Source organism: Microbacterium allomyrinae (genome assembly GCF_020682705.1).
Lineage (GTDB): Bacteria > Actinomycetota > Actinomycetes > Actinomycetales > Microbacteriaceae > Microbacterium > Microbacterium allomyrinae.
On the sequence record NZ_JAGTTN010000005.1, the window covers coordinates 55,972 to 286,657 of the forward strand.

The 230,686-nt window shown below is 69.3% G+C and carries 199 protein-coding genes, 1 tRNA gene, 1 pseudogene and 1 riboswitch (2 of these 202 running past the window's edge); of the genes and pseudogenes, 117 read left to right on the plus strand and 84 right to left on the minus strand.

The genetic code is table 11. From position 1 onward, the window contains the following. The 3 genes in view from sdhA to sdhC are tightly spaced (at most 46 nt apart) and all read right to left on the minus strand, a layout consistent with a single transcriptional unit that may run on beyond the window. On the minus strand, positions 1 to 1,197 hold the 5' portion of the coding sequence (gene sdhA / locus KEC57_RS14295; RefSeq protein ID WP_229385323.1) for a succinate dehydrogenase flavoprotein subunit. Its footprint begins 648 nt before the window's first position; only the first 1,197 of its 1,845 coding nucleotides appear in the window; the start codon lies at positions 1,195 to 1,197; its stop codon lies beyond the left edge, outside the window. A 46-nt stretch (positions 1,198 to 1,243) separates the two neighbouring features. Further along, positions 1,244 to 1,690 carry a succinate dehydrogenase hydrophobic membrane anchor subunit gene (locus KEC57_RS14300; RefSeq protein ID WP_229385325.1) on the minus strand — a complete coding sequence of 149 codons (447 nt, stop codon included), beginning with the start codon at positions 1,688 to 1,690 and terminating at the stop codon, positions 1,244 to 1,246. Beyond that, entirely contained in the window at positions 1,690 to 2,121 is a 432-nt protein-coding gene (sdhC, locus tag KEC57_RS14305) for a succinate dehydrogenase, cytochrome b556 subunit (RefSeq protein WP_229385326.1), read from the minus strand. The genes KEC57_RS14300 and sdhC overlap by 1 nt, the downstream gene beginning before the upstream one ends. 302 nt (positions 2,122 to 2,423) lie before the next feature. Between sdhC and KEC57_RS14310 the strand changes: the two genes are divergently transcribed. From KEC57_RS14310 to KEC57_RS14345, 8 genes are all read left to right on the plus strand, one after another. Further along, positions 2,424 to 3,539 carry a mannose-1-phosphate guanylyltransferase gene (locus KEC57_RS14310; RefSeq protein WP_229385327.1) on the plus strand — a complete coding sequence of 372 codons (1,116 nt, stop codon included), beginning with the start codon at positions 2,424 to 2,426 and terminating at the stop codon, positions 3,537 to 3,539. Positions 3,540 to 3,687: 148 nt separating this feature from the next. Next, positions 3,688 to 4,791, plus strand: a complete 1,104-nt coding sequence (locus tag KEC57_RS14315; RefSeq protein ID WP_229385329.1) for a BMP family lipoprotein — start codon at positions 3,688 to 3,690, stop codon at positions 4,789 to 4,791. 112 nt (positions 4,792 to 4,903) lie between these two features. Next, positions 4,904 to 6,424: an ABC transporter ATP-binding protein gene (locus KEC57_RS14320; RefSeq protein WP_229385331.1), complete on the plus strand. Its 1,521-nt coding sequence runs from the start codon at positions 4,904 to 4,906 to the stop codon at positions 6,422 to 6,424. Continuing rightward, the gene (locus tag KEC57_RS14325) at positions 6,421 to 7,713 is read left to right on the plus strand and encodes an ABC transporter permease (RefSeq protein ID WP_229385332.1); all 1,293 of its coding nucleotides are present in this window, start codon (positions 6,421 to 6,423) and stop codon (positions 7,711 to 7,713) included. Before KEC57_RS14320 ends, KEC57_RS14325 begins: the two co-directional genes overlap by 4 nt. A 29-nt stretch (positions 7,714 to 7,742) precedes the next feature. Then, positions 7,743 to 9,005 carry an ABC transporter permease gene (locus KEC57_RS14330; protein WP_229385551.1) on the plus strand — a complete coding sequence of 421 codons (1,263 nt, stop codon included), beginning with the start codon at positions 7,743 to 7,745 and terminating at the stop codon, positions 9,003 to 9,005. A 143-nt stretch (positions 9,006 to 9,148) separates the two neighbouring features. Continuing rightward, entirely contained in the window at positions 9,149 to 9,550 is a 402-nt protein-coding gene (locus KEC57_RS14335) for a cytidine deaminase (RefSeq protein WP_229385333.1), read from the plus strand. Further along, the gene (locus KEC57_RS14340) at positions 9,547 to 10,857 is read left to right on the plus strand and encodes a thymidine phosphorylase (RefSeq protein ID WP_229385334.1); all 1,311 of its coding nucleotides are present in this window, start codon (positions 9,547 to 9,549) and stop codon (positions 10,855 to 10,857) included. The genes KEC57_RS14335 and KEC57_RS14340 overlap by 4 nt, the downstream gene beginning before the upstream one ends. A gap of 95 nt (positions 10,858 to 10,952) precedes the next feature. Beyond that, positions 10,953 to 12,068 carry an adenosine deaminase gene (locus KEC57_RS14345; protein WP_229385336.1) on the plus strand — a complete coding sequence of 372 codons (1,116 nt, stop codon included), beginning with the start codon at positions 10,953 to 10,955 and terminating at the stop codon, positions 12,066 to 12,068. A 35-nt stretch (positions 12,069 to 12,103) separates the two neighbouring features. On the opposite strand, the gene KEC57_RS14350 is transcribed toward KEC57_RS14345, so the two are convergent. From KEC57_RS14350 to KEC57_RS14400, 11 genes are all read right to left on the minus strand, one after another. Then, positions 12,104 to 13,015 carry a putative endonuclease domain-containing protein gene (locus KEC57_RS14350; RefSeq protein ID WP_229385338.1) on the minus strand — a complete coding sequence of 304 codons (912 nt, stop codon included), beginning with the start codon at positions 13,013 to 13,015 and terminating at the stop codon, positions 12,104 to 12,106. Between the two features lie 203 nt (positions 13,016 to 13,218). Beyond that, on the minus strand, positions 13,219 to 14,172 hold the full coding sequence (locus KEC57_RS14355; RefSeq protein ID WP_229385339.1) for an SDR family oxidoreductase: 954 nt from the start codon (positions 14,170 to 14,172) through the stop codon (positions 13,219 to 13,221). After that, on the minus strand, positions 14,169 to 15,188 hold the full coding sequence (locus KEC57_RS14360) for a bile acid:sodium symporter family protein (protein ID WP_229385341.1): 1,020 nt from the start codon (positions 15,186 to 15,188) through the stop codon (positions 14,169 to 14,171). Before KEC57_RS14360 ends, KEC57_RS14355 begins: the two co-directional genes overlap by 4 nt. Beyond that, positions 15,185 to 16,555 (minus strand): flavin-containing monooxygenase, encoded by a 1,371-nt coding sequence (locus KEC57_RS14365; protein ID WP_229385342.1) that lies wholly within the window; start codon positions 16,553 to 16,555, stop codon positions 15,185 to 15,187. Before KEC57_RS14365 ends, KEC57_RS14360 begins: the two co-directional genes overlap by 4 nt. 191 nt (positions 16,556 to 16,746) lie before the next feature. Further along, on the minus strand, positions 16,747 to 17,526 hold the full coding sequence (locus tag KEC57_RS14370; protein ID WP_229385343.1) for an alpha/beta hydrolase: 780 nt from the start codon (positions 17,524 to 17,526) through the stop codon (positions 16,747 to 16,749). 38 nt (positions 17,527 to 17,564) lie between these two features. After that, positions 17,565 to 18,728, minus strand: a complete 1,164-nt coding sequence (locus tag KEC57_RS14375) for a mannitol-1-phosphate 5-dehydrogenase (protein ID WP_229385344.1) — start codon at positions 18,726 to 18,728, stop codon at positions 17,565 to 17,567. Beyond that, on the minus strand, positions 18,728 to 19,165 hold the full coding sequence (locus KEC57_RS14380) for a PTS mannitol transporter subunit IIA (RefSeq protein WP_229385345.1): 438 nt from the start codon (positions 19,163 to 19,165) through the stop codon (positions 18,728 to 18,730). The genes KEC57_RS14375 and KEC57_RS14380 overlap by 1 nt, the downstream gene beginning before the upstream one ends. Before the next feature lie 98 nt (positions 19,166 to 19,263). Next, a complete protein-coding gene (locus tag KEC57_RS14385) occupies positions 19,264 to 20,820 on the minus strand; it encodes a PTS mannitol transporter subunit IIBC (RefSeq protein WP_229385346.1) in 1,557 nt (518 codons plus the stop codon). A 64-nt stretch (positions 20,821 to 20,884) separates the two neighbouring features. After that, the gene (gene ptsP, locus KEC57_RS14390) at positions 20,885 to 22,540 is read right to left on the minus strand and encodes a phosphoenolpyruvate--protein phosphotransferase (RefSeq protein WP_229385348.1); all 1,656 of its coding nucleotides are present in this window, start codon (positions 22,538 to 22,540) and stop codon (positions 20,885 to 20,887) included. A 39-nt stretch (positions 22,541 to 22,579) separates the two neighbouring features. Then, positions 22,580 to 22,855 carry an HPr family phosphocarrier protein gene (locus tag KEC57_RS14395; RefSeq protein WP_229385350.1) on the minus strand — a complete coding sequence of 92 codons (276 nt, stop codon included), beginning with the start codon at positions 22,853 to 22,855 and terminating at the stop codon, positions 22,580 to 22,582. 65 nt (positions 22,856 to 22,920) lie between these two features. Next, positions 22,921 to 23,274, minus strand: a complete 354-nt coding sequence (locus KEC57_RS14400) for a PTS sugar transporter subunit IIB (RefSeq protein ID WP_229385352.1) — start codon at positions 23,272 to 23,274, stop codon at positions 22,921 to 22,923. 208 nt (positions 23,275 to 23,482) lie between these two features. On the opposite strand from KEC57_RS14400, the gene KEC57_RS14405 reads away from it, so the two are divergent. Then, positions 23,483 to 25,414 (plus strand): BglG family transcription antiterminator, encoded by a 1,932-nt coding sequence (locus tag KEC57_RS14405; RefSeq protein ID WP_229385354.1) that lies wholly within the window; start codon positions 23,483 to 23,485, stop codon positions 25,412 to 25,414. A gap of 371 nt (positions 25,415 to 25,785) precedes the next feature. On the opposite strand, the gene KEC57_RS14410 is transcribed toward KEC57_RS14405, so the two are convergent. From KEC57_RS14410 to KEC57_RS14430, 5 genes are all read right to left on the minus strand, one after another. After that, on the minus strand, positions 25,786 to 26,748 hold the full coding sequence (locus tag KEC57_RS14410) for a hypothetical protein (RefSeq protein WP_229385356.1): 963 nt from the start codon (positions 26,746 to 26,748) through the stop codon (positions 25,786 to 25,788). A 440-nt stretch (positions 26,749 to 27,188) separates the two neighbouring features. Then, positions 27,189 to 27,773 (minus strand): GNAT family N-acetyltransferase, encoded by a 585-nt coding sequence (locus tag KEC57_RS14415; RefSeq protein ID WP_229385358.1) that lies wholly within the window; start codon positions 27,771 to 27,773, stop codon positions 27,189 to 27,191. 32 nt (positions 27,774 to 27,805) lie between these two features. Next, a complete protein-coding gene (locus tag KEC57_RS14420) occupies positions 27,806 to 29,293 on the minus strand; it encodes an MFS transporter (RefSeq protein ID WP_229385360.1) in 1,488 nt (495 codons plus the stop codon). A 133-nt stretch (positions 29,294 to 29,426) separates the two neighbouring features. Continuing rightward, positions 29,427 to 31,280 (minus strand): phospho-sugar mutase, encoded by a 1,854-nt coding sequence (locus KEC57_RS14425; protein ID WP_229385362.1) that lies wholly within the window; start codon positions 31,278 to 31,280, stop codon positions 29,427 to 29,429. After that, a complete protein-coding gene (locus KEC57_RS14430; RefSeq protein WP_229385364.1) occupies positions 31,277 to 32,110 on the minus strand; it encodes a purine-nucleoside phosphorylase in 834 nt (277 codons plus the stop codon). The genes KEC57_RS14425 and KEC57_RS14430 overlap by 4 nt, the downstream gene beginning before the upstream one ends. A gap of 100 nt (positions 32,111 to 32,210) precedes the next feature. Here KEC57_RS14430 and KEC57_RS14435 point away from each other — a divergent pair, with 100 nt between their 5' ends. After that, positions 32,211 to 33,659, plus strand: coding sequence for an NAD(P)H-quinone dehydrogenase (locus KEC57_RS14435; protein ID WP_372457057.1), 1,449 nt, complete (start codon positions 32,211 to 32,213; stop codon positions 33,657 to 33,659). A 31-nt stretch (positions 33,660 to 33,690) separates the two neighbouring features. Here KEC57_RS14435 and KEC57_RS14440 read toward each other — a convergent pair whose 3' ends face one another. Continuing rightward, complete coding sequence (locus tag KEC57_RS14440) at positions 33,691 to 34,626, minus strand: GlxA family transcriptional regulator (RefSeq protein ID WP_229385367.1); 936 nt, start codon at positions 34,624 to 34,626, stop codon at positions 33,691 to 33,693. 71 nt (positions 34,627 to 34,697) lie between these two features. Here KEC57_RS14440 and KEC57_RS14445 point away from each other — a divergent pair, with 71 nt between their 5' ends. Then, positions 34,698 to 35,330 (plus strand): HD domain-containing protein, encoded by a 633-nt coding sequence (locus KEC57_RS14445; protein WP_229385369.1) that lies wholly within the window; start codon positions 34,698 to 34,700, stop codon positions 35,328 to 35,330. Between the two features lie 34 nt (positions 35,331 to 35,364). On the opposite strand, the gene KEC57_RS14450 is transcribed toward KEC57_RS14445, so the two are convergent. Together KEC57_RS14450 and KEC57_RS14455 are read right to left on the minus strand one after the other, a co-directional pair. Continuing rightward, positions 35,365 to 37,131, minus strand: coding sequence for an acetyl/propionyl/methylcrotonyl-CoA carboxylase subunit alpha (locus KEC57_RS14450; RefSeq protein ID WP_229385371.1), 1,767 nt, complete (start codon positions 37,129 to 37,131; stop codon positions 35,365 to 35,367). 78 nt (positions 37,132 to 37,209) lie between these two features. After that, positions 37,210 to 37,890 carry a Maf family protein gene (locus tag KEC57_RS14455; RefSeq protein ID WP_229385373.1) on the minus strand — a complete coding sequence of 227 codons (681 nt, stop codon included), beginning with the start codon at positions 37,888 to 37,890 and terminating at the stop codon, positions 37,210 to 37,212. 49 nt (positions 37,891 to 37,939) lie between these two features. Between KEC57_RS14455 and KEC57_RS14460 the strand changes: the two genes are divergently transcribed. Genes KEC57_RS14460 through KEC57_RS14475 form a run of 4 tightly spaced genes read left to right on the plus strand, consistent with a single transcriptional unit; the run spans position 37,940 to position 42,283 of the window. After that, complete coding sequence (locus KEC57_RS14460; protein WP_229385375.1) at positions 37,940 to 39,307, plus strand: class I SAM-dependent RNA methyltransferase; 1,368 nt, start codon at positions 37,940 to 37,942, stop codon at positions 39,305 to 39,307. A 9-nt stretch (positions 39,308 to 39,316) separates the two neighbouring features. Next, positions 39,317 to 39,994 carry a response regulator transcription factor gene (locus tag KEC57_RS14465; RefSeq protein ID WP_229385377.1) on the plus strand — a complete coding sequence of 226 codons (678 nt, stop codon included), beginning with the start codon at positions 39,317 to 39,319 and terminating at the stop codon, positions 39,992 to 39,994. Continuing rightward, positions 39,984 to 41,234 (plus strand): sensor histidine kinase, encoded by a 1,251-nt coding sequence (locus tag KEC57_RS14470; protein WP_229385379.1) that lies wholly within the window; start codon positions 39,984 to 39,986, stop codon positions 41,232 to 41,234. The genes KEC57_RS14465 and KEC57_RS14470 overlap by 11 nt, the downstream gene beginning before the upstream one ends. Further along, on the plus strand, positions 41,231 to 42,283 hold the full coding sequence (locus KEC57_RS14475; protein WP_229385381.1) for a hypothetical protein: 1,053 nt from the start codon (positions 41,231 to 41,233) through the stop codon (positions 42,281 to 42,283). The genes KEC57_RS14470 and KEC57_RS14475 overlap by 4 nt, the downstream gene beginning before the upstream one ends. Before the next feature lie 317 nt (positions 42,284 to 42,600). Here the strand turns inward: KEC57_RS14475 and KEC57_RS14480 are convergent, their stop codons facing one another. Continuing rightward, a complete protein-coding gene (locus KEC57_RS14480) occupies positions 42,601 to 42,840 on the minus strand; it encodes an acyl-CoA carboxylase subunit epsilon (RefSeq protein ID WP_229385382.1) in 240 nt (79 codons plus the stop codon). Continuing rightward, positions 42,837 to 44,426, minus strand: coding sequence for an acyl-CoA carboxylase subunit beta (locus KEC57_RS14485; RefSeq protein WP_372457059.1), 1,590 nt, complete (start codon positions 44,424 to 44,426; stop codon positions 42,837 to 42,839). Before KEC57_RS14485 ends, KEC57_RS14480 begins: the two co-directional genes overlap by 4 nt. 136 nt (positions 44,427 to 44,562) lie before the next feature. Here KEC57_RS14485 and KEC57_RS14490 point away from each other — a divergent pair, with 136 nt between their 5' ends. The 7 genes from KEC57_RS14490 (at position 44,563) to KEC57_RS14520 (ending at position 52,587) form a co-directional block, all read left to right on the plus strand. Continuing rightward, the gene (locus KEC57_RS14490; RefSeq protein WP_229385386.1) at positions 44,563 to 45,357 is read left to right on the plus strand and encodes a biotin--[acetyl-CoA-carboxylase] ligase; all 795 of its coding nucleotides are present in this window, start codon (positions 44,563 to 44,565) and stop codon (positions 45,355 to 45,357) included. 102 nt (positions 45,358 to 45,459) lie between these two features. Next, entirely contained in the window at positions 45,460 to 46,035 is a 576-nt protein-coding gene (locus KEC57_RS14495; RefSeq protein WP_229385387.1) for a PH domain-containing protein, read from the plus strand. Between the two features lie 61 nt (positions 46,036 to 46,096). Beyond that, positions 46,097 to 47,233, plus strand: a complete 1,137-nt coding sequence (locus KEC57_RS14500; RefSeq protein WP_229385389.1) for a 5-(carboxyamino)imidazole ribonucleotide synthase — start codon at positions 46,097 to 46,099, stop codon at positions 47,231 to 47,233. Between the two features lie 136 nt (positions 47,234 to 47,369). Continuing rightward, positions 47,370 to 47,837, plus strand: coding sequence for a 5-(carboxyamino)imidazole ribonucleotide mutase (purE, locus tag KEC57_RS14505; RefSeq protein ID WP_229385552.1), 468 nt, complete (start codon positions 47,370 to 47,372; stop codon positions 47,835 to 47,837). Beyond that, positions 47,834 to 49,309 carry an LCP family protein gene (locus KEC57_RS14510; RefSeq protein ID WP_229385391.1) on the plus strand — a complete coding sequence of 492 codons (1,476 nt, stop codon included), beginning with the start codon at positions 47,834 to 47,836 and terminating at the stop codon, positions 49,307 to 49,309. The genes purE and KEC57_RS14510 overlap by 4 nt, the downstream gene beginning before the upstream one ends. Before the next feature lie 3 nt (positions 49,310 to 49,312). Beyond that, entirely contained in the window at positions 49,313 to 50,440 is a 1,128-nt protein-coding gene (locus tag KEC57_RS14515; RefSeq protein WP_229385393.1) for a glycosyltransferase, read from the plus strand. Between the two features lie 74 nt (positions 50,441 to 50,514). Next, the gene (locus KEC57_RS14520; protein ID WP_229385395.1) at positions 50,515 to 52,587 is read left to right on the plus strand and encodes a cell wall-binding repeat-containing protein; all 2,073 of its coding nucleotides are present in this window, start codon (positions 50,515 to 50,517) and stop codon (positions 52,585 to 52,587) included. Between the two features lie 45 nt (positions 52,588 to 52,632). Here the strand turns inward: KEC57_RS14520 and KEC57_RS14525 are convergent, their stop codons facing one another. Continuing rightward, entirely contained in the window at positions 52,633 to 54,045 is a 1,413-nt protein-coding gene (locus tag KEC57_RS14525; protein ID WP_229385397.1) for a sugar nucleotide-binding protein, read from the minus strand. Then, positions 54,045 to 55,043: a dTDP-glucose 4,6-dehydratase gene (gene rfbB / locus KEC57_RS14530; protein WP_229385399.1), complete on the minus strand. Its 999-nt coding sequence runs from the start codon at positions 55,041 to 55,043 to the stop codon at positions 54,045 to 54,047. The genes KEC57_RS14525 and rfbB overlap by 1 nt, the downstream gene beginning before the upstream one ends. Positions 55,044 to 55,216: 173 nt before the next feature. Between rfbB and KEC57_RS14535 the strand changes: the two genes are divergently transcribed. The 5 genes from KEC57_RS14535 to KEC57_RS14555 are packed head-to-tail and all read left to right on the plus strand — an operon-like array spanning position 55,217 to position 62,319. Further along, a complete protein-coding gene (locus KEC57_RS14535; RefSeq protein ID WP_229385401.1) occupies positions 55,217 to 56,620 on the plus strand; it encodes a hypothetical protein in 1,404 nt (467 codons plus the stop codon). A gap of 56 nt (positions 56,621 to 56,676) precedes the next feature. After that, positions 56,677 to 57,549 (plus strand): glucose-1-phosphate thymidylyltransferase RfbA, encoded by an 873-nt coding sequence (gene rfbA / locus KEC57_RS14540; RefSeq protein ID WP_229385402.1) that lies wholly within the window; start codon positions 56,677 to 56,679, stop codon positions 57,547 to 57,549. 17 nt (positions 57,550 to 57,566) lie between these two features. Beyond that, complete coding sequence (locus tag KEC57_RS14545; protein ID WP_229385405.1) at positions 57,567 to 59,480, plus strand: rhamnan synthesis F family protein; 1,914 nt, start codon at positions 57,567 to 57,569, stop codon at positions 59,478 to 59,480. Beyond that, on the plus strand, positions 59,477 to 61,369 hold the full coding sequence (locus KEC57_RS14550; protein ID WP_229385406.1) for a rhamnan synthesis F family protein: 1,893 nt from the start codon (positions 59,477 to 59,479) through the stop codon (positions 61,367 to 61,369). The genes KEC57_RS14545 and KEC57_RS14550 overlap by 4 nt, the downstream gene beginning before the upstream one ends. A 59-nt stretch (positions 61,370 to 61,428) precedes the next feature. Then, complete coding sequence (locus KEC57_RS14555) at positions 61,429 to 62,319, plus strand: glycosyltransferase (protein ID WP_229385408.1); 891 nt, start codon at positions 61,429 to 61,431, stop codon at positions 62,317 to 62,319. Here KEC57_RS14555 and KEC57_RS14560 read toward each other — a convergent pair. Next, entirely contained in the window at positions 62,295 to 64,292 is a 1,998-nt protein-coding gene (locus tag KEC57_RS14560) for a DUF7657 domain-containing protein (protein WP_229385409.1), read from the minus strand. The genes KEC57_RS14555 and KEC57_RS14560 overlap by 25 nt on opposite strands. Positions 64,293 to 64,415: 123 nt before the next feature. Here KEC57_RS14560 and KEC57_RS14565 point away from each other — a divergent pair, with 123 nt between their 5' ends. The 3 genes from KEC57_RS14565 to KEC57_RS14575 are packed head-to-tail and all read left to right on the plus strand — an operon-like array spanning position 64,416 to position 66,800. Then, complete coding sequence (locus KEC57_RS14565; RefSeq protein WP_229385411.1) at positions 64,416 to 65,147, plus strand: glycosyltransferase family 2 protein; 732 nt, start codon at positions 64,416 to 64,418, stop codon at positions 65,145 to 65,147. Further along, positions 65,144 to 65,569 carry a DUF2304 domain-containing protein gene (locus KEC57_RS14570; RefSeq protein WP_229385413.1) on the plus strand — a complete coding sequence of 142 codons (426 nt, stop codon included), beginning with the start codon at positions 65,144 to 65,146 and terminating at the stop codon, positions 65,567 to 65,569. The genes KEC57_RS14565 and KEC57_RS14570 overlap by 4 nt, the downstream gene beginning before the upstream one ends. Next, positions 65,559 to 66,800 carry a hypothetical protein gene (locus KEC57_RS14575; RefSeq protein ID WP_229385415.1) on the plus strand — a complete coding sequence of 414 codons (1,242 nt, stop codon included), beginning with the start codon at positions 65,559 to 65,561 and terminating at the stop codon, positions 66,798 to 66,800. The genes KEC57_RS14570 and KEC57_RS14575 overlap by 11 nt, the downstream gene beginning before the upstream one ends. 63 nt (positions 66,801 to 66,863) lie before the next feature. Here KEC57_RS14575 and KEC57_RS14580 read toward each other — a convergent pair whose 3' ends face one another. The 4 genes from KEC57_RS14580 to KEC57_RS14595 all read right to left on the minus strand — a co-directional run bounded on the left by KEC57_RS14580 (position 66,864) and on the right by KEC57_RS14595 (position 71,214). Continuing rightward, positions 66,864 to 67,961 carry a glycosyltransferase family 4 protein gene (locus KEC57_RS14580; protein WP_229385416.1) on the minus strand — a complete coding sequence of 366 codons (1,098 nt, stop codon included), beginning with the start codon at positions 67,959 to 67,961 and terminating at the stop codon, positions 66,864 to 66,866. Between the two features lie 73 nt (positions 67,962 to 68,034). Then, on the minus strand, positions 68,035 to 69,135 hold the full coding sequence (locus KEC57_RS14585) for an acyltransferase family protein (RefSeq protein WP_229385417.1): 1,101 nt from the start codon (positions 69,133 to 69,135) through the stop codon (positions 68,035 to 68,037). Next, a complete protein-coding gene (locus tag KEC57_RS14590; RefSeq protein WP_229385418.1) occupies positions 69,135 to 70,271 on the minus strand; it encodes an NAD-dependent epimerase/dehydratase family protein in 1,137 nt (378 codons plus the stop codon). The genes KEC57_RS14585 and KEC57_RS14590 overlap by 1 nt, the downstream gene beginning before the upstream one ends. 52 nt (positions 70,272 to 70,323) lie before the next feature. Beyond that, entirely contained in the window at positions 70,324 to 71,214 is an 891-nt protein-coding gene (locus tag KEC57_RS14595; protein ID WP_229385419.1) for a glycosyltransferase, read from the minus strand. Between the two features lie 158 nt (positions 71,215 to 71,372). On the opposite strand from KEC57_RS14595, the gene glf reads away from it, so the two are divergent. The 5 genes from glf (at position 71,373) to KEC57_RS14620 (ending at position 76,329) form a co-directional block, all read left to right on the plus strand. Then, a complete protein-coding gene (glf, locus tag KEC57_RS14600) occupies positions 71,373 to 72,509 on the plus strand; it encodes a UDP-galactopyranose mutase (protein WP_229385420.1) in 1,137 nt (378 codons plus the stop codon). A gap of 24 nt (positions 72,510 to 72,533) precedes the next feature. Beyond that, positions 72,534 to 73,340, plus strand: coding sequence for an ABC transporter permease (locus tag KEC57_RS14605; protein WP_229385422.1), 807 nt, complete (start codon positions 72,534 to 72,536; stop codon positions 73,338 to 73,340). Beyond that, positions 73,340 to 74,104, plus strand: a complete 765-nt coding sequence (locus KEC57_RS14610) for an ABC transporter ATP-binding protein (RefSeq protein ID WP_229385423.1) — start codon at positions 73,340 to 73,342, stop codon at positions 74,102 to 74,104. Before KEC57_RS14605 ends, KEC57_RS14610 begins: the two co-directional genes overlap by 1 nt. An 84-nt stretch (positions 74,105 to 74,188) precedes the next feature. Further along, positions 74,189 to 75,097 carry an ABC transporter permease gene (locus tag KEC57_RS14615; protein ID WP_229385427.1) on the plus strand — a complete coding sequence of 303 codons (909 nt, stop codon included), beginning with the start codon at positions 74,189 to 74,191 and terminating at the stop codon, positions 75,095 to 75,097. 2 nt (positions 75,098 to 75,099) lie between these two features. Beyond that, on the plus strand, positions 75,100 to 76,329 hold the full coding sequence (locus KEC57_RS14620) for an ABC transporter ATP-binding protein (protein WP_229385428.1): 1,230 nt from the start codon (positions 75,100 to 75,102) through the stop codon (positions 76,327 to 76,329). Here KEC57_RS14620 and KEC57_RS14625 read toward each other — a convergent pair. Beyond that, the gene (locus KEC57_RS14625; protein WP_229385429.1) at positions 76,322 to 77,263 is read right to left on the minus strand and encodes a hypothetical protein; all 942 of its coding nucleotides are present in this window, start codon (positions 77,261 to 77,263) and stop codon (positions 76,322 to 76,324) included. The two genes, KEC57_RS14620 and KEC57_RS14625, sit on opposite strands and share 8 nt — an antisense overlap. A 179-nt stretch (positions 77,264 to 77,442) precedes the next feature. Here KEC57_RS14625 and KEC57_RS14630 point away from each other — a divergent pair, with 179 nt between their 5' ends. Beyond that, on the plus strand, positions 77,443 to 78,399 hold the full coding sequence (locus KEC57_RS14630; RefSeq protein WP_229385430.1) for a glycosyltransferase domain-containing protein: 957 nt from the start codon (positions 77,443 to 77,445) through the stop codon (positions 78,397 to 78,399). Between the two features lie 77 nt (positions 78,400 to 78,476). Here KEC57_RS14630 and KEC57_RS14635 read toward each other — a convergent pair whose 3' ends face one another. From KEC57_RS14635 to KEC57_RS14645, 3 genes are read right to left on the minus strand one after another with little or no spacing between them, the layout of a single operon-like run. Then, entirely contained in the window at positions 78,477 to 79,463 is a 987-nt protein-coding gene (locus tag KEC57_RS14635) for a glycosyltransferase family 2 protein (RefSeq protein WP_229385431.1), read from the minus strand. 58 nt (positions 79,464 to 79,521) lie between these two features. Next, positions 79,522 to 80,901 (minus strand): O-antigen ligase family protein, encoded by a 1,380-nt coding sequence (locus KEC57_RS14640; protein ID WP_229385432.1) that lies wholly within the window; start codon positions 80,899 to 80,901, stop codon positions 79,522 to 79,524. Further along, positions 80,898 to 82,298 carry an O-antigen ligase family protein gene (locus KEC57_RS14645; RefSeq protein ID WP_229385433.1) on the minus strand — a complete coding sequence of 467 codons (1,401 nt, stop codon included), beginning with the start codon at positions 82,296 to 82,298 and terminating at the stop codon, positions 80,898 to 80,900. Before KEC57_RS14645 ends, KEC57_RS14640 begins: the two co-directional genes overlap by 4 nt. A gap of 232 nt (positions 82,299 to 82,530) precedes the next feature. On the opposite strand from KEC57_RS14645, the gene KEC57_RS14650 reads away from it, so the two are divergent. The 3 genes from KEC57_RS14650 (at position 82,531) to KEC57_RS14660 (ending at position 87,221) form a co-directional block, all read left to right on the plus strand. Continuing rightward, positions 82,531 to 82,857 (plus strand): WhiB family transcriptional regulator, encoded by a 327-nt coding sequence (locus KEC57_RS14650; RefSeq protein ID WP_229385434.1) that lies wholly within the window; start codon positions 82,531 to 82,533, stop codon positions 82,855 to 82,857. A gap of 90 nt (positions 82,858 to 82,947) precedes the next feature. Continuing rightward, on the plus strand, positions 82,948 to 85,809 hold the full coding sequence (locus KEC57_RS14655; protein ID WP_229385436.1) for a glycosyltransferase: 2,862 nt from the start codon (positions 82,948 to 82,950) through the stop codon (positions 85,807 to 85,809). Next, a complete protein-coding gene (locus KEC57_RS14660) occupies positions 85,806 to 87,221 on the plus strand; it encodes a DUF5719 family protein (protein ID WP_229385437.1) in 1,416 nt (471 codons plus the stop codon). Before KEC57_RS14655 ends, KEC57_RS14660 begins: the two co-directional genes overlap by 4 nt. A 37-nt stretch (positions 87,222 to 87,258) precedes the next feature. Here the strand turns inward: KEC57_RS14660 and KEC57_RS14665 are convergent, their stop codons facing one another. After that, positions 87,259 to 87,699, minus strand: a complete 441-nt coding sequence (locus KEC57_RS14665; protein ID WP_229385438.1) for a metallopeptidase family protein — start codon at positions 87,697 to 87,699, stop codon at positions 87,259 to 87,261. A gap of 104 nt (positions 87,700 to 87,803) precedes the next feature. Between KEC57_RS14665 and KEC57_RS14670 the strand changes: the two genes are divergently transcribed. Further along, the gene (locus tag KEC57_RS14670; protein ID WP_229385439.1) at positions 87,804 to 88,010 is read left to right on the plus strand and encodes a DUF3499 family protein; all 207 of its coding nucleotides are present in this window, start codon (positions 87,804 to 87,806) and stop codon (positions 88,008 to 88,010) included. 36 nt (positions 88,011 to 88,046) lie between these two features. Then, entirely contained in the window at positions 88,047 to 89,555 is a 1,509-nt protein-coding gene (gene ahcY / locus KEC57_RS14675; RefSeq protein WP_229385440.1) for an adenosylhomocysteinase, read from the plus strand. A gap of 190 nt (positions 89,556 to 89,745) precedes the next feature. On the opposite strand, the gene KEC57_RS14680 is transcribed toward ahcY, so the two are convergent. Continuing rightward, positions 89,746 to 90,591, minus strand: a complete 846-nt coding sequence (locus KEC57_RS14680; RefSeq protein WP_229385441.1) for an RDD family protein — start codon at positions 90,589 to 90,591, stop codon at positions 89,746 to 89,748. A gap of 16 nt (positions 90,592 to 90,607) precedes the next feature. On the opposite strand from KEC57_RS14680, the gene KEC57_RS14685 reads away from it, so the two are divergent. The 3 genes from KEC57_RS14685 to katG all read left to right on the plus strand — a co-directional run bounded on the left by KEC57_RS14685 (position 90,608) and on the right by katG (position 94,492). Next, a complete protein-coding gene (locus KEC57_RS14685) occupies positions 90,608 to 91,603 on the plus strand; it encodes a stage II sporulation protein M (RefSeq protein WP_229385442.1) in 996 nt (331 codons plus the stop codon). Positions 91,604 to 91,688: 85 nt separating this feature from the next. Continuing rightward, entirely contained in the window at positions 91,689 to 92,183 is a 495-nt protein-coding gene (locus KEC57_RS14690) for a Fur family transcriptional regulator (protein ID WP_229385443.1), read from the plus strand. After that, positions 92,180 to 94,492, plus strand: a complete 2,313-nt coding sequence (gene katG, locus KEC57_RS14695) for a catalase/peroxidase HPI (protein ID WP_229385444.1) — start codon at positions 92,180 to 92,182, stop codon at positions 94,490 to 94,492. Before KEC57_RS14690 ends, katG begins: the two co-directional genes overlap by 4 nt. A gap of 99 nt (positions 94,493 to 94,591) precedes the next feature. On the opposite strand, the gene aqpZ is transcribed toward katG, so the two are convergent. From aqpZ to KEC57_RS14725, 6 genes are all read right to left on the minus strand, one after another. Next, on the minus strand, positions 94,592 to 95,377 hold the full coding sequence (gene aqpZ, locus KEC57_RS14700) for an aquaporin Z (protein WP_229385445.1): 786 nt from the start codon (positions 95,375 to 95,377) through the stop codon (positions 94,592 to 94,594). Between the two features lie 160 nt (positions 95,378 to 95,537). After that, complete coding sequence (locus KEC57_RS14705; protein WP_229385446.1) at positions 95,538 to 96,839, minus strand: DUF58 domain-containing protein; 1,302 nt, start codon at positions 96,837 to 96,839, stop codon at positions 95,538 to 95,540. 52 nt (positions 96,840 to 96,891) lie between these two features. Further along, the gene (locus tag KEC57_RS14710; RefSeq protein WP_372457064.1) at positions 96,892 to 97,917 is read right to left on the minus strand and encodes an AAA family ATPase; all 1,026 of its coding nucleotides are present in this window, start codon (positions 97,915 to 97,917) and stop codon (positions 96,892 to 96,894) included. Next, a complete protein-coding gene (locus KEC57_RS14715) occupies positions 97,914 to 99,113 on the minus strand; it encodes a DUF4350 domain-containing protein (protein ID WP_229385447.1) in 1,200 nt (399 codons plus the stop codon). Before KEC57_RS14715 ends, KEC57_RS14710 begins: the two co-directional genes overlap by 4 nt. Before the next feature lie 145 nt (positions 99,114 to 99,258). Then, on the minus strand, positions 99,259 to 99,954 hold the full coding sequence (locus KEC57_RS14720; RefSeq protein ID WP_229385448.1) for a DUF4129 domain-containing protein: 696 nt from the start codon (positions 99,952 to 99,954) through the stop codon (positions 99,259 to 99,261). Beyond that, positions 99,945 to 101,306 carry a DUF7847 domain-containing protein gene (locus KEC57_RS14725; RefSeq protein WP_229385449.1) on the minus strand — a complete coding sequence of 454 codons (1,362 nt, stop codon included), beginning with the start codon at positions 101,304 to 101,306 and terminating at the stop codon, positions 99,945 to 99,947. Before KEC57_RS14725 ends, KEC57_RS14720 begins: the two co-directional genes overlap by 10 nt. A gap of 238 nt (positions 101,307 to 101,544) precedes the next feature. Between KEC57_RS14725 and mtrA the strand changes: the two genes are divergently transcribed. The 5 genes from mtrA (at position 101,545) to hpf (ending at position 107,268) form a co-directional block, all read left to right on the plus strand. Beyond that, positions 101,545 to 102,225 (plus strand): MtrAB system response regulator MtrA, encoded by a 681-nt coding sequence (gene mtrA, locus KEC57_RS14730; protein WP_229385450.1) that lies wholly within the window; start codon positions 101,545 to 101,547, stop codon positions 102,223 to 102,225. A gap of 7 nt (positions 102,226 to 102,232) precedes the next feature. Beyond that, complete coding sequence (gene mtrB, locus KEC57_RS14735; RefSeq protein WP_372457065.1) at positions 102,233 to 103,975, plus strand: MtrAB system histidine kinase MtrB; 1,743 nt, start codon at positions 102,233 to 102,235, stop codon at positions 103,973 to 103,975. Beyond that, the gene (locus KEC57_RS14740; protein ID WP_229385451.1) at positions 103,972 to 105,660 is read left to right on the plus strand and encodes an LpqB family beta-propeller domain-containing protein; all 1,689 of its coding nucleotides are present in this window, start codon (positions 103,972 to 103,974) and stop codon (positions 105,658 to 105,660) included. The genes mtrB and KEC57_RS14740 overlap by 4 nt, the downstream gene beginning before the upstream one ends. 113 nt (positions 105,661 to 105,773) lie before the next feature. Beyond that, positions 105,774 to 106,529 (plus strand): ComF family protein, encoded by a 756-nt coding sequence (locus tag KEC57_RS14745; protein ID WP_229385452.1) that lies wholly within the window; start codon positions 105,774 to 105,776, stop codon positions 106,527 to 106,529. An 88-nt stretch (positions 106,530 to 106,617) separates the two neighbouring features. Further along, positions 106,618 to 107,268: a ribosome hibernation-promoting factor, HPF/YfiA family gene (gene hpf, locus KEC57_RS14750; protein WP_229385453.1), complete on the plus strand. Its 651-nt coding sequence runs from the start codon at positions 106,618 to 106,620 to the stop codon at positions 107,266 to 107,268. A 59-nt stretch (positions 107,269 to 107,327) separates the two neighbouring features. Here hpf and KEC57_RS14755 read toward each other — a convergent pair whose 3' ends face one another. The 8 genes from KEC57_RS14755 to KEC57_RS14790 all read right to left on the minus strand — a co-directional run bounded on the left by KEC57_RS14755 (position 107,328) and on the right by KEC57_RS14790 (position 118,273). Next, on the minus strand, positions 107,328 to 108,689 hold the full coding sequence (locus KEC57_RS14755) for a coiled-coil domain-containing protein (RefSeq protein ID WP_229385454.1): 1,362 nt from the start codon (positions 108,687 to 108,689) through the stop codon (positions 107,328 to 107,330). A gap of 262 nt (positions 108,690 to 108,951) precedes the next feature. Next, positions 108,952 to 110,673, minus strand: coding sequence for a DEAD/DEAH box helicase (locus KEC57_RS14760; protein WP_229385555.1), 1,722 nt, complete (start codon positions 110,671 to 110,673; stop codon positions 108,952 to 108,954). A 328-nt stretch (positions 110,674 to 111,001) separates the two neighbouring features. Continuing rightward, a complete protein-coding gene (locus tag KEC57_RS14765) occupies positions 111,002 to 113,869 on the minus strand; it encodes an ABC transporter permease (RefSeq protein WP_229385455.1) in 2,868 nt (955 codons plus the stop codon). A 106-nt stretch (positions 113,870 to 113,975) separates the two neighbouring features. Beyond that, entirely contained in the window at positions 113,976 to 114,698 is a 723-nt protein-coding gene (locus KEC57_RS14770) for an ABC transporter ATP-binding protein (protein WP_229385456.1), read from the minus strand. Continuing rightward, on the minus strand, positions 114,695 to 115,315 hold the full coding sequence (locus tag KEC57_RS14775) for a PadR family transcriptional regulator (RefSeq protein WP_229385457.1): 621 nt from the start codon (positions 115,313 to 115,315) through the stop codon (positions 114,695 to 114,697). The genes KEC57_RS14770 and KEC57_RS14775 overlap by 4 nt, the downstream gene beginning before the upstream one ends. Before the next feature lie 32 nt (positions 115,316 to 115,347). Then, complete coding sequence (locus tag KEC57_RS14780; protein WP_229385458.1) at positions 115,348 to 116,559, minus strand: ABC transporter permease; 1,212 nt, start codon at positions 116,557 to 116,559, stop codon at positions 115,348 to 115,350. Beyond that, positions 116,556 to 117,347 (minus strand): ABC transporter ATP-binding protein, encoded by a 792-nt coding sequence (locus tag KEC57_RS14785; RefSeq protein WP_229385459.1) that lies wholly within the window; start codon positions 117,345 to 117,347, stop codon positions 116,556 to 116,558. Before KEC57_RS14785 ends, KEC57_RS14780 begins: the two co-directional genes overlap by 4 nt. Next, on the minus strand, positions 117,344 to 118,273 hold the full coding sequence (locus tag KEC57_RS14790; protein WP_229385460.1) for an efflux RND transporter periplasmic adaptor subunit: 930 nt from the start codon (positions 118,271 to 118,273) through the stop codon (positions 117,344 to 117,346). Before KEC57_RS14790 ends, KEC57_RS14785 begins: the two co-directional genes overlap by 4 nt. Before the next feature lie 412 nt (positions 118,274 to 118,685). Here KEC57_RS14790 and secA point away from each other — a divergent pair, with 412 nt between their 5' ends. The 3 genes from secA (at position 118,686) to KEC57_RS14805 (ending at position 123,417) form a co-directional block, all read left to right on the plus strand. Then, complete coding sequence (gene secA / locus KEC57_RS14795; RefSeq protein ID WP_229385461.1) at positions 118,686 to 121,514, plus strand: preprotein translocase subunit SecA; 2,829 nt, start codon at positions 118,686 to 118,688, stop codon at positions 121,512 to 121,514. 201 nt (positions 121,515 to 121,715) lie between these two features. Beyond that, on the plus strand, positions 121,716 to 122,942 hold the full coding sequence (locus KEC57_RS14800; protein WP_229385462.1) for a pyridoxal phosphate-dependent aminotransferase: 1,227 nt from the start codon (positions 121,716 to 121,718) through the stop codon (positions 122,940 to 122,942). Between the two features lie 121 nt (positions 122,943 to 123,063). Further along, positions 123,064 to 123,417: a hypothetical protein gene (locus KEC57_RS14805; protein ID WP_229385463.1), complete on the plus strand. Its 354-nt coding sequence runs from the start codon at positions 123,064 to 123,066 to the stop codon at positions 123,415 to 123,417. A gap of 61 nt (positions 123,418 to 123,478) precedes the next feature. On the opposite strand, the gene KEC57_RS14810 is transcribed toward KEC57_RS14805, so the two are convergent. After that, the gene (locus KEC57_RS14810; protein ID WP_229385464.1) at positions 123,479 to 123,916 is read right to left on the minus strand and encodes an Rv3235 family protein; all 438 of its coding nucleotides are present in this window, start codon (positions 123,914 to 123,916) and stop codon (positions 123,479 to 123,481) included. Positions 123,917 to 124,046: 130 nt separating this feature from the next. Here KEC57_RS14810 and KEC57_RS14815 point away from each other — a divergent pair, with 130 nt between their 5' ends. Continuing rightward, positions 124,047 to 124,652 carry a hypothetical protein gene (locus tag KEC57_RS14815; protein WP_229385465.1) on the plus strand — a complete coding sequence of 202 codons (606 nt, stop codon included), beginning with the start codon at positions 124,047 to 124,049 and terminating at the stop codon, positions 124,650 to 124,652. 43 nt (positions 124,653 to 124,695) lie between these two features. Here the strand turns inward: KEC57_RS14815 and KEC57_RS14820 are convergent, their stop codons facing one another. Continuing rightward, complete coding sequence (locus KEC57_RS14820; protein WP_229385466.1) at positions 124,696 to 124,977, minus strand: helix-turn-helix domain-containing protein; 282 nt, start codon at positions 124,975 to 124,977, stop codon at positions 124,696 to 124,698. Between the two features lie 99 nt (positions 124,978 to 125,076). Between KEC57_RS14820 and KEC57_RS14825 the strand changes: the two genes are divergently transcribed. The 3 genes from KEC57_RS14825 to KEC57_RS14835 all read left to right on the plus strand — a co-directional run bounded on the left by KEC57_RS14825 (position 125,077) and on the right by KEC57_RS14835 (position 128,540). After that, positions 125,077 to 125,706, plus strand: coding sequence for a CpaB family protein (locus KEC57_RS14825; RefSeq protein ID WP_229385467.1), 630 nt, complete (start codon positions 125,077 to 125,079; stop codon positions 125,704 to 125,706). Then, positions 125,703 to 126,971, plus strand: a complete 1,269-nt coding sequence (locus KEC57_RS14830; RefSeq protein ID WP_229385468.1) for a CpaE/TadZ family protein — start codon at positions 125,703 to 125,705, stop codon at positions 126,969 to 126,971. The genes KEC57_RS14825 and KEC57_RS14830 overlap by 4 nt, the downstream gene beginning before the upstream one ends. Positions 126,972 to 127,055: 84 nt before the next feature. After that, on the plus strand, positions 127,056 to 128,540 hold the full coding sequence (locus KEC57_RS14835) for a sensor histidine kinase (RefSeq protein ID WP_229385469.1): 1,485 nt from the start codon (positions 127,056 to 127,058) through the stop codon (positions 128,538 to 128,540). 159 nt (positions 128,541 to 128,699) lie between these two features. Here the strand turns inward: KEC57_RS14835 and KEC57_RS14840 are convergent, their stop codons facing one another. After that, positions 128,700 to 128,948, minus strand: coding sequence for a WhiB family transcriptional regulator (locus tag KEC57_RS14840; RefSeq protein WP_018171995.1), 249 nt, complete (start codon positions 128,946 to 128,948; stop codon positions 128,700 to 128,702). A 241-nt stretch (positions 128,949 to 129,189) separates the two neighbouring features. Between KEC57_RS14840 and KEC57_RS14845 the strand changes: the two genes are divergently transcribed. Further along, positions 129,190 to 129,591, plus strand: coding sequence for a histidine kinase (locus tag KEC57_RS14845; RefSeq protein WP_229385470.1), 402 nt, complete (start codon positions 129,190 to 129,192; stop codon positions 129,589 to 129,591). 9 nt (positions 129,592 to 129,600) lie between these two features. Here KEC57_RS14845 and bcp read toward each other — a convergent pair whose 3' ends face one another. Genes bcp through aroA form a run of 3 tightly spaced genes read right to left on the minus strand, consistent with a single transcriptional unit; the run spans position 129,601 to position 132,600 of the window. Then, positions 129,601 to 130,071, minus strand: a complete 471-nt coding sequence (bcp, locus tag KEC57_RS14850; RefSeq protein WP_229385471.1) for a thioredoxin-dependent thiol peroxidase — start codon at positions 130,069 to 130,071, stop codon at positions 129,601 to 129,603. A gap of 9 nt (positions 130,072 to 130,080) precedes the next feature. Then, positions 130,081 to 131,163, minus strand: a complete 1,083-nt coding sequence (rsgA, locus tag KEC57_RS14855; RefSeq protein ID WP_229385472.1) for a ribosome small subunit-dependent GTPase A — start codon at positions 131,161 to 131,163, stop codon at positions 130,081 to 130,083. Between the two features lie 45 nt (positions 131,164 to 131,208). Continuing rightward, complete coding sequence (gene aroA, locus KEC57_RS14860; RefSeq protein WP_229385473.1) at positions 131,209 to 132,600, minus strand: 3-phosphoshikimate 1-carboxyvinyltransferase; 1,392 nt, start codon at positions 132,598 to 132,600, stop codon at positions 131,209 to 131,211. Positions 132,601 to 132,664: 64 nt separating this feature from the next. Between aroA and KEC57_RS14865 the strand changes: the two genes are divergently transcribed. Then, a complete protein-coding gene (locus tag KEC57_RS14865; protein ID WP_372457067.1) occupies positions 132,665 to 133,354 on the plus strand; it encodes a sigma-70 family RNA polymerase sigma factor in 690 nt (229 codons plus the stop codon). Continuing rightward, entirely contained in the window at positions 133,351 to 133,593 is a 243-nt protein-coding gene (locus tag KEC57_RS14870) for an alpha-ketoglutarate decarboxylase (RefSeq protein WP_229385474.1), read from the plus strand. The genes KEC57_RS14865 and KEC57_RS14870 overlap by 4 nt, the downstream gene beginning before the upstream one ends. 39 nt (positions 133,594 to 133,632) lie before the next feature. On the opposite strand, the gene KEC57_RS14875 is transcribed toward KEC57_RS14870, so the two are convergent. Together KEC57_RS14875 and KEC57_RS14880 are read right to left on the minus strand one after the other, a co-directional pair. Then, positions 133,633 to 134,538, minus strand: coding sequence for a diacylglycerol kinase (locus tag KEC57_RS14875; RefSeq protein WP_229385475.1), 906 nt, complete (start codon positions 134,536 to 134,538; stop codon positions 133,633 to 133,635). Beyond that, a complete protein-coding gene (locus KEC57_RS14880; protein WP_229385476.1) occupies positions 134,535 to 136,196 on the minus strand; it encodes an FAD-binding oxidoreductase in 1,662 nt (553 codons plus the stop codon). Before KEC57_RS14880 ends, KEC57_RS14875 begins: the two co-directional genes overlap by 4 nt. Before the next feature lie 69 nt (positions 136,197 to 136,265). Between KEC57_RS14880 and KEC57_RS14885 the strand changes: the two genes are divergently transcribed. Next, positions 136,266 to 137,825, plus strand: a complete 1,560-nt coding sequence (locus tag KEC57_RS14885; RefSeq protein WP_229385477.1) for a glycerol-3-phosphate dehydrogenase/oxidase — start codon at positions 136,266 to 136,268, stop codon at positions 137,823 to 137,825. A 109-nt stretch (positions 137,826 to 137,934) separates the two neighbouring features. Beyond that, positions 137,935 to 139,272: an APC family permease gene (locus KEC57_RS14890; RefSeq protein WP_229385478.1), complete on the plus strand. Its 1,338-nt coding sequence runs from the start codon at positions 137,935 to 137,937 to the stop codon at positions 139,270 to 139,272. Between the two features lie 109 nt (positions 139,273 to 139,381). Here the strand turns inward: KEC57_RS14890 and KEC57_RS14895 are convergent, their stop codons facing one another. Then, positions 139,382 to 143,092, minus strand: coding sequence for a multifunctional oxoglutarate decarboxylase/oxoglutarate dehydrogenase thiamine pyrophosphate-binding subunit/dihydrolipoyllysine-residue succinyltransferase subunit (locus tag KEC57_RS14895; RefSeq protein WP_229385557.1), 3,711 nt, complete (start codon positions 143,090 to 143,092; stop codon positions 139,382 to 139,384). A 179-nt stretch (positions 143,093 to 143,271) separates the two neighbouring features. Between KEC57_RS14895 and guaB1 the strand changes: the two genes are divergently transcribed. The 3 genes from guaB1 (at position 143,272) to KEC57_RS14910 (ending at position 147,276) form a co-directional block, all read left to right on the plus strand. Then, a complete protein-coding gene (gene guaB1 / locus KEC57_RS14900) occupies positions 143,272 to 144,729 on the plus strand; it encodes a GMP reductase (RefSeq protein ID WP_229385479.1) in 1,458 nt (485 codons plus the stop codon). Positions 144,730 to 144,889: 160 nt separating this feature from the next. Next, entirely contained in the window at positions 144,890 to 146,221 is a 1,332-nt protein-coding gene (locus KEC57_RS14905) for a hemolysin family protein (protein WP_229385480.1), read from the plus strand. After that, positions 146,218 to 147,276: a hemolysin family protein gene (locus tag KEC57_RS14910; protein WP_229385481.1), complete on the plus strand. Its 1,059-nt coding sequence runs from the start codon at positions 146,218 to 146,220 to the stop codon at positions 147,274 to 147,276. The genes KEC57_RS14905 and KEC57_RS14910 overlap by 4 nt, the downstream gene beginning before the upstream one ends. 143 nt (positions 147,277 to 147,419) lie before the next feature. Here the strand turns inward: KEC57_RS14910 and KEC57_RS14915 are convergent, their stop codons facing one another. Further along, positions 147,420 to 148,487: an NADH:flavin oxidoreductase/NADH oxidase gene (locus KEC57_RS14915; protein WP_229385482.1), complete on the minus strand. Its 1,068-nt coding sequence runs from the start codon at positions 148,485 to 148,487 to the stop codon at positions 147,420 to 147,422. Positions 148,488 to 148,597: 110 nt separating this feature from the next. Here KEC57_RS14915 and KEC57_RS14920 point away from each other — a divergent pair, with 110 nt between their 5' ends. The 5 genes from KEC57_RS14920 to KEC57_RS14940 all read left to right on the plus strand — a co-directional run bounded on the left by KEC57_RS14920 (position 148,598) and on the right by KEC57_RS14940 (position 153,136). Next, positions 148,598 to 149,431 (plus strand): ADP-dependent NAD(P)H-hydrate dehydratase, encoded by an 834-nt coding sequence (locus tag KEC57_RS14920; protein ID WP_229385483.1) that lies wholly within the window; start codon positions 148,598 to 148,600, stop codon positions 149,429 to 149,431. Positions 149,432 to 149,496: 65 nt separating this feature from the next. Further along, the gene (locus KEC57_RS14925) at positions 149,497 to 150,708 is read left to right on the plus strand and encodes a glycosyltransferase family protein (protein WP_229385484.1); all 1,212 of its coding nucleotides are present in this window, start codon (positions 149,497 to 149,499) and stop codon (positions 150,706 to 150,708) included. Positions 150,709 to 150,731: 23 nt separating this feature from the next. Next, positions 150,732 to 151,058, plus strand: coding sequence for a thiamine-binding protein (locus KEC57_RS14930; protein ID WP_229385485.1), 327 nt, complete (start codon positions 150,732 to 150,734; stop codon positions 151,056 to 151,058). Positions 151,059 to 151,136: 78 nt separating this feature from the next. Next, entirely contained in the window at positions 151,137 to 152,357 is a 1,221-nt protein-coding gene (locus KEC57_RS14935; protein WP_229385486.1) for an MFS transporter, read from the plus strand. Between the two features lie 20 nt (positions 152,358 to 152,377). Continuing rightward, entirely contained in the window at positions 152,378 to 153,136 is a 759-nt protein-coding gene (locus KEC57_RS14940) for an NUDIX hydrolase (protein WP_229385487.1), read from the plus strand. 4 nt (positions 153,137 to 153,140) lie between these two features. Here the strand turns inward: KEC57_RS14940 and metX are convergent, their stop codons facing one another. The 4 genes from metX to KEC57_RS14960 all read right to left on the minus strand — a co-directional run bounded on the left by metX (position 153,141) and on the right by KEC57_RS14960 (position 159,081). Continuing rightward, entirely contained in the window at positions 153,141 to 154,346 is a 1,206-nt protein-coding gene (metX, locus tag KEC57_RS14945; RefSeq protein ID WP_229385488.1) for a homoserine O-acetyltransferase MetX, read from the minus strand. 134 nt (positions 154,347 to 154,480) lie between these two features. After that, on the minus strand, positions 154,481 to 155,503 hold the full coding sequence (locus KEC57_RS14950; protein WP_229385489.1) for a DUF2332 domain-containing protein: 1,023 nt from the start codon (positions 155,501 to 155,503) through the stop codon (positions 154,481 to 154,483). Positions 155,504 to 155,607: 104 nt separating this feature from the next. After that, positions 155,608 to 157,515 carry an alkyl/aryl-sulfatase gene (locus tag KEC57_RS14955; protein ID WP_229385490.1) on the minus strand — a complete coding sequence of 636 codons (1,908 nt, stop codon included), beginning with the start codon at positions 157,513 to 157,515 and terminating at the stop codon, positions 155,608 to 155,610. A gap of 243 nt (positions 157,516 to 157,758) precedes the next feature. Continuing rightward, complete coding sequence (locus KEC57_RS14960) at positions 157,759 to 159,081, minus strand: bifunctional o-acetylhomoserine/o-acetylserine sulfhydrylase (protein WP_229385491.1); 1,323 nt, start codon at positions 159,079 to 159,081, stop codon at positions 157,759 to 157,761. A 177-nt stretch (positions 159,082 to 159,258) separates the two neighbouring features. On the opposite strand from KEC57_RS14960, the gene KEC57_RS14965 reads away from it, so the two are divergent. Beyond that, the gene (locus tag KEC57_RS14965) at positions 159,259 to 160,041 is read left to right on the plus strand and encodes an SDR family oxidoreductase (RefSeq protein ID WP_229385492.1); all 783 of its coding nucleotides are present in this window, start codon (positions 159,259 to 159,261) and stop codon (positions 160,039 to 160,041) included. A 36-nt stretch (positions 160,042 to 160,077) separates the two neighbouring features. Here KEC57_RS14965 and KEC57_RS14970 read toward each other — a convergent pair whose 3' ends face one another. Then, positions 160,078 to 161,610, minus strand: a complete 1,533-nt coding sequence (locus tag KEC57_RS14970; RefSeq protein WP_229385493.1) for an MFS transporter — start codon at positions 161,608 to 161,610, stop codon at positions 160,078 to 160,080. A 119-nt stretch (positions 161,611 to 161,729) separates the two neighbouring features. Between KEC57_RS14970 and KEC57_RS14975 the strand changes: the two genes are divergently transcribed. The 3 genes from KEC57_RS14975 to KEC57_RS14985 are packed head-to-tail and all read left to right on the plus strand — an operon-like array spanning position 161,730 to position 163,596. Beyond that, positions 161,730 to 162,224: a phosphoribosyltransferase gene (locus tag KEC57_RS14975; RefSeq protein WP_229385494.1), complete on the plus strand. Its 495-nt coding sequence runs from the start codon at positions 161,730 to 161,732 to the stop codon at positions 162,222 to 162,224. A gap of 4 nt (positions 162,225 to 162,228) precedes the next feature. Continuing rightward, positions 162,229 to 162,945, plus strand: a complete 717-nt coding sequence (locus KEC57_RS14980) for a uracil-DNA glycosylase (protein ID WP_229385495.1) — start codon at positions 162,229 to 162,231, stop codon at positions 162,943 to 162,945. Between the two features lie 9 nt (positions 162,946 to 162,954). Next, a complete protein-coding gene (locus KEC57_RS14985) occupies positions 162,955 to 163,596 on the plus strand; it encodes a GNAT family N-acetyltransferase (protein ID WP_229385496.1) in 642 nt (213 codons plus the stop codon). Here the strand turns inward: KEC57_RS14985 and KEC57_RS14990 are convergent, their stop codons facing one another. From KEC57_RS14990 to KEC57_RS15025, 8 genes are all read right to left on the minus strand, one after another. Next, on the minus strand, positions 163,597 to 164,052 hold the full coding sequence (locus KEC57_RS14990) for a protealysin inhibitor emfourin (protein WP_229385497.1): 456 nt from the start codon (positions 164,050 to 164,052) through the stop codon (positions 163,597 to 163,599). Then, on the minus strand, positions 164,030 to 165,100 hold the full coding sequence (locus tag KEC57_RS14995; protein WP_229385498.1) for a M4 family metallopeptidase: 1,071 nt from the start codon (positions 165,098 to 165,100) through the stop codon (positions 164,030 to 164,032). Before KEC57_RS14995 ends, KEC57_RS14990 begins: the two co-directional genes overlap by 23 nt. A 41-nt stretch (positions 165,101 to 165,141) precedes the next feature. After that, positions 165,142 to 165,942: an ABC transporter ATP-binding protein gene (locus KEC57_RS15000; protein WP_229385558.1), complete on the minus strand. Its 801-nt coding sequence runs from the start codon at positions 165,940 to 165,942 to the stop codon at positions 165,142 to 165,144. Between the two features lie 62 nt (positions 165,943 to 166,004). Then, the gene (locus KEC57_RS15005) at positions 166,005 to 166,793 is read right to left on the minus strand and encodes an ABC transporter ATP-binding protein (protein WP_229385499.1); all 789 of its coding nucleotides are present in this window, start codon (positions 166,791 to 166,793) and stop codon (positions 166,005 to 166,007) included. Then, a complete protein-coding gene (locus KEC57_RS15010; RefSeq protein ID WP_229385559.1) occupies positions 166,790 to 167,659 on the minus strand; it encodes an ABC transporter permease in 870 nt (289 codons plus the stop codon). Before KEC57_RS15010 ends, KEC57_RS15005 begins: the two co-directional genes overlap by 4 nt. A gap of 191 nt (positions 167,660 to 167,850) precedes the next feature. Continuing rightward, positions 167,851 to 168,801, minus strand: a complete 951-nt coding sequence (locus KEC57_RS15015; RefSeq protein ID WP_229385500.1) for an ABC transporter permease — start codon at positions 168,799 to 168,801, stop codon at positions 167,851 to 167,853. Continuing rightward, positions 168,798 to 170,306 (minus strand): ABC transporter substrate-binding protein, encoded by a 1,509-nt coding sequence (locus KEC57_RS15020; protein ID WP_229385501.1) that lies wholly within the window; start codon positions 170,304 to 170,306, stop codon positions 168,798 to 168,800. Before KEC57_RS15020 ends, KEC57_RS15015 begins: the two co-directional genes overlap by 4 nt. A gap of 180 nt (positions 170,307 to 170,486) precedes the next feature. Then, positions 170,487 to 171,455 carry an alpha/beta fold hydrolase gene (locus tag KEC57_RS15025; protein WP_229385560.1) on the minus strand — a complete coding sequence of 323 codons (969 nt, stop codon included), beginning with the start codon at positions 171,453 to 171,455 and terminating at the stop codon, positions 170,487 to 170,489. A 60-nt stretch (positions 171,456 to 171,515) separates the two neighbouring features. Between KEC57_RS15025 and KEC57_RS15030 the strand changes: the two genes are divergently transcribed. The 4 genes and pseudogenes from KEC57_RS15030 (at position 171,516) to KEC57_RS15045 (ending at position 174,022) form a co-directional block, all read left to right on the plus strand. Next, positions 171,516 to 172,196: a DNA alkylation repair protein gene (locus KEC57_RS15030; protein WP_229385502.1), complete on the plus strand. Its 681-nt coding sequence runs from the start codon at positions 171,516 to 171,518 to the stop codon at positions 172,194 to 172,196. Positions 172,197 to 172,205: 9 nt separating this feature from the next. Then, on the plus strand, positions 172,206 to 172,715 hold the full coding sequence (locus KEC57_RS15035; RefSeq protein WP_229385503.1) for a carboxymuconolactone decarboxylase family protein: 510 nt from the start codon (positions 172,206 to 172,208) through the stop codon (positions 172,713 to 172,715). Between the two features lie 44 nt (positions 172,716 to 172,759). Next, positions 172,760 to 173,450: pseudogene (locus KEC57_RS15040) on the plus strand (tyrosine-protein phosphatase). Positions 173,451 to 173,518: 68 nt separating this feature from the next. Then, complete coding sequence (locus KEC57_RS15045; RefSeq protein WP_229385504.1) at positions 173,519 to 174,022, plus strand: SIP domain-containing protein; 504 nt, start codon at positions 173,519 to 173,521, stop codon at positions 174,020 to 174,022. A 22-nt stretch (positions 174,023 to 174,044) separates the two neighbouring features. Here the strand turns inward: KEC57_RS15045 and KEC57_RS15050 are convergent, their stop codons facing one another. The 4 genes from KEC57_RS15050 to KEC57_RS15065 all read right to left on the minus strand — a co-directional run bounded on the left by KEC57_RS15050 (position 174,045) and on the right by KEC57_RS15065 (position 178,267). Beyond that, positions 174,045 to 174,503 (minus strand): Fe-S oxidoreductase, encoded by a 459-nt coding sequence (locus tag KEC57_RS15050; protein ID WP_229385505.1) that lies wholly within the window; start codon positions 174,501 to 174,503, stop codon positions 174,045 to 174,047. Continuing rightward, positions 174,500 to 175,321 (minus strand): arginase family protein, encoded by an 822-nt coding sequence (locus KEC57_RS15055; RefSeq protein ID WP_229385506.1) that lies wholly within the window; start codon positions 175,319 to 175,321, stop codon positions 174,500 to 174,502. The genes KEC57_RS15050 and KEC57_RS15055 overlap by 4 nt, the downstream gene beginning before the upstream one ends. Before the next feature lie 130 nt (positions 175,322 to 175,451). Continuing rightward, the gene (locus tag KEC57_RS15060; RefSeq protein WP_229385507.1) at positions 175,452 to 176,189 is read right to left on the minus strand and encodes a PspA/IM30 family protein; all 738 of its coding nucleotides are present in this window, start codon (positions 176,187 to 176,189) and stop codon (positions 175,452 to 175,454) included. An 89-nt stretch (positions 176,190 to 176,278) separates the two neighbouring features. After that, positions 176,279 to 178,267: a TPM domain-containing protein gene (locus KEC57_RS15065; RefSeq protein WP_229385508.1), complete on the minus strand. Its 1,989-nt coding sequence runs from the start codon at positions 178,265 to 178,267 to the stop codon at positions 176,279 to 176,281. Positions 178,268 to 178,425: 158 nt separating this feature from the next. On the opposite strand from KEC57_RS15065, the gene KEC57_RS15070 reads away from it, so the two are divergent. The 11 genes from KEC57_RS15070 (at position 178,426) to KEC57_RS15120 (ending at position 193,049) form a co-directional block, all read left to right on the plus strand. After that, entirely contained in the window at positions 178,426 to 179,280 is an 855-nt protein-coding gene (locus tag KEC57_RS15070; protein ID WP_229385509.1) for a DUF3097 family protein, read from the plus strand. Positions 179,281 to 179,344: 64 nt separating this feature from the next. Beyond that, positions 179,345 to 180,091, plus strand: a complete 747-nt coding sequence (gene trmB, locus KEC57_RS15075; protein WP_372457069.1) for a tRNA (guanosine(46)-N7)-methyltransferase TrmB — start codon at positions 179,345 to 179,347, stop codon at positions 180,089 to 180,091. Next, positions 180,088 to 181,431, plus strand: coding sequence for an MFS transporter (locus KEC57_RS15080; RefSeq protein ID WP_267492670.1), 1,344 nt, complete (start codon positions 180,088 to 180,090; stop codon positions 181,429 to 181,431). Before trmB ends, KEC57_RS15080 begins: the two co-directional genes overlap by 4 nt. Positions 181,432 to 181,461: 30 nt before the next feature. After that, positions 181,462 to 182,358: a CPBP family intramembrane glutamic endopeptidase gene (locus KEC57_RS15085; RefSeq protein ID WP_229385510.1), complete on the plus strand. Its 897-nt coding sequence runs from the start codon at positions 181,462 to 181,464 to the stop codon at positions 182,356 to 182,358. Between the two features lie 50 nt (positions 182,359 to 182,408). After that, positions 182,409 to 182,474: riboswitch (guanidine-III (ykkC-III) riboswitch) on the plus strand. A gap of 9 nt (positions 182,475 to 182,483) precedes the next feature. Continuing rightward, on the plus strand, positions 182,484 to 182,804 hold the full coding sequence (locus KEC57_RS15090; protein WP_229385511.1) for a DMT family transporter: 321 nt from the start codon (positions 182,484 to 182,486) through the stop codon (positions 182,802 to 182,804). Positions 182,805 to 182,931: 127 nt separating this feature from the next. Then, positions 182,932 to 184,545, plus strand: a complete 1,614-nt coding sequence (locus tag KEC57_RS15095; protein ID WP_229385512.1) for a M20/M25/M40 family metallo-hydrolase — start codon at positions 182,932 to 182,934, stop codon at positions 184,543 to 184,545. Between the two features lie 195 nt (positions 184,546 to 184,740). Next, on the plus strand, positions 184,741 to 186,399 hold the full coding sequence (locus KEC57_RS15100; RefSeq protein ID WP_229385513.1) for a SulP family inorganic anion transporter: 1,659 nt from the start codon (positions 184,741 to 184,743) through the stop codon (positions 186,397 to 186,399). 37 nt (positions 186,400 to 186,436) lie between these two features. After that, positions 186,437 to 188,308 (plus strand): alkyl/aryl-sulfatase, encoded by a 1,872-nt coding sequence (locus KEC57_RS15105; RefSeq protein ID WP_229385514.1) that lies wholly within the window; start codon positions 186,437 to 186,439, stop codon positions 188,306 to 188,308. Between the two features lie 206 nt (positions 188,309 to 188,514). Next, positions 188,515 to 190,023, plus strand: coding sequence for an FAD-dependent oxidoreductase (locus KEC57_RS15110; protein WP_229385515.1), 1,509 nt, complete (start codon positions 188,515 to 188,517; stop codon positions 190,021 to 190,023). Between the two features lie 211 nt (positions 190,024 to 190,234). Beyond that, positions 190,235 to 191,668 carry a glutamate decarboxylase gene (gad, locus tag KEC57_RS15115; protein WP_229385516.1) on the plus strand — a complete coding sequence of 478 codons (1,434 nt, stop codon included), beginning with the start codon at positions 190,235 to 190,237 and terminating at the stop codon, positions 191,666 to 191,668. Positions 191,669 to 191,720: 52 nt separating this feature from the next. Next, entirely contained in the window at positions 191,721 to 193,049 is a 1,329-nt protein-coding gene (locus KEC57_RS15120; RefSeq protein ID WP_229385517.1) for a hypothetical protein, read from the plus strand. A 71-nt stretch (positions 193,050 to 193,120) separates the two neighbouring features. On the opposite strand, the gene KEC57_RS15125 is transcribed toward KEC57_RS15120, so the two are convergent. Together KEC57_RS15125 and KEC57_RS15130 are read right to left on the minus strand one after the other, a co-directional pair. After that, a tRNA-Arg gene (locus KEC57_RS15125) sits at positions 193,121 to 193,196 on the minus strand. 43 nt (positions 193,197 to 193,239) lie between these two features. Further along, positions 193,240 to 194,091 carry an SGNH/GDSL hydrolase family protein gene (locus tag KEC57_RS15130; protein ID WP_229385518.1) on the minus strand — a complete coding sequence of 284 codons (852 nt, stop codon included), beginning with the start codon at positions 194,089 to 194,091 and terminating at the stop codon, positions 193,240 to 193,242. A 161-nt stretch (positions 194,092 to 194,252) separates the two neighbouring features. Between KEC57_RS15130 and KEC57_RS15135 the strand changes: the two genes are divergently transcribed. The 10 genes from KEC57_RS15135 (at position 194,253) to KEC57_RS15180 (ending at position 206,644) form a co-directional block, all read left to right on the plus strand. Beyond that, on the plus strand, positions 194,253 to 195,131 hold the full coding sequence (locus KEC57_RS15135; protein WP_229385519.1) for a transglutaminase-like domain-containing protein: 879 nt from the start codon (positions 194,253 to 194,255) through the stop codon (positions 195,129 to 195,131). 84 nt (positions 195,132 to 195,215) lie between these two features. Then, positions 195,216 to 196,883, plus strand: coding sequence for an arginine--tRNA ligase (locus KEC57_RS15140; protein ID WP_229385520.1), 1,668 nt, complete (start codon positions 195,216 to 195,218; stop codon positions 196,881 to 196,883). A gap of 4 nt (positions 196,884 to 196,887) precedes the next feature. Beyond that, positions 196,888 to 197,700 carry an LmeA family phospholipid-binding protein gene (locus KEC57_RS15145; RefSeq protein ID WP_229385521.1) on the plus strand — a complete coding sequence of 271 codons (813 nt, stop codon included), beginning with the start codon at positions 196,888 to 196,890 and terminating at the stop codon, positions 197,698 to 197,700. 216 nt (positions 197,701 to 197,916) lie between these two features. Continuing rightward, the gene (gene lysA, locus KEC57_RS15150) at positions 197,917 to 199,365 is read left to right on the plus strand and encodes a diaminopimelate decarboxylase (protein ID WP_229385522.1); all 1,449 of its coding nucleotides are present in this window, start codon (positions 197,917 to 197,919) and stop codon (positions 199,363 to 199,365) included. Then, positions 199,362 to 200,675: a homoserine dehydrogenase gene (locus KEC57_RS15155; protein WP_229385523.1), complete on the plus strand. Its 1,314-nt coding sequence runs from the start codon at positions 199,362 to 199,364 to the stop codon at positions 200,673 to 200,675. Before lysA ends, KEC57_RS15155 begins: the two co-directional genes overlap by 4 nt. 5 nt (positions 200,676 to 200,680) lie before the next feature. Continuing rightward, positions 200,681 to 201,772: a threonine synthase gene (thrC, locus tag KEC57_RS15160; RefSeq protein ID WP_229385524.1), complete on the plus strand. Its 1,092-nt coding sequence runs from the start codon at positions 200,681 to 200,683 to the stop codon at positions 201,770 to 201,772. After that, positions 201,769 to 202,716: a homoserine kinase gene (thrB, locus tag KEC57_RS15165; RefSeq protein WP_229385525.1), complete on the plus strand. Its 948-nt coding sequence runs from the start codon at positions 201,769 to 201,771 to the stop codon at positions 202,714 to 202,716. The genes thrC and thrB overlap by 4 nt, the downstream gene beginning before the upstream one ends. Before the next feature lie 184 nt (positions 202,717 to 202,900). Beyond that, positions 202,901 to 205,054, plus strand: coding sequence for a transcription termination factor Rho (gene rho / locus KEC57_RS15170; protein WP_229385526.1), 2,154 nt, complete (start codon positions 202,901 to 202,903; stop codon positions 205,052 to 205,054). 49 nt (positions 205,055 to 205,103) lie between these two features. Next, positions 205,104 to 206,183, plus strand: a complete 1,080-nt coding sequence (gene prfA / locus KEC57_RS15175) for a peptide chain release factor 1 (protein WP_229385563.1) — start codon at positions 205,104 to 205,106, stop codon at positions 206,181 to 206,183. 59 nt (positions 206,184 to 206,242) lie between these two features. Continuing rightward, positions 206,243 to 206,644: a phage holin family protein gene (locus KEC57_RS15180; protein ID WP_229385527.1), complete on the plus strand. Its 402-nt coding sequence runs from the start codon at positions 206,243 to 206,245 to the stop codon at positions 206,642 to 206,644. A 126-nt stretch (positions 206,645 to 206,770) separates the two neighbouring features. Here KEC57_RS15180 and epsC read toward each other — a convergent pair whose 3' ends face one another. From epsC to cysK (KEC57_RS15195), 3 genes are all read right to left on the minus strand, one after another. Then, positions 206,771 to 207,340: a serine O-acetyltransferase EpsC gene (gene epsC / locus KEC57_RS15185; RefSeq protein ID WP_229385564.1), complete on the minus strand. Its 570-nt coding sequence runs from the start codon at positions 207,338 to 207,340 to the stop codon at positions 206,771 to 206,773. A gap of 8 nt (positions 207,341 to 207,348) precedes the next feature. Further along, on the minus strand, positions 207,349 to 208,314 hold the full coding sequence (cysK, locus tag KEC57_RS15190; RefSeq protein ID WP_229385528.1) for a cysteine synthase A: 966 nt from the start codon (positions 208,312 to 208,314) through the stop codon (positions 207,349 to 207,351). A gap of 113 nt (positions 208,315 to 208,427) precedes the next feature. Beyond that, positions 208,428 to 209,366: a cysteine synthase A gene (gene cysK / locus KEC57_RS15195; protein WP_229385529.1), complete on the minus strand. Its 939-nt coding sequence runs from the start codon at positions 209,364 to 209,366 to the stop codon at positions 208,428 to 208,430. A 129-nt stretch (positions 209,367 to 209,495) separates the two neighbouring features. Here cysK (KEC57_RS15195) and prmC point away from each other — a divergent pair, with 129 nt between their 5' ends. From prmC to KEC57_RS15260, 13 genes are all read left to right on the plus strand, one after another. After that, on the plus strand, positions 209,496 to 210,374 hold the full coding sequence (prmC, locus tag KEC57_RS15200) for a peptide chain release factor N(5)-glutamine methyltransferase (protein WP_229385530.1): 879 nt from the start codon (positions 209,496 to 209,498) through the stop codon (positions 210,372 to 210,374). 80 nt (positions 210,375 to 210,454) lie between these two features. Further along, positions 210,455 to 211,186, plus strand: a complete 732-nt coding sequence (locus tag KEC57_RS15205; protein ID WP_229385531.1) for an L-threonylcarbamoyladenylate synthase — start codon at positions 210,455 to 210,457, stop codon at positions 211,184 to 211,186. Beyond that, positions 211,183 to 212,367 carry an MraY family glycosyltransferase gene (locus tag KEC57_RS15210; RefSeq protein ID WP_229385532.1) on the plus strand — a complete coding sequence of 395 codons (1,185 nt, stop codon included), beginning with the start codon at positions 211,183 to 211,185 and terminating at the stop codon, positions 212,365 to 212,367. The genes KEC57_RS15205 and KEC57_RS15210 overlap by 4 nt, the downstream gene beginning before the upstream one ends. Beyond that, entirely contained in the window at positions 212,364 to 212,852 is a 489-nt protein-coding gene (locus KEC57_RS15215; RefSeq protein ID WP_229385533.1) for a Cg1360 family ATP-synthase-associated protein, read from the plus strand. The genes KEC57_RS15210 and KEC57_RS15215 overlap by 4 nt, the downstream gene beginning before the upstream one ends. 164 nt (positions 212,853 to 213,016) lie before the next feature. Further along, the gene (gene atpB / locus KEC57_RS15220) at positions 213,017 to 213,808 is read left to right on the plus strand and encodes a F0F1 ATP synthase subunit A (RefSeq protein ID WP_229385565.1); all 792 of its coding nucleotides are present in this window, start codon (positions 213,017 to 213,019) and stop codon (positions 213,806 to 213,808) included. A gap of 61 nt (positions 213,809 to 213,869) precedes the next feature. Next, positions 213,870 to 214,106, plus strand: coding sequence for an ATP synthase F0 subunit C (atpE, locus tag KEC57_RS15225; protein WP_159845304.1), 237 nt, complete (start codon positions 213,870 to 213,872; stop codon positions 214,104 to 214,106). A 28-nt stretch (positions 214,107 to 214,134) separates the two neighbouring features. After that, on the plus strand, positions 214,135 to 214,698 hold the full coding sequence (locus KEC57_RS15230; protein WP_229385534.1) for a F0F1 ATP synthase subunit B: 564 nt from the start codon (positions 214,135 to 214,137) through the stop codon (positions 214,696 to 214,698). Beyond that, complete coding sequence (locus tag KEC57_RS15235; protein ID WP_229385535.1) at positions 214,698 to 215,489, plus strand: F0F1 ATP synthase subunit delta; 792 nt, start codon at positions 214,698 to 214,700, stop codon at positions 215,487 to 215,489. The genes KEC57_RS15230 and KEC57_RS15235 overlap by 1 nt, the downstream gene beginning before the upstream one ends. Before the next feature lie 73 nt (positions 215,490 to 215,562). Beyond that, entirely contained in the window at positions 215,563 to 217,203 is a 1,641-nt protein-coding gene (gene atpA, locus KEC57_RS15240) for a F0F1 ATP synthase subunit alpha (RefSeq protein ID WP_229385536.1), read from the plus strand. Between the two features lie 19 nt (positions 217,204 to 217,222). After that, positions 217,223 to 218,119 carry a F0F1 ATP synthase subunit gamma gene (locus tag KEC57_RS15245; RefSeq protein WP_229385537.1) on the plus strand — a complete coding sequence of 299 codons (897 nt, stop codon included), beginning with the start codon at positions 217,223 to 217,225 and terminating at the stop codon, positions 218,117 to 218,119. A gap of 22 nt (positions 218,120 to 218,141) precedes the next feature. Continuing rightward, on the plus strand, positions 218,142 to 219,590 hold the full coding sequence (atpD, locus tag KEC57_RS15250; RefSeq protein WP_229385538.1) for a F0F1 ATP synthase subunit beta: 1,449 nt from the start codon (positions 218,142 to 218,144) through the stop codon (positions 219,588 to 219,590). A gap of 2 nt (positions 219,591 to 219,592) precedes the next feature. After that, on the plus strand, positions 219,593 to 219,853 hold the full coding sequence (locus KEC57_RS15255) for a F0F1 ATP synthase subunit epsilon (protein ID WP_229385539.1): 261 nt from the start codon (positions 219,593 to 219,595) through the stop codon (positions 219,851 to 219,853). A gap of 69 nt (positions 219,854 to 219,922) precedes the next feature. Next, complete coding sequence (locus KEC57_RS15260) at positions 219,923 to 220,672, plus strand: YaaA family protein (RefSeq protein ID WP_229385540.1); 750 nt, start codon at positions 219,923 to 219,925, stop codon at positions 220,670 to 220,672. Positions 220,673 to 220,719: 47 nt separating this feature from the next. Here the strand turns inward: KEC57_RS15260 and KEC57_RS15265 are convergent, their stop codons facing one another. Further along, on the minus strand, positions 220,720 to 221,211 hold the full coding sequence (locus KEC57_RS15265) for a DUF4282 domain-containing protein (RefSeq protein ID WP_229385541.1): 492 nt from the start codon (positions 221,209 to 221,211) through the stop codon (positions 220,720 to 220,722). Between the two features lie 182 nt (positions 221,212 to 221,393). Here KEC57_RS15265 and KEC57_RS15270 point away from each other — a divergent pair, with 182 nt between their 5' ends. The 6 genes from KEC57_RS15270 to KEC57_RS15295 form a co-directional block, all read left to right on the plus strand. Continuing rightward, positions 221,394 to 222,176 (plus strand): large exoprotein, encoded by a 783-nt coding sequence (locus KEC57_RS15270; protein ID WP_229385542.1) that lies wholly within the window; start codon positions 221,394 to 221,396, stop codon positions 222,174 to 222,176. Between the two features lie 95 nt (positions 222,177 to 222,271). Next, positions 222,272 to 223,279, plus strand: coding sequence for an aldo/keto reductase (locus tag KEC57_RS15275; protein ID WP_229385543.1), 1,008 nt, complete (start codon positions 222,272 to 222,274; stop codon positions 223,277 to 223,279). A gap of 139 nt (positions 223,280 to 223,418) precedes the next feature. After that, positions 223,419 to 225,152, plus strand: a complete 1,734-nt coding sequence (locus tag KEC57_RS15280; protein ID WP_229385544.1) for an ABC transporter ATP-binding protein — start codon at positions 223,419 to 223,421, stop codon at positions 225,150 to 225,152. Continuing rightward, positions 225,149 to 227,233 (plus strand): ABC transporter ATP-binding protein, encoded by a 2,085-nt coding sequence (locus KEC57_RS15285; RefSeq protein WP_372457071.1) that lies wholly within the window; start codon positions 225,149 to 225,151, stop codon positions 227,231 to 227,233. The genes KEC57_RS15280 and KEC57_RS15285 overlap by 4 nt, the downstream gene beginning before the upstream one ends. 50 nt (positions 227,234 to 227,283) lie before the next feature. Then, complete coding sequence (locus KEC57_RS15290) at positions 227,284 to 228,099, plus strand: PP2C family protein-serine/threonine phosphatase (protein ID WP_229385545.1); 816 nt, start codon at positions 227,284 to 227,286, stop codon at positions 228,097 to 228,099. 90 nt (positions 228,100 to 228,189) lie between these two features. After that, positions 228,190 to 230,686: the 5' portion of an FtsK/SpoIIIE domain-containing protein gene (locus KEC57_RS15295; RefSeq protein WP_229385546.1), read on the plus strand. 422 nt of this gene lie beyond the right edge of the window; only the first 2,497 of its 2,919 coding nucleotides appear in the window; it begins with the start codon at positions 228,190 to 228,192; the stop codon falls past the right edge of the window.

Consider the following 230,686-nt stretch of genomic DNA (forward strand, 5'->3'; position numbering starts at 1 on the left):
GTAGAGACCCGGCACGACCGTGGTGTTGTCGCTCAGCACCTGCGCGTCGTTGTTGGTCGGGATGCCCCCCATCGCGTAGTGCGCGGTCGGCATGACGGGCACGGGCTCGACGACGGGGTCGACGCCCAGGTAGGTGCGGGCGAACTCGGTGATGTCGGGCAGCTTCGTCTCGAGCACCTCGGCGCCCAGGTGCGTGCAGTCCAGCAGCACGTAATCGCGATGCGGCCCGGCGCCGCGGCCCTCTGCGACCTCTTGCACCATGCAGCGACTGACGATGTCGCGGGGAGCGAGGTCCTTGATGGTCGGCGCGTAGCGCTCCATGAAGCGCTCGCCCGAGGCGTTGCGCAGGATCGCGCCCTCGCCGCGGGCGCCTTCGGTGAGCAGGATGCCGAGCCCGGCGAGGCCGGTCGGGTGGAACTGGAAGAACTCCATGTCCTCCAGCGGCAGACCCTTGCGCCAGACGATCCCGACGCCGTCACCCGTGAGGGTGTGGGCGTTCGAGGTGGTCTTGAAGATCTTGCCGAAGCCGCCGGTGGCGAAGATCACGGCCTTCGAGTGGAAGACGTGCAGGTCGCCGGTGGCGAGTTCGTACGCCACGACGCCCGCGATCTCGGTCGATCCGTCGTCCTTCTTCACCGTGATCAGGTCGAGCACGTAGAACTCGTTGAAGAAGTTGATGCCGAGCCGGACGCAGTTCTGGAACAGCGTCTGCAGGATCATGTGGCCGGTGCGGTCGGCCGCGTAGCACGCGCGGCGCACGGGAGTCTTGCCGTGGTCGGCCGTGTGGCCGCCGAAGCGGCGCTGGTCGATCTTGCCCTCGGGCGTGCGGTTGAACGGCAGGCCCATGTTCTCGAGGTCGATGACGGCGTCGATCGCCTCTCTGGCGAGGATCTCGGCCGCGTCCTGGTCGACGAGGTAGTCGCCGCCCTTGACGGTGTCGAACGTGTGCCACTCCCAGGAGTCCTCTTCGACGTTCGCCAGCGCCGCGGCCATGCCGCCCTGCGCCGCACCGGTGTGCGAGCGCGTGGGGTAGAGCTTGGAGATGACGGCCGTCTTCGCGCCGGGACCGGCTTCGATCGCCGCGCGCATGCCGGCGCCGCCGGCGCCGACGATCACGATGTCGAACTGGTGGTAGTGGACGCCGTCCTTGACGTAGCTGTCGGAGGTCTGGGTGGTCGTGGTGCTCTGAGCAGTCACTCTGCGATGCTTTCGGTCTCTGGAGATCTCGTCGGTGAAGCGGCGCTTACGCGCACAGCTCCTGCAGCCAGTCGGCGCTCGTGTCGGTCAGACCCAGGCACGGGTCGAAGGTGAAGACCACCAGCGTGCCGAGGACGATCAGGAAGCCGGCCGACAGCCACAGTGCCCACACGAGCACCTTGCGGGTGGTGTCGTGTCCGACGTAGTCGTTGACGATCGTGCGCATTCCGTTCGCGCCGTGGATCAGGGCGAGCCACAGCATGAGGACGTCCCACCACTGCCAGAACGGCGTGGCGAACTTGCCGGCGACGAATGCGAAGTCGATGCCGTGGATGCCCTCGCCGAGCATGAGATTGACGAACAGGTGGCCGAAGATGAGGACGACCAGCAGCACGCCGGAGGCGCGCATGTAGATCCAGCCCCACTTCTCGAGGTTCGGACCCTTGCGACGGACGGCGGCGCGGGGAGCGCGGGGTTCGGCGATAGCGGTCATCAGTGGCCGCCGATCTGCGAGAAGACGTTGATGAGGTGGCGCGGGGTGAAGCCGAGCATCGTGACGGCCCACAGGCCGATGACGCCCCACCACAGCTGGCGCTGGTGGCGCGTGGCCCACGACCAGAAGTCGACGAGGATGATCCTCAGGCCGTTGTACGCGTGGTACGCGATCGCACCGACGAGGGCGACCTCGCCGAGGCCCATGATGGGGTTCTTGTACGTGCCGATGACGGCGTTGTACGCCTCGGGTGACACGCGGATCAGTGCCGTGTCGAGCACGTGCACCAGAAGGAAGAAGAAGATCGCGATTCCTGTGATGCGGTGCAGCACCCATGACCACATGCCTTCGTTTCCGCGGTACAGGGTGCCGCGGGGAACTCGGGATGTGGTCTCGGATACCGACGGTGTGACGCGTGCTGGTGCAGACACGGCCGTCCTCCCTGGATCGAACATGGTGGGGCGGATCTCTGTCGTCGAAGACAGGGCCCCTGAGGTGACTCGGGCCGGGCGGCTCGAGCCATCGGCGTCACGCGGGCGCTTCCTCCATCCTATTCCCGCGTTCCGCGCAGAGGCGACGAAGGCCTGCCTTAGTGCCCCTCCTTCCGGGGGGATCTTCACGGGTGTGAAGAAGCGGGATTCTTGTCACGAGCATCCGTGCGGGATGCCGGGTCGTCACGTCTTCGTCACGCGATCGCCATTCGACCGAAAACCGGCCCGATAGCCTGGCTGGCATGGCTGATCCGATCGAAGACTTCTACGCTGTGATCCCCGCGGGCGGCATCGGCAGCAGGCTGTGGCCGCTCTCGAGGGCCGACGCCCCGAAGTTCCTGCACGACCTGACCGGTTCGGGCCAGACGCTCCTGCGCGACACCTGGGACCGCCTCGAGCCGCTCGCCGGCCGGGACCGCATCGCAGTGGTGACCGGTCGCGCGCACCGCGCGGCGGTCGAGAAGGAACTGCCGGGCATCCCCGACAAGAACGTCTTCCTCGAGTCCGAGCCGCGCGACTCCACCGCAGCGATCGGGCTCGCCGCGGCGGTGCTCGTCAAGCGCGAGCCGGACGTCGTCATCGGCTCCTTCGCCGCGGACCACGTGATCCGCGTGCCGCACCTGTTCGACTGGGCGGTGCGCCAGGCGGTGGCCACGGCGCGCGAGGGCTACATCGTCACTCTCGGAATCCAGCCTTCGGAGCCCTCCGTCGGCTTCGGATACATCAAGAAGGGCGCCGGTCTCGTCGTCGACGGCGCACCCGAGGCGGCGCTCGTGGAGAGCTTCGTCGAGAAGCCCGATCTCGACACCGCCCGCGCCTACTTCGCCGACCGCTCGTATCTGTGGAACGCGGGAATGTTCATCTCCCGTGCCGATGTGCTCCTGCGGGAGATCGCCGAGAACGATCCGCAGCTGCACGCGGGGCTGATGGAGCTGGCCGAGGCGTGGGACGACCGCGACGCGCGTGGACCGGTCGTCGACCACGTCTGGCCGACGCTGACCAAGATCGCGATCGACTATTCCGTGGCCGAGCCCGCCGCCGCGAAGGGGCTGCTCGCCGTGATCCCCGGCCATTTCGACTGGGACGACGTGGGGGACTTCGCGAGCCTCGCGAAGCTCAACTCCGGGGGTCGCGCCGAGAATCTCGCGATCCTCGGCGAGAACGCCCGCGTCCTCTCGGACGCGGCGACCGGCATCGTGGTGAGCCAGACGAAGCGCGTGATCAGCCTCATCGGCGTGCGCGACATCGTCGTGGTCGACACCGAGGATGCTCTCCTGGTCACCACCAGCGAGCACGCCCAGCGGGTGAAGGGCGTCGTCGACGCATTGAAGCTCAGCGGACGCGGCGAGGTGCTGTGATGGCGCCGCGGCATCCGAATGACGAGTGTGTTGCGTCTTTGTAACCATTCGGCAGATGGCGTTCTTCCATAGCGCAAGTGGGGCGTCACAGTAGGTAACTTCTTCTCAGCGCCCGCGATGTCCGCGGGCTTGTTCATGGGAGGCTGTCTTGAGCACCATTACCACCCGCAAGCGAGTGCTGGGGAGCCTCGTTGCAGCGAGCCTGTTCGTCGCCCTGGCCGGTTGCGCGTCTGCGCCCGACGAGACCGAACCCACCGACGACGCCGGCGGCGCTGTCGAGGGTTTCCTTCCCTGCATGGTCTCGGATGAGGGCGGGTTCGACGACAAGTCGTTCAACCAGCTCGGCTTCGAGGGCCTCGAGGCCGCGGCCGCGACGCTGGACGTCGAGCCCATCACGGTCCAGTCCAGCTCCGAGTCGGACTACGCGCCGAACATCACGAGCCTCCTCGACCAGGGCTGCACCCTGATCGTGTCGGTCGGCTTCGCTCTCGCCGCGGCCACCTCCGAGGCTGCACTGGCGAACCCCGAGGTCGAGTTCGTCTCGATCGATGACGTCGTCGACACCGACTTCGACGGCGAGACCGACGCCCCGAACATCAAGCCCATCGTCTTCGACACCGCCCAGGCCGCCTTCCTCGCGGGCTACGCGTCCGCGTCGTTCTCCACGGCCAAGAAGGTCGGCACCTTCGGCGGCCAGAACTTCCCGACCGTCTCGATCTTCATGGACGGCTTCAAGCAGGGCGTCGAGTACTGGAACTCCGAGAAGGGCGACACCGTCGAGGTGATCGGCTGGGACGGCACCGACGGTGTCTTCACCGGCGGCTTCGCGGCCAACCAGGACGCCATCAACGCCGCACAGGGAATCGTCGACCAGGGTGTCGATGTGCTCCTGCCGGTCGGCGGGCCCATCTACCAGAGCGCCGCATCGGTCATCCGTGACTCGGGCCGCGACATCGCCCTCATCGGTGTCGACGCGGACGTGTTTGAAACCGACCCGAGCGTCGCCGATCTGCTGCTCACCTCGATCCGCAAGCTGATCGACGTGGGTGTCGAAGAGGCCGTCACGGCCGCCGGTCAGGGCGAGTTCGACGCGACCCCGTTCGTCGGCACCCTCGAGAACGAGGGCGTGGGACTCGCACCGTTCCACGACTTCGAGGACCTCGTCTCGCCGGATCTGCAGGGCGAGCTCGACACGATCCAGGCCGGCATCATCGACGGCTCGATCCCGGTCACCTCGTACCTCGCGGGCTGATCCATCACGCCTGTGGGGAGGCCGGCATGCCGGCCTCCCCACAGTCGTCTGCGCGGCCCGAACCGCGCGGAATCCTCACCTTTGACGCACCCCGCTCACTAGGATCGGCACCATGAAGCTGGAACTCCGCGGCATCACAAAGCGGTTCGGCAGTCTCGTCGCCAACGACCACATCGACCTGGTGGTCGAACCAGGCGAGATCCACTGCCTGCTCGGCGAGAACGGAGCAGGCAAGTCGACGCTCATGAACGTGCTCTACGGCCTGTACCAGGCGGATGACGGAGTGATCCTCCTCGACGAGAAGGTCCAGAACTTCCAGGGCCCCGGAGATGCGATGCGTGCCGGGATCGGCATGGTGCATCAGCACTTCATGCTCGTCCCCGTCTTCACCGTCGCCGAGAACGTCATGCTCGGCCACGAGGCGACGAAGCTGGGCGGCATCCTGGATCTCGAGGCGGCGCGGGCGCGGGTCCGCGAGATCTCGGCGCGATTCGGTTTCGATGTCGATCCCGATGCGGTGGTCGAGGACCTCCCCGTCGGCGTACAGCAGCGCGTCGAGATCATCAAGGCGCTCTCGCGCGACGCGAGGGTGCTCGTGTTCGACGAGCCGACCGCCGTGCTCACGCCGCAAGAGACCGACGAGCTGATGGTCATCATGCGCCAGCTCAAAGAGACGGGCGCCTCGATCGTCTTCATCACCCACAAACTGCGGGAGGTCCGTGAGGTCGCGGACCGCATCACGGTCATCCGTCTGGGCAAGGTCGTCGGCGAAGCATCGCCCACCGCGTCCAACGCGGAGCTGGCGTCGATGATGGTGGGCCGGGCGGTAGAGCTCACGGTCCACAAGAACGCGCCTCAGCTCACGGACCGCTCCCTCGTCGTCGAGGGTCTCTCCGTCATCGACGTCATCGGCCAGATCGTCGTCAACGACGTGAGCTTCGCCGTCCGCGGCGGCGAGGTGCTCGCGATCGCAGGAGTGCAGGGCAACGGACAGACCGAGCTCACCGAGGCCCTCCTGGGCCTGCAGGTGCAGGTGCGCGGATCCGCCACCCTCAACGGCGAGCAGCTCGTCGGCCGCAGCGTCCGCCGCATCCTCGACGAGGGGGTCGGCTTCGTGCCCGAGGATCGCAACGAGGACGGTCTCGTCGGCGCCTTCACGATCGCGGAGAACCTCATGCTCGACCGGGCGAACGGTGCACCGTTCGTCAAGGCCGGCAACGTCCAGCGCCGCTATCTCGAAGAGTTCGCGAAAGAGAAGTTCGCCGAGTTCGACGTGCGGGCCCCGGGAATCGACACGCCCGTGCAGTCCCTCTCCGGCGGCAACCAGCAGAAGGTCGTGCTCGCCCGCGAGCTGAGCCGCGACCTGGCGCTGTTCGTGGCCGCCCAGCCCACTCGCGGCGTCGATGTCGGGTCGATCGAGTTCATCCACAAACGGATCGTCGCGACGCGCGATGCCGGCATTCCGGTCGTCGTCGTCTCGACCGAACTCGACGAGGTCACCGCACTCGCCGACCGGATCATGGTGATGTACCGCGGCAGGATCGTCGGCATCGTGCCCGGCGACACTCCGCGCGACGTGCTCGGCCTGATGATGGCCGGCGTGACTCCCGACTCGGAAGGGGCCGCCGCATGAGCACGGCATCGGCATCCGCGCCCGCTGCACCCGAGACGCAGCAGCCCTCGAAATGGCACGACACGTTCCTGAGGATCACTCAGGGCAACGCGATCATCTCGGTGCTGGCCGTCGTGCTCGCACTCCTCGTCGGCGGCATCATGATCGCGTTCACCGACGAGGACGTCCAGGCGGCGTCCGGATACTTCTTCGCCCGGCCGGGCGACACGCTCGTCGCGGTGTGGCAGTCGGTCTCCGGCGCGTACGTCGCGCTGTTCCAGGGCTCGATCTACAACTTCAACGCCGTGAGCTTCGAGCGCGGCATCCGCCCGCTCACCGAGACGCTCACCTTCGCGACCCCGCTGATCGCAGCCGGGCTCGGCGTCGCGCTCGCGTTCCGCATCGGCATGTTCAACATCGGCGGGCGCGGTCAGATGCTCATGGCATCGGCCGCAGCAGGCTGGGTCGCCTTCTCGCTGGATCTGCCGTGGGGCATCCACATGATCGTCGCCCTCATCGCGGGGCTGGCGGCGGGGGCCATCTGGGCCGGCATCGCGGGGCTGCTCAAAGCCCGCACCGGCGCGCACGAAGTGATCGTGACGATCATGCTGAACTACGTCGCGTTCTACCTCATCTCATGGATGCTGCGCACTCCGGGCCTCCTGCAGGCACCCGGTTCCAGCAACCCGAAGACGCCCGCGATGAAAGAGACCGCGATCTTCTTCGATCTGCTGGGGCCGCAGTACAACCTGCACTTCGGCTTCGTGCTGGTGATCGGCGCGACGGTGCTGGTGTGGTGGATCCTCAGCCGTTCCAACCTCGGCTTCCAGTTCCGCGCCGTCGGCGAGAACCCCCATGCGGCGCGTGTGGCGGGCATCAACGTCAAGAACATGTACGTGTACGGGATGCTGATCTCGGGCGCATTGATCGGCTTGGCCGGTGTCAACCAGGTGCTCGGGACGATCACGACCGGCTTCACGGCCGGCATCGACGCCGGCATCGGCTTCGATGCGATCACCGTCGCGCTGCTCGGCCGTTCGACACCGTGGGGAACGTTCGCGGCGGGCATCCTGTTCGGCGCGTTCAAGGCCGGCGGATTCGCGATGCAGGCGGGCCAGCAGATCCCGATCGAGATCGTGACGGTCGTGCAGTCGCTCATCGTGCTGTTCATCGCGGCCCCGCCGCTGGTGCGCACGATCTTCTTCCTGCCCTCGCCCGAACGAGACCGCCGCCGCGCTGAGAAGGCGCGCAAGAAGGCGCTCAAGGCCGAGGTCGCCGCCGAAGCCGAGCTCGAGGGGGTCGCCAAGTGAGCGTGCCGCACGTCGCCACCGCCGGCCTCATGCCCGAGACTCCCGTCACGGCCGAGAAGGCGATCCTCCGCAGCTGGAAGGCGCCGGTCGCGCTCGGCATCTTCACGGTCCTGTTCGGCATCCTGTTGCTCGCCTCACCGCGAAACGGCGTCACGACGTTCCGCCTCTCCACGCAGGCCGATGCGATCCAGCTTCCCGACCTCACCGTGCCGGTCATGGCCACGGCATGGGTGTGCTTCGCGCTGCTCGTCCTCCTCGCTGCGGCGTCCGCGTACTTCGTGCGCGCCGTCGGACGATCACCGCTGTGGATCGTGATCGTCTACATCGTGATCTTCGTGGTCGGCTTCCTCACCTGGGCGGCCTCGGGCGCGACCATTCCGGTGCCCGGACTCCTCGCGGGTTCCATCGCCCTCGCCGTCCCGTTGATCTACGGCGCACTGGGCGGGGTCATCGGCGAACGAGCGGGCGTCGTCAACATCGCGATCGAGGGCCAGCTGCTCGCGGGGGCGTTCACGGCTGCCGTGGTGTCGTCCCTCACCCAGCAGCCCATCCTCGGGCTCCTCGCGGCGATGTTCGCCGGCATGCTCGTGGCCGCGGTGCTCGCGGCGTTCGCGATCAAGTACCTCGTCGACCAGGTGATCGTCGGCGTGGTCCTCAACGTCCTGGTGACCGGTCTGACCGGCTTCCTGTTCTCGCAGGTGCTCCAGCCGAACGCCGCGACCCTCAATACACCGGTGCGGTTCGACCGGATCCCGATCCCGCTGCTCAGCGACATCCCGGTGCTCGGGCCGGTGCTGTTCCGCCAGACGATCATCGTCTACATCATGTACGTGGCCGTCGCGCTGGTGTACGTGGGCATGTTCCACACGCGCTGGGGCCTGCGTCTGCGCGCCGTCGGCGAGCACCCGCAGGCAGCCGACACCGTCGGCATCAAGGTCAACGCCACGCGGTTCTGGAACGTGCTGCTCGCCGGAGCCATCGCGGGCCTCGGCGGCACGGTGTTCACGATCGGCAACGGCATCGCCTTCAACAAGGAGATGACCGCGGGCGCCGGCTTCATCGCACTGGCGGCCGTCATCTTCGGTCAGTGGGATCCGATCAAGGCGACGCTCGCTGCCTTGCTGTTCGGCTTCGCCTCCAACCTGCAGAACACGCTCAGCGTCATCGGCTCGCCGGTGCCGAGCGAGTTCATGCTCATGCTCCCGTACCTCGTGACGATCTTCGTCGTCGCCGGAGTCGTCGGAAAATCGCGGGCTCCCGCCGCCGACGGCAAACCTTACATAAAGGGGTGACCGGTGCCTGCTGTTCGCCGCTCGGCCGACGGATTCCGAGGCGTGGACCCGCGCGCTCCGCAGCTCCGCGCGACGCGCGGCCGTGCGTGGATCGCATGGCGAGCATCCGACCCTCTTGATACCGACCCGAAGGATGGCCGCTCATGACCGACATCGACTGGGATGAGCTGCGGGCGGCCGCGACCGACGCCATGCAGCGCGCCTATGCTCCGTACTCCCGCTACAAGGTGGGCGCCGCGGCGCTCGTGACCGATGGGCGCATCGTGACCGGCTGCAACGTCGAGAACGCGTCCTACGGCGTGGGCCTCTGCGCAGAATGCGGCCTCGTGAGCGAGCTGCAGATGTCGGGCGGCGGCAATCTGGTCGCGTTCGTCTGCGTCAATGGCCACGGCGACACCATCATGCCCTGCGGTCGCTGCCGTCAGCTGCTGTACGAGTTCGCGATCCCGGGCATGCTGCTCGAGACGGTGTCGGGCATCCGCACGATCGACGAAGTGCTGCCCGACGCATTCGGACCGCGCGATCTCGAGGGGGCGGCACGGTGACCGAGCGCACGGCCGTCGACGGCGTCGAAGCATTCGACGCCGTCGACGTGATCCGCACGAAGCGCGACGGGGGAGCGGTCCCCGAGGACGCGCTGCGCTGGATGATCGATGCCTACACCCGCGGCTACGTCGCGGACTCTCAGATGGCGGCGTTCGCGATGGCGGTGCTGCTCAACGGCATGGAGCGCGACGAGGTCCGCGTCATGACCGACGCGATGATCGCGTCGGGCGAGCGAATGAGCTTCGCGAGCCTCGGCAAGCCCACCGTCGACAAGCACTCGACCGGCGGGGTCGGCGACAAGATCACGCTCCCGCTCGCGCCGCTCGTCGCGTCGTTCGGCGTCGCCGTGCCGCAGCTTTCGGGGCGAGGCCTCGGTCACACCGGGGGCACCCTCGACAAGCTCGAAGCGATCCCAGGATGGCGCGCCGCTCTGTCGAACGACGAGATGTTCGCCCAGCTCGCCGACGTGGGCGCCGTCATCTGCGCCGCCGGGTCAGGGCTCGCCCCGGCCGACAAGAAGCTCTACGCGCTGCGCGACGTCACGGGTACGGTCGAGGCGATCCCGCTCATCGCGTCGAGCATCATGTCGAAGAAGATCGCCGAGGGCACCGACTCCCTCGTGCTCGACGTCAAGTTCGGCTCGGGTGCGTTCATGCGCGACGTGGATCGAGCGCGCGAGCTCGCCCGCGCGATGGTCGCGCTGGGCACCGACTCCGGTGTCGCGACAACCGCTCTTCTCACCGACATGAACACGCCCCTCGGGCTCGCGATCGGCAACGCGAACGAGGTGCGCGAATCCGTCGAAGTGCTCGCCGGCGGCGGTCCCGCCGACATCGTCGAGCTCACCCTCGCCCTCGCGCGAGAGATGCTCGCGCTGGCGGGGCAGCCCGAGGCCGACGTCGAGGCCGCGCTTCGAGACGGCCGGGCGATGGACACCTGGCGCGCGATGATACGCGCGCAGGACGGCGATCCGGATGCCGCGCTCCCGTCGCCGAACGAGACCCACACGGTGACCGCGACCGACGCCGGATTCGTCACCCGCCTCGAGGCGCTGCCGTTCGGCATCGCCGCTTGGCGCTTGGGCGCGGGGCGGGCGCGGGCGCAAGATCCGGTCCTGCACGCAGCGGGGATCGATCTGCACGTCAAGCCGGGTGATGTCGTCGTGCCCGGTCAGCCGCTGTTCACCTTGCTCGGGCAGGATGCGTCGAGGTTCGACCGCGCGCTCGACGCCGTCGCAGGCGCCTGGGAGATCGGCTCGGACGCCCCGGAGCGCACCCCGCTCGTCCTGGAACGCATCACCGCCTAGGCTGGTGCAGTCCCGCTGAGCCCGTCGAAACAGCGTCTGTCGAAGCATCCGACTCTTCCCTCCACCAGCGAACCCGAACTCCCGAGGAGAACCCCATGCCTATCGACCAGCACGGCGACGCGATGCTCGAAGGCGTATCGATCCGGAGCCTGCCCAAGGTGTCGCTGCACGACCATCTCGACGGGGGGCTGCGGCCGCAGACGATCATCGAGCTCGCCGACGAGATCGGGCTCGACGTGCCCGAGACCGACGCCGACGACCTCGCGGACTGGTTCGCCGAGAAGAGCGATTCGGGCTCGCTCGTCGAGTACCTCAAGACGTTCGATCTCACCACCGCCGTCATGCAGACGCGTGCGGGACTGACGCGCGTCGCCCGCGAGTTCGTCGAGGACCTGGCGATCGACGGGGTCATCTACGGAGAGGTGCGCTGGGCGCCCGAGCAGCACCTGGCACGCGGGCTGTCACTCGACGAGGTCGTCGCCGCCGTGCAGGAGGGCATCGAAGAGGGCGAAGACGCCGCGGAGCGCTCGGGTCGCGACATCCGCGTCGGACAGCTCATCACCGCGATGCGTCACACCGACCGTTCGCTCGAGATCGCTCAGCTCGCCGTCGACTGGCGTGCGCGCGGCGCCGTCGGATTCGATATCGCCGGTCCCGAGGACGGTTTTCCCGCATCGAACCATCGCGCCGCGTTCGACTACCTGGCGTCGGAGTTCTTCCCCGTCACGGTGCACGCCGGCGAGGCGGCGGGACTCGACTCGATCCGCTCGGCGCTGATCGACGGGCGGGCACTGCGTCTCGGTCACGGCGTGCGGCTGGCCGAAGATCTCGAAGTCGTCTCGCGCGAGGGCGAAGAGGTGCTCGTGCAGTTCGGCGACCTCGCGCGCTGGGTCCGCGACCGCGAGATCCCGCTCGAGCTCTCGCCGTCGTCGAACCTGCAGACCGGCGCGATCGCGGCCTGGGGGACGACGCTCGAGGACCACCCGTTCGACCTGCTGTACCAGCTGGGCTTCTCTGTCACCGTGAACGTCGACAATCGCACCATGAGCCGCACATCGCTCACGCGCGAGCTCGCGCTCCTGGCCGAGACGTTCGACTACGGACTCGACGACCTCGAGGCATTCCAGCTCAACGCCGCGGCAGGCTCGTTCCTGCCGGTCGAGGAGCGCGAAGAGCTCGTCGATCTCGTCGCCGAGGGCTTCGAGCAGTAGGGGCGTCGCCGGGTTCGCCTGCAGAACTCCACGGGTCAGCGGCTGACACGCCCGGATGCCGGGCTTCGGCGCTCTGCACGGCCGAGTCTGGTGGAGTTCTGCGGGCGAGGGCGCCCGACTATCGCTTTCATCGTGGCCAGCACTTCGTCATATCGGTAGTAGATGGCCTCGGCGAGTGGGCGCACGGTGGTATATCCCAGGGCTGCGGCTGCGAGATCGCGGCGGCGGTCGCGCTTCTGCGCGGGCCAGCCTTCGTGGAAGGCCTTGCTGTCGCATTCGACGATCAGCCACCCGTCGACCACGAAGTCCACCCTTCCAACCCCTGCGAGTTCGACCTGTACATCGACTCTGCAGCCGAGTCCGCGCAGCAGCAATCGCATCAGAGTCTCCGCCCCGGATTCGCTGCGACGATCGAGCAGCTGCCGCAGCGACCCGTAACGATGGGGAAGGCGGGCGAAGATCTCAGCGATCTCGGGCTCATCGACGAGCCCGAGATGCCAGGCGCTGTCAAGTGTCGCCACGGCGTCGCGCACGGCCAGACAACGGCAGGCCTGCGTCATCGCTTCGGTCAGATCGGCCGCGAGCGCGGCGCGCTCCCGCGTCGAGTGGCGCCAGTGCGCCTTCACCCCCGTGGGTCGCGGAGGGAGTCGCGTCGTCCCGGGTGTGAACTGCAGGTGTAGTCCGGCCGGCTTGTGACGAACGAAGACTCCGAGCGCCGACAGCAGGGACACGCAGTCGAGCCTTCCGCCGAGTCGTCCCGCGGCGAGCAGGTCGGCGTCCAGATCACGCCGGACGTACCGACCGTTGCGCAGCCGTAGCAGCTCACCGTCCGCCACCAGGCACTGGACCCGATGCCGTCCGAGGCCCAGCTCGGCCAGCGCCGTGAGGCTCAGGAAGGTCGTCGCCAATATGCGGCGCGCCGCGTCGTGTGTCTGGGCTGTGGCCATATGTCCATCGGACCGCGCAGGCGCGAGGGCACGGCGACGCCAACGCTCCTCTGGGGAGAACTCGACCCGAGGCTGCCCTCTGGAGCCGGCTCAGGACGAGGATCCGCGAAACTCCACGAATCTGGTGCGAAACGCCGGGTCGGCGGTGCCTCGATCCACGGAACCCTCCGGTTCCGTGGAGTTTCGCAGGTATGCCGGGCGACTCAGCCGCGGGCGACGCCGGGGTGTGCGCACAAGTAGGCCTCGAATGCCTCCGCCGAGGTCTTTTCGGGCGTGTATCCGAAGTCGCGCTTGAGCGCGTCGTTCGCGAGCACCGGGCGGTAGCGGAGAAAGCCGACCTGCTCTGGCCCGTGGACGGTGAGGCGCAGCGCCCGTCCTGCGCGGAGCGCCGACCCGAGCACTGCCGCCGGGACCGTCACGACCGGTTTGCGCAGGCGCTGGGCGATCTCGCGCACCGTGACCTTGCCGTCGCCTGCCACGTTGTACACCCCCGGCTGGCCGTCGGTGGCTGCGCGCGCCATCGCCGCCGCGACGTCATCCACCCAGACGAAGACGAACGGCGAGTCCGCGCCGCGCACGGCAAGCAGCGCGGGGCCGTCCCAGAGCGCGGTGATCTGATTGCTGACCGTGGGCCCGAGGATGGTGCCGATGCGGAACACCACCTGTTCGAGCTCGGGGTGCGCCGCCCGGTAGCCGGTGAGAAGCTGCTCGACGAGCCGCTTGTGCTTCGAATACGGGAACTCGTCGTTGCCGCGCACCGGGTCGCTCTCGCGCAGCCAGTCCGGATTGTCGGGATGGTAGCCGTAGGCGGCACCGGACGACGACACGACGATCCGCCGGACGCCTGCCGCGATGCAGGCCTCGAGCACGTGGCGCGAGCCGTCGACGTCGACTCGGTACTCGAGGGCGTGGTCGCGGCCGGGGTTCACGATCGCGGCGAGGTGCACGACGACGTCGATGGCGTGGCGCCGCAGCAGCGGCACGAGGCCGTCGGGGCGTGTCACGTCGCATTCGTCGTAGACGACACCGTCGACGGGATGCTCGGGCCGCCGCACGTCGCCCGCGACGACCAGCTCGACGCCGGGATGGGCGACGAGGGCCGCCGCGACGTGCGAGCCGAGGAACCCGGCGCCACCGGTGACCAGGATGCGGCTCACGGGGCCGGCTCCTCGGGACGTGCGGCGCCGGCCGACCTGGCCGAGTCAGCCGAACCGGATGCTGCGGCATCCGCTGCCCGCAGCGCATGGCGCGACGCGTCTGCCTTGGGTGAGCCCGTTCGCCTCTTCGTATGCCGTGCCCACAGGGCGGCGACGACGAGGCCGGCGATGATGTCCCAGATTCCCCACCAGCCGGCGACGATCGCCATGCCGCCGAGCCCGCCGAAGAAGGTGAAGACGAGCCCGAGCCCGAGGCCGGCGTTTCGGATGCCGACCTCGAACGTCATCGCCTTGCGCTCGCGCGTGCCCAGTCCTCCGACCACCGCTGTGCTGTAGCCGATCGCGAGGGCGACGGCGTCGTGGATCGTGACGACGAGCACGATGATGCCGAGGAACGCCACGAAGTACTCCCAGTTGCCGGCGAGTGCGGCGACGATGAACCCGACGAGCGCGAGCAGCGAGAACCACTTGACGAACGGCTGAACCCTGCCGGCGACGACGGGGAAGCGATTGCGGAGGAGCAGTCCGGCGGCGAACGGAAGCCCGATGATGAGGAGGATGTCGATCAGCATCGCCCACGGATTGAGTTCGACTGTCTCCAGCAGCGTGCGAGCGGTCGGGTGCAGCGACCCCCAGAACGCGATCGAGAGGGGCAGTACGAAGATGTAGATCACGTTCGACACCGCGGTCATCGACACGGACAGGGCGACGTTTCCACCGGAGCGGTGGGTGAGCACCTGCGAGATGTTCCCGGGTGGGCAGCAGGCGACGAGGATCATGCCGAGAGCCATCGAGGGCGTCACGGGCAGGATCAGAGTGAGTGCGAAGGTCACTGCGGGCAGGACGATCAGCTGCGCCAGGATCGCGATCACGAAGGGCTTGGGCTTTCGCGCCACGACCTTGAAGTCGTCCACAGTGGTGTCCAGGGCGATCCCGAACATGATGAGTCCGAGGACGACGTTCAACAGTACGAGCGTGCCGGGGTTGAAGTTGAGTGCGATGTCGTCGGGGTTCATGCGCGCGCTCGCTTCGTGCCGGGTTTCTGTCTTCTGACTCCGCCGAAGGCGCGGCGCGGCGCGGCGGAGTCGTCGGCGCGCAGTCCCGCGGTCGCGTCGCGGACAGCGCGGCGATAGGCGTCCTTGTTGACGTAATACGACATGCGCTCCAGTCCCAGATAGCGGTAGCCGCCGGTCAGATCGGGCCATGGCTCGGTGGTCGCCTTCGCGCGGAACGCGGCGGCGCGGTCGGGGTGGTGCTCGAGCGCTGCGAGGTACTCGGCGATCAGTTCCGCCTGCTCGTAGCGGCCCTGCCAGCCGATGCCGGAGGCCTCGATCATGCCCGTGACGTAGAGCCCGCGGAAGGACGGCGGAAAGGCGTTGAGATAGAGCGTGGGCGACCAGCCGGTCCAGTTGAGCTCGCTCCGGTCGACGAACGGGTAGTCCAGCGAGTAGCCGGTGGCCAGCAGCACGGTGTCGTATTCGCCGCTCGAGCCGTCGCGGAAGTGCACGGTGCGCCCGTCGAACCTGTCGATATCGGCACGGATGCCCAGGTCGCCCTGGCCGAGATGGTTGAGGATCAGGGTGTTGACGATCGGGTGCGACTCGTAGAGCTTGTAGTCGGGCCGCGGGAATCCGAAGCGCACCGGGTCGCCGGTGAACGCCTGAAGCACGCGCTTGTCGACGAACTGCTTGATCGGCGCGGGGAGCGGCCTGCCCTGGTTGAGCGTGTCGGAGGGTCGGCCGAACAGGTAGCGGGGAACGAAGTAGTACCCGCGTCGAACGCTCATGTCGACGGATGCCGCGTGATGCACTGCGTCGACCGCGATGTCGCAGCCGGAGTTGCCGGCGCCGACGATCAGCACGCGCTTGCCGGTGAGCTGCGTGGCCGTCTTGTAGGCGCTGGTGTGGAGGAGTTCGCCCGTGAACTCGCCGCGGAATGCCGGGATGTGGGGCTCGGCGAGGGTGCCGTTCGCGAGGATCACCCCGTCGTAGCGCTCTTCGAGGGCGCCGTCCGGTCCTTCGGCCCGCAGCATCCACTCGCCGGCTTCGACCCGCGCCACCGAGGTGACCCGCGTGCCGAAGCGGAAGTGCGTGGTGAGGCCGAAGTGGTCGGCGTAGTCCCGGAAGTAGCGGAGCAGGGTGCGGTGGCTGGGGTAGTCGGCCCTGGAATCCATCGGGAACTCGCGGAACTCCGTCGTCGTCCGCGACGAGATGAGGTGCGCGGACTCGTACATGCTCGAGCGCGGGTTCTCGATGTCCCAGAGTCCGCCGACGCCTGCGGATGCCTCGTAGCCGTCGAAGGCGATGCCCGCCTTCTGCAGCGCCCGCGCGGCTGCCAGCCCCGAGGGTCCGGCGCCGATGATGGCGTAACGGTGCTCGCTCATAGGTCTCCACGTCGTCGTGCCGGCCGCGAGGCCGGTCTCAGCGTCACAAACCCTAAGCGTTGGCATGCACTCGCCGAAATCCTTCGCGCGAGATCTGTGGAATCTCGAGATGTGACGAAATCCGGATGCCGCGCCCGCGGCATCCGAGGCCGCCCGGGAATCCGAGCGTGGCGATCAGGCGGAGCTCGGTCTCAGCCGATCCGAGCCGCGAAGGCACCGATCAGTTCCGTCAGCGTCTCACCCATCTGCTCGTCGGAGATCGTCGGGATGCCGTCGCCGTCCTGCGCTCCGTAGTCCCCGAACGACGAGTGGGCCGCACCGTCGATGACGTCCATCTCGGCGTCCTCGGGCAGCATCGGCCGCGCGTCGGCGATCTTCTCGGCTGTCGACAGCCCGTCCTCGGTGCCGGCGATGCTGATCACGGGCAGGCCGGACTCGGAGAGGTCGCTCGCGCAGTAGCTGGCGAACAGCGCGAGGGCATCGGCATCCGCCGCCAGTTGACAGGCTCGCACGCCACCGAGCGAATGGCCGCCGACGATCCAGGTGTCGATGCCGGGCGACAGATCGGTGAACGCCGACAGCGGTCGCAGATCGAAGAACGCCAGGTTCAGCCACGGCTTCGTGATGACGACCGTGACACCGGCCTCGACCGCGCCCGACAGCTTGCTCGCATAGGCCCACGGATCGACCTTCGCCCCCGGGATGTAGACGAGGCCGATATCGGATCCGCCGTTCGCGGGCTCGAGCACGATGCCGGCCGACGTGTCGGTGATCGCGATCGCGGAATTCTCACGGACGTCGGCGAGGGGCCCCGGCTCGGCCTGATACACCCCGACCTGGCTCCAGATCACGACGCCGACGACCACGAGCACGATCACTGCACCGATGGAGCCGAGGATCCACCACACGATGCGGCGGCCACGCCGGCGCGGCTGCGGTGTCACGGGTTCGGCGGCTTCGGCTTCACTCACACCGCGAGCGTAGCGGCGCGGCCGCGTGCGGCGGGAATCTACTCTCCTGCTGGTCCGAGCTCGGCCTGTCGTGCCGCGACGACCGCTTCGACACGGGCGAAGAGCGGATGCCCCGGCTCGAGACCCGTGACGGCGGCGGTGAACGAGGCGGCATCCTGCTCGTGGAGCATCCGCTGCAGGTCTACCGACTGCGCGTCTTCGGCGTCGTCGAACTCGAGCGCTGCCCCCATCGCTGCGATGAGGGCGTCGACGGAGAGCCCGCGCTCGGCCGCTTCGGCGGCGGGGCCGACGAAGCGCTCGTGCCGAGAGAGCTTGCGCAGCGGCTGGCGTCCCACGCGCCAGACGGTATCGGGGAGCTCGGCGTTGCGGAACCGGCCGAGGATCGTCGCCCGGTACAACGCGAGCTCGGCCGGGTCGAGACCGTGCTTGGCCTCGAGCAGCGCGGAGGTCTCCTCCAGCGCCGCGGTGACACGGGCGGCGAGGTCGTCGTCGGCGAGGGCTTCCGAGATCGTCTCGACACCCGCTCGGGCACCGAGGTACGCGGTCGCGGCATGACCGGTGTTCACCGTGAACAGCTTGCGCTCGATGTAGGGGGCGAGGTCGTCCACGAAATGGGCGCCCGGGATGTTCGGCGGATCGTCGCCGAACGGCGGGCGTTCGATCGCCCACTCGAAGAACGGCTCCACGGTGACGTCCACGCCTGCGCCTTCGGGCTGGGCCGGCACGATGCGGTCGACGGCGGTGTTGGCGAACACGGCGCGCGAGGCAAGCGCATCCCACGCGTCGCCCGCGAGAGCGACGATCTCGTCGTGCAGCAGACCGGTCGCGCCGATCGCGTTCTCGCACGCCATGATCTGGAGCGGCGGTGCGGCGGGGTCGCGCAGCGCCAGGCCCGCGAGGATGTGCGGGGCGACGAATCTGAGGATCGTCGGGCCGACCGCCGTGGTCACGACGTTGGCGATCGCGACCTCGTCCACGACGAGGTCGGGGTGCTCGGCGCTGTTGATCGCGCGGAATCCGGTGACGACCGTGTCGCGTCCGCCCGCGCCCACCTCGTGCACGGTGTACGAGTCGACCGCGTTGATCGCATCGACCAGGGCGGCCGCGACATCCGAGAAGACCAGCTCGTAGCCGCCCTCGTGCAGCAGCAGCCCCACGAAGCCGCGGCCGATGTTCCCGGCCCCGAAGTGGACGGCTCTCATCACACGCCCGCCGCCGACACCAGGGCGAACAGCTCTTCGGGCGTCTGCACGCCCTTGAGCGTGGCGACCTCGTCCTCCTCCGAGAACAGGATCGCGATCTGCGAAAGGATCTCGAGGTGCTCGTCGCCCTTGCCCGCGATGCCGATGACGAAGGTCACGGGCTCGCCGCCCCAATCGACGCCGCCGTCGTAGCGCACGACGGACAGGCCGGACGCCAGGATCGTGCTCTTGGTCTCGTTGGTGCCGTGCGGGATGGCGAGTTCGTTGCCCATATAGGTCGAGACGGTCTCCTCGCGCTGCTGCATCGCGTCGAAGTACGCGCTGGTGACGGCGCCGACCGCCTCGAGGATGTCGGCGGCCTCTTTCATCGCCTCTTCGCGTGTGGCGCTGCCGGAGTGGATTCGTACCTGGCCGATGCTCAGAACGTCGCGTGCCATTTCTTCGCCTTTCAGAACGGGCGGATGCCGCGGCACCCGGTTGGTCGAGGGCGATGGGGTCGGGGGCCTCGCGCCGCCCGACCCCACCGCGGTCTCAGCTATGCACCATCCTGGTGCTGGTCGCGGACGAGTTCCACGACCTCGTCGTACCTCGGCGAGTTCATGAAGTTGTCGACCGAGATGTGGACCGCGTTCGGCGTCTTCTGCCGGGCGCGGTCGGTGAGCTGGTTCTGCGTGATGACGAGGTCGGCCGAGGCGTCGAGGCTCGCGATCGCCTTGTTGACGACCGTGACGTCCTCGACGCCGGCCTTCTTGATCTTGTTGCGCAGCACGCTCGCACCCATGGCGGACGAACCCATGCCCGCGTCGCATGCGAACACGATGTTCTTGATCTCGCGTGTCGTCATCACGGCGGGCTCCACGCCGCCGTCCGCCCCGCTCGCCGCACCGCCGCGGAGGCCGCTGAGCGCGTCGGACGACTTGCCCTTCGCGGCCTCGGTCTGGGTGATGGCCGCGCCGAACGCGTCGTCGGTCGCCGCCATCGCCTCGAGGTCGCGCTTGCGCGACGCCCGCAGCATGACGGCCGCGATGAGGAATGTCACGGCCGCCGAGAGGATCACCGACAGGATGACGGCGAAGTATGCGCCCGCCGCCGTCTGTGCGAGGACAGCGATGATGCTGCCCGGGGCGGCGGGCGCTCGCAGAGCCCCGCCCAGGAGCATGTTGGTCGTGACACCCGTCATGCCGCCGCCGATCAGGGCGACGATCAGGATCGGCTTCATGAGCGCATAGGGGAAGTACACCTCGTGGATGCCGCCCACGAACTGGATGAGCGCCGCACCCGGCGCCGACGCGCGCGCTGCGCCGAGACCGAAGAAGGTGAACGCGAGCAGCAGGCCGAGACCCGGGCCGGGGTTGGCCTCGAGCAGGAAGAGAATCGAGGAACCCTCTTCCGCCGACTGCTGGATGCCGAGCGGTGTCAGCACGCCGTGGTTGATGGCGTTGTTGAGGAAGAACACCTTCGCCGGCTCGATGAGGATGCTCGTGAGCGGCAGCAGGTTGGCCTCGACCAGCCAGTTGACCGCGTTACTGAGCGCCTGCATGAGGCCGTTGACGAGCCACGCGATCGGGTAGAACCCGACGATCGCCATGACGAAGCCCCAGATACCCGCCGAGAACATGTTGACGAGCATCTCGAAGCCCGCCCTGATCTTGCCCTCCCACAGGCTGTCGAGCCACTTCATCGTGTACGCCGCGAGCGGAGCCATGATCATCGCGCCGATGAACATGTGCACCTGACCGAGCTGGTTGTCGGCGGGCAGGGTCGCGTTGACCTGGGCGATGAGCAGGTCCGACCCGGCGATCGCACCCATCGTCGCGATCGACGCGACGACACCGCCACGGATGCCGTAGACGATGCTGCCGCCCGTGTAGGCGATCAGGAGCGGGAGCAGATAGTGGATGAACGGACCGACGATCGTTTCCAGGTCCGCGTTGGGTGTGAATCCCTTCGCGATGAAGAACGCGGTGAAGATGCCCCACGCGATCAGCGCGGGGATGTTCGGCATGATCATGCCGGAGAGGTACGTGCCGAAGCGCTGGACTCCGATCCGTGCCTTGCTGGTGCCCGATGCGGGCACTGACGCCGTTGTCATTGCTGTGTCTCCCTTGTTCTCGACTTCGGTTTTCTTGGTCGGTGATCGTGCGCCCGCGCGCGATTCAGCGGTTCGCCGCCTGCTGGGCTGCGAACCGGGCGGATGCCGCGCCGTCTGCGGCCAGGGCCGCGTCGGCGATCGCTCGTGCCTGATCGATCGTGTGTTCGAGCAGGGTCGCCCGCACATCGGCGATCGCGGTCGGAGCCATCGACAGGCTCGTCGCCCCGAGGCCCACGAGCACGACGGCCAGCAGCGGGTCGGCGGCGGCCTCGCCGCAGATGCCGACGGGCTTGCCATTGATGCGACCGGCCTCGCCCACCTCTCGGATGAGACGGAGCACCGCCGGATGCCACGGGTCCTGGAACGTCGCGACCGAGCCGAGCAGCCGGTCGGCGGCCAGCGTGTACTGCGTCAGGTCGTTGGTTCCGATCGACGCGAAGTCCGCATCCGCGAGGATGCGGTCGGCCAACAGCGCCGACGAGGGCACCTCGACCATGACTCCGGCGGTCTTGATCCCGTAGTCCCGCGCGATGTCGACGAAGTACCTCGACTCCTCGACGGTCGCGACCATCGGGGCCATGACCCACAGATCGGCTTCGGTGGCGGCATCCGCCTCGGCCAGGGCCGTGAGCTGCTCGCGCAGGATGTCCTCGCTCGCGCGCAGTGCGCGAATGCCGCGCAGACCCAGCGCGGGGTTCTCCTCGTGCGCGTCGTTGAGGAACGCCAGCGGCTTGTCGGCGCCCGCGTCGAGGACGCGCACGACGACCTTCTTGCCGGGGAATGCAGACAGGAGCTTCGTGTACGACTCGCGCTGCTGCTCGATCGTCGGCGCCTGGCTCGAGCTCAGGAACAGGAACTCCGTGCGGAACAGCCCCACGCCCTCGGCGCCGAGGGCGACCGCTTCGGCCGCGCCCTCGGGGTTGCCGAGGTTCGCCAGCAGCGGCACGGGAGTGCCGTCGGCGAGAGCTCCGTCGGTGATGGGAGCCGAGGCCGCGGCCGCACGATCGGCGGCGCGGTTCTGTGCCCGATCGAGTTCCTCCGTCGTCGGTTCGGTCGTCACGACGCCCGCCGCGGCATCCACGATCACCATCTCGCCCTCGCGCAGACCCGTCGCCCCCGTCGCCCCGACGATCGCGACGATCGACTTCTCGCGGGCGAGGATCGCCGTGTGCGAGGTGGGGCCGCCGTCGGTGGTGATCAGCGCGAGCACCTTGTCGAGATCGAGCAGTGCCGTGTCGGCCGGTGCGAGGTCCTTCGCGACGAGCACGAACGGATACCCGGGATCGGGGACGCCGGGAGCGGCAACCCCGCGCAGCCTCGCGATGACGCGCTGTGCGACATCGTCGAGGTCGGCGGCGCGCTCGCCGAGGTAGCCGCCCATCGCGCTCAGCTGGTTGCGGAACGATGCGAACGCATCGAACACCGCCCATTCGCCGGTCTTTCCCTGAGCGAGACGCGTGTTCACCTCGTCGGCCAGCGTCGGGTCCTCGGCCATCATCGCCTGGGCCTCCAGCACCTCCTGTGCCGCACCGCCGGCCGCAGCGCCGCGCTCCTCGAGCTCGCGGGCGACGGCGGTGACGGCATCCGTCACGCGCGCGGTCTCTTCGCCGGCCGTCAGCGCACTCGGCGCATCGCTCGGCGCCGGCGCGGGCTCCGCCATGCGCGCCACCGGACCCTGAGCCACGCCCAGGCCGATGCCCACTCCTCGCAACTCGGTCATCGTCATCGCTTTCCTCGTCCGTTCACTGTGCTCGTCGATTCACTGGGCGTCGTGGTCGGTCGTGAGCAGCTCGGCAAGCGTGTCGAGCGCCGCTTCGGCACCGTCGCCGTCAGCCGTGAGCGTCACGTAGTCGCCGTATTCGACGCCGAGCGCGATCACGCCGAGGATGCTCGCCGCGTTCACCGGGCTCCCGGAGTCCTTCGCAACCGTGATCGGAATCCCGGCCTCCTTCGCCGCCTGCGCGAACAGCTTGGCGGGTCGGGCGTGCAGGCCATGGGTGGATCCGATCCGGACCGTGCGGGAGATAGCGGGCATGTCTTGACCTCTCTGTCGTGCGTCTGTTCTGTCGGTGTCTGCTCGTGTGGTTCGTGGGGTGGGCCTCAGTCGGGCGGCTCGGCCGCGGCGCCCGCGGTCGGAGGCGGCCCCCCGGAGCCTCCGACTGCGGCGCGGATCAATGCGAGCGTGCGCGTGCCGTCTCGATCCGTGAAGATGTCTGACGGCAGCAGCACGACGGTCGTTCCTCGTGAAGCCGCGTCCTGCTCGATGCGCTCCAGCGCATGAGCGAGATGCGGGCCCACCAGGACGACGTCCGCCGCATCGAGATCGATGGGAAGCGACCTCTCGGTGCCGGCGAAGGCGGTGTAGGCGAGACCCTGCTCGTGTGCCGCATGGCGCACGCGCTGTGCAACGAAGGTGCTCGACGCACCCGCTCCGCAGACGACCAGGATCCTCATCGACCCGCCTCCTTCTGAGCCATTCTTGTGAAAGCGCTGGGAGCGGACAACCACTCCTTCTTCCGCGGGGGCGGAAGCAGGTCGGTCGCCCCGGGCGCAGGGCCGCGGCGACGACTCGTCGGAGCGTACGCGCATGCGCCGTCGTGAGCGTGGTTGACTGGCGTGCAAGGCCGACGCAGACCCGGGTGCGGCCGCGGAGGGAACGCCGGTGACGCGAGCGAGACAGGACCGTCTCCTGGGACTGCTCGTGCGCGACGGGGAGTGGGCGACGGCGGCGACACTCGCCGATGCGCTGGGAGTGACCCCGCGAAGCGTGCGCTCGTACGTGACCGCCGTCAACGCGCGGGTCTCGCCGGGGACCGCGGTCGAATCCGGCCCGCTGGGCTATCGCGCCGGACCCGACGCGGCGGCCGCGCTCCGCGCCGCCGGTGAGTCGGGAACGCCCCGCGATCGTCTCCACACGCTCGTGCGGGCGCTGCTCGACAACCCCGACGGCATCGACGTCTTCGAGACCTCCGATGCGCTGCACGTCTCGCCCGCCACCCTCGACGCCGACCTCGCGCGGGTGCGGGGACTGCTCGGAGGCACCGAGCTCGCACTCGAGCGCTCGGCGTCGCGTGCCCGGCTGCAGGGCACCGAAGCCGCGCAGCGGCGCCTGCTGAGCAGGCTCGCCCACGACGAGATGGATGCCGGGTCCTTCGACCTGGCGGCCCTGCGGCGAACGCTCGGCGAAGGGTCGGTCGGCGCGAAGGCGTTCGGTCCGTTCAAGACGGAGCTGGTTGCACGCCTCGGATCGCTCGGCTGGTTCGTGAACGAATTCGGCATCGGTGACGTCGTGATGCACATCGCGATCGCGGCCGACCGCGTTTCGCGTGACCGCCCGCTCGATGCCGTCGTGCCCGACGCCCGGCCCGAGCAGGCCGAGGTGTCGGCGATCATCGCCGAGCTCGCCGAACGACACCTCGGAGTGCAGCTGGGCACCGGCGATCTGCGGCACCTGTCGACCCTCGTGCTCACGCGTATCGTCGCCCCGGGGGCGGAGCGGACGGATGTCGCCCATGAGCACACCCGCGCGCAGCTCGAGCCGGAGGTCGAGACGGTCGTCCGCGAGGTCGTCGAACAGGCCGCGGCGGAGTTCCTGGTCGACATCGTCCACGAGGACTTCATCCTGCGCCTCGCCCTGCACGTGCAGAACCTTCGCCTCCGTGCGCGCGAGCAGGCGTGGTCGCGAAACCCTCTGACCCGATCGCTCAAGGCGACCTATCCGATGATCTTCGAGGTCGCCGTCTTCATCGCCAACGGACTGCACGAGCGGCTCGACATCCCGCTGCTCGACGACGAGATCGCGTACATCGCGATGCACGTCGGCGGACGGCTGGAGCGCAGTCGCCGCGCCGACCAGCTGCTGACCGCGACGATCGTGTGCCCCGGCTATTACGAGCTCCACGAGCTGCTGCGCTCATCGGTCGATCGCTCGCTCGGTCAGGCGATCGAGGTCGTGGGTGTCGAGACCCGCGCCGATCCGGATTGGGCATCGATCGACACCGATCTCGTCCTCACGACGATCGAGCCCGCCGTGCCGGGGGAGCGCATCGTGCGCATCCAGCCGTTCCTCACAGATGCCGACATCGAGCGGGTCCAGGCGGCAGCAGGCCGGGTGCGCCGTTCGCGACGCCTCGCCCGGCTGCGTGCCGAGCTCGAGGGCTACTTCGTCCCCGCCGCGTTCGTGCGCGGGCTCGACCCCGCGCTGGGCGAGGAGGGCGTGATCCGCCTCCTCGGCGCCCCGCTCGTCGCCGGCGGCATCATCGATGCCGAGTACGTCGAGCGCACGATCCAGCGGGAGCATCTGTCGTCCACGGCGTTCACCGACGCCCTGGCCGTTCCGCACGCGCTCGGCATGACGGCATCCCGCACCGCGATCGCCATCGGCATCGCCGATCCCTCGATCCCGTGGGGTGATGGCAGGGTGCAGGTCGTGGCGCTCGTCGCGTTCTCCGAGACCGACCGAGGGGCGTTCCAGACGGTGTTCGAGCAGTTCGTCGAGGTGTTCTCCGAACGCGACAGCGTGCAGCGCATCGTCCGTCGTGCGTCGTCGTTCCCGGCCTTCCTCGACGAGCTCGTCGCCGTCATCGACGGCTGATCGGGCATCCGCTCGTCGTCTCGGGCGTGATTTCGCGTCCTCCTGAGTTCGGGGGGACTCGCGTGGGCCGGTGCGGGACCGCCGCCACGATACCCCGGGGCGGGTTTGTCACGTCGGGCCGGGGTTTTCCCGCCCCGCGGTGCGGCATGCGTCCCGGGGCGCATGCGCGGCCTGTGTCGGTTGCGGTTGCGGGTGCGGTTGCGGGTGCGGTTGAGGTGACGGTGACGGGCGAACGGCTGGGCCAGGTGATCGAGCAGCGTCGGGTGCCCCGGGGCCGGTTTGTCACGGCGGGGCGGGCTTTTCCCGCCCCGCGGTGCCGCATGCACCCCGGGGCGCATGCGATCGATCGTGGACGCGTCCGCGGATGGGAGTCAGCGACGGGGTGGACGCACGCCGAAATGCGCCAGGCGTCGACCCAGTTCTTCGGGGGTGGTGATGTGCTCCCACTGCCATCGGACGAGCTTGAGGCCAGTCACGCCACGGATCCAATCCTCACGGGCCTTCTCGTCGTCGAGTGCCTGTTGCGGGGTGCGTCCAGCGAGGAACTTGGGATCGGAGTACTTTCCCTTGCCATCGAACTCCGCAAGAGATTCGACATCGTCCAGACCCAGATCGACGTAGTAGTTCCCGCCGTTCGGGGCGCGGACGGCTACCTGCAGACGGGGGATGTCGAAGCCGAGTTGAACGAGCCGGACCCGGCTGATGCTCTCGCCGGGCAGCTCGGCACGTCCGTCGCCGAATGACAATGCTCGTCGCGCGCGGGATGGTCCGTGCGAAGCGCGCGTCGAGATCACCAGGGCTTTGTCGCGAAGAACTCCAGCCGCGTTCTCGTCGTATTTCCGCTCATGCACCGACACGGAACGCAGAGCCGCATCGATGGCAGACACGGAGGTCTCGCGGCGTTGCGTTCGCGCGACATCCGCGAGGGTGCGCTCGATCGAGGTGCACAACATGCCATCCACCTCGACGATCTCGTCGTCACGAAGCGGCCCGCGATGACGCACGACACCCGCGAGCGCACCGCCTCGTTCCCGCCGTGCAGTTGTGTGCACCCCGCTGACGTCTGCGAAGACGACCGGCAGACCGTGCTGGGCGAGGGCTGTGAGGTTCGAGAAGATGTGGACGTTTCTCGATGATCGCTCGACGGCTCGTGCTCGCAACCTCATCCGCTCCTCGGGTGTGAGAGTCGCCCATTCGTCGGTGAACACGCAGATTCCTGGCCTCACCATTGTCAGCACCTTCCGCTCACGCAGCTCTGCTGCCTTCCGCCAGCCGATGCCACGCTCGGCGAGATCCTGTCGGTCCAGGAGCGTACTGGGCGCGAGAATGTCCATCGCCACAGACTCCCGCGCTCCCTCGCCTGTGCTTCGCCCGTGCGCTCGATCTGCCGACTAGTGGCTCCCACCGCGAGTTGGGGAGGAGCGGTCCGGTGTCGCTCGGCACGGGGTTGCCGCCGGGCGAGAACGCCCCCGGGGCGGCTCCGACACCGCGGGGCGGGAATATCCCGTCCCGAGGTGGTTCCGCCGCCCCGGGGCGGTGCAGACGTGGCGGATGTTGCGGGGGCGGCGGATGCTGCGGGGCCGGCGGATGCTGCGGGCCCGGCGGATGCAGCGGGGCCGGCGGATGCAGCGGGACCGGCGATGCCCCGGGACGCTTCTCGCACCTCGGGGCGGGAATATCCCGCCCCGAGGTGGCTCTTGCGCCCCGGGGTAGGCGTACGGACGGCGCAGCCGGGCCGGACGGTGGTCTCGTCTGCACCCCCTCGACCGGTGTCTCAGCCGCGGCCGAGGCGCTCGGTCAGACCGAGCCGTACGGCGGGCCACTCGTGGGGGAGGATCGAGAAGACCACGGTGTCGCGCAGCGTGCCATCCGGACCGAGCCGGTGGCTGCGCAGCACGCCGTCCTGCTGCGCGCCGAGCCGGGCGATCGCGGCGCGGGACTGACGGTTGTGCCAATGCGTGCGGAACTCGACCGCGATGGCGTCGCATTCCTCGAATGCATGCCCGAGCAGCAGCAGCTTCGACGCGGTGTTGACGGCGGTGCGCTGCGCTTCGACTCCGATCCAGGTGTGCCCGATCTCGACGTGGCGGTTCGGCTGGTCGATGTTGCAGAAGGTCGTGGTGCCGACGACGACGCCGGTGTCGAGGCGTCTCACGGCCCAGGGGTTCATCGTTCCCGCAGCGCGCCACTCCAGGCGCTGGGCGATGTCGGCTGCGACCTGATCCGCGCGCGGGACCGAGGTGTACCACGCGTGCTCGAGGCCGACCGCTGCGGCCGCCAGGTCGGAATCGTGCGCGGCCGAGAGAGGCTCCAGTCGGACGAATTCGTTCTCGAGGGTGACGGGGGTCGTGAGCAGCATTCCCCGAGCCTACGGCCGCGCGACTCGGCCGGTTACGCGTCCTTGGCGTGCATCTCGGCCTCCACCACGGCCGCCACTGCGGCCGAATCGTGGTCGGTGACCTCGGCGGCGCGACGCGCCGCGGCGATGGCGCGCTGCCCGGCCGGCAGCCAGACTGCGAGCCCGACCACGATGAACGTCAGGATGCCCGCAGCCACCAGGAGAAGTTCGATCGGCACGACGTCGGCGAGGGGGCCGAACACGACCATGCCGATCGGCATCGCGACGGCCATCACGATGCCGACGAATCCGAACACGCGGCCCTGTCGCTCGGGCTCGACGGTCTCTTGCAGGAGCGTCATCGAGGGCGTCGAGAAGAACGGCACGGCGAGCCCGACCAGGAACATGAACCCGAAGAAGACCCAGATGTTCGACGACAGGCCCAGTGCGATCGATAGGGCCCCGAAGACGAGGGATGCCACGATGATGAGTCCGACGCGACTGCGCTTTGCGAAGAACGATGCGACGAGGATGCCGCCGAGCATCATGCCGATGCTGAACGCGACCTCGAGAACCGCGAGGTTGACGACGTTCTGCGCCTCGCCCGCGGGGAACGAGCGCACGAGCATGAGCGGCGTGAGGTTGGACGGTGCCACCGTCAGCACGAAGATGATCGCGAAGAGCACGAGCAGCCAGCGCACGAACGCGTGGTGCGCGATGTAGCGCACACCGTCGACGAGGTCGGCGAAGTAGCCGGTCTGGGTATCGGCGGCGCGACGGATCGTGGACACCGGGATGAGGGCGAGGATCCCGACGCCGATCACCGCGGTGACGACATCGATGAAGAAGATGGGAATGAGGGATGCCGCCGTCCCGCCGGTCGCGGCGGAGGCCCAGGCGTACAGTGCTCCCGCGAGGGCGGGGGCCAGCAGCGCCATCGCGGACTGGATCGATCCATTGACGCCGTTGACGCGGATGAGGTTTCGCGTCGGTACGATCTGGGGCAACAGCGATGCGACGGCCGGCATCTGGATGCCCGCACCCGCGGAGCGGATCGCCATCGTGGCGAAGATGAGCCAGACGGCGTCGTAGCCGCTCATCATGATGAGGGCGAGCGCGAGGGTCGACAGTGCGATCGCCGCGTCGGCGCCCATGATGAGGTACTTGCGGTTGTGGCGGTCGGCCCATACTCCGCCGAAGATCGAGACGACGGCCTGCGGAAGGAATCCGAAGAGCGCCGCGAGCGTCATGACGAGGCCCGACTGGTAGGTGATCGTCAGGTACCAGAACACCGCGTACTGCACGAGCATCGAGCCGAAGAGGCTCACCGTCTGCCCACTGAGGAACAGCACCACGTTGCGCAGCCAGTGCGGGGGATCGGGGGTCGTCGGGACACCGCCCTCCACGGGCAGACTCGCGTCGGTCCCGTCGGGCGTCGCGTCGACGGCTCCGGCGACTCCCGCCGTACCGGGCGGCAAGATCGTCGGAGGAACGGATGCCGTGGCCTCGGCATCCGCGTCGTCGTGGTCCGCGCCCGCCATCATCGGCTCCTCGCCTCGATATCGATTCCCGCGACGCACGTGCTCCACCGACGCCTCCGGCAATTCACGATATGTCGCGACGAGACCTTAGCGCGAGGCCCGGACATCGTTGAGGGTGTCCAGACCGGGGACTTCAGCCTCCGTATTCGGCCAGCAGCGCGCGGGCGCCGTCGGCGAGAGCGGCGATGCGCGCGGCGGCATCGTGTGGCGATTCGCCCCGCACGTCCAGGTACAGCTTGAGCTTCGGCTCGGTGCCGCTGGGGCGCACGATCACGCGAGACCCGTCGGTGAGCCACAGCCGCAGCACGTCGCCGTACGGATCGTCGCCCTCGGCCTCGAGCAGATCGTCCACGCGGTCCACCGGGATCTCGCCGACGGACTGCGGATGCCGCTCACGCAGCGCCGTCATCATGCGAGCGATCTGCGACACGTCGTCCACGCGGACCGAGACCTGATCGCTCGCGAACGACCCGAAGGCCGCGTCGAACTCGACGAGCAGGTCTGACAGTCCTGCGCCTCGCCCGCGCGCCTCGGTGACCATCCCGAGGATGGCGACGGCGGCGGAGATCCCGTCCTTGTCGCGCACCGTGCCGGGATTGACCAGGTAGCCGAGGGCCTCTTCGAATCCGAAGACGATCCCGGGTGCCCGCGAGATCCACTTGAAGCCGGTGAGCGTCGCGTGGAAGTCCAGCCCGTAGCGCTCCGCCACGGTCTGCAGCCCCGGCGACGACACGAGCGAGCACGCGAGCGACGCGCCTTCGGCGGGTCCGTCGGCGGCCGCGCGCTGTGCCGCGCGCCAGCCCAGGAGCAGGCCGATCTCGTTGCCGGTGAGGCGTCGCCATCCGCCGTCGGCCGAGTCATCGGGGAGGGCGACCGCGAGCCGGTCGGCGTCGGGATCGTTCGCGATCACCAGCTCGGCACCCGCCTCACGGGCGGCCTCGAACGCGAGGTCCATCGCGCCGGGCTCCTCGGGGTTGGGAAACGCGACGGTCGGGAAGCCGCCGTCGGGTTCGAGCTGCGCCGTCACCGGCACGGGGGCGGGGTAGCCCGCAGCCTCGAGGATCCGCGACAGGGTCTCCCACCCCACGCCGTGCATGGCGGTGTACACCCAGCGCAGTCCCGCTGCGCCCTCGGGTGCGGGAGCGACCGCGACCGTCTCGGCGACGTAGTCGTCGACCACCGCTTCGGCCGCGATCTCATACGCGAGCGATCGGGGCAGGGAGCTGATATCGCCCGCGTCGGCCACCCGCTCGATGTGCGCGGCGATCTCGGCATCGGCCGGCGACACGATCTGCGATCCCTCGTCGGGTCCGCCGAGATAGACCTTGTAGCCGTTGTCGTTCGGAGGGTTGTGACTCGCCGTGACCATCACGCCCGCCGCCGCGCCGAGGTGGCGCACCGCGAACGCGAGCACCGGCGTCGGCAGCAGTCGCGGCAGCAGGATCGCGCGAAGACCCGCTCCCGCGAAGATCTCGGCCGAGTCCTGCGCGAACACGTGCGAGTTGCGACGGCCGTCGTACCCGATCACCACGATCGGGGCGTGCTCGAGAATCGGAGGCAGGACCGGATCGGCCAAATCCACGATCTCGTCGTGGTCGGCGGCATCGGTGACGTTGTCGGCCTCCGCCGTCGGCACGTCGTCCGTCGTCTCCGAGTCGCGCATGCCGGCCTTTTCGCGCACGTATGCGGCGAGCCCGGCGGCAGCCTGTGCGACGAGCACGCGGTTCATGCGATTGCTCCCGGCGCTGAGCTGTCCGCGAAGCCCCGCCGTACCGAATGCGAGGCGGCCCGCGAACCGGTCGGCGAGCTCAGCGGCTGCGGCCGCGTCGCCTTCTTCGGCGGCGGTGATCAGGGTGCGCAGCTCCGCCCGGGTTTCGCCGTCGGGGTCCTGCGCGAGCCACGCGTGGGCCCGCGCGAGGACGTCCGCCGCGGCATCCGCCGGCGTGGTGTCCGCAGCCGCACCATCCGGCGCGGCATCACTGCTCACAGCGCGCCGATCACGCGAGCCAGCAGCGATGAGATGACCGGCTCGGCCTCGCGGCCCGCGTCGAGCACCTCGTGATGGCTGAGGGGGGTCTTCTGGATGCCGGCGGCCATGTTGGTGATGAGCGAGAAGCCGAGCACCTCCATGCCCGCCTGCCGCGCCGCGATCGCCTCGAGCGCCGTCGACATGCCCACGATGTGGCCGCCGATCGCCTTCGCCATCTGCACCTCGGCGGGCGTCTCGTACTGAGGCCCGTGGAACTGGCAGTACACGCCCTCGTCGAGCGTCGGATCGATCGACCGGGCGAGATCGCGCAGCCGCAGCGAGTAGAGATCGGTGAGGTCGATGAAGGTGGCGCCCTCCAGCGGCGTGGCGCCGGTGAGGTTGATGTGATCGCTGATGAGCACGGGGGTACCCGGTGTCCAGGTGTGCTTGATGCCGCCGGCGCCGTTGGTGAGCACCATCGTCCGCGCGCCGGTCGCCGCCGCGGTGCGCACGCTGTGCACCACCCGGCGCGGACCGTGACCCTCGTAGAAGTGGGTGCGCGCGCCGATCACCAGCACCCGGCGCCCCTTGGGAGTGACGACGCTGCGGAGCGTTCCCACATGCCCGGTGAGAGCGGGGGCGCTGAAGCCCGTGACCTGGGTGGCGGGGAAGCTGGCCGTGGTCTCGCCGAGGAGCTCTGCCGCCTTGCCCCAGCCGCTGCCGAGCGTGAGGGCGATGTCGTGGCGTTCGACGCCGGTGATTCGGGCGATGTCCTCGGCGGCGGTGGCCGCGACCTCGAACGGGTCGGCGGCGGGGTCGTCGAGAGGGTTGCCGGTGCTGTCTGACATGCCCCCACTCTAGGAACCCCGGCGCGCGAGGGCCACCAGCGCGCACGGATGCCGTGCCGCATGTCGTCCGCCGGGCATCCGGCGGGAGAGAATGGGAGTCATGTCCTTGAGCTTCGAGACCACGCAGAGCGTCGCGATCATCGGCGGTGGCCCCGGCGGCTACGAAGCGGCGCTGGCCGCCGCTCAGCTCGGAGCCGAGGTGACGGTGGTCGAGCGCGCGGGAATCGGCGGCTCGGCCGTGATCACCGATGTCGTTCCGTCCAAGACGCTCATCGCCACCGCCGACGCCGCAGTGGCGATCGCCGGCGCGAGCGACCTGGGCGTGCAGCTGTTCGCGAAGAGCAAGGACGGGAAGCCTCTCAAGCCCGAGATCGCGATCAACCTGAACGCGGTCAACAAGCGGCTCCTCTCGCTCGCGCGGCAGCAGTCCGACGACATGCGCGCCTCGCTCGTCGAGGCGGGCGTGCGGATCATCTCCGGTCACGGCAGGCTCGAGGGCGACAATGCCGTGGTCGTCTCGACCGGCCCCGGAGGAACCGACTTCGACCGCATCGAGGCCGACACGCTCGTCCTGTCGGTCGGTGCGTCGCCGCGTCAGCTGCCGTCCGCCATGCCCGACGGCGAGCGGATCCTCACCTGGACGCAGTTGTACGACATGACCGAGCTGCCCCCGCACCTGATCGTGGTGGGGTCGGGTGTCACCGGCGCCGAGTTCGCCGGCGCCTATATGAATCTCGGCGCCAAAGTCACGCTCGTGTCCAGCCGCGACCAGGTGCTCCCCGGCGAAGACAAAGACGCCGCGGCCGTGATCGAGAAGGTCTTCAAGCGCGGAGGGATGACGCTGCTGTCGAAGTCGCGTGCCGACACCGTCGAGCGCGTCGCAGACGGCGTCGTCGTCACGCTGTCCGACGGTCGCACCGTCGAAGGCAGCCACTGCCTGATGGCGGTCGGCTCGATCCCGAACACCGCGGGCCTCGGGCTCGAGCAGGCGGGCGTGCAGATGACGGAGTCCGGTCACATCCAGGTCAACCGGGTCGCGCGCACATCGGTGCCGAACATCTACGCCGCCGGCGACTGCACCACGTTCGTGCCGCTCGCCTCCGTCGCCTCGATGCAGGGTCGCACCGCGATCTTCCACGCTCTCGGCGATGTCGTGATCCCGCTCGAGCGCCGCCGCATCACGTCGAACATCTTCACCGCGCCCGAGATCGCGACGATCGGCTGGCAGGAGAAGGACATCGAGGACGGCCTCATCAATGCCGTCGTGCACAAGCTCCCGCTCGCCTCCAATCCGCGCGCGAAGATGATGGGCATCAAGGACGGCTTCGTGAAGCTGATCGCCCGGCAGGGCAGCGGCAGCGTCGTCGGCGGCGTCATCGTCGGCCCGCGCGCGTCCGAGCTCATCTACCCGATCGCGATCGCCGTCGAGAGGCGTCTGACGGTCGACCAGGTGTCGCGCGTCTTCGCGGTCTACCCGTCGCTGTCCAGCAGCATCACCGACGCCGCACGCGCCATGCACGTCGTAGACCACAACATCTACGGGGCCTGACCGCTGAGTTCGAGGCCCTGCTGCGAACCGCTCACGCCATACGCGAGAACTCGGCGCGGTACGCGCTGGGCGATGCGCCGACGTGGCGGTGGAAGGTCGCACGAAGCGCTGCGGCGCTGCCGAGGCCGGTTCGCTGCGCCACCGTCTCGACGGGATCTGAAGTGGTCTCGAGCAACTCCCGGGCGGCGTCCACGCGCGCGAGGGTGAGCCAGGCGAGGGGCGTTGTGCCGGTGGCGGCGGAGAACCGTCGCAGGAACGTGCGGCGTGACATGTGCATCGCGCGGGCGAGGTCGTCGATGCGGTGCGGCTGATCGAGCCGGTCGAGCATCTGCCGGCACAGATCCGCGATGCAGTCGCTGTCGACGGCAGGTACGAGGCGCTCCCGGTACGCCGTCTGCGATCCCAGGCGACGAGGAGGAGCGACGAGCGCGCGAGCGCGGTCGTTGGCGGCCGCGGCGCCGCGATCGCTGCGGACGATGTGCAGGCACAGGTCCAGTCCCGCCAGCACGCCCGCCGATGTCAGGATGTCGCCGTCGTCGATGTAGAGCTGGGCGGGGCGAACGTCGACGAGCGGGAATCGTCGCCGGAGATCGTCGACCGCTCGCCAATGGGTCGTCGCGAGTCGGCGGTCGAGCACGCCGGCCGCGGCGAGCGCGAACGCGCCCGTGCAGATCGACACCAGGCGGGCTCCGCGGGCGTGTGCCCCGCGGAGCGCGGCGAGCACTGCCTCCGACGGCATCCGATTCCACTCCGCATATCCCGGGACGATCACGGTGTCCGCCTCATCGAGCGCTGCGAGCGGTGCCAGCCGGTCGATGTGCATGCCGGATGCATCCACGCGTGGGTCCTGGCCGCAGAGAGTCACCGTGTAGTGCGTGGGAGTGAACGTCTGCACGGGGATGGCCAGATCCAACGGGAGCGCGCCGGGCAGAACGAGTACGGCCATGCGATGCGGAACGCGCGACATGGCACGATCGTAGCGATCTACGGCATTCGTGCCAGCCGTCGTTCGGGGCTCCGATCCCTAGCGTGAGAGACATGACCGATACTCTCGCCCTGCCGACCGGACCGATGGCCGACGGCATCCTGGCTGCCGTCCACGCGAGCGAATCCGGCGCTCTCGCCCGGCACAGTATTCGCACTTTCCTGTTCGCCGAGATCATCGCCGCCAGGTCGGGAGCGGACGCGCATCCCGAATACGACCGCGACGTGCTGTTCGCCGCTACGGTGCTGCACGATCTCGGCCTGGGCTCGGAGGCCCCGGGCAGCGAGCGCTTCGAGATCGAGGGGGCGGACCGCGCCGCCGCGCTGCTGCAGGAGCACGGGATGGCGCAGGGCGACATCGAGCGGGTGTGGGACGCCATCGCGCTGCACACGTCGGCGGGCATCGCCGAGCGCCGTGGAGTGATCGCGTCGCTCACCCGTGCGGGCGTGGCCGCCGACCTCGGCCGGTACGCCGATGCCGTCTCGGACTACGAGGCAGTCATCCATGCGGCGTACCCGCGCTCCCGCGCCGTGGGGGCGATCGTCGACGCCGTCGTGATGCACGCCGGCCGGTCGGCGACTGCGGGCGCGCCCTACACGCTCGCCGGGGAACTCGCCCGGGAGAGGTTGCTCGGCGGCCCGACGAGGCTCGAGCTGTCGGTCGCAACGGTCCCGTGGTCGACGTGAGGGCAATCGAGTCCCGACCGCCGAGGTCGGAATCTCAGGAGATCGTGAGCAGCTGGTGCCCCGCCGACACGGTCGTGCCGGCGTCGGCGTTGATCGCGCCGATCACGCCGTCTTTGTGGGCCTGAATCGGCTGCTCCATCTTCATCGCCTCGAGCACGACGACGAGGTCGCCCTTGACGACCTGCTGGCCGTCTGCGACGGCGACCTTGACGATCGTCGCCTGCATCGGCGCCTTGACGGCATCGCCCGACGCGGCCGAGACGACCGAGGGGGAGTGCGACCGGCGAGACGGCGGTACCGCGGCCGGGCGGCCGGCGGCGCCGGGCGCGGACACCACGCGGTCGGGCAGATTCACTTCGAGGCGCCTGCCGGCGACCTCGACGACCACGGTGTGGCGCGCCTCGGAGGGCTTGGGCGACTCGAGCTCGCCGTCCCACGGCGCGATGTCGTTGACGAAGTCGGTCTCGATCCAGCGCGTGAAGACGCCGAAGACGCCGTCCTCCGCGGTGAACGCGGGGTCGCGCACCACTTTGCGGTGGAAGGGCAGCACCGTGGGCAGGCCGGCGACCTCGAACTCATCGAGCGCACGCCGAGCCCGCTCCAGGGCCTCGGCACGGTCGCGACCGGTCACGATGATCTTCGCCAGCAGCGAGTCGAACGCGCCCGAGACGCTGTCGCCCGCGGTCACGCCGGAGTCCAGACGGATGCCCGGGCCGCCGAACGTCTTGAAGACGTGGATCGGGCCGGGCTGGGGGAGGAACCCGCGACCGGGGTCCTCGCCGTTGATGCGGAACTCGATCGAGTGGCCGTCGGCCACCGGATCGTCGTAGCCGATCTCCTCGCCCTCGGCGAGACGGAACTGCTCGCGCACCAGGTCGACGCCGGTGATCTCCTCCGAGACCGGGTGCTCGACCTGCAGGCGGGTGTTGACCTCGAGGAACGAGATCGTGCCGTCGGCGCCGATGAGGAATTCGCAGGTTCCCGCGCCGACGTAGCCCACCTCGCGCAGGATCGCCTTGGACGACTCGTACAGGATCGTGTTCTGCTCGTCGCTGAGGAAAGGGGCGGGCGCCTCTTCGACGAGCTTCTGATGGCGACGCTGCAGCGAGCAGTCGCGCGTCGAGATCACGACGACGTTGCCCGCGGCATCTGCGAGGCACTGCGTCTCGACGTGGCGCGGCTTGTCGAGGTACTTCTCGACGAAGCACTCGCCGCGACCGAAGGCGCTGATCGCCTCACGTGTGGCCGATTCGAAGAGTTCGGGCACTTCGTCGATCGTGCGGGCGACCTTGAGTCCGCGTCCGCCGCCGCCGTACGCGGCCTTGATGGCGATCGGCAGGCCGACGGTCTCGGCGAACGCGATGACCTCGTCGGCACCGGCCACGGGACCGGGGGTGCCCGGGGCGAGAGGTGCTCCGACCTTCTCGGCGACCGAGCGGGCGGTGACCTTGTCGCCCAGGGCTTCGATGGCTTCGGGGCTCGGGCCGATCCAGGTCATCCCGGCATCGATGACGGCGCGGGCGAACTCGGCGTTCTCCGCGAGGAAGCCGTACCCGGGGTGGACGGCGTCTGCGCCGGAGCGCCGGGCGATGGAGAGGATCTTCTCGATCGAGAGATAGGTCTCGGCGCTCGTGGCGCCGTCGAGCGCGAATGCCTCGTCGGCGAGCCGCGCGTGCATGGCATCGCGGTCCTGGTCGGCGTAGACGGCGACCGACGCCTTTCCGGCGTCGCGGGCGGCACGGATGACGCGGACGGCGATCTCGCCGCGGTTGGCAACGAGAACCTTGGCGATCTGAGGCATGGATGCCAGCCTACCGACGCTCACCCCGCCGCTTTTGAGCGGTTCATACAAGAACCGACGAGAAACGTGGGATTCCTACTACAAGCCCGGACGACCGTCGGCGAGGGAGGGGTCGGTCGTGTTCCACAGCGTCGGCCAGTCGACGCCGAGCTCGCGCACCAGCGTCCGCAGGGTCGACACCGACATCCCGACGACGGTGGACGGGTCGCCGTCCACCCGCGAGATGAACGCGCCGCCCAGGCTGTCGACCGTGAACGCGCCGGCCACCTGCAGCGGCTCGCCGCTCGCGACGTACGCCTCGATCTCGGCATCCGTCACGTCGTCGACGAACGAGACGGATGCCTCGGCCACCGCGTGCACCTCGCGGGGAGTCGTTCCCGGCTCGAGGCGCACCACGGCGTGCCCGGAGTGCAGAACGCCGGTGCGCCCTCGCATCGCCCGCCAGCGTTCGGTGGCGTTCTGGGCGGTGCGTGGCTTGCCGAGCACCTCGCCGTCGAGCTCGAACATCGAGTCGCCGCCGATCACGATCCCGTCGAAGCCGGGGATGTCGTCGGCCAGGCGCGCCGCCACATCGGCGGCCTTGCGCCGTGCCAGCAGCAGCACGTGCTCGTCGGGGGCGAGGCGTCGCCCCTCGGCGGCCTCGACGGCGGCGACCACCGCGTCCTCGTCAACGTCGGGAGCGAGGGTGAGGGGGCGGATGCCGAACTGCTGCAGGAGCATGAGCCGGGCGGGAGAGGTCGAAGCGAGGCACACGCGCATGCCCCCAGGCTACCGAGCGCACGCCCCGAGCTGAGCCGGTCGCCGGCGCATGTGGAATGCTCTTCAGGTGAGCGAACCCGGCGAGACCATCGACCTCGACATCACCGATGTCGCCCACGGCGGCGTCTTCGTCGCCCGCCATGAAGGCCGGGTCGTCTTCGTGCCCGACGCGATCCCGGGCGAGCGCGTGCGCGCACGGCTCGCCGACGCGACCAAGGCCTCGTTCTGGCGTGCCGAGGCGCTGGAAGTGCTGGATGCCTCGCCCCACCGGCAGCCGCACGCCTGGCGCCAGGCAGACATCGACGTCCCGCCCGAGGATCGGCCCGGCGGAGCGGACTTCGGACACATCGTGCTCGAGCATCAGCGCGACCTCAAGCTGCGCGTGCTGCAGGACGCTCTCCATCGGTTCGGCGGACTCGACGTGCCCGCGGGCATCCGCTCCGCCGAGGAACTCGCCGCGGTCGACGAGCTGCTCGGCAGCGACGCCGTGGACGGACTGCGTTGGCGCACCCGCGTGAGTCTGCACGTGGACGACGCCGGGCGCGTCGGGCCGTACGCGGCCCGCAGCCACCGGGTGATCCCGGTGGACGACCTTCCCCTTGCGACCGCCGACGTGGAGCACGCCGCGCTCGCGCTCCCCGGCGGCGAGCCGGGTCGTATCGACCTGGTCCAGCCGGCGGACGGGCGCGTGCGCGTCCTGCCGCGGCCCGAGAAGACACGGGATGCCTCGCCCCGCCGTGGGCGCGGAGGCCCGCGCACCCAGCCGCACGCGCCGCGTCGCTCAGCAGAGGTCGTCATCGAGCGGGTCGGCGATCGGGACTTCCGCGTCGACGCGGAGGGGTTCTGGCAGGTGCACCGGCACGCGGCATCCGCTCTCACGAGCCTCGTGGACTCGTCGCTGCGCGAGCTGGCAGCCGGCGGCCAGGTGCTGGACCCCGATGCATGGCACCTCGATCTGTACGGGGGTGTGGGTCTCTTCGCCGCCACGCTGGGCGACCTCGGGGGTGCATCGACCCGCGTCACCAGCGTCGAGTCGGATGCCCGTGCCACCGAGCACGCCGGCGAGAACCTCGCCGAATGGGTCGGCGCCCGCGCCGAGACCGGGCGCGTCGACAGATGGCTCGCGCGGCTCGTCGCCGAGGCATCCGCCGCCGAACGCGAACGGCTCTCTCGCGGGGTCGTGCTGCTGGACCCGCCGCGCGCCGGGGCGGGCCGAGAGGTCGTGCAGTCCGTCGTCGAGCTGGCCCCCGTGGCCGTCGTGTACGTCGCGTGCGATCCCGTCGCCCTCGCCCGCGACCTCGGCACGTTCCGCGCCGCCGGCTACGAGACCGCCCGAGTGGACGCGCTGGACCTCTTTCCGAACTCGCACCACGTCGAAGCGGTCGCCGTCCTCACCCGACCCGGCGTCGATGGCTAGGCTGACGACATGACCCGAGTGGCTCTCATCGACGACCACGAGTCCGTCCGGCTCGGGCTCGAGGCCGCGTGCGCCCGCGCCGGGACCATGCACGTGGTGTTCTCGGGCAGCACCGTGACCGAGTACCTGGACTGGCGTGCGTTCTCCGCTGCGCCGCCGGCCGACGTCGTCGTGCTCGATCTGACGCTCGGAGACGGCACGACCGTGACCGAGAATGTGCGCAGGCTGGTGCTGGACGGCTCGAGCGTCATCATCCACAGCGTCGCCGACCGGCCCGCCGCGGTGCGTGAGGCGCTCGCTGCGGGCGCCGCCGGCGTCGTGAGCAAATCCTCGCGCATCGACGACGTGATCGCCGCCGTGCGCACGGTCGCCAAGGGCGAGCCGCTGAACAACGTCGAATGGGCCAGTGCGGTCGAAGGCGACCGCGAGTTCGCCGACGCCCAGCTCTCGGCGCGCGAGCGCGACGTCCTGCGGCTGTACGCCGCGGGCCTGCCGCTCAAGGTGGTCGCCGACCGCCTCGGCGTCGCCTATTCCACCGCCAAGGAGAACATCACCCGGGTGCGCGTGAAGTACGTCGAGGTCGGTCGCCCCGCCCCGACGAAGGTCGACCTGCTGCGCCGGGCCATGGAGGACGGGCTCCTCGCGGATTCGGCATCCGACGCGGAGGACATCGCGCGTGGCCGCTGACGGCCAGGGCTCGGTGCTCGACACCGCATGGGCCCAGATCCCGCACTCGCGGGAGGTGTCGGCCGGAATCGGCTCGTTCACCCGGTCGCGGGTCGAGCGGATCATCTCGCTCGTCGCCGGTGCATTCGGGTCCCTCATCCTCGGGGTCCAGGCGTTCGCGGCGGCACTGGGCCCCTCGGACGAGCGTCCGGGGTGGCACGAGCCGCTGATGATCGCGGTGTTCGGCACGCTCGCCGTGATGATCCTGGCGTGCGTGATCGGCCGCGGCGTGCGCGTCGCCGCCGGCGCATTCGCGATGGTCTATGTGCTCGCGCTCGCCTCGTGGCCCATCGCGACCGCCGGGATCGAGCCGCAATCGCTCGACGAGCCGTGGATCTGGTACCTCGTCAACATCGCGACCCTCGCGGCGGTGCTCGCCTTCCCGTTTCCGCTGCAGATCGGGTGGACCATCCTCGCGCCCGTCCTGTTCGGGCTGGTGCGGCTCATCCAGGGCGACTTCGCGTGGGCGTACTGGGTCACCGTCGGACTCGACGTGTCGTTCGCGCTCATCCTGGGCGGCATGATCCTCACACTCGGGTGGCTGTTCCGCTCCATCGCGGCCAACGTCGACGAGACGAGGGCGCGGGCCGTCGCCTCGTACGCCAGGGCGGCTGCCACCGACGCCGCCGAGCAGGAGCGCATCGCCGTCGCGGCGCTCATGCACGACAGCGTGCTCGCCGCGCTCATCGCTGCCGAGCGCGCCGACACGCCCCGCGAGCGCACGCTGGCTGCGACCATGGCGCGCGAGGCGCTCACCCGTCTGGCGAACACAGAGAACGATGCGCACGAGGGCACCGACGAGCCGCGCGATGCAGACGGCCTCGCGGACGACATCGAGACCGCCTCGCGCGAGCTCGGCGTCGATGTCACTGTGCGCCGCGATGTCCGCCCGGATGGGCCGATGATCCCGGGACGCGTGGCCCGTGCCCTCGCACTGGCCGCGACACAGGCGGTCGCCAACGCCCTGCAGCACGCGGGGGGTGCGGGGCTGTCGGCCGCGGTCACGAGTGCCGATGGCCGGGTGAGCATCGAGGTGCGCGACGCCGGAGAGGGCTTCGACCTCGATGCGGTGCCGGACGACCGCCTGGGCATCCGTGCCTCGATCGTGGCCCGCGTGGCAGCCGTCGGCGGCACTGCTGACCTCGAGACCGGATCCCACGGGACCGTCGTCCGTCTGGCCTGGCAGGAGCCCGCTCTGTGATCAGTGTCAAGAACGTCCTGGTCGTTCTCGCGATCGCTTTCACCGCGTACCTCGCTGCCCGCGGCCTGTGGTGGACGACTGCCCCCGTCCCGCAGCCGCTCGTCGTGGTGGCGACGCTCGGGCTCTACCTGGCCACGACCTGGTTCTGCATCTTCTGGGAGCCGGCATCCGCTGCCGCCGACGAGCAGCCCGATGCCGGTGGCATCCGCGGTCCTCGCAGGCTTCCCGCGCTCGCCCAGTTCCTCGCGCTCGCGTGCGCGGCGATCGTCCCGAGCGCCATCGCTTTCGCGGTCGGGCCGGACTCGCGCACCGCGTCCTTCGCGACCTGGTACCTCGGAGGAATCGGCGCCCTGATGACCATCGTGATGGTGCGAAGAAGGCCGTGGACAGCCTGGACGGGGATCGTGATGCTCGCCATCGCGTCGATGGTGTGGATGGGGCCGCTCGAAGCCCTCGCGCTGGGACTCGTCGGCTCCGTGGTGTGGGTGACGTGCGCACAGCTGCTCGTCCGGTCGATGGACCGCGCAGCCCGCGACACCGCGCGCCTCACCCGCCTGCAGCGCGCAGCATCCGCCTGGCAGGCCTCGCAGGTCGTGCGGCAGCGGGAGCGCCGTGTGCAGGTGCAGAAGGCCCTGGTGGTCGCCGGGCCTGTGCTGACCCGCACCGTGGCGAACCTCGGCGAGCTGGATGACAAGGACCGCCTCGAGGCGCGGATCGCCGAAGGACGGCTGCGGGATGAGATGCGCGGGCCGAGACTGCTCGACGACGACGTCCGCGCCGAACTCGAGCGCGCTCGCCGACGCGGAGCCAACGTCACGGTTCTCGACGAGGGTGGGCTCGACGGGCTCGACGAGGATGCGCTGTCGATCATCCGCGGGCAGCTCGCCGAGACGCTGCGATCCGCGAGCTCGGACCGCATCTACATCCGCACCTCGCCGGACGCGCGGATCGCCGTCACCGTCGTCGGCCGTTCGCCGTCGACGGGGGGATCGAGCGATGAGGACGCCGTCGATCTGTGGCGCGAGATCCCGCACCCCGGCGTGGGGTGACCTGTCGGCACGACCCGCTCGCACGGCAACGAGTCTGAACGCGAAGTCGCTCCCCGCCTGGCAGGGGAGGGGAAGCCAGACAGGGAGCGAAACGGAAGGAGGCGAGGGGCGGCGAAGCCGCCCGCCCCTCGCCTGGCGGACAGTTACCCGAAAACCGTCCGCAAAGCCGGATCCGGGTCGTCCGCAGAGCGGAGGTCGGACCGGCCGAACGCAGAAGCGTTCCAGCGGTTCCAGTATCACTGGGGTGCAAGCCCCGCGTCTGTAGGTATTTCGGGGGACAAGCTCGCGCCGCCGAGAATTCGGGCCCCGAACGCGGATCAGCCCCGCGTCCACCCGAGTTCGCGCCGAAGGGGCTGACGGAGCGACCGCTGCGAAACCGCCCACGCGGTGCGTTCGGGGCGATCCTCGGCGACCGCCTCGGCGGTCTCGCCGGTGTACGCCTCGGTCACGACGGCGATGAGTGCCGCGAGCTCGTCATCCGTGGGCGCGCCGCGGCTGACGTCGATCCTGATGCTCTCGGCGACATTCTGGTCCGTCGCCGGTGTCTCGCCGCTCACAGCGGGATGTTCCCGTGCTTCTTCGGCGGCAGGCTGGCGCGCTTGCCGCGGAGGGCTCGCAGCGCCTTCGCGATCGACACGCGCGTCTGGGCCGGTTCGATGATGCTGTCCAGCTCGCCGCGCTCGGCGGCGAGGAAGGGGGACGCCACGTTGTACGTGTACTCGTTCGCGAGGCGCGTGCGTACCGCCGTGACGTCTTCTCCCGCTTCCTCGGCCCGCTTGATCTCGCCGCGGTAGAGGATGTTGACCGCGCCCTGGCCGCCCATGACCGCGATCTCGGCCGTCGGCCAGGCGAGGTTGATGTCGGCGCCCAGCTGCTTGGAGCCCATCACGATGTACGCGCCGCCGTACGCCTTGCGCAGGATCACCGTGACGAGGGGGACGGTGGCCTCTGCGTACGCATAGAGCAGCTTCGCACCGCGGCGGATGACTCCTGTCCACTCCTGGTCGGTGCCGGGGAGGTAGCCGGGCACATCGACGAGCGTGACGATCGGGATGGAGAAGGCGTCGCAGAAACGAACGAATCGGCTCGCCTTCTCGCCCGCCTCGATGTTCAGCGTGCCGGCCATCTGAGACGGCTGATTGGCGATGATGCCCACCGAGCGTCCCTCGACGCGGCCGAAGCCGATCACGATGTTCGGCGCGAACAGGGGCTGCACCTCGAGGAAGTCCTCGGCATCGACGATTCCCCGGATGACCTGGTGGATGTCGTACGGCTGGTTGGGGGAGTCGGGGATGATCGTGTTCAGCGCACGGTCGGCATCCGTCGTCTCGAACTCGAACCCGGTCTCGTAGACGGGTAGCTCCGCCATGTTGTTGTCGGGCAGGAAGCTGAGCATCGAGCGGACGTAGTCGAGCGCGTCGTCCTCGTCCTCGGCGAGATAGTGCGCGACGCCCGAGCGGGTGTTGTGCGTGTGCGCGCCGCCCAGCTCGTCCATGCCGACGTCTTCGCCGGTGACGGTCTTGATCACGTCGGGACCGGTGACGAACATCTGGCTGGTCTTGTCGACCATCACGACGAAATCGGTGAGCGCGGGGGAGTACACCGCGCCGCCGGCTGCGGGGCCCATGATGATGGAGATCTGCGGAATCACGCCGGACGCCTGGGTGTTGAGGCGGAAGATCTCGCCGTACTTGCCGAGCGCGACGACACCTTCCTGGATGCGTGCGCCGCCGGAGTCGAGCATGCCCACGATCGGGATGCCGCTGCGCAGCGCCAGTTCCATCACCTTGATGATCTTCTCGCCGGCCACTTCGCCCAGCGATCCGCCGAATGTCGAGAAGTCCTGCGCGTACACCGCCACGGTGCGGCCGTGGATCGTGCCGGTGCCCGTGACGACGGAGTCGCCGTAGGGCCGGGACTTGTCCATGCCGAACGCCGTGGTGCGGTGTCGGACGTACTCGTCGAGTTCCACGAAGCTGCCGGGGTCGACGAGCAGGTCGATGCGTTCGCGCGCCGTTCCCTTGCCCTTCGCGTGCTGCTTCGCCTGAGCGACCGTCTCGGGGTCGAGGACGGCCTCCTGGTATCGGGCGCGGAGGTCGGCGATCTTGCCGGCGGTCGTCGAGAGGTCGGGCTGCTCGGTCACGGATTCCACCCTATCGGCGGCGGTGCCACTGACGTTGGAGGGTTCGCACAAGGGGTTTCCGGATCCGCTGTGCCCGTCGGGTCATCGGGGTGGGACGGCGGGACGGATGCTGCGGCGCGCGAGTACCGTGGGGTGCATGGCGTTCCCGACCGAGGGCTACCCTCTCACCGCAGCGGTCAGCCCGCGTGCTCAGGTCGTCGAGGCGACCGACTCGACGAACGCGGACGTCGTGCAGCACGTCATCGCCGAGCCTGCGGCATGGCCGCACCTCTCGCTGCTTCTGACGACGGACCAGCGTGCCGGCCGCGGTCGCCTGGATCGCTCCTGGGTCACGCCCGCGGGCACCGCCCTCGCTGTGTCGGTCGTCGTCCACGTCGATGCGCTGCCGCCGGCGTCGCGGGGATGGGTCTCACTGATCGCGGGCGCGGCGATGACCCGGGCAGTCGGCGCTCAGATCGGGTCGGGGCACAGCACCACCCTCAAATGGCCGAACGATGTACTGGTCGACGGTGGCAAGGTGTGCGGGATCCTCGCCGAGGTCGTGCCGGGACACCCGGATGTCGTCGTCGTCGGCTCGGGCGTGAACACGCGGATGCCGAAGGCCGATCTTCCCGTCGAGACCGCGACGTCCTTCGCGTCGCTGGGAGTGGTCTGCGACGAGGACCGACTTCTCGCCGACTACCTCGTCGCGCTCGACGAGCAGCTTTCGGCGCTCGCCGCCTCGCACGGAGACGCGGCGGCGGCCGGTGTGCTGGCCGAGGTCGAGGCGCTGTGCAGCACCGTGGGCAGCGAAGTCGTGGTGTCGCTGCCGGATGGCGAGACGCTGCGGGGGCGCGCGCAGCGCATCGACCCCGACGGCCGGCTCGTGGTCGTGCAGGCTGCCGAGTTCGAGAGCATCGTCTCGGCCGGCGACGTCGTCCACGTGCGCTGACCGCGCTCGATCGACACGGGGTCAGTCGATCGCGCACAGCTGGATGGGGCAAAACCGGCGGGTGCGCGCGGGTCTGTCGGCCGCTGCCTCCAGAATGGATGCATGACGCAGCCGACGAGCTACGGCGGCAGACCGCTGATGCCGGCCCCCGGCGCGCCGACGCCGGAGCTGCTCGTCGCCAGGTTCCGTGCTCACGCGCGTCGCCTGACGTGGTCGGCGATCCTGCTCGTCGTGGTCGCGGGCGCGTCCGGGTACTTCTACGGCAATCTGCCGGCGCCGTTCGAGGACTGGATGCTACTGGCCGCGGCCGGCAGCATCGTCCTCCTGCTCGTGCTGGTGCCGTTCCTGCGATGGTGGGCGCACGTCTACACGATCACCACCCGGCGCGTGCTGGAGCGTCGTGGCGTGATCGCGGTCAAGCGGCGCGAACTCGTCCATGTGCGCGGCTACACCGTGCAGGTGCGGCGCGGCATCCTGCAGCGCATTTGGGGTGCCGGCACCCTCACGCTCGCCAACGGCGTCGACCAGCCGCTGCGGCTGGCGAACATCCCGAGCGTCGAGCTGGTGCACGAGGCGCTCGTCGACCAGGTCGAGGTCAACCAGATCCTCGCCCACCGCGACGCGCAGCCGCTTCCGCCCGGCACGCCGCCCGCGCCCCCCGCCCCACCGACGGCATGAGCCTCGCCGGCCATCGTGCGCCGGCCGGATGCGGGATGATGGAGGCGACGGAAGGAACGGTATGTCGCTGCGAGTCGGAGTCGTCGGGGGCGGGCAGCTCGCCCGCATGATGATCGCGCCCGCGGTCGAGCTCGGGGTCGAGCTCCGCGTGCTCGCCGAGGACGTCGGCATGTCGGCATCCCTCGCCGCCACGGCGGTCGGCGACTATCACGACGCCGACACGGTCCTCGCGTTCGCGCGCGACGTCGACGTCATCACCTTCGACCACGAGCACGTGCCGCAGGATGTACTCGCCGTCCTCGTCGACGCGGGCGTCGCGGTGCACCCCGGCCCGGATGCGCTGCGCGTCGCCCAGGACAAGCTGGTCATGCGCGCCCGGCTGGCAGAGCTCGGGATGCCGCAGCCCGACTGGGCAGCCGTGACCGACGCCGCCGAACTGCAGGCCTTTCTCGACGCGCACGGCGGCCGCGCCGTGGTCAAGACGCCCCGCGGCGGCTACGACGGCAAGGGCGTACGGGTCGTGAGCGCAGGAACCGAGGCCGACGACTGGTTCGCCACGCTCGCCGAAGACGCGCGCGGCGGGGCACTGCTCGTCGAGGAGCTCGTCGACTTCGCTCGCGAACTCGCGCAGCAGGTGGCACGTCGCCCCTCGGGCGCGATGCGGGCGTACCCGGTCGTCGAGACCGTCCAGCGCGGCGGCGTCTGCGCAGAGGTCATCGCTCCTGCCCCGCACTCGAGCGAACGTCTCCGCGCCGTCGCGGCGGAGATCGGCGTCGCGATCGCCGAGGGCCTCGAAGTGACCGGGATGCTGGCGGTCGAGCTCTTCGAGACGACCGACGAGCGGCTTCTCGTGAACGAGCTCGCGATGCGCCCCCACAACAGCGGGCACTGGAGCCAGGACGGCGCCGTGACGAGCCAGTTCGAGCAGCACCTCCGCGCTGTGCTCGACCTGCCGCTGGGCGATCCCGACCCGGTGGCCGAGTGGGCGGTGATGGTGAACATCCTCGGCGGACCGGCCGAGGAGTCGCTCGACGCGCGCTTCGCCGCCGCGATGTCGGAGCATCCGCAGGCGAAGGTCCACACGTACGGCAAGGCGCCGCGCCCCGGGCGCAAGGTGGGGCATGTCAACGTCTCGGGCGACGATCTCGACGACGTCGCGTACCAGGCCCGGGCCGCGGCATCCTTCTTCCTCGACTGACCGCGATCGTCACGAGGGGCAAGGCGCGCCGTTGCGGGGATCTTCCAGCCTCGCACCCTAGCCTTGACGAGTGCCACCGTCCCCGATGAGTTCCGTGCCGCTGCATTCCTCCGAGTCGCCGCTGGTCGGCGTCGTGATGGGCTCCGACTCGGACTGGCGCGTCATGAGCGACGCGTCGCAGGCGCTGACCGACTTCGGCGTGCCGCACGAGGTCGAGGTCGTGTCGGCCCACCGCACCCCCGACAAACTCATGCGGTACGGCCGTGAAGCGCGCGGGCGCGGACTGAAGGCGATCATCGCCGGTGCCGGGGGAGCGGCTCACCTTCCCGGCATGCTCGCTTCGCTCACGGCTCTGCCGGTCATCGGCGTTCCCGTGCAGCTGGCGACGCTGGACGGCATGGATTCGCTGCTGAGCATCGTCCAGATGCCCGCGGGGATTCCGGTCGCGACCGTTTCCATCAACGGCGCGAAGAACGCCGGCCTCCTCGCCGTGCGGATTCTCGGCGCGTCCGACCCCGCCGTCGCGGAGCAGGTCGAGAAGTACGCGCGCGACCTCGAGGCGCAGGTGGACGAGAAGAACCGGCGGCTCAAGGACTCCCTGTGAGCGTGATGACCCCGCCGCGCCAGACGGCCCGCGGTGCGCGGGGGTCGTTCGTGCAGGAGCGCCCGCTCCGATATCCGGATGCCTCCTCCCGCGGTGTCATGACCCGTCGCGGGTGGTGGCTGATCGTCCTCAACTTCCTCATCCCGGGATCCGCTCAAGTCCTGGCGGGAAATCGCCGGCTCGGACGCTTCGGCCTCGGCGCCACGCTCGCCATGTGGGTCGTGGCGATCGCCGCCGGTCTGCTCGCGCTCCTCTGGCCGACCGCGCTGGTGACGATTGCGCTCGGAACCTGGATCCCCGATTGGCTCGCGTGGTTCCGCTGGCTGCCGCTCACCATCGTGCAGGTCGCGCTCGTGGGCTATGTCGCGCTGTGGGTCGTGCTCACGGTCGACACGCTGCGCCTGGTGCGCCTGGTCAAGACGGGGACGTTCGCACGGTTCGGCATCGCCCTGGTCTCGGCCCTCCTCCTGGTGGGGTCGGGTGCCGGCGCCGCATACGCTGCGAACGTCGCCGGCACGACGCGTGACACGCTCGGTGCGATCTTCGGAGAGAGCGGACCCTCGGTGCCGCCGTCCGACGGGTACTACAACATCCTCCTGCTCGGTGCCGACAGCGGTGAGGGGCGCGACTCGATGAGATTCGACAGCATCTCGGTCGTGTCGATCAACGCCGAGACGGGTGCGACCACGATCACCGGCATCCCGCGTGACATGCCCAACTTCCCGTTCTCGGCGGGCCCGATGCAGGACAAGTACCCGAACGGGCACGAGGGACACGCGGACGCGAGCTGCGGCTGGGGGAGTGGGATCAATCAGCTGCGCACCGAGGTCGAGGTATGCCAGGACGGCACCCTGCTGTACCCGGATGCCGAGGCCAACGGCTCGGAGCCGGGCGTCGAGGCCACGAAGGACGCCGCGGAGGGCATTCTCGGCATCGAGATCCCGTACTACGTCTTCATCGACATGCACGGCTTCGCCTCACTCATCGATGCCCTCGGCGGCGTGGAGATCACCGTCGCCGAGCGCCTGCCGAAGGGCGGCGGACCTTCGTACTCGGGCCAACCCGCCGACGAGTGGGCGATCGGCTGGATCGAGGCGGGCACCCAGCACATGGATGGCGACACCGCGCAGTGGTACGCCCGTTCGCGGTACACGACCGACGACTTCGATCGCATGGAGCGCCAGCGCATCCTGCAGCAGGCGATGCTCGCCCAGTTCACGCCGCAGACCGTGCTCACCCGTTTCCAGGAGATCGCCACGGCCGGCACCGACATCGTCGAGACCGATTTGCCGCAGTCTCTCGTGCCGTTCCTCGCCGAACTCGCGCTCAAGGCGAAGGAGCAGCCGGTGCAGACGATCGAGCTCACCCCCGAGGGCGGCGTCGACGAATACGAGCCCGACTTCGCCGCCATCCAAGAGCTCGTGCGCACGAAGCTCCACCCGCCCACTCCGACCTCGACGCCGGAGGGATGAGTCGTGGTCGCGACCTTGCGTGTCGTCCTGGATCAGCTCGTCGCGCCGACCGAGCCCGAGCTCGCCGAGGCTTCCCGGGAACTCGTTCGCGCTCTGGTGATCAGCGCGCCCGCGGGGTGCGAGGTCGAAGGCATCGCTCCGGCCGGTGGCGATGACACCGCGCTGACAGCGGTCGCCGGTCTCGCGGGCATTCGCCGGACCGCGCTGCAGCGGCGGGAGCTGACAGCCGCGCTCCAGCTGGGCGTGGGCACCGGGATCGGCGGTGGCATGATCCATTCGCCGACGCTGTTCGCCCCGCTGGTGCGCCACGACCGCGTGCACGACAACGACCAGACCGTGGTGACCGTGTGGGATCTTCGGCCGTGGGAGTCACCGGGCGAGCTGCCGCGCACCGTCGTGGCGTGGCACAAGGCGATGCTGAAGCGCGCGGTCAAGCACGCCGACGCCATCGTCGCCCCCACGCACGCGCTCGCCGAGCGTCTCGCCGAGATCGCCCCCCTCGGCGACCGCATCCGCGTCATCGCCGGTGCATCGCCGCACGACTACGCCGTGCCCACCGACGAGGTCGGGCGCCGCCGCGAACTCGACGTGCCGGAAGGATTCATCCTCCTCTCGGGGGGACCCCTGGCCTCGGAGGGGCTGGATGCCGGTCTCGCTGCGGTCGCGGCATCCGGCGTCGACCTCCCGGTCGTCGTGATCGACGTCGAGGAGGGCCACGAACCCGCGGTGGCGGATCTCGCCGCGGCTGCCGGCCTCCCCGAACGCGTGCTGCACGTGCGGGGCGCGCTCGGAACGGCCGATCGTGCCGCGATCTTCGGCGGTGCCGTCGCGTTCGTCGCCCCCTCTCGCCGGGCCGCGTTCCCCTGGCGCGTGGTCGACGCGCTCACGCTCGGGGTGCCGGTGATCGCCGCGTCGTCCGCGGTGCACACCGAGATCGTGCTCGACGGGGGAGTGCTCGTCACAGCCACGGATGCTTCAGAGCTCAGCGAAGGGCTGGGCTCGGCCCTGGCCGCAGCAGTGGGCTCGACGGCGGCGGCCGAGCGATTGGGTGTGCTCGCAGGCGACCGGGGCCGCGCGTTCTCGTGGCGCGAAGCGGCCGACAAGGTGTGGATGCTGCACGCCGAGCTGTGACGGGCAACCTCTCTGCCGAGCGCAATCGGGCGAGCGGACTGGCCACCAGCTTTCACTTACGCCACACTGGTCACATGTCGGGGCCTAGGGACCATACCATCCACGCACGCGCGCGCGCTGTGGTGATCGCGTGGGCCGCGGTGCTCGTGCTCGTGGTCGGGCTGATCCCGACGCACGCAGCGAGTGCGCAAGCAACTTCATCCCGTGAAGTCGAGACATCGTCAGTCGCTGCTGCCGGGACCGTCGAGGCGGGTGTCGTCAGGGCGGCAGATCTCTCCCGATTCCAGGCCGGCAACATCGTCAGCGATGCCGTGTTCTTCTATAAGGATTCGATGTCGGAGGCGCAGATCCAAGCCTTCCTCGAGAGCAAGGTCCCGTCGTGTCAGGCGGGGTACACCTGCCTCAGGGACTGGTACGACACGTCGCGCACCACTACCGCCGACGCCATGTGCGGCGCGTACTCGGGCGGAGTCCGCGAGCGTGCGTCACGAATCATCTACAAGGTCGCTCAGGCGTGCGGTATCAACCCGCAGGTCATCCTCGTCATGCTCCAGAAGGAGCAGGGTCTCGTCAACCACGTATGGCCGAGCGAGTTCCGGTACACCCTCGCGATGGGGCAGGGATGCCCCGACACCGCGGGCTGCGATGCGCGCTACCACGGCTTCTTCAACCAGGTCTACGGAGCTGCGTGGCAGATGAAGCGATACGCCAATCCGCCCGGTACGAGCCAGTACTTCACCTGGTACGCACCCGGAAAGACCTGGAACGTGCTGTACCACCCGCCATTCAACGTCAACGGCGCATGGGTGGACCGATGCGGATCCTCGCCCGTCCAGATCCAGAACCAGGCCACCGCCAACCTGTACTACTACACGCCCTACCAGCCGAACGCTGCGGCGCTGCGGGCCGGGTACGGCGAGTCGAGCGACACCTGCGCGTCGTACGGGAACCGCAATTTCTACAACTACTTCACCGACTGGTTCGGCTCGACCCAGGTGCCCGCGAACGCGTGTGCACAGCCGGCATCGGTGACGGCAGCCGACGGCGAGTTCGCCGTCAACGTCGCCTCGCTGAATCTGCGACTGGCGCCGACCACCGCGTGCGAGCCTATTGCGGGGTCTCTCAGTCAGGGGACGGTCGTTACCCGCACGGGCATCTCCGGCGAGTGGTGGCGCATCCGCATCGACGGCGTAGTCTTCTGGGCGCACAGTGCGTACCTGTCGCCCGCGGCTTCGCCTGCTTACACGACCAGTCGGCTCTCCGGCGTGAACCGGTACGACACCGCTGTCGCCGTGTCGAAGACCGCCTATCCGTCCGGGACGCGGAAGGTGTACATCGCGTCCGGGACCGAGTTCCCCGATGCTCTCGCGGCCGGTGCGGCAGCGGCGCACACCGGCGCATCATTGCTGCTGACAGAACGGGACCTGGTTCCGGGCAGCGTGCTCGCGGAGCTGCAGCGCTTGGCGCCGACGTCAGTCATCGTCCTCGGGGGCACGGACCGCATCTCGCAGGCGGTCCAGGACTCCGTCGCAGCGGCTGTGCCCGCCGCCGCGATCAAGCGAGTCGCCGGGCGCGATCGCTATGAGACGAGCCGGCTGATAGCCGCAGAGGCGTTTCCTCAGGCGAGTGCGGCCTACATCGTGACGGGCACGCGATACCAGGATGCGGTCGCTGCGGCGGCATTGGGCGGGGCGACCGGTTCACCCGTCATCCTCGTGGCGGGCGCGGATGGATCGCTCGATGCGGCGACAGCTGCGACGCTGCGCGAGCGCGGGATCAAGACAGTGACGGTAGCGGGTGACACCGCCGCGGTGAGCGCGGGGATCGAGGCGGGCCTCCGGTCCAGCGGAGTGAGCGTGAACCGGATCGGCGGGGCGAACCGGTACGCGACCAGCCTCCTGCTCAACCAGGCGGTCTATCCGCAGGGCGGGCCGAGCGTCTACCTCGCCACGGGGACCGATTTCCCCGATGCGCTCAGCGGTTCGGTGCTGGCGGGCATCACCAAGTCGCCGTTGGTGACCACGTCCGGAAACTGCATGTCGGGACAGGCCAAGACGTGGTTCACCGCCAACAGCGTTCAGAAGGTCACGCTCATCGGTGGCGAGCCGACGCTGAGCGCCGACGTGGCCCGCTCCATCCGCTGCTGACGAGTCGGGTCTGGGCGCCGGCCGCAACCGGCGCCCTGCCCGCCATCACTCCGCGCGGAGATAACCGGCGAGCGAAGCGACAGCATCAGCGGGCTCGTAACCCGCTGCCGCGATCTTGGTGAGGTCGAGCACGCTGTTGCGCGGGCGTGGTGCGATGGGACCCGCGGCAGTCGAGAAGTACTGCTCCGTCGTGACGCCGGTGACGCGATCAGGATCGTGGCCTGACAGCTCGAAGACGTGGCGGGCGATGCCGGCCCACGACTGGGGCTCTCCGGCTCCGGTGAGGTTGTAGACGCCGGGGGCCGCACCGCTGTCGACCAGGTGCCGGATTCCGCGAGCGATGTCCGTCGTGAACGTGAGCCGACCGATCTGATCGTCGACAACCGTGGGATCGATTCCCCGCTCGGCGAGCGATGCCATCGTACGCACGAAGTTCTTGCCTTCGCCGATGACCCATGAGGTGCGCACGATGTAGTGGTGAGGGACGGTGGCGACGATGGCGTCGGCGGCCGCTTTGGTCTGCCCGTAGACGCCGAGGGGGCACATCGCGTCGTCTTCGCGATACGCCCGATCGAGCGTGCCGTCGAAGACGTAGTCGCTGGACACGTGCACCAGCACGATGCCATTCGCTGTGGCGATGCGCGCCAACGCGGCAGTGCCGGAGGTGTTCGACGCCCACGCGTCGCGACGGCCTTCGGCGGTCTCGGCGACATCGACCGCGGTGTAGGCCGAGGCATTGATGATCACGCCGTAGTCGCGCCAGCGGCGTGCCGATTCGAGCTGCGGGTCGGTGAGGTCGAGATCGGCACGTGCGGCGAACTCGACGTGCGCCTGTCCGGCGAACTCCTCGCGCAGGGCGAGACCCAGCTGGCCGTTGGCGCCCACGACGAGCACCTTGCGGGGCGGGATCGGGATCACGTCTGCCAGTCGCGGGTGGGCGAGGTCTTTCGGCGAGATCTCGACGTCGGCGAGCGCGATCGGCCAGTCGATGGCCGCTGTCTCGTCAGCGAGGTTGAGGAACGAGTACGACGCGTCCGGTGACCAATGGTCGTTCACGAGGTACGTGTAGGCGGTGTCGGGTTCGAGCGTCTGGTAGGAGTTGCCCACGCCCCGTGGAACGAAGATGGCACGCGACGGGTCCAGCTCGGTCGTGAACACGGCGCCGAAGGTCGGGCCTTCGCGCAGGTCCACCCACGCTCCGAAGATGCGACCCGTCGCCACCGACACCCATTTGTCCCAGGGTTCGGCGTGGATGCCGCGAGTCGTGCCGATCGCATCGTTGAACGAGATGTTGTTCTGCACCGGTCCGAAGTCGGGGAGACCAAGCGAGGTCATCTTCTCGCGCTGCCAGTTCTCTTTGAACCAGCCGCGCGAATCGCCGTGCACGGGCAGTTCGAACACGACCATCCCCGGGATGGGGGTTTCGACGATCGAGAGCGGCTTGCCGAACTCCGCCATCACTGCCCCTTCGAGGCGTAGAACGCCTCGACGCCGTCCTTCGCGGGCGCCCACCACGATTCGTTCTCGCGGTACCACTGGACGGTCGCGGCAAGGCCGGCTTCGAAGTCGCCATAGGTGGGCTGCCAGCCGAGCTCGGTCCGGAGCTTCGTGGAGTCGATGGCGTAGCGCAGGTCGTGGCCGGCACGGTCGGTGACGTGGTCGTATGCGTCTTTCGGCTCGCCCATGAGCTCGAGGATGAGCTCGACGACATCCTTGTTGTTCTTCTCCCCGTCGGCGCCGATCAGGTACGTCTCGCCGATCTCGCCCTTGTCGAGGATCGTGAGCACGGCCGACGAGTGGTCGTCGGCGTGGATCCAGTCGCGCACGTTCTCGCCCGCCCCGTACAGCTTGGGACGGATGCCGCGGATCACATTGGTGATCTGACGCGGGATGAACTTCTCCACGTGCTGGTAGGGGCCGTAGTTGTTCGAGCAGTTCGAGATCGTGGCCTGCACACCGAAGGAGCGCACCCAGGCACGCACGAGCAGGTCGCTCCCGGCCTTCGTCGACGAATACGGCGACGACGGGTTGTACGGCGTCTGCTCGGTGAAACGGGAGGGATCGTCCAGTTCGAGGTCGCCGTAGACCTCGTCGGTCGAGATGTGGTGGAACCGGCGCCCGTGCCGCCGTGCGGCTTCGAGGAGCGTGTAGGTGCCGATGATATTGGTGTCGAGGAATGGTCGCGGGTCGTGCAGCGAGTTGTCGTTGTGCGACTCGGCCGCGTAGTGCACGACGGCGTCGACATCGGCGAAGAGTCGGTCGACGAGGGGCGCGTCGGTGATGTCGCCGTGGATGAACGTGAGTCGTTCAGCGGGCAGTCCGTCGAGCGAAGCCCGGTTGCCGGCGTAGGTCAGCTTGTCGAGGACCGTGACGTGATCGTCGGTGTGCTCGAGCACGTGGTGAACGAAGTTCGAGCCGATAAAGCCGGCTCCGCCGGTCACGAGGAGATTCCGCATCCCACAAGGTTACCGGGATGACGCGGAGGCCCCGGGTGGTTCGACGCGGCGTCGGTCAGGGTTCGCGGAGGCCCGTCGAATAGGCTGGGTCTCCGTGCGCTCCTCGGCAGCGGTCGCGGAACGAGTGACGCGACACATGTGGTGGTCGCAGACGGTTTTCGAGAGGGTGCCAAATGTCCGAGGAATCGACGTCGGGGGTGCAGGCAGAGGTCGAACCGCGCCCGCGGGACGGGGCAGCGAAGCCCTCCTGGCTACACCCCACGGGACGGCGGGTGGATTGGTTCGTCTCAGTGTTCCTCGTGATCGCGAGCCTCGGGCTGGTGCTCTGGCAGGTTCCTCAGCACGAGATGGTGTCGCCGATCGACGAGTACGTCTACATCGACTACCTCGCGAAGGTTCCCACGCAGGGCGTCGTGCACCGCGGCGAAGAGACCGGCGACTACGCGCGGAACTACTTGTCGTGCAACGGCGTGCGCACGCTCGGCTTCTACCCGGAGTCCTTCTGTACAGACTGGCAGGCGTCCGACGAGGAGACGATGCCCAACGCGGGCAAGACCACTGCCGACATCTACACGCCGGCGTACTTCGGAGCGACCTGGCTGATGGCGCAACCTCTGGTGCTCCTGGGCATTGACGACATCACCGAGGCCGGACGATACACCGGGGCCGTCTGGCTGGCCGCTGCTGCGGTCCTGCTCTATCTGACGCTGCGTCGGCTGCGGGTCGACATCGTGGTGGCCGGATCGATGGGACTGCTGCTGATCGGCTCGCTGTCCGCCTACTGGTCGAACACGTACATCAGCACGGATGCGACTTCGCTGTTCACCGGCTCGCTCATGGTCTTCTGCCTCACGATGTTCCTCCGTGGATCCCGTTGGGTGCCGTGGATCTTCGTGGTGTCGGCGATTCTGCTGACGTTGGCGAAGATGCAGAACCTGATGGGAGTCGCCGCTGCTGCGGTCGCCCTGATCTTCTGGGCGATCGCCGACGCGTTCCGTCGAGGCCGGGAACGCGGCGGTCGCTGGCGTTCCCTGATCCGCGATCGGCGCGTCGTTTCCGCGTTCTCCGCCGTCATCCTGTCCGTCGTGGCCCAGGGAGTGTGGGCGGTGATCAGAAATCTCATCGTCTACGACACCCGTGCCGATCAGGGCGTGGAGGCCCCGCTCACGATGCGCGCGCTGGTCGAGGAGGTGCTGCGCTTCTTCCCCGGTGTCGCGAAGGGCGCCATCGAACCGGGGCTGGTGGGCATCGGAGCCGAGGTCGCCGCGGCCGTGATGACCTGGGTCGTCGTCGCGGGCGTCATCGGACTGATCGCGGTCTCGCGACGGGGTTCGCGCTCCGAATCGTTCGCCCTCGCGACCTTCTTCGTCGCCCTCGTCTCAGGGCCGCTCCTGGCGATCGCGACTGTGCTGATGGCCGGGTACTACTTCTACCTTCCGGCACGTTATGGGATGTCGCTCCTGGCGTTCTTCCTGGTCTGCGCCGGCCTTCTTTTCGCACGTTCGGTTTGGACGCGGTGGTTCTCTGTCGCAGCAGCGGTCGTCAGTTACGCGGCGGTGATGACGCTCACGGGCTGAACTTCGACGACAGGCGTGGTTTGGACGGCGTGATCGAAATGACGGAGACTAGAACAATGCGTGGCATCATCCTCGCCGGTGGCACCGGCTCGCGGCTCCACCCGATCACCCTCGGCATTTCGAAGCAGCTGGTCCCGGTGTACGACAAGCCGATGATCTACTACCCGCTCTCGACGCTGATCCTGGCGGGTATCCAGGACATCCTGATCATCACGACGCCGCAGGACTCCGACCAGTTCCAGCGACTGCTGGGCGACGGGTCCCGATTCGGCGTATCGCTCACCTACAAGACTCAGCCCTCGCCCGACGGGCTCGCGCAGGCGTTCATCCTCGGCGAGGAACACATCGGATCCGACAGCGCGGCGCTCGTGCTCGGCGACAACATCTTCTATGGGCAGGGGATGGGTACTCGTCTTCGCCAGTACACCGACCTCGAGGGCGGGGTCGTCTTCGGGTACTGGGTCGACGATCCGACCGCTTATGGCGTCGTCGAGTTCGACGGAGAAGGACGAGTGGTCTCCCTGGAAGAGAAGCCCGCCGCGCCCAAGAGCAACTACGCCGTGCCCGGACTGTACTTCTACGACAACGATGTGATCGAGATCGCCAAGAACCTCCGGCCCTCGCCTCGCGGTGAGCTCGAGATCACCGATGTGAACAAGGTGTATCTCGAGCGTGGGACGCTCAGCGTTGAACTGTTGCCTCGGGGCACGGCATGGCTCGACACCGGAACATTCGACTCGCTCAGCGAGGCCACAGACTTCATCCGTACCGTCGAGAAGCGACAGGGTCTTTCCATCGGCTGCCCCGAGGAAGTCGCCTGGCGAATGGGGTTCCTCTCCGACGATGAGCTGCGCGCACGCGCGGAGCCGCTTGTGAAGAGCGGATACGGCGCCTACCTTCTGAAGGCGCTCGAGCAGGGCCGACACTGACGGAGAAGAGCACTTCGATGGATACCAGCCTCGTGAGTCCGCCGGCATCCCTCACTCAGGACAGTCGCCGCCTCATCGTCTACGTCGTATGGGACAAGCGAGGAGATGTCGAGTCCTACATCCCTTACGCGCTGTCCGCGCTCCGGGAGCACTCCACGAGGATCGTCGTGGTCGTCAACGGAGAGCTGAGCGAACAGGGGCGCGTTGCACTCGCCCCCGTCTGCGACGAGATCGTCGTGCGTGAGAACATCGGATTCGACATCTGGGGCCACAAGGCGGGGCTGGATCATGTCGGCGATGCCATCTCCGACTTCGACGAAGTGGTACTCACGAACGACACCTGGTTCGGCCCCGTGCGGCCGTATGGGCCGGTCCTCGAACGCCTGGGGAACACAGCGGTCCACTTCTGGGGGATGACGGACCATGCGCGGGAGGAGCCCAACCCCTTCACGGGGGAGGGTGTGCTGCACTACCACCTGCAATCCTTCTGGATCGCCGTCCGTCGCGAGATGTTCCTGACCGAGGCCTGGCGCCAATACTGGCGGGATCTGCCCGCGATGCCGGACTACTACGATGCCGTCCTGAAGCACGAGACGGTTTTCACCGAGCACTTCGCTACGCAGGGATTCGTCCACGCGGCCGCCTTCCCCGCGGCGGAGTATCCGACCGACCATCCGGCTCTGTTCAACGCGGATCTGCTGCTGGCGGACGGCTGTCCCCTGTTGAAGCGCCGGCCCTTCTTCCACTACCCGCCATTTCTCGACCGTCACGCGGTGATCGGCCGGGAGATCCTCGAGATGGTCGACGACCTCGGCTATCCGATGCCTCTGATCTGGCGCGATCTCGCACGCAATGTCGCTCCGCACACGCTCAACACGGATGCCGCGATGCTCGAGATCCTGCCGGACTTCGAGGACCGCTACGACAGCAGCCGGCCGCTGCGCATCGCCGCCGTGGTGAACATCGTTCACCCCGACATGACCGGTGAGCTCCTCGATCGCGTCGCGTGCCTCCCCGGAGACGTCGATGTGTTCGTGACCTCGAACGAGCGGCGAAGAGCCGACAGTATCCGTGCTGTGCTCCGTGACCGCGGACGCGACGACATCGATGTCCGCGTCGTCCCCTCGAAGGCAGGCAAGCACATGAGCGCCTTCCTGATCGGATGCCGCGATGTGATCGTCGACAGCCGATACGACCTGGTCGTCAAGCTCCACTCGAAGCGCTCGGTGACGAAGTCGTTCAATGCCAGTCGATACTTCACCCGTCATCAGCTCGACAATCTGCTCAGCTCGCCGGGCTATGCGGCCAACATCATCGGTCTGTTCCAGCGCGAGCCCGGCCTGGGCGTGGTCTTCCCGCCGACCATCCACACCGGCGTCGCTACGATGGGCAGCGGATGGGGCAGCTACCGGGTGCGGGCCGAATCGCTGGCTGCAGAGCTCGGCATCGAAGTTCCTATCGATGAGATCACCCCGCTCGCGCCCTTCGGCGGTATGTGGATCGCACGGCCTGAAGCGCTGGCGCAGCTGACCGAAAGGGTCTGGGAGTACGACGATTTCGCGCCGTCGAACGAGTTCCCGGATGTTGCGCTCGGCCCCACGATCGAGCGTCTCGTCGCGAACGCGGCGGGCGAGCGCGGGTACCACTCGCGTACCGTCCTGAACGCGGAGCACGCCGAACTCAGCCACACGTCACTCGAGTTCAAGCTCGACCAGCTCTCGTCGACGACGCCGGGCTATCCGGTCGAGCAGATCCAGTTCCTGCATCGTGCCGGGCCGACCGGTCACGGCGGCGCCATCGGTCTGGGCCGCATGTATCTTCAGCTGAACCACCCCGCTGTCGCGCGCGCGATATCTCCGGTGTACATGGCGGCCCGACGCGTCGTCGGCGGTCTGCGCCGCGTCACCGGGACGAACGGAGATCGAGGATGACCCCCGACGCACCGGTGGGGGCCCGACGGGATGTCTCCCGCCTCGTCATCTACGCCCTGTGGGACAGGCGCGGCGCCGTGGACGACTACGTGCTGTTCGCCTTGGAGGCGCTGCGGTCCCACGCGACGCGCATCGTCGTCGTCGCGAACGGGTCGCTGATACCTGAGGCGCACGCGAAGCTGGATCGCGTGGCGGACGATGTGCTCGTACGTGACAACGTCGGGTTCGACATCGGGGCTCACAAGGCGGGTCTCGAGCATGTGGGTGTCGACATCGCCCGGTTCGACGAGGTCGTCCTCACCAACGACACCTGGTTCGGCCCGGTCCGGCCGTTCGGACCGGTGTTCGATCGCATGGCGGAACAGCCGGTCGCCTTCTGGGGCATGGCCGACCACCCGCAGCAGGTGCCCAATCCCTTCACGGGGGACGGCGTGCTGCCGTATCACCTGCAGTCCTTCTGGATCGCGGTGCGTCCGGAGATGTTCCTGTCCGCTGCCTGGAAGGCCTACTGGCGAGACCTGCCCGAACTGGTCAGCATCCAGGACGCGATCCTGCTGCACGAGGCGACGTTCACGCGCCATTTCGCCGAGCACGGGTTCGCCCATGCCGCAGCGTTCCCGGCGAGCGACTACCCGAGCGAGCACCCGGCGCTGTTCAACGCCGACCTGCTGATCGATGCGGGGTGCCCCCTTTTGAAGCGGCGGCCGTTCCTGCACTGGCCGCCGTTCCTCGATAGGCACGCGGTCATCGGGCGCTGGGTCATGGAGGCCGCCGAGCGTCACGGCTATCCCGTGCATCTGGCGTGGCAGAGCCTCGCTCGCAATGTCGAACCGCGCGTGCTGTACACCGACGCAGCCATGCATCACGTGCTCTCTCACCGGGACGCGGGCTACGATCCGACACGACCCTTCCGCATCGCGGCGCTGCTGCACATCTTCTACGTTGAGATGACGGACGAGATGCTCGACCTCGTCGATACGCTGCCGGGAACATATGACCTCTACGTCACGACCCCCGACGCGCAGAAGGCCGCCGAGATCACCGCGGTGATCGACGGCCGCCCGCGCGAAGGGCGAACCGTGGACGTGCGCGTCGTCGACAATGCTGGCCGCGACCAGAGCGCGTTCCTCATCGGATGCCGCGACGTGATCCTCGACGGCGGCTACGATCTCGTCGTCAAGCTTCACTCGAAGAAGACGCCGCAGGACGGGCACAACGTGGGCCGGCACTTCAAGTCCCAGCAGTTCGGCAACCTGCTTCCGAGCGCAGGATATGCCGCCAACGTCCTGGCGATGTTCCAGAAGGAGCCCGGGCTCGGGCTGGTCTACCCTCCGATGATTCATGTGGGCTACCCGACGATGGGACGGGGTTGGTGGTCCAACAAGCCCGGTTTCGAGGAGTATTGCCGCACTCTCGGCATCCACGTTCCGTTGGACGAGATCTCGCCGCTCGCGCCCTACGGCTCGATGTACATCGCGCGGCCGGAGGCGCTGCGCCTTCTGGTGGAGCATCGCTGGACGCACGAGGACTTCGGCGGCGCGGAGGCCTATCGCGACGGCGGCCTCGCGCACATCCTCGAGCGGATGCCGTCGTACGTGGCCGGCGAGCTCGGGTACCACACGCGCACGGTGGCGACCGCGGAATACACCTCGATCAGTCACACCTCGATGCAGTTCAACTTCGATCAGATGTCGGCGACGATCCCCGGCGACAGCGTCGAGCGGATCATGTTCATCAAGCAGGCAGGGTACGTGGGGCAGGGGCGGCTGCGTGATTTCGTAAGGATGTACTTCGGACTTCATCCTCGGGTGGGTCGCCGGCTCGGGTGGATGATCGATCCGTCGAATCGCCTGGTCCGTGTGGCGACGCGGCTGACGCGGCGCCGGTGAGCCGGCCGGCGCGAAGATGGCGGAATCTCGCGCGCCCCTCATCGGGGAGAATGGGTGATGTGACAGGCGAGGGCGATGATCAGAGCGTCGGCGCGGTGGTGCTGGCTTACCATCCGGACGCGTCCCTCGTCGACAACATCCTGGCGCTCGCGCCGCAGGTCGGCGCGGTCTTCATCGTCAACAACTCCCCGGGTGACGAATCCACGGTGTTCGACCGGCTGCGGACGATCCCCGACGTCGAGGTCATCGATCAGCCCGGCAACGTCGGCGTCGCGGCGGGTTTCAACTCCGGCATGCGGCGGGTGTTCGATTCCGGACACCGCTACGCGGTCATCTTCGACCAGGACAGCACTGCGCCGGCGGGACTGGTCGAGGGACTCGTCCGCGCGTACCGCTCCTTCGGTCCGGGCGCGGGGATCGTGGGCCCGGCGCTGCGCTCGGGTGTGACCGGCCATGAGTTCCGTCGCGAACGCGGCTCGGGCGTCGGTGTGCGTGAAACGCTCATCAGCTCGGGCGCGCTGTTCGCCCGCGAGGTCGTCGATCGCATCGGGCTCCACGACGAGGGTCTGTTCATCGACTACGTCGATCACGACATCAGCCTGCGCGCCGGCCGACGAGGTCTGAAGAACCTCAAGGCGTTCGACGTGGTCCTCGACCATCGCTTCGGCGGAGCGGTGCCTCGACGTGTCCTCGGACGGGACTTCTTCGTCGCGGACTACTCGCCGACGCGCCAGTACTACATGTCGCGCAATCGCCTCGTTCTCATCCGTCGTTACGGGTTCGGCCCCTGGTTCTGGGAGGACCTGTCGTACTTCGGCAAGGCATGGACGAAGGTCCTGCTGTTCGAGGACGACCGTCCGCAGAAGATCGCGGCGTTCGTCCGCGGCGTGCGCGACGGGCTGAGGTACGACCGTTCCATCGATGATCAGGGTGCGGGCGTCACGTCGTAGACGTACTGCGTGCGACCGGACCACGGGAGGCGTGCGATCTCGGTCAGGCACGGGGCGTCGAGCGGGCGCGTCGAGACCACGTGCCGAAACTCGGGGATCCTCTTCTGGACCAGGCACGGTGAGGCCCGCAGAATCAGCGTGTCCGCGTACGGCTGATCGAACTCGATGCCCGACGACGTCCATTCGAACGCGATGTGTGTGCCGCCGCGGTTCCACATCGTCTCGAACGCGCCCGTCGGATCGAGCAGCTCCCAGCGTTCACGATCCGGTCCGATCTGCTGCCGGTAGCTGAGCGTCGGCACCGCGGTGGCGGCCATCAGCGAGTTCATCGCCGGTGAGTCCGACGCCCAGACCGTGCCGTCCGTGCGGCTGGCGTCGGCCCAGAGCGTCATCTGCTGCGCCGTCGAACTGGCGTGCAGGTCGCCGAGGCCGAACAGGACGGGCTGGGCGGTGACGGTAACGGCGAGGGCGGCTGCTCCGGCGGTGATCAGGGGCCAGATTCGAGTCGGCCAGAAGATCACCGCGAACACCGCGAATCCTGCGACGACCGCGGACAGCGCGATCATCCAGGGTGCGAGCTCGGCGAGCAGGCCCGAGGCTCGCAGTGAGACTCCGCCCCACACCGAGAGTGCGACGACGGTCGCAGCGGACGAGCCGGCGACGACCAATCGCCTCTTCCCGGCGACATGGAAGTGGGACAGGGCGAGGCAGAAGGCGATGACGGCGAGATATCCCGCTCCCATGGCTGCACGGCTCGCCGGCACACGGTTGATCAGGGGGATCGAGGAACTCCAGTCGCCCCACGAGACCAGGGCCCAACTCGTCCAGAAGAGCGCCGGAATGGCCACCGCCAGGATGATCCACCGAACGCGGCGGCCACCGCTCAGTCGACCCACCGCCAGCAGGATCATCACCGCCGCGATGAGGGCGACGTACGAGGTGGTGATCTCGGACTGATTCGATCCGGCCCCGACTGTTTGGAAGCGCAGCCACCCGAGGTTGGTCGCGCCGAACACGAAACCCGCATCGAGCGCTTGGCCGCTGCTCTGGCGTAGCCCGGGATACACGGTCGTCAATCCGGTCGCGATCGCGTCTCGGCTCTCCCACAGCAGCGCGCCGGTCCAGAGGATTCCCGATGCGGTGACGGCCGCGAGACCGGCGATTCGGACGCGCAGGCGCGAGCGATCGGTCAGGATGACGAGCGCTGTGGCCAGCACGAGGGGGATGCCGACGACGATCGCGGTCGGCTGATAGTACGTCGGTGTTCGAGCGAGCAGGATCCCCGCGAGCACGAACGCGAGAGCGGCCCGCACCCAGAGCCGCGACGACAGCGCCCGTGAGCCGAACACCGCGAGAGCGCACCCGGCCGATACGAACCCCAACGTGTTCACCGGGATGCCCGACCACCACGCGGTTGCGGGCGAGACCGCCACGAGTACGGCGGCGAGGTATCCCCACCGCAGCCTGCCGGAAATCTGTCGGAACCACACCGGCAGCCCCAGGAAGAGCAGGTAGGTCGGAAGCCACCACTTCATGGCGAAGAGCATCTCGGCGGGCACGATCGAGCCGAGGTGGAACGCGGTGCTCTCGAAGAAGACGATGGTCGAGATCGGCCCGGACGGGAGCTGGGCGAACAGGTCGCCGGAGGCGCTGAGCGGGGGGATCGCGGATACGCCGTCTCTGGCGATCTGCCCGATCCAGATCGGGGAGCCGGTGCCGAACTCGTCGGACCGGATGCTCTGGTCGCCGCCGATGTGCAGTCCCAGCGGCTGCTGCGGGTCTTGTCGCTGCGAGTCGATTCCGATGTTCGACGTCGTCGCGCCCAGCAGGATCAAGAGGAGATACACGACCGTCGGGACGACGAAGACCGCGAGGTCAGTGATGCGTCGAGTCCGGGTCGCACGGTCCTCGTGTGCGGCGTCCGACGCGAGCGTGGAGTCATCGACGTCTGTGTCGGTGGGCGCGGAGTGCACGGCGGTCCTCTGAGGCGGGGAAGCGGCCCGGGCATCCCGGACAAGAAAAACTAACACGACCGGTTCCGTGTGCTCGGCCGCGCTGGCAGCGACCTCGGGCGCAGTTGATAAGATGACTGCACCATGCCCGAACCCGCCGAGCGAACGCTCATCATCGTTCCCGCATGGAACGAGTCGCGAAACGTCGGCAATACCGTCCGCGAGATCCTCGAGCAGTTCTCGCACTACGATGTCGTGGTCGTGGACGACGGCTCCGTCGACGATACTGCCCAAGTCGCTCGCGATGCGGGTGCGCGTGTGCTGGTGCTTCCCTTCAATATGGGTGTCGGCGGTGCGATGCGCACGGGCTTCACGTTCGCGCAGAGGCACGGGTATCAGCAGGCGATCCAGGTCGACGCCGATGGGCAGCATAATCCCCGTAATATCCCCGAAGTCCTGGCCGGTCTGGAGCATGCCGACATCTCGATCGGAGCGCGGTTCGCGGAGGTCGGCGACTATGAGGCGCGCGGTCCTCGCCGGTGGGCCATGATCTTCCTGGCGAGCGTGCTCTCGCGCGTTGCGAAGACCCGGTTGACGGATGTCACGAGCGGGTTTCGTGCGGCGAATCGACGGGCGATCGATCAATATGTGCACTACTACCCGGCGGAGTATCTCGGCGACACCGTCGACTCCCTGGTCAGCGCCATCCACTCGGGGCTGACGGTGACCCAGGTTCCGGTCGCGATGAGGGCTCGGGTGCACGGCAAACCCAGTCAGAACCCCGTGGGGTCCACGATCTATCTTCTCCGGTCGGTCTTCGCCCTCACGCTCGCGCTCATGCGCGGTCGGCGTGGCTCGACGGAGGTGAGCGCATGATCGCGCTCGCCGGTATCGGGTTCGCTCTGGTGGTCCTCACGATCATCGTGTCGCTGCTGCTGCGCCGTCAGCTGCGGGAGAAGTACGCGACGCTGTGGATTCTGATCGGTGTCGTCATTCTGCTCCTCGCGATCTTTCCGGGGCTGCTCTTCGGACTGTCGCAGACGCTGGGTGTCGAGGTCCCTTCGAACCTGCTCTTCGCGCTCGCGCTCGTGCTCCTGATCGGAGTCGCCCTCCATCTGTCCTGGGAGCTGTCGCAGGCGGAGGACGAGGTCCGCAGGGTTGCCGAGGATGTCGCCATCCTGCGGGCAGAAGTGGAGGAGCTGCAGCTGAACGCGAGGTCGGCGGGGGAGCGGCGTTCGACCGACGCTGCGGAACCGCAGTCTGCGATCGACTCCGTCCGCGACGACGATGAGAGCTGAGTCTGCCGCAACCGGTCTGCGCAAGATCCTCATCGCCACCGCGGTGGCGGGTGTGCTCGGCTACGCGATCCAGATCCTCGCTCCGGCGCTGCTTCCCGACGGCGCCGCGTACGTCACGTTCTCGATGTACTGGTCGACGCTCTACCTCTGCGTCGCCGCGCTCTCTGGCGTGCAGCAGGAGGTGACCCGGGCCGCGCAGCCGGCGACGGATCCGCAGCCGAGCACGGTTCTGCGAACCTTCACACTGATCGCGATCGGTGTCGTCCTCGTCGCCACCGCAGCCCTCGCGCTGCTGGTGGGTCCGATCGTCCTGCCCGGAGGCACAGGCGTCCTCGCGGCGGCTCTGGGCGCGGGGCTGATCGGCTACGTACTCATCGCGGTCTGGGCGGGCGTCCTCTACGGGCTGCAGCTGTGGAGCGCGGTTGCGTGGCTGACGATCGTGGATGCGGTGTGCCGCGGCGCGCTCGTCGGGGTTGCCCTCGTCGCGGGATGGTCGCCGGAGTGGATCGCCTTCGCGGTCTCGCTGCCTTTCGGCGTCGCATTCCTTCTCGTGTGGCTGCGGACGCGCGGCACGGTGGTCGGCGCATTTCGCCTCGACGTGCGGCTGGGACGACTGCTGGCGAACGCCGCGGGAACCGTCACGGCGGCGGCAGCGATGGGCGTCATGATGAATGGGATGCCCCTGCTGCTCGGCGCGATGGCGCACGACGCCGACGAGGTGCTCCTCGCGGGCCTCATCCTGACGATCACGCTCACCCGCGCACCGCTGGTCGTCCCGCTCCTCGCGCTGCAGAGCTATCTCATCTCGATCTTCCGCGAGGCGGGGCGGGCTGTCATGCGGCGCGTCCTGGGCGTGCTGGGGATCGCCGCCGTCGCCGTCGTGCTGCTGGCCGCCGCGGCGTGGGCGATCGGTCCGTGGGTCATCGAAGTCATATCGTCCGGTCGCTACACGGTGACCCCGGCCATGATCGCGACGATCACCGTCAGCGCCGGGCTGGTGGCGATGATGTGCGTGACGGGCCCGGCGCTCTTGGGGCGCAATCGACATGTGCCTTACACCGCAGGGTGGGTGGTGGCCGCAGTGCTGACGATCGTGGCGTTGGCCTTGCCCATAGCATTCGAGCCGCGCCTTGTCCTGGCGCTGGTAGCCCCACCGGCGATCGGACTCTGCGTGCACGTGATCGCCGTGTCGCGGCATCGAGAAGACGCGGTCGCGTCCACGGGACGCTAGCGAGCGCCTGGCCAGGGCGAAACCCGGCGGTCGCTTGTCGGAGGGTCGTTGTCGACCAGGGCCTCACCTACCGGCGAGTGCGCGTTCGAACACGGCCAGGGTCTCGCGCGCAGTTCTCTCCCACGTGAACAGGCGCTCCTGTGCGTGCCCGGCGATCGTCATTCGCGCCAGTTCAGCGGGATCGTTCACGACGTCATCGATCACGCGCGCCAACGCGGGAACATCCTGAGTGGGGAAGAAGCGGGCGGCCCTGCCGCCGACGTATCGGTGTACCTCGATATCGCTGAGCAGTACGGGCACTCCCGCGCTCATCGCCTCGAGCGTGGGGAGAGAGAAGCCCTCCGCCAGCGATGGGATCGCGAGGGCGGAGGCCGTGGAGTACAGGCGCGCCACCTCGTCGTCGGTGACCCAGCCACGCAGTTCGACCCAAGGCTCGACCTCGAGCTCCTTCACGAGCGGTGCGAGCGGGTCGTCGCCGCGGCTTCCCGTGATGATCACGCGGGGGCGACGCTCGGGCGGCAGCAGCGCGATGGCCTGCGGCAGCGCTGCCCAGTTCTTGTGCGGCCTACGATTTCCCATCGCGATGATCAACGGGCCCTCGGTGCCTGCCAGCGATCGGTCGACACCGGCGGGATGTCCGCCGGCAAGGGGGACGACATGGACCCGTCCTGGGTCGACGGGAAGGTACTTCAGGATCTCGGAGGCCGATCCGGGGCTGACGGTGATGATGTGCGCGGCATTGCGGGCGACCTGGCGCTCCATCCACTTCACCGGTTCGGTGTACAGCGGAGTGGACATGAATTCCGGATGACTCCAGTAGAGCATGTCGTGCATCGTCACCACGGTGGGGATCTTCGTCCGGCGTGGCCCGAGCGTAGCGGGGGAGTGCACGAGCTCGACACCCAGGCGACGTGCGTGCCGTGCGACGGAGAACAGCTCGCCGTACGCCCAAGCGAATCGATTCTCGCCGCTGATCCCCGAATCGATCGTGCGTCCGGGAAACCACGATCGGTCGAGCTCGTAGCCCTCCCTGCTGAGGTAGCCGATGAAGTCCCATGACGGGGCGATCTCGCCGAGCTGCTTGTACAGCTCGCGCGTGTAGACCTCCATGCCGCCCTTGGTCCCCGAGTACGAGAGCAGGTCTACCAGCACGCGAGGCATAGTGACGAGTCTAACAACGGGGGGTGCGGCCGCCCGGGCGCAGCCGCCACCACCGGACTCCGTACGACGAACCTCAGAGAGCGCCGCGGACGGCTCCGACGGCGTGCGCAGGCACCGTCGCGTGCGATCGTCTGCGAGTCGCGCGCATCACGGGGCGCTCGATGAGCAGCCAACTCGCTACTGCAAAGACGAGAGTGACGAGCACGTTGACCCCCATGAATGCCCAGACTCCCAGCTGCGCCGCACCGACGAGCATGAGCAGTTGAGCACTCGGCCATGCGTAGATGTAGAAGCCATACGACACGTCGTGCTTGGCGATCAGCTTGGGCTGGGGAATCACGGTGCTGAGCCAGAGCAGTCCGTATGCGAGCGCCGGAGCGGCGAGCTGGCCGCCGAATCCGGGCACGAGGAAGATCGGGACGAGTGACCCCAGCAGACAGGCGATGCCGATCGGAGCACGCATGCCCCATCGATCGAAGATCACGTAGGCGACCACTCCTCCGAGGAAGAACGGCAACAGCTTGAACAGCAGGGTGAAGTCGAAGTCCAGTCCGAGTCGAGTCCAGAACCCCATCGTGGCATGCACCGCAACCGAGACCACCCATAGCACGACGGGAAACCACACGGTCCGTTTGAAGATCGCGAGGAAGCCGAGCACCCAGACGATCACGTAGCAGAAGAACTCGTAATAGAGCGTCCACAGCGAACCGTTCCACGCACCGGGGTAAGGCACCGTCTGGAGCGTCCACGAGACGGAGTACGACTGGATGTACAGGCCGATGTTGCCCCAGATGTACTCGAGCGGTGTCACCGGCGTGGTGAACAAGCCGCCCAGTTCGCCGCGTTCGAGCAGCCCGGCGATCGGCGCGAAGAACAGGGCGGTCACGACCAGCACGACCAGGAACGCGGGGTAGATGCGCGCGATCCGGTGGACGAGGAACTCGCCAGCCGTGTGTCGGAAGCGGCTTCCGGTGATGAGGAATCCGCTGAGGACGAAGAAGCCCGCCACTGCCCAGCCGCCGAGGTTCTCGCCGTGGAGCATCGGACCGGTTCCGTTGCCGGTGATGTAGAACGCGTGAGCGAACAGCACCGTCGCGGCGAGGACGAGGCGGAAGAGATTGAGGCTGTTCCGGCGGTGCGGGAAGGCGCGGCTGGAGGTCGGGGCCGTGACCATTACTTGAGCAGACTCCGCTCGGTCATCTCTTTCAACGAGCGCTCGTAGCCGCTCTCCTCGATCGGCTCGGTCAGCACCCATTCGACGAAGCGAGCCACGCCCGTGCGAAAGTCGGTCTGCGGTTCGTACTCCAGGACCTCACGCAGAACCGTCGTGTCCGCGACGTTGTGGCGGATGTCGCCGAGACGATAGTTGCCGGTGATCGTCGTCGGCACCTCGGTGTCGAACGCGGCGAACAACGAGGCGACGACCTCGTTGACGGTCGTGGCGACCCCACTGCCGACGTTGATCGTGCGGCCGACCGCGGCGGGCATCGTAGACGCGCGGAACGTGGCTTCGACGATGTCGTCGATGTAGACGAAGTCGCGGCTTTCGAGTCCGTCTTCGAAGATGTTGATGGCCTTGCCCTGGCGGATGAGCGTGGAGAAGATCGAGAGGATCCCCGTATAAGGGTTCTTCAGCGACTGCCCAGGCCCGTACACGTTCTGATACCGCAGCGCGACGGGCTCGAGTCCGATCGTGGGACCGACCGTCATCACGAGGGACTCCTGCATCTGCTTCGTGATGCCGTAGACCGACGACGGATGCAGCTTCGCGTGCTCGTCGGTCGGGATCATCTCGAGCGATTGCTCGCCCGCCATGTGCACATCGAAATCGCCGGCCGCCATGTCGGCATCGGCGCGGTGAGGCGGATAGACGATCCGCCCGTCCGCAGTGCCGTACGCGCCTTCGCCGTAGATCGACCGCGACGACGCGATGACCACGCGTTTCACGGTGTGGGGCTCGTTCGCCAGGATGTCCAGGAGCTTCGCCGTTCCGCCGACGTTCGCCTCGACGTACCGGTCGATCTCGTACATCGACTGGCCGGTCCCCGTCTCGGCGGCGAGGTGCACCACGATTCCCGCGCCGTCGAGCGCCGCACGCAGGTCGTCGCTCGATGTGACGGAGCCCTCGATCACCGTTGCGACCCCGTCGAGCGAGTGCAGGAGCGTCGAGGTGGTGCGCGGCTCCTCGCCGTGCACCTGGGGGATGAGCGCATCCAGGACGGTAACGGAGTGGCCGGAGTCGACGAACCGTCGTGCCAAACGCGTGCCGATGAAGCCGGCGCCGCCGGTGATGAGCACGTGATCGGACATGCGTGGTCTCCTGAAGAGAGGGGACGCGCTCGTACGGAACGCCGCCCGTGCGTTAGAAGGCGAAGATGTGCGCCAGCGTAGATTGTAGTCCTGAGGCGGTCCCGTGTCGGATCACGCCGGGCAGCTCAGCGACGCCATGCAGTCGCGACATCGCCCTGAGCCTGGCGGTGGACACGGTCCGGCCCCACCCCTTCGCCGCAGCAAGCGTGCGTGCCTGCGCGTAGTAGGTGCGCTCGTCACGGAAGCGGCGGCCGTCCAGCAGCGTCTTCTGGGACGCGCTTGCGCCGTGCCGCCGATAGGAGAAGGCCCGTGTCGGGTTATAGGCGAGGCATCCGCCTTCGAAGGCGATGTCCATCAGGAGCGCGAGGTCCTGGATGATCGGAAGCCCTTCCCGGAAATCGATGCGTCGCAGTGTCTCGGTGCGGAAGGTGAGTGACGGCCAATACAGCCAGTCGCCCCTGATGAGGCTCGTCGCCATCGACTCCCCACGCAGCACCGCGATGCCCTCACCGCCGCGCGGTGCGAGCAGCCCCGTCTTCACCCGGTCCACGAGCGGTCGCACCACCGTCCCGCGCTCGTCGATGACATCGACTCCCGGCTGCACGACGTCCGCGTCGGGAACGGCGGCGATCGTGGCGAGGACGACGTCGACGTAGTTCGGATGGAGCAGGTCGTCGCAGCCGAGGATCGTGATATGGCTCGCGGTCGCCCGGCGGATCGCCTCCCTGTAGTTCTCGGTTATGCCGAGGTTCACCTCGTTCCGGAGGTACGAGACGCGTTCGTCGTCGAGCGCGGCGAACCACCTTGCGACGCTCTCATCGGGGTAGCAGTCGTCGATGACGACGAGCCGCCAGTCGTCGTTGCGCTGCGCGCGCACGGAGTCGACGGTCAGATAGAGCAGGCCGGGATCCCCCCAGAAGGGGACGAAGATCTCAAGAGTCATGGCGTGTCGAGCCTACGAGATGAGCCTGAGAGCGCGCACGCGCGGGCCGACGGCTGCTCCGGCTGCACGATGGGGCCGCGTAGAATCCTATGCGGCGGCGAGTTGTCCGCCGACTGTGCCTGCGTCACGGTCCGCTTCTTCAGAAAGCACTCGCGCTGATGGATCTGCTCATCGTTGGCTCCGGCTTCTTCGGACTCACCATCGCCGAACGGGCTGCAGCATCCGGTCGGAAAGTGACCGTGATCGACCGGCGCCCCCACATCGGCGGCAACGCGTACAGCGAGGAAGAGCCCGCGACGGGCATCGAGGTGCACAAGTACGGCGCGCATCTCTTCCACACCTCCAACCCCGGCGTGTGGGAGTACGTGAACCGCTTCACGAGCTTCACGAACTACGTGCACCGCGTGTACACGAACCACAAGAACGTCGTGTATCCATTGCCGATCAACCTCGGCACGATCAACCAGTTCTTCCAGGCTGCATACTCGCCCGACGAGGCACGCGCTCTCGTGAACGAACTCTCGGAAGAATTCGATGCGAAGGATGCCGCGAACCTCGAGGAGAAGGCGATCGCGCTCATCGGGCGCCCCCTCTACGAGGCGTTCATTCGCGACTACACCGGCAAACAGTGGCAGACCGACCCGAGGGAGCTGCCTGCCGAGGTCATCAGCCGTCTTCCGGTGCGCTACAACTACGACAGCCGCTACTTCAACGACACGTGGGAAGGGCTGCCGACGGACGGCTATACGGCGTGGCTGGAGCGGATGGCGGATCACCCGAACATCGAGGTCGAACTCGGCACCGACTACTTCGACGAGTCGCAGCCGCTCAACAAGAGGGCGACCGTAGGGCAGTTGCCGGTCGTGTACACGGGACCCGTCGACCGCTACTTCGACTACGCCGCGGGTGCGCTGAGCTGGCGCACGATCGACCTCGAGCAGGAGGTTCTGCCCGTCGGCGATTTCCAGGGGACGTCGGTGATGAACTACGCCGATGCGGATGTCCCGTACACCCGCATCCATGAGTTCAAGCACTTCCACCCCGAGCGCGCGGACCGCTATCCGAGTGACAAGACCGTCATCATGCGCGAGTTCTCGCGCTTTGCCACGCGCGACGACGAGCCGTACTACCCGGTGAACACCCCGGAGGATCGCGCCGGTGTGCTCGCCTATCGAGAGCTCGCCGTCGGCGAGAAGGACGTCCTGTTCGGCGGGCGCCTCGGCACGTACCAGTACCTGGATATGCACATGGCCATCGGGTCTGCGCTGTCGATGTGGAACAACCAGCTCGCGTGAGCTTCGGACCCTAGACTCGACACCGTGACCACAGCCGCCGTCGGCGCCCCCGGATCGCCCCGGCGCTACCTCCACTCGCTGTGGCTGCTGTCGGCGCGCGATCTCAAGGTGCGCTACTCGACGAGCGCGCTGGGATACCTCTGGTCGATTCTGGATCCGCTCGTCATGAGCGCGATCTACTGGTTCGTCTTCACCCAGGTCTTCCAGCGCACTGTGGGTCACGAGCCGTACATCGTCTTCCTCATCACCGCTCTGCTGCCGTGGGTGTGGTTCAACTCGTCGGTGTCGGACTTCACCCGGGCCTTCGCCAAGGACGCCCGGCTCGTGCGGTCGACGGCGATCCCGCGCTCGATCTGGGTCAATCGCATCGTGCTCAGCAAGGGCATCGAGTTCCTGTGCTCGCTACCGGTCCTCGCGCTGTTCGTGGTCATCTCCCAGTTCGCCAACACGCCGGCGCAACTCAGCTGGGGGCTGCTGTGGGTGCCCGTCGCGATCCTCCTGCAGGCGGTCCTCCTGGTCGGGCTCGGTCTGCTGGTCGCGCCTCTCTGTGTGCTCTGGAACGACTTGGAGCGGACGACCAAACTCATTCTGCGCGCCCTCTTCTACGCGTCCCCGGTGATCTATGGGGTGGAGGATCTGCCAGGCGCCTTCGAGACACTCGCCGCCTTCAACCCCCTCGCCGGCATCTTCGCCCTGTACCGAGTCGGGTTCTTCGCCGAGGAGTGGGACCCATGGGTGATCGGTATCGGCGCGGTCATGTCGTTCGCGTTCCTCGCTCTCGGCCTCTCCGTCTTCCGTCGCCTGGAGCGACCCCTTCTCAAGGAACTGTGATGGTGGCCGAACACACTGCGATGGGCACCGATCTCGCGATCCAGGTGGAGGGCCTCGGCGTGCGCTTCCGCCGCAACCGGCGGGGCAGGCGCAGCATCAAGGACCTGTTCTCGGACTCCTCGCGTCGGTCGAAGCCGGGGGAGTTCTGGGCCCTGCGAGACGTATCGTTCGACGTCAAGCCCGGCGAATCGATCGGGGTCGTGGGACGCAACGGCCAGGGCAAGTCGACGCTGCTGAAGCTCGTCGCCGGCGTGATGCTGCCCGACGAAGGATCGGTGACCGTGCACGGCGGTGTTGCGCCGCTCATCGAGATCACCGGCGGTTTCGTCGGCGATCTCACCGTGCGCGAGAACGTCCGGCTGACGTCGGGCCTTCATGGCATGTCGAAGGCCGAGGTCGCACGTCGCTTCGACGGCATCATCGACTTCGCCGAGCTCGGCGATTTCCTCGACACCCCGTACAAACACCTGAGCAACGGCATGAAGGTGCGCCTCGCGTTCTCGGTCGTCTCGCAGCTCGAAGAGCCCGTTCTGCTCGTAGACGAGGTGCTCGCGGTCGGCGACAAGGCCTTCCGCGAGAAGTGCTACAAGCGCATCGACGAGCTGCTCGCCGAGGGGCGAACCCTGTTCTTCGTGTCGCACAGCGAACGAGACCTGCGCCGTTTCTGCACGCGCGGTCTCTACCTCGACAAGCACCGCCTCGCGATGGATGCGCCCATCGACGAGGTGCTCGACCGCTACAACGCGGACCACCCCGCGGGCTGATCCGCTCACCACCATCCCTGGCGCGACTCTCAGGGACGCGCAGGTATAGTTGTGGGCTGTTGTGGAAAAGGGAGCAGAGCGACCGTGACTGACAGTGCTCTCAACCGATTCGATCGCCTCCGCGTCGAACCGATGGTGGCCACCGGCGGATCCGGCCGCGGCACCTGGGCCTCCTTTCGGGCGGTGCTATCGCACCGGCAGCTGCTGGGGCTCCTCATTCGTCGCGACATCAAGGCGCGTTACAAAGACAGTGCGCTCGGACTCCTGTGGACCTTGATCAATCCGATCGTCCAGCTCCTGATCTACTACCTCGTGATGGGTCAGATCCTCGGCGCCGCGAAGGGGATCGACAACTTCGCGATCTACGTGTTCTCGGGGCTCACCATCTTCGGATTGTTCTCCGAGACGCTGACCGGCATGACCGGTTCGATCGTCGCGAACTCCGGACTTGTGAAGAAGGTGTACGTGCCGCGCGAGGTGTTCCCCCTCGCATCGATCGGCTCCGGCCTGTTCACGTTCAGTATGCAGGTCGTGGTCCTGGTCTCGGCGTGCCTGATCCTGCTCACCCCACCCGCTCTCGGCGGACTCCTGTACTTCATTCCCTCGGTACTGCTGATCGTCGTGTACGCGGCTGCCCTGGGCATCCTGCTGGCGTCTCTTAACGTCTATCTGAGAGACATCCAGTACCTCACGCAGATTCTGCTCATGCTCGCGCTGTGGGCGTCGCCGATCGTCTACGGCTGGAACATGGTAAAGGATGTGTTCGCTCAGTTCGGCTTGCCGGCCTGGCTGCTGGAGGTCTACACGAACAATCCGATCACGCTCGCCGTGCTCGGCTTCCATCGAACCTTCTGGGCGGCGGGCACCGCTGCCGACTATCCCGCCCACCTCGAGCTCAGGATGCTGATCGCTTTCGGCGTCGGCCTGGTACTGTTCTGGTTCTGCCAGCGCGCGTTCGCGCGGCTCCAGGGCAACTTCGCACAGGAGCTCTGACCGTGTCTCTGCCACTTCACGCCGGATCCGCACCGGACATCATCGTCGTCGACGACGTGTCAAAATCGTTCGTGATCCGCCGAGACAACTCTCTCAAGGAACGAGTGGTGACCCTCGGTCGACGCGGTCGCGCCCATCAGGAGGAGTTCCGCGCGCTCGACAAGGTGTCCTTCTCGATCCAGGCGGGACGCACGATCGGGCTCATCGGAACGAACGGCTCCGGAAAGAGCACCCTGCTCAAAGTCATCGGCGGAATCATCGAGCCCTCGTCGGGCACCGTTCGCCGTCGCGGCAGGCTGGCTGCGCTGCTCGAGCTTGGCGCCGGCTTCCACCCAGACCTCTCCGGCCGCGACAACATCTACCTCAACGCCGCTGTTCTGGGGCTGTCGCGCGAGCAGACGGATGCCGAGTTCGAGAGCATCGTCGCCTTCTCCGAGATCGGCGACTTCATCGACACGCAGGTGAAGTTCTACTCCTCCGGAATGTACGTTCGTCTCGCGTTCGCGGTAGCGGTGCACACCGACCCCGACCTGCTCCTCGTGGACGAGGTGCTCGCCGTCGGCGATGAGGCATTCCAGCGCAAGTGCATGGACAAGATCCGTCAGTTCCAGAAGGAAGGCCGAACGATCGTCCTCGTCTCGCACTCGGCGGCCCAGGTCATGGAGGTCTGTGACGAAGGCATCGTGCTCCGCGATGGTGGCGTGGCCTTCATCGGCTCCGCGGCCGACGCGACGCGCGTTCACCGAGAGATACTCGAGGGCAAGCGCAAGATGATCGTCGAACGCGAGGAATCCGAGCATGCCGCACAGACGGCAGGCGAGCAGGCGGCCCACGGCGAAGTCGTCGGGGTGAGCGTCGAGGACGAGCACGGCGCGGTCGTCCGCGACGTCGAGCCAGGTCAGACGGTCACGGTTCGCGTAAAGGTGAGGCACTCTCGCCCCGTCGACGTGTGGAACTCGAGCGTGAGCGTCGATACATCCGGCGGCCAGCAGGTGTTCGGCACCGGCAGCCGTCGACTCGGCACGAGTCACGGACCCGCCGCGGCGGGTGAGGCCGAGATCGCCTACGAGCTGAAGGACGTCCGGTTCGCAGGCGGGCAGTACTTCGTGAACGTCGAGCTGCAGGACGCCGATGGGCGGTCGGTCGACATCGCGTGGCAGGCGGCGGCGTTCTACGTTCCCGCGGACCAGCGCCAAACGGGCACGATCTTCACCGACGTCTCAGTCAGTTGATCGTCTGGGCGTCGGCCCAGATCCGGCTTCTCGTCCCCGGCGTGTGCGTGGCCGCCATCTGACGATCGTTCTCGCCCCCCGCGACATTGATCGCGTTCAGGCCGGTCTCCTGTGAGCCGGGAATGAACCACCAATGCTGCTGGCGGTCGAGCACCTGGCGAGTCGGGAAGCCGTTCTTCACCGCCTGGTAGTGGAACCAGACGTCGTCGGCGGTCGGGGCACGATGAAGGAACTCCGTTCCATCCGCGAGGATGGCGCGCTGCAGCTCCGGCGGAAGAAGCTGCCCTGAGACGGAAGTGGCGAAGTGGGTGTAGTGCGCCTCGGCGGATTCGCACGGTGCCCACGAGGAGTACGGGCTGAACTCGGATTCCGACGACATTCCGATGACGTGTGCGCGATGTGCGATGACGCACCCGGGGGATTCGGCGGCAGCCTCCCGCAGCTCCTCCAACCAGGTTGCGGGATAGACGATGTCGTCATCGCTCATGACGAGCGGGCGATCGAGACGCTCGGTCGACAGGTAAGGCCAGTACTTGGTGTGAACACCGAGGCCAGGATCGGTGAATCGGATCTCGAGGCCGCGCTTCTGCAGAACTCGAAGGCGCCGCGGAGTGCGCGACAGTGGACGGTCCAGCCACAGCACCAGGCGCTGAGGCTTGACCGTGCCCCGGCCGATCGACTCGATCGCCAGCCACACATCGCGCAGTCGCTCGCCGTGCGTGGTCATCGTGACGACCTCGGGCGACGTGGGATCGATGATCCGCTCCCGGGAACGTCCGTTGCGCAGCCACAGGCCGGTGATGTCACCGGCGACATGCGGGGGTGGGCTGTCGACGGTCCCGACCGTGTGGGGCAAACCTCCGAAGGCCACCGCGAGGGCGCGCGCGGCTCCGCGGGCGCGGGCGGCCCCTGGGGTCCGAGTCGCCCTGTCCATTCCTCCAAGGTACCCCGCGTCGGACGCCGTTTCGGTGACCAATCCCCGCGCGACGGGCGTAGCCGGCCGCACGGTACGGTGGAGGGACGAGAGTCGCATGGTTGCGATCCCCGCGCACCACGAAGCCCCGCTCGCCCGACGCGCATAAGGGCGCCCACGAACGAAAGGGATCACCTTCGATGAGAATCTGCGTGTACACCGCGCTGATCGGACAATATGACGGGCTCATCGAGCAGTCGGTCGCAGCGCAGAGCACAGCGGACTTCATCTGTTTCACCGACGACCCCGATCTCACCAGCGAGACCTGGGAGATCCGGCGCGTCAAAAGGGCATTCGGGCAGGATCCGGTCCGCAGCGCACGCCTTCTGAAGATCCTCGGCGACGATTCTCTCGACGAATACGACGTGACGTTGTACATCGACGCATCCGTCCTTCTGCGCAGGGTGCCCGAACAGGTGGTCGAAGACTGGCTGACCGACGGAGACGACATCGCGCTGTCGACCCACGGCTACCGCGAGCAGCTCCTCGACGAGTTCGACGAGGTCGTGCGTCTCCAGTACGACGACCGTTCCCGCGTGTACGAGCAGCTCGTGGACTACTCCCTGGATTGCCCGGAAGTGCTCGAAAGCCGGCCCCTGTGGACGGGGATCCTGGTCCGCCGTCGGAACCCTGCAGTCGCCGCCACGATGCGGGTGTGGGCCAACCACGTGCTCCGCTATTCGAGGCGTGATCAGCTTTCCGTGCTCGCGGCTCTTCGCTCGGGCGATGCGTCCGTCCGCGTTCTGCAAGTGGACAACTTCGACTCGCCGGACCACCAGTGGCCCGTGATCCCGCAGCGCCGTGTGCGGCAGGGCAAAGCGCCGGCACTTCCGACCGGACCGCTCCTGGCGGAGCTGCGTCGCGCGGTGCGACAGGTCGAGGAGCTCACCGTGGACTTCAACGGGCGTACCGCACGGGACGTGATCGACTCGGAGCGCAGCGAGCGCGCGCGCGCCGACGGCGCGCAGATGCGAATCGAGGCCGTGACCCGCGAACTCGCGATGACGGCATCCGAGCTGAAGCAGACGACCGGAATACTGGGGGCGACTCGCAACCTCGGAAGAGCGATTGCGCGGAAATTCGGCAGCACTTCCTGACGCAGCCGGTCGGCCGTGCTGCTCCGGGCGAGTCACCGTCTTGCCCAGAGCACCGGCGGGTGGCTGTGGCGCCGGTCTCAGCCCTGGGTGGTCGCGGCCTCGAGCGGCGGCATCGGCCGCCACGAGGCATCCTTTGCGATCTTTCGTCCGTCGCGGAGGCCGCGGAACAGGTTCGAGGTGCCGCGCACGGTGCGCTCGACGAACACGAGCCGGATGAGCTCTTTGCCGAAGGTGAGGGTCGTGCCCAGGCCGAAGAGGATCGGGTTGTAGACGTGCAGCGCACGGTAGTACTGCTTGATGTGGGCGCGGTTGCGCATGATGTAGTAGCGGTATGCGTTGCTCGACGCGTTCATGTGGCGAATGCCCATGTCCCACTGCTTGATCTCGCGCGTGCGCCGCAGCACGAACTCATCGACGATGACCGACGGGGTCTTGCGCGAGGCGAGCCAGCCGTAGGTCTGGTCGTCCCAGTAGATGAAGAAGCGGGGATCGGGCAGGCCGATCTGCCGGACGATGTCGCGGTGGATGAACATTCCCTCGAAGCATCCCGAGTTCATCGGCTTGAAGCCGGATTCGTCGAATGCGGCGGGCGCGAACGGGATCGGGATGGCGAGGGGCTCGGCGACGCGGTACTGCCAATAGAACTCGCTGCCGTCGTAGTCGTAGCGGCGTCCCTGGATGCTCTTGAATCGCGGAGCCCACTTGCCCATCCGGGCGAGGCCGTCGGGGAGGACCTCCACGTCGTCGTCCATGAGCCAGATCCACTGCGAACCCAGGTCATAGGCAACGCGCATGCCCTCGCTGAATCCGCCGGAACCGCCGGTGTTGGTCTCCATCCGGCGGTAGATCAGCTCGGTGTCACCGAGGCCGTCGCGGAAGGACTCCACGACATCCGCGGTGTCGTCGGTCGATGCGTTGTCGATGACGACGACATGGCCCGGCTTCGGGTCCATCGCCACGATGCTCGTGAGCAGACGCGTGAGCAGGCCCGAGCGGTTGTAGGTGACGACGGCGATCGTGGCGGTGGCCGGGTCGAACGGCGCGGCGGTCGGAACGTGTGTCACGAGGGAGGATCTCCGGGAACGGGGCGTCGGGCGCCGAGACGTCGGGCCGAGAGGAAGCCTACCCTGCGTCGCCCGGTGATCCCTGGGCGCCTCGTTCGCCGGGGGGCGGGCCGACGTCGCCCGGCGCGGACTCGACGTGGGGAAGCCCGCCGGTCGTCTCGGCGCCGCCGATGCTCTCGCGCCACGACCGCGACTGACCGGCCCGAACGGCGCACAGCACCAGCAGGAGCCAGCCCAGGCTCGTGAGGGTGAAGCTCTCGAACATGGAATCCACCAGCAGCGCGACCAGGATCAGGGGCGTCCACGCGTAGACCACCGAACGACGTTCGCTCGCGACGAGCCACGAGCGGGCCAGCGCGAGGCCGCCCAGCGCGAGGAAGAGCACGAGGCCGACCCAGCCGAGCTGGAGCATCACGTCGAAGTAGGCGTTCAACCCGGTCGCATGGGTGGCGTCGAGGCGGAAGTTGATGGCGTTGAACGGGAACTCCCGAGGCGCCCAGGGTCCGAACCAGCCCCAGCCCTGCACGGGGCGGAAGCGGACCATGTCGACCATCAGGTTCCACAGGTCCACGCGCATCGAGAAGTCGCTCCCGGCGCCGAGCCACGCGATGATCGGATGCCGTGCCGTGTAGCCGACGACGACGCCGATGACGACGAGCGCCCCCAGGCCGAGCTGCAGGGCGGTGCGCTGCTCGGGGCGGGTGTGGCGGACGAGCGCGAGCGCGCCGACCGCCGCACCGACGCCGGCCGCGAGCACGACCACGGTGGGCGAGTCGCTGAGCGCGGCGAGCCCTCCGGCGAGCACGACCGATGCGATGGAGAGGCCGGGACGCACGGACTGCGTGCGGTATTCGATGAGGAAGGTGATGAGCGCGAGGACGGCGACGAAGCCGAGCAGGTTGCGGGTGCCGAAGACACCCTGTATCGGCCCGAGCTGGGCGAGGTTGCCCTGCACTCCGAGGAAGCGGATCGGGATGTCGAGCAGCACCCCCGCGAGAACCTCGATCGCGAGCGACGCGGCGAGCAGCACACGCAGCACGTCGCCGAGTGCGCGGACGGTCTGCAGCGTGTCGCGGATGTGCCCGATCACGACCGCGAGGAACGCGAGGCCGGCCAGTGACACCCAGCTCCAGAACGACGTCGAGGCGTCCGAGCTCCAGAAGACGCTCGCGAGCGCCCACCCGACGAACGCGACGACGGTGGTCGGCACGAGCCGCAGCAGCGAGATCTCCTGCCGGCGGACGACCAGCACGGCGGCGCCCAGCACGCACAGGCCCGCGATGATCGTGATGTAGGTCACGCGTCCCGCGATCCGCTCGATCGCGTAGGACGCGAAGACGGCGCCGAGCACGGCGAGCGTGAACGCCCGTGCGAAGGATGCCGAGCCCAGCAGCGCCGTCAGCCACCCGGTCTGCGCGGGGCGGGGCGCGGTGCTCATGCGTCCCGCTTCGTCGGCTCGCCGCGCTCGATGGCCGCGCTCTGCTCGGCCGGCCCCTCGCCGACGTGGGGAGACTGCTTGATCTTCGCGCCGAGCATGACGACGAAGAGCCAGCCCCACACCAGGAGCGGTGTCGATTCCGCCAAGCCCTGCACGAGGAGGATGGTGCCGACCAGGGTCGGCAGCAGCGTGAGCGCGGAGTAAGGCCGGTCGTCGCGGAGGTCCCACCTCGGGCGATCGACGGCGAAGAACCAGGAGCGCCAGACGAAGGCGAGATACACGAACCCGATGAGCACGACGCCGACGATGCCGAGCTGCATCGAGACATCCACCCACATGTTGTGCGCCTGCAGCACACTCTGCCCGTGGTCGAGGATCCAGCCGTCGAACGCCGGGTCCCACGGCACCCACGGCGTCGAGAAGCCCCAGCCGGTCCAAGGGCGTTCCGCGGCGCGTTCGAGCACGGCCTCCCAGATGCTCTCGCGGCCGGTCAGGTCTGCGCTGCGGCCGAGGGTCGTGAAGATCGTGTCGCGCAGCAGCCACAGGGTGACGAGGCCTCCGACGCCGACGATCGCGTACGCGACGTAGTACTTGGTGCGCTCGCCGGGCTTCCGCGCGCGGCGCATGAGAAGAACGGTGGTGAGGACGACGACGACGGCGCCGGCGGCGAGGTAGGCGGTCGCCGACGAGGCGCGGACGAAGAGGAATGCCGACACGACGATCCATCCGCCCAGGAGCGTGCGGCGGGGTGCGCCCGACGCGATGCGGATCGCGAAGACGATGATCGCGAGCAGCGCGACCGGGCCGAGCAGGTTCGCGTTGCCCATGATGCCTTGGATGCGCCCGGGGAAGTCGAACAGATTGTTGCGCGACCAGTACTCGATGGGATCTGCCGCATCTTCGGCGACGAAGCCCGGCAGGATCGCACGGCCGACGACGACCGACACCCACAGCTCGAACAGCAGTGAGAGCGCCATGACCCACTTGAGGGCGGATGCCGCGGCCCGCACGAGTTCGCGCCAGGTCAGCACGCTTCCGATGAAGAGGGCTTGGATCGTCGTGATCCACAGCAGCAGGAGGGTCAGGGCTGTGGCCTCCGGCCACGCCGACCACACGAGCGACAGAGTCGCCCACGCCACGTATGCGACGACGAACCAGGGGAGTCGTCGCCATTGCACGGGTGGACGCACGATGATCCACAGCACGACCGAGAGCATTCCGCCGGCGATGGTGACGGCGGCGGCGGCCGTCGCGCCGAAGGTATGAACCCAGGCGGTGCCCGAGAGTGACATGAAGAGAACGAAGATGCACCAGCCGCGCAGCATGAGGTGGCCGGTCTTCTCGCGGACCGGGGGCGCGGGCGGCGCCGACGCGGGGTGCTGGGAGTGGACGGCCATCGCCTCTCAGGGTACCCCGGGCATCCTGGGCTCCACCGGCGTCCGCAGAGCGGCTCGTCGAGCCGCCTCTCATCGGACCGTTATGACAGCGCGACACGCCGTCGGCGCGTCGTGAAGGTTCAAGACTCGGTTGAGGCTTTAATATCTGCGACTTGACCTCGAGGAACTACACGGGTGTAATTAGTCCCAACACGCACCAGCGTGGGAGTGGGATCACGGGGGTGAGAACGACATGACGGTTTCGCAATTCCGTTCCGGCGTTCCCGACGACTGGTTCGTCGATCCGGTCCAGCTGGGGGTGCCGGGGGTTCGTCGCAACATCGATGTTGTCGAAGACAATCCGTTGTCCTGGCAGACCGACGCCTTGTGCGCGCAGACCGATCCGGAGGCGTTCTTCCCCGAGAAGGGCGGCTCCACACGCGATGCCAAGCGCATCTGCGGGACGTGCGACGTACGCGGCGAATGCCTGGAATACGCACTGCAGAACGACGAGCGCTTCGGTATCTGGGGCGGGCTCAGCGAGCGGGAACGCCGCAAGCTCAAGCGCCGCGCCAGCTGAACGACCCCTCCGTTTCGGTTCGGTGCGATCCGGCGGACGCGGCGCGTGCACCCCGGCGACAGCGGAGCGCCCGCCTAGGCTGACGACGTCATGCCCGCCGTTTCGTCCCACCGTGTTCACGCCGTTCTCGTCGTGCGTCCTGACGGACGTGCCCCTGCCGCGTTCCACCTGAAGCGCACGCTGGCAGCGCTCGCGGAGCAGACCCGTCGCGTAGACGCTCTGACGATCGTCCTCTGCGGCGGCGATGAGCATCTGACCGACATCGCGGAGGCCGCAGGCGCCGAGTCCGTCGTGCGGGCACCCGCGTCGACGGGGTTCGCGGCCGCGACCGCGCTGGCGTCGCCGCGTCTGGACGGCGATGCGGTCTGGCTGCTGGCGCAGGACACGGCTCCGGAGCCCGACGCTCTGGCCCGCCTCGCCGGCGCGCTCGAACTCTCGCCGTCAGTGGCGTACGTCGCGCCGAAGCTCGTCCGCTGGGACGATCGCTCGGAGATCGTGTCGCTCGGCGTCGGGATGACGCGCCTCGGCAGAGCGGTCGGCATCGCCGAGGGCGAGTTCGATCAGGGTCAGCACGATGGGCGTGAGGACGTGCTCGGCGCGGATGTGCGCGGCAGCCTGATCCGCGCCGAGACGTGGAGCGCTCTGCGCGGCCTCGATCGCGGACTGAGCGGCGCCGACGAAGGGCTCGACCTCGGGCTCCGCGCCCGCCTCTCCGGCGCACGGGTGACGCTGGTGCCCGGCGCCCTGGTGGCGGTCGCCGGCGACGGGGTCGCGAGTCTGCCGGCACCGACCACGCCGCAGCGGCGGAGACGCATCGCCTATGCCGAACGGGCTGCGCAGCTGCATCGGCGCCTGGTCTACGCGCCCGCGCTGGCGGTCCCGCTGCACTGGCTCTCGCTGCTCCCGCTCGCTCTGTGGCGCACCGTCGTCGACCTCGTTCGCAAGGAGCCGTCGCGCATCGGGCCGGAGTGGGCGGCTGCCGTCGTGACGATGGTGCGACTCGTCTCCATAGCCCGGGCCCGCCGTCGGCTCGCTTTCACGAAGATCGTGCCGTGGGCTCAGCTGGCACCGCTGCGCACCACCCGCACCGAGTTGCGCGAGCGGCTGGACGACGAGCCCGATGCGCCCGTCGGCGGTCATCGGCGCGGCGACCTGCGCTTCTTCTCGGGCGGAGGCGCCTGGCTCGTGCTCGGCGCCCTCGTGGTGTCGATCGCGGCGTTCCCCGCGCTGCTGGCGTGGCCGGTCATCGGAGGCGGCGCGCTGCAGCCGCTCGCCACGACAGTAGGCGGTCTGTGGAACGACGCCGCGTTCGGACAGCGCGCGCTCGGCCTCGACACGGTGGGGCCGGCCGACCCCTTCGCCACCGTCATCGCGGTGCTGGGCTCGGTTGCCGCCTGGGAGCCGTCGCGCGCGCTCGTGGGGCTGTGGATCCTCGCCCTTCCGCTGGCGTCGCTCGGCGGATGGTTCGCCGCGACCCGGATCACCGAGCGGTCCCTGCTGCGCCTGCTGGGCGGTGCGGTGTGGGCGCTGGCGCCCACCTTCCTGGTGGCGCTCACCCAGGGGCGGCCGACGGCCGTGCTCGTGCACCTGTTGCTGCCGTGGCTCTTCGTCGCGGGGTCCGTGGCCCATCGATCCTGGGCGGGCGCCGGCGTGGCCTCGCTCGTGCTGGCCGCCGTGATCGCGAGCGCGCCCTCGCTCGCGCCGGCGCTCGTCGTGCTGTGGGTCGGGGCGATCGTCCTCGCGGTGGTGCTGCGCGCGGGGCGGGGCGTCGCGCGCCTCATCTGGACGGTGATCCCATCCATCGCGATCGCGCTGCCGCTGGCGTGGAACGCCGTCTCGAACGATCGCATCTGGGGGCTCGTCGCCGATCCCGGGGTGACGTGGAACGGACCCCAGGTGGGCGCCGATGCGGCGGGCCGCGCACTCCTGGCCGCCGGCATCCCGACATCCGATTTGGCCGGATGGACCACGATGCTGCCGGAGGGCCCGACGTGGTGGGTGCCACTGCTGGCCGCCCCGCTCGCCCTCCTCGCTCTCGCCGCCCCGCTCACGCAGCGATGGGCGGTGGGTGCGGCCCTCCTCGTCGTCACCGCGCTCGGACTGGGAACCGCGTTCGTGGCTGTCGGCGTCTCGGTGGCATTCACCCAGTCGATCTCCGTGCCGGTCTGGCCGGGCGCCGGCCTCAGCCTCGCGTGGCTGGGCGTGCTCGGCGGGGCGCTGGTAGCGCTCGACGCCGGTCTCGCGCCGCGTCTCGCGCTCGCCCGCGGATCGGCCGCACTGCTGGTGCTGGCCTCGATCGGGCTTCTGGCCGTGCCGTCGCTGACCGCGCTGTCTCGGGGCACGGCGACGATCGCCAATGGCCCTGCGAGCACATTGCCCGCCTTCGTGGCCGCGCGGGGGCGGGACGACCTCGACGTGGGCACCATCGTCCTGACGCCGCAGGCCGCGGCGGGGGTCGCGACACGAGTCGTGTGGGGCGCGAGCGAGACGATCGGCGGTCAGACCACGCTCCTCTCGACACGCACCGAGGCCTCGGCCCAAGACCGGGAGATCGCTGAGATCGCCGCCGACCTCGTCACGTCGTCCGCCGAGGACGTCGTCGCCGAGCTCGCCGACATGGGGGTGGGCTTCATCCTTCTCGCGCCGTCCGAGCAGCCCGAATCGGATGCCGCACGCGCGATGCGCCTGTCGGCGACCACTGCGCTCAACCAGCGGGAGGCATTGGATGCCGTCGGCGACACGGCCAAGGGCGAACTGTGGCGGGTCATCGACGAGGTCTCCCCGCGCCCGGCCGAGCCGGCGTCGGCCGCCGTGCTCGGACGGCTCATCGCCGCCGGTCAGCTGATCATCGTGGCGGTGGCGCTGCTGCTCGCGCTGCCGACGAGGGCCTCGCGCCGTGAGGCGCGCCGCACCCCGCGTGTCGTCGGGCCGCATTGGAGGGAGGGCAGATGAGCGATCGTCGCGTGTTCCGCTGGGCGACGACGAGCGCCCGGATGCTCATCGGCACGGTGGTCTCGGTGGCGGCTGTCGTCGCCGTGGTGACCGCGGTCTCGGTGCCGTGGCCGACGATCACGCACGAGCCGGTCAGCGTCTCGACGCTGCCGGCGCCGGCCGCCTCCGTCGTCGCGTGCGACGGCGGGCTGCTCTCGATCGGACGAGATGCGACCGACGCCGATGCCATCGCCGTGGCAACGCCCCAGACCGTGACGGTCGGGGTGAGCGACGGTGCACCTCCGGCCGAGGAGCGCCCGCTCGAGGTGACGGACCTCGCGATCGGCCAGGGGCCCGTCGCGTTCGTCGCGCAGCCGATGGGGCGCTCACGCGTGGATGTCGCGGCCGCCGGCGCGTCGACGGTGAGAGCAGACGATCTCGCGGGCTTCGCTGCGTCGGCCTGCCGCCCTCCGCTGCTCGAGTCGTGGCTCGTCGGAGGATCGGGTGCCACGGGGGCCGCCGACCTCGTGCTGGTGTCCAACCCCGGCACGGTCGCAGCGACGGTGGAACTGACCGTCTACGGCGCGGAGGGCGAGCAGAGCCCGCCCGGTTCCTCGGCGCTCATCGTGGCGCCGGGCACCCAGCGCATCGTGCCGCTCGCCGGGATCGCCCTCGGCGAAGAGAGCCCGGTGATCCGCGTGTCGGCCGTCGGCGCGCCCGTGCACGCGTCGCTGCAGACGAGCATCATGCGGACCCTGACTCCGGGCGGGGTCGACCAGGTGGGCGCCGTTCCCCAGCCCGAGCAGACCCAGACGATCACCGGTGTCGCCGTGACCGGTGCGCCGGGGGTGTCGGGTGCGTCGGACGAGGCGACCGTGCTGCGCATCCTCTCGCCGTCGGCGGATGCCACGGCCACGGTGACGGTGACCGCGACGGGGCGCGCGGAGCCGACTCTGGTCCCGGATGCCGTCTCGCTCGTCGCGGGGGAGCCCGCCGAGCTGGCTCTCGCGGGTCTCGCCATCGGCTCGTACACCGTCACGGTCGTCTCCGACGCGCCGATCGTCTCGGCGGTGTGGCAGGCCACCGGGTTCGGCGAGGGCGACGACTTCGCCTGGTACACGCCTTCGCCGATCGTGGATGTGCCGAGCTTGTTCGCGGCCCCGAGCGGACCGCTTCCGTCGCTCACGGTGGCCAACCCGGGCGACGAGCCCGCGGTGGTCGCCGTCACGTCGGAGGACGGGGCGTTCCGGCTGGAGCTCACCGTGCCGGCCGGCGGCACGATGACCGCGCGGCTGTCGCCTCGCACCGTCTACCTGATCGATCCGTCGTCGCCCATCCGGGCCGCGCTGTCGCTCACCGGCGATGGAGCGCTCGCCGGTATCCCGGTGTGGCCGGCCGACGCCGCCTCACCCGAGATCGTCGTCTATCCCTGAGGCACCCGCCCGGTCCGAGCCCGGTTTCGAGCCGGGATCAGAAGAAGCGGAACCGCTCGGGGCCGAGATCCCACGGATCGCGGTCGAGGTACTCGGCTGCCGCGCGGAACACGGCGCTCTCGACCAGCATGCGCCGGTGCAGATCGTCGTCACGGTGCAGATGGCTCAGTCGCTCGATGGGCAGCCGGTACAGGATGATGCGCTTGGCGTCGGTGAGAACCGTCCAGCGAGGGATGCCGTCGTCATCGGTGGCCGAGGGCATGTCCGCGACTTCGAATCGCACCTCACGCAGCTCGGGCCACGCGGAGCGCAGGAACTCCGCCGCCGTGCCGACAGCGAGATCGAATCGATCCATCCGCGTGTCGAGCGGAGGAAGCGGGGGCCGCACGACCGGGCTGCGCCCCTCTCGGCCGTGACGCCCGTGTCGCGAGACGCGTCGAGGCGCACGCTCACTGCTCCGAGTCCGCCGCCACGCCATGCGCCTATCCTAGGCGCGTGTCAGCGCGTCGGTTCATCGCGAGCGCGCGATCGCGGCGGCGCGGCATCCCGTGGTGCGCCCGCCGGATCGGTAGCGTGTAGACGATGCGCGAGAGACTCTGCTCCAAGGTCGGCTGTGCCCGCGAGGCGGTGTCGACGCTCACCTACGACTACGGCGACCAGATGGCCGCCGTGGGTCCACTGGGCGAGGCTGGGGACCCCCACGCGCACGACCTGTGCGCGATCCACACCGACCGTCTCTCGGTGCCGCAGGGCTGGGTCGTCGTGCGGCACGAGACGCTCCGCGCCTGACCCCGGACGCCCGGCCGGACGTGGGAGAATGGGCGGATGCCGATCGAAACGCCCGTCGCCGTGCCCGGCGCCACCCCCACGGTTCCTGAGTCCCCCGCAGGGCGCCCGCTCGAGTTCGAGGTCCGCGACCTCGCGCTCGCGGAGGCCGGACGTCACCAGCTGCGTCTCGCCGAGAACGAGATGCCCGGGCTCATGGCCTTGCGTGACGAGTTCGGCGCGGCGCAGCCGCTGAAGGGAGCCCGCATCGCGGGGTCGCTGCACATGACGGTGCAGACTGCCGTGCTCATCGAGACGCTCGTCGCCCTCGGTGCGCAGGTGCGCTGGGCGAGCTGCAACATCTTCTCGACCCAGGACGAGGCGGCCGCCGCGGTCGTCGTGGGCCCCGAGGGCACCGTCGACGCCCCGTCGGGCGTACCGGTGTTCGCCTGGAAGGGTGAGACCCTCGAGGAGTACTGGCGTCTCGCGGACCGCATCTTCGACTGGTCGGCGGAGGGCTTCGACGGGCCGAACCTGATCCTCGACGACGGCGGCGACGCCACGCTCCTCGTGCACCAGGGTGTGGAGTTCGAGAAGGCGGGCGCGGTTCCGGCAGCCCAGGAGGGCGACTCCGAGGAGTATCGGATCGTGCTCGACACGCTCCGTGCGAGCCTCGCAGCCGATCCGCAGCGCTTCACCCGCATGGCCGAAGGCCTCATCGGCGTCACCGAGGAGACCACCACCGGGGTGCACCGCCTGTACGAACTCGCGGCAGCGGGCGGACTGCTGTTCCCGGCGATCAACGTCAACGACTCCGTCACGAAGTCGAAGTTCGACAACAAGTACGGCATCCGCCACTCGCTGCCCGACGGGATCAACCGTGCGACCGACGTGCTGATGGGCGGCAAGGTCGCCTTCGTCTGCGGCTACGGCGACGTCGGCAAGGGCGCCGCCGAGGCTCTCCGCGGTCAGGGCGCACGCGTCATCGTGAGCGAGGTCGACCCGATCTGCGCGCTCCAGGCGGCGATGGACGGCTACCAGGTCGCACCGCTCGCAGAGGTCGCGGGTCTCGTCGACATCGTGATCACCGGCACCGGTAACAAGGATGTCGTGACCACCGTGGATCTGCTCGCCCTCAAGCACCTCGCGATCGTCGGCAACGTCGGCCACTTCGACAACGAGATCGACATGGCGGGGCTCGAGTCGCTCGAGGGCGCCGAGAAGATCGAGATCAAGCCGCAGGTGCACGAGTGGCGTCTGCCCAATGGCCGCAGCGTGCTCGTGCTGAGCGAGGGCCGTCTGCTCAATCTCGGCAACGCCACCGGCCACCCCTCGTTCGTGATGAGCGCCTCGTTCACCAATCAGGTTCTCGCGCAGCTCGAGTTGTACACGAAGCCCGACGAGTATCCCACCGCGGTCTACACGCTGCCCAAGCACCTCGACGAGAAGGTCGCGCGCCTGCACCTCGACGCGCTCGGGGTGAAGCTCACCACTCTCACCCCCGACCAGGCCTCGTACATCGGCGTGCCGGTCGAGGGTCCGTACAAGCTCGATCACTACCGCTACTGACGCGTCTCGCCGGCCGCTGGCGACGTACTCACACGCCCCGGGGCGGATTCTGCACGTTGGGGCGGGGGATTCCCGCCCCGAGGCGAGAGATCCGCCCCGGGGCGGATGGGCCAGCTCTGATGGCCGCGGGGATGCACCAGGCCGCGCCGGCCAGCCGGCGCGGCCGCCCCAGCCGACGCGACCCAGCGGCTCAGCGCTGCGGGAAACCCCGCGGGGGTGGTGAGACCGGCGCGGTGAGCGCCTCTGCGCGCGCCGTCTCGAGCTGCAGCGCTCGCAGCTCCCGGTCGCGCCGAACGGCGACGACCGCGACCAGGAACGTCTCCGGGTCGACCGAGGGCACCGGCGAGACGTGCGCTGCGGCTTCCCCGGCGAGCGATGCCGCGACCCGCGCACGGGCGTGCGGCTCCATGTTCCCGGCCGATTGGGCGAATTGGGCCAGACGACGCGACAGGCGCTCCGGCAGTCGCGCGACATCGGCGACCGAGGCCCACTCCGCGAGCTGCGGAGGAACCCCGAGGCGGTTGTCGGGCAGGCGCGGTGTGCGCGTGCGCTCGGAGTAGGTTCCGGCCATGAGGTCGCCGAGTCGCTGTGAGCGGGGAGTGAAGGCGCCGACGAGCGCGGCGACCGCCCCCACGGTGAACCAGAGCTCGAAGACGCCGACGAGCGCGCGGATGAAAGCGTGGCGGAATCCGGCGGCACCTCCGTCGGAGCGGACGATGCGTCCGCCGACGGCGAGGCGTCCGAGGCTGCGGCCGCGGGTCGTCGTCTCGACGACAGTGGGGATGACGATCATCACCAGAACGAGCACGACGATCGTGAGGATCGGGAACACCGCGTCGTCGAGAAGACCCATGCCGATCAGCCATGACGCGAGTGCGAAGAAGAGCACCAGCCCGATGACGCCCAGAAGCATGTCGATCACGACGCCCAGCGCTCGCATGAAGAAGCCGAGCGGCTGCACGTCCAGCGCGACGGCTTCGCCGGTGAGCACCTCGTCCTGGTGGAGGTCGACGATCGCGGGGCGCTCAGCGGTCATGGCTACAGTAAAGCGCATGGACCTCGACGCACTCACCGCCGCACGACGGCAGGAGTGGGAGCGCCTCGATGAGCTGAGCGGCACTCGGCGGCTATCGGGCGCCGAGGTGGACGAACTCGTCACGCGGTATCGCGCGGCCTCTGCCGACCTCGCCGATGCCAAGACCTCGGCTGGGCGCAGCATCCAGGGCGACTACATCTCGACGATGCTCGCTCGCGCACGCCTGCGGCTGACCGGGGCACCCGAGAACGTCCTGCGCCAGATTCCGCGCTTCTTCGTTCTGCAGCTTCCGGCGGCGCTGTATCGCGTGCGATGGGCGACCCTTGCGATCGCCCTCGGCTTCACCGCGGTCGCCACGATCGTCGCACTGTGGGTGTCCGGCGACCCCGCCCTCGTCGCCAGCCTCGGCAGTCGAGCCCAGCTGGAGAACTACGCCGAGAACGAGTTCACCGAGTACTACAGCGAGAATCCTGCCGCGGTGTTCGCCGGCACAGTGTGGACCAACAACGCCTGGATCGCTGCGCAGTGCGTCCTGTTCGGAGTGACGGGCATCTGGCCGATCATGGTGCTCGTGCAGAATGCGGTCGGAGTGGGCACGGCCGCCGGGATCATGGCCGCGTTCGACCGGGCCGATGTCTTCGTGCTGTATATCCTTCCGCACGGCCTGCTCGAGTTGACCAGCATCTTCGTCGCGGCCGCCGCGGGCCTGCAGATCTTCTGGGCGTGGGTGGCGCCCGGTGCCCGCACGCGCGGCGAGGCGCTCGCCGCGACCGGACGCTCGCTCGCGACGATCGCCATCGGCCTCGTCTTCGCGCTGGGAGTGTCGGGCCTGATCGAGGGCTTCGTCACCGCGCAGCCCTGGCAATGGCCGGTGAAGATCGGAATCGGTGCCGTCGCGCTCGGACTCTTTCTCGCATACATGCTCGTTGTCGGCCGACGCGCGAGCCGCCTCGACGAGACGGGCGATCTCACCGAGTACGAAGCGGGCACGCCGACCCTCGTCGCAGGCTGAGCGCGGCATCCGTTCACGGAGATTTCGGTCGACGGATGCTTCGACTGTTGTTTTGAGTCATTCAAAACAACGCTAGACTGCGGGTATGACGACCACCCCTGCGATCCCGGCGCTCGACGCCGCGGAGCGCCTGCGCCACGCGGGGCTGCGTGTCACTGATTCGCGCCGGGCCGTCGTCGCCGCGCTGGGCGAACGCCCGCACGCCAGCGCCGACGAGCTGTTCGCGATCGTCGCACGCTCGGTGCCCGGCACGAGCCTGCAGTCCGTCTACAACGCGCTGGGCGATTTCGTCGATGCAGGCCTGGTGCGGCGTATCGAGCCTGCCGGTCGCCCCGGCCTCTTCGAGCTCCGGGTCGACGACAATCACCACCATCTGATCTGCTCGCAGTGCGGCGCCGTCCAGGACGTCGACTGCGTGGTCGGCGCCGCACCGTGCCTCACTCCGTCCGACGCGCACGGCTATGCCCTGCAGGCGGCCGAGGTGACCTTCTGGGGTGTGTGCCCCGACTGCGCCGCAGCATCCGCGCCATCGCGCGCCGACCACGAACCTGCCCATCTGTCAAGGAAGGAAGCCCCATGACCGACAGCAACGAGACGATCCCCGAGATCGGCGACGACGCGAACGACATCGACCAGGCCGTCACCGATATCGACACCCCCGTCGACGACCGCGAGGACGGCGAGACCCGTCCGCGTCCCAACGAGGACGAGGGGGCCTGCCCCGTCATCCACGGGGGCCAGCCGCACCCCACCACCGGCAACGCCAACAGCGTGTGGTGGCCGAACCAGCTGAACCTCAAGATCCTCGCGAAGAACCCCGCGGTCGCAAACCCGCTCGGCGAGGACTTCGACTACAAGGCGGCCTTCGAAGCCCTCGACCTGGCGGCGGTCAAGGCCGACATCGCAGACCTCCTCGTCACATCTCAGGACTGGTGGCCCGCCGACTTCGGCAACTACGGCCCGCTCATGATCCGCATGGCGTGGCACAGCGCGGGCACCTATCGCGTCACGGACGGCCGTGGTGGCGGCGGCGCCGGTCAGCAGCGGTTCGCGCCGCTCAACAGCTGGCCCGACAACGTCTCGCTCGACAAGGCCCGTCGCCTGCTGTGGCCGGTGAAGAAGAAGTACGGCCAGTCGCTCTCGTGGGCCGACCTCATGATCCTCGCCGGCAACGTCGCACTCGAGTCCATGGGCTTCCAGACCTTCGGCTTCGCCGGCGGCCGCGCCGACGTGTGGGAACCCGACGCCGACGTGTACTGGGGTCCCGAGACCACGTGGCTCGCCGACGAGCGCTACTCCGGCGATCGTGAGCTCGAGAAACCGCTCGCCGCAGTGCAGATGGGCCTCATCTACGTCAACCCCGAGGGTCCCAACGCCAACCCCGACCCGCGGGAGTCGGCGCGCGACATCCGCGAGACCTTCGGTCGTATGGCGATGGACGACGAGGAGACGGTTGCCCTGATCGCGGGTGGTCACACCTTCGGCAAGACGCACGGCGCCGCGCCCGACACCAACATCGAGGACAACCCCGAAGCGGCCGGCCTCGAGCAGCAGGGGCTCGGCTGGAAGAACAACTTCGGCACCGGCAAGGGTGACGACACCATCACGTCCGGCCTCGAGGTGACCTGGACGTACCACCCGACGCGCTGGGACAACGAGTTCTTCCACATCCTGTACGCGTACGAGTGGGAGCTCATGAAGAGCCCCGGCGGCGGACACCAGTGGCGTCCGATCAACGGCGGGGGCGCCGACATGGTGCCGCTCGCGCACTCGGACGGCCGTCGTGAGCCCCGCATGCTCACGAGTGACCTCGCCCTGCGCGCCGACCCGGCCTACGACGCGATCTCGCGCCGATTCAAGGACGACACCGCGGCCTTCGCCGACGCCTTCGCCCGTGCGTGGTTCAAGCTGACGCACCGCGACATGGGTCCGATCGACCGCTACCTCGGCGCCGAGGTGCCCTCGGAGGAGCTCATCTGGCAGGACCGTGTGCCGGCGGTCGATCACGAGCTGATCGACGCCGCCGACGCGACCGCTCTGAAGGCGCAGATCCTCGAGACCGGACTCTCGGTGTCCGAACTCGTCGAGACCACCTGGGCGGCGGCATCCTCGTTCCGTGGCAGCGACAAGCGCGGCGGCGTCAACGGCGCACGCATCCGCCTCGCGCCGCAGAAGGACTGGGAGGTCAACAAGCCCGCCCAGCTCGCCTCCGTGCTGACGAAGCTCGAGCAGATCCAGGCGGCGTTCAACGACGGCCGTACCGACGGCAAGAAGGTGTCGCTGGCCGACCTGATCGTGCTCGCCGGCAACGCGGCGGTGGAGAAGGCGGCCACGGACGCCGGTGTCGACGCCGAAGTGGTCTTCCACCCCGGCCGCACCGACGCCACCCAGGAGCAGACCGACGTGGAGTCGTTCGCGTTCCTCGAGCCGATCACGGACGGGTTCCGCAACTACTACGGTCCCCGGGCGTTCATGCCCGAGGAGCACCACCTCATCGACCGCGCGAATCTGCTCACGCTGAGCGCGCCGGAGGCGACGGTGCTCGTGGGCGGGCTGCGCGTCCTCGGCGCGAACTGGGACGATTCCGACTACGGCGTCTTCACTGACCGCAAGGGTGCGCTGACGAACGACTTCTTCGTGAATCTGCTCGACCTCGGTACGACCTGGAAGCCGCTCGACCCGGGTTCGCACGCATTCTCGGGCGCGAAGGACGGCTCGGGCGAGCACGTGGGCATCGGCACCCGCGTCGACCTGCTGTTCGGCTCGAACTCGGAGCTGCGCGCCGTCGCCGAGGTGTACGCGAGCGACGACGCGAACGAGAAGTTCGTCCGCGACTTCGTCAAGGCGTGGGGCAAGGTCACCGAGCTCGACCGGTTCGACCTGGTCTGAGTCGGCACCACCGCGGCCATGCAAGAGCGGCCCGCCCCTTTTCGGGGGCGGGCCGCTCTTGCGTTCGCGTCGACGCCAGTGTCGGCGTGAGCGCTGGTGTCAGCGCACGCGGGCCTCGGCCGGTGCCGGGGGCAGTGCCTTCGGCTCGAACAGCGCACGGTGCAGGAGTCCGGCGATGAGACCGCCGATGATCGGGAACACGATGAAGACCCATACCTGCGACAGCGGGCCGGGGCCGCCGTAGATCGCCGCGGCGATCGAGCGAGCGGGGTTGACCGAGGTGTTGTCGATCGGGATCGAGATCAGGTGGATGAGAGTCAGCGTGAGGCCGATCGCCAGCGGCGCCATTGCCGCAGTACCGCGCGTGGTGTGCGTGACGCCGAGGATGATCAGGACGAAGATCGCCGTCAGCAGGATCTCGGCCACGATCGCGGCGCCCAAGCCGAAGCCGCCCGGCGACCACTCACCGAATCCGTTGGAGGCGAAGCCGCCGTCCTGGGCGTCGGCGAGCCAGTTGTCGGGTCCGAAGAGGCCGATCAGCACGATCAGCGTCGTGCCGAGTGCGCCGCCGATCAGCTGCGCGATGATGTAGCCGATGCTGTCCTTCCACGCGAAGCGGCCGGCCGCGGCGAGTCCCAGAGTGATCGCGGGGTTGAAGTGCCCTCCCGAGATTGGGCCGAACGCGTAGGCGCCGACCACGACGGTGAGACCGAATGCGAGTGCGACGCCGACGAAGCCGACTCCGAGCGGGTTTCCTTCGGACCCGTACGGGAAGTGGGCTGCGAACAGCGCGGTGCCGACGCCGCCGAAAACGAGCAGAAACGTTCCCAGGGCCTCGGCCACGAGCTTCGTCGCGGTGCTCTGTTGGATGGTGGTATCCGACATGGCGGACTCCTTTCCTCGTCGCGAGAGTATCGGCACGTCCAGCCGATTCCCAGGAAGGCGACGCGGAGTGTCCTGTCATTACGCGAACTCAGGCACTCGTGGTGCGGCATCTCCCGGCCGTCCCAGACCCGGGGCCGGGGGCGGAACGAGGGCCGCCGGGTCAGAGCCGGCCGGCCGCCTTCAGGGCCAGATACCGGTCCGCGATACGCGGCGGCAGGTTCTCGGGAGTGTCGGCGATGGCCTCAGCACCCGCCCGTCCGACCGCGGCCGCCACGATCTCTGCGTCCCGGGCCGTGCGCTCCACCGCGGCGGCGTGGTACACCTCGGCGGCATCGGGGCGCGCGGGCAACGGTTCTCTCGCGTCGGTGACCGTGCCGACGAGCACGTGGGCGCGGCGGGTGAGCGCAGGCAACGACCCGAGGAAGCCGCGGGCCGCCTCGCCCGCGTCCTGCGCGGTGAGCAGTACGACGAGCGATGGGCGCGAGGTGAGGGCGCGCACCTGGGCGAACGCGGCATCCCAGTCCGTGTCGATCAGCTGAGGCTGGACGGGCGCCATCGCATCGACGAGCGCAGGCAGCAGTGCGGGCCCGTCCACGCGAGTCACGCGGGCGCGGATCGCGCGGTCGAACATGAGCAGATGCACGTGGTCGCCGGCGCGGGAGGCGAGGGCCGCGAGCAGCAGCGCGGCCTCCATCGCGGCATCCATCCGCACCCCGTCGGCCACGCGGGCCGCAGCGGTGCGTCCGGTGTCGATCACGATCACGACATGGCGGTCGCGCTCGGGGCGCCACGTGCGGAGCATCGTCGTGTTCGAGCGGGCCGTGGCGCGCCAGTCGATCGATCGGACGTCGTCGCCTCGCACGTACTCCCGCAGGCTGTCGAACTCGGTGCCCTGTCCGCGCACCTGAAGGCTCGTGTTCCCATCCAACTCACGAAGCCGCGCGAGCCGCGAGGGGAGGTGCCGGCGCGCGGTGAACGGCGGCAGCACCCGAATGGCGCCAGGGGCGTCGAGGCGTGCCTGGCGCCCTGCCAGGCGCAGCGGGCCGTCCGAGCGTACGACGACGAATTGCGACGACAGCTCGCCGCGGCGCCGAGGCAGGAGCGGGATGCCGGCGGTGCGGCTCTCGCCCGGAGGGATGGCGATCGGGATCCGGTCGGCCGGAGCGCCCGCGGTCGGCTGCCACGCGTCGCGGAAGCGCCCGCGCATGGTGCGTTCCGCGGTGTTGCGCAGCACGACCTCGACGGCGACCGGCTGCCCCAGCAGCACGCGGCGCGGCATCCGCCGGAGTACCGCGATGCGTCGCGGATCGGGTGCCGCGGCCGCATCGATCAATGCGACGGCGGCGCACAGGAGCATCCACCCGGCGGCGGCCAGCCACGGATCGATGCCCGCGAGCGACAACAGCACCACGGGCACTGCTCCCACGATCAGGAGCAGCGGAAGCCGGCCGGTGACGTACATGGGTTCGGTTCTCTTCGTCGGGAGGGTTCGAGGCAGGTCGGGCGCGGGTGCCTCAGATCGGCACGCGGGTCTGCTGCAGCACCGACCCGAGCACCGCGTCGACCGATACACCCTCGAGTTCGGCATCGGGGCGGAGGCGGATGCGGTGCCGCCAGGTGGGCAGCACCATCGTCTGCACGTGGTCGGGGGTGATGGCGGGGTAGCCGCCCAGCCAGGCCCACGCCTTCGAGGCCGCGAGGAGCGCTGTCGCGGCGCGCGGGCTGACGCCCAGCTGCACCGAGGGGCTTCGGCGCGTGGCCTGGGCGAGGTCGACGACGTAGCCGAGCACCTCGTCCGAGACGGTGACGGATGCCGCGGCCCGCTGCGCCGCGCGGATCTCATCCGCGCTCGCCGCACGCTGGAGTCCCGCGCCGGCGAGATCGCGCGGGTCGAAGCCGCCGGCGTGACGGCGGAGGACCGCGAGCTCGGCCTCGCGGGGCGGGACGTCGATGACGAGCTTCAGGAGGAAGCGGTCCAGCTGCGCCTCGGGCAGCGTGTAGGTGCCTTCATGTTCGATCGGGTTCTGCGTCGCCGCGACGAGGAAGGGGTCGGGCAGCGGCCTCGTCACGCCGTCGGTCGAGACCTGCCGCTCCTCCATGGCCTCCAGGAGTGCTGCCTGCGTCTTCGGCGGAGTGCGGTTGATCTCGTCGGCGAGCACCACGTGGGTGAAGACGGGGCCCTCGCGGAACTCGAACTCTCCGCTGCGTGCGTCGTAGATCATCGAGCCCGAGACGTCGCCCGGCATCAGGTCGGGTGTGAACTGGATGCGCTTGGTGTCCAGGCCCAGCGCCACGCTGAAAGAGCGCACGAGCAGTGTCTTGGCGACTCCCGGAACGCCTTCGAGCAGGACGTGTCCTCGCGCGAGGAGCGCGATGAGCAGGCCGGTCACCGTGCCGTCCTGGCCGATCACCGCCTTGCCGACCTCGAGCCGCACACGGTTCATCGCCTCGCGCAGCGCGGCGTCATCGAGCGGCGTGACGGGCCCCTCGGCCGCGTGCCCGGGGGTGCTCGGGGCGGGAATGTCGAACGCGTCGGTCATCGGGTGGTCCTTTCCGGGCGGACGGCCGTGCGGACGGCGTCCTCGAGGTGTCGGAGGCGGGCGCTCAGCGCGACGAGGTCGGCGTCGCTGCGGGGGATGTCGTCGATGAGGATGCCGCGCACCGCGCCGGCGTCGAGCCCGGTGCGGCCCGCGGCGGCGTCGGCGATCTCGGGCGCCGATGCGCCCGGCCCGAGTCCGAGCAGGCGCGCGAGGCGGCCGAGTGCGCCGATGCGCAACTGGTCCGCAGCATGCAGGGCGTCGCCCGATCGGGCGTACAGCCGCGCCCTGCCCTCGGTCGTCTCGGAAGCGCGCACCGTCACGGGCAGCCGCTCCGCGACGAGGGGACCGAACCGGCGGCCGCGCCAGATTCCGGCGGCGACGCCGGCGATCAGCAGCAGCACGATCACCGGACTCACCCAGGGGGGAGTGAGCTCCCCCAGCGAACGGTTCGCATCGGCGAGGTCCGTGTCGCCGACGCCGGGCACGTACCAGACGACGAGCGGATGCCGCCCCATGAGGTTCACCGCGAGGGCGGCGTTGCCGTCCTCGGCGAGGTGCTCATTCGTGAAGAGCACCCGCGTGTCGATGGCGGTGACGCGACCGTCACCGTGGTGCGGGCCGGTCACGAGACCGTGCGCGCCGTCGGACTCGTAGCACGCGGTGACCGCGGACGAACCGCTCGCCGAGTACAGCGCACCGGGTGCGATCGCGCCGGACCGCTCGGCATCCGCCATTGCGCAGCCGGGCTGCACGGCGCGGCCCGCCGCGACGCCGGACGGCTGCGTTCCGGGCAGGAAGAGGTCGAGGGTGCGCGCCCTCGGCTCCAGCAGCACCACGTCGGCGGCGCCCTCGGCGAGGGCGCGGATCGCGTCGTCCGAGAGGGCGGGGGCATCGGGCATCACGAGGGTCGCGGGGCCCTGGGCGAGGGCGTCGGTCGCAGCCGTCCGGTCGCGCACGGTCACGACCTCGATCCCGTGGTCGCGGAGGATCTCGGCGAGCGCCCGCGTGCCGGCCGGACCCGCGGAGCCAGGATCGAGGGCGCCGCGTTCGGCCCACTGGTTCGCGGCGGAGATCGCCGCGCCGATGCCGCCGACGATGAGCAGAGCGAGTGCGATCGCGATCCATGCCGCGACGCGGCGGCCGCGCCGGGGCCTGGTGTCTTCAGAGGCGGTGGATGCCGCACCCAGACCGCTCACGCGTGGCACCGACCCTCAGCTCTGATGTGGGCTGACGTTTTCTGTTTCGGCGCCACCGATCCGTGGCGCCACAGCAGAAGACTGCAGCCGCAGCGATGTGACCGCGCGCCGAGGCGGGCGGGGCCGAGGCGGGCGGGGCGTGAACTCACGGCGCCATCACCGGCTCGATCCCCGACGCCTCAGCGGGGTGGGCCGTGGTCACGGCGTCATCGGTGTCCGCGACGAGCCGGTACAGTTCCTGCGTGCCGGGGCGACGAAGGTAGCGGACATCGTCGAATGCGTCGGCAGACCGTTCGAGCTGCCCGGCCAGTGCGGGAAACACCCGGCCGGCGGCTCTCGCAAACGCGTGCACCGTCGTACCCGGCGGCGGGTCGACGACCCCGCGCTCGAGGCAGCCGCGTGCGACCGCGCGGAACCGCAGCACGATGGCGGCCTCCCATTCGGCGGCCCGCGCATGGGCGCTGGCGGCAGAGCGCAGCTGCGCCGCGGAGCGATGCTCCGACTCGCCGAAGAGCAGGGGAGACGCGCCGGCGGCCCGTCGCGTCGAGCGCGGCATGCCCCACACCAGGAACGCCGCGACGATGATGACGACCACGACGATCGCGGCCACGAGCGCGATGGCCGAGCCCCATCCCGGCGAGATCTCGGGAGAGAAGAGGGATTGGAAGAAGTCCCCGACGGCCCGTGCGATGCGGTCGAACGGCGTGGGCTCGGCGATGTCGTACACCGGGTCGGAGAGCTCCTGCTCGGCCCACTCACGTGCCTCGTCACCGTCCGGCGTGAGCGGCGGCACGGCGCCGGTCGCGCGGGCGAACACGACGACGAGCGGGGTCAGGCCCACGGCGACTGTCGGTCGGCGCCGTCGGATGCCCCGCCAGGCGCGGTCCAGGTCGTCGGTGACGGCTCGTCCGACACGAGGGCCGGTGCCGATGCCGGCGCGGTCGCGGTGGGCGAGGGCGGCGCCACGGGGTATTCGGGTCGCACCGGCGCATATCCGGCCGGGTACGGCGGCTGTGACGCGGGGTGACCGTGCTGAGCGGCATGAGGGCCCGGGTACTGTGCCGGCGCCGCGGCCGGGTAGGGCGGCTGACCGGCGGCAGGATAGGGAGAGCCGGGGCCACCGTACCCGCCTGCCGGCCAGCCACGTGCCGGGGCGGCGCGTCCGATGTGCTCGCGGTAGGGGTCGGCGAGGGCAGTCGCCCCGGCGTCCCGCCGCTCGACGTAGCCCAGCAGATCGAGATCGAGCCCCTCTCGGCGCATGCGGCAGTCGATGTAGATGATCGACGTAGCCGTCGCCTGCACCACCACGGCCACGGACTGCAGCAGCAGCGTGAGCACCTGGGTGAGCAGCGCCGTCGCGATCACGCCGATGATCGCACTCGGCTCGGGGTCGCCGGTCGGCGCGATGATCGTCGTGAGTCCCATCGAGAGGAAGCTGAAGGGCAGGCTCACCACCTGCGCGACGGCACCGAAGATGAGCGAGATCACGAGGATGATCCCCAGTGCGGGCCAGAAGCGTCCGCGGGTCAGTGTCCACGAGCGCGACACCGCCTGCAGGATCGTCGCGTGCTCGACGATGATCGCCGCCGGAGCGAGAAGCAGCTTGATCTGCAGCCACCACGCCAAGGGAATGGCGGCAAGGATGAGCAGGATCGTGAGCACGATCGCGGCCGGCAGTGCCGCGACACCGATGGCCACGACGCCGATCGCCACGACTGCGACGATCGCGACGACGGCGAGGACCACGAGCAGCGAGTACCCGATCAGGCGCCAGGCGACGGGGCGGAGCTGTCGCCACAGCGCTCCGAGCGTCAGCTTCTCGGCGACGGCGGCATGTGTCACCTCGACGACGACGATGCCCTGGACGATGATGCTGAGCGCGCCGGCGACAAGGCCCAGCACGATGCCGGCGATGGCCGTGACGGCGATCGAGCCGGCCATCACGGTGTCGTACTCGTCGGTGCCGGGCCGCAGAGTGTCGAGACGTGAGAAGGAGGCCCACATGACAGCGAGGACGGCGCCGAGCACGACCAGATAGGCGAGCGTCTGCACGATCAATGCGAACCCCAGCAGGACGCGGGGGTTCTGGCGCAGAGCGGCGAACGATCGGCCCAGGATCGTGCCGAACCCCAGCGGATGAAGCGGGATGATCCCGGGGCGCGAGGCGGGTGTCCATGCCGGGTAGGCGGTCACGCCGGTCCCCTCTCCGTCGATTCTCCGTCGAACCTCCCGCACGATCCATGCGTGCGGCCGAGCGGCGGTATGGTCGAACTCCTATCGTTTCATATCGCTCGGATGCCTCGACCCGCATATCGGCAGTGTCACGGCTTCAATGAGGCCTGCGCCCAGGTGGTGTCGACTACTCTGTGGGGAGCGCATGGGGACGGCGTGTTCCGTCGTCATGCCGAGCGAAAAGGAACGAACGCGCGCGATGACTTCACGGATCCTGGTGGTCGACGACGACACCGCCCTTGCCGAGATGATCGGCATCGTGCTGCGCACGGAGGGGTTCGACACGGTGTTCTGCGCGGATGGAGCGCAGGCGGTCGATGCGTGGCGCACCGAACGGCCCGAACTGATCCTCCTGGACCTCATGCTCCCGGGCATGGACGGGATCGAGATCTGCACCCGCATCCGCGCCGAATCCGGCATCCCGATCATCATGCTCACCGCGCGCACCGACACGGCCGACGTCGTGAAGGGCCTCGAGTCGGGCGCCGACGACTACATCGTCAAGCCGTTCAACCCGAAGGAGCTCGTCGCGCGCATCCGCACGCGGCTGCGCCCGGCCAGCCAGCCCGGCAACGACACACTGCGCATCGGCGATCTCACCGTCGACGTCGCGGCTCACGAGGTCCGTCGCGGCGAGGCGCCGATCCCGCTGACCCCTCTCGAGTTCGAGCTGCTCGTCGCCCTCGCCTCGAAGCCGCAGCAGGTGTTCTCGCGCGAGATGCTGCTCGAGCAGGTCTGGGGCTACCACTACAAGGCCGACACGCGCCTCGTGAACGTGCACGTGCAGCGGCTGCGCGCCAAGGTCGAGCAGGACCCCGACAATCCCAGGATCGTCACGACGGTGCGCGGCGTCGGGTATCGCGCCGGCGCCGCCGTGTGAGGCAGCCGTGCCCGCACCCGCCACAGGGGTCGTGGCCACCGGGATCACCGCGACCCGCACCCCGCTGACCGGATGGCGTCTGTGGCGCGCGTGGCCGGGCAACCTGGCGAGTCTGTGGCGCCGGTCGCTGCGCTTCCGTACGCTCCTGGTGACCATCGCGCTCACCGCGGTCGCCGTGACCGTGGCGTGCGTGCTGATGGCGCTATGGATCCAGAACGACCTGTTCGCCTCGCGGCGCGAGCAGGTGCTCGACGATGCGGCGCAGGCGCGCGCCGCCGCCCAGACCACGCTCGACGCTGCGGTGCAGAGCGACGGCGTCCAGCTGCAGAACGTGATGACGCTGGCCAACGGCACCCTGACGGATCGGTCTGCGAGCGACCTCATCGCCGTCTTCCGCATCGGGCCGCCGGTGCCCGGCGCCCCGCAGGACTTCAGCACCTATGTCGGTGGATTCGACACTCTGCTGACCGAGGGCATGCGCGAGCGGGTGCGTGAGAACCCCGACCAGCAGATCTGGCAGTCCGTCGCGCTGCCGACCGCGGATGGCGACACCGTGCCCGGAATCATGGTCGGCCAGCAGCTCTCGGTGGAGGGTGTGGCGTCGTATGAGCTCTATCTCGGGTACGACCTCTCCAACGCGCCCCAGACCCTCGGCTTCGTGCAGGGCACGCTCTGGATCGTCGGGATCGGGCTGGTGCTGCTCATCGGTGGCATCGCGTGGTTCGTGCTGCGCTCGGTCACCACCCCGATCAGCGAGGCCGCCGACACCAGCGCCAAGCTCGCCTCCGGTGAGCTGGGCGTGAGGCTCCCCGTGCGCGGCGAGGACGAGCTGGCGACCCTCGGCCGATCCTTCAACGCGATGGCCGACAGCATCGAATCCCAGATCAAGGAGCTCGCCGATCTGTCGCTCGTGCAGCAGCGCTTCGTGTCGGATGTCTCGCACGAGCTGCGCACTCCGCTGACGACGATCCGCCTGGCCGCCGACATGATCAACGACCAGCGCGATGATTTCGACCCGGCCACGGCGCGCGCGGCCGAGCTGCTCAACGCCCAGGTGCAGCGCTTCGAGACGCTCCTCACCGATCTGCTGGAGATCAGCCGCTACGACGCCGGATCCGTGCAGCTGGAGCTCGAGCCCACCAGCCTCGCCCATCTCGCCGAGGACGTGATCGGCTCGATGCAGCAGCTCGCGGAGCAGCACGGGACCGACGTGCGGCTCGTAGCCCCGGGAGGGTATTCCCCGGTCGACATGGATCCCCGACGCGTGCGACGCGTGGTGCGCAACCTCCTCGGCAACGCCATCGAGCACGGCGAGGGCCGGCCGATCGTGGTCACGGTCGACAGTGACCAGCAGGCCGTCGCCCTGGGAGTGCGGGACTTCGGCCTCGGCATGAAGCCCGAGGACGCCGAACGCGTCTTCGACCGGTTCTGGCGCGCCGATCCCTCGCGTACGCGCACCATCGGCGGCACGGGGCTGGGCCTGTCGATCGCACTCGGCGATGCGAAGCTGCACGGCGGTGAACTCGCGGTCTGGTCCGAGCTCGGCCGGGGCACGAACTTCGTCCTCACCCTGCCGCGCCAGAGCGCCCCTCTCACGGGCTCGCCGATCCCCGCCGATCCGGGCGACGACTCCATCGCCGCGGTCGATGACCTCGGCCTCACTCAGCCGATCCGCGTGCCCGATCCGGGCGCCCGTTCCGCCACGGGCCATGCGAAGTCGGATGCCTCGGCGAAGGGCGGTGCATCATGACGCGCGCGCGCCGCATCCTGGCACTCCTTCTCGCGTTCGGCGCGCTCACGCTCACCGCGTGTGCGGGCTTTCCCACCAGCGGGCCGATCAACTACGGGCACCGCACCGACGAGACCGCCGGCGAGTCGCAGAACGTCGCATTCCTGCCCGACCGGCCCGAGCCGGGCGCCACGCCCGCGCAGATCGTCGAGGGCTTCATCAATGCCGGCACCGGTCCGGGGGTCAACGGCGACTGGGCACGCGCGAGAGAGTTCCTGGCACCGGAACTGCAGGAGGCATGGGATCCCGACGCGAGCGTGACCGTGGACGTCTTCTCGGAGCGGATCTACACCGAAACCGCAGAGGGCACCGTCGACTTCACCTTCGACGCGGTCGCATCCGTCGACGACCGCGGCGTCTACGAGCGAGCCGAGGTCGTCGAGCGCAAGCAGCCGTTCACCCTCGTGAAGCAGGCCGACGGCGAGTGGCGCATCACCGCCGCACCCGACGGCGTGGTCATCGACCGGGACCGATTCCCGAGCGTGTTCCACCGCTACTCCGTCATGTACTTCGACCCGACGTGGGAGTACCTCGTGCCCGACGTCCGATGGTTCCAGACGGCGAAGGCGGCCACGAGCATCACGACTGCGCTGGTCAACGAGTTGCCGAGCGAGTGGCTCGCGGAATCGGTCGCCACCGGATTCCCGGAGAACGTGACAGCGGTGCCGTCGGTTCCGGTGTCGGACGACGACGTCGCACGCGTCGAGCTGTCCGACAGCGCGCTCGCCGCAGACAGCGCCGCCCTCGATCGCATGCTCACGCAGCTCGAAGAGAGCCTCGCGTCTGCGGGAGTGGTCGATGTCGTCATGAGCGTCGGAGCCACGCCTCTCGCTGCCGAGCCGGTGGCGGTGCGCTCCACGCGCGTCCCCGGCGCACCGCTCGTTCTCGCCCAGGAGGAATTCGGATTCCTCACCGGGGGAGAGGTCGATCGAATCCCCGGACTGTCTCCGGTCGTCGAGAGCCTGGCACCCGTCGCGGTCCAGGTCGGCCCCGACCGTGATCTGGCCGCCGTGCGCCTCACGACCGGTGAGGTGGTGCGTGCCAGTGCCGACGGTTCCGCCGCGCAGACCCTCGACGTCCGCCCGGGGCTCATCGATCCGGCGATCGATCCATTCGGGGTCGTGTGGAGCGTGCCGCGCGACCAGCCCGGCGCGCTGTCCGCGTATCTTCCGTCGGGGGAGTCCGTGGCGGTCGCCGGCGCGTGGGCCGACGCCTCGTCGGTCACGGCGATGTCGATCTCCCGCGATGGCACCCGCCTGGCGGCGACGGTCACCGCGGGCGGGCGCACCGTGCTGTGGGTGGCCGGAGTCGTCCGTGAGGACGGCGTCCCGGTGCGGCTGAGCGAACCGATGCAGCTCGCGACGGTCGGTGGTCCTGGCATCGGCGTCACCTGGATCGATGACGTGACGATCGGCGTGCTGGCCACCGGCGAGAGTAGTGCGATCGTGCTCGAGCAGGTCGTGGGCGGCCCGACGTCGTCGACGTCCGCGTCGCCCGACATCACCTCGATCGCCGGAGGATCGGGCATCTCGAGCGTGAGGCTGCGCGCGAACGACGGCACGCTCTACGTCAAGCGCGGCACCACATGGCAGCCCAGTGCGACCGGCGTGAGCGTCCTCGCGACCCAGCAGGGCTCACCGCAGTAGGCGCGTCGGGTGCCGAGACGGGCGTCTCCTCCCCAGATCGTGTGCTCGGCGGGTTCTGCACCGGAGCGCTCGAGCCGCCCCGGCGACGGAGCGTCATCGGTGACCGTGGACGGATGTCAGGAGCCTTCTGGCCCGCGCTGCGGGCGACCTGCGTCGGGGCGATCGCCGAGGCGCTCGCTCTGGTGCTCCCGGTGCGCTGCGCGGGTTGCGATGAGCCGGATGTCGCCCTGTGCGAGCGGTGCGCCCTCGCGCTCGCGCCCGATCCGCGTCGGCGCACTCTCGATGCCCCGGGCGGGCCGGTCCCGGTGTGGAGCGGACTTCGATTCGAGGGTGTGGCTGCCCGAGTTCTCCGGGCCATCAAACAGGATGGTCGCACGGGACTGGCCAGGGCTCTCGCGCCGGCGCTCGCCGCCGCTCTCGACAGCGCCCTCGGCAGCGCCTTCCCCCGCACGCTCGATGGCGCGATGAGGCGGGAGAACGCATCCACGGTGCTCGTCGTTCCCATGCCCACGTCGGCGGCGGCGTTCCGGCGCCGAGGATTCCGGGTGCCCGATCTCATCGCCCGTCGCGCAGGAGTGCGGGTGCGCCCCCTGCTGCGTCACACCCGCCGTACCGGCGATCAGCGGGGTCTCGATCGCGACGGCCGACGGCGCAACGTGGCGGGAAGCCTCGGCGCGACGGATGCCGCGGGTCGGCGTGTGATCGTCGTCGACGATGTCATCACGACCGGCGCGAGCCTCGCCGAGGCCGTGCGAGCGCTGCGCGCCGGGGGAGCGGTGGTGATCGCCGTGGTGACGGTCGCGGCGACGCCGCGCCATCCACCGTGGCCCGGTGAACGCTCCGTGGACACATTCGAAACTCACACGTGACAGACCCCGGATGCGCGGCTACGGTGGGGAGCACAAGGCGACTGATGGTCCGCCCTTGACCGGGAGGACCGGAACAAGGAGGTCAAGGATGGAAACCAGCATCGTCGGCGTGGGCGTGGGGATCACGGATCGATTCCGCAGTGTCGTCGAAGAGAAGGCCACCCGAATCGAGACCCTCGCGCCTCGCGCTCAGCGTGTCGAGATCAAGGTCACCCATCGCGCGTACCACAACGGGCGCATGGAAGACGAGACCGTCGAGCTCACCGTGAACGGCAAGGGGCCCGTCGTCCGGGCCGAGGCCACCGACGGCGATAAATTCACCGCCCTCGACCTCGCCGTCGACAAGCTGTGCGAACAGCTGCGTCGTGCGAAAGACAAGCGCGTCGATGCGCGCAACCACCCTCGGGGCGCCAAGTATGAGAAAGAGACGGGAGCATTGCAGGGAATCGACCTGCAGCCCGCCTCCGTCGAAGTCCTCCGCGCCGTCGCAACAGGTGAGATTCCGATCGTCACCGGCAACGAGGAAGAGGCTGACTACACGCCCGTCGTCATTCGGAGCAAGCAGTTCGATCCTGAATGGATGTCTGTCGAAGAGGCGGTCGACCGCATGGAGCTCGTCGGCCACGACTTCTTCCTGTTCATCGACGTGGGCAGCGATCACCCGAGTGTCGTGTACCGGCGCAAGGGCTGGGACTACGGCGTGATCGCGCTGTCGACCCAGGCTCAGCCCGCCGCGTAACGCAGCTCGCGAACCACGGATGCCCCGGACCATGAGGTCCGGGGCATCCGCCGTTCGTCTCAGTCGAGGAAGCCGTCGAGCAGGCTGCCGATCACGAGACCGCCGAGGATGCCGCCCATGAGGTCGGAGCCGCCGCCGCGGCGTCCGCCGCCCCAGCCCTGCTGCTGCCCGTATCCGGGGCCGCCCCACTGATCGGGCTGCGGGCGTGCCGCGTCGATGTCGCGCTGGGCCAGCTGCAGCGCTTCGCTCGCCAGGAAGGCCGCGCGACGCGCCATCGCCATCGCCTGCTCGCGATGGTCTTCGTCGATGGTGGTCGCCGCCGATGCCGAGGTGCCGAGGTAGCGGTCGAGATCAGCGCGGACGCGTTCGGCCTCGGCCAGCCGGGTGCGCGCGTCGGCACCGATCCAGCCGCGGTGCCCCGCGATCACATCACGAGCGACCGCGAGCTGGCGGTCGGCGTCGTCGATGGAATGCCGAACATGCTCGAGGGGCGGAATCACCCGCGCGGCGCGCTCACGGGCGGCGGCGATCGCGGCATCCAAGCCCGCGTTGGCCTCGCGCAGGCGGGAGAGCTGCTCGAAGGGATCGGTGTTCACTCCCGCCGCCGGAAGCGCCGCGAGGGCCGACTGCAGCCCGACGATCGCGTCGCTCACCCCGGGGGAGTGCGGCTCTCGCAGTGCCACGGTGAGGTCGTCGCGGGAATCCTCGATGATCGCCGCGAGCGTCGACTCGGCGCGCAGCGCCTCGACCTCGAACGTCTCGACGGCATCGATGAGCGTCTCGGCGCGGCGGACGGACTCGGTCGATGCCTCGAGGGCCATGTTGGCCTGCTCGCGCTGGCCCGCTTCGCGACGGCGCTCGGCGACGGCGGCGCTGTGCTCGGCGAACCCGAGCAGCTGCTCGGCTTCGGCCGGATTCGCCTCGACCTGAGCGAGGGCATGCGCCGAGTAGCGGGCGGCGAGACGCTGGACCGTCGATCGGGCATCGGGGATCCGCAGGCGCAGGCGCGCGGCATCCGCTCGTACCTTCGCGATGATCTCGGGGGCGCGACGTGCGCGCTCGATCGGCACCGCCAGTGCGGTGGTGCGGTCGTCGAGCAGCTCCTCTGCCCACTCGCACAGCTGCGCGATCCGGGCGTTTCGCGTTCGCAGCTCTTCCGGGGTGTCGGGAATCTCGTCGTGATTCAGCTGGTGCAGGTGGAACGCCTCCTGCAGGTGCGTGCGCACCGCGTCGAGGGCCTCGCGCAGGTCCTTGGTCGAGCCGGGGCCGAGTTCCGCCTCGGCGAACGCCAGTTCGTCGGTGGTGAGGCGGATGCGCTCGTCCGCCGACACGAGCGCCTTCTGTGCGCGGCGCGCGAGATCCGCGTCCTGTGCGTCGAGCTCTTCCTGCTCGCGTTTACGTTTGCCCCAGAATCCGGCCATGGATCGATCCTATGGTCGGCGGCAGGGAGCCGGCTGAGGGCTGTGGACGCGTCGAGGATCGTTCGCGCACAGCGTCGTCGCGGCCCCGCCATCCGTCGACTCCGCGGGGAACTTCGCTCGCCGGTCCATGTGCTCCTGCCGAGTGCGTGCGCTGCGAAAGCGCCGGACGGGTGTTTCGGGTGAGAGCGCGGGAAGCTGGCACGCGCGCGCAGAGCTGCGCCACGCGCCCGTGCGTGCGCGGGACGACCGGGGGGCGGAGGCCTCAGCCGTCGGTGCGCGTGTGCCGGGGCTTGCGCTCGGGCCGGTCGTCGCGGAACGTGCGCTGCTCGCCGTCGGTGCGCCGCGGCGACCGACCGGTGTCGAGGCGCAGATCGATCAGCTGGCCCGAGATGCGGGTGTCGGCGAGTCGGGCGAGAGCGTCTTTGGGCAGGTCGGACGGCAGCTCGACGAGAGAGAAGTCGGGCTGGATCTTGATCGCCCCGAAGTCGTCGCGGCGGAGCCCCCCTTCGTTCGCGAGCGCACCGACGATCTGGCGCGGCTCGACGCGGTGGCGCCGGCCGACCGCGATGCGATAGGTGGCGAAGCCCTCGCGAGGTGCGCGGCGTTCGCCGCGGTCGCTGCGCTCGGCGCCGTCACGCTCCGTGCGCTCACGACGCTCGCGCGCCGGCCGCTCGGGCTCGGGCTCGAGAAGCAGCGGGGTATCTCCCTGGGCGACGATCGCGAGAGCCGCGGCCACGTCGACCTCGGGCACATCGTTGTTGCGCACGTAGTGAGCGACGATGTCACGGAAGCGATCGATCCGCTCGTTCTCGGCGAGGGCTGCGGTGATCCGATCATCGAAGCGCGAGAGCCGCGTCACGTTGACCTCGTCGACGCTCGGCAGCTGCATCTCCGTGAGTTCCTGGCGCGTCGCGCGCTCGATGGCGCGCACGAGCCCGCGCTCGCGCGGCGTGACGAAGCTGATCGCGTCGCCCGACCGTCCGGCGCGGCCGGTGCGGCCGATGCGGTGCACGTAGGACTCGGTGTCTGTGGGGATGTCGAAGTTCACCACGTGCGAGATGCGCTCGACGTCGAGGCCGCGCGCCGCGACATCCGTCGCCACGAGGATGTCGAGCTTGCCCGACTTCAGCTGGTTCACCGACTTCTCTCGCTGCGGCTGAGCGACGTCGCCGTTGATGGCCGCAGCCGAGTAGCCGCGAGCGCGGAGTTTCTCGGCGATCTCTTCGGTGACGATCTTCGTGCGGCCGAACACGATCATTCCATCGAAGTTCTCGACCTCGAGGATGCGCGTGAGGGCGTCCATCTTCTGCTGCCACTGCACGATCAGGTAGCGCTGGGCGATGCTCGCCGAGGTCGTGGTCTTGGTCTTGACCGTGATCTCTTCGGGATCGTTCAGGTACTGCTTCGACATACGGCGGATCGTCGCCGGCATCGTCGCCGAGAACAGTGCGACCTGCTTGGTGTCGGGAGTGTCGGCGAGGATCGTCTCGACGTCTTCGGCGAAGCCCATCTTCAGCATCTCGTCGGCCTCGTCGAGCACGAGGTACTTCAGCTCCGAGAGATCGAGCGTCCCCTTCTCGAGGTGGTCGATGATGCGACCGGGGGTGCCGACGACGATGTGCACGCCGCGGCGGAGGGCCGACAGCTGCACGCCGTAGCCCTGGCCGCCGTAGACGGGGAGGACATGCACGCCCTTCAGATGGCCCGCGTACTTCTCGAACGCCTCGCACACCTGAAGCGCGAGCTCGCGCGTGGGGGCGAGTACGAGAGCCTGCGGAGTCTTCTGCGACAGGTCGAGCCGGTCGATGATCGGCAACGCGAACGCGGCGGTCTTGCCGGTGCCGGTCTGCGCCATGCCCACGACATCGCGTCCCGCGAGAAGTGTCGGGATGGTGGCCGCCTGGATCGCGGAGGGCGTCTCGTATCCGATGGTGCGCAGGGCCTTCAGCACCGGTTCGCTCAGCCCGAGGTCGGAGAAGGTCATCGATGCGGGCTCGACGGGAGCCTCGGCGTCGGTCGGGGAATCGGTGGAAGTCACGCTTAAGGTTAGTGCGTGCCGCCTGTGAGACGACAGGATGCGGCAGCCATGGTGTTTCGACGGTCCGAGTTGCGGCATCCTGCCCCCGCGGGCCGCGGGGGCGTTCGTGCCGGTGCTCAGCGTGGGAGGCTCTGCGCGATCAGCTCGGTGATGTCGATCGGCTCGGTCGGGGGCAGGCTGATGGCGGCGGGATCGACGGCGGGCACGGTGCGGCTCATGGCGGGTCCTTTCACGGGGGTCCTGCCTGTATATGTCCGGCACGACCCGATTCGTCTCATGTGATCGCCGTGCGCCTGGTGAGATCGGGATGCCGCGGCGGGACGAGCCACGACGTCGCCGCGATCGCGAGGGGCAGCCCGATGGTGAGCGCCGCGAGCACCGCCCACGGGATGTCGGCGATCCGGAGATCGTGCCCGGACTGGATCGCGAATCCGATCGGCGGGAGGATGCCGGCCGCTGTGCCGGCGAGCGTCCCGAATCCGGCGATCACGAGCCCCTGCCAGAACCCGATGCGTCGGCGCAGCCCCGGAGTGCCGCCGACGGCGCTCAGCGTCGCATCGTCGGGGCGTCGTTCGTAGCGGGCGAGTCCGAGCGCGACGGCACTCGCGCCGAGCACCAGCACGGCGACGGTGGCCAGCAGCGGCACGATCCACGCGGCGTCGCTCGGGGGTCCGGACTCGTACCGGGCCGCGAGCGCCCAATCGGCGGCCCCCGCGTTCGCGGCCTGTTCGATCAGCCGGTCGAGGTCCGCGGTGGAGGGCGGTGCGGTGAACGAGCCGATCGCCGAATCCGGTTGGGTCACGACACCCAAGCGAGTCGCCGTCTCGGGCGAGATCGCGATCGAGATCGGCTGGCGGGGAAGATCGACCACGAGGGCGTCGAGTTCCTCCGCCCACAGCGGGTCGCTGATATCGGGCATGCCCCACGCGGCGGGGCGCTTGTTCGGATCCCACACGTTGTCGGGCGCGCGGCCCTCGCCGGCATCGGCGACCGTCCAGGCGGCGATGTCGATCGTGCCGTCCGTGACGAACCGCGGGTCGGCGACCAGCGCCGCTCCCTCGCGATAGGCCGCCAGGTCACCCGGCGACAGTGCGGTTCCGAGAGCGGTCTCCAGATCGCGCGGCGCCACGACGGAGAGGGGATTCTGAGGGCTCTGACCCATCGTCGAGAAGCTGTCGACGACGGTCGGATCGAGCAGGTGCTCCGCGGGGAGCAGCGCCATCACGAATTCGGCCTGGCGAGCATCCGCGGTGCCGCCGTTGAACCAGGCGTTCAGCTGGCGGCCGATCACCGCCACGTGATCGGCCCCCGTCGCTTCCGCAAGCCCCGCGGCCGCGTCTGCGGCTCGTGCCGCGTCCGTCGCCGTCACCGCTTCCATTCCGGTGGGCTCGATATCGATCGCGAGGCTCCCGAGCGGTGCCTGGTAGAACCACCCGCGCGCCGTGTTCGCCGTCTGCATCGAGAGCTGGCCGACGGCGAACACCCCGATGAAGACGGTCGCCGCGATCGCCGCGAAGGCCGGCACGGTGCGCGAAGCATTGGCTGCGGCATCCCGCGAGGCGATCTTGGCCGACAGACCGAGCTTCGAGAGGCCGCGCGCCGTCCACCAGAGCAGCCAGCCGCCCGAAATCAGGACGCCGACCTGCACCAGGATCGGCCCGATCACGATTCCGAACGGCGGAAGGGCGCGCAGGGGCGAGTCCGGCGCGACGTCGTCCATCGTGTTCAGGCCGGCGGCGGCGATGCCGGATGCGAGGGTGAGCGCGACCCCGACGATGAGCAGCAGCGATCCCCAGATCGGACGCGATGCGCGAGGGGTCTGCGGCCGTCGGGCGCCGCGGAGGGCGCTGATCGTGTCGCTGCGCGTCACCGACCGCGCCGGAACGAGGGCGGATGCCGTCCCCACCAGCACGGCGAAGGCGAACACCCCGGCGAGCAGCGGCCACGGCACGTGGAATCCCCAGAACCGGGTCGCGCTGCCGGTCGCGGTCAGTTGCATCACGAGCGCCGCGATCCCGATACCCGCTGCCACGCCGATGCCTCCGCCGACGACGCCGAGCACCGTTCCCTGCAGGGCGATCGTGCGCGAGAGATCGCGCGGGCGCGCACCGACGCTCGCGGCGACGGCGAGCGCGCGCTGCTGACGTCTGGCCGACACGGCGAACGCGGCCCCGGCGAGCATCACCGCCACGTAAGCGGCGAACACGCCGGCGACGGCGAGCACCGTGACGGTCATCCAGATGCCGTTCAGCCAGGCGTCCCGGGCGCTGGCCGCTTCGACCGTCGTGACGGTCGGCGGGTCGAGGACGACCTCGCGCGAATAGACGACCACGCCCTCCTCATTCAACGCGAGGACGTCGTCCCAGCCGAGCGCGAGAGCCGGTAGATACCAGCGGCGCTCGCCCGTGACCTGGGCAGGATCGGGCAGGAACACCGCGGCGGCGGAGTCCGGCAGTGTTGCGGCATCCAGTGTTCCGACGACGGTGAAGTGCGTTCCGGCGTCGGCGAGCGACAGGGTGCCGCCGATCTCGATGCCGAGGCGCTCGAGCGCGGCCTCGGTGACCATCGCCTCACGCGGGCCATCGGGCCGCTCGCCGTCGAGAAGATCGAACCGACCGGCCAAGCGCGGATCCCACGCCTCACCACCCCATGCTTCGAGCGCGCCGGTGCCGCCGAAGGTTTCGGCGAAGACCTGGCCGTGGGTGATCTCGAGTGTCTCGGTGCCCGGTGGAAGGACGTCGAGGGGGTCGTCGAGGGGCGTGCCGTCCGGGATCTCCCACGACCCGTCCTCGGTGAAGGGGTAGCCGTTCCATTCCGGCTGCGTCGGCGCCTGCCAGAATCCGGCGCCAGGAACCCCGGCCGTCGCCACCCACGCCTGCGTCTCGCCGAGTTCGACGGTGACCTGCTCCTCCGCCGTGCCTACGGAGCTCATCGCCCAGACCGAGTAGGCGCTCATCGCGGCGATGGGCAGCGCGACGAGCATGACCACGAGCGCGCTGGCGCCCTTCGCCCGCCAGGTCTGGCGGCGTGCCAGGCGTGCGGCCACTCGCCACCGCGACCATCCGCCGCCGCGCCGGCGCGGGGCATCCGTCAGTCGCGGCTGCGGATTCACGACGATGTCCGCCTGCCGCACTCCGGTCATCGGGCGCCCACCTGCCAGAACTCCTTCGATCTCTCGGATTCGTGGCCGGTTTCGTGCGTATCGGGCCCATGAGCGAACGAATCGGAGGAGTTCTGCACGGCGATCCTCACCGAACGGCCCCGGTCAGCAGTGTGTCGGCACCGTTGCGACGGGATTCGTCGACGATCCGGCCGTCGCGGAGGAACACGATGCGGTCTGCGAAGGCCGCGTGGCGGGCCTCGTGGGTGACGAGGATCCCGGCGGCTCCGGCATCCACTCGGGCGCGCAGCATCTTCAGCACCATCTCGCCCGTGACGGAGTCGAGGGCGCCGGTCGGCTCGTCGGCGAGTATCAGCCGACGCCCGCCGACCACCGCGCGCGCGATCGCGACGCGCTGCTGCTGGCCGCCCGACAGATCGTCGGGGAAGGCGTCGGCCTTCTCGACCAGCCCCACCGAGGCGAGGGCATCTCGGCCCGCCCGCCGCGCGACGCGCGCACGGAAGCCGTCCAGCTCCAGCGGGAGCGTGACGTTCTCGATCGCGGTGAGCGTCGGAATCAAGTTGAAGTCCTGGAAGACGAAGCCCAGCGAGCGCCGGCGCAGCTGAGCGAGCTGCGCGGGGGACTGCTCGCTCAGGTGTGCGCCCTCGATCACGACCTCGCCGCTCGTGGGGATCGCGAGTCCGCCGGCGATCGACAGCAGGGTCGACTTGCCCGACCCCGAAGGACCCATGATGGCGACGAGCTCGCCCTGCCTTGCCTCGAAGTCCACGCCCGAAAGCGCTGAGACGGCCGTGGCGCCCGTGCCGTATTGCTGCGTCACGCCGATGAGGCGCAGCACCGTATCGGTCATCGTGCCGGCTCGACCGGCGAGGCGGATGCCTCGGCGCGCGCCGGCCGTCCGCGCTTCGGCCTCTCGGTGGACAGCTGGAGCGCCATCGCATGCTCGGGGTGAAGAGCGAGGCGCTGCTCGGTGTGATCGAGCCAGCGCACCTGGGCCTCGGCCTGGAAGATCATCGAGTCGACGACGAGCGACCACGCGAGTTCTTCCGGTCCGTCTGGATTGACTCCCGCGTACTTCGCGCGGTTGAGCTCCTGAAGCTGTGCGAGCGAAGAACGGCGCTGGGTCTGGATGATCCCGGAGACGTCGATACCCGGCAGGGTCGCGGCGACAGCGAGCTTGATCGCGAGTTCATCCCTCGTGCCCGAGGAACGCTCGACGGGGGAGCCGAGCCAATCCTGGACCTCGGCGGTTCCCGCATCCGTGATCTGCCAGTACACGTGACCCTGCTCGTCGACGTCTCCCTTCTCGACGAGGCCGTCGCGCTCGAGACGGTCGAGCGTGTTGTAGATCTGGCCGACGTTGAGCGGCCATGTGGAGCCGGTGCGCCGGTCGAACTCCGCGCGCAGCTGATAGCCGTAGCAGGCGCCCTGGTCGAGGATCGCGAGCAGGCTCTGACGAACGGACATGGAGATCTCCTTCGGGAGGCGGTGGCGCTGGACTAGAACCGCAGCGCGTCGATGACGTTGGAGCGCACTGCGACCAGCGCGGGAATGAACCCGGCGAGGGCGCCGATCGCGACGGCGGCGATGAGGCCGGTGAGGGCAGCGCGCAGGGGGAACGGCGGCACGTCCTGCATCCCCTGGAACATGTCGAGCACGAACGGGGCCTTGAGGATCGCGACAGCGATCGCGATGCCGATGACCCCCGCGACCGCCGTCGCCACGACGGATTCGAGCATCACCGACGAGAAGATGCGGCTGCCGGTCGCGCCGAAGCTGCGGCGCACGCCGATCTCGCGGATGCGCTGACGCATCGCGACCAGCTGGATGTTGACGAGTCCGAGACCGCCGAGCAGCAGCACGAGACCCGCGATCCCGCCGGTGACCAGCTCGAACGTCTGCGCATACTGGGCCTGGTCGGGCCTGGATGCCCAGTCGGTGCGGCTCACCATGACGTCGACGCCGGAATCGACGCCTGCACGGAGATCGGCGGCGAGGATCGGGCCGATCTCGGCCGCCATGTCCTCGGGCACCCACACCTCCCACGCGACCGACATATCGGGCGGAAGGATGCCCTGGCGTGCGGCGAAGTCCGCGTACAGCATGGTGACGTGCTTGTCCTCGTCGCCGGTGTACTCCCGCGGCGTCACGCCGACGACGGTGTAGGATCCGCCGACGTCGCCCCCGAGTTGCAGTGCGAACCCGGAAGCGAGATCGGGGCGGCCGTACACGTCCCACAGCGCCTCGGTGATGACGACCGGGGCAGAGGCGAGGTCGACGTCGGCCTCGGTGAACCAGCGTCCCTCCAGGAGTGGAGTGCGGTGGATCACCGGATACGCCGGGTCGACGAGTCGTGTCGACACCTGACGCACCTGCTCGGGGGTCTGCAGCGACAGCATCACCGGATCGACGATCCGGGTCAGATGCGAGAAGTCGTACCGCTCGGCCACCCGGTCCACGTGTGCGCCGAACGACGCCCAGTCCATCGGTGTGCCGTCGGAGCGGTTAGCGCTGAACTGGATCGTCGCGGGGCGGCCCCCGGAACGGTCGGACTGCTCCACCATCTGCTGCTGCTGATACTCGCTGAGCGCGACGACGGCGGTGATCGCCCCGACCGATACGGCGATCCCGATGAGACTGAGCAGCACGCGGAGCTTGTGATGGCGGATCTCGGACCACGCCTCGCCCACGGCGCCGATCAGGCCGCTCATGACGACACTCCGATGGGGTCGGACGCGGGAACGGCATCCGTTGTCTCCTCGACGCTCGCGGCGAGCCCCGATGCGTCCGCAGCGGACGAGTGGCCGGGCACGTCGAGCTCGAAGGCCGTGAGCGCGCCAGCGTCCAGCCGGTAGTGACGCCGCGCGCGAGCGGCGACGTTCAGATCGTGAGTGATCGTGACCAGGGCCGCATCGGCCTCGGAGGCGATCTCGTCGAGGAGTGCCATGACGGATGCTCCGGTCTCGACGTCGAGAGCGCCGGTGGGCTCGTCGGCCAGGATGAGCGCGGGGCGTCGTACCAGCGCACGTGCGATCGCCACGCGCTGCTGTTCACCGCCCGACAGCTGCTCGGGCGTCGAATCGATGCGATGCCCGAGTCCGACGCGCTCGAGCGTGCGGGTCGCGGCCGCGCGGCGCGTCCAGAACTCGCGCCCCCGCGCGTAGCCGAGCGGCATCATGACGTTCTCGAGCGCGGTGCGTCCGGCGAGCAGGTTGAACTGCTGGAAGACGAACCCGACGTTGCGTCCGCGCAGCCGGTCGAGCCGGGCCTTGCGCATGCGTCGCACCGGTTCGCCGCGGAACGAGACGCTGCCCTCGGAGGGGGCGTCGAGCATGCCCATGAGGTTGAGGAGGGTCGACTTGCCCGAACCGCTGCGCCCCACGATGGCGACATGATCGCCCGCGTCGATCTCGAGGTCGATGCCCCGCAGGATGTCGAGCCGCGTGTCGTCGGGGAGCACGACGTGCTTCGCGACACCCTCGAGCCGGACGAGGCTCACCAGTTCCACCCTTGCGGCTCGCAGTACTCGCCGCCCATGCCGTCGTCGTAGCAGACCGGTTCATCGGAGGCGGCGACGCCCGGAACGTATTGCCGCACCAGCTCGCCCTCTGCCAGGCCCGTGGTCACCTCGACGATCGTGCCGTCGCTGACTCCGAGCACGACATCCCGCTCCTCGAGATCGCCGTCGCCGGCGTCCAGCCACACGATGCCCGTGCCGGCGCCGCCCTTGACCGCGGTCGTCGGCACGACCAGGACGTCCGACACTGTGCCGAGGTCGATGTCGAGCTGGGCCTGGAGCCCCGCGAACACGGTCTGGTCGGCGGGCACCGCGCACGTGACGGTCGTCGTGCCGTCTTCGGCGACCTCGACCTTCAGCCCGGTGCACGTGAACGGCGCGGGCCCGCCCTGGATGGTGACCGATCCCTCGGACGGAGCGCCCTGCAGGCGGTACAGCTGCACGGGCTCGACCGTCGCCTGCACGTGGTAACGCGCCGGGGAGAGCGTCGCGAGTTCACCGCCGATCGAGGCGGGCTGGCCTTTGACGACAGCGAGTTCCGTGACATCGCCGGCCTCGGCGGCGACGATGTCGATGTTCTTGACCGGGTCGGCCTGCTTGATCGTGAAGAGCTTCTGGCCGGCCGCGACCGACTGTCCCTCGCCGACGTGCACCGCCGTGACCGTGCCGTCGACCTCGGAGCGGAGGGCGTACGAGGTGTCCCGCGCGATCGTGCCCGGCAGGCTCAGAGCGTTGGCGACCTCGTCGCGCTCGACCGCCACCACCGGGTCGGCGATCTGCGCGGACGGCTCGACGGCGGCCGCGGGCGCGGTGTCAGGGAAGAACGCGATCTTCACGAGCGCGGCGGCCGCCGCGCCGAGGATGACCACCATCAGGATCGGGAAGATCCACCGCCGCCAGACAACCATGTCGCACCTCTCCGTCGGGGGATACCCGGTAAGTAATTGCCGAGTATATACATACCGGGAAACGGAACAAGGAGAAGCCGCGCCCCGGCGCGTCGCGCGGGTCTACGCAGGCCCAGCCGTGAGTGATCGGCTCATCCGGCACGGGCGATGCCGCGAGCAGGGGAGCAAAGAACGGCATCCCGCCCTCGCTTCAGCGGGAAGCCGCCCGTGCGGGGTGCCGTTGGCGCACGCCGCGATCGACCGCATCCGTCGCATCGCGGTTTGGCAGCACGGCATGCGGCATATCCCCATACTGTGCGTACCCAGCGCACACAAAGGTCACAGGTGGATAACATGGGAAGGTATGCCTGGGGCCATGCGCCCCGGGCGGCAGCGGCGCCCTTGCGGCGCACCCGACAGATGGAGAAACTCCGTGGCCAACCCCCTCGAGAAACTGCTTCGTGCCGGCGAGGGTCGCATCCTCCGGCGGCTCCAGCAGGTCGTGAAGGCCGTCAACGCCCTCGAAGAGGACTACGCGCACCTCACCGATGAGGAGCTGCGGGGCGAGACCGCCGAGTTGCGCGCCCGTCACGAGGCCGGTGAGACGCTCGACCAGCTCATGCCCGAGGCGTTCGCCGCCGTGCGCGAGGCGGCGAAGCGCACGCTCGGTCAGCGCGCGTACGACGTGCAGATCATGGGCGGCGCGGCACTTCACCTCGGCAACATCGCCGAGATGAAGACCGGTGAAGGAAAGACGCTGACCGGTGCATTCCCCGTCTACCTCAACGCCATCGCGGGTAAGGGTGTGCACGTCGTCACGGTCAACGACTTCCTGGCGTCGTACCAGTCCGAGCTCATGGGCCGCATCTACCGTGCCCTCGGCATGACGACCGGCAACATTGTCGCAGGGCAGACCCCCGAGGTGCGGCGTGAGCAGTACAGCGCCGACATCACGTACGGCACGAACAATGAGTTCGGCTTCGACTACCTGCGCGACAACATGGCGTGGCGTAAGGAAGACCTCGTGCAGCGCGGGCACTTCTACGCGATCGTCGACGAGGTCGACTCGATCCTCATCGACGAGGCCCGCACACCGCTGATCATCTCCGGCCCCTCGTCGGGCGAGGCCAACCGCTGGTTCGTCGAATTCGCGAAGATCGCCAAGACGCTCGAGGTCGGCGTCGACTACGAAGTCGACGAGAAGAAGCGCACGATCGGCGTGCTCGAGCCCGGCATCGAGAAGGTCGAGGACTACCTCGGCATCGACAACCTGTACGAGTCGGCCAACACCCCGCTCATCTCGTTCCTCAACAACTCGATCAAGGCGCTCGCACTCTTCAAGCGCGACTCCGACTACGTCGTGATGAACGACGAGGTCATGATCGTCGACGAGCACACCGGACGCATCCTGGTCGGCCGCCGCTACAACGAGGGCATCCACCAGGCGATCGAGGCGAAAGAGGCGGTGCCGGTCAAGGCCGAGAACCAGACTCTCGCCACGGTCACCCTGCAGAACTACTTCCGCCTCTACGAGAAGCTCGCCGGCATGACCGGTACGGCAGAGACCGAGGCGGCGGAGTTCATGTCGACCTACGAGCTCGGCGTGGTGCCGATCCCGACGAACAAGCCCATGATCCGCAAGGACCAGGCCGACCTCGTTTACAAGAACGAGCCCGCGAAGTTCGCCCAGGTCGTCGAAGACATCGCCGGTCGCCACGAGAAGGGCCAGCCGGTCCTCGTCGGCACCGTCAGCGTCGAGAAGAGCGAGTACCTCTCGCGCCTGCTGTCGAAGAAGGGCATCAAGCACGAGGTCCTGAACGCGAAGAACCACGCGCGAGAGGCCGAGATCGTCGCCCGCGCCGGGCGCCTGGGCGCCGTCACCGTCGCCACCAACATGGCCGGTCGCGGCACCGACATCATGCTCGGCGGCAACGCCGAGTTCCTCGCGGTGCAGGAGATGAGGTCCAAGGGGCTCGACCCTGTCGAGACTCCCGAGGACTACGAAGCGGCCTGGGACGACGTCTACACGCAGATGCGCGACGTGGTCGCCACCGAGAGCACGAAGGTCGTCGAAGCGGGCGGTCTGTACGTCCTCGGCACCGAGCGCCACGAGTCGCGCCGCATCGACAACCAGCTGCGCGGTCGCTCCGGCCGTCAGGGCGACCCGGGCGAGAGCCGGTTCTATCTCTCGCTGACCGACGACCTCATGCGTCTGTTCCAATCCGGCGCGGCCGAGGCGATCCTCGCGCGCACGAACTTCCCCGACGACGTCGCCATCGAGTCCGGCATGGTCTCTCGCGCGATCAAGTCGGCGCAGAGCCAGGTCGAGGCCCGCAACGCCGAGATCCGCAAGAACGTCCTCAAGTACGACGACGTCCTCAACCGCCAGCGCGAGGCCATCTACTCCGACCGCCGGCACATCCTGCACGGCGACGACATCGCCGACCGTGTGCAGCATTTCATCGAGGACGCGATCAACGCGGTCATCGAGGACCACACCGGCTCCGGACACAACGAGAGCTGGGACTTCGATGCACTGTGGACCGAGCTGAAGACCCTGTATCCGGTGGGCGTCACCATCGACGAGGTCGTCGCCGAGGCATCCGGCCGCCGTGGTGGCATCACCGCCGAGGGTCTGAAGCGCGAGATCCTCTCGGACGCACGCATCGCCTACGACAGCCGTGAGGCCACGCTCGGCACCGCCGCGACGCGTGAGCTCGAGCGACGCGTCGTGCTGCAGGTGCTCGACCGCCGCTGGCGCGACCACCTCTACGAGATGGACTACCTCAAGGACGGCATCGGCCTGCGCGCGATGGCCCAGCGCGACCCGCTCATCGAGTACCAGCGCGAGGGCTACCAGATGTTCCAGTCGATGATGGGGCAGATCAAGGAGGAGTCGGTCGGCTACCTCTACAACCTCGAGGTCGAGGTGCGTCGCGCCGGTGAGGGCGAGGTCGCGCAGGTCGAGGCGAAAGGTCTCGGCGCGGCTCCGGTCGAGGTGCAGAAGCTCGAATACTCCGCGGCCAACGACGCCGGCGAGGTCGAGGTGCGCAACGAGCGCGGTCAGGTGCAGCAGGCGGCGACGAGCCGTCTGCGCCAGGCCGCCACCGCTGCCGCCGCGAGTCCCGCTCAGGCGCCCGCGCCGGCGGCCGAGCCCCAGCGCGGCGCCTTCGGCCAGCGGACGGATGCCGAAGCCCCGGCAGCAGACAAGGCTCCGCAGAACCGCGCCCAGCGCCGCGCAGCGGAGCAGCGTAAGAAGTAGCCGCCGCACCGCCTCTTCGGGGGTCCGCGCGGGCTCAGGCGTGCGCGAACCCCCGAGGGAGGCGGCCGCCGGTGCATGCGCCGACGCGCCTTCCGTGCGATCGTGGCGGCGTCGGCCCGACGGTCGGTGATCGACCGAGGGAAGACGGGTCGGGCCACCCGACGTCCATTGGCCTCGGCATCCCGCCGGTATCCTGATCCGATGAGTCCCCTCCGTCCTCTCGACCAGTCCAGCAAGCTCAAGGATGTGCTCTACGAGATCCGAGGGCAGGCCCTGGTCGAGGCCGACCGGCTCGAGGACGAAGGCCACACGATCCTGAAGCTCAACACCGGCAACCCTGCCGTTTTCGGGTTCGAGGCGCCCTTCCAGATCGTGCGCGACATGCTCGAGGCCGTGCCGCATGCGCACGGGTACAGCGACAGCCGAGGCATCATGTCGGCGCGACGAGCCGTCGTGTACCGCTACGAGCAGGATCCGACGTTCCCGTCCTTCGGCCCCGACGACGTCTACCTCGGCAACGGTGTGTCGGAACTCATCACGATGGTGATGCAGGCGCTGCTCGACGAGGGCGACGAGGTGCTGATTCCTGCCCCCGACTACCCGCTGTGGACCGCGATGACGAGCCTGGGCGGCGGAACGCCCGTGCATTACCTCGCCGACGAGCAGAACGGCTGGCAGCCTGACCTCGAAGACATCCGTGCCAAGGTGACTCCGCGCACGAAGGCGATCGTGGTCATCAACCCGAACAACCCGACGGGTGCGGTCTATTCGCGGGAGGTGCTCGAGGGAATCGCCGAGATCGCCCGTGAGAACTCGCTGCTCGTGCTCTCGGACGAGATCTACGACCGCATCCTGTTCGACGATGCGCAGCACATCCCGATGGCGTCCGTCGCGCCCGATCTGCTCGTACTCACCTTCAACGGCCTCTCCAAGACGTATCGGGTCGCCGGCTACCGCTCCGGCTGGCTCGTCATCACCGGCCCGAAGGCGCACGCGTCGGGTTTCATCGAAGGAATCACGCTCCTCGCGTCGACGCGGCTCTGCCCGAACGTTCCCGCGCAGCACGCCGTACAGGCGGCACTGTCGGGAGTGCAGTCGATCGACGCGCTCATCGCGCCGAACGGGCGCCTCCGCGAACAGCGGGATGCCGCGTGGGAGAGCCTTGAGGCGATCCCCGGGGTGTCGTGCGTCAAGCCCGAGGGAGCGCTGTACGCGTTCCCCCGGCTCGATCCCAACGTTTACGAGATTCACGACGATGCGAAGCTCGTCTACGACTTCCTGGTGGCGGAGCACGTGCTGCTCGTGCAGGGCACGGGCTTCAACTGGGCGACGCCCGACCATCTGCGCATCGTCACGCTGCCCGAGTCGCGCGTGCTCACCGAGGCGATCGAGCGGCTCGGCAACTTCCTGTCGTCCTACAAGCAGTGAACGCGCGGACGCCGCGCGCGGCGGGTTCGCGCGCGACGTTGCGGGAAGAGCGCGGGGAGCACAGCAGGAGGATTCGTCAACCCCCTCGTGAGGGGCGGCAGGTCGTCTTAGCGTCTCGGGCATGGCCATCGAGTTGAACAAGCCGGCCCTGCGTCATGCGCGGGCACTCATTCGCGACGGAAAGGTCGTGCGCGATGAGCGCGACGATTGGTCCGAAGCGGCTCCGACCGCCGATGAGGAGAACAGCTTCATCGACCGCGAGGGCTGGACGGAGTACTCTCACTGGCACCTCGGGATAGACGAGAGCGAGGACCGCGAGACGAAGGGCGCCTACTCGTTCCCGTTCGGCGACTTCCGCAAGGTTCACCGGTCGGGGGTGATCTCCGGCGAGAGTCGTGCCGGTCAGTACGACCACACCGAGATCCGCGACGAGCTCAAGTCGCTGCTCGAACTGATCGACGACACGCCGAAATGACGAGCGAGCCGGCCACAACGCTGGGGTCGACCCTCTCGCCGGTCTGAAAGCCGAGCGCCCGTCAGAGAAGCGCGAGGGATGTCGCGCGCCAGCGCCCGTCCACGCCCTCGAGGCGCATTGCGACCGCGCGGGAGCGAGCGGGCCCCTGCACGACCACGACGGCCTCTACGACGCCGTCCGCGGGGGAGGACTCGCGCACCGACAAGATCGCGTGCACGGGCCGTTTCGCGGGCACGCCGCGCGCGCTCCGTGCTCGAGCCGCGAGGTTCGCCCGCGTCACCAGCTTGCGGTACGGATCCTCGGTGAGCCAGCGCGCGAGTTGATCGACTTCACGCACTCCTGCGAACACCTCGAGCACGCCGCGCGTGAGGTTGCGCAGGAACGGGCCGGGGTCGGGTAGCGCGGTGGACGGCGTCCGCTGCGGCGCGAAGAACTCGGTGAGTTCTGCGCCGCGCGACGTATGGGGTGCCCGGGCCAAGCCCGTGGGCGTCGTTGCCATGAGTGCCTATCTCGACAGGGGGGATGTCTTGGGCCAAGTACAACATAAGGCGAACTCTCAGGAAAGCCCTCGCCCAGGACCTGTGGATAACTCGTGACCGTCTCGCGGTGATTTGCCTTAGCCTCGCTGGGTGCGCTGGGACCGGTTCTTCGACGACCTCGAAGATCAACTCGCCTCCGAGTGGGAGGCGGAGCGCGCCGCGCTCGACACCGAGGCCGAGCGACTGCGACTGTCACGCGTCACGCTGACCGAGCGTCTGTCGCTGCTGGTCTCCCGTGACGCAGCGCCTGCGGTCGCCGCCTTCGATCTCGTGGACGGCACCACGATGCGCGCCACGGTCACCGGCGTCGGCGCGGACTGGGCGGCTCTCGCCCCCGCCGAGGGACGTACGGGTGCGGTGCTCGCGCCGTTCACGTCGATCCTCACGATCGGCATGCCGCACGCCGATCTGCTCCGCACCGCGCGGCCTGCGGCGGCGCGGCCGGCGCTGGCCGACCGGCTCACTTTCGGCTTCGTGCTGCGCGACCTGGTGCGGCGGCGCGCCGGAGTGGCTGTGCACCTCACCTCGGGTCGCGTTCTGTCGGGCACGATCGACCGTGCCGGGATCGACCACTTCGATCTCGCGTTGCACGAACCCGGTGCACCGCGCCGGGCGGATGCGGTCGCCGGGTATCGCGTCGTCCCGTTCGCGGCCGTCGCATGGGTGCGTGCCGACGAGGCGCCGTCGATCCTCTGAACGCTCACGCGCCAACGACGATCGGAGCCTTCGCACCGAAGGGTCAGTCGGGGTTGCGGACCGTTCCCGTGCCCCACAGCTCGGGGAAGCTGGCGTTCTGCGACTGCTGCCACAGGGCCATGCGGCGTGTCTCCTCGGCCTGGTCGTCGAGGTAGTCAGACACGCTCGCAGCGTCTACGCGCCAGCGAGCCGGCGAGCCGACCCGCACCCCGCGCAGACGGCCCTCCCTCACGAGAGCCATCACCTCGTCGACCGACACGCCGAGCACCTCGCCCACCTGCGCGGGCGCGAGCATACGCACGTCTGACGTCGGGTCTTCGGGCATGCCACCATTATGACCCCGCACCTGAGGAGAGGGCTCGGGGCCGGGGGCGCTGTGGATAACGCGGAGCACGGTTTCGACGAGTGGGCGACGATGGGAGACATGGCCGTCATCGACCCCGCTCGCACGCCGCGCCGCGCCTTCTGGGGCGACGCGCGGTTCTTCCTCGGCATCCTCCTCATCGTCGCATCGGTGGCCGGTGTGTGGCTCGTCGTCGCCGCCGCACGCCAGACGGTGCCGGTGTACGCCGCCGTGAACACGCTGGTGCCTGGCCAGCCGATCGCATCAGCGGACGTGACCGTCGTCGATGTCGCGCTGGGCACGGTCGCCGACACCTACCTGACGGCAGACGACCTCGAACCGGGCACGATCGCGACGCGTACGGTCGAAGCAGGGGAGCTCCTGCCGGCTGCCTCCGTCGGTGCCGCCGAGTCCGCGCGGACCACCAGCGTCGTCGTCCGCAGCACGGTCGACGTGCCGGGTTCGGTCGCGGCGGGAACGGTCGTCGAGGTATGGGCGGCGCCGCTGCTCGAGCAGGGCGAGTACGACGTGCCGCGCATCCTCGTGGCGGATGCGACGGTGGTCTCGGTCACGCGCGACGACTCGATGATCGGGGGAGGGGCAGCGGCCCTCGAACTCGTCATCCCGCGTGCGGATGTGGCCGCGACCCTGGCGGCGATGGCCGACGATGCCGCGCTGTCGGTCGTTCCGACGGCGGGCGCCGGATCGTGAGAGTCCTGCTCGCCGTCGATGCGGGCGCGGCGCTCGCCGAAGGGCTCCGCCGCGAAGAGGTCGACGTCGTCGGGGTGGTCGAGGCTTCCGCTCTCTCGCTCGCCGCGCAGGACCGCATGCTCGGCGACGACGCCGAGGCCGTGCTGCGTGCCGTCGCCGAGGCCGATGCCGTCGTGATCGAGGTGTCGCGCAACACGATGTCGCCGACCGTCGTGGCGCTGTGCGATCGGGCCGGCACGCGAATCGTGCCGATGTGCGACGGTGCCGTGAACGAGCGCCTGGCCGCGGCTTGCGGGCTGGAGCAGCCGGTGGGCAAGGACGTCGACGCCTGGCGTCTCGCCGAGGTGCTCGCGGCAGGCCCCGCCAGGATCGATCCGCCGACGACGCGCCCGCAGCCTCGGGTGATCGTGGTGTGGGGGCCCGCGGGAGCCCCGGGGCGCTCGACGGTGGCCACCGAGCTCGCCGTCGAACTCGCCCGTGGCGGCCGGCATGTGGGGCTCATCGACGCCGACACTCACGCGCCGTCGATCGCGCTGACGCTCGGCCTGGCCGACGAAGGTCCGGGATTCGCCGCGGCATGCCGCCAGGCGGAGATGGGCGGGCTCGACGCGCACGAGCTGTCGAGGATCGCCGTTCCCTTGGGGCGAAGCGGCGTGGACGTCCTGACCGGACTCAACCGTCCGTCACGATGGCCGGAACTGAGTGAACGACGCGTGTCGTCGGCGCTCGCGGCGTGCCGCGACTGGGCGGACTTCACCGTCGTCGACGTCTCGTCGTCGCTGGAGCGCGACGAAGAGATCATGAGCGACCTCGAGGGTCCGCGCCGCAATGCTGCGACGCTGGCGGCCCTGCGGGCGGCGGACCTGGTCGTCGCGGTCGCCGGAGCCGACCCGGTGGGCGTGGCGCGCTTCCTGCGCGCGTACGCCGAACTGCGCGCGACGGTGGGCGCGACCCCGGTCGCGGTCGTGGCGAACCGTCTCCGGCCCGGCGCGCTCGGCATCGATGCGCGCGGTCAGGTACGGCGCACGCTCGACCGGTTCGGCGGGATCGAGGACGTCTGGTTCCTGCCGCAGGATCCTCGCTCCGCTGACGCGGCGCTTCTGGCCGCAAGCCCTATCGCGGACATCGCGCCGAAATCGCCCCTCACGCTCGCCGTGCGCCGGTTCGCCGGTGAGGCGGTGGTTGCCACGCCGGAGGCGGTCGCCCCGCGCGGCCGCAGCCGCCGAGTCCGCGGCATCCGTCGAGTCGCCGGATCGGCCGCGTGACTCCCGCCGCACGTCGCCCGCCGTCCCGCGCGCCGTCGCGCGACGGAACCGGCTCGGCTCACCGGTGCGCTCTAGGCTGGAGGAGTGTCGACCCTCAGCGATCTCGTGTACGCCCAGGGCCGTTCGAGCGAGGAGGACGTGGAGTGGCTCCACCGTCTCGCGGGTGACGGTCAGCTTCTCGCCGATCTGGCGTTCGCCGACATCGTGCTGTGGGTGCCGACCTCCGACGACTCGTTCGTCGCCGTCGCACACACCCGGCCCAGTGGCGCGGCAACGCTCTTCTATCGGGACATCGTCGGCGACCGCGTGCGCCCGCAGTGGCGCACCCAGGTGCGCGACGCGTTCCAGACCGGCGGGATCGTCGACTCCGCCTCGCCCGACTGGTTCGAAGAGACCCCGACGAGGGTGCGTGCAGTTCCGGTGGTGCGCAAGCGCGGTCAGCAGGTGCAGACCATCGGCGTGGTGACACGACACACCAACCTCGGCGAGGCGCGGACGCCGTCACGACAGCAGATCACGTTCAACGACTGTGCCGACGACCTGTTCGGCATGGTCGCATCCGGGGACTTCCCCGACCTCGCCGCACCCACGTCTCCCCGCCGCGGCGCCCCACGTGCGTCGGATGGGCTGGTGCGTCTCGACGTCGACGGAGTGACGACGTTCGCGAGCCCCAACGCTTTGTCGGCGTTCAACCGACTCGGCTTCGCAGATGAGCTCGAGGGCGAGTCGCTCGTCGAGGTCGTCACCCAGATCCTGCCCGCGAAGCGCCAGTTCGACGAGTCGCTCCCGGTCGTCGTGACCGGTCGTGCGCCGTGGCGCACCGATCTCGAGGCGCGGGGGGTCACCGTGTCGCTGCGGACGATCCCGCTTCGCGACCACGGCACCCGAATCGGTGCGATCGTGCTGTGCCGAGACGTCACCGAGATCCGCCATCAAGAGCAGGAGCTCATCACCAAGGACGCGACGATCCGCGAGATCCACCACCGCGTCAAGAACAACCTGCAGACGGTCGCGTCACTCCTGCGCATCCAGGCGCGGCGCTCGCACTCCGAAGAAGCGCGGGAAGCCCTCACCCAGGCGATGCGTCGCGTCTCGGCGATCGCCGTCGTCCACGACACGCTGTCGGAGGGCCTCGCCCAGAACGTCGACTTCGATGAGGTGTTCGCGAGGGTGCTCAAACTCGTCGCCGAGGTCGCTGCGGCTCCGAACACGCGCGCGCGCACCCACTCGACCGGGCGCTTCGGGACACTCCCCAGCGAGTTCGCGACCCCGCTGGCCCTCGCGCTCACCGAGCTCGTCACCAACGCGGTCGAGCACGGCCTCGCCGGAAAAGAGGGCGATGTCGAGATCGTCGCCGAGCGTTTCGAGGACCGCCTCGAGGTACGCGTTCGCGACACCGGGTCGGGTCTGCCCGAGGGTCAGGTCGGGCGCGGGCTCGGTACGCAGATCGTGCGCACGCTCATCCAGGGCGAGTTGAGCGGCACCATCGACTGGCACACGATCATGGGCAGCGGCACCGAGGTGACCATCGAGATCCCGCTCCGCTACATCGAGCGCACTAAGAGCTGACAGCCGGGCGGATGCTCCGGCCCCGCGGTCGATTCAGCGCTCAACGCTGTGCAGAATGCGGGTGTGTCCGACGGGTTCGGCATCCGCTCGGCCCCCTCGCGTGCGGGAAACGACGAAGCACCACGCTCTCGCGTGGTGCTTCGATGTCATTGCGGCGCGCTAGGAGGCGCGGCGCGCTCGGGCGGCGCGGCGCTTGAGCGCTCGACGCTCGTCTTCGGACAGACCACCCCACACGCCGGAGTCCTGCCCGGTCTCGAGGGCGTACTGGAGGCAGATCTCGGTTACCGTGCAACGTGCACAGACCGACTTGGCCTTCTCGATCTGATCGACGGCCGGACCGGTGTTCCCGACGGGGAAGAACAGTTCGGGGTCGACGGTCAGGCAGGCGGCCTTGTCGCGCCAGTCCATGGTGATGCTCCTTGTTGCAGGGGTGGGATGGATGTCGGTTCGGGTCCGATACCCTGTGGGTGTGCGAGAACTAGCTCGCCCCACTTCGCTGTGGGAGCTCACGGCTTTACCAATCGTCCCATAGCGGTTTACCTGAATCAAGGGATGCGGGGCAGGATTCTGTGCGCTTTGCTGAGTATTCCCCCTGCGACATAGAGGGTTAGCACAAATCTGTCCGGGTGGGCTCAAAGGATCGTCAGAAATGCGAATGAACCTCGTCGCGCGCGTCGCCGCTGCCCTCGTCGGTCTCGAAGGGCTGGCGGTGCTCGCCCTCGTCGTCTGGCAGATCGCGGCGATGATCGGCGGCGACACCGACTCGCTCGCGAGCGCCATCGCGCTCGCCGTACTGACGCTCGTCGGTGCGGCAGCGGTGCTCGCGTTCGCGGTGGCGATCTGGCGCGGACTGTCGTGGGGGCGCTCCGGCGCCATCGTGACCCAGGTCCTCATCCTCGCGGTCGCACTGGGGGCGGCGACCGGCGCCTATGCCGAACCCGCCGTCGCAGGTGCGCTCGCGGCGCCGGCCCTCGTCATCCTCGTGCTGCTTGTGATCGCTGTGCGCGATGCCGGTCGCGCCGCGCGGGACCGCGACGACGCATCCGCCTGACGCGACGCGCTACACGCCGAGGAGCGTGCGCAGACGACCGACGTGGCCCGTCGCGCGAATGTTGTACAGCGCGTGTGAGATGCGGCCCTTCTCGTCGATCACGAACGTCGAGCGGATGACGCCCATGAAGGTCTTGCCGTAGTTGATCTTCTCGCCCCACACGCCGTACTTCGAGTGCACCTTGTGGTCGGGATCGCTCAGCAGGTCGTACGTGAGGCCGTCGCGTTCGCGGAAGCGCCGGAGCTTCTCGGGCTCATCGCGCGAGATCCCGAGGATCGTGTAGCCGGCGGCCTGCAGAGGTGCGAGGCTGTCGCGGAAGTCGCAGGCCTCGGTGGTGCAGCCGGGGGTCATCGCCTCGGGGTAGAAGAACAGGATCACGCGGCCGCCGCGCAGGTCTTTCAGCGTCACCGCGCGATCGTCCTGATCGACGAGCGTGAAGGCGGGTGCGAGGGTTCCGGGCTCGAGGTGCTTGGTGGTCACTCCTCCACCTTAGGCCGACCCTCCGGAGCGCTCGGAGCCAGACCGCTGGCTCTTGTCGGCGAAGGTTTCGAGCAGTCGCTGGAGCGAGTCCAGGCGTGCCGGCCCGCCGGGGCCGAGCAGGCCCCCCTGCACCGCCTCGACGATCGCGCAGTCCGGCGCGTCCGGCAGATGCGTGCATCCGCGGGGGCACGATTCGGCGACCTCGGCGAGGTCGGTGAAGGCGCGCAGGATGTTGGCCTGATCGACGTGACCGAGTCCGAACGAGCGGACACCGGGGGTATCGATCACCCAGCCGTTGCCGCCCTCGCCCCGGTAGCGCAGCGACACCGTCGAACTCGACGTGTGGCGCCCGCGCCCGGTGACCACATTGACATGCCCGGTGGCACGTCGCGCGTCGGGGACGAGAGCGTTGACGAGGGTCGACTTGCCGACGCCGGAATGCCCGACGAAGACGGTCGAGTGCCCCACGAGCGCCGCTCCGATGCGCGCGAGCGGCATCTCGTCCTGCCCGCTCGTGAACACCTCGAGATCGAGCCCGTCGAAGTGCGCGAGGAAGTCCGACGGGTCTGCCAGATCGGTCTTGGTGACGACCAGCAGGGGACGGATGCCGGCATCCAGCGCCGCCACGAGGTATCGATCGACGAGCCGGGGCCGGGGCTCCGGGTCAGCGGCGGCGACCACGACGAGCATCTGGTCGGCGTTGGCGACGATGACCCGCTCGACCTGGTCGGTGTCGTCGGCGCTGCGTCGCAACAGCGAGGAGCGCTCCTCGATGCCGATGAGGCGGGCGAGCGTTCCCTCGCCGCCGGAGTCGTCGCCGACGATCCGCGCGCGATCACCCGTGACGATCGGCATCTTTCGCAGTTCGCGGGCACGCACGGCGAGCACGGTGCGCTCGCCGGGGCGGTCCTCGTCCACGAGGACGGTGTAGCGACCGCGATCCACGCCGAGCACGCGCGCGATCTGGGCATCGGCGTGCGCGGGCCGTCGCTTGGTCCGCGGACGGTTGGACTTCGGATTGGGCCGGACGCGCACCGCGCTCTCGTCGTATTCCGATTCGTCGTCGTCGTCGGAATCGTCGAGCCAGCTCACGGCGCCGCTCTCCTGAGCAGTCTCACGGGGTACTCCGGATGCGCTTCACGAGGCTCGGATCGTCTCCGTCGAGAGCGGGCCACCGGTGCCGTGGTCGGCAGTGGAGCCGTCGTCGTCGAGCATCCGCTGCCAGATCTGGGGGAACTCGGGCATGGTCTTGGCGGTCGTGCCGATGTCGTCGACGTCGACGCCGGGCACCGAGAGCCCGATGAGGGCGCCGGTCGTGGCCATGCGGTGGTCATGGTACGAGTGCCAGGTGCCGCCGTGGAGCGCGCGGGGCACGATGCGGATGCCGTCGGGAAGCTCGTGCGCCTCGCCGCCGAGACCGCGCAGTTCAGCCACGAGCGCTGCGATGCGGTCGGTCTCGTGTCCTCGGATGTGGCCGATGCCGTGCAGTGTCGACGGAGCGTCGGCGAAGGCCGCCAGCGCGAAGATCGTCGGGGTCAGCTCGCCGGCCGCCGACAGATCGAGGTCGATGCCCTGGATGCCGGCGCCCGCCGTCACGGTGAGCGCGCCACCGCGCCGGGACACGCGCGCGCCCATCAGCGAGAGGATCTCGGTGAGCATCGCACCGGGCTGAGTCGAGTGGGCGGGCCAGCCGGTGACCGACACCGAGCCGCCCACGATCATCGCGGCGGCGAGGAACGGCGCGGCGTTGGACAGATCGGGTTCGATCGCGACGTCCTTGCCGCGGATGGGCCCCGCGGGAACGATCCACTCGCCCACGCCTGGCCGCTCGACGTGCACGCCCCGATGGGCGAGTGCTTCGACGGTCATGTCGATGTGGGGGATGCTCGGCAGCCGGGCGCCCGCGTGCAGGAGGTGGAGCCCGACGTCGAAACGGGGTGCGGCGAGCAGAAGGCCCGAGACGAACTGACTCGATGCGCTGGCGTCGATCGTCACCTCGCCGCCGCGCACGTGGCCGTGGCCGCGAACGATGAAGGGGAGCGCCCACCGGGCGCCGTCGTCGATGTCGACGCCCACGTCGCGCAGCGCCGTGATCATCGCGCCCATGGGGCGGTGCAGTGCGCTCTCATGGGCGGTGAGCGTCACGTCGCCGTGCGAGAACCCGCCGAGGCCGGCCACGAACCGCATGACGGTCCCCGCCTGCCCGCAGTCCACCTCGGTGTCGCCGCGCAGCGGCCAGACCGGCGTGACCTCGATGTCGTCGCCGTACAGCCCCGAGCCCGGAACGAGCTCGATGCCGACCCCGAGGGAGCGCAGCGCATCGATCATGCGGGCCGAGTCATCGGAGTGCAGAGGAGCGATCAGACGGCTCGGGCCGTCCGCCAGCGAGGCCAGAACGAGCTCGCGGTTGGTCAGGGATTTCGATCCCGGAACCGTGACCGTCGCATGAAGTGGACCGCCCGCGATCGGGGCGCGCCAGTGGCCGCGCCCGACCGGCGCGGAGGAAAGGGAATACCCGTCGGCTGTCATCGGGTTCTACCCTACTGAACCCCGTCCCCAGCGGCCGGGAACGATGACACCGAAGCGGAGCCGGATGTTCGCCACTCTTGATCGCCTCGACCACGAGGCGTCCCCGATCCAGGACTTCAACGCCCTGGACGCCACCGCCGTAGACTGGCGGGCGATGAGCGACTCTATGGACAAGGCGCAGGACCCGCGTACGCAGTTCGAAGAGCAGGCGCTGCCCTTCATGGACCAGCTGTACGCGGCCGCCATGCGCATGACACGCAACCCCGCGGATGCCGCGGACCTCGTGCAGGAGACGTTCGTCAAGGCGTTCGCGTCGTGGCGGACGTTCACGCAGGGTACCAACCTCAAGGCGTGGCTGTACCGCATCCTGACCAACACGTACATCAACACGTATCGCAAGAAGCAACGCGAGCCGTATCAGGGCACGATCGACGAGCTGGAGGACTGGCAGCTCGGCGGGGCGGAGTCGACGACCGCGACGAGCACGCGCTCGGCCGAGGCGGAGGCGATCGACCACATGCCCGCATCGGTCGTGAAGGACGCGCTGCAGTCCATCCCGGAGGACTTCCGGCTGGCGGTGTACCTCGCTGACGTCGAGGGCTTCGCCTACCAGGAGATCGCCGACATCATGAAAACCCCCATCGGCACGGTCATGAGCCGTCTGCATCGTGGCAGGCGCATGCTTCGTGAACTGCTGGCCGACTACGCGAAAGAGCGCGGCATCGCCACGCCTGCCACGAGGAGCACGAAATGACCGACTGCGGCTGTGAGAAGGCGCGGCGCGACCTGGAGGAGTACCTGCGGCACGAGGTCTGCAAGACGCAGTCCTCCGACATCGCCGAGCACCTCGAGAACTGCACCAACTGCCGTGACGAGGCGCTCGTATCGCGTACCTTGACCGAGGTCGTGGCCCGGGCGTGCAAGGAATCCGCGCCCGAAGAGCTGCGCGACCAGGTGCTCGCCAAGCTGCGGGCCGTGCAGGCCACGCACTAGCACCCGCAGACCGCGTGGGGCGTTCGCGGCGAGAAGCGCTCAGGCTTGCGGCGTGAACACCGTGAGCGCTCCAGGCACGACGTCGACCGTGAGTGGCAGCGCACCGATCGGGTCACCGTCGGCATAGGCCGTCACGCCCTCGGCGGCCAGGCGCACCGATCGCACGCGACGGATCGACGCCTCGGGCACCGAGCCGTGCGTTCCCCGGTACACCCGGGGGAGCAGGCGCAGGAGCCGGAGACGCCCCGCAGGGCGCACCAGAACGAGGTCGAGCAGCCCGTCGGCGGGGTCGGCATCGGGACAGATCGGGATGCCGCCACCATAGGTGCGGCCGTTTCCCACGGTGGCCATCACCAGATCGCCGGTCACGCGCTCGCGCGTACCGTCGGCGAGCTCGAGCTCGACGTCGTACGGCATTCCCGCGAGTGCCAGGAACTCGACGAGGATCGCGATGTTGTAGCGGGAACCGCCGCGCGGCCACCGCATCGCATTCGCCCGATCGTTGACCTTCGAGTCGAAGCCGCTCGCCAGCACCGAGCCGAAGAACCGGGTCGATCCGTCGGCACGGGTGACGCGGGCCAGGTCGATCCGCCGCGTGACGCCTCCTGCGATCGCGTCGGCCGCCGCCTTCGCGTCGAGTTCGCGCAATCCGAGCGTCGCGGCGAAGTCGTTGCCGGTGCCGGCGGGGATGATCCCGAGCGGAGTGCCGGTGCCCGCGACCTCTTGGATCGCGAGGTTGACCGTGCCGTCACCGCCGGCGACCGCCACCGCATCGACGCCGACATCGATCGCGGTGCGCAGCAGCGAGCTGGATTCCGCGGCACTGCCGCCGCTGACGATCGCGGTCTGCACGCCGTGCGCGCGGAGGCGCTCGGCCGCTCGGGTCGCGATGCCGGTATGCGCTCCGGCGCGCGCGGCCGGGTTGACCAGCAGAGCGACCCTCATGCGTGCGGCGCTGCCGGTGGGGCGGCGGATACGGCGTCGGGTGCGAGGAGCGACCCCGGATTCATGATGCCGCGGGGGTCGACCGTGGCCTTGACGGCGCGGAGGATCTCGACACCCAGGGCGCCGATCTCGGCTTCGAGGTAGGGGCGATGGTCGCGCCCGACCGCGTGGTGGTGGGTGATCGTGCCGTGAGCGACGCCGATCGCGCGGGACGCGGCATCCTTCGCGTGCTGCCATTGGGTCTGCGGATCGGCGCTGAGCGCGGCGATGACCGTGAAGTACAGGGATGCCCCGGCGGGGTACAGGTGCGAGATGTGGCACATCACGATCGGCTTGGTGCCCGTGGCGGCCATGCTCTCGGTCAGCGCATCGGTGACCGCGCGCTTCAACGCCGGAAGCGCCGACCATGTCGCCGCTGTCTCGAGGGTCTCGGCGAGGACGCCGATGTCCATGAGGGTGTCGCGCAGCGCCGGCGACGAGAACCGACCACGCTCCCACGACCGGGCGGGGTCCTCGCCGCGGGACTTCGCCCCGTGCACGACGAACACCGCGTCGAGCGCATCACGCGTCGCGTAGGCTTCGGCGGCGACGGAGCCTTCGAAGGTCGCGACGGCCAGGCATCCGCGAAGCCGCGTGAGATGCCCGCCCATCGCGGCGTGGACCCGCGTCTCGGTCTCGTCGCTAAGTCGCACGACGGTCGGACGGATGCCGCGCTGCGTCGCCTCGCGCAGCGCGGCGGCTCCGGAGGCGAAGTCGGGGAACGTCCACGCGCGATAGGCGGTCGCGCCGGGAATGGGGCGGATGCGCACGGTCACCTCGGTCAGCACGCCGAACGCGCCCTCCGAGCCCAGGAACAGCTGGCGGAGATCGGGCCCCGCCGCGCTCGCGGGGGCGCGGCCGAGATGCAGCTCACCCGCGGGCGTCGCGACGCGCAGCGCGTGCACGAGGTCGTCGAAGCGGCCATAGCCGCGGGAGGCCTGACCGCTCGATCGGGTTGCGGCGTAGCCGCCGAGCGAGGCGTATTCGAAGCTCTGCGGGAAGTGCCCGAGCGTGAACCCGCGTGCCCCGAGCATCTCTTCGGCCTGCGGGCCGGTCGTACCGGCGCCGAACGTCGCCAGGAGCGAGACGTCGTCGAGGTCGAGCAATGCCGCGGTGCGGGTGAGATCGAGCGCGATCACCGCGCGATGGGTGCCGCGATCGGGGTCGACGCCGCCGACCACCGACGTGCCCCCGCCGAACGGGACGACGGCGAGCCCGAGTCGATCGGCCGCTGCCAGCAGCGCCGTCACCTGGGCGTGATCGGCGGGCGAGGCGACGGCATCCGGTGCCGACTGCGGCTCGGCCAGACGCCGGCGAAGCAGGTCGGGCGTGCTCTTGCCGCCGAGGTGCAGGGCGCGGGTATGGTCGTCGCGCGTCGCGTGCTCCTCGCCCGTGACCGCACGCAGCGCTGCGAGGTCGGCATCGCTCAGCAGGGAAGGAGTCAGCGCGGGGCGGTCCCGGCGGGGGACCGGATGCGGGGTTCCGTGCAGCAGCGTCGAGGCGATGGCCTTGGCCCCTGCGGGCAGGCGTGCGGGCTCGGTGCCCCAGGAATCCCAGGCTGAACGGGGCCTCGGGGTCGGGACCGCGAGCGGCGGCGAGTCGGATGGCGTCGTCGACATCCGGCCAGTATCGCACCGGCGCACCGGCCTCGACGCGCGTCCCGGACGACTCTGCGTCATCATGGCGAGGTGAGTTCCCTGATCGTCGGCCGCACTCCGCACCCCTCCGCGCTGTCGGCCGCGCGCCGCGTGAGTGAACTCGACGCCCTCGGAGTCGGCGCCGAGATCGACGTGCTCGTCATCGGCGGGGGCATCACCGGCGCCGGGATCGCTCTGGATGCCGCGAGCCGGGGCCTGCGCACGGTCCTCGTCGAGCGGCACGACCTCGCCTTCGGCACCAGCCGGTTCAGTTCGAAGCTCGTGCACGGCGGACTCCGCTACCTCGCCTCGGGGCAGGTCGCCATCGCACACGAGAGCGCCGCCGAGCGCCATATCCTCATGACCCGCACCGCACCGCACCTCACGCGCCCGCTCGCTCAGGTGGTCCCGCTCTACGAACCCGGGCACCTCGGTCGCGGCGCGTTCATCGGGCTCGGCTACGGACTCGGTGACGGGCTGCGCCGCGCCGTCGGCACGCCGGGAACCGTCCTGCATGCGCCCGGTCCGATCGGCCCCGCCGAGACGCTCCGCCTCGTGCCCGCAGTGCGCTCAGGCGCCCTCCGCGGCGGCATGCGCGGCTGGGACGGCCAGCTCATCGACGACGCCCGCCTCGTCGTGGCCGTCGCGCGCACGGCCGCCGGCTACGGGGCATCCGTCCTCACCAGGGTCGAGGCCGTATCGGCGAGCGGTCAGGGTGCGGTGCTCCGCGACGTCGTCACCGGCGCGACGCTCGACGTACGGGCCCGCGCCGTGATCAGCGCCACCGGCGTCTGGGCGGGCGAGATCGATCCCGACGTGGCGCTGCGGCCCAGCCGCGGCACCCACCTCGTGGTGCCGACCGTACGGCTCGGCGGCTCGGATTCATCGCTCACTGTCCCGGTGCCGGGATCATCGAGTCGGTTCGTGTTCACGCTTCCGGCGACGCACGGGCGCACCTACATCGGGCTGACGGATGTGCCCGCCGACGGCCCGCTGCCCGATGTCGCGCAGGCGACCGAGCCCGAGATCGAGATGCTGCTCGCGACCGTCAACACCGTGCTGGCCGAGCCGCTCGGGCGCAACGATGTCATCTCGACCTTCGCCGGCCTGCGACCTCTCCTGGCCGGAACCGACGAGGACCAGACAAGCGACCTGTCGCGGCGGCACGCGATCATCGAGTCGTCCACCGGTGCGCTGAGCGTCGTCGGCGGAAAGCTCACCACCTACCGGCGGATGGCCGAGGATGCCGTCGACGCGGTGATCCGGCGCGATCCGGGACTGCCCGCGCGGCCCTCGCCGACACGGAGCATTCCGCTGGTCGGCGCCTGGCCCCGCGAGCGCCTCGGCGAGATCCGCGCCGCCGCGCGCCTGGTGCGCCGGTACGGTGCCGAGGCCCCGTATGTCGCCGCGCTGCCGGATGGACGGGCCGCCGCGTGCGGTGTGACCGCGCAGGAACTGCAGTGGGCCATCGCGGTCGAGGGCGCCCTGTCGCTCGATGACGTGCTCGACCGTCGCACGCGCCTGGGCCTCGTCCCGCGCGATCGTGCCGCGTCGACGGATGCTGCGGCCGCCGCGTTCGAGCGCGCGGGAGTCGTGCCGCTCGTGCCCTGAGCCGCGTGCTGTGCGCCACCCGTCCTGACGGAGCGTGTTTGGCAGGAAAGCGCGGAACGACGTCCGAATGCCGCAAGCACACCGCCGCCGGGTCGGAGACACTGGATTCATGAGCCCGACCGCTGATGCGACGGTTCCCCGCGGCCGCCTCGGGGTCGTCCAGGGCACCGCCCTCTACATCGCGTCGGTCCTCGGAACCGGCCTCCTCGTGCTGCCCGGACTCGCCGCAGAGGCCGCCGGACCGGCGAGCATCGTCGCGGTGCTCGCCGTCATCGGGCTTTCGGTGCCTCTCGCCGGCACCTTCGCGGTCCTGGCGGCACGCTATCCCGACCCGGGCGGAGTCGCGAGCTATGCCCGCCGCGCGCTCGGCGGCACAGCGGCGCGCATGACCGGCTACTGGTTCCTGTTCGGGGTGTGCGCCGGGGCACCGGTCGTCGCCGTGCTGGGCGCGGAGTACGTCGCGGCCGTCGCAGCCATCGACCGCGCCATGGTGCCGGTCGTCGCGCTGGCGATCCTGGTGCCCCCGTTCGCCGCCAACCTCTTCGGCGTGCGCGTCGCCGGCTGGGTGCAGTTCGTCCTCACGGCGCTGCTGCTCGCCGTGGTCGTGGGCGTCGTGTCGCTCGCCGCTCCCGCGGTCCAGCCGCAGAACTTCGAGCCGTTCCTGCCTCACGGCTGGGGCGGCGTCGGCACCGCGATCAGCCTGTTCGTGTGGGCGTTCGCGGGATGGGAGGTCGGCACGCACATCTCCGGGGAGTTCCGGGACCCCCGTCGTGCGATCCCCATCGGCACCGCGATCGCGCTCGTCGTCACCGGAGTCTGCTACCTCGTGCTGCAGATCGTCACGGTCGGTGCCCTCGGCGACACTGCCGGCGACGGCGCTGTTCCGCTCCTCGAGCTGGCACGCCTCGGCTCTGCGGGGTTCGGCCCCGCAGCCGTCGGCGTCATCGCCGCGATCGTGGCCCTCGGAGTCATGAACGCCTACCTCGCCGCGTTCGCCAAGCTCGGATCGTCGCTGGCCGCCAACGGGGACCTGCCGCGCTGGTTCGCGGCCGGGGCGGAATCGGGCGCCGTGCCGCGCCGGGCTCTCGCGCTGACCGGGGCCGTGGTGGCCGTGTACTTCTCGCTCATGATGTGGGCAGGTCTCGACCTCACGCCGTTCATCCTCGTCCACACCAGCAGCATGGTCGCGATCTACGCCGTCGGCATGGTCGCAGCCGTCAGGCTGCTGCGCCGGGGCACGTGGGGCTGGTGGATGGCGGTGGTCGCCGCGGTGCTCTGCGCAGGGATGCTCGTGCTCGCGATCGGCTCGCTGCTGCCCGCCGCGCTGCTGGCCGTCGCTGCGATCGGGGTGACCGTGTTCCGCCAGGTGCGCATTCGCCGTGCGAGAAGACAGATCGGCGACGAAGTGCGCCGGGCCGGGGCATCCAACTCCCGCGTTTCGCCGTAGCCGGGCGGCCGGGCCGGCGAGGGGTGAAGCCGGGCGGATGCCGCGGTGCCCACGACGACGAAGCGGCCCCGGGCGCTTCGCATCCGGGGCCGCTTCGAGACGTCGTCTCTCAGAGCGTGAGAGCCTGTCGCATGATGTCGGCCTGCTGCGCGGCGTGCACCTTGGGCGAACCGGTCGCGGTCGACGCTGCGGCATCGCGGGACACGCGACGGATCGTGCGTCCGTGCAGGTGCTTGACCACCTCGAGGGCGATGAACGGCCAGGCCCCCTGGTTCTCGGGCTCGTCCTGCACCCACACCAGCTCGGCATCGGGGTACTGGTCGATGACGGCGTTGAGTTCGGTGATCGGCGCGGGATAGTACTGCTCGAGCCGGACCAGGGCGATCTCGGGGTTGGGGTTCTTGTCGAGCTCTGCCTTCAGATCCCAGTGGATCTTGCCCGAATGCAGCAGCACGCGCTTGACAGCGGCCTTGTCGAGACCGCGGCCGTCGTCCAGCACAGGTTCGAACTTGCCCGTGAGCAGGTCCTCGACGGGGCTCGTCGCCCCGCGCAGACGCAGCATCGCCTTCGGTGTGAAGACGATCAGCGGTCGGCGCGGACGTGCGTAGGCCTGGCGGCGCAGCAGGTGGAAGTACGACGCGGGCGTCGACGGACGCGCGACGGTCATGTTGTCCTGCGCGCACATCTGCAGGTAGCGCTCGATACGGGCCGACGAGTGGTCGGGTCCCTGGCCCTCGTAGCCGTGGGGGAGGAGCAGCACGACACTCGACTGCTGGCCCCACTTCTGCTCGGCCGATGAGATGAACTCGTCGACGACGGACTGCGCGCCGTTGGCGAAGTCGCCGAACTGGCCCTCCCACAGCACGAGGGCGTCGGCGCGCTCGACCGAGTAGCCGTACTCGAACGCCATGGCCGCGTACTCGCTGAGCAGTGAATCGTAGACCCAGAACCGGCCCTGGTCGTCGCTCAGGTTCGCGAGCGGGATCCATTCCTGGCCGTTGGCCCGGTCGTGCAGCACCGAGTGGCGCTGCACGAACGTGCCGCGGCGCGAGTCCTGCCCGGCCAGGCGCACGTTCGTCTTCTCGAGCAGCAGGGATCCGAACGCGAGGAGCTCGCCGAACGCCCAGTCGATCGAGCCGCTGCGGCTCATGTCGAGGCGCTTGTCGAGCAGCTGCTGCAGCTTCGTGTGGACGGTGAAGCCCTCGGGCTTGTTCACGAAGGTGTCGCCGATGAGGTTCACGACCTCGCGTGACACCCCGGTCGTCTCGGGCTCGCCGACGGCGGGCTGGGCCGCGGCCTCGGTCGACACGACCGTCGAGGTGCCGGTCTCGGCCGCGTGGGTCTCGGCGAACGCGATCTCGAGGCGGCTCTGGAAGTCCTGCTTGGCCTTCTCGTACTCCTCCTCGGTGATGTCGCCGCGACCGACCAGCGCCTCGGTGTACAGGCGTCTGACCGAACGCTTCGCCTCGATGAGGTTCGTCATGAGCGGCTGCGTCATCGAGGGGTCGTCGCCCTCGTTGTGGCCGCGGCGGCGGTAGCAGACCAGGTCGATGACCACGTCGCGGTGGAAGCGCTCGCGGTAGGCGAACGCGAGCTGCGCGACGCGCGTCACAGCCTCGGGGTCGTCGCCGTTCACGTGGAAGATCGGCGCCTGGATCGTCTTGGCGACATCGGTCGCGTACACCGAGGAGCGCGCGTCGATGGGCGTGGTGGTGAAGCCCACCTGGTTGTTGACCACGACGTGGACCGTGCCGCCGGTGCGGAAGCCGCGCAGCTGCGACATCTGCAGCGTCTCGACCACCACGCCCTGCCCTGCGAACGCGGCGTCGCCGTGCACGAGGATCGGCAGCCACGAGAACGTGCCGATGGGCTTGCGGTCCTGCTTGGCGCGCACGATGCCCTCGAGCACGCCGTCGACGGTCTCGAGATGCGACGGGTTGGCCGCGAGGTAGACCGGCAGCTCTTCGCCGCGATCCCCGATGAAGGTGCCCTCGGTGCCGAGGTGGTACTTGACGTCGCCCGACCCGCTCTTCGAGCCGATCGCGACGGAGCCCTCGAACTCGCGGAACACCTGGCCGTACGTCTTGCCGCCGATGTTCGTGAGCACGTTCAGCCGGCCGCGGTGGGCCATGCCGATCGCGGCGCCGTCGAGGCCTGCCTGGGCCGCGCCCTGCAGGATCTCGTCGAGCAGCGGGATGAGCGACTCGCCGCCTTCGAGGCTGAAGCGCTTCTGGCCGACGTACTTGGTCTGCAGGAACGTCTCGAACGCCTCGGCCTGGTTCAGCTTGTCGAGGATGCGCAGCTGCTCGTCGTGTCCGGGCTTCTGATACTTGAGTTCGACGTTCGCCTGGAACCACGAGCGCTGGCCGGGATCCTGGATGTGCATGTACTCGATGCCGATGGTGCGGCAGTACGAGTCGCGGAGCACGCCGAGGATGTCGCGCAGCTTCATGATGCGCTTGCCGCCGAAGCCGCCGGTCACGAACTCGCGGTCGAGATCCCAGAAGGTCAGACCGTGCTGCTCGATTTCGAGGTCGGGGTGCGTGCGCTGCACGTATTCGAGCGGGTCGATGTCGGCCATGAGGTGGCCGCGCACGCGGAAGGAGTTGATGAGCTCCTGCACGCGCGCCTGCTTGTCGACGCGCTCGGCGAGGTCGACATTGATGTCGGCGGCCCAGTGGATGGGCGCGTAGGGGATGCGCAGCGCGGCGAAGATGTCGTCGTAGAAGCCGCGCTGACCGATCAGCAGCTCGTGCACCTTCTTGAGGAACTCGCCCGAGCCCGCACCCTGGATGACGCGGTGGTCGTACGTGCTCGTGAGGGTGATCGTCTTGCCGATCGCGAGCTCGTTGAGCGTCTTGTCGCTCGCGCCCTGGAACTCGGCCGGATACTCGAGAGCGCCGGCGCCGACGATGCAGCCCTGGCCCTTCATGAGACGCGGCACCGAGTGCACGGTGCCGATTCCGCCCGGGTTGGTGAGCGAGATCGTGGTGCCCTGGAAGTCCGCGGCGGTCAGCTTGTTGCCGCGAGCGCGCGAGATCAGGTCCTCATAGGTGGTGAGGTACTCGCTGAACGACAGCTGGTCGGCGCGCTTGATGCTCGGGACGAGGAGCGCGCGGGTGCCGTCGGGGCGGGGCAGGTCGATCGCGATGCCGAGGTTGATGTGCGCCGGAGCGACGACCGACGGCTTGCCGTCGATCTCGGCGTAGAACACGTTCTGGCTGGGGAACTCCTTGAGCGCCTGGATGATCGCCCAGCCGATCAGGTGCGTGAAGCTCACCTTGCCGCCCCGCGTGCGCGACATGTGGTTGTTGATCACGATCCGGTTGTCGATCATGAGTTTCGCCGGAACGGTGCGCACGCTCGTCGCGGTCGGAACCGTGAGCGAGTCGTCCATGTTCGCCGCGAGCGCTTTCGGCATGCCCTTGAGGACGGTGACCTTGTCTTCGCCGGGGCCATCGGAGGAGGACGGCTCGACAGCGGGGGCCTGCGCCGGGATGGGCTGCGGTGCGGCGGGGCGCGCGGTCGTCCGGGCGACGGGCTGCGCGCCGATGATCGGGATCGGCGCCGTCACAGGACGAGGCTCTGCGACCGGCGGAGGCGTGGCCTCCGACACGGGAGCGCCGGGGGCGGAGGTCCCCGCGGGCGGTGCCCCTGTCGTGCCGGCGACGGGGTGGTAGGCCTCGAGGGTCGGCCACCACGCCTTGTCGACCGAGTTCCGGTCGATCTTGAACTGCTCGTACAGCTCGTCGACAAGCCACTCGTTGGCTCCGAACTCTCCTTCATTCGAAACCCCGAGGCCTGTCACCTGGCTCGACACGCTGAATCGCCTGCTTTCATCGGTGAAGTTCTGGGACACGGGCGCGGGCTGCTGAGGCCGACGCACGCACTTGTTAAGCGTATCCCAGTCCATGTGCGCCGTTCCGGCCCCGCAGCACCGGGAAGCTGAAAGATCTCGCAGGATTATCTGCACAGGAACTGTCACTACCCTTGGCGGTCATGGAGTTCTACGGCGAAACCCCCGACGTCGATCTGACCTATTCCGACGTCTTCCTCGTACCGCGTCGATCCGCGGTCACCAGCCGCCTCGATGTCGATCTGGCTCCGGGCGACGGCACGACGGCGACGATCCCGGTCGTCTCGGCCAACATGAACTCGGTCACCGGCGCACGTCTGGCCGCGACTCTCGCGCGCCGCGGCGGACTCGGGGTGCTCCCGCAGGACATGCCCCTGCAGGAGCTCGACGCCGCGATCCGCTGGGTCAAGGCGCAACCGGTGTCGTGGGACACCCCGCTCGTCCTTCCGCCCGACGCGACCGTGGCCGACGCCTCACGACTGCTCCCGGCGACCGACGGACACGGCATCGTGGTGGCGGATTCGTCGAGCGGTCGTGTCGACGTGGGCGACGTGCTCGGAGTCGTGCCCGCATCGCGTCTGGGCACCGCGCTTCCCGACGCCCGCCTGGGCGATCTCGCCCGCGGCCGCACCGCATCGGTCGACGCCGACGACATCGAGAGCGCCCGCCACGCGTTCGACGTGATCGTCGCCGCCGGAGCCGAGACCGTGTGCGTCCTGCAGCACGGGCACCTCGTCGGCACCCTCTCGCGCCGGAGCGCGCTGCGCTCCACCCTCTACAAGCCGGCCGTCGACGCATCCGGCAGGCTCATCGTCGCCGCCGCGATCGGCATCAACGGCGATGTCGCCGCCAAGGCGCGGGCGCTCGCCGGGGCCGGCGTCGACGTGCTCGTGGTCGACACCGCCCACGGACACCAGGAGGGCATGCTCAGCGCACTGCGCGCAGTCGCCGACCTCGACCTCGGCATCCCGATCGCCGCCGGCAACATCGTCACGGCCGAAGGCGTCCACGATCTCGTGACCTCCGGCGCCTCGATCCTCAAGGTCGGGGTGGGCCCCGGCGCGATGTGCACCACGCGAATGATGACCGCGGTCGGGCGCCCGCAGTTCTCCGCCGTGCTCGAGACCGCCGACGCCGCACGTGTGATGGGTGCTCACGTGTGGGCGGACGGCGGAGTGCGCTACCCGCGTGACGTGGCGCTGGCACTGGCGGCGGGCGCGGCATCCGTCATGATCGGCTCGTGGTTCGCGGGGACCATCGAGGCACCCGGCGAGCTGCAGGTCGACGCGTCGGGCCGCGCGCACAAGGAGTCGTGGGGCATGGCCTCGACCAAGGCCGTGCACGAGCGCTTCGGCCGACTGGACCCGTACGAACTCGCGCGCAAAGAGCTCTTCGCCGAGGGCATCTCGTCGTCCAGGATCTACCTCGACCCGCTGCGCCCGGGGCTGGAGGATCTGCTCGACATGATCACTTCCGGCGTCCGCTCGTCGTTCACCTACGCCGGCGCGTCGTCGGTCACCGACTTCCACGAGCGCGCGCGGGTGGGCCTGCAGTCCGCCGCGGGGTATGAAGAGGGCAAGGCACTCCCCGTCAGCTGGTAGTCGGTGCGGGATGCCGCGCCCGGAGCATCCGAATTCGCGGCCGTCACCGCAGAACCGGCCGACGGGCCTGCCGTAGACTTGTCGGCACGATGGACGACCCTCCTCCTTGTAGACCCTCGCCCCACCGACCCGCCTCCCGTTCGATCGGGGGTGATGCGTGATGGAATACGTCATGTTGGGCGTGGGGCTCCTGCTCACAATCGGCACCGGTCTGTTCGTCGCCAGCGAGTTCGCTCTCGTGAACCTGGACCGCGCCGACCTCGAAGCCCGCCGCGATGCCGGCGAAACCCGCTTGTCGCTGACGATCAGCGCGCTGAGGATCACCTCCACGCATCTGTCCAGCGCTCAGCTCGGCATCACGCTGACGACGCTGCTCACCGGTTACACGATGGAGCCGGCGATCTCGAGCCTGCTCAGGCCCGTCTTCACAGCGTGGGGCCTGCCCGCCGGGCTCGTGAGTCCGCTCGCCGTCATCATCGCCGTCTCTCTGGCGACCGTGTTCTCGATGATCCTCGGCGAGCTCGTCCCGAAGAACTTCGCCCTCGCGATCCCGCGCCAGACCGCCAAGCTCGTCATGCCGTTCCAAGTCGCCTTCACCACCGTGTTCCGCCCCGCGATCGTCGTCCTCAACGGCAGTGCGAACGGCGTCCTGCGCGCGGTCGGCATCGAGCCCAAGGAAGAGCTGTCGGGTGCGCGCACGGCCGAGGAGCTCTCGAGTCTGGTGCGCCGCTCGGCGAGCGCGGGCGTTCTCGAGGAAGACACCGCGTCGCTCCTGGATCGCAGCCTCACCTTCGCGCGGCTGAGCGCGGCCGATGTCATGACCCCGCGGCCGAGCGTCCACGCGATCGCCGAGGACGACTCCGCCGAGGACGTCATCCAGCTCGCCCGCCGGACCGGGCACAGCCGCTTCCCGGTGTACGGGGAGTCGATGGATGACATCACCGGCATCGTGCACCTGAAGGCCGCCGTCGGCGTCCCGCGCGATCGGCGCGCAGACGTTCCCGCCGCGGCGCTCGCCACCGAGCCGGTGCGCTTCCCCGAGGCGGTCCACCTCGACGTGCTGGTGGCGGAGCTCCGCGCGCGCGGCTACCAGATGGCGATCGTCGTCGACGAGTACGGCGGCACGGCCGGCGTCGTCACCCTCGAAGACCTCGTGGAAGAGATCGTCGGCGAGGTGCTCGACGAGCACGACCGTCGCCGCGCCGGAATCGTGCGCGTCGGGGACGCAGTGATCTTCCCCGCAGAACTGCGACCCGACGAAGTGCGCGATCGCACCGGCATCCGCATTCCCGAAGGGGACGTCTACGACACCGTCGGGGGATTCATCATGAGCGTGCTCGAACGCATCCCCGCCGTCGGCGACGCCGTCGAGATCGAGGACGGCACGATCGATGTCCAGCGCATGGACGGCCGGCGCGTCGATCGGGTGCGCTTCACCCCCGCGCCGATGCCGCACGATCCGGACGCGACGCAGGGGGGTGAGCGTCGATGAGCGACTGGGCCGGAATCGCATGGCTGGTCGTCCTGCTGATCGTCAACGCCTTCTTCGTCGGTGCGGAGTTCGCCGTCATCTCGGCCCGACGCTCGCAGATCGAGCCGCTGGCCGAGAAGGGATCGCGTTCGGCGAAGACCGCTCTGTATGCGATGGAGCACGCGACGCTCATGCTGGCCACCAGCCAGCTCGGCATCACGATCTGCTCGCTGCTGATCCTGAACGTGTCGGAACCGGCCATCCACCACCTTCTCGCCGAGCCGCTCGGTCTCACCGGCTGGTCGGAGGGCGCCGTCGATGCGATCGCCTTCGTGGTCGCGCTGCTCGTGGTGTCGTACCTGCATGTCGTGTTCGGCGAGATGGTCCCCAAGAACCTCGCGTTCTCGGTGCCCGACCGCGCCGTACTCATGCTCGCGACCCCGCTGGTGTGGGTGTCGAAGGTCTTCCACCCGGTGATCGTGACCCTGAACTGGATCTCCAACCACATCGTGCGCCTGTTCCGCGTCGAGCCGAAAGATGAGGCAGCCTCCACCTTCACGCTCGAGGAGGTCGCCACGATCGTGAACCAATCGCGCATCGAGGGCGTCCTCGACGACGCGGCCGGCACCGTCACCGCGGCGGTCGAGTTCACCGACAAGAAGGTCACCGACATCGCGGTGCCACTGTCGGATCTGGTCACCCTCCCCGAGACCACGACTCCCGACGAGATCGAGCGCGCGGTCGCCAAGCACGGCTTCTCGCGCTACGTGATCGTCGACGACGCCGGGCTGCCGCTCGGATACGTGCATCTCAAAGACATCCTGCGAGCGGCGGAAGGACCGGATGCCCAGGCCGACGTCGCGCGTGCGATCCCGACCAAGCGCATCCATCACATGGTGCCGGTACTGGAATCCACCGACCTCGAGGACGCGCTCGCGGTGATGCGCCGCGCGGGCAGGCACCTCGCCCAGGTGCGCAACACCGATGGTGAAGTCACCGCCGTGCTCTTCCTCGAGGACATCATCGAAGAGCTGATCGGAGAGGTGCAGGACGCGACGCGTCGCCGCGGCTACTGAGCGCGGGCGCGCCGCCCTCCGGCTGCAGTTTCCTGTTGCGGCGCCCCAGATCTGCGCCGCCGCAGCAGGATTCTGCAGCCGCACCGAACTCACAGTCGGACGAGGGGCGCCGGGCGCCGGGCGCCGGGCCGGCAGGCGTCGGGTCAGACGCGCCGTGCGCGGACGTACTGCACGGGCCAGTAGTCGATGTCGGCGCCGAGCTCGGCGGCGGCACGCAGGCCGAAGTGGGGGTCACGCAGCCACTCGCGTGCGGCCATGACCACGTCGGCATCGCCGGCGGTGAGCACCCGCTCGGCATGCGCGGCGTCGTCGATCATGCCGACCGCGCTCACCGGGACGCCGGCGTCGCGGCGGACCTGTGCGGCGAGGGCGACCTGGTATCCGGGGCCGGTGGTGACGCGCTGATGTGCGACGAGACCGCCGCTGGAGATGTCGAAGAAGTCGGCGCCGCGCTCCGCGGCCCAGCCCGCAACCGTCGCGGTCTGGGCGGCATCCCACCCGCCGTCCGCCCAATCGGTCGCCGAGAACCGCACCAGCAGCGGCACTCCGGGCGCGGCATCCGCCACTGCCGTCACGACGCGCAGCAGCAGGCGCGCGCGGTTCTCGAGCGATCCGCCGTACTCGTCGTCGCGGGCGTTCGAGAGCGGCGAGAGGAACTGGTGCAGAAGATAGCCGTGCGCGGCGTGGATCTCGAGCACCTGGAAACCGGCCGCGACGGCGCGGCGCGCGGCCGCGGCGAAGTCGCCGACGACCCGGTCGATGCCGTCCGCGTCGAGGGCGACCGGCTGGGCATAGCCGTCGAAGGCGATCGCCGACGGCGCCGCGGTGCGCCATCCGCCGTCAGCCGCCGTCACCGACCCGCGTCGGCCCGAGAAGGGCGACCACGTCGAGGCCTTCCGGCCCGCGTGGGCCAGCTGCACCGCGGCCACCGCGCCACGACCGCGGATGGCGGCCACGATCGGAGCCCAGGCGTCGCGCTGCCCGTCGTTCCACAGACCTGTGTCCTCGGGCGAGATGCGCCCCTCGGGCGACACCGCGGTGGCTTCGGCGATCACGAGCCCGGCGCCCCCCGACGCGAACTGCGCGAGGTGGGTGTGGTGCCATTCCTGCGGCACGCCGTCGACGGCGCTGTACTGGCACATCGGGGCCACCCACAGACGGTTGCGCACCGAGATGTCGCGGAGGGTCAGGGGACTGAACAGACGGGTCACGGGTGTCCTTCGCGGTCGGTGCGTGATGCAGGCGGGTTGCGGGTGTGGGCGCGATCGCGACGAGACGCGACAGCGCCCACGATCCCGCGTGCCCCAGTACCGTGTCAGACATGACGCGGATGTGGACGGTGCGGGACGCGGCGCGAGCCCTGCGGAGGCCAACCGCCGACGATGACAAGTATTCCCGAGGGGTGCTCGGCATGCGGACCGGATCGGAGGCGTACCCGGGTGCGGCCGTGCTCGGGGTGGAGGCGGCGTGGCGCACCGGGCTCGGCATGGTGCGGTACGTCGGTCCGGCACGCCCGAGTGCGCTCGTGCTCGCGCGTCGTCCCGAGACGGTGACGGTCGACGGGCGCGTGCAGGCGTGGGTCGTGGGATCGGGAACGGATGCCGCCACCCGCGGCACAGTCGAGTCCGAGGCCCTGCGCGCCCTGCTGCACGCCACCGACCCTGTCGTCGTCGACGCCGGGGCGCTCGATCTCGGCGCGGGCGCCACGGCGCCGCGGATCCTCACCCCTCACGAGCGCGAGCACGCGCGGCTGCGAGCGGCGCTCGGGCTGGGGCCGGCGCGCGCGAGCCGTCTGGCGGGAGCACGCGACACCGCAGAGGCCACCGGCGCCGTCGTCCTGCTGAAGGGCGCGACGACCGTCGTGACGGCCCCCGACGGCTGGGCGGCCGTCGTGGACGCCGGCACCCCCTGGCTCGCCACCGCGGGGACCGGCGACGTGCTGGCGGGGGTCATCGGTGCGCTCGTCGCCGGCGCCGTGGCGGACGAGAGGGTGACGGATGCCGCATCCCTCGCGTCCCTCGCCGCTTCGGGAGCCTGGCTGCACGGCCGCGCCGCCGCGCTCGCATCGCACGACGCGGGTGAGGGGCCGATCACTGCACTCGATGTCGCCGAGGCGCTCCCGCGCGCCGTGGCCGAGGCGCTCGCCGCGGTCTGATCCGACACGGAGTCGGACGACCCGCGTGCGGATGACGCGGGCGCGGCGCCCCTAGGATGAACAGCGTGTCGAGGCGGGGGTGGCTGTGGATCGCCTTCGTGGTGATCCATGTCGCGGTCGCAGCACTCGGGTTCGTTCTGCCGAACATCCCGATGGGCGATGTCTATCTCGTCTATGAGCCCTGGGCGCGTGATGCGGTCGGCGGCGGCGGCATCCCCGGCGTGAGCTGGCAGTGGGTCTACCCCCAGCTGGCGATCGTGCCGATGGTGCTCGCGCTCGGCTTCGCATGGATCGCGGGGTCGTACACGATCGGCTGGGCGATCTTGGTGACGCTCGCCGACGCTCTCGCGTTCGCGCTCCTGGTGGGCCGCGGGCGCTCCAAGGGGCGCACCCTCGCGGCGATCTTCTGGCTCGCGTTCATCCTGCTGCTGGGGCCCGTGGGGATGTACCGGCTCGACGGCTTCACGGTGCCCTTGGCACTCGCGGGCTGCCTCTGGCTCGCGGGCCGGCCCCTCATCGCGTCCCTCCTGCTGTCGGCCGCGACCTGGATGAAGGTCTGGCCGGCGGCTCTCCTCGCCGCCGCCGTCATCGCGATGCGCCGGCGCTTGGTCGTGGTCGCGGGCGCCCTCATCGTGACCGGCATCACCGTCGTCGCCGTCGTCATCGCGGGGGGCGGATCCCACGTCTTCGGTTTCGTGGCAGGACAGACCGGCCGTGGCCTGCAGGTCGAGGCTCCCGTCTCGGCGTTCTTCCTCTGGCAGGTGGTCGCGGGTGCACCGGGCGCGCTCGTCTACTACGACCGCGACATCCTCACCTTCCAGGTCGCCGGTGCCGGCGTCGACGCCGTGATCGCCGTGATGACTCCTCTGCTGGCGATCGCGGTGCTCGGCGTCGCGGCACTCGGCGCGGTCAAAGCGTGGCGCGGTGCCGGCTTCGCGGCGCTCTTCCCACCGCTCGCGTTCAGCCTCGTGCTGGCGTTCATCGTGTTCAACAAGGTGGGCTCGCCGCAGTTCCTGACGTGGCTCGTCGCTCCCATCGCGATGGGACTCGTGTTCGACCGGCATCGGTGGTCGTGGCCCGCGGCGGGAGCCCTCGCGGCGGCGCTGCTGACGCAGCTGGTCTATCCCGTGCTGTACAACGCAGTTATCCTCGCGGACTCCCTCGCCGTCAGCGTGCTGACGCTGCGCAACCTCGTGATGATCGCACTGTTCGCCTGGGCGGTCGTGCGTCTCGCGCGCGTGCCGGGGCGCTCACGTCACGCGTCCCTCGTCATCTGATCCCCACGAACCCGGAGGTTCACATGCTCGTCTCCTTCTCCGTCGCACCCAGCGGAACCGGCAACGCCGACGGCTCGGTGCACGACGCCGTCGCCGCCGCCGTCCGCGTCGTCCGCGAGAGCGGGCTGCCGCACCGCACCACGTCGATGTCGACCGAGATCGAGGGGGAGTGGGACGAGGTCTTCGATGTCGTCCGCCGTGCGACCGACGCGGTGCTGCCGTATGGCTCCCGCGTCTCGCTGGTGCTCAAGGCCGACATCCGCCCCGGATACACGGGTGAGCTCGACGGCAAGATCGACCGTCTCGAGGCGGCGATCACGCGCCAGCAGGACGACGCCCGCACGGACTGACGGCGGCGCGATTGCGCGTCGCGCCCCGTCATCCGAATCGATTCGACAGGATGCCGCGCCGGGGTCTATTCTGGCGCGATGACCTCCTCGAATCTCACGAGGGGGGCGGCGACGTGGGCGCTCCTTTCTCTCGCCGTCGGCAGCTTCGGCATCGGCATGACCGAGTTCGTCGTCATGGGACTGCTGCCGAACATCGCCGAAGACCTGCAGCCGGCGCTGTGGGCGGCACGGCCCGAGGACGCGATCGCCCAGACCGGCTGGCTCATCACCCTCTATGCCCTCGGCGTGGTGGTCGGCGCACCGACCATCGCGGGCGTCGTCGCGAAGTACCCGCGCAACCGCGTGATGATCGGCCTCGCGCTGGCCCTCACCGTGTTCAACGCGCTGACGGTGCTCGCCCCGTCGTTCGAACTGGTGGCGGTTTCGCGATTCCTCGCAGGACTTCCGCACGGCGCGTACTTCGGCATCGGCGCGCTGGTCGCCGCCGACGTACTCGGGCCCGGCATGCGCGCGAAGGGCGTCGCGTTCGTGCTCACCGGTCTCACGGTCGCGAACGTCGTGGGCGTGCCGCTGGGCACCTACCTCGGCCAGCAGGTGGGCTGGCGCGCTGCGTTCCTCGTCGTCACGGGCATCTTCGCGGTCGCGACGATCCTCATCGCGTTCTTCATTCCCGCGCATCCTGGCGACCCGGGTCGCACGCTGCGTGCCGAGCTCAAGGTGTTCCGCATCGGACAGGTCTGGCTCGCCCTGGGCATCGGCGCGATCGGGTTCGGAGGCTTCTTCGCGGTGTACAGCTACCTCGCGCCGATGGTCACCGAGGTCGCGGGATCGCCGGAATGGGTCGTTCCGATCGTGCTCGTGATCATGGGGCTCGGCATGACCACCGGCAACCTGGTGGGCGGCCACCTCGCCGACGTCGACCTCAAGCGCACTCTCATCGGAGGACTCGTCGCCCTTGCGGCCGTCCTGGCCCTGCTGGCTGCAACCTCGCATTGGATCTGGGCGCTCGGCTTCTTCGTCTTCCTCACGGGGCTCACCTCGTCCGCCCTCGGCCCCACGATCCAGACACGACTGATGGACGTCGCCGAAGACAACCAGTCGATCGCGGCGGCCCTGAACCACTCGGCACTCAATATCGGCAACAGCCTCGGCGCCTTCCTGGGCGGCGTCGTCATCGCCGTCGGCTGGGGCTTCGTGGCGCCGGCATGGGTGGGGGTGGCGCTCGCCTTGGGCGGATTGGCCGTCGCACTGGCCAGCTTCGCGTCCGAGCGGGCACGCGGGGTCGCGCTCTCCAACTGAGCGCGCCGTAGAGTGGGCGGATGCCGGAGCCGACGTCGCCGGGCGAGCGCGCGCTGCGCGTTCTCGCCGACACCGCAGGGGAGCTGCGACCACGGCGTCCCGAGGATGCGACGGATCCCGACATCCCCGTCGCCGCGACCGTGGTGCTCGTGCGTGACGGCGCGGACGGGCCGGAGGTGCTGCTCATCGAGCGTCCCGACCGCGGCTCGTTCGCGGGAGCGTGGGTGTTTCCCGGCGGCAAGCTCGACGCGGCCGACCGAGAGTCCGACGAGGAGTCCGAACAGCTCGTCGCGATCCGTGCGGGCGTACGCGAGACGTTCGAGGAGACCGGTCTCGTCCTCGACGAGGGACAGCTGACCACGCTGTCGTGCTGGGACCCGCCACCGGGCCTTGCGCTGCGCATCCGTACCTGGTTCTTCCTCGCGCCCGCCGTCGAAGGCGATCTCGTCCTGTCGGTCGACGAAGCGGTCGCCGCCGAGTGGGTACGGCCCGCCGATGTGGTCGCGCGGCACGGTCGCGGCGAACGGACGCTGTACCCGCCGACGTGGGTGACCCTCCATGCTCTCGCCGTGCACGCCGACGCGGCCGCGATGCTCGCAGCGGCGCGCGTCGCGGGGATCGAGCGATTCGAGACGGTCGCGCGACGGGGCGGCGAGGGGCCCGTGCTGTTGTGGCAGGACGACGCGGCGTACGATCCGGAGACTGCCGCCGAGACATCCGGTTCCCGCCATCGCCTCGAGATCGGCGCGCTGCCCTGGATCTACACCCGCGCGGACTGAGCTCTCAAGACTCCAGCAGACGTCGCAGGTGCGCCCCGACGGCGTGCGTCTCGATCAGGAAGCCGTCGTGGCCGAAGTCGCTCGTCAGCACCACCGCACGGTCGCCATCGAGCGCGCGGGGGATGCCCCGAGCGATCCGGTGCTGGCCGTCGATGGGGAAGAGGCGGTCGCTGTCGATGCCGAGCACCAGCGTCGTCGCGGTGATCAGGGCGAGGGCATCCTCGATGCCGCCCCGGTCACGGCCCACGTCGTGCGAGTTCATCGCCTCGACGAGGGTGATGTACGAATTCGCGTCGAAACGGCGAGTGAACTTGTTGCCGTGGAAGTCCAGGTAGGACTCGACCGCGAAGCGTCCGCCGTGGCCGAGCGGGCTCACTCCCGACTGCCAGGTGCGCTGGAAACGCTGGTTGAGCTCGGTGGGGGAGCGATAGTTGAGCAGCGCCATGCGGCGCGCAAGGGCGAGGCCGCGCGTCGGCCCGTCGCCGTCGCCGGCGTCGTAGTACCCGCCGCTCTGGAAACGCGGGTCGATGCGGATCGCCTCGATCTGCACCGAGTTCAGTGCGATCTGGTCGGCAGTGTTGACCGGAGGCGCCGAGAGCACGCCGAGGCGCTGCACGCGATCGGGATATCCGGCGGCCCACTCCAGGGCGTGCATGCCGCCCATCGATCCGCCGACGACCGCGGCCCACGCGTCGATGCCGAAGGCATCCGCGAGACGCACCTGGGCGGCGACCTGGTCGCGGATGGTGAGGTACGGGAACTGCGACGCCCACTCGTAACCGTCGGGACCGATGGAGGCCGGCCCGGTCGATCCCTGACACCCGCCGAGCATGTTGGGGGCGATCACGAACCAGCGATCGGTGTCGATGGGGGCGCCGGGTCCGACGATGTCCTCCCACCAGCCCGAGGTGGGATGCCCCGCGGCGGCGCCGCCGCGCACGTGGCTGTCGCCGGTGAGGGCGTGCAGGATCAGCACGGCGTTGTCGCGGGCGCTGTTCAGTTCGCCCCACGTCTCGTACGCCAGCCGGTACGCCGGCAGGTCGCGGCCGCCTTCGGTGCGGAAGGAGCCGAATGCGGCGAACCTGCGGTCTCCGACCGGATCGCCGTCGCGCCATGCTCCGGTGGCGGGCGGGCGTCCGAGCAGCAGGCGCGCATCGGCCTCCGTCACCGGTGCCGACGGCACGGTGTCTTCGGAGGTCTGCCAGTCCATCCGCCCATTCTCTCGTGTCGGCCCCTATCGGGGCGGCGTGTTACATCCGGCCGGGTCGAGAGTTCAGGAGAAACGGCGCCGGCAGCGGTGTGGGAGACCGAGGTCGCGGCGCGTTGCCTGAACTCTCGACGCCATCACCCCCGGAACGGCCGCGTCTCGTACACCGCGCCGTGCTGACCGGCGAGAGCGATCGGGACCTTGTCGCGCGTCTGCACGAACCGGTGTGCGGTGTCCAGCCCCGCGGGCACTTGCGCATCCACGTCGCTGAAAGTGCCCAGCGTCTCGTTCGAGAGCCACACGACGTCGCGGCCGACCGCCGATCCGAGGCCCGCCATGATCTCGGCGAATCGGGCGCGACCGGCCGCGTCGAGGTAGAGCAGCACGGCGCTGTGGAAGACGACCAGGGTGGCATCCGCCGGGGCGGTCGCCGCGACATCCGTCACCGTTTCGAGCAGGTCGCCCTGGACGATGTCAGGAGGATCGGATGCCGCCACCTTCGCCGCCGCGCGAAGTCTGGCGACGCGGGAATCATGATCGGGGCCCGGCCACACCAGGGTCGCGAGCCAATCGACCGCCTCGGGGTCGCTCGCGTCGATGGGTGAGAGATCGATGCCGCGGCGCCAGGCGACCTCGGGCAGGCGCGCGGGTACCGAGGCGTCGTCGTCCACACGGCATGACAGCCGGACGGGCGAGGGCCCCTCGACGGGTTCGAGCGTGCGCGGACCGCCCGGAGCGTCGAAGTCGTATCCATAGCGGTCCGGGAAGAGACAGAGGCCGGCGGCGGTGCCCACCTCGAGCAGCGCGACGGGGCCGTCGATGCGCGTCAACGGCGGCAGGAGAGTCGCGCAGCGATTGGGCTCGTTGGTCTGGGTGGAACGGGCGCCGGCGATCTCGACGACCTCGTCCCAGTGCGCGTCGAGCCAGTCCTGCCACGCGGCGAACGTCGCCAACGGGCATCCGGCCCAGCGAGCCGCCGCGAACAGGATGTTGGGCTGGCGCAGGCGCGGGGAAAGGGCCGCTATCCGTGCGATCAGCGCTGGGTCGGCGGCGATGCCGAGCGCCCACTCCTCGTAGAGGGGCGACGTACCGTGCGCCCAGCGGCGCCCGAAGTCGTCATAGAAGGCCGCAACTCGCGCGGCGTCATCGGTGGTGGACACGGGCCCACCCTACGACCAGGCCGCGACCACGAGCGTCCGCGGCAGTCCATGGCCCGGTGATGTCCCGGCGACCGCCGGCAGCGGGCGGTCGCCGGGACGATGACCTACGGGGTGACGATCGCGAAGTCCGGGTCGAACGCGTCGACGATCCCCGAATACGCAGCGATCGCGCTCGCGTCGCCGGATACCGCCACGGTGCCGTTCTCGATCAGCGCGGCTGCGGCCTTCGGCTGCACGAGCACGGCCACGAGCGCCGACTTGGGCCCGCTCACCGTCGCCTGCGCCCGCGGTGAGGAGCCCGGCCGGGCGTTGAGCACGCCGTGACGCACCCACATCGTCCATGTCTCGCCGCGGTCGGTGAACACGAAGTCGATGCGCAGGTCGGCGTCGGCCGCCGCGGCACCGTCGACGTGCACGGCGGCGAAGTCGAAGAGGATGTCGAGCGGCATCGCGAGGATCGTGTCGGGGCTCGCTGAGGCGAACCGGGCGGGAACGACACCGTCCCGCAGTTCCTTCGCGGCTGTGAGGTAGATGCCTCGCCACTGCGGCCCTTCGGCCTGGTAGCCGAGCTGCTCGTACGCGTCGGCCTGGAGGCCTCGCGCCTCGGCATCGTCGGCGTCGGCGAACACGAGGGAATGCAGGATCTGCGCCGCCCACCGGTAGTCGCCCGCGTCGATGGCGCGATGCCCCTCGGCGAGGATCGCTTCGCGTCCGATCATCGCGACCAGGCGCTGGGCGGAATCGGCGGGCGTGTGCGGGTGCAGCGACACCGGGTCGCCGTCCCACATGCCGAGCTCCTTCGTGAACACCGCGCGCACGTCGTGGTGGAGCGTGCCGTGGTACCCGCGGTTGAACCAGCGTCGTCCGAGCGCCGGGGGCAGATCGACGACTTCGGCGGCTTCGAGGGGCGTGTAGCCCTGGTTCGCGAGGCGGAGTGCCTGGTCGTGGATGTACTTGTACGTGTCGCGCTGCGATTCGAGGAACTCGACGACCTTCTCGTTGCCCCACACCGGCCAGGTGTGCGGCCCGTAGTGCACCTCGACCTCGTCGCCCCAGCGCACGAGCGTCTCGTCGAGGTAGCGGGCGAAGTTGCGCGCGTCACGCGTGCGGGCGCCGCGGAGGGTCTGGATGTTGTGCAGCGAGTGGTTCGCATTCTCGGCGCACGTCAGGGCCTTGAGCTCGGGGATCCAGATGTGCATCTCCTCCGGCGCCTCGGTGTCGGGGGCGTAGAGGAACTCGAACGTCAACCCGGAGATCGTGCGGGTCTGGCCGGTCTCGGTGATCGGATCGGTCGGCGAGAGGTACGACACCGTGATGTTGTGCCCTCCGACCGACGCGATGCCGTTCGTGATCATCGCGTGCGGCCCGTTGTCGAGCAGGTTGCCGAACGCGTACGACGCGCGCCGGCTCATCGCGTTGCCGGCGATGACGTTCTCGCCGATCGCGTACTTGTCGAACGAGGCGATCGTGCCGGGCGCGATGATCGGGACCTTGCCCGAGGCCACGTCGGCTTCGTCCACGACCCCCTTCACCCCGCCGTAGTGGTCGATGTGGGTGTGCGTGTAGATGACGGCGACGACCGGCTTGTCGGCGACGTGCTCGCGGTACAGCGCCAGGCCCGCCCGTGCCGGTTCGATGCCGGTCGTGCAGTCGATGATGATCAGCCCGTCGTCGCCCTCGACGATGGTGAGGTTGCCGATGTCGTTGTTGCGCACCTGGTGCAGCCGATCGGTCACCTTGTACAGGCCCGGCTGATAGATGAGCTGAGACTGCCGCCAGAGGCTGGGGTTCACGCTGTCGGGGGCGGGCGGGTCTCCTTCGAGGAAGGCGAACCGTTCGACGTCGTAGACGACCGCGCCGTCATCGTTCGTCAGTCGCCCGCCGGGAATCGGCGCGACGAGCCCGCGCCGCGCCGTCTCGAAGTCTTCGACGTCATCCATCGCGTAGCGCTCGAGCGCAGCCTTGTTCGCGGCGGCGGTCGCCGGGGTGGCGCCCTTCGGGTCGATGCTCATTTCAAGCCCTTCTGGATGACGACCCGGAGCATCCGATGTGCACCGGGCGTGGCGTTCTTGCCGACAGTTTCTCGGGTGAGCTCCCATGCTGGCGCATCGCGGTGAGCGGGGCGAACGGGCACGCCCAGGCGCCCCAGGATTTCATCCGGCGATCATGGAGCGCCGCGAGAACGACGGATGCCCCGGCCCTGCGCTCCGAAGAGCACCGGGCCGAGGCATCCGTACCGAGCCGGCAGACGCGCGTTACGCGCGGGCGGCCTCCGACACGCGACGCGCGGCCGCGAGAGCCTGCTCGAGGTCCGCCTTCAGGTCGTCGACGTTCTCGAGGCCGACCGAGAGGCGCACGAGGCCGGGCGTCACGCCCGTCGTGAGCTGCTGCTCGGGGGTCAGCTGCGAGTGGGTCGTGGACGCGGGGTGGATGACGAGCGAGCGCACGTCGCCGATGTTCGCGAGGTGGCTGAAGAGGGCGAGCGAGTTGACGAACTCACGGCCGGCCTCGACACCGCCCTTGAGCTCGAACGACAGCACCGCACCGACACCCTTGGGGGCGTAGTTGTTGGCGGCCGCGTACCAGGGGGAGGTGGGCAGGCCCGAATAGTTGACCGACGCGACGTCGGCCTGGTTCTCGAGCCACTCCGCGATCTCCTGCGCGTTCTGCACATGGCGCTCGACGCGCAGCGAGAGCGTCTCGATGCCCTGGATCAGCAGCCAGGCGCTGTTCGGCGAGATCGCCGCGCCCAGGTCGCGCAGCAGCTGCACGCGCGCCTTGATGATGTAGGCGAGGCCGTCGCCCACGGCTGCCGTGTACGACGCGCCGTGGTACGACGGGTCGGGAACGGTCAGGCCGGGGAACTTATCGACGTTCTCGGACCACTTGAAAGTGCCGCCGTCGACGATCACGCCGCCGATCGTGGTGCCGTGGCCGCCGAGGAACTTCGTCGCCGAGTGGATCACGATGTCGGCGCCGAACTCGAACGGCTTGATCAGGTACGGCGTCGCGATCGTGTTGTCGACGATCAGCGGGATGCCGGACTCGTGGGCGACATCTGCGACGGTGCGGATGTCGAGCACGTTGATCTTCGGGTTTCCGATGGTCTCGGCGAAGAAGAGCTTGGTGTTGGGGCGGACGGCGCGTCGCCACTCCTCGGGGTCGTCCTGGTTCTCGACGAACGTGGTCTCGATGCCGAGCTTGGCGAGGGTGTACTTGAAGAGGTTGTAGGTGCCGCCGTAGATCGAGCTCGACGCGACGATGTGGTGGCCGGCCTCGGCGATGTTGAGGATGGCGAAGGTCGATGCGGCCTGGCCGCTCGCGACGAGCAGGGCTCCGGTGCCGCCTTCGAGGGCGGCGAGGCGCTCCTCCACGACCGCCTGGGTCGGGTTCTGGATGCGCGTGTAGATGTTTCCGAACTCCGCCAGCGCGAACAGGTTCGCGGCGTGGTCGGCGTTGTCGAAGACGTACGACGTGGTCTGGTAGATCGGCGTCGCGCGAGCCTTCGTCACCGGATCGGGCTGGGCGCCGGAGTGGATCTGCTTGGTCTCGAAACGCCAGTTCTCGGGTGCCGACATGACTTGCTCCTGCGGGTTCGGATGCCGGGAGCAGGCGCCCCCAGCCGGGTTCGACAGTACGGATGCCGCCGGTTGTCAACAACCCGCGGGAAATGTGACGTAACCTCCCCGGGTGCGCGGAAGCGCGCGGAAGCGCGCGGGGCGGCCGCTGACGCCGGTTCTGGGTAGCGTTGTCGTATGACGACAAGACGTGCGGTGGTGACCGGGGCGAGTTCGGGAATCGGTGAGGCTGCTGCGCGTGCGCTGCGCGCCAGCGGCTGGGACGTGGTGGCCGTGGCCCGCCGCGCCGACCGGCTCGCCGCCCTCGAAGTCGAGACGGGCGCCGTCGCGTTCGCGGCCGACCTCACCTCCGATGCAGATGTCGAGGCGCTCGCCGAGTTCCTCGCCGACTCCGGTCCCGTCCACGCGCTCGTGCAGGTCGCGGGGGGCGCGCGCGGCACTGAGCGTGTCGAGGACGCCCGCGTCGAGGACTGGCAGTGGATGTTCGAGGTCAACGTGCTCTCGGCCCAGCGGCTCGTCGCAGCGCTGCTGCCGCAGCTGCGCCGTGCCGCGGCATCCGACGGCCATGCCGACACGCTCTTCGTGACCTCCACCGCGGCGCAGACCGCGTACGCCGGCGGATCCGGCTACAACGCCACGAAGGCGGGGGAGTCGATGCTCGCGCACGTGCTGCGCCTCGAGCTCAACGGAGAGCCGATCCGCGTGATCGAGATCGCTCCGGGCATGGTCCACACGCCCGAGTTCACGCTCAACCGGCTGGGCGGCGACAGCCTGGCGGCCGAGCGCGTCTACGAGGGTGTCCAGAACCCCCTCACCGCGGGCGACGTCGCCGATGTGATCGCCTACGCCCTCAACGCGCCCGGGCACGTCAACCTCGATCTCGTGACGATGAGGCCGGTCGCCCAGTCCGCGCAGCACCTGCTGGCGCGCGGACCGCTGCGACCCCGCGGCGACCACTGACCAAGAGCGGATGCCTCGGCCGTCGCTCCTTCGCCGTCAGATGATCTGCGACTCGCCGGCGACGGCCTCGGCCGCGGGCTGTCCGGTCGCCGAGCCGGTCGAATCGTCGTCGGCGAACGCGACCTTCGGAACGAAGAACAGCAGCACGGCGGCGACGAACCCGCCCGCGGCGCAGATCGCCCACACCGCCATGTAGCCGCCCAGGGAGGCGGCGGTCTGGCTCGCGACCGTGCCGGCGCCGGCGGCCAGCACCACTCCGAAGATGGCCGACGCGAACGTGCCGCCGATGGTCTTCGTGGTGTTGGTGAGCGCCGACGCGATGCCGGTCTGACCGTGCGGAGCGGCCGCGGCCGCAGCCGCCGGCAGCGCCCCGACCAGCGCGCCCGAGCCGATGCCTGCGATGGAGAGGTTCAGCAGCACCTGCCACAGCTCGGTGTGGAACGGCAGGAAGAGGGTGTATCCGATTCCGACGAGCGCCGAGGCGACGATGAGGATGAGACGCGGGTTGGCGCGGCGCGAGGTCACGGCGAAGAGCACCGCGCCGATGATGAGCGAGACCAGGTAGATGCCGATCACGTTCGAGCGTCCGGTCGCGTCGAGCCCCAGGCCGTACCCGAGCGACGAGTCGGTGCCCGCGTACGTCGAGAGCGGTCCCTGCGCCCCGAGCAGACTGATGCCGACCAGGAACGCCGTGATCTGCACCGGCCACATCTCGGGCCGCCGCAGGACCCGGATGTCGATGGCGGGATCGTCCTGACGCAGCTCGAACCGGACGAACCACACGAATACCGCGACACCTGCGGCCAGCAGCGCGACCACCCACCACCAGGCGCCCGGGCCGAGGGCGAGTTCACCGATCATGCGCATGTAGACCAGCGCGCCGGTGACGAGCAGCAACGCCCACGCGAGGATCACGAAGCCCCACGTGTCGAGCCGGCGGCCGGGCATCGGATCGGACTCCGGAACGAAGAACCAGATGACGAAGGCGATGAGCGATACCGCGATCGCAGGCACCATCAGGGTGACGGTGAGATCGCCGCCCGTGGCGGCGAAGATGCGACCGGCCGCGAGAGCGCCGATGATCGCCCCCGCCTGGAGCCCGACGACGAGCAGACCCGCCGCGCGCCGCGTCATCGAGGTGCCCCGGTTCTGACGCCGACCGCGTTCGAAGATGAGGGCGATCTCCAGCGGCAGCCACACCACGTAGAAGCCCTGCAGTGCCCAGGCGATCAGGAAGCTCCAGAAATCACCGGCGAACACGAGCCACCAGCTCGCCGCCGCGGTGAGGATCGCCGCGACGAGCAGGATCCGCTTGTGCCCGTACATGTCGCCGAGCTTCGCGAGAACCGGGACGACGAGCGCCGACAGCAGCAGCTGCGCCGCCTCGAACCAGTTCACGTCGGAGTCGTGGATGCCCAGCGAGGTGACGATGTCGCTGAACAGCGGGACGTAGAACCCCTGCAGGATGCCGCTGGTCACCTCGACGAGCACGAACCAGCCGATCAGACCGGCGGTGATGCCGAGGGCGGAGCCGCGGAAGCGGTCGACGGTGGAGGATGCTCGGGACACGACGGCGAGGATACCCCACGTCCTCAGCGTGCATCGGGTCTCGCTGCGCGGAGCCTCGGGCCACGCGGTCGGCTGCGCTCGCCTTACGCTGGAGGCAACCCGACGAGGAGGGCGTACCTGTGGAGAACGCGACGATCGAACGCGAGACGCTGACGTGGGACGGATTCGGTGCGGCCTGCCGTGACATCGCCCGCGCGATCGTCGTGGACGGCTTCATCCCCGAGGTGGTGGTCGCCATCGCCCGGGGAGGCCTGCTCCCGGCCGGCGCGATCGCATACGGTCTGGGCGTCAAGAACTGCGGCGCGATCAACGTCGAGTTCTACACCGGGATCGGGACCGTTCTCGACGCACCCGAGGTCTTGCCGCCAGAACTCGACATGACCTATCTCGACGGGCGGCGGGTGCTGCTGGTCGACGACGTCGCCGACAGCGGACGCACCCTCGCCCTCGCGGTGCGGCTCCTGCAGGAGCGGGGCGCCGAGGTGCGCTCGGCAGTCATCTACACGAAGCCGACGACGATGGTGCAGCCCGACTACGCGTACGCCGATACCGGTCTGTGGATCGACTTTCCCTGGTCGTTCCAGGGAACGGTGCTCGACGAGGCCGCGCACTGACGCCATGAGCAGGTCGCTCTCCGAACTCGCCGACACGGGCCTGATCGACTCCGACTGGGCAGAGGCGCTCAGCCCCGTCGCACCCGACATCGCCGCGCTCGGCGAGCGCCTGCGCGCCGAGGTCGCTGCCGGACGCTCCTACCTGCCCGCAGGCGAACGCGTGCTGCGGGCATTCCAGCGACCGCTGTCGGGCGTCAAGGTGCTCGTCGTCGGTCAGGACCCGTATCCGACGCCGGGGCATCCGATCGGCCTCTCGTTCGCGGTCGACGCTCACGTGCGCCCGCTGCCGCGGAGCCTGTCCAACATCTATCAGGAGCTGGAAGCCGATCTCGGTGTGCCCCGTGCCGTGCACGGAGACCTCTCGGCCTGGAGCGACCAGGGCGTCATGCTCCTCAACCGCGTGCTCACCGTCGCGCCGGGCGAGCCGGCGTCCCATCGCGGCTGGGGCTGGGAGAAGGTGACCGAGCACGCGATCCGCACGCTCGTCGCCCGCGATCAGCCGCTCGTTGCGATCCTGTGGGGGCGGGATGCCGCGAATCTGCGTCCGCTCCTGGGCGCCACCCCGACCGTCGAGTCCGCGCACCCGTCACCGCTGTCGGCGCGCCGGGGCTTCTTCGGCTCGCGACCCTTCTCGCGCACGAACGATCTGCTCGCCGAGCAGGGCGCCGCGCCGGTGGACTGGGCGCTGCCGGCCTCGATCGACCAGATCCTCCCGGCGTAGGCTGTCGGCATGCTCGAGGAGGAATACGACAGGGATCGGCGCCGGCTGCCTCAGCATCTGCGGCGCCGGCCGGAGCCCGAACGCGACTTCTCGTACGCGATCCGCCCCGTCGAGGACCGTGACATCCCCGACATCCGCGAGATCTACAACCACTACGTCACCAACTCCGTCGTCACCTTCGACGAGGACACCTGGTCGGTCGCGCAGTGGCGCAAGAAGCGCGAGCATCTTCGCAAGCTCGGTCTGCCGTTCCTGGTCGCGGAGTCGCCCACCGGACAGGTGCTCGGCTACGCGCTGGTGCAGCCGATGTCGAGCAAATCCGCGTACCGGTTCTCGGTCGAGAACTCGATCTACCTCGGGCAGGCGGCCACCGGCAAGGGGCTGGGTCGTGCACTGCTGGTGGCACTGATCGAGGCGTGCGAGCAGGCCGGCATCCGGCAGATGGTCGCGGTGATCAGCGACAAGGGCGCCGAAGGCTCGGTGGCGCTGCACGAGAAGCTCGGCTTCGTCGAGGTGGGGCGCATGGGCCGGGTCGGGTTCAAGTTCGGGCGCTGGCTGGGCACGATCTCCATGCAGAAGGCGCTCACACCGGTGAAGAAGAGCGCCGCCAAGAAGGCCCCCGCGAAGAAGAGGGGCCTCTTCGGGCGCTGATCAGCGCCCGGGGCGCTCGGCGTCGGGCGAGGCGGTCGCGCCACTGTTCCACGAGCGCACCGCGTCGACCAGTTCGCGCCAGGCTCCGGTGACCTGGTCCTCGGCGAGCTCGGCCTCACGGCGGTCGGCGGCGCCGGCGGAAGGGTCGGACCAGCGCGCGCGGATCCACCAGACGAATCCGTCCGCGATGGGTGATTGCTGCGCCCGCTCGGCAACGAGCCCCTTGTCGCCCGGCTCGTTCGGGTGCGCGGCGATCGCGGGCGCGTCGTCCCACGGGCAGCGGTCGAGCAGAACGATCCACTCGGATGCCTGGTCCTCGGGGGGTTGCGCGCTCCAGCGGCGCGTGAGCCCGGCGAAGCCCCCGGTGCGTGCGACGTCGACCTCGACGGCGGGTTCGGGAGTCGCGGCGGGCGCGGACGGTCCCTGGCCGCGGTCAGTGCGTGGTGTCTGGTCCATCCTGGATCACGCCGACGCCCGTCCACCCGGCGCGGACGGCGGCTACCTCCTCCGACTCCTCACCGTACTCCGCGGCGGCGGCCGCGAGGGTGGCGTCGGCGAACGCGGTGAAGTCCACGGTGGCGGCCAGCGTGCCCGAGGTGAGGGCGCGATACCAGATGAGACCGGCCCGCTCCCACGCGTTCCCGCCGAGCGCTTTCGCGGCGAGGTAGAACGCGTGATTCGGGATGCCGGAGTTGATGTGCACGCCCCCGTTGTCGTCGCGGGTCTGGACGTAGTCGTCCATGTGGGCGGGCTGGGGGTCCTTGCCCAGCACATCGTCGTCGTAGGCCGTGCCGGGCGCGGCGAGCGAGCGCAGCGCGCGGCCTTGGACGGAGTCGGTGAAGATCCCCTCGCCGATCAGCCAGGATGCCTCGTCGGCACCGTGGCCGAGGTGATGCTGCTCGGCGAGTGCGCCGAACACATCGGCGATGGACTCATTGAGCGCGCCCGACTGCCCGCGGTAGAGCAGACCGCCCTCGTCCTCGATCACGCCGTGCGCGAGTTCGTGCGCGATCACCGACAGCGACCTGGTGAACCCCGTGAACACCTCGCCGTCCCCGTCGCCGAACACCATGCGCTCGCCGTTCCAGAAAGCGTTGTCGTAGTCCTCGCCGTAGTGCACAGTGGCCAGGAGCGAGCCGCCGGTGCCGTCGAGGCTGTTGCGTGCGAACGCGTCCCAGAGGAAGTCGAAGGTCGCACCGAGGCCGTCGAACGCCTCGTCGACCGCGGCGTCGCCGGAGGCGGGGTCGTCCTCGCGGCGAACCCGGATGCCGGGCAGCACCTCCCGCTGCTGTGCGTCGGAGACCTCCCGATCGGGCGCGGGAGTCGTCTCTGCGACAAGCGTGCCGGGCTCTTCGATCGACAGTCGCAGGCGAGAGCGAGCCGGACGGTACTCGCGCGGGGCGGCGAGCGTGGAGCGCGCCGCCTCTGCCGCACGCGCCCACGTGGGTTCCTGCGCGGCGGCGATGCGGGCCAGGATGTACGGGGGAACGATCGCGGGGGCCATGCTCCGAGGCTAGCGGCGCCCCCCGACGCGATGCGTGAGCCTCAACCGGCACCGGGGTCGATCACGGGGATCGAGGCGAGGAGGCGTCGGGTGTACGCCACCTGGGGCTGCAGCAGCACCTTCTCGGTCGGACCCTCCTCGACGATCCGGCCGTCCTTCATGACGACGACCTCGTCGCACAGGTTCTGGACGACGCCGATGTCGTGCGACACCATCAGCAGGGTGAGCCCGTCTCGCGCCCGCAGCTCGCCGAGCAGTTCGAGGATCTGGGCGCGGACGGTCACGTCCAACGCAGACAGGGGCTCGTCGCCGACGAGGAGCCGCGGACGGTGCACGACGGCGCGCGCGAGCGCGATCCGCTGGCGCTGCCCGCCCGAGAACTCGTGCGGGAAGCGGTCGGCCATGTCGGCGTCGAGTCCGACGTCATCGAGCACTTCGCGCACGCGCCGGCGTCGATCGCCCTCGATCCCGAGCGCCCACAGCGGTTCGCCGATGATGCGCCCGACGCTCATCCGCGGGTCGAGCGACGCGTATGGATCCTGGAACACGATCCCGGTCTGGCGGCGCAGCCAGTGCAGCGAACGCGCGGGCGCCGCGGCATCGATCGGGCGGCCGTCGAATTCGACGGTGCCCTCGGTCGGGGCGTCGAGCGCGAGCAACAGGCGCACCAGCGTGGACTTTCCCGACCCCGACTCGCCGATGATGCCGACAGCCGAGCCCTCTCGCACGTCCATGTCGGCATCCTCGAGGCCCGTGGTGAAGGTCTTCGCCGCGAACAGCCCGCTCCGCGGAGCGGGGTACCGGCGCGTGAGTCCGCGCGCGCGGATCAGCGGAGCCGGGATCGCACCCGGTTCGGCCCCGGAGCGCGGGGCCGGGCCCGGTCGCCCGGCGCGCGGAGACGCGCTCATTCCGCACCCCCCGGTCGCCACAGCGTCGCGGTCGCATCGCGCAGGAGCCCTCGAGTGACGGGGGAGGAGGGTGCCGTGAGCAGCTGCGCCACCGGGGCGTCCTCGACCACCTTCCCGGCGTCGAGCACCACGCCGTGCGTGGCGATCTGAGACAGCACCGCGAGGTCGTGCGTGATGAACACGAGCGACATCCCGTCGTCCTCGACGAGGCCGCGCAGCAGCTCCAGGATCTCCGCCTGGATCGTGACGTCCAGCGCGGTCGTGGGCTCGTCGGCGATCAGCAGTCGCGGCCGGCAGGCCAGCGCCATGGCGATCGCGACGCGCTGGCGCTGCCCGCCCGACAGCTGGTGCGGATAGCGGGCCACGACCCGATGCGGATCGGGCAGCGCGACCCGCGACGCCTCCGCCACAGCCCGGGTTGCGGCATCCCGTTTCGACAGCCCCTGGTGGATGCGGATCGATTCGGCGATCTGTCGCCCGACGGTGCGGATCGGATTGAGCGCGGTGCGCGGCTCCTGGAAGACGATGCCGATCTCGTCGCCGCGAAGCTCGGCGAGCTCGCGGTCGGTCAGGCCGATGAGTTCACGGCCATTCCAGCGGATGCTGCCACCCGCCTCGGCGCCGTCGGGGAGGAGTCCCAGGATCGCCAGTGCGGTCAGCGACTTGCCCGACCCCGATTCGCCGATGAGCCCGACGCGGGCGCCCTCTGGCACCGAGAACGACACGCCGTCCACGACCCGGCGGCCGTCGATGTCGATGGTGAGCTCGCGCACGTCGAGGCTCACGAGACCACCTCCGGGATGTGGAGGCGAGCGCGACGGGTGGCGAAGGGGCTCCGCGACAGCGTCGGGTCGGTCGCTTCGCGCAGGGCGTCGCCGAGCAGGTTGAGGCCGAGCACGGTGAGTGTGATCGCGAGGCCCGGCCACACCACCGACAGGGGATGCACCGTGATGAACTGCTGCAGCTGGGCGAGGAGAAGACCCCAGGACGGCTCGGTCACGGGGGCGCCGAAGCCGAGGTACGACAGGCCGGCCTCGGCGAGCACGGCGACGGCCATGCCCCACGACAGCTGCACGATGAACACCGGGGCGACGTTCGGCAGCAGATGCCGCACCAGATTCTGTGCGGGCGTGAGTCCCGATGCCCGCCCGGCGAGCACGAAGTCGCTGTGCAGGACGCGGCGAAGCTCGGGTCGCGTGACGCGTGCGATGTTGACGCCGAAGCCGATGCCGACCGACCAGATCACGACCCAGAGCGATCCGCCCCACACCGCGGAGATCATCATGGCGATGATGAGCACCGGGAACGCGATGAGGATGTCCACGAATACGGCGACCGATTCGCGCAGCCACCGGACGGTGAGGGCGCCGAGCGCTGCGAGCGCGATGCCGATCACGGTGGCGACGATCCCGGCACCGACGGCGACCAGCACGGTGGTGCGCGCGCCCGCCATGATGAGGCTCAGGATGTCGCGCCCCGAGCCGTCGGTGCCGAGCAGGTGCGGCCACCCGGGAGGCGCCCACCGGTTCGAGATCTCGACCTGCTGCGGGTCGAACGGCGTCCAGAACCGCGCAACGATCGCTGTGATCACCACGACGGCGACCACGATGAGACCGAAGCGGCCGGTCGAGAGGTGCCACAGCCGGCCCAGCCACGCCCAGCGCGAGCGACGCGGTCTCTGTGGTCCCTGTCTCGAATTCCGCGCATCGTGTCCCGGAATCGACCGATCCGAGCCGGCCGGAGCGGTGGATTCCGGGACATGGTTCGTCGGTGGTGGCGTGTCGGCCGGGGAGGCCGGGGAGGCCGGGGGCGGAGGCGAGGCCGGGGGCGGAGAGCCGGGGGTCATGCCGCCTCCCGCTGCCGAGGGTCTATGACGCGGTGCACGAGGTCGACGACGAAGCCGACGATGAGGACGAAACCGGTCAGGGCGAGCAGCTCGCCCTGCACCTTGGGGAGGTCGCGCGCGCCGACGTCGGCCACGAGCATGCGCCCGATCCCGGGCAGCGAGAACAGCTGCTCGATCACGACGGCGCCGACGATGATTCCGGCGACCTGCAGACCGAGCACCGTGATGACGGACAGGCCCACCACGGGAAGCCCGTGCCGGATCAGCGCAGCGTCACGGGTGAGGCCCTTGGCCGCAGCCGTCCGGACGAAGTCCTGCCCGACCGCCTGGAGCGTGGCGCTGCGGACGAAGCGCATCAGCATGGCGCCCTCGACGATGCCGATCGTGAGGGCGGGGAGCAGCAGCGAGCGCAGCGCGGCGCCCGGGTCGTTCCATCCGGCGCGCGGGAACCCCTGCGCGGGGAGCCAGCCGAGCCACACGGCGAATACGACGACGAGCATCATTCCCGCCCAGACCACCGGCACTGCCGCGAGCGTCTGGGCGCCCACGCTCAACGCGGTGCCATCGGCGCGGCCGCGCCGCATGGCCGACAGCACGCCCAACGGCACGCTGATGATCACCGCGATCGTGAGCGACAGGATGCCGAGGGGGACGGTGACCTCGGCCTTCTCGGCCAGTTCGTCCACGACGCTGGTGCCCGTCAGCAGCGACGAGCCGAGGTCGCCGCGCAAGACGCCGCCGATCCAGTCGAGGTACTGCGCCGGAAGCGGCTGGTCGAGACCGAGCCGCTCCCGGACCGCGGCGATCTGCTCGGGCGTCGAGCCCGTGCCCGCGATCAGCTGCGCGATGTCACCGGGGAGGACCCGCAGCGTGACGAAGATGAGCACGCTGGCCACGAGAAGCCCGAGCAGAAGCAGGGCGAATCGGGTCAGCGTGTATCGGATCACCCGTTGCTCTTGGCGATCTCGGCAAGGTTGAGGCGCTCGTTCACGTTGATCGAGGGCATACCGGTGATGTTAGTGCCGACCGCCACGACCGAGGCTCCGTTGTAGAGCCAGTCCGCGGCGGAGTCCTCGGCGACGATGCGCGCGGCCTGCGCGAGCAGGTCGGCGGCCTCGGCCTCGTCGGTCGCGGCGAGCGATTCTGCGTAGAGCTCCTGCACCTCGGGGTTGTCGTAGGTGAAGTAGTAGTCGGGGTTCGCCCAGTTCTCGAAGTCGCGCGCCTCGGTGTGCAGGACGAAGCTGAGGTCGTAGTCCTGGTTGATGTAGACGTCGTTGAGCCACGTCGGGAAGTCGACCGATTCGACCTCCAGCGTGATGCCGACCTCGTTGAGGTCCGACACGAGGATCTGGGGGATCGTGGTCGCATAGAAGTTGGGGATCGTCAGCGTGAGCTCGAGGTCGTCTGCACCAGCCTCCTCGAGCAGGGCGCGGGCGGCATCGGGGTCGTACGGGGCGATGTCCGAGAGGTCTTCGTACCCCGGGTCGAGCTCGGGGATGGGGCCGTACTGCGTCTGGCCCGACGCGAGCGCCTCGACGATCGCATCGTGGTCGATCGCCTGGCGGATCGCCTGGCGCACGCGCTTGTCTGCGAGCGGACCCGAGGTCTGGTTGAACGCGAGCGTGCCCTTGTCGGTGGACTGGCCGAGCACGAGGGCGAAGTCGCCCGTCTCCTCGACCTGGTCCTTCAGGTTCGCGTCGAACCCCGTCACCACGTCGACCTCCCCCGCCAGCGCGGCGTTGAGAGCTGCCTGGTTGTCGGGGATGTAGTCGAACACGACCTCGGCGACGGCGGACGGCTCGCCCCAGTAGGCGTCGTTGCGCGCGAAGGTGATGCTGTCGCCCTGCCGCCAGCTGGCCAGGGCGAACGGGCCGGTGCCGTTGGTCTTGGTCTTGTAGTCGACGCCGTCGCCCTCCTTCAGCACGAGGCCGGCGCGGCCGGTGAGATTCCACAGCAGGCTGGAGTCGGGCTGGGTCAGCGTGAGGGTGATCTCCTGCCCCTCGGCGGCGATCGATGCCACGTTGGCGAGACGCGAGGAGTCGCTCCACGCGGGGGTGTCCTTGCGGGTCTGCAGCGACCAGACGACATCCTGCGGGGTCAGCTCCTGGCCGTCGTGGAAGGTCACACCCTCTCGGAGCGTGAACGTGTAGGTCAGACCGTCCGTCGAGACCGTCCAGTCGCTCGCCAGGGCCGGCACGATGTCCTGCTCCGGGGTGCGCGCCACCAGCCCCTGGTACACGTTGTCGACCAGGATCTGGTCGAGGGCGGCGCCCGCCGTCTCGCGGATGTCGAGGTTTCCGGGCTCGAGCACCAGTCGGATCGCGACGGACGCATCGGGGTCGGGCTCGCCCGTCGTGGTGGGGGCGGGCTCGCTGCCGGCGCTGCAGGCGCTGAGTGCGAGGACGCCGGCGGCGAGGATCGAGGTCGCGACGAGGACGGTGCGACGGAGCATGGGGGTCCTTTCGGAGGGGTCCGCGTGTGCTGTGGCGGGTGCCGGCGGCGACGGGTCTTCGCGACTGCCGGTGCGATAGTCCAGCCTAGGGACATCGCGACGGGCCACGGCGACCCGGTACACGGAACGCAACAGAAGCGTTAGCGCTTCCCGGATGCCCGGATCGAGTGCGCAGCGCGCTCAGTCCGGCGCGGCCAGGGTGCGCAGGCGCTCGCCGAGGGCGACGGGGATCTCCTCCTGCACGTTGTGCCCGGCATCGACCACGGCGACGGATGCCTCGGGGTTGCGACGGGCGAACTCGGCGGCATCCGCTTCGGTGACGTAGCCGCGTTCTCCGCGCAGCAGCGTGGTGGGCGCCACGACACCCGCGAGGTCTTTCCAGCCGCTCTCTCCGAGGACGGCCGACACCGCGTCCGGCGATGCCGAGGCATCCGAGGGGGGCGCGGCGTGCACCGCGTTGGCCAGGTGCGCGAAGTGGTGCTTCCACTCGACGCGTCCGTCGGCGCGGACGCGGGAGTTGAAGAACACGCCGCGCTCGGCCTTGCGACGGGTGCCGCCGCCGAGGCCGAACGCCAGCGCGCGGTCGACGAGCTCGGCGCGCGACGTCCAATCCACGGGGCCGGCGAAGAACTCCCGGATCTGCGTCGGACCCGCGTTCGGATCGACGCCGGGCGTGATGTCGATGACGACCAGTTCGGCGACGAGGTCGGGTCGGGATGCCGCGACCGCCGCGGCCGTCAGCCCGCCCAGCGATTGTCCGACGAGCACCTGCGGTGCATCCGTCCAGGCATCCAGCCCCGCCGCGACATCCGGCGCGAGGACGCGGGCGATGTAGGCGGCATCGGTGCGCCACGACGAGTCGCCGTGGCCGGGCAGATCGATCGCGAGGGCGGGCAGGCCGAGCGCCAGGATCGTGGTGTCCCACGTGTGGGCGTTCAGGCCCGCCCCGTGCAGGAACGTCACCGCCGGCGTGGCCTCGGGAGCGCCTCCGGGCGCATAGCGCAGGGCGCTCAGCGAGCGCCCGTCGGGAAGTGTCAGGGTGAGGCGCTCGCCGCGGGGGATGGGCCCTGCGATGCCGGCGTCGGCAGCCTGTTCCTGAAGGAAGGAGAACTCGTCGATCGGTTCGCTCACGGGCACATTCTCTCCCATCGCGGAGGCATCGAGATCCCGGGTGTCATGGCGCTTCATAGACTGGGCTCGGAGGTCCCGATGCCCGAAACGACCCTGTCCGAGGCGCTGGCCGAACTCGCCGCCCTGGAGGATCCCAAGATGCGCGCCGCGAACGAGAAGCGCGGCGACGACCACGGCATCAACCTCGGGCGCATGAGGGCGCTGGCCAAGAGGATCAAGACCGACCAGCCGCTCGCACGTGAACTGTGGGAGACCGGCGAGACTGCTCCGCGCCTGCTCGCGATACTCGTCTGTCGCCCGCGCGAGTACAGCGCGGACGAACTGGACGCGATGCTCCGCGAGACGGATCCTCCGAAGGTGAACGAGTGGTTCGTCAGCTACGTCGCCAAGAAGTCGCCGCTGGCCGAAGAGCTGCGGATGCGCTGGTTCGGCGATGCGGATCCCACCGTCGCGGCAGCGGCGTGGTCCCTGACGAGCGAACGCGTGGTCAAGAAGGCGGAGGGCCTCGACCTCGACGACCTTCTCGATCTGATCGAGCGCGACATGAGGGACGCGCCGCCGCGGCCGCAGTGGACGATGAACGAGACGCTCGCGCAGATCGGCATCCACAACGCGCGATTGCGCCCTCGCGCGCTGGAGATCGGCGAGCGGCTGCAGGTGCTCGCCGACTATCCGACGCCTCCGGGCTGCACGTCGCCGTTCGCTCCGAGCTGGATCTCCGAGATCGTGCGCCGCCGCGAAGCCGTCACCGCTGGATAGGCTGACGGCATGACGCAAGAACCCCGCGTACACCTGTCGAGATCGGCCCCGCCTGCCTATCAGGCGCTCTCGGCGTTCTCGAAGGCCGTCGGCGCGATCGCCACCGAGAACGGCCTCGACGACCGCCTGAAGGAGCTCGTGCAGATCCACACGTCGCAGCTGAACGGCTGCGCGTACTGCGTGCGTGTCCACGTCGAACGGGCTGTGAAGGCCGGCGTCACCGCGGATGTCGTCGCGCAGCTGCCGGTGTGGCGCGACTCCGGAGTCTTCACCGATCGCGAGCGCGCGGGGCTCGAACTCGCCGAGTCGTTCGCGTTCATCCACGATGACGGCATCCCCGACGATGTCTACGACCGCGTCGGCGGAGTGCTCAGCGAGGCCGAGTACGTCGCTCTCAGCTGGATCCTCGTCTCGATCAACGCGTTCAACCGCGTCGCGATCGCCGGACGCTACGACGTGCCGCCGCGCGATGACCTCACCCGCGAAGACAAGGACGCCGCCGCGGGCAAGGCGTGGTGACAGCGGCAGACTCCGAGGCCGGCGACCCGGTGGTCTCGGGCGCCGTGAATCTCCGCGACGTCGGCGGCCTCGCGGCGGGTGCCCTGGTCACACGCCACGGCGTGCTGTTCCGCTCGGGCAACCTCGCGCGGCTGGACGCTGCGGGAGCGCGCGCTCGCCGACCTGCGTCTGCGGCGGATCATCGATCTGCGCGCGGACGAAGAGGTCGCGCGCGAGCCGAGCCTGCTGGACGGGATCGACGTGGTGACGCAGCGCGTGCCGTTGTTCCTCGGCTCGGTCGACTCCTTCTTCAGCGACGACATCGGACTCGACGAGATGTACCGCCGCCTGGTCGATGACTCCTCGGCCGGTGTCGTGGACGTGGTGCGCGGCATCCTGGCCGACCAGCCGGTGCTGGTGCACTGCACGGTCGGAAAGGATCGCACCGGGGTCACGGTCGCGCTGACTCTCGCCGCCGCCGGGGTCGATGCAGAGTCCGTCGTGTCGGACTACGCCCGCACCGAGGTGCTGCTTCCCGAAGGGCGCAACCGCCGGATCGTGGAGTTCCTGCGCGCCCTGCACCCCGAGGCGGTGCATCTCGAGGACCTCGCGACCCGTTCGCCCGCACCTGTCATGCGCGCATTGCTGGATGACGTCGTCGCGCGCTACGGCTCGGCCGCGGACTACCTGCGCGCACCCGGTCTCGACGACGACGAAGCGGCGGAGCTGCGACGCGTGCTGCTGCGCGAATTGTGACGGCTGAGCCCACTCTCTTTTCGCACTGAGGTAAGGCAACCCTTCATCAGGGGTATAGTGGATTCGTCATGACCCACACGACCGAGACCCGCAGCACCCGCCACGGCAGCGCCGAGCACAGCGCTTCGGCCTGTCGCGCCTCGCGTCACACGCGCGTGCAGCAGCTCATCACCGCCGACGAGACCTCGCTGGTCGATCTCGAGACCCTTCTCGCGACCTTGCCGATCTGCTCGACGGGGCGCGTCTTCATCGAGATTCCGGATGCCTCGTGGCAGGCCGCCATCGTCGCACCGAGCCGCATGGTCGTGACGTGGCTCGATCGCTCGCAGCGTTCCGGCGCTCCCGGCACGGGCCGAGGCTGCACGTCGGGAGAGGCGCTCTCGCGTGCCGTCACCGCGTGGGCCGACGAGATGCTGTGCGAGTCCGCCGAACAGGGCGACGACCAGACGCGCATCCACCTCCTCGGCGGCTATCTCGGCACCGCCGACATCGTCGACCACCTGATCGATCTCGGCATCCGCGCCGACGCGATTCACGCGCCCGAGCAGTACGGTCTCGCGACAGCCCGCTGACCCGCCGCACGCGATCCGCGGTTCAGGCCGCTCCGCGAGGCACATAGTTGCCGTCCTCGAGTCCCGCCTCGATCTCGAATCGATTGCGCAGCGGATTCCGTCCGGCTAGGGCGTAGAGCGGCGTCATCAGCAGGCCGTAGCGCTCCCACTGGCGCTTGTGCACAGCCTCGTGCCGCAGCAGCGCGGCGCTCACCCGTCCGTCGCCGGTGAGGAAGCACCCGCCGACGCACACGCCGCCGCGCGGAAAGGTCCAACGCGGCATCCCGCGGAAGACCCACAGGCCCTCGCGCTTCTCGATGCGTCCCGTGCTCCACAGCGACCCCCACACCCAGCCCACGGCGCTGCCGTACCAGAAGCCGGCGCGGCTGATCGGCGAGTCCAGAAGGAACGACGGGATCATGCGGTCGATGCGGCGGCCGCGAAGCACGGCGCGCTCGGCAGCGGCACGCCAGCCCCGGGGCGGCGCGGGGATCGGACTCACGCGAGCGCCCCGATCACGCGCAGGATCGCGCCGAGGTCGTCGGTGGCGGATGCCGCAGAAGCGGGGGAGTAGCCGGCCAGCGATGCTCCGACCAGGGGCAGCCGGGCGCGCAGCCCCGATACAGCGGCGGTCAGTTCCGAGACGGAGACCCCGAACGGCTCGGGGTGGGCGTTGCCGGCGAGTTCGGAGGGATCGAGCACGTCGACGTCGATGTGCACGTACACCGCGTCGGCCCCGGTGAGGGCGACCGACTCGGCGAGGGCCTCGGCATCGCGCAGGACGTCGACCGCGAGGGTCGCGATCCCGAGCTCGGTCACGAGGTCGAGTTCGGCGTCGTCGTAGGACCGCGCGCCCGCGATGACGATGCGATCGGCGCCGATCGTGCCTGCCTCGAGCGACAGGCCCGGCTCACCGCGACCGAGCACAGCGCTCAGCACCATGCCCGCGAAGGCGCCGGAGGGCGACGATTGCGGGGAGTTGAGGTCGGGGTGCGCGTCGAGCCAGACGACCGCGAGGCCAGGAGATCGGCGCGCTGCGTGGGCGATGGGGGCGAGCGCGATGCCGCAGTCGCCGCCGATCGTGAGCACCGGCTCCGTGTGGCCGGCCAGGGCGTCGGCGATCTGCGCGGACACCCGCTGGAGCGAGCTGAAACGGTGGATGCCGGTGCCCAACGACTCGCCGGCCTCCATCGGCACGTCCAGCACCGTGGTGGCCGAGCGGGGAAGGTCTCCGGCGATGGCCTGGGCGCCGTCGATGAGCTGCATCGCCCGAGACGACGGGCTTCCCTGCCACTGCGGCACCACGAGATATCGCGTCATCCCCTCATCTTCGCCTAGAGCGGCGGTCCCGGCATCTTTCCCGCGACGAAGGGCGCCCGCGACAGGCGGAGACGACGGAGGGGCGCCGGTCCTCGCGGACGCGGCGCCCCTCGTGCGGTGCTGTGCTCGGTCAGTTGCCGATCGCGGCCTGCGGCGTGCCGCCGGCCTTCAGCACGGCCAGCCGCGCCTCGACCTCGGTCAGCTCGCCGACGTCCTCGAGCTGGTTGAACTGCGCGTCGAGGGTGGATGCCGCGAGTTCCTGCTTGCCGGTCGCGAGGGCCTCCTGCCGGCGGACCTTGTCTTCGAAGCGGCCGAGCTCGCTGGTCGGGTCGAGCACGTCGATCGACTTGACCGCGTCGTGGACCTTGTTCTGCGCTTCGGCCGTCTTGGCGCGCGCGAGAAGCTCGGAGCGCTTGGACTTCAGCTGCTCCAGCTTCTGCTTCATGCCATTGAGGCCCTCTTTGAGCTTGTCGACGACCTCGTTCTGCGAGGCGATCGTCGGCGCGATGGCCCGTGCCTCGTTCTCTTCGCTGATCTGACGCTGCAGCGCGATCTTCGCGAGGTTGTCGAACTTGTCGGCGTCGGGGGTGTTGCCCGTGGTCCGCAGCTCGTCGGCCTTGCGGCTGGCGGCGAGTGCCTTGTTGCCCCACTCGGTGGCCGCCTGGATGTCTTCCTGGTGGTCGCGCTCGAGCAGACGCAGGTTGCCGATCGTCTCGGCGATGGCCGACTCGGCGTCGGCGATGGAGTTGGTGTAGTCCCGCACCAGCTGGTCGAGCATCTTCTGCGGATCCTCGGCGGAGTCGAGGAGCGCGTTGATGTTCGCCTTCATGAGGGTAGAGATTCGACCGAAGATGGACTGCTTCGCCATCGGTATTTCCTTCCTTGTCGGACTGAGTACAGAGGATCAGGTTGTGGATGCCGCCGCGGTGGCGCCGGGTCTGCGGGGGGCGTGCCGGTTCAGAATCGACCACCTCCTCGGCGACCGCGTGTGCCGCCGCCGCCGAAGCTGCCCGGGCGCATCCCGGAACTGCGACCGGACGAGCCGCCGAGCATTCCGCCGAGACTCCCGCCGCTGGACGAGCCGCCGCGACCGCCCAGCAGGGAGTTGAGCACGATGCCGCCCAGAACGGCGCCCATCATGCCACCGCCGCCCGACTGTCCACCACCCCCGAGCATGCCGTCGGCGCCGCCGCCGAACGCGCCCACATCGTTCTGTGCGAGTTGGATCGCTTGCCCTGCCAGCTGGTCGGCGCGCTGTGCATGCTGCATCGCCTGCTCGGGGTCGCCGGCCTGCAGCGCCTGGGCGCGGGCGAGCGATGCGCCGGCCTCGGCAAGACGTGTGCGCGCCTGCGCGCCGACCGCGCCACGGCGTGCGGTGATGTAGTCCTCCGCCGTCGAGACCTGAGCCTGGGCCTGCAGGATGAGCTGGCCCACCATCTGCCGCGCGCGCTGGGCCTGGGCCGCGGCATCCCGCACGCCCTGCACCAGTGTGTCGATCTGCTGGTTCGCCGCCTCGAGGCTCTGCAGGGCCACCAGGGGCCGCTTGGCCGTTCCGGTGAGGTGGGTGCGCGCGGCATCGAGCTGCTGGCGCGTTGCCGCGATCACGGCCGCGATGCGCCCGTCGGCGTCGGGGAGGGTGGCCGCGGCCGCGATGTCGCCCTCGAGCTCGGCGACGAGGGCTGCCGCGCTGCGCTCGCCCGCGGCCAGGTCGCTCGCGAGCTTGCCGATCGCATCTTCGAGGAGCGTCGCCTGCCCGACCGCCTCTTCGGCAGCGCGGATGCCGACAGCGGCCTCGCCGCCGTTGCCCGCGCCGATGGCCCTCTGCGCATTGGTGAGCTGCTCGTCGGCGAAGGCGAGACGCTGGCGGGCCTGGTCGGGGTTGTCGAGGACCGTCGCAAGCGCCTCGGGCGCGTACGCCGCCTGCAGTCCCCGCAGCGCGGTCGCCGACTGGTCGAGCGACGCCGCGGCCTTCGCCCGCTGCTCCTGCACCCGAGCGAGCGCCTCGGGGGCGTTCTGCTCGAGCTTTCGCAGCTCGTCGAACGCGGCCGACTTCTCGTCGAGCAGTGCATTCGCCGCCTCGCACAACGCGATGATCCGCTCGTTCCACGCACGCGTGTCCTGCGGGGCGTCGGGGGTGGCGTCGTCGAGCTGCTGCTTGAGGGTGAACGCCTCGTCCAGTCCCGCCTGGGCCGTCGCGAGCGCCGCTTCGAACTCGGCTGTGACCGCATCGCCGAACTGGGCGGTGGCGAAGCCGAGCTCCTGTGCGCTCGTCTTGAGCGCATCGTCGGTCTGCACCAGCAGCGACGACGCACGCCGCTCGAGCTCTTCGAGCGGAATCTGCTCGGTCGGGAGCACTGCGTTCCCGCCGCCCGCCACGCCCTTCTTGCGACGTCGCAGGACCAGCACGACGATGAGCGCGATGCCTGCCGCGACCGCGGCGATGACCAGGATCCACGTCAGGCCGCCGCCGCCGCCCGCGAGGGCCGTCGTCATGCCCTCGGCCGCGGCGGTCACCGCGCCGGCGTAGTCGCCTTCGGAGAGATACGGGCGGATGCCGGACTCGATGTCGGTGAGCTGCTGATCGGTGAGCGGTCCGGTGCTGTCGGCCGACAGGTAGAACTGACGGCCGTCGACGGCCACGGCCAGAAGGTACTGGCTGGGGCCGAGTCCGTTGCTCTCCGCAACGCTGTCGGCCCATTGCTGACTGTTGGCGGGGTTGGTGAACTCGTCGACGAAAACGACGTAGAGATCGGATCCGGTGCTGTCGTACAGCTGCGTCAACTCGGCCTCGGCCGCATCGGTCTCGGCGGCCGAGAGAGCACCGACGTCATCGAGGACGTGACCCGCCCCCAGCGTCACCGGGTCGGTCGCCCAGGCGGCGCCGCCTGAGATGCCGAGTGCGACCGCAGTGGCCGCCATGAGCGCCGCAGCCCATCGCGCACGCATCGATTCCCCCTCCGGGACGCGGACACCTGCCCCCTCACGCGAGTCTATGCAGGTGCGTGCATGAGGTGGTAGCCCGCCTGTCGACCGGCCGTGGAGCGCGGGTCGCTCCCCAGGTTGGCGACGGGCAACAGGTAGCATCTGCGATCCGGAGGACGACTATGAACGACCGCTTTGGCACCGACCGCTACGGCGCGGATGTGCTCGCCGACGGCTGGCGTACGCAGGGCAGACGCCAGCTGGCGCAGGTGGAGGCATCCCGCGATCTCGTCATCGAGGTCGCCGAGGACGGCTTCTGCGGCGCGGTGGTCGGCGTCGCATCGGGAATGGTCGAGCTCGAGGACCGACTCGGCAGACGACGCCTGTTCCCGCTGGGACCGGGCTTCCTTCTGGACGGGGAGGATGTCGCGCTGGTTCCTCCCGCCCCCGCACCCCGTGACGCCGGTCCCCAGCGCACCGCCTCCGGGTCCTTCGCCGCTCCTGACGCCCGGGCACGCGTCGCGCGCGCCAGCCGCATCTTCGTCGAAGGTCGCCACGACGCCGAACTGGTCGAGAAGGTATGGGGAGACGACCTCCGGGCAGAGGGAGTCGTCGTGGAGTACCTGCAGGGTGTCGATCTGCTGGATGCCGCGCTCGACGAGGAGCCCCCGTCGGCCGAGCGCCGCTACGGGGTGCTCGTTGACCATCTCGTGCCCCGTTCGAAGGAGTCCCGCATCGCCGACGCGATCATGCGCGGGCCGCATGGTGCCCACCTGCTGATCGTCGGCCACCCCTGGATCGATGTGTGGCAGTGCGTCACACCTCGGGCGATGGGGATCGAAGCCTGGCCCGAGGTGCCCCGCGGCATCGAGTTCAAGGTCGGCGTCTGCCGCGCGCTGGGCTGGCCGGCGCGCGACCAGACCGATCTCGCACGCGCATGGCAGCGCATCCTCGCGTCGGTGAAGAGCTATCGCGACCTCGAGCCGGCGTTCCTCGGCCGGGTCGAGGAGCTCATCGACTTCGTCACGGCGCCGTAGCCCGGCTCCGACCGCACCCCGTGCTGGTCGTGGCGGGTCGGGGGAGGCTGGGTAGCCTGGAGTCGTGTCCGACCCCGCAGCGCAGCCCACCGATTCCCGCACCTTCCGCGAGAAGCCCGTCTCGTTCGTGCGGCGCAGCGGTCGGATGTCGGAGGCGCAGGATCGCGCCTGGATCGACCTCGCGCCGATCTACGTCGTCGACGCGCCCCGCGACCTCGCCGCGACGAGCATCCGCCCCGGCGCGGCGATCGACCCCGCGGCCGTGTGGGGGCGCGACGCGCCGCTGGTGGTGGAGATCGGCTCGGGCCAGGGGCATGCGATCGTGCACGCAGCGGCAGCCCGTCCCGGAACCAACTTCCTCGCGATCGAGGTCTTCCGTGCGGGGCTGGCGCGCACCATGCTGGACGCCGATCGCGCCGGCATCGGCAACCTGCGCCTGGTGGAGGCGAACGCGCCCGAGGTGCTGCAGCACCTGCTGCCGGCGGCATCCGTCGACGAGCTGTGGGTCTTCTTCCCCGACCCGTGGCACAAGAAGAAGCACACCAAGCGACGCCTCGTGACGCCCGACTTCGCCGCGATCGCGGCCGGTGCGCTGCGCGACGGCGGCGTGCTCCGTCTCGCCACCGACTGGGAGGACTACGCGCTGCAGATGCGCGATGTCCTCGCTGCGGCAACGGACTTCGACGCGACGTTCGAGGGGGAGTGGGCGCCCCGGTTCGACGGGCGGGTGCTGACCGCGTTCGAGCGCAAGGGCGCCCGTGTCGGCCGCGACATCCGCGACCTGTCGTACCGGCGCGTCGCGAGGACATGAGCGGAGCGTCCGGCCCGCTCACCGGGCCCGTCCCGCTGCCGGAGCCGGCGGCGGATCCGGCACCGGGCCCCGCCCGCCGCGACCGGTGGCGCGTCATCCGGCCGCTCGCGCACCGCGACTTCCGGATGCTGTTCGGCGCCGTCGTGCTGTCGATCTTCGGCGCCGGCATGTGGGCCGTCGTCATGGTGTACACCGTCATCGACGCCGGTGGCGGGCCGGTCGAGCTCTCCGTCGTCGCGGCGGCGAACGCGATCGGTCTGCTGGTGTGCGCGATCCCCGGCGGCATCGCCGCCGATCGCATCCCGCGTCGCCTCCTGCTGCGCGTGGTCGAGCTGCTGAACCTCCTCGCCATCACGTCGATCGCGGTCGCGGGCACGTTGGGCGCCGTGACGGTCCCGCATCTCGCCTTCGTCGCATTCATGCTGGGGGCGGGCGCAGGCTTCTTCTTCCCGGCGTACAGCGCCATCCTGCCCCGCATCCTGCCCCCCGCGCAGCTGCTCGCCGCGAACGGACTGGAAGGCGCGATCAGGCCGGCACTGCAGCAGGCCGCGGGACCCGCGGCAGCCGGCATCATCGTCGCCGCCGTCCTCGCCCCCGCGCACGCCGCGTGGGGCGTGGTCGCGGCGCACGCGCTCGCCCTGGTGCTGCTGCTCTTCGTGCGCCCCGAACCGCCGGCCGCGGCGGGGGAGGAGCACGAGGCGCCGGAAGGCGTCCGGGGTGTGCTGCACGATCTGCGAGAGGCGGTGGGCTTCACCGTCCGCACGCCGTGGCTGTTGTGGACCCTGCTGTTCGCGACCGGCTGGGTGCTCGTGTTCCTCGGACCCGAGGAGGTGCTGCTGCCGTTCGTCACGCGCGAGCGGATCGGCGAGGATCCGCGGCTGTTCGGGTTCCTCCTCGCGATCTACGGAATCGGCGGCGTGGCCGGTTCGATCGTGGTGTCGTCGATGAAGCTCCCGCGCCGCTACCTCACCGTCATGATCGGCGTGTGGGGCGTCAGCACGCTGCCGTTCGCCGTCGTCGGCATCACGCACCAGTACTGGGTGATGGCGCTTTGCCTCTTCCTCGTCGGCTTCGGCTTCAGCTACGGCAATGTGATCTGGGGCACGCTCTTGCAGCGGCGCGTGCCCAGACACATGCTCGGGCGCATCTCGAGCCTCGACTTCTTCGTGTCGCTCGCGCTCATGCCGCTGTCGATGGCGCTCGCAGGCCCCCTCGCCGAAGTGGTTCCCATCGAGGTGATCTTCATCGCCGCGGGTGTGATCCCGCTGATCCTCGGCGTGGTCGCGTACCTCGTCGCGGGAATGTCGAAGGATGAGATCGCCCACCCGCTCGACCGTTGAGACCGTCCCACCGATCCGGAGCCGCCACGCATGCCCGCACACCCTGACGCCCCTCCCGTGCCGGCGGTCCTCGCCTGGTCATGGGGCCTGGTGCCCGCGCTCCTGGTATGCCTCGCGGCACCCGCGTTCTTCGTGGTGCGCGTACCGTGGCTGGGCTGGGCGCTGCTGGCGGCGGGTCTTTCGATCGCGCTCGTCCTCGAACGGACGACGGCCTCTGCCGCCACAGCGCCGAGCATGACGGATGCCGCGAGCCGCGGCATCCGTCGGCCCTCGCTGCTGCGCGACCTGTCGCTCATCGCCGTCGGACTGCTCATCGTCAGCGCGATCCCGCTGAAGGCCGAACTCGACGACCTCGCGATCCTGAGGTTCGCGCTCGCCCTCGGCGGTGCGGTCGCGGTGCCGTACGCGATCTCGCGCTGGGTCTACCGGGATCACGCGATCCGTTTCCCCTGGCGCGGCGGCGGGCGATGGACGACGTTCCAGTGGACGTGGCTGGCCGCCGTGCTCGTCCTGGGCTGGCTGATCCTGCCGTTCTACTTCGTCACCTCGGGCGTCTACCTCAACTGGCCGGTCGTCGACACCCCCGACCTCATCGCGCGACTGTTCGTCGGCGTGGGCGCCGTAGGAATCTGGGACGAGCTGTTCTTCATCTGCACCTGCTTCGCGCTGCTGCGGCGCCACTTCCCGTTCTGGCAGGCCAACCTGCTCCAGATGCTCGTCTTCGTATCGTTCCTGTGGGAACTCGGGTATCAGGCGTGGGGGCCGCTCCTGACGATCCCGTTCGCGCTGCTCATGGGGTACATCTTCATGAAGACCCGCTCGCTCGCCTACGTCGTCTCGGTGCACCTGCTCTTCGACGCCGTGGTGTTCCTCGTGCTCGTGCATGCCCACAACCCCGGCATGCTCGACTGGCTGTTCCTCGTCTGACCGGCCCCGCCCCTGCCCAGGGCGTGATCAGGGGGGTGCAGTAGTGTGGATCACGGATCCCGCCCCGGATCCCCGGACGACGGATCAGTACCCGGTGAGCGACAAGACTGGCCAGGAGAACAGTCATGTCGTGGGTCATCCTCATCGTTTCCGGCGTCCTCGAAGCCGTCTGGGCCACCGCGCTCGGCAAGTCCGAGGGCTTCACCAAGCTCTGGCCGACCGTCATCTTCGGCGTCACGCTGGTGGCCAGCATGGGCGGCCTCGCGTGGGCGATGCGCGACATCTCGACCGGCACCGCGTACGCGGTCTGGGTCGGCATCGGCGCGTCGCTGACGGTCGCCTACGCGATGATCACCGGCGACGAGGCGTTCTCGCTCGTGAAGATGCTGCTCATCCTCGGCCTCGTCGGCTGCGTCGTCGGTCTCAAGCTCGTCGGCCACGAGTAGAGGCGCAGCGCGCGCAGATGAGGTTTGCATGAGGGTCGGTGCAAACCCCTGGAACTGCCCCGATGGAGTGTGCGAGCATCCCGCCCGGAGGCCGACGACACCGACGTCGTCGGCGGAAAGGCACACCATGCCGATGAAATCCAGGCACGTGTGGGCCGCGGCGATCGCCGCGACCCTCGCAGGCACGCTCGCGATCGCCGGACCCGCTTACGCGAATCCGCCGCACGACGACGATCCGGGTTCCCGGATCGCCAAAGAGGTGAAGGTCAAGGCGGTTCTCACCCACCTCGAGGCGCTGCAGCGCGTGGCCGACCGCAACGGCGACCGCGCGGCCGGTCGATCCGGCTACCAGGGATCGGTCGACTATGTCGTGCGCGAACTGCGCAAGGCCGGCTACCAGCCCGAAGTACAGGCGTTCGACTTCCCGTACTTCGAAGAGCGCAACGTGCTGGAGCGCGTCTCCCCGAACCCGACGAGCTACGTGCAGGATTCGGACTTCACGCGCAACAACTTCGACACCGGCAGCCCCGAGGGCACCGCGACCGGACCGCTGACTCCGGTCGACATCGTGGTTCCCGCGGCAGACCTCCCGGCCAACAGCAACAGCAGCGGCTGCGAAGCCGCCGACTTCGCGGGCTTTCCCGTAGGCGGCATCGCCCTCGTCCAGCGCGGCACCTGCGGGTTCGCGGTCAAGGTCCTCAATGCGCAGACGGCCGGTGCCGGCGCGGTCGTCGTCATGAACGAGGGGCAGCCCGACCGCTCCGGACTCGTCGGCATGATCGGCGACGCGACCGGGCTCAGCATCCCGGCCGTGTTCGCGACGTCGGCCACGGGAGAGGACCTGGCGTCCACCCCCGGAGCGACCGTGACCGTCACCGTCGACTACGACGAGGAGACTCGGACCACCTACAACGTGCTGGCCGAGACTCCTCGCGGCGACGACGCGAACGTGGTGATGGCCGGCGCGCACCTGGACAGCGTCCAGGACGGGGCGGGCATCAACGACAACGGATCGGGGAGCGCGGCCCTGCTGGAGACGGCCATCCAGATGAAGAAGGTCAAGAAGTCGGCGAACAACACCGTCCGGTTCGCCTGGTGGGGTGCCGAGGAGAGCGGTCTGCTCGGGTCGGAGCACTATGTCGCCAACCTCACCCCGGAGCAGTCGGCGGCGATCGCCCTCTACGTCAATTTCGACATGATCGGGTCGCCGAACTACTTCACCGGCGTCTATGACGGCGACAACTCGAGCGGCACGGCACCCGACGGCTTCATTCCAGCCGGATCGGCCGAGATCGAGGACGTGTTCGAGGCCTTCTACGCGGACCGGGGCGAACCGTTCCAGGACACCGAGTTCTCAGGTCGCAGCGACTACGGTCCGTTCATCGCGATCGGGATCCCGGCGGGCGGCCTGTTCACCGGCGCCGAAGGCGTCAAGACCGAAGAGGAAGCCGTCCTCTACGGCGGCGTCGCCGGCGCGGCGTATGACCCGTGCTATCACGCCCCGTGCGACAACCTCACCGGCGCAGGACACGATGAGGCGCTGTACGACCTGCTCGAGCAGGGGTACGAGTTGAAGGGGAACGTGAACGTCGAGGCGCTGGATCTGAATTCGGATGCCGTGGCCAGCGCGGTCGCGACGTTCGCACGTGACGCGTCGAGCGTGACGGATGCGCGTGTGCAGATCCGCACGTTCGGTGCGGGCGTCGATCTGGACGCGCTGCGCGACCGCTTCACGGACTGAGACCCGTCGGCTCGGCGCTTCGCGCGTCGAGTGACGGACGATCGCCCCGGTGCCTCGGCGCCGGGGCGATCGGCACGCCGCTCGCGATCCTTTCGGACCGGGGCGTCGGCGTGTCGAGGGCAGCGCATCTGCCAGGGTGAACGTGTGCGCACCGCGTGAGCGCCGTCCCATCCCTCAGATCTCCCAGGAGCCGGAATGCCGCGACCGCTCGCAGGATTGACCACGCGCACCCTCGCCACGGAGCTCACCGCCGGCGTCACCCTGCTCGCGATCGCGATCCCGCTCAACATCGGGTACGCGCAGATCGCGGGCCTGCCGGCGACGGCGGGCCTGTACGCCTTGATCGTTCCGACCATCGTGTACGCCCTCGTGGTGTCGTCGCGCCAGGTCGTCGCGTCGCCCGATGCTGCGGCCGCCGCCCTCGTGGCGTCGTCGATCGGTGGCCTCGCTGCCGCCGGAAGCGCGAACTACGCGACACTCGCCCTCGCGCAGGCGATCATCTGCGGCGTGATGCTCGTGCTGCTGTCGGTGTTCAAGCTGGGGTTCCTCGCGAACTTCCTCTCCAAGCCCATCCTCATCGGGTTCGTCGGCGGTCTCGCGCTCGACATCATGGTGAGCCAGATCGCGAAGATGCTCGGCGTCAAGATCGACTCCGGGGGCGAGTTCCTCGACAAGGTCACGGGGCTCGTCACGAACATCGACACCTTCAACGGGTGGTCGCTGCTCATCTCGGCCGGTTCCGTCGCCATCCTCCTGATCGGGCGCCGGCTGCTCGCCGCGGTGCCGTGGGCGCTCGTCGTGCTGGTCGTGACGACGGTGCTGGTCGTCGTGGTCGGCCTCGACGACTACGGCGTCGACGTGCTGGGAGCCGTCCCGGCCGGGCCCCCAGCACTCACCTGGCCGGTCATCGACTGGACGATGTGGCTCGCTCTCGTCCCCTCGGCGATCGCGCTGACGCTCGTCACGACCGCCGAAGGCCTGCTGGTCTCACGCTCGTACTCCGAGAAGCGCCACTACCCGTTCCACGCCAACCGCGACCTGATGGCGTTCGGCGTCGCCAACATCGCGGCAGGAGCGCAGGGGAGCTTCTCGGTGGGGTCGTCCACGTCGCGCACCGCTGCAATGGACCAGGCCGGCTCGCGCACCCAGCTGCCCTCGCTCGTCCTCGCCGTCGGCACGCTGCTCCTCCTGCTCTTCGGCACCGCGCTGCTCGCCGACATCCCGTCGCCGGCCATCGGCGCCGTGGTGGGCGTCGCCATCCTGCCGCTGCTCGGCATCCGCGAATTCCGCGATCTCTGGCGCCAGGACCGGTTCGAATTCGCCGTCGGCGCGGCGTGCTTCCTGGTGACGCTGTTCATCGGGGCGATCCCCGGCATCCTCGTCGCGTTCGTCCTCGCGCTGATCAACCTCGCCAAGCGCGCGGCAAACCCGGCGATCGACGTGCTCGAGGCCGGCGGTGACCCGCAGGAGTCGCTCCTGGACGAAGCCCCGGCCGGCACGACGACTGCGCCGGGGGTCATCGTGATCCGTCTGGCGGCCCCGCTGTTCTTCGCGAACGGCGCCGTCTTCACCACAGCCGTCAAGAATGCCGTGACCGCGGCGAACGCGCCCGTGTCGCACGTCGTCATCGACATGGAAGCGGTCACCGACATCGATGTCACCGGAGCCGAGGCGTTCGCATCGCTCGAGGATTGGCTGCGCGATCGCAAGGTGGATCTGGCGTTCAGCCGTGTCCGGCCCCAGGCCACCGCCCGGCTGGAGAAGCTCGGGCTGCTGTCCGGTCAGCCCCTCTTCGAGACGAATCGCGCCGCCATCGCCGCGCTTGCGGACGGCGCGGACGGCCCGAAAGACTGATCGGGCTATCGCTCGATCGATGGAAAGGAACCAGCACATGCAACAGAGGGAACCGGAATCATCGGTTCGCGAGGCTCACGCGGCTCTCACGGAATCGCTGCCCTTCGACGACGTGGACGACTTCGCGGCGGTCGAGCGGGGGTTCCTCGGCACGCTCGACGATCCTGCGATCCGCAATGATGCGGGCGAGGTGGTGTGGGATGCGTCGACGTACGACTTCATCGACGGCGACGCGCCCGAATCAGTGCACCCGAGCCTGTGGCGGCAGTCGAAGCTGGTCGCCAAGCACGGGCTGTTCGAGGTCGTGCCGGGCCTGTACCAGGTGCGCGGCCTGGATCTCTCCGTGATGTCCTTCATCGAGGGCGACACCGGTGTCATCGTCGTGGACCCGCTGATCTCCAAGGAGACGGCGGCCGCGGCGTATGCGCTGTACCGCACGCACCGGGGTGACCGGCAGATCCACGCGGTGATCCACTCGCACAGCCACATCGACCACTTCGGCGGCGTGCTCGGCATCGTGAGCCCGGACCAGGTCGAGACGGGGTCGGTGCAGATCATCGCACCCGAGGGATTCCTCGAGCACTCGGTGGCCGAGAACGTCTACGCCGGTACGGCGATGGCGCGTCGTGCGGGATACATGTACGGCGCACGCCTGGACCGCGGTCCTCAGGGGCAGGTCGGAGCGGGCCTCGGCCAGACGACCTCGACCGGTGAGCCGACGATCCTGACTCCGACTCTCGAGATCCGCGAGACCGGCGAGATGCACACCATCGACGGCGTGGAGTTCGAGTTCCAGATGGCGCCCGGTACCGAGGCGCCGTCCGAGATGCACTTCTACCTCCCGCGCTACCGTGCCCTCTGCATGGCAGAGAACGCGACGCACACGCTGCACAACCTGCTGACGCTGCGCGGCGCGCTCGTGCGCGACCCGCACATCTGGTCGCAGTACCTCACCGAGGCCATCGAGCGCTACGGCGACAGAACCGATGTCGTCTTCGCCTCGCACCACTGGCCGACGTGGGGCGGTGCCGAGATCCGTGAGTTCCTGGGCATCCAGCGCGATCTGTACGCGTACCTGCACGACCAGACCCTCCGCCTGCTCAACCAGGGCCTCAACGGGGCGGAGATCGCAGAGATCATCCAGATGCCGCCGGCGCTGGAGAACGCCTGGAGCACCCATGGCTACTACGGATCCGTGAGTCACAACGTCAAGGCGATCTACCAGCGCTACATGGGCTGGTTCGACGGCAACCCGGCACGGCTGTGGCCGCACCCGCCGCAGGCGATCGCCGAGCGCTACGTCGCCGCGATCGGGGGCATCGACCGTGTCGTGGAGCTCGCTCAGGAAGCGTTCGATTCGGGCGACTACCGCTGGGCGGTGACACTGCTGGACCACGCGGTCTTCACCGACTCCGAACATGCGGCCGCGCGCACCCTCTACGCCGACACCCTCGAGCAGCTCGCCTACGGTACCGAGAACGGCACATGGCGCAACTTCTTCCTCTCGGGAGCGACGGAGCTGCGCGAGGGCAACTTCGGCACGCCCACGGTGACGGCCGCGCCGCGCATCATCGCGCACCTCACGCCGGAGCAGCTCTTCGACGCGATCGCGATCCGCGTGAACGGGCCCGAGGCGTGGAGCCTTGAGCTGGCGATCGATGTGACGCTGACCGATCTCGAGCGCAGCTTCTCGCTGACGCTGCGCAACGGCGTCTTCATCTATGTCGAGCGGGAGCCTGCTGCAACCACTCCGCTGCAGCTGACGCTGACCAAGCAGCGGCTGATCCAGCTCGCCGGCGGGGATCTCGAATCGGACGGCATCGCGATCCGGGGTGATCGCGGCGTGCTCACGCAGCTGCTCGGTGTCCTCGACCAGGGCGACCCGGACTTCGAGATCGTTCTCCCGTAGCCTGCGTCACACGATCGCCGGGGCCGTTCGGCAGCCCCGGCGGTCGTGGCGTCTCCTCTCCTCCGCCCCGCGTGCACGAGACCGGTGCGGCTGATACCGGCGCCGCGCCCCGGTGTCAACGGGGTCGCATCGACGGTGCTGCTCGACGCATGCTCGGGATGCCGCGACAACGGTCGCGCGCGATTCCAGCGGCGAGGAGCTGCGACATGCGATCTTTGTGGGCAGAGACGGCGCCGCCGATCCCCGATGATGCCTCTGCTCCTCCCGGCGGCACCACGGTCGTGGTTGCGGGGGCCGGACTGACCGGACTCGCCGCGGCGACGATGCTCCAGAGCGCCGGAGTACGAGTCGCCGTGGTCGAAGCGCGTTCGATCGGAGCCGTGACGACCGGCAACACCACCGGCAAGCTCAGCCTGCTGCAGGGCGACGTGCTCGCACACGTGCGCGAGCACGCGGGCGACGAGGCGCTGCGAGCCTATGTGGAGTCCAACCGGGCGGGGCAGGAGTGGCTCTGCCGCGAGATGCAGGGGATCGCGGGTGCCGTCGCCGAAGAGAGCGCCGTCACGTACGCCACGACGCCCGCGGGCGTGAAGACCCTCGATGCGGAGTTCGCGGCCGCGCAGAGCGCGGGGCTCCCGGTCGAGCGCCTTGCGCAGCCCGCACGCGATGAGCTCGGCGTTCCGTTCGAGATCGAGGCCGCACTGCGGCTGGAGGCGCAGTTCCGCCTCCACCCGCTGAGAGTCCTCGCCGAGCTCGCGCGTCGTCTGCGCGCGCAGGGCGTCCCCATCGTCACGGGGTGTCGCATGACCGATGTCGCGGTCGAAGACCACGGCGTCGTCGTGAAGACGGAGCGGGGCGACATCCGCGCCGCGACGCTCGTTCTCGCCGCCGGGGCATCCGTCCTCGATCGCGGACTGCTGTTCGCCCGGCTCGTACCGTCGCGCTCGTTCGTCGTCGCGTACGATCTGCCGGCCGGCGCGCCGTCGCCCCGAGGAATGTTCCTCTCCGTCGACGAGCCCTCGCGATCCCTCCGCTGCGACGATGTGGACGGCATCCGGGTGCTGACGATCGGCGGGGGTGCGCACATCACCGGCCGCGCCGAGCACACCGGCCGCCTGCTGGCGGAAGTGGACGACTGGGCGCTCTCGAACTGGCCCGCCGCCCGCCGGCGCACCTGGTGGGCGGCACAGGACTATCGCAGTGTCACCCACCTGCCGTTCGCCGGGCTCCTGCCTCGAAGCGGTGGGCACATCTATGCGGCCACCGGCTACGGCAAATGGGGGATGACGAACGCCGTCGCATCGGCGATGCGGATCGCGGGCAGGATCGTCGGCAGCGAGGAGCCGTGGGCGGCGACCCTCGACGCGCACCACGCGGGGCTTGCCGACATCGGCGAGACGATTCAGGCGAACACCAGCGTCGGCGGTCACCTTCTCGCGGACTGGGTGCGCAGCGGCGTCGGCCAATCCACGACGGATCCTCCCGCCGAGGGCTCGGGGCGCATCGCACGCCGAGGGATGTCCCCGGTCGCAGAATCGACGACCGGCGGTGTCACGCGGCGACTGTCGGGAGTATGCACGCATCTGGGCGGCATCCTGACCTGGAACGATGCCGAATGCAGCTGGGACTGTCCGCTGCACGGCTCGCGCTTCACCCCCGGGGGGCAGGTGCTCGAAGGGCCCGCCGTCGCGGCGCTGAGCACCGCGGACGAGTGAGGCGGACGCGTCGCCCGGCGCCGCCCGGAAAGCAGCGAGGGGCGACCTTTCCCGGGCCTCGATCTGACTCACCTTTCAAAGGTGATCTTCGGGAGGTGCATTGCCGCCACCTGGAAGTGGGAGGACTATAGGCCCGTTCACGCCCTCGCTCGTGAGCCTTCGCCCGGTCATCACCGGCCCGGGCATTCCAACAGGGGTAGGAGTCGCACAGATGACCGTTTCGCAGGAGAAGACGAAGGTGCTGAAGCCGGGCGAATCGCCCAACGCATTCACGGGGATCGGCGATCAGAATCAGCTCAACCCTCTTTTCGCCCGTGCCGGCGAAGCCACCGACTTCCCGCTGAACGTCCTCCCGCCCGGAGAGTCGCTGCCCGAGACGGCCTATCAGGTCGTGCACGACGAGGCGATGCTCGACGGGAACTCGCGGCTGAACCTCGCGACCTTCGTCGGCACCTGGATGGATCCGTTCGCCGACAAGCTGTACTCCGAAACGGCCGACAAGAACATGGTCGACAAGGACGAGTACCCGCAGACGGCGGCCATCGAGACCCGCTGCTGGAAGATGATCGCGTCGCTGTGGAACTCGCCGGACGCCGAGGGGTCGATCGGCACGTCGACGATCGGGTCGTCCGAAGCTTGCATGCTCGGCGGCCTGGCACTCAAGCGGCGATGGCAGCTGGCGCGTCGGGCGGCCGGCAAGTCGACCGAGAAGCCGAACCTGATCCTCTCCAGCGCCGTGCAGGTGTGCTGGGAGAAGTTCTGCAACTACTGGGACGTCGAAGCGCGCTACGTGCCGATCTCCGACGAGCACAAGGTGCTCGACGGGTTCGAACTCGAGAAGTACGTCGACGAGAACACCATCGGCGTCGTGGCGATCATGGGCGTCACCTACACCGGCATGTACGAGCCGGTCGCCGAGATCGCCAAGGCGCTCGACAAGATCCAGGCCGACACCGGGCTCGACATCCCGATCCACGTCGACGGCGCGTCCGGCGGCATGATCGCGCCCTTCCTGCAGCCGACGCTGGAATGGGACTTCCGTGTCGAGCGGGTAGCGTCGATCAGCACATCGGCCCACAAGTACGGACTCGTCTACCCCGGCCTCGGCTGGGTGGTGTGGCGCACCGTCGCCGATCTGCCCGCCGACCTCGTCTTCGACGTCACCTACCTCGGCGGCCACATGCCCTCCTTCGCCCTGAACTTCTCCCGCCCGGGTGCGCAAGTGCTGCTGCAGTACTACCTGTTCCTCCGCCTCGGCTTCGACGGCTACTACAAAGTGCAGAAGGCATCCCAGGACGTCGCCCTCTACCTCTCCGGCGAGATCGGCAAGATGGACGCCTTCGAACTCTGGAACGACGGCTCCGACATCCCTGTGTTCGCATGGCAGCTGACCAAGGGGCACACCGACAAGTGGAACCTCTACCACCTGTCCGAGCGGCTCCGGCTGAAGGGCTGGCTGATCCCGGCCTACCCCATGCCGGACGACATCTCCGACCTCACCGTCCAACGCATCGTGGTCCGCAACGGACTCAGCCGCAACCTCGCCGAATCACTCATCTCGGACATCAAAGAGGCCGTCGACTACCTCGACCTCCTCGAATCACCCATGCCGACGGAAGGCCTCAAATCCTCCTTCACCCATTAGGGGAGTTCGTGGCCAGCGCGACCGGTTCGCCGGATGGAGGCAGCATCACGCCATGAGCCAGCTCCCGGGGTACCAGAAGGTGCGTTTCGTCGGCTATGCCATTCCGACGACGCCCGCCGAGATGATCGCGGTCGGTGATCCGAACGGCACCGGCTCGGTGGCGGGCACCTACCGGGCGAATCCCGACACATCCACCGATATCGACGCCCGCGTGCGCCAGCTCAAGAATGCCGTGGATTCCGCGGTCCGGGCGCTCCCGGCCGAGGCCGATCCGACGGTGCTCACCGTCTTCGTCGCGCCGGAGTTCTATTGGCACGGCACGTTGGGCCCGTACGTGTTCAGTCGTGAAGAAGAGGACCCGGCCGTTACGATCCTCACCGCGCTTCAGGCAGCGTTCCCGGTGCGGGACTACCCGCACTTCCTGTTCGTGTTCGGATCCGTCATCACCACCCGGGTCGACGACATCGAGGCCGTTTTCGCTGCGTCGTCGACGAGGGCACGCAACGATGTCGTGACGGCGCTCGGGCAGAGCTGGCGCGCGACGTCAGGACCGCTCAGCCTGGTGATCCTCGACATGATCGTCGACTTCGTCAAGAACTGCCACGCCTATCCGAACGTGGAGGTGCGCAACCGCGCACTGATCCTCAGCGGTGGCGAGCTGAACGGTGTTCTCGACGGGTTCGACACGACAGTCCTCACAACGGAGAAGTACTACGACTCGAACGAGGACTTCCTCCTGTGGGATGTGACGAATGCGCCCGTCATCACCGAGCAGATGACCGCATACCCCGTTCTCGACCTCTCAGGAGGCGACTTCAAGACGGAAGCGCACGACTCGAAGGCGATATTCCGGGTCGGAGTCGCCGCTCCAGCGAACGTTGCGGTGGAGATCTGTCTCGATCACACGGATCGTCGGCTGCGCAAGAGCATCGATCTCAATCCTTGGCCAGAGCGGGCCGACGGCATCGACCTGCACATCGTCCCGTCGTGCGGGATGCAGTTGCACCCGCCATCCGTTGCGGCACGGGCAGGAGGGTGGGCGTTCAACTGCGACGGACAGTACGCGCTGGGCGCGGCGCCCGGTGCCGGCACCCCGCAGAGCGGCGAGATCGCCGGTGTGATCTGCGCGTACGCCGACTACGTGAGCCCCGCGGACACCGTCTACGCCGCGCACTCGCAACTCGCCCGCGTGAGCACAGCGGCCAGAATGAGCGACGAGAAGGCGCCAGGCGCGTTGAACGCCATGTTCGACGCGGTTCCCGAGGTCGATGTGAGCGTCGTGCCCGTCCTCGGCATCCCGGACCTTGACGGGTACTTCGCCGGCGGAGCCGGCGCCTTGCACATCTACGGGGCGGTGAACCCCTTACCGCTGCGTGGCTGACACGTGTTGTCGCGGTGTCGTCACGAGAAAGGGATCGCGGGTCCTGAAGACCCGCGATCCCTTGTCCCGATTGGTGCCCCCGACTGGAATCGAACCAGCGACCTTTGGTACCGGAAACCAACGCTCTATCCCCTGAGCTACGGAGGCGTGCCGATCGAGATTACCACCCGGACCGGGGTGGCCCGTCACCTCACGGTGCGATGACCTCGTCCTCGAGCGGCGCGTCGGCGACGACCTCCGGCTGCTCGCTCAGGCGTCGTACCGCCTCGGCGACGCGGGAGGCGAGGTAGGCATGGCCCGCCGTGGACGGGTGGTCGCGCCCTGTCGCGCTGGTGTCGATCACGTCCAGGTAGTTCGCCACGGTGATCCATTCCTCGCCGATGGGCGAGACGTACCACCAGCCGCGGGCCGCGGCGAGGTCCCGCAGATCCGCATCGATGGCGCGGGTCGCGCTCTCGACGGGGAGCACCTGCGGGGCAGGCCCCAGGATCACGATGACGGCGTCGGGATACCGCGCGGCCAGCGCATCCCACGCGGCGGCGACAGCGTCCTGATACCCGTCCGGGTAGAGGAGGCGGTCGTTGATCGACCCCTCGAGGAGGATCACGTCGGGTTCGAGGGCCGGATCCAGCGCCTCGATGCGCTCCCCGTACGACGGGCCGTCGATGCCGGGCTTGAGGTAGCCGCTGCCGCGGACGCCGTCGACGATGGTCTCGACACCGAGTTCGTCGGCGAGGCGATAGGCGAAGCCGAGCGTGGGAGCGATCGCCGCAGAGCCGTACACCCATGAGTCGCCGAAGACGAGCACGCGGGCGTCGTCGGGAAGCACGAGCGCCGCGGGAGCGGCGCCCACGACGACAGCATCGCCCTCGGCGGCGATCGCGACCGGCGCCGTTGCCTCCGATGCCGTGCCCCAGGGGCGCAGCAGCGCGACTGCGCACACGGCGCACACCGCGACGACGGCGAGTGCGGCGCACAAGGCCGCGAGACCGAGTCTGCGACGCCGGCGCGGCCGCGCGCGGGGCTCGACGGGCACGGACATGAATCGAGGGTAGGTCACGTCGTGACGGGTTCGATCCACGGGGCGGGAACGTGCGGAAACATGGTGTCGATCCTGAGGTTGCCGCCGGCGATGAACGGCGCCGGATCCGCGTCCGCGCACGCGCGCACGAAGCACCCCGTCGGGCATGCGAGGATACTTCGGTGCAACGCATCGTGACCGCCGAAATGGACCTCGAACTGGGGGCGTCCGTCGACCTCATCTTCCAGATCGCGGCGGCCCAGTCCGTGCCTGTTTCTAGCGAGCAGCTGACGTTCACACAGGGCGATCGCGTGTACACGCCGACCGAGATCGTCGACCAGTCCGGAAGCCGTCTGCACCGCCTCACCGGCGAGGCCGGAAACCTCGAAGTGCGCTACGAGGCGACCGTCGAAGGTCACGCCGCCAGCAGCCGCACGAGCGACCTCGAGGCGATCACGTATCTTCGCCCGAGCCGGTACTGCCAGTCCGACGAGGTCTTCCAGCAGGCCCGCCGTCAGTTCAAGGGCGTCTCGGGTCACGAGCTCATCGCGGCGGTCTCGGAATTCGTCGCGACCAGCACCACCTACACGCCCGGGCTCAGCCACGGCACCGACAGCGCGGTGACCACTCTCATGACAGGTCAGGGTGTCTGCCGTGACTACGCGCACGTGGTCATCGCGCTGCTGCGCGCGATGGACATGCCGGCCCGCTACGCCGCGTGCTACGCGCCGGGCCTGCAGCCCATGGATTTCCATGCCGTCGCCGAGGCGTACCTCGACGGCGCCTGGTACGTCATCGACGCCACTCGGCTGGCGAACCGCCGTTCGCTCGTGCGCATCGCGACCGGTCGCGATGCGTCCGACTGCGCATTCCTCAGCTACCACGGCGGCTTCGTCGGACTCACTCGACTCCGCGTGGACGCCTGGGTCGTTCCCGACGCCTTCGAGCCCGATGCCGCGACCCTCGACGGGCGCGACACGCTTACGGGAGTCGTGCCCACCCGCCCCGAGGCATCCGATCCGTCCACCGACGACTTCACCGCCCTGGTCCAGCTCGCGTGACCGGCCGCGACCGCCCCGCCTCGTGAGTACGCCGAACCGCCTGCTGAACGGGCGGCTCGACCCGCGAACTAGACTTATCGGGCTATGAATCCCGATGCCCTCGCCGCCGCCCTCCTCGCCGTCATCGTCCCGCTCGCCGAGGCGCGACGCCCCGGCTCGGCCGACGGGCTCACCGTCGCGGACCTGCCGCTGGACCGCCCGAAGAACCGCGACCACGGGGACTGGGCGTCCAACGCCGCACTGAAGCTCGCCAAGGCGGTCGGCGGGAACCCGCGCGAGTTCGCCGCCGAGATCGCGACGGGCCTCGCCGAGGTCGACGGCGTCGCCGGTGTCGAGGTCGCCGGACCCGGGTTCATCAACATCCGACTGGATGCCGCGGCGGCCGGCGCCCTCGCGAAGACGATCGTCGAGGCCGGTGCCGCCTTCGGCACGAACGACGCCCAGCGGGGCAACACCATCAACCTCGAGTTCGTCTCGGCGAACCCGACCGGACCCATGCACATCGGCCACACCCGGTGGGCGGCGCTCGGCGACTCGATGGCCCGACTGCTGCTGGCCAGCGGTGCGACGCTCGTGCGCGAGTTCTACATCAACGACGCCGGCGCGCAGATGGAGCGGTTCGCCCAGTCGGTGCTCGCCGCGGCCAAGGGGGAGCCGACGCCGGAGGGCGGCTACGCCGGGTCGTACATCGCGGAGCTCGCACGCCGTGTGATGGCCGCGCGTCCTGATCTGCTCGAACTCCCCGAGACCGACCAGCTCACGACCGCTCGCGATCTCGCGTACGAGTTCCAGCTGGGCGAGCTGCAGTCCTCGCTCGAGAAGTTCAATGTGCACTTCGACGTGTGGTTCTCGGAGCGCACGCTCCACGCGAAGCCCGCGGACGGCGGGCCGAGCCTCGTAGACGAGGCGGTGGACCGCCTCCGTGAACAGGGCCACGTGTTCGACGAGGACGGCGCTGTATGGGTGCGCACGACCGACTTCGGCGACGACAAGGATCGCGTCATCCGCCGTTCCAACGGCGAATACACCTACTTCGCCGCCGACGCCGCGTACTACCTCAACAAGGGGGACCGCGGGTTCGCCCACAAGGTCTACCTGCTCGGCGCCGATCACCACGGCTACGTCCATCGGCTGAAGGCGCTCGCGGGTGCGGCGGGCGATGACCCCGACAAGGACATCGAGGTGCTCATCGGACAGCTCGTCTCCATCAACGGCGCGCGGCTGAGCAAACGCGCCGGCAACATCATCGAGCTCGACGACCTGCGCGAGTGGATCGGCACCGACGCGCTGCGCTATTCGCTGGCGCGGTATCCGGCCGACTCGCCGCTGACGCTCGACCCCGAGATCCTGCGCAAGCGCACGAACGACAACCCGGTCTTCTACGTCCAGTACGCGCACGCGCGCACCCACAACGTCGCGCGCAATGCCGCGGCGTCGGGCGTCGATCGCTCGGAGTTCGCGCCGGAGCTGCTCACCCACGAGACCGAGTCCGCGCTGCTGGGAGCCCTGCAGGAGTTCCCGCGCATCGTCGCATTCGCCGCCGAGGTGCGCGAGCCGCACCGCGTCGCGCGCTACCTCGAGGAGCTCGCCGGGCTCTACCACCGCTGGTACGACAACTGCCGGGTCATCCCCCTGGGAGACGAGCCCGTCCAAGGCGTGCACCGCACGCGGCTGTGGCTGAACGACGCAACAGGGCAGGTGCTGCGCAACGGGCTGGACCTGCTCGGCGTCGGCGCGCCGGAACGGATGTGACCTGGTGACCACACGCGACACGCAGCCGACCGAGCCGCTGCCGGACTGGGAGCACGCCGAGGCGCCGAAGCGGCGGATCTGGCCGTGGTTCGTCGCATTCGGCATCGTGCTGGTGCTCGCCGTCGTGGCGTGGTTCGCGGCCGAGGCGATCGCCCGCCAGATCGTGACGAACGTGATCACCGACGAGGTGAAGACCGAGCTGTCGCTGCCGGACGACCAGCAGATCGAGGTCGAGATCGATGGGGCCGTCATCCCGCAGCTGATCGGCGGAAGCTTCGGTCAGCTCACGATCTCGTCCGACGACGTCGCCGTCGGCGACCTCGAGGGCGACGTGACCGTCGTCGCGCACGACGTGCCGATCCGCGGCGACGCCGAGATGAGCGGGGCAACCGGTGTCGTCGCCCTCGACCAGGAGCAGCTGCGTACGCTCATGTCGCGTGTGGAGGGCTTCCCGGTCGACACGCTCGCGCTGGACGCGCCGAACGTCACGATGACGCCCGAGCTCCAGCTCTTCGGCGTCTCGGTCCCGATCGGCGTGGCACTCACCCCTTCCGCCGACGAGGGCGACCTCGTCCTGACGCCGGCGTCGCTGCAACTGGGCGGAGCCGAGGTGAGCGCCGCCACCGTGCGCGACCAGTTCGGCGTGATCGCCGAGGCGGTGCTGCAGGATTGGCGCGTGTGTATCGCGCAGTACATCCCGGCAGGACTCACCCTGGCCGGCGTCGAGGTCGACGGCGACGAGCTCGTTGCCACGTTCGACGTCGCCGGCGGCATCGTGTCGGATCCTGCGCTGCAGGCGAACGGCACCTGCGAGTAGTAGCGATGCCGCCGTTCGTCACACGACGCGGGCGTGTGTCACACGGCGCGGGCTGCCCGAGCCCGGTGCCCTAGACTGCAAGGACCGCGCGGCGCGTGACCCCTCCGGTTCGCGACCGCCTGATCGAGATCACACGCCCCGCGCATATCGAGATCATCCGAGTCGTTCCGGTCTGGGGACGGCTCAGCGTCGAAGCTCCCACTGATTGGTCCACCCGTGTCCGCCGACCCGCACCTTCGCACCGTGGCCCCGGCGTGGCTGGACGAGCCCGACGATGCGAACGCGCTCGCACCCGCCGTGTGGCCGGCCGGCGCCGCCCGCGCCGAAGACGGCGTGCTGCAGTTCGGCGGCATTCCCGCGACGCTGCTTCACGAGCGCTTCGGAACCCCGCTGTGGGTCCTTGACGAGGACGAGGTGCGCAGTCAGGCGCGACGCACGCTGGACGCTTTCCGCGCCGCCGCCGCCCTCCATGGAGCGCAGGCCCGCGTCTACTACGCGGGCAAGGCGTTCCTCAGCGCCGAGGTCGTGCGCTGGGTGACCGAAGAGGGTCTCGCCGTCGATGTCTGCTCCGGGGGCGAGCTCGCGGTCGCGCTCGCCGCGGGTGCCGATCCGGCACGCCTCGGCTTCCACGGCAACAACAAGTCCGTGGCCGAGCTCGAGCGCGCGGTCGAGGTCGGTGTCGGCTCCATCGTCATCGACAGCCTCATCGAGATCGAGCGCCTCGCCGCGATCGTCGAGCGGCGCGGCACCTCGCAGTCCGTGCTGCTGCGCGTCAACAGCGGCGTGCACGCCGAGACCCATGATTTCCTCGCGACGGCGCACGAGGACCAGAAGTTCGGCTTCACGCTGACCGACGCGCCGGCCGCCGTCGCGCGGATCCGAGAGCTTTCCGGCCTCGAGTTCGTCGGCCTGCACTGCCACATCGGCTCGCAGATCTTCGGCACCGCCGGATTCGAGGAGTCCGCCGCGCGGCTGGTCGAACTGCATGCCCAGCTGCGCGAAGGCGGCGAGCTGCCGGTCCTCAATCTGGGCGGCGGCTTCGGCATCGCCTACACCTCGGTCGACGATCCGACCCCGATCGAGCAGCTCGCGCTGGGCATCGCAGACGCCGTGGCGCGGCAGTGCGAAGTGCGCGGCATCCCGATGCCGAACCTCGCCTTCGAGCCGGGGCGGGCCATCGTGGGCCGCGCCGGAGTGACGCTGTACGAGGTCGGCACGACCAAGCCCGTCGCGCTCGACGGCGGTGCCACGCGCCTGTACGTGAGCGTCGACGGCGGCATGAGCGATAACGCCCGTCCCGCCCTGTACGGCGCGGAATTCTCGGCGCGCATCGCCTCGCGGGCCAGTGACGCCGACCCGACGCTCGTGCGCGTCGTCGGCAAGCACTGCGAGTCGGGCGACGTGGTGGTGGATGCCGAATACCTCCCCTCCGACATCGCTCCGGGCGATCTGCTCGCGGTGCCCGCGACGGGCGCGTACTGCTTCTCTCTCGCGAGCAACTACAACTACGTCCCGCGCCCGCCCGTCGTGGCGCTGCGCGGGGGAGAGGCGCGCGTCATCGTGCGCGGCGAGACGATCGACGATCTGCTTGCGCGCGACGCCGGCCTCTCACCCGCCCACGGCGAGCGCGTGCTCGCCGCGCCACCGACCGAAGGGATCGCATGACCGACTACCGCCGCCTCCGGGTCGCGCTGCTGGGAGCCGGATCCGTCGGCTCGCAGGTCGCCTCGCTCTTGCGTCAGCACGCGGACGAACTGGCCGACCGTGCCGGCGCCCGGCTCGAACTCGTCGGCATCGCGGTGCGCGACGTCGATGCGCCGCGCGACGCCGAACTGCCGCGTGAACTGCTGACCACCGATGCCGACGCCCTCATCGTGGGCTCCGACATCGTGATCGAGCTGATGGGCGGCATCGAGCCGGCCCGCACATATCTGCTGCAGGCGATCAACTCGGGTGCCGATGTCGTGACGGCGAACAAGGCGCTTCTCGCGACGCACGGCCCCGAACTCTTCGACGCGGCCGATCAGGTGGGTGCCGAGGTCTACTACGAGGCGGCGGCGGCGGGCGCGATTCCGATTATCCGGCCCCTGCGCGACTCGCTCGCGGGCGACCGCGTGCAGCGGATCATGGGCATCGTCAACGGCACGACGAACTACATCCTGGACCGCATGGACACCGAGGGCGCCGAGTTCGCCGATGTGCTCGCCGACGCGCAGCGCCTCGGCTATGCCGAGGCCGACCCGACCGCCGACGTGGAGGGCTACGACGCCGCGCAGAAGGCCGCGATCCTCGCGAGCCTCGCGTTCCACACCACCGTGCCGCTCGACACCGTCCACCGCGAAGGCATCACCGGCATCGACAAGTCGACGATGGATGCCGCGCGCCACGCCGGGTACGTCATCAAACTGCTCGCCGTGTGCGAGCGTCTGAGCGGCGACGACGGCGAATCGATCTCGGTGCGGGTGTACCCCGCACTCATCGACCGCGCGCACCCGCTGGCGAGCGTCCACGGCGCCAACAACGCGGTGTTCGTGCAGGCGGAGGCTGCCGGCAATCTGATGTTCTACGGCGCGGGCGCCGGTGGCGTGCAGACGGCATCCGCGGTGCTGGGCGACGTCGTCTCGGCCGCACGCCGGCATATCGCCGGAGGCGTCGGCGTCGGCGAGTCCACGCTCGCGAACCTCCCGATCGTGCCGGTGGGCCGCGTCACCACGCGCTACCAGATCACGCTCGAGGTCGATGATCGACCGGGCGTCCTCGCGACGGTGGCCGGCATTCTCAGCGAGGGTCGCGTCTCGATCGCGACGCTCGAGCAGACCGTGGTCGGCGACGGCGCCGACGGCAGTGGCGTGGCGCGCCTGGTGATCGGCACGCACAAGGCTTTGGAGCAGGACCTCAGCGAGACGGTCGACCGTCTCGCCGCGAGCGGCGTCGTCGAGCGCGTCGTCTCGGTCCTGCGTGTGGAAGGAGACTGACTGACATGGCAGCACACGTCTGGCGCGGAGTCCTGCGCGAGTATGCGGATCGACTGGGCGTCACCGACGCATCGACCGTCGTCACCCTCGGCGAGGGCGGCACGCCGCTCCTGCCCGCCCCGGCACTGTCGCGCCTCACCGGCACCGATGTCTGGGTCAAGTTCGAGGGCATGAACCCGACCGGCTCGTTCAAGGACCGCGGCATGACCGTCGCGGTGTCGCGGGCGATCGAGCACGGGGCGAAAGCCGTGATCTGCGCGTCGACCGGCAACACCTCGGCCTCGGCCGCGGCGTACGCCGCGCACGCCGGCATCACCGCGGCCGTGCTCGTGCCCGAAGGAAAGATCGCGATGGGCAAGCTCAGCCAGGCGGTCGCCCACAACGGGCGGCTCATCCAGGTGCGCGGCAACTTCGACGACTGCCTCGAGATCGCGCGCGAGCTGGCCGACCACTATCCGGTGCATCTCGTGAACTCCGTGAACCCCGACCGCATCGACGGTCAGAAGACGGCGGCCTACGAGGTCGTCGAGCAGTTGGGCGATGCCCCCGACTTCCACTTCATCCCGGTGGGCAACGCCGGCAATTACACGGCGTACTCGCGGGGCTACCGCGAGGAGGCCGACGGCGGGGTCTCGACCCGGGTGCCGCGCATGTTCGGCTTCCAGGCCGCCGGTTCCGCGCCGCTCGTCCGCGGTGAGGTCGTGAAGAACCCCGAGACGGTGGCCAGCGCGATCCGCATCGGCAACCCGGCATCGTGGGACCTCGCGCTCCAGGCGCGCGACGCGACGGACGGCTGGTTCGGCGCCATCGAGGACGACCGCATCCTCGCGGCGCAGAAGCTCCTGGCCGGTGAGGTCGGGATCTTCGTCGAGCCGGCATCCGCGATCAGCGTCGCGGGCCTTCTCGATCGGGTCGAGGCGGGCGTCGTGCCCAAGGGCGCACGCGTGGTCCTCACGGTCACCGGACACGGCTTGAAGGATCCCCAGTGGGCACTGCGCAACGCGGACGGCACGCAGGTCGAGCCGACCATCGTCGACGCCACGACGAGTGAAGTGGCGTCGGTGCTGGAGCTGGCCCCGGTCGAGGCGACCGCGTGAACGCAGCCGTCGCTCCGGAGCCGGGGCGTCGTGTCGTCGTCCGCGTTCCGGCGACGAGTGCGAACCTCGGACCGGGGTTCGACACGCTGGGCCTCGCTCTGAGCGTCTACGACGAACTCGAGGTGACGTCCCTCGGTGAGGGCGAACTCGAGATCGAGGTGTACGGGCAGGGCGCCGAGGACGTGCCCCGCGATGCCTCCCACCTGGTCGTGCGTGCCATTGCGTACGCGTACGAAGCGGTGGGACGACGGATGCCGGGGCTCCGGCTCGTCGCGACGAACGTGATCCCGCACGGACGCGGTCTCGGCTCCTCAGGGGCTGCGGTGGTGGCAGGCCTGCTCGCCGCGAAGGGACTGCTCGAGGGCGAGGTGGAGTTCGGCCCGGATGCGTTGCTGCGCCTGGCGACCGAGCTCGAAGGACACCCCGACAACGTCGCGCCTGCCCTCTTCGGCGGCCTCACCATCGCGTGGGTCGACGAGGGCGGTCCGCAGCACAAGAAGCTGCTGGTGCACCGCGGGGTGTCGCCGCTCGTGCTCGTGCCCGAGTTCACGATGTCGACCGAACTCGCCCGCAGCCTGCAGCCGCTGCAGGTGCCCCGCGAAGATGCCGTGTTCAACGTCTCGCGGTCGGCGCTGCTCATCGCGGCGCTCACGCAGAGCCCCGAGCTGTTGCAGGCAGCGACCGAAGACAAGCTGCACCAGAACTACCGCGCGAGCGCGATGCCCGAGACCGACAGGCTCGTCCGGGCGCTGCGCGCGAAGGGCTTCGCCGCAGTCGTCTCGGGAGCAGGGCCGAGCGTGCTGGTCCTGGCTGACGGACCTGGTCGACGGCTGGAGGCCGCCGCTCTCGTGGCGACGGTGACCGACACCCCGTGGGAGACGCTCATGCTGGCCGTCGACTTCAAGGGTGGTACAGTGAAGGAGTACGCGGAGGGTTCCACGTAATACGTGAATCTGGCCTCCGTCGCAAATCTGCGAAACCACCGCACGGCCCCCCTCCTGCCGACAGTCTCTGAGATTCCTCGCGGGTAATTCACTCCGCACACGGATCTGAGTTTGTCGAAGGGTCGGGCAGGCGTCTGCCGAGCAGCGCGTGCCGTGCGCCGAGCACAATCACAAGGGAGCACTCGTGGAGTCCATCTCCGAGATCCACACTGACGTTCCGACCGACGAGCGCGCGGACGCGCCCGACGCGGCCGAGAACGTCGACATCGTCACCACCGAAGCGGCCGAGTCCGCCGAGGCTATCGCCGAAGAGGCTGTCGTCGAGGCCGTCGTTGCCGAGGTCGTCGCTGAAGAGGCAGTGGCTGAGGCCGCTGAAGCCGAGGCCGTCGCCGAAGAGGCTGTCGTCGAGGCCGCCGTGGCCGAGGTCGTCGCCGAAGAGGCCGTGGCTGAGGCCGCGGAGGCTCTCGCCGAGCCTGCGGTCGTCGAGGCCGTGGCCGAGGTCGTCGAAGAAGCACCGCCCGTGAAGGCGCCGCCGGTGAGAGCGCCCCGCAAGCGCGCACCTCGTCGTGCGAAGAGCACCGACGCTCCGGTGGTCGAGGCCCCGGCCGAGCCCGCCGTCGAGGCGCCGGCCGAAGCCGCACCTGAGACCGCGGCAGAATCGGCAGCCGAGACGCCGGCAGAAGCAGCCGTCGAAGCCGTGCCCGCCGCCGAGCCCGAGGTTGCGGCATCCGCCGACGCCGTCGAGGCCGCAGCTAACGACGCGCCCGCCGAGGCGACGACGACCGACGCGCCCGCCGAGTCGGGTGCGGAGTCGGAATCGGGCGATCAGGCTGCGGGCGAGGCAGACGGCAGCGAGACGCCGTCGCGCAGCCGCAGCCGCAGCCGCAGCCGCAGCCGCAACCGTGGTCAGAACGCGCAGGGCACGCAGAACGCACAGGGGGCACAGACCTCCTCTCAGGGGGCTGCGCCGAACGCCCAGGGAGCCGCGAACGCCCAGGGGCAGAACGCCCAGGGCTCTCAGGCCCCTGCGGCCGAGGCTGCCAGGCCCGACGCCGACGACGACCAGCAGGCCGGTGGACGCGGCCGCCAGCGCAACAAGCGCCGCGGCCAGCCGACCACCGGTGACGAGTTCGACACCGAGATCGGCGAGGACGACGTCCTGATCCCGATCGCGGGCATCCTCGACGTCCTCGACAACTACGCGTTCGTCCGTACGACCGGCTACCTGCCCGGCACGAGCGACGTCTACGTCTCGCTCGGCCAGGTCAAGAAGTACAACCTGCGCAAGGGCGACGCGGTGGTCGGTGCGATCAAGCAGCCGCGTGACGGCGAGCAGTCCAGCCGCCAGAAGTACAACGCGCTGGTCAAGGTCGACGCCATCAACGGCCTGTCGGTCGAAGATGCCGCGACCCGCGTCGAGTTCGGCAAGCTCACGCCGCTCTACCCGCAGGAGCGCCTGCGGCTCGAGACCGCGCCCGAGAAGCTCACGCAGCGCATCATCGATCTCGTGGCACCGATCGGAAAGGGCCAGCGTGGCCTCATCGTCGCGCCCCCCAAGGCGGGCAAGACGATCGTGCTGCAGCAGATCGCGAACGCCATCTCGATCAACAACCCCGAGGTCCACCTCATGGTCGTGCTCGTCGACGAGCGTCCCGAAGAGGTCACCGACATGCAGCGCACCGTCAAGGGCGAGGTCATCGCGTCGACGTTCGATCGCCCCGCCGAAGACCACACCACGGTCGCCGAGCTCGCCATCGAGCGCGCCAAGCGCCTGGTTGAGCTCGGCCGCGACGTCGTCGTGCTGCTCGACTCGATCACCCGCCTCGGCCGCGCCTACAACATCTCGGCGCCCACCTCGGGCCGCGTGCTCACCGGTGGAGTCGACGCGTCGGCGCTGTACCCGCCGAAGCGTTTCTTCGGTGCAGCGCGCAACATCGAGAACGGTGGATCGCTCACCATCCTCGCCACGGCGCTCGTCGAGACCGGCTCCAAGATGGACGACGTGATCTTCGAGGAGTTCAAGGGCACAGGCAACAGCGAACTGCGCCTGTCGCGCCAGCTCGCCGACAAGCGCATCTTCCCGGCCGTCGACGTGAACGCGTCGAGCACCCGCCGCGAAGAGATGCTGCTCTCGGCCGACGAGGTGAAGATCACCTGGAAGCTCCGTCGCGCGCTGGCCGGCCTCGACCCTCAGCAGGGCCTCGAGGTCGTGCTCGGCAAGCTCAAGGAGACCCAGTCGAACGTCGAGTTCCTCGTGCAGATGCAGAAGTCGATCCCGGCACCGGCCAACGGGCACGCCGGCGGTCACAGCCACGCGAACGACAACAGCATCCGCTGATCCTCCTCTCAGCGAGATAGCAGGGAAGACCCACGTGTCCGAACTCGCGATGTTCGATTCGGTGCGCGGCCTGATCGAAGAGCACTCCGCCGTCCAGACGGAGCTCTCCGATCCGGCCGTGCACGCAGACGCTGCGCGCGCCAAGCGGGTGAACCGGCGCTATGCCGAGCTGTCGAGGATCGTGAAGGCGTACGAGGACTGGGCCGCGGCATCCGAAGATCTCATCGCCGCCCGCGAACTCGCGCGCGAGGACGATGCCTTCGCCGAAGAGGTTCCCGTGCTCGAGGAGAAGCTCTCCGATGCGCAGGAGCGACTGCGGCGCCTGCTGATCCCGCGCGACCCGGATGACGCCCGCGACGTGATCATGGAGATCAAGCAGGGCGAGGGCGGCGCCGAGTCGGCTCTGTTCGCCGCCGATCTGTTGCGGATGTACCTGCAGTACGCCGCGTCGAAGGGCTGGAAGACCGAGCTTCTCGAGCGCAACGAGTCCGACCTCGGCGGCTACAAGGACGTCCAGGTAGCGATCAAGGGCTCCAGTTCCGATCCCGCGCAGGGCGTGTGGGCGCACCTCAAGTACGAGGGCGGCGTGCACCGCGTGCAGCGTGTGCCGGCGACGGAGTCCCAGGGCCGCATCCATACGTCCACGACGGGTGTGCTGGTCTTTCCCGAGGTCGATGAGCCCGAAGAGATCCAGATCGATCAGAACGACCTCAAGATCGACGTCTTCCGCTCGTCGGGCCCCGGAGGGCAGTCGGTCAACACGACCGACTCCGCCGTGCGCATCACGCACGTTCCCACGGGCATCGTGGTGTCGATGCAGAACGAGAAGTCGCAGCTGCAGAACCGCGAGGCCGGCATGCGCGTGCTGCGTGCGCGCCTGCTCGCCCGGCAGCAGGAGGAGCGGGATGCCGCGGCATCCGACGCGCGCCGATCGCAGATCCGTGGGATGGACCGCTCGGAGCGCATCCGCACGTACAACTTCCCTGAGAACCGGATCGCGGATCACCGCACCGGCTACAAGGCGTACAACCTCGACCAGGTCATGGACGGCGCTCTCGAGCCGATCGTCGAGTCGGCGATCCGGGCCGATGAAGAGGCGCGGCTGGCCGCCCTCGGCTCCGACGACTGACTGGCGCGCAGAGGGTGCGGCCGCGAAGCACGGCTCAGGGCCACCGCTAGGCTTCGAGCGTGATCACGTTCTTCATCCGCGCCCTGATCTTCGTCGCGTCGGCGGCGCTCGGCCTCATCGTCGCCAACCTGATCCTGCCGGGCTTCTACCTGCACTGGGACGACTGGTGGGGGATCGTGCTCGCCGTCGTCATCTTCGCCGTGCTGCAGAGCATTCTCGCGCCCTGGCTGCTCAAGGTGACGCGACGCCACGCGAATGCGCTCATCGGCGGTATCGGGCTCATCTCGACGTTCGTCGCACTGCTGATCGCCGTCCTCATCCCGGCGGCCGGCATCGGCATCGACGGTCCCCTCGCGTGGATCCTCGGCACGCTCGTGGTGTGGCTCGTGACGGCGCTCGCGACCTGGCTGCTGCCACCGCTCTTCATCAAGAAGCGGGTGCAGGAGCGCCGAGGTTCGTAATCGTGACGGATGCCGCAGCATTCGTCACTCGTCGAGCGGAGGTTTCGATACGGCTCGTTCCTCGCCTACTCAACCTTGACCCGGTTCGCATCAACGCGGGCTTCGCTCGCATTGATGCGAACCGCGTCAAATGTGGTACTCGGGCGTCGTGAGTAGAGCGCGGGTCTCTTCGCCGGTGCGGCGGGCACGAGGCTTCGCGGGGACGCCGACGAGAACGCTGTCGGCGGGGGCATCCCTGGTCACCACGGCATTCGCGCCGACCACCGAGCCCGCACCGATTCGGATCGGGCCGAGGATCTTGGCCCCCGCGCCGACGGCGACGCCGTCCTCGATCGTCGGATGCCGCTTCCCGCCTTCGCGCTGACGACCGCCGAGGGTGACCCCGTGGTAGAGCATGACGTCGTCGCCCACCTCGGCGGTCTCGCCGATCACCACGCCCATGCCGTGGTCGATGAAGAATCGACGACCGATCGTGGCGCCCGGATGGATCTCGATGCCGGTGATCCAGCGGGTGATCTGCGACCCGGCACGGGCGATGAAGCGTACGCGGCGCACCCACAGCGCGTGCCAGACGCGATGCGCCCAGATCGCGTGAATGCCGGGGTACAGCACGGCGATCTCGATGCCGCTGCGAGCGGCGGGGTCGCGGAGCTTCGCCGCGGCGATGTCCTCGCGCACGCGGGCGATCACGCCGATCCGCTCGCTCACTTCTGAACCACGCTCTCGTCGGCGGCGGGCTCGCGCAGGTGCGCGTAGAGGGCTGTGGACAGGTAGCGCTCGCCCGAGTCGGGCACGATCACGACGATGCGCTTGCCGGCGGCTTCGGGGCGCGCGGCCACCTCCAGCGCGGCCCACACCGCGGCGCCCGCCGACATTCCGGCGAGGATGCCCTCGCGGGTGGCGAGTTCTCGGGCCACGCGGATCGCGTCGTCGAACTCGACGTCGAAGATCTCGTCGATGACCGAGCGATCGAGCACATCCGGCACGAAGTTCGGGCCGATTCCCTGGATGCGATGACCGCCGGCGCGGCCCTCGGAGAGCATGGGGGAGTCCTTGGGCTCGACCACCACGATCTTCACATCGGGGTTGCGCTGCTTCAGCACCTGTCCGACGCCGGTGATGGTGCCGCCCGTGCCGGAGCCTGCGACGAAGTAGTCGACGTGCCCGTCGGTGTCGCGCCAGATCTCCTCGGCGGTGGTCGTGCGGTGTATCGCCGCATTCGCCTCGTGCTCGAACTGACGGGCGAGGATCGCGCCGGGCGTCTCTTCGACGATGCGCTTCGCCGCCTCGACGGCCTCTGTCATCCCCTTGTACGGATCGGTGAGGACCAGTTCGGCTCCGTACGCCTTCAGCAGCGTCCGGCGCTCCTTCGACATCGAGGCCGGCATCGTGAGGATCACGCGGTAGCCGCGCGCGGCACCGATGAGCGCGAGGGCGATGCCGGTGTTGCCGCTCGTGGACTCGACGATCGTGCCCCCGGGGGGCAGCTCGCCCGCCGCCTCCGCGGCATCCACGAGCGCGTAGCCGAGCCGGTCCTTGACGCTCGAGCCCGGATTGTAGAACTCCAGCTTGGCGAGAACCTCCGCCCCGACTCCCTCGGTGATGGTGTTCAACCGCACCAGAGGGGTGTCGCCGAACGCGGTGGTGATGTCGGGATGGATGCCGGGCACGAATGCTCCCTCGGTTCAGACGGTGCGCGATGCGGACCACAGGAGTGCGGATCGCGCGAAAAACGACGGCGCGACGGCGCCCGAACGGGTCGTCGTCGCGCCGTCGTCGTGGGTCAATCTTCGCGCAGATCCTCGAACAGTGCAGTCGACAGGTAGCGCTCACCGGTGTCTGGGGTGACGACGACGATCTTCTTGCCGGCGTTCTCGGGGCGTGCGGCCACCTGGAGGGCCGCCCACACGGCGGCGCCGCTCGAGATGCCGACGAGCACGCCCTCCTTCGCGGCGAGGTCGCGCGCGGTCGACAGGGCGTCCTCGAACTCGACGGTGACGACCTCGTCGTACACGGTCGTGTCGAGGATCGGCGGGACGAAGTTCGGGCCGATGCCCTGGATCTTCGCCGGGCCGGCGGTGCCGGTCGACAGCAGGGGCGACGCGCTCGGCTCGACCGCCACGACGCGAACACCGGGCTTGCGCTCCTTGAGTACCTGTCCGACGCCCGTGATGGTGCCGCCGGTGCCGACGCCGGCGACGAAGATGTCGACCTCGCCGTCGGTGTCGCGCCAGATCTCTTCGGCGGTGGTCTTGCGGTGGATCTCGCGGTTCGCCTCGTTCTCGAACTGCTTCGCGAGAATCGCGCCCGGGGTCTCGGAGACGATGCGCGCGGCCTCGGCCACCGCCGCCTTCATGCCGCCGGCGGGATCGGTGAGCACGAGGGTCGCACCGAAGGCCTTCAGCAGCAGGCGGCGCTCGACCGACATCGAGGACGGCATCGTCAGGATGACGTTGTAGCCGCGTGCTGCGCCGACGAGCGCGAGCGCGATGCCGGTGTTGCCGCTCGTGCCTTCGACGATGGTTCCGCCCGGCTGCAGCGCGCCAGACGCCTCTGCGGCGTCGACGATCGCGATTCCGAGGCGGTCCTTGACGCTCGAACCGGGGTTGTAGAACTCGAGCTTCGCGAACACCTCGGCGCCGACGCCTTCGGTGACGCGATTCAGACGCACCAGGGGGGTGTTTCCGAAAGCAGCGGTGATATCGGGGTAAATGCCGGGCATGTACAGGCCTTTCGCGCGGGTTCTGCGTTTGCGGGCACCAGCCTAAGGGGAGCGTTTCGCTCTGAGTCCTTGTGTGACGAACGGCGTCCCTCGGGCGGATACCCTGCCGGGTCTAGGCTGGACGCGCTCATGGCCTCACCCGACGATTCCCCCGCCCTCTCGATCGCGCTCCGGCGCGCCGTCGAACGCCTCGCCGACGCCGGCGTACCCGATCCCGTCGTGGACGCGGAACTGCTCACGGCGTTCGTGCTCGACACCGGTCGCGGGGGCGCGCAGGCCGCCGCGCTCCGCGGCGAGTCCCTCAGCGCGGACGATGCGCGACGGCTCGACGACCTCGTCGCGCGGCGCGCGACACGCGAGCCGCTTCAGCACATCACGGGTCTTGCACCCTTCCGTCATCTCGAGCTGAAGGTCGGACCCGGCGTGTTCGTCCCGCGCCCCGAGACCGAGATGGTCGCGCAGCTGGCCATCGACGCGCTGCGGGCCGCGGCATCCGCATCTCCCGTCGCGGTGGATCTGGGCACCGGAAGCGGGGCGATCGCCCTCGCGATGGCCACCGAGGTGCCCCACGCTCGCGTGTTCGCCGCAGAGAACTCGGTCGATGCGTTCGTGTGGACCAAGGAGAACTTCGACAAGGTCGGCGCCGACAACGCCACGCTCGCGTTCATCGATCTCGAGCACGCGTTCGGTGAGCTCGACGGCACGGTCTCGGTCGTCGCATCCAACCCCCCGTATGTGCCGGATGCCGCGATCCCGCGCGATCCGGAGGTGCGGTTCTTCGATCCGCCTGCTGCTCTGTACGGGGGAGCGGACGGCCTCGACGTGGTGCGGATCCTGAGCGGCGTGGGGCTGCGCCTCGCGCACCCCGGGGGGACGATCGTGATCGAGCACGGCGAATGGCAGGGCGGCGCGATCCGCGAGATCCTGACCGCGGACGGCTGGCGCGCGGCAGCGACGCACCCCGACCTGACCATGCGCGACCGTGCGACCACGGCACTGCGGCCATAACCCCGAGCGCCGTCGGCGGCGGACGGCTGTCGCCACGCGCCGCGAACGCACAGGGCGCCCCAACTAGACTTGCGGGCGATATGTCCCCCATCTTCGACTGCCGTGACGAAGCGCAGCTGCTCACCGGCATGCGCCAGGCGCGCCAGGCCATCGGTCGCGGCGAGCTCGTCGTGATCCCCACCGACACCGTGTACGGCGTCGCTGCCGATGCCTTCGACGCGAAGGCCGTCGAGCGGCTCCTCACTGCGAAGGGCCGGGGACGCCAGTCGCCGCCGCCGGTGCTGGTCGCCGGTCTCACCACGCTGCGCGCGCTCGTGGCCGAGGTGCCCGAGCCGGTCGAACGGCTCGTCGAGGCGTTCTGGCCGGGGGGCCTCACCATCGTGCTCCCCGCGCAGCCGTCCCTGTCGTGGGACCTCGGCGACACCCGCGGCACCGTCGCCGTTCGGATGCCCGCGCACCGCATCGCCCTCGAGCTCCTGGAAGAGACCGGCCCCCTCGCCGTCTCGAGCGCCAACCTCACCGGGATGGCCGCGGGCATCAGCGCGGAAGACGCGCAGAGCATGCTGCAGGACAGCGTCACCGTGTACCTCAGCGACGGTCCCTCGGCGACGGGCATCGCCTCCACGATCATCGACGCCACGAGTCTCGTCGGCGGCGACCAGCCGCTGGTGCGCGTCCTTCGCGAGGGCGCGGTCGACCGTGCCCGGCTGCGCGAGGTACTCGGCGACCTGCTCGAGCCCGACCCCGGTACGGAGCCCCCTGAGTCCGCCGCACCGGAGCCGGACTCGGCGACGGAGCCGGGAAGCCCGTGAAGCAGTACGTCTTCACCATCCTGCTGACGGCAGGCCTCACCTTCGTCCTCGCCTGGGCGGTGTGGCGGCTGAGCCTCAAGTACAAGCTGTATCCGGGCATCCGCGAGCGCGACGTCCACAAGACGCCCACCCCGCGGCTCGGCGGTGTCGCCATGTTCCTCGGCGTGCTGGCGGCATTCGCCGTCTCGGCGCAGCATCCGTTCTTCTCGATCGTGTGGGCGGACCCTCAGCAGATCTACGCACTGCTCGGCGCCACGGCCCTGATCGTGGTGGTCGGCGTGCTCGATGACCTGTGGGACCTCGACTGGATGATCAAGCTCGGCGCGCAGTTCCTCGCCGCCGGCGTGATCGCCTGGTTCGGCGATCTGCAGATCTACGCGCTGCCCATCGGCGGTCTCGCCGTCGGGTCGAGCTGGGTCAGCTTCACGTTGACGGTCTTCGCGATCGTCGTCGTCATGAACGCCGTCAACTTCATCGACGGTCTCGACGGTCTCGTCGCCGGCGTCTGCCTCATCGCGAACTCCGTCTTCTTCGCGTATTCCTACATGCTGGTGCGCGACCAGGGCGAGAGCAGCTTCTTCAACCTCGCCTCGTTCATCGCCGCCGTGCTGATCGGCGCATGCGTGGGCTTCCTGCCGCTCAACTGGAGCCCCGCGCGGCTTTTCATGGGCGACTCCGGTGCCCTGATGCTGGGACTGCTCATGGCCTGCTCGGCGATCGCGGTGACGGGGAACATCAACCCCGCCATGATCGGCGACAACGATGAGTTCGGCCGTTCGCAGCTCCTGGGTGCCTTCATCCCGATCCTCCTGCCGGTCGTGGTGGTTTTGCTGCCGCTGCTGGACTTCGGCCTCGCGGTCGTGCGCCGCATGAGCAAGGGCAAGTCCCCGTTCTCGCCCGACCGCAAGCACCTGCACCACCGCATGCTCGACATGGGGCACTCGGACCGAGATGCCGTGCTCATCTTCTACGCATGGACAGCGCTGGTCAGCCTCTCGGTGCTGCTGATGTACATCGGCACCACGCTGGAGTGGCCGGGCGACTACCTGTTCGGCGTCTTCTACGGCGTCCTCGGCGTCGCGGCGTGCCTCGTCGTCACCTTCCTTCCCTCGCGCCGGCGCTCGCACGCTGCCGCGGCCGACCGCGAACTCGCGCCCGCTCTGGAGAACACCGCCCGATGAGTCCCAGTCCTGTTTCCAGCACCCCGATCCTGCGCACCGTCCTGGTGTGGTCCGGCACGGTGACCGCCGCGCTCGCGGTCGTCGGCGCCATCGTGGGATATCTCGTCGCCGGCACGACGGGGATGTGGAGCGCGTTGGTCGGCGTGCTCGTGGCCGCCGTGTTCCTCGGAATCACCGGGGCGAGCATCCTCATCGCGAACCGGTGGTACGGCAACGACCTGTACGTGCCGGTCTTCTTCGGGATCGTGATGGGCGGCTGGATCCTGAAGTTCGTCGTGTTCATCGTGATTCTGCTCCTGCTGCGCGGACAGCCGTGGATCGAGCCTGCGGTGTTCTTCGTCGCACTGGTGGCCAGTGTGCTCGCCTCGCTCGCCGTGGACGTCGTCGTGATGCTGCGCATGCGGGTGCCGCACGTGAGCGACGTGGAGCTTCCGACCGACCCGGATGCCGGGGATCGCACCGACGGGATGCCGCCGGCACCCTGAACTCCGTGTGCGGATTCAGGGACCTCACAAGTTTGATAGGCTGATTCCGCGCCCGCCGCTCGCCATGCGAGCACTTGCGGAGTGACGCTCATCGACCATCGTCGCAACGGTTCTCGACCGGTGCCCCGAAGCTGGAGCCAGCGCTGTTTACTCATGCTGCGACCCTGATCGCCCACAATGCCGCGGACGCTCCGCCGGAGTTCCACGGACCTTCGATCGATGAGTTCTTCCCGGAGATCCTCTTCAATCTGGCAGGCGTTCCGATCACTCGGATCCACCTGATCCAGTTCCTCGCCACCATCGCCGTCGTGGTGATCTTCTGGCTCGGCACCCGGCGCATGCGCGTGGTGCCGGGGCGTTTCCAGAGCCTGGTGGAGATGGGCCTGGACTTCGTCCGGGTCAACATCGGCGAGGACCTGCTCGGCAAGAAGGACGCCCAGCGCTTCCTTCCCATCCTCACGACGATGTTCTTCATGATCTTGTTCATGAACATCACGGGTGTCATCCCGTTCCTGAACATCGCCGGGACGAGCATCATCGCCGTCCCGCTGACGCTCGCGATCGTGAGCTACGTCACGTTCATCTACGCCGGCATCAAGAAGAGCCCGAAGAACTTCTTCAAGAACTCGCTCTTCCCGTCGGGTGTGCCGTGGCCGATCTACATCATCGTCACGCCGATCGAGCTCATCTCGACGTTCATCATCCGTCCGGTCACGCTGACCCTCCGACTGCTGATGAACATGATGGTCGGTCACCTCCTGCTGGTGCTGTTCTTCGCGGCTACCCAGTTCTTCATCATCGACATGGGTGGATGGTGGTCGATCCTCGGCGCGGGCAGCCTCGCCTTCGGCTTCGTCTTCACCCTGTTCGAGATCCTCGTGGCCGTCCTCCAGGCCTACGTTTTCGCCCTTCTCACCGCGGTCTACATTCAGCTCGCGGTCGCCGAAGAGCACTGATACGGGACGGCCCTGCACCTGAACAACGCAGGGCCGCCCACAACCGAAAGGAAACACCCCCGTGGACGCAACTACGGTTCTCGCCGAGGTCTCCGGCTCCATCGCCACCGTCGGTTACGGCCTCGCCGCGATCGGCCCCGCCATCGGCGTCGGCATCGTCGTCGGCAAGACGATCGAGGGCGTCGCCCGTCAGCCCGAGCTGGCCGGCCGCCTGCAGGTTCTGATGTGGATCGGTATCGCCTTCACCGAAGCGCTCGCCTTCATCGGCATCGCCACCGGCTTCATCTTCGGCTTCTGATCGCCACCCTCTCGTCTAAGGAGACAGGATGCTGAACGCTCTTGTCACGTACGCCGCAGAAGAGGGCGCAGAAGCGCACAACCCTCTACTGCCCGCTTGGTACGACATCATCTGGTCGTCGGTGTGCTTCATCGTCATCCTCGTCATCTTCTGGAAGGTCGCCCTTCCCAAGATGAAGAAGCTGCTCGATGAGCGCTCCGCCGCGATCGAAGGCAACATCGCCAAGGCCGACGAGGCCCAGCGAAAGGCCGAAGCGGCGCTCGAGGAGTACACCGCTCAGCTCGCCGAAGCCCGCAAGGAAGCCGGTGAGATCCGCGACGCCGCCCGTGAGGACGGCAAGAAGATCGTCGCCGAGGCCAAGGACTCCGCCACCGCGGAAGCCACTCGTCTCACCGCGACGGCTCATTCACAGATCGAAGCCGAGCGCCAGACCGCGCTCGTGTCGCTGCGCAGTGAGGTGGGCACTCTCGCCCTCGACCTCGCCGGCGGCGTGATCGGCGAGACGCTGTCCGACGACAAGAAGGCCCAGGCCGTCGTCGATCGCTTCCTCGCCGAGCTCGAGGCATCCGAGGCAGAGAAGGCGTCGAAGTAATGGGCAGCGCGACCACTCAGGCAGTGGCGGCGACGACGAAGGCGCTCGACGCCGCGTCGGGCGTCGACCTCGACGTGGCCGGCGAGCTCTTCGCCGCGGCGCGCGCCGTGGGCGACTCGTCGCAGCTGAGCGGCGCGCTCGCCGACTCCGCGGCGCCCGTCGAGGCTCGCCGGCAGGTCGTCGCGGCCGTGTTCGGCACGGCGGTGAAGCCGGCGACCGCGTCGCTGCTCACGACCGTCGTCGAGCAGCGCTGGTCCTCGGCTTCGGACCTCATCGACGGCATCGAAGAGCTCGCGGTCCGTGCTGCCGCGGTGGCCGAGCCGGCCGCCGATGTCGAAGAGGAGCTGTTCCGCTTCTCGCGCACGGTGGCCGAGAATTCCGAGCTCGAACTCGCGCTCGGCAGCAGACTCGGAGATGCCTCGGCCAAGGGCACGCTCGTTCGCACGCTGCTCGACGGCCGCGCGAGTGCCGCAACGGTGCTCATCGCGGCATCGCTCGCACAGCAGCCTCGCGAGCGCCGCATTCGTCAGCTGCTCTCGCGGGCGACGCGGCTGGTCGCAGATCAGCGCGGCCGCACGGTCGCGACGGTCTTCGCGGCGTCCCCGCTGAGTTCCGCGCAGGTCGACCGTCTGGCCTCTGCGCTGTCGCAGCGCTACGGCGCTCAGGTATCGCTGAACACCGTCGTCGATCCGACGGTGGTCGGCGGTCTCCGCGTGCAGATCGCGGACGACGTGATCGACGCGAGCGTATCGTCGCGGCTGGCGGACCTCCGTCAGCGGCTGGCCGGCTAGCACAGACTTCCCGCCACCGGCGGAGATCTCGGGGCCTCGCCCCACACACGAACTTTGAAACAAAGGGAAGACAATGGCAGAACTGTCAATCAGCCCCGACGTCATCCGTGACGCGCTGAAGGATTTCGTCGCCGCCTACGAGCCCACCGGGGCAGCGGCGACCGAGGTCGGCACCGTCATCGACGCCGCCGACGGCATCGCCCACGTCGAGGGTCTGCCCGGCGTCATGGCGAACGAGCTCGTGACGTTCGAGGACGGCACGCTCGGCCTCGCTCAGAACCTGGATGAGCACCAGATCGGCGTCGTGGTGCTCGGCGAGTTCTCCGGTGTCGAGGCCGGACAGCCTGTCACGCGCACCGGCGAGGTCCTCTCGGTCCCCGTCGGCGAGGGCTACCTCGGCCGCGTGGTCGATCCGCTCGGCAACCCGATCGACGGTCTCGGCCAGATCACCGGCATCGAGGGCCGTCGCGCTCTCGAGCTTCAGGCGCCGGGCGTCATGCAGCGCAAGTCGGTGCACGAGCCCCTCCAGACCGGCATCAAGGCGATCGACGCGATGATCCCGGTCGGCCGCGGCCAGCGTCAGCTCATCATCGGCGACCGCCAGACCGGCAAGACCGCGATCGCGATCGACACGATCATCAACCAGAAGGCCAACTGGGAGTCGGGCGACACCAACAAGCAGGTGCGCTGCATCTACGTCGCCATCGGTCAGAAGGGCTCGACGATCGCCGCCGTCAAGGGCGCACTCGAAGACGCCGGGGCGATGGAGTACACGACGATCGTCGCGGCTCCGGCATCCGACCCCGCGGGCTTCAAGTACCTCGCCCCTTACACCGGCTCGGCCATCGGCCAGCACTGGATGTACGACGGCAAGCACGTCCTCATCATCTTCGACGACCTCACCAAGCAGGCTGAGGCCTACCGCGCCGTGTCGCTGCTCCTGCGCCGCCCGCCGGGCCGCGAGGCGTACCCCGGTGACGTCTTCTACCTGCACTCCCGTCTGCTCGAGCGTTGCGCGAAGCTGTCCGACGAGCTCGGCGCCGGCTCCATGACGGGTCTTCCGATCATCGAGACCAAGGCCAACGACGTGTCGGCGTACATCCCGACCAACGTGATCTCGATCACCGACGGCCAGATCTTCCTGCAGTCCGACCTCTTCAACGCCAACCAGCGTCCCGCGGTCGACGTGGGCATCTCGGTCTCGCGAGTCGGCGGCGACGCACAGGTCAAGTCGATCAAGAAGGTCTCCGGCACGCTCAAGCTCGAGCTGGCCCAGTACCGATCGCTCGAGGCGTTCGCGATGTTCGCGAGCGACCTGGACCCGGCATCCCGTCGTCAGCTGGCCCGCGGCGCGCGCCTGACCGAACTCCTCAAGCAGCCGCAGTACTCGCCGTACCCGGTCGAGGAGCAGGTCGTCTCGATCTGGGCAGGCACGAACGGCAAGCTCGACTCGATCGAGGTCGAGGACGTGCTGTCGTTCGAGCGCGAGCTGCTCGACTACCTGCGTCGCAACACGACGGTGCTCGACACGCTCCGCGAGACCAACGTCCTCGACGACGCCACCGTCGCCGAACTCACGAAGAAGACCGACGACTTCATCCTCGAGTTCCGCGCCGGCAAGGGCCAGACGATCTCGAAGCCCGGACACGAAGAGGTCGCGGCCGCCGCGGTCGACGACGTGAACCAGGAGAAGATCGTCAAGGGCCGCCGCTAGGCGACACCGGGACAGGACAATGGGCGCACAACTCCGGGTCTACAAGCAGAAGATCAGCACTGCTCAGACGACCAAGAAGATCACGAAGGCGATGGAGCTCATCGCGGCTTCGCGCATCCAGAAGGCCATGGCGCGGGTGCGCGCGTCGTCGCCGTTCGCGCGCGCCGTGACGCGAGCGGTCTCCGCCGTGTCGACGCACTCGAACGTGGAGCACCCGCTCACGACGGAGCGCAAGGTCATCCGCCGCTCGGCGATCGTGATCTTCGCTTCCGACCGCGGGCTCGCCGGCGCGTTCAACTCGCAGATCCTCCGCGAGGGCCTCGAGCTTGCCGAGCTGCTGCGGCAGCAGGGCAAGGAGCCGGTGTTCTACCTCATCGGGCGCCGGGCGGTCGGATACTTCCAGTTCCGTCGCATGGCGGCTGCTGCGGAGTGGACGGGCGACACCGACACCCCGCACTTCAGCACGGCCGAAGAGATTGCCGCAACCCTGCTCGACGCGTACGACCGCGGCGGCGACGACGGCGGAGTCGACGAGATCAACCTCGTATACAACCGTTTCGTCAGCATGATGACCCAGACGCCCGAGACCGTGCGTCTCCTGCCGCTCGAGGTCGTCGAGGCCGAGGAATCGGCTTCGGCGCAGGTGTACCCGCTGTACGAATTCGAGCCGGATGCCGAGACGGTGCTCGACGCCCTCCTGCCGGTGTACATCCAGAGCCGCGTCTTCAATGCGCTCCTGCAGTCGTCGGCCGCGAAGCACGCCGCGACACAGAAGGCGATGAAGTCGGCCAGCGACAACGCCGACAAGCTCATCACCGACTACACCCGCCTGCGCAACAACGCACGCCAGGCCGAGATCACGCAGCAGATCGCCGAGATCGTCGGCGGCGCCGACGCTCTGGCGTCGGGCAAATAGACCACACGAAAGAGAAGAAGCCATGAGCCTCACCGCAGAGAAGACCGAGACCGCGGTCGTCGGCCGCGTCGCGCGCGTGACCGGTCCCGTCGTCGACATCGAGTTCCCGCACGACTCGATCCCTGACATCTACAACGCTCTGAAGACCACCATCACGATCGACGGTGAGTCGAACGAGATCACGCTCGAGGTCGCACAGCACCTCGGTGACGACCTCGTCCGCGCCATCGCGCTCAAGCCCACCGACGGCGTCGTCCGCGGCCAGGAGGTGCGCGACACGGGGGAGCAGATCACCGTCCCCGTCGGCGACGTCACCAAGGGCAAGGTCTTCAACGTCACCGGTGAAGTGCTCAACGGCGCACCCGGCGAGACCATCGAGATCACCGAGCGCTGGCCCATCCACCGCAAGGCGCCGAACTTCGACCAGCTCGAGTCGAAGACGCAGATGTTCGAGACCGGCATCAAGGTCATCGACCTGCTGACGCCGTACGTGCTCGGCGGAAAGATCGGCCTCTTCGGCGGTGCGGGCGTCGGCAAGACGGTCCTCATCCAGGAGATGATCCAGCGCGTGGCGCAGGACCACGGCGGTGTGTCGGTGTTCGCCGGTGTCGGCGAGCGCACCCGTGAGGGCAACGACCTGATCCACGAGATGGAAGAGGCGGGCGTCTTCGACAAGACTGCGCTCGTCTTCGGCCAGATGGACGAGCCGCCGGGAACGCGTCTTCGCGTGGCCCTGTCGGCGCTGACGATGGCGGAGTACTTCCGCGATGTCCAGAAGCAGGACGTGCTCCTCTTCATCGACAACATCTTCCGCTTCACGCAGGCCGGATCCGAGGTTTCCACGCTGCTCGGCCGCATGCCGTCCGCGGTGGGCTACCAGCCCAACCTCGCCGACGAGATGGGTGTGCTCCAGGAGCGCATCACCTCGACCCGTGGTCACTCGATCACCTCGTTGCAGGCGATCTACGTCCCCGCCGACGACTACACCGACCCTGCGCCCGCGACCACGTTCGCCCACCTCGACGCCACCACCGAGCTTTCGCGCGAGATCGCGTCGAAGGGTCTGTACCCGGCCGTCGACCCGCTGACCTCGACCAGCCGCATCCTCGATCCCCGCTACATCGGTGAAGACCACTACCGCGTGGCGACCGCCGTGAAGCAGATCCTCCAGAAGAACAAGGAGCTGCAGGAGATCATCGCGATCCTCGGTGTCGACGAGCTCTCGGAAGAGGACAAGATCGTCGTCTCCCGCGCGCGTCGAATCCAGCAGTTCCTCTCGCAGAACACCTACATGGCGAAGAAGTTCACGGGTGTCGAGGGTTCGACGGTTCCGATCAAGGAGACCATCGAGTCCTTCGACGCGATCGTGAAGGGCGACTTCGACCACGTCGCCGAGCAGGCCTTCTTCAACGTCGGTGGCATCTCCGACGTCGAAGAGAACTGGGCTCGCATCCAGAAGGAGAACGGCTGATCATGCCGCTCAACGTGAGTCTCGTATCCGCCGACGCGGAGGTCTGGTCGGGGGAGGCGTCGCTGGTCGTCGCCAAGACCGTCGAGGGCGAGATCGGCTTCATGGCCGGGCACGAGCCCGTGCTGGCGATCCTCGCCGAAGGCCAGGTGCGCATCACGCAGACCTCGGGAACGAAGATCATCGCCAACGCGCAGGACGGCTTCCTGTCGATGGAAGGCGACGATCTCACCATCGTCGCCGGAAACGCAGCGCTGATCTCCTGACGCGAGCACGATTTCGACCTCGGCCGGCCCCACACGGGGCCGGCCGAGGCGTCTTTCCGGAGGCACCGCATGCTGATCCTTCTCCCTCCCTCGGAGACCAAGCGCGCGGGCGGGCGCGGAGGGTCGATGGATGCGGCATCCCTCGCCTTCTCGTCACTCGCGCCGCAGCGTGAAGCCGTCGTCGGCGCGCTCGTGGCGCTGTCCGCCGACGAGGACCAAGCCGCTCGCGTGCTGAAGCTCGGCCCGACGCAGCGCGGAGAGGTCGCCGTCAACGCCGCGTTGCGCGACGCTCCGACCATGCCGGCGGTCGATCGCTACACCGGTGTTCTCTACGACGCCCTCGACGCGGCATCCCTCGACTCCGTCGCCCGTCGATGGCTGGGGGCGCATGTCCTCGTGCACTCGGCGCCATTCGGTCCGGTCGGCGCCCTCGATTCGATCCCTGCCTACCGGCTCGGGGCGTCGACGTCCGTGCCGGGCCTGCCGGCGCTGCGCCGCCTCTGGGCGGATGCCGTCACCGCGGCCTTGGCGAGCCGTCAGGAGCGATTCGTGCTCGACCTGCGCTCCGAGGCGTATGTCGGTCTCGGTCCGGTCCCGAGCACGGCGGCCTCGCGATATGTGCGTGTGGTGACCGAAGGTCCCGATGGTGCGGTCCGTGCCCTCAACCACTTCAACAAGCACGCGAAGGGCGAGCTGGTGCGCCGCCTCGCCGAGGAGCGGCCGCGCGTCGGCTCGGCTGCGGCGTTCCTGAGATGGGCGGATGCCGCGGGCCTGCAGGTTCGCGACGGCAAGCCCGGTGAGCTGGAGCTGATCGCCTGATCGTTCCGCCCGCTCGCGGTCCTTTTCGGCGCGGGTTCGTCGAGGCGTCAGCGACCGGTGTGGTCCGCAGTGCGCTCGGTGTTCTCGGCGATCGCGATGAGGGCGACCACGGCCTCGATGACGAACCTCAGCAGGATGATCGCGAGGAAGGTCAGCACGGGAACGATGACGATCGTCGCGACGATCGCGCTGATGCCGGCTCCGGCGTTGAACCACAGGATCGACGCGCCCTGAAGGATCCCGCCGACGAAGTAGACGATGAAACCGATGCCGATCGCGATCAGTCCCACCAGGTAGAAGATGCTCGCGAGGCGTCGCGTGATGAAGGTGCGGAACGAGAGGTCGAACAGCGCAGAGAAGAAGCCCCGCCCCGCGTCGGTGATGTCTTCGGCGACCCGGGGTACTCCGGTGTCGTCGGGGTCGGCCGCCGGATCGTACTCCGGGCGTGACTGCGGTGCCCGTCCTGTGCGAGCGGCCTCGGCCGCGGACTGATCGGGCAGAGGCGGGGGAGAGGCGGAGGCGGGATTCTGATCGGTCATCGCTGTTCCTTCGATCGCAGGGGCCCGTTCAGGCTATCCAGCCGCACAGATCGGGGCCATCCCCGACACGGAGCGGAATGCTGACACGCGGACGGATGCATCGCTAGCATGTGTCCAGCGGAGCAGGCGCTCCGCTGGCGCGTACCGACTCGCTCCGCACCGACTCTCTGGGAGTTCGATCCATGGATTACAACGACTACGGCTACGGAGGGTTGATCGCGTTCTGGCTGATCCTCGCGCCGATCCTGCTCGTCCTCGCCATCGCGGCCTACGTCATCGGATCCTTCTTCCTGATGCGTGTCTTCGACAAAGCCGGTGTGCAAGGCAAATGGCGCGCGTGGGTGCCCGTCTACAACTCGATGGTCGCCGCAAAGCTCGGAGACCTCTCTCCCTGGGTGATGCTGGGCGCGATCGCAGCGTCGGCCCTTCTGGGTCAGATCCCCGCGATCGGATGGCTCTTCTCGCTCGTCGGCCTCGCCGCGTGGGTGCTCTCCGGATGGCGGATCGGGCTCAAGCTCGGCAAAGGATGGCCGTACCTGCTGCTCTGGCTCATCCCTGGAATCGGCACCCTGATCTGGATCGGCATCCTGGCGTTCGACAGGGCGCCTTGGAACCCGAACATCGAACGGGCCCCGTGGGCGAACTCGTTCCTCAAGGACACCACGGTATGGCAGGGGATCCCCGTCCAGCCCGGTGCTCCGGTTGCGCCCGCTGCGTATCAGCCACCGGCCGGATACCAGGCTGCGCCGCCCGCGGGCTATCAGCCCCCGGCCGGGTATGCCCCGCCGCCCGCTCCGCCTGCAGCTCCCGCTGCTCCGCCGGTACCGCCGACCACGCCCCCGACCGCGGCGCAGCCGCCCGTCACGCCTCCTCCGGCGGCTCCCGAGCCTCCTGCTGCGCCTACCGCTCCCGAGCCGCCCACCGCTCCCGAGCCGCCGGCGGCGCCGGAAGCGCCCAAGGCTTAAGCGCGCAACGCTCGCAGACGCTGCATGACGGCTGCCATCCGCTCGGGTGGGGGCCGTCACGCGTCGTGTCTCCTGGCCCGGCTAACGTGGATCGCATGACCTCCTCTGCTTCTGCGAGCACCGTTCCTTCGCGCCGTGTCGGCGCATCCGGCCTCCTCGTCTCTGCTGTCGGCCTGGGTTGCAACAACTTCGGTCGGGCAGGCACACGCACCGAGACGCTCGAGGGAACACGCGAGGTGCTCGGCGCCGCGATCGATGCGGGCGTCACCTTCCTCGACACCGCCGACATGTACGGCAAGGACCCGGGACTGTCGGAGACGCTCATGGGCGAGGCGCTCCGCGGGCGCCGAGATCAGGTCACGCTCGCGACCAAGTTCGGTCATTTCGGTCGCGACATGGGGTACCCGGTGTCCGGGGCGAAGGCGTCACGCGCGTACGTGCGACGCGCGGTCGAGGCATCCCTCACCCGCCTCCAGACGGACTGGATCGACCTGTACCAGCTGCACACGCCCGATCCCCTCACCCCCATCGAGGAGACGCTCGACGTGCTCGGCGATCTCGTGCGCGAAGGCAAGGTGCGCTACATCGGTCACTCGAACCTCGCGGGATGGCAGATCGCCGAGGCGCACTACGTCGCCGCGCAGCGCGCGGGCGTCCCTTTCGTCTCGGCACAGAACCACTACAGCCTGCTGGCGCGGGCGTCGGAGCGCGAGGTGCTGCCCGCCGCCGAGCGCTTCGGCCTCGGCTTCCTGCCGTTCTTCCCGCTGCACAACGGGCTGCTGACCGGCAAGTTCACGCGCGACCACGCACCGGCCGACTCCCGGATCATGCGCCAGCGGCAGCACGTATGGCAGGACGCCCCCTGGGATGCGGTCGAGGCGTATCAGTCCTTCTGCGACGAGCGCGGCATCACCATGCTCGAGGCGACGTTCGGATGGCTGCTGGCGCGCCCGTCGCTCTCGAGCGTGATCGCGGGAGCGACCAGTCCGGAGCAGGTGCGCGCGAATGCCGCAGCGGCGACGGCCTGGACACCGACGGCCGACGACCTCGCGACGATCGACGGACTCTTCCCGTTGCCCGAAGACCCCGCGAGCCGTGTCTGACGCGACGCCCGTGGATGCCGCGCATCCGGTTCGCCGAGGGCGTACGCGACGGGTTGTCTGAGGGGACGGCGCAGGCGTAGCGTCACTATCCGTGCGCGGTCCGCGGGAGCGGGCGACTCCGCGCGCCGAAAGGACCGCTGTGCTCGGCAAGCTCCTGGTGCGATACCTCCGCCCCGCCTGGCCGCTCATCGTGGCCGTGGTGTTCTTCCAGCTGGCGCAGTCGATCGCGTCGCTGATGCTGCCGACGCTCAACGCCGACATCATCGACAACGGCGTGGTCACCGGCGACATCCCCTACATCTGGTCGACGGGCGCGGTGATGCTCGGCATCAGCCTCGTCCAGGTGGTGTGCGCGATCGTCGCCGTGTATTTCGGATCGCGCCTCGCGATGGGGATGGGCCGCGACCTGCGCGGACACCTCTTCCACCGTGTCGTCGCGTTCTCGCAGCGGGAGGTGGGCCAGTTCGGTGCCCCGTCGCTCATCACGCGCAACACCAACGACGTGCAGCAGGTCCAGATGCTCGTGCAGGTCTCTGCGACGCTGATGATCTCCGCCCCGATGCTCGCGATCGGCGGCGTCATCATGGCCGTCCGTCAGGACGCCGGGCTGTCGTGGCTCATGGCGGTGTCGATTCCCGTCCTCCTCATCATCGTCGGACTGATCGTGTGGCGCATGGTTCCCGCCTTCACGAAGATGCAGAAGCGCATCGACCGCGTCAACCAGATCATGCGAGAGCAGCTCACCGGCATCCGGGTCGTGCGCGCGTTCGTGCGTGAACGCGAGGAGCGCGCGCGCTTCGCCGTCGCGAGCGACGAGGTGCAGGAGACGGCGCTGCGCGCCGGCAACCTGATGGCACTCATGTTCCCCGCGGTGATGCTCGTGATGAACCTCTCCAGCGTCGCGGTCATCTGGTTCGGGGCCTTCCAGGTCCAGGACCACGGAGTGCAGATCGGCACACTGTTCGCGTTCCTGCAATACCTCATGCAGATCCTCATGGGTGTCATGATGGCGACCTTCATGTTCGTGATGATCCCGCGTGCTGCGGTGTGCGCGAACCGCATCGGCGAGGTGCTCGAGACCGACCCGTCGGTGGCGGCACCGCTGAACGCGGCGTCGGCACCGGTGCCCGCGGGCCGGGTGGAGTTCGACGGCGTCGACTTCGCCTACCCCGGTGCCGAGGATGCGGTTCTGCACGACCTCACCTTCACGGTCGAGCCCGGCACGACGACGGCGATCATCGGCTCGACCGGCGCCGGCAAGACGACTCTTATCGGCCTCGTGGCACGTCTGTTCGACGTCACCGCAGGCTCGGTGCGGGTGGACGGCGTCGACGTCCGCGAATACGACCCCGACGAGCTGTGGCAGCGCATCGGCCTCGTCCAGCAGCGGGCGTTCCTCTTCTCCGGCTCCATCGCGTCGAACCTCCGCTACGGCGATGCCGAGGCCACCGACGCGCAGCTGTGGGAGGCACTCGACCTCGCGCAGGCCAAGGACTTCGTCGCCGCGCTCTCGGAGGGTCTCGAGGCGCCGATCGCGCAGGGCGGGACGAATGTGTCGGGCGGACAGCGCCAGCGTCTGGCGATCGCGAGGGCGCTGGTGAAGCGGCCGGAGGTCTACATCTTCGACGACTCGTTCTCGGCGCTGGATCTGAGCACCGATGCCGCACTCCGGCGCGCGCTCGACACCCATCTGCCCGACGCCACGAGGATCGTCGTCGCCCAGCGCGTCTCGACGATCCGGCACGCCGACCAGATCATCGTCCTCGACCACGGTCGCATGGTCGGGATCGGCACACACGACGAGCTCGTGGAGACGTGCGAGACCTACACCGAGATCGTGGATTCCCAGCTTGCGGCGGAGGCGGCAGCATGAGCGGCGAGCAGAAGAGCGCACAGACCGCGGTCACCCCGCGCCGGATGCCGATGCAGCGCGGCCCCATGGGCCAGGCGGGCGGCGGCGAGAAGGCGCAGAACTTCGGTCCCAGCGCCCGACGACTGCTCTCGACGCTGCGCACCGATATGCCGGCGCTCATCGTCGTGCTGGTGTTCTCGGTGCTGTCGGTTGCCCTCACCGTGATCGGACCGAAGATGCTCGGCAACGCGACGAACGTCGTGTTCGCGGGCTTCATCTCGCTGCAGGTGCCCGAAGGAGCCACGAAGCAGCAGGTCGTCGACGGACTGATCGCCCAGGGCAACCAGGACCAGGCCAACATGATCGACGCCATGGACTTCGTGCCCGGCGCCGGCATCGACTTCGAGCAGCTGGCATGGATCCTCGCGGGCGTGCTCACGGTCTACGTGCTCGCGAGCATCTTCGGATGGATGCAGGCCCGCATCCTCAATGGCGTCGTTCAGCGTGCCATGCACCGGCTGCGCCTCCAGGTCGAAGACAAGGTGCATCGCCTTCCGTTGGCGTACTTCGACAAGGTCCAGCGCGGCGAGCTGCTCAGCCGTGTGACCAACGACGTCGACAACATCGGCCAGACGATGCAGCAGACGCTGTCGCAGGTCGTCATCTCGCTGCTCACGGTGGTCGGCGTGCTCGTCATGATGTTCCTGATCTCGCCGCTCCTCGCGGTCATCGCGCTCGTCACGATCCCGCTCACGATCTTCATCACGGTGCTGGTCGCCAGGCGGTCGCAGAAGCTCTTCGTCGCTCAGTGGAAGTCCACGGGCACGCTCAACGCCCGCGTCGAGGAGACCTTCTCGGGGCACTCGATCGTCAAGGTGTTCGGCCACCAGAAAGAGGTCGAGGCCGACTTCCTCGCCGAGAACGATGAGCTGTACAAGGCCAGCTTCGGTGCGCAGTTCATCTCGGGCATCATCATGCCGGCGATGATGTTCATCGGGAACCTCGTGTACGTGGCGATCGCGGTTGTCGGCGGGCTGCAGGTCGCGGCCGGCCTGCTGTCGATCGGCGACGTGCAGGCCTTCATCCAGTACTCGCGGCAGTTCACCCAGCCGCTGAGCCAGCTGGGCTCGATGGCCAACCTCCTGCAGTCGGGCGTCGCCAGCGCAGAGCGCGTGTTCGAACTGCTGGACGAGACCGAGGAGGAGCCTGACGACGAGCCCGCCGAGACGGCGCCCGAAGCGGCGAGCCACCTCGCCTTCGAGGACGTCTCCTTCCGCTATGTCGCGGACAAGCCGCTCATCGACGGGCTGTCGCTGGCGGCAGAGCCCGGCAGCACCGTGGCGATCGTCGGCCCGACAGGCGCGGGCAAGACGACACTGGTCAATCTGATCATGCGCTTCTATGACGTCGACTCGGGGCGCATCACCCTCGACGGCGTCGACACTCGTCGGATGACGCGCGACGACCTCCGCGCTCGCACCGGCATGGTCCTGCAGGACACGTGGCTCTTCTCGGGAACGATCCGCGAGAACATCGCGTACGGGCGACCGGATGCCTCGGAGGAGGAGATCATCGCAGCGGCGACGGCTGCGTATGTCGACCGGTTCGTTCACGCACTGCCCGACGGCTACGACACGCTGCTCGACGATGAGGCGACCAACCTCAGCGTGGGTGAGCGTCAGCTGGTGACCATTGCGCGTGCGTTCCTGGCCGACCCGCGCATCCTGATCCTGGATGAGGCGACCTCCTCTGTCGACACCCGCACCGAGCTGCTGATCCAGCGGGCGATGTCGCGGCTGCGGGAGGACCGCACGGCGTTCGTCATCGCGCACCGGCTGTCCACGATCCGCGATGCCGACCTGATCCTCGTGATGGAGGACGGCGCGATCGTCGAGCAGGGCTCGCACGACGAACTGCTTGCGGCAAAGGGCGCGTATTGGCGCCTGTACAACGCGCAGTTCGAGGCCGCGATCGACGACGTCGGCGGTCCCGTGGATCCCGAGGCTCCGACGCGGTCCTCTGTGCCCGGTCTGCAGTCCCCTGTCGGCGCGTCGCCGACCGGGGGCGCCGAGGGGGCGGCGGAGGAACCCACTAGTATATGAGGGCGCGGGGCCGATCGGCCCTGTCTGCTGGCCGATCGGGAGGACGAGGCGTGGCCGACACATCCACCCAGTCCCGTACCGTTGCGGTCCCCGGGGGTTCGCTCGATCTTTCGTGGGCGGCAGTCACCGACACGGGCCGACGGCGTGAGATCAACCAGGACGCCGTCTTCGCCACATTCCCGCTGTTCGTCGTCGCCGACGGCATGGGCGGTCATGTGGGCGGTGAGATCGCGAGCGCTCGCACGATCGAACGGCTGCAAGCGGTGGCCGACAGCGGCGTCGTGACGCCGAAGACGATCGAGAAGGCGCTCCACCGCGCCGTGAAAGACATCGCGGCACACCCCGAGGCCACCGACGACGGCACCGGGACCACGGTGACCGGCGTGTTTCTCGATACGTCGGGAGAAGCAGCACACTGGGTCACGCTGAACATCGGCGACTCCCGCGTCTACCTGCTGCGTGACGGCGCCATCGTGCAGATCACGACCGACCACTCCGTGGTGCAGGAGCTCATCGCGGCAGGCCGCCTCAGTCCCGAAGAGGCCGAGAACCACCCGTACGGAAACGTCATCACGCGCGCTGTCGGACCGAGCGACGGCGTCACTCCCGACTATGTCCGCCTCGACGTCGTGGACGGCGATCGCTTCGTGATCTGCTCGGACGGACTGACGAAAGAGCTCACCGACTACGGCATCCGTCATTTCCTCGAGGAGAATCCGGATCCCGCGGATGCGGTGACGGCCATGCTCGAGGCGGCGCTCGAGAACGGGGGGCGCGACAACATCACGATCGTCGTGCTGGACGTGCGCGACTCACAGTCCGCGGTCGACGCGCAGGTCTCCGGCTCCTCCCCAGCCTCGGACTGAGCAGCGCTGTCCACAGTCTGCTGCCTGGCCGTCTGACGATGGTCATGGCCGCGCTGAACTGAGGTCGTGCGTTCGACTCACTCTCGCGGGATGCCCGCTGCCGCTGTCCTGACGGAGAGGTCCGCGTCGCGCGCTCCGGGCGCGCTCGATGACGTGGACGACGAGTTGCCGGCACTGCCGGCCATGTGGGCGGATCCGCCCCGACCGCCGATTCCCGTCGTGGCGGCGATCGTTCCCGTGATCGGCGCGGTCGCCCTGTGGCTCGTGACCGGATCGATGATGGCGCTGTGGCTCGCCCTCCTCGGTCCGCTCGTCGCCGTCGCCACGATGCTCGACGCACGCCGCGGGGCTCGGAGAGATCGACGTCGCGCCGCCGTCGACGCGCTCAGCGCACGCCGGCTCGTGTCGGACGCCGTATCGCGCAGACACGAGGCGGAACGACGCCGGCTCTGGGTGCGGCATCCCGATGTCGCGCGATTCGCGGCACGCGACGACGAGATCTGGCGCAGCGCCACGGGCGCCCCGACGCTGGTCGTGGGCGAAGGCGAGGTCGCCAGCGCCGTGCGGGTGCGTGGGGGTGAGGGCGACCCGGATGCCGTCGAGGTGCGCCGTCGCGCCGCTCGGCTGAGCGCCGCACCGGTGACCGTCCCGATCGCCGACGGCGTCGTGCTGGTGGGGGAGGGCGTCGCCGCTGACGCGGTCCAGCGTGCGCTCGCGCTTCAGCTGTGCCTTGCGATTCCGCCGGGTGAGCTCCGCATCGTCGGAACCCTCCGGGACGACCTCGCGTGGGCCGAGGTCCTTCCTCAGCGGGCGCGGCCTGACGGGTTCGCGCTGGCGATCGTCGCACCGGGCGAGCAGGTTCCCGCCGACGCGGACGGCGTGATCGCCCGTTGCCGGCCGGGCGAGCCGTTTCCCCCGCGATGCACGACAGTGATCACCGTCAGCTCACCTGATGCGGCCGTTCTGGAGAGGGCGGGCGAGACCGTTCTGCTCCGTGTCGAGGCGATCGCGCGCGAGCAGGCCGAGACGATCGCTGCGGCTCTCGCAGAACGCGCCGAGCACAGCCTCGGCATCGTGCGGGGCATCCCCGCACCGATCCCGCTCGCATCGCTCGTCGCACAGGCGCCGCCGTCGTCGCGGGGCGCTCTCGCAGCGGTGATCGGCCTCGCCGGCGCTGATCCGGCGATCATCGACCTCGTGTCGGACGGCCCTCACGCGGTCGTCGCGGGTGTCACCGGATCGGGCAAGAGCGAGCTGCTGATCACCTGGATCCTGGCGCTGTGCAGCACCCACACCACCGATCAGGTCACATTCCTGCTCGCCGACTTCAAAGGCGGCACCGCGTTCGACCCGCTCGCCGGCGTACCCCACGTGACAGGTGTGATCACCGACCTCGATGGGGCAGGTGCGCGGCGGGCGATCGAGAGTCTTCGCGCCGAGATGCGCAGCCGTGAGGCCGTCATCGCCGGAGCCGGAGCGCGCGACATCCTCGATCCGAGGGTGGAGCTGCCGCGTCTCGTGGTCGTCGTCGATGAGTTCGCGGCGCTCCTGGGCGATCATCCCGAGATGAACACGCTGTTCGCCGACGTGGCAGCGCGAGGGCGAGCGCTGGGAATCCACCTGGTACTCGGCACGCAGCGTGCTGCCGGCGTGATCCGCGAGGCTCTGCTCGCGAACTGTCCTCTGCGGGTGAGCCTGAGAGTCACCGATCCGGCCGACAGTCGAGCGCTCCTCGGCACCGATGACGCGGCCCGCTTGCCGGGAGGCGTGACGGGGCGGGGGAGCGCACTCGTGCGCCGCGCGGGCGATGCGGCTCCGCAGAATGTGCGGATCGCCCTGTCCACGCCCGACGACGTCGCCTCTGCCATGACCCGCACCGGCAGTGCTCGGCCGCGCCGCCCGTGGCTTCCCGCACTGCCTCGCCGGCTCTCTCTCGACGATCTCTCGGCGCACGCGGCGCGAGGCGGGGCCGTGCCTGCCGTGATGCTCGGTCTCGCCGACGAACCGGAGCGACAACGACAGTGCGCCGTGGGTATCTCGCGTGCCGATCGGGCGCTGCTCGTCGTCGGCGGACCGGGATCGGGCCTCACGAACGTGCTCGATCTCGTGGAGGCGCAGGCCGGGACCGAGGTCGTCCGGCTGCCTGCAGGCGCCGAAGCGATGTGGGATGCCGTGGCGGCTCTCGCCGACGACCCTCCGCGGGGGACCAGTATTCTGCTCGACGACCTCGACGCGATGAGCACACGGTTTCCTCCCGAGTATGCGCAGATCCTGCTGGAGCGTATCGAAGCGGTGGTGCGCCGGGCCGGTGACGGAGATCTGACGGTCGTCGCCACCGCGCACCGCATGACCGGCGCGGTGTCGCGACTCGCTGAGCTCTTTCCTCGCAGGCTCGTGCTCCCTTTCGCCACCCGCGCCGACCACGCCGCAGTCGGCGGCGACCCGGCTGCGTTCGATCCGGATGCGCGGGCCGGGCGTGGACGCCTGGACGGCCTCGTCGTCCAGATCGCCCAGGCGCCGTCCCGCCCCGCCTTCGGTGAGGAACCCACTGCCCGCACCCCGCGATCGGCGTCACCTGCGGCGGGCG

Excerpts from the sequence above, each read along its gene's own strand:
- KEC57_RS14300 (WP_229385325.1), bottom strand. The coding sequence starts at position 1,690 with ATGACCGCTATCGCCGAACCCCGCGCTCCCCGCGCCGCCGTCCGTCGC.
- KEC57_RS14310 (WP_229385327.1), top strand. The coding sequence starts at position 2,424 with ATGGCTGATCCGATCGAAGACTTCTACGCTGTGATCCCCGCGGGCGGC.
- KEC57_RS14320 (WP_229385331.1), top strand. The coding sequence starts at position 4,904 with ATGAAGCTGGAACTCCGCGGCATCACAAAGCGGTTCGGCAGTCTCGTC.
- KEC57_RS14325 (WP_229385332.1), top strand. The coding sequence starts at position 6,421 with ATGAGCACGGCATCGGCATCCGCGCCCGCTGCACCCGAGACGCAGCAG.
- KEC57_RS14330 (WP_229385551.1), top strand. The coding sequence starts at position 7,743 with ATGCCCGAGACTCCCGTCACGGCCGAGAAGGCGATCCTCCGCAGCTGG.
- KEC57_RS14335 (WP_229385333.1), top strand. The coding sequence starts at position 9,149 with ATGACCGACATCGACTGGGATGAGCTGCGGGCGGCCGCGACCGACGCC.
- KEC57_RS14345 (WP_229385336.1), top strand. The coding sequence starts at position 10,953 with ATGCCTATCGACCAGCACGGCGACGCGATGCTCGAAGGCGTATCGATC.
- KEC57_RS14350 (WP_229385338.1), bottom strand. The coding sequence starts at position 13,015 with ATGGCCACAGCCCAGACACACGACGCGGCGCGCCGCATATTGGCGACG.
- KEC57_RS14360 (WP_229385341.1), bottom strand. The coding sequence starts at position 15,188 with ATGAACCCCGACGACATCGCACTCAACTTCAACCCCGGCACGCTCGTA.
- KEC57_RS14365 (WP_229385342.1), bottom strand. The coding sequence starts at position 16,555 with ATGAGCGAGCACCGTTACGCCATCATCGGCGCCGGACCCTCGGGGCTG.
- KEC57_RS14375 (WP_229385344.1), bottom strand. The coding sequence starts at position 18,728 with ATGAGAGCCGTCCACTTCGGGGCCGGGAACATCGGCCGCGGCTTCGTG.
- KEC57_RS14380 (WP_229385345.1), bottom strand. The coding sequence starts at position 19,165 with ATGGCACGCGACGTTCTGAGCATCGGCCAGGTACGAATCCACTCCGGC.
- KEC57_RS14385 (WP_229385346.1), bottom strand. The coding sequence starts at position 20,820 with ATGACAACGGCGTCAGTGCCCGCATCGGGCACCAGCAAGGCACGGATC.
- ptsP (WP_229385348.1), bottom strand. The coding sequence starts at position 22,540 with ATGACCGAGTTGCGAGGAGTGGGCATCGGCCTGGGCGTGGCTCAGGGT.
- KEC57_RS14395 (WP_229385350.1), bottom strand. The coding sequence starts at position 22,855 with ATGCCCGCTATCTCCCGCACGGTCCGGATCGGATCCACCCATGGCCTG.
- KEC57_RS14400 (WP_229385352.1), bottom strand. The coding sequence starts at position 23,274 with ATGAGGATCCTGGTCGTCTGCGGAGCGGGTGCGTCGAGCACCTTCGTT.
- KEC57_RS14410 (WP_229385356.1), bottom strand. The coding sequence starts at position 26,748 with ATGGACATTCTCGCGCCCAGTACGCTCCTGGACCGACAGGATCTCGCC.
- KEC57_RS14415 (WP_229385358.1), bottom strand. The coding sequence starts at position 27,773 with ATGCTGCTCACGACCCCCGTCACCCTCGAGAACGAATTCGTCCGACTG.
- KEC57_RS14420 (WP_229385360.1), bottom strand. The coding sequence starts at position 29,293 with ATGGCGGGCGCGGACCACGACGACGCGGATGCCGAGGCCACGGCATCC.
- KEC57_RS14430 (WP_229385364.1), bottom strand. The coding sequence starts at position 32,110 with ATGTCAGACAGCACCGGCAACCCTCTCGACGACCCCGCCGCCGACCCG.
- KEC57_RS14435 (WP_372457057.1), top strand. The coding sequence starts at position 32,211 with ATGTCCTTGAGCTTCGAGACCACGCAGAGCGTCGCGATCATCGGCGGT.
- KEC57_RS14440 (WP_229385367.1), bottom strand. The coding sequence starts at position 34,626 with ATGTCGCGCGTTCCGCATCGCATGGCCGTACTCGTTCTGCCCGGCGCG.
- KEC57_RS14445 (WP_229385369.1), top strand. The coding sequence starts at position 34,698 with ATGACCGATACTCTCGCCCTGCCGACCGGACCGATGGCCGACGGCATC.
- KEC57_RS14450 (WP_229385371.1), bottom strand. The coding sequence starts at position 37,131 with ATGCCTCAGATCGCCAAGGTTCTCGTTGCCAACCGCGGCGAGATCGCC.
- KEC57_RS14455 (WP_229385373.1), bottom strand. The coding sequence starts at position 37,890 with ATGCGCGTGTGCCTCGCTTCGACCTCTCCCGCCCGGCTCATGCTCCTG.
- KEC57_RS14460 (WP_229385375.1), top strand. The coding sequence starts at position 37,940 with ATGTGGAATGCTCTTCAGGTGAGCGAACCCGGCGAGACCATCGACCTC.
- KEC57_RS14465 (WP_229385377.1), top strand. The coding sequence starts at position 39,317 with ATGACCCGAGTGGCTCTCATCGACGACCACGAGTCCGTCCGGCTCGGG.
- KEC57_RS14490 (WP_229385386.1), top strand. The coding sequence starts at position 44,563 with ATGGCGTTCCCGACCGAGGGCTACCCTCTCACCGCAGCGGTCAGCCCG.
- KEC57_RS14495 (WP_229385387.1), top strand. The coding sequence starts at position 45,460 with ATGACGCAGCCGACGAGCTACGGCGGCAGACCGCTGATGCCGGCCCCC.
- KEC57_RS14500 (WP_229385389.1), top strand. The coding sequence starts at position 46,097 with ATGTCGCTGCGAGTCGGAGTCGTCGGGGGCGGGCAGCTCGCCCGCATG.
- purE (WP_229385552.1), top strand. The coding sequence starts at position 47,370 with ATGGGCTCCGACTCGGACTGGCGCGTCATGAGCGACGCGTCGCAGGCG.
- KEC57_RS14520 (WP_229385395.1), top strand. The coding sequence starts at position 50,515 with ATGTCGGGGCCTAGGGACCATACCATCCACGCACGCGCGCGCGCTGTG.
- KEC57_RS14525 (WP_229385397.1), bottom strand. The coding sequence starts at position 54,045 with ATGGCGGAGTTCGGCAAGCCGCTCTCGATCGTCGAAACCCCCATCCCG.
- rfbB (WP_229385399.1), bottom strand. The coding sequence starts at position 55,043 with ATGCGGAATCTCCTCGTGACCGGCGGAGCCGGCTTTATCGGCTCGAAC.
- KEC57_RS14535 (WP_229385401.1), top strand. The coding sequence starts at position 55,217 with ATGTCCGAGGAATCGACGTCGGGGGTGCAGGCAGAGGTCGAACCGCGC.
- rfbA (WP_229385402.1), top strand. The coding sequence starts at position 56,677 with ATGCGTGGCATCATCCTCGCCGGTGGCACCGGCTCGCGGCTCCACCCG.
- KEC57_RS14545 (WP_229385405.1), top strand. The coding sequence starts at position 57,567 with ATGGATACCAGCCTCGTGAGTCCGCCGGCATCCCTCACTCAGGACAGT.
- KEC57_RS14550 (WP_229385406.1), top strand. The coding sequence starts at position 59,477 with ATGACCCCCGACGCACCGGTGGGGGCCCGACGGGATGTCTCCCGCCTC.
- KEC57_RS14565 (WP_229385411.1), top strand. The coding sequence starts at position 64,416 with ATGCCCGAACCCGCCGAGCGAACGCTCATCATCGTTCCCGCATGGAAC.
- KEC57_RS14570 (WP_229385413.1), top strand. The coding sequence starts at position 65,144 with ATGATCGCGCTCGCCGGTATCGGGTTCGCTCTGGTGGTCCTCACGATC.
- KEC57_RS14575 (WP_229385415.1), top strand. The coding sequence starts at position 65,559 with ATGAGAGCTGAGTCTGCCGCAACCGGTCTGCGCAAGATCCTCATCGCC.
- KEC57_RS14580 (WP_229385416.1), bottom strand. The coding sequence starts at position 67,961 with ATGCCTCGCGTGCTGGTAGACCTGCTCTCGTACTCGGGGACCAAGGGC.
- KEC57_RS14585 (WP_229385417.1), bottom strand. The coding sequence starts at position 69,135 with ATGGTCACGGCCCCGACCTCCAGCCGCGCCTTCCCGCACCGCCGGAAC.
- KEC57_RS14590 (WP_229385418.1), bottom strand. The coding sequence starts at position 70,271 with ATGTCCGATCACGTGCTCATCACCGGCGGCGCCGGCTTCATCGGCACG.
- KEC57_RS14595 (WP_229385419.1), bottom strand. The coding sequence starts at position 71,214 with ATGACTCTTGAGATCTTCGTCCCCTTCTGGGGGGATCCCGGCCTGCTC.
- glf (WP_229385420.1), top strand. The coding sequence starts at position 71,373 with ATGGATCTGCTCATCGTTGGCTCCGGCTTCTTCGGACTCACCATCGCC.
- KEC57_RS14610 (WP_229385423.1), top strand. The coding sequence starts at position 73,340 with ATGGTGGCCGAACACACTGCGATGGGCACCGATCTCGCGATCCAGGTG.
- KEC57_RS14625 (WP_229385429.1), bottom strand. The coding sequence starts at position 77,263 with ATGGACAGGGCGACTCGGACCCCAGGGGCCGCCCGCGCCCGCGGAGCC.
- KEC57_RS14630 (WP_229385430.1), top strand. The coding sequence starts at position 77,443 with ATGAGAATCTGCGTGTACACCGCGCTGATCGGACAATATGACGGGCTC.
- KEC57_RS14640 (WP_229385432.1), bottom strand. The coding sequence starts at position 80,901 with ATGAGCACCGCGCCCCGCCCCGCGCAGACCGGGTGGCTGACGGCGCTG.
- KEC57_RS14645 (WP_229385433.1), bottom strand. The coding sequence starts at position 82,298 with ATGGCCGTCCACTCCCAGCACCCCGCGTCGGCGCCGCCCGCGCCCCCG.
- KEC57_RS14650 (WP_229385434.1), top strand. The coding sequence starts at position 82,531 with ATGACGGTTTCGCAATTCCGTTCCGGCGTTCCCGACGACTGGTTCGTC.
- KEC57_RS14655 (WP_229385436.1), top strand. The coding sequence starts at position 82,948 with ATGCCCGCCGTTTCGTCCCACCGTGTTCACGCCGTTCTCGTCGTGCGT.
- KEC57_RS14660 (WP_229385437.1), top strand. The coding sequence starts at position 85,806 with ATGAGCGATCGTCGCGTGTTCCGCTGGGCGACGACGAGCGCCCGGATG.
- KEC57_RS14665 (WP_229385438.1), bottom strand. The coding sequence starts at position 87,699 with ATGGCGTGGCGGCGGACTCGGAGCAGTGAGCGTGCGCCTCGACGCGTC.
- KEC57_RS14670 (WP_229385439.1), top strand. The coding sequence starts at position 87,804 with ATGCGCGAGAGACTCTGCTCCAAGGTCGGCTGTGCCCGCGAGGCGGTG.
- ahcY (WP_229385440.1), top strand. The coding sequence starts at position 88,047 with ATGCCGATCGAAACGCCCGTCGCCGTGCCCGGCGCCACCCCCACGGTT.
- KEC57_RS14680 (WP_229385441.1), bottom strand. The coding sequence starts at position 90,591 with ATGACCGCTGAGCGCCCCGCGATCGTCGACCTCCACCAGGACGAGGTG.
- KEC57_RS14685 (WP_229385442.1), top strand. The coding sequence starts at position 90,608 with ATGGACCTCGACGCACTCACCGCCGCACGACGGCAGGAGTGGGAGCGC.
- KEC57_RS14690 (WP_229385443.1), top strand. The coding sequence starts at position 91,689 with ATGACGACCACCCCTGCGATCCCGGCGCTCGACGCCGCGGAGCGCCTG.
- katG (WP_229385444.1), top strand. The coding sequence starts at position 92,180 with ATGACCGACAGCAACGAGACGATCCCCGAGATCGGCGACGACGCGAAC.
- aqpZ (WP_229385445.1), bottom strand. The coding sequence starts at position 95,377 with ATGTCGGATACCACCATCCAACAGAGCACCGCGACGAAGCTCGTGGCC.
- KEC57_RS14705 (WP_229385446.1), bottom strand. The coding sequence starts at position 96,839 with ATGTACGTCACCGGCCGGCTTCCGCTGCTCCTGATCGTGGGAGCAGTG.
- KEC57_RS14710 (WP_372457064.1), bottom strand. The coding sequence starts at position 97,917 with ATGACCGACGCGTTCGACATTCCCGCCCCGAGCACCCCCGGGCACGCG.
- mtrA (WP_229385450.1), top strand. The coding sequence starts at position 101,545 with ATGACTTCACGGATCCTGGTGGTCGACGACGACACCGCCCTTGCCGAG.
- KEC57_RS14740 (WP_229385451.1), top strand. The coding sequence starts at position 103,972 with ATGACGCGCGCGCGCCGCATCCTGGCACTCCTTCTCGCGTTCGGCGCG.
- KEC57_RS14745 (WP_229385452.1), top strand. The coding sequence starts at position 105,774 with ATGTCAGGAGCCTTCTGGCCCGCGCTGCGGGCGACCTGCGTCGGGGCG.
- hpf (WP_229385453.1), top strand. The coding sequence starts at position 106,618 with ATGGAAACCAGCATCGTCGGCGTGGGCGTGGGGATCACGGATCGATTC.
- KEC57_RS14755 (WP_229385454.1), bottom strand. The coding sequence starts at position 108,689 with ATGGCCGGATTCTGGGGCAAACGTAAACGCGAGCAGGAAGAGCTCGAC.
- KEC57_RS14760 (WP_229385555.1), bottom strand. The coding sequence starts at position 110,673 with ATGACCTTCTCCGACCTCGGGCTGAGCGAACCGGTGCTGAAGGCCCTG.
- KEC57_RS14765 (WP_229385455.1), bottom strand. The coding sequence starts at position 113,869 with ATGACCGGAGTGCGGCAGGCGGACATCGTCGTGAATCCGCAGCCGCGA.
- KEC57_RS14770 (WP_229385456.1), bottom strand. The coding sequence starts at position 114,698 with ATGACCGATACGGTGCTGCGCCTCATCGGCGTGACGCAGCAATACGGC.
- KEC57_RS14775 (WP_229385457.1), bottom strand. The coding sequence starts at position 115,315 with ATGTCCGTTCGTCAGAGCCTGCTCGCGATCCTCGACCAGGGCGCCTGC.
- KEC57_RS14780 (WP_229385458.1), bottom strand. The coding sequence starts at position 116,559 with ATGAGCGGCCTGATCGGCGCCGTGGGCGAGGCGTGGTCCGAGATCCGC.
- KEC57_RS14790 (WP_229385460.1), bottom strand. The coding sequence starts at position 118,273 with ATGGTTGTCTGGCGGCGGTGGATCTTCCCGATCCTGATGGTGGTCATC.
- KEC57_RS14800 (WP_229385462.1), top strand. The coding sequence starts at position 121,716 with ATGAGTCCCCTCCGTCCTCTCGACCAGTCCAGCAAGCTCAAGGATGTG.
- KEC57_RS14805 (WP_229385463.1), top strand. The coding sequence starts at position 123,064 with ATGGCCATCGAGTTGAACAAGCCGGCCCTGCGTCATGCGCGGGCACTC.
- KEC57_RS14810 (WP_229385464.1), bottom strand. The coding sequence starts at position 123,916 with ATGGCAACGACGCCCACGGGCTTGGCCCGGGCACCCCATACGTCGCGC.
- KEC57_RS14820 (WP_229385466.1), bottom strand. The coding sequence starts at position 124,977 with ATGCCCGAAGACCCGACGTCAGACGTGCGTATGCTCGCGCCCGCGCAG.
- KEC57_RS14825 (WP_229385467.1), top strand. The coding sequence starts at position 125,077 with ATGGCCGTCATCGACCCCGCTCGCACGCCGCGCCGCGCCTTCTGGGGC.
- KEC57_RS14840 (WP_018171995.1), bottom strand. The coding sequence starts at position 128,948 with ATGGACTGGCGCGACAAGGCCGCCTGCCTGACCGTCGACCCCGAACTG.
- KEC57_RS14845 (WP_229385470.1), top strand. The coding sequence starts at position 129,190 with ATGCGAATGAACCTCGTCGCGCGCGTCGCCGCTGCCCTCGTCGGTCTC.
- aroA (WP_229385473.1), bottom strand. The coding sequence starts at position 132,600 with ATGACAGCCGACGGGTATTCCCTTTCCTCCGCGCCGGTCGGGCGCGGC.
- KEC57_RS14865 (WP_372457067.1), top strand. The coding sequence starts at position 132,665 with ATGTTCGCCACTCTTGATCGCCTCGACCACGAGGCGTCCCCGATCCAG.
- KEC57_RS14870 (WP_229385474.1), top strand. The coding sequence starts at position 133,351 with ATGACCGACTGCGGCTGTGAGAAGGCGCGGCGCGACCTGGAGGAGTAC.
- KEC57_RS14875 (WP_229385475.1), bottom strand. The coding sequence starts at position 134,538 with ATGAGGGTCGCTCTGCTGGTCAACCCGGCCGCGCGCGCCGGAGCGCAT.
- KEC57_RS14880 (WP_229385476.1), bottom strand. The coding sequence starts at position 136,196 with ATGTCGACGACGCCATCCGACTCGCCGCCGCTCGCGGTCCCGACCCCG.
- KEC57_RS14890 (WP_229385478.1), top strand. The coding sequence starts at position 137,935 with ATGAGCCCGACCGCTGATGCGACGGTTCCCCGCGGCCGCCTCGGGGTC.
- guaB1 (WP_229385479.1), top strand. The coding sequence starts at position 143,272 with ATGGAGTTCTACGGCGAAACCCCCGACGTCGATCTGACCTATTCCGAC.
- KEC57_RS14905 (WP_229385480.1), top strand. The coding sequence starts at position 144,890 with ATGGAATACGTCATGTTGGGCGTGGGGCTCCTGCTCACAATCGGCACC.
- KEC57_RS14910 (WP_229385481.1), top strand. The coding sequence starts at position 146,218 with ATGAGCGACTGGGCCGGAATCGCATGGCTGGTCGTCCTGCTGATCGTC.
- KEC57_RS14920 (WP_229385483.1), top strand. The coding sequence starts at position 148,598 with ATGACGCGGATGTGGACGGTGCGGGACGCGGCGCGAGCCCTGCGGAGG.
- KEC57_RS14930 (WP_229385485.1), top strand. The coding sequence starts at position 150,732 with ATGCTCGTCTCCTTCTCCGTCGCACCCAGCGGAACCGGCAACGCCGAC.
- KEC57_RS14935 (WP_229385486.1), top strand. The coding sequence starts at position 151,137 with ATGACCTCCTCGAATCTCACGAGGGGGGCGGCGACGTGGGCGCTCCTT.
- KEC57_RS14940 (WP_229385487.1), top strand. The coding sequence starts at position 152,378 with ATGCCGGAGCCGACGTCGCCGGGCGAGCGCGCGCTGCGCGTTCTCGCC.
- metX (WP_229385488.1), bottom strand. The coding sequence starts at position 154,346 with ATGGACTGGCAGACCTCCGAAGACACCGTGCCGTCGGCACCGGTGACG.
- KEC57_RS14955 (WP_229385490.1), bottom strand. The coding sequence starts at position 157,515 with ATGAGCATCGACCCGAAGGGCGCCACCCCGGCGACCGCCGCCGCGAAC.
- KEC57_RS14960 (WP_229385491.1), bottom strand. The coding sequence starts at position 159,081 with ATGTCGGCACCCGAGAACTGGCGTTTCGAGACCAAGCAGATCCACTCC.
- KEC57_RS14965 (WP_229385492.1), top strand. The coding sequence starts at position 159,259 with ATGACGACAAGACGTGCGGTGGTGACCGGGGCGAGTTCGGGAATCGGT.
- KEC57_RS14980 (WP_229385495.1), top strand. The coding sequence starts at position 162,229 with ATGAGCAGGTCGCTCTCCGAACTCGCCGACACGGGCCTGATCGACTCC.
- KEC57_RS14985 (WP_229385496.1), top strand. The coding sequence starts at position 162,955 with ATGCTCGAGGAGGAATACGACAGGGATCGGCGCCGGCTGCCTCAGCAT.
- KEC57_RS14990 (WP_229385497.1), bottom strand. The coding sequence starts at position 164,052 with ATGGACCAGACACCACGCACTGACCGCGGCCAGGGACCGTCCGCGCCC.
- KEC57_RS14995 (WP_229385498.1), bottom strand. The coding sequence starts at position 165,100 with ATGGCCCCCGCGATCGTTCCCCCGTACATCCTGGCCCGCATCGCCGCC.
- KEC57_RS15020 (WP_229385501.1), bottom strand. The coding sequence starts at position 170,306 with ATGCTCCGTCGCACCGTCCTCGTCGCGACCTCGATCCTCGCCGCCGGC.
- KEC57_RS15025 (WP_229385560.1), bottom strand. The coding sequence starts at position 171,455 with ATGGGAGAGAATGTGCCCGTGAGCGAACCGATCGACGAGTTCTCCTTC.
- KEC57_RS15030 (WP_229385502.1), top strand. The coding sequence starts at position 171,516 with ATGCCCGAAACGACCCTGTCCGAGGCGCTGGCCGAACTCGCCGCCCTG.
- KEC57_RS15035 (WP_229385503.1), top strand. The coding sequence starts at position 172,206 with ATGACGCAAGAACCCCGCGTACACCTGTCGAGATCGGCCCCGCCTGCC.
- KEC57_RS15045 (WP_229385504.1), top strand. The coding sequence starts at position 173,519 with ATGACCCACACGACCGAGACCCGCAGCACCCGCCACGGCAGCGCCGAG.
- KEC57_RS15055 (WP_229385506.1), bottom strand. The coding sequence starts at position 175,321 with ATGACGCGATATCTCGTGGTGCCGCAGTGGCAGGGAAGCCCGTCGTCT.
- KEC57_RS15060 (WP_229385507.1), bottom strand. The coding sequence starts at position 176,189 with ATGGCGAAGCAGTCCATCTTCGGTCGAATCTCTACCCTCATGAAGGCG.
- KEC57_RS15065 (WP_229385508.1), bottom strand. The coding sequence starts at position 178,267 with ATGCGTGCGCGATGGGCTGCGGCGCTCATGGCGGCCACTGCGGTCGCA.
- KEC57_RS15070 (WP_229385509.1), top strand. The coding sequence starts at position 178,426 with ATGAACGACCGCTTTGGCACCGACCGCTACGGCGCGGATGTGCTCGCC.
- KEC57_RS15080 (WP_267492670.1), top strand. The coding sequence starts at position 180,088 with ATGAGCGGAGCGTCCGGCCCGCTCACCGGGCCCGTCCCGCTGCCGGAG.
- KEC57_RS15085 (WP_229385510.1), top strand. The coding sequence starts at position 181,462 with ATGCCCGCACACCCTGACGCCCCTCCCGTGCCGGCGGTCCTCGCCTGG.
- KEC57_RS15090 (WP_229385511.1), top strand. The coding sequence starts at position 182,484 with ATGTCGTGGGTCATCCTCATCGTTTCCGGCGTCCTCGAAGCCGTCTGG.
- KEC57_RS15095 (WP_229385512.1), top strand. The coding sequence starts at position 182,932 with ATGCCGATGAAATCCAGGCACGTGTGGGCCGCGGCGATCGCCGCGACC.
- KEC57_RS15100 (WP_229385513.1), top strand. The coding sequence starts at position 184,741 with ATGCCGCGACCGCTCGCAGGATTGACCACGCGCACCCTCGCCACGGAG.
- KEC57_RS15105 (WP_229385514.1), top strand. The coding sequence starts at position 186,437 with ATGCAACAGAGGGAACCGGAATCATCGGTTCGCGAGGCTCACGCGGCT.
- KEC57_RS15110 (WP_229385515.1), top strand. The coding sequence starts at position 188,515 with ATGCGATCTTTGTGGGCAGAGACGGCGCCGCCGATCCCCGATGATGCC.
- gad (WP_229385516.1), top strand. The coding sequence starts at position 190,235 with ATGACCGTTTCGCAGGAGAAGACGAAGGTGCTGAAGCCGGGCGAATCG.
- KEC57_RS15120 (WP_229385517.1), top strand. The coding sequence starts at position 191,721 with ATGAGCCAGCTCCCGGGGTACCAGAAGGTGCGTTTCGTCGGCTATGCC.
- KEC57_RS15130 (WP_229385518.1), bottom strand. The coding sequence starts at position 194,091 with ATGTCCGTGCCCGTCGAGCCCCGCGCGCGGCCGCGCCGGCGTCGCAGA.
- KEC57_RS15140 (WP_229385520.1), top strand. The coding sequence starts at position 195,216 with ATGAATCCCGATGCCCTCGCCGCCGCCCTCCTCGCCGTCATCGTCCCG.
- KEC57_RS15155 (WP_229385523.1), top strand. The coding sequence starts at position 199,362 with ATGACCGACTACCGCCGCCTCCGGGTCGCGCTGCTGGGAGCCGGATCC.
- thrC (WP_229385524.1), top strand. The coding sequence starts at position 200,681 with ATGGCAGCACACGTCTGGCGCGGAGTCCTGCGCGAGTATGCGGATCGA.
- prfA (WP_229385563.1), top strand. The coding sequence starts at position 205,104 with ATGTTCGATTCGGTGCGCGGCCTGATCGAAGAGCACTCCGCCGTCCAG.
- cysK (WP_229385529.1), bottom strand. The coding sequence starts at position 209,366 with ATGCCCGGCATTTACCCCGATATCACCGCTGCTTTCGGAAACACCCCC.
- prmC (WP_229385530.1), top strand. The coding sequence starts at position 209,496 with ATGGCCTCACCCGACGATTCCCCCGCCCTCTCGATCGCGCTCCGGCGC.
- KEC57_RS15205 (WP_229385531.1), top strand. The coding sequence starts at position 210,455 with ATGTCCCCCATCTTCGACTGCCGTGACGAAGCGCAGCTGCTCACCGGC.
- KEC57_RS15215 (WP_229385533.1), top strand. The coding sequence starts at position 212,364 with ATGAGTCCCAGTCCTGTTTCCAGCACCCCGATCCTGCGCACCGTCCTG.
- KEC57_RS15230 (WP_229385534.1), top strand. The coding sequence starts at position 214,135 with ATGCTGAACGCTCTTGTCACGTACGCCGCAGAAGAGGGCGCAGAAGCG.
- KEC57_RS15235 (WP_229385535.1), top strand. The coding sequence starts at position 214,698 with ATGGGCAGCGCGACCACTCAGGCAGTGGCGGCGACGACGAAGGCGCTC.
- atpA (WP_229385536.1), top strand. The coding sequence starts at position 215,563 with ATGGCAGAACTGTCAATCAGCCCCGACGTCATCCGTGACGCGCTGAAG.
- KEC57_RS15245 (WP_229385537.1), top strand. The coding sequence starts at position 217,223 with ATGGGCGCACAACTCCGGGTCTACAAGCAGAAGATCAGCACTGCTCAG.
- atpD (WP_229385538.1), top strand. The coding sequence starts at position 218,142 with ATGAGCCTCACCGCAGAGAAGACCGAGACCGCGGTCGTCGGCCGCGTC.
- KEC57_RS15255 (WP_229385539.1), top strand. The coding sequence starts at position 219,593 with ATGCCGCTCAACGTGAGTCTCGTATCCGCCGACGCGGAGGTCTGGTCG.
- KEC57_RS15260 (WP_229385540.1), top strand. The coding sequence starts at position 219,923 with ATGCTGATCCTTCTCCCTCCCTCGGAGACCAAGCGCGCGGGCGGGCGC.
- KEC57_RS15265 (WP_229385541.1), bottom strand. The coding sequence starts at position 221,211 with ATGACCGATCAGAATCCCGCCTCCGCCTCTCCCCCGCCTCTGCCCGAT.
- KEC57_RS15270 (WP_229385542.1), top strand. The coding sequence starts at position 221,394 with ATGGATTACAACGACTACGGCTACGGAGGGTTGATCGCGTTCTGGCTG.
- KEC57_RS15275 (WP_229385543.1), top strand. The coding sequence starts at position 222,272 with ATGACCTCCTCTGCTTCTGCGAGCACCGTTCCTTCGCGCCGTGTCGGC.
- KEC57_RS15285 (WP_372457071.1), top strand. The coding sequence starts at position 225,149 with ATGAGCGGCGAGCAGAAGAGCGCACAGACCGCGGTCACCCCGCGCCGG.